Origin of the sequence: Pseudomonas sp. FGI182 (assembly GCF_000511325.1) — a bacterium.
GTDB classification, from domain to species: Bacteria; Pseudomonadota; Gammaproteobacteria; order Pseudomonadales; family Pseudomonadaceae; genus Aquipseudomonas; species Aquipseudomonas putida_Z.
Genome location: NZ_CP007012.1, coordinates 692,501 through 920,556 on the forward strand (window position 1 = coordinate 692,501; position 228,056 = coordinate 920,556).

The 228,056-nt window shown below is 62.8% G+C and carries 203 protein-coding genes, 8 tRNA genes, 2 rRNA genes, 5 pseudogenes and 1 riboswitch (2 of these 219 running past the window's edge); of the genes and pseudogenes, 129 read left to right on the forward strand and 89 right to left on the reverse strand.

Annotated elements, in window-relative coordinates; all coding sequences use genetic code 11:
- The 5 genes from C163_RS03065 to C163_RS03085 form a co-directional block, all read left to right on the forward strand.
- Positions 1-1,851, forward strand: a 23S ribosomal RNA gene (locus C163_RS03065); it begins 1,042 nt to the left of the window's first position.
- Between the two features lie 136 nt (positions 1,852-1,987).
- Positions 1,988-2,103 (forward strand): 5S ribosomal RNA (gene rrf / locus C163_RS03070).
- Positions 2,104-2,426: 323 nt separating this feature from the next.
- The gene (locus tag C163_RS03075) at positions 2,427-3,086 is read left to right on the forward strand and encodes a paraquat-inducible protein A (RefSeq protein WP_025337591.1); all 660 of its coding nucleotides are present in this window, start codon (positions 2,427-2,429) and stop codon (positions 3,084-3,086) included.
- Positions 3,073-3,696 (forward strand): paraquat-inducible protein A, encoded by a 624-nt coding sequence (locus C163_RS03080; RefSeq protein WP_015268842.1) that lies wholly within the window; start codon positions 3,073-3,075, stop codon positions 3,694-3,696. Before C163_RS03075 ends, C163_RS03080 begins: the two co-directional genes overlap by 14 nt.
- Positions 3,689-5,989, forward strand: coding sequence for a PqiB family protein (locus C163_RS03085; protein ID WP_025337592.1), 2,301 nt, complete (start codon positions 3,689-3,691; stop codon positions 5,987-5,989). The genes C163_RS03080 and C163_RS03085 overlap by 8 nt, the downstream gene beginning before the upstream one ends.
- Positions 5,990-6,243: 254 nt before the next feature.
- On the opposite strand, the gene rpsT is transcribed toward C163_RS03085, so the two are convergent.
- Positions 6,244-6,522, reverse strand: a complete 279-nt coding sequence (gene rpsT / locus C163_RS03090) for a 30S ribosomal protein S20 (RefSeq protein ID WP_003247625.1) — start codon at positions 6,520-6,522, stop codon at positions 6,244-6,246.
- 250 nt (positions 6,523-6,772) lie between these two features.
- Here rpsT and murJ point away from each other — a divergent pair, with 250 nt between their 5' ends.
- The 6 genes from murJ (at position 6,773) to ispH (ending at position 14,108) form a co-directional block, all read left to right on the forward strand.
- Positions 6,773-8,311 carry a murein biosynthesis integral membrane protein MurJ gene (gene murJ / locus C163_RS03095; protein WP_025337593.1) on the forward strand — a complete coding sequence of 513 codons (1,539 nt, stop codon included), beginning with the start codon at positions 6,773-6,775 and terminating at the stop codon, positions 8,309-8,311.
- 118 nt (positions 8,312-8,429) lie between these two features.
- The gene (gene ribF, locus C163_RS03100; RefSeq protein WP_025337594.1) at positions 8,430-9,380 is read left to right on the forward strand and encodes a bifunctional riboflavin kinase/FAD synthetase; all 951 of its coding nucleotides are present in this window, start codon (positions 8,430-8,432) and stop codon (positions 9,378-9,380) included.
- A complete protein-coding gene (gene ileS, locus C163_RS03105; RefSeq protein WP_025337595.1) occupies positions 9,377-12,208 on the forward strand; it encodes an isoleucine--tRNA ligase in 2,832 nt (943 codons plus the stop codon). Before ribF ends, ileS begins: the two co-directional genes overlap by 4 nt.
- Positions 12,201-12,716 carry a signal peptidase II gene (gene lspA, locus C163_RS03110; RefSeq protein WP_025337596.1) on the forward strand — a complete coding sequence of 172 codons (516 nt, stop codon included), beginning with the start codon at positions 12,201-12,203 and terminating at the stop codon, positions 12,714-12,716. Before ileS ends, lspA begins: the two co-directional genes overlap by 8 nt.
- A complete protein-coding gene (gene fkpB / locus C163_RS03115; RefSeq protein ID WP_003258215.1) occupies positions 12,709-13,146 on the forward strand; it encodes an FKBP-type peptidyl-prolyl cis-trans isomerase in 438 nt (145 codons plus the stop codon). The genes lspA and fkpB overlap by 8 nt, the downstream gene beginning before the upstream one ends.
- A gap of 14 nt (positions 13,147-13,160) precedes the next feature.
- Positions 13,161-14,108 (forward strand): 4-hydroxy-3-methylbut-2-enyl diphosphate reductase, encoded by a 948-nt coding sequence (gene ispH / locus C163_RS03120; protein WP_025337597.1) that lies wholly within the window; start codon positions 13,161-13,163, stop codon positions 14,106-14,108.
- A gap of 132 nt (positions 14,109-14,240) precedes the next feature.
- On the opposite strand, the gene C163_RS03125 is transcribed toward ispH, so the two are convergent.
- Positions 14,241-14,756, reverse strand: a complete 516-nt coding sequence (locus C163_RS03125; RefSeq protein WP_025337598.1) for a GspH/FimT family pseudopilin — start codon at positions 14,754-14,756, stop codon at positions 14,241-14,243.
- A 109-nt stretch (positions 14,757-14,865) separates the two neighbouring features.
- Between C163_RS03125 and C163_RS03130 the strand changes: the two genes are divergently transcribed.
- Genes C163_RS03130 through thiO form a run of 5 tightly spaced genes read left to right on the forward strand, consistent with a single transcriptional unit; the run spans position 14,866 to position 17,693 of the window.
- Complete coding sequence (locus tag C163_RS03130; protein WP_025337599.1) at positions 14,866-15,048, forward strand: prepilin-type N-terminal cleavage/methylation domain-containing protein; 183 nt, start codon at positions 14,866-14,868, stop codon at positions 15,046-15,048.
- Entirely contained in the window at positions 15,045-15,689 is a 645-nt protein-coding gene (locus tag C163_RS03135; protein WP_025337600.1) for a PilW family protein, read from the forward strand. Before C163_RS03130 ends, C163_RS03135 begins: the two co-directional genes overlap by 4 nt.
- A complete protein-coding gene (locus C163_RS03140) occupies positions 15,686-16,150 on the forward strand; it encodes a hypothetical protein (protein ID WP_025337601.1) in 465 nt (154 codons plus the stop codon). The genes C163_RS03135 and C163_RS03140 overlap by 4 nt, the downstream gene beginning before the upstream one ends.
- A 1-nt stretch (position 16,151) precedes the next feature.
- Positions 16,152-16,541: a type IV pilin protein gene (locus C163_RS03145; RefSeq protein ID WP_025337602.1), complete on the forward strand. Its 390-nt coding sequence runs from the start codon at positions 16,152-16,154 to the stop codon at positions 16,539-16,541.
- A 54-nt stretch (positions 16,542-16,595) separates the two neighbouring features.
- Positions 16,596-17,693, forward strand: coding sequence for a glycine oxidase ThiO (gene thiO / locus C163_RS03150; protein WP_025337603.1), 1,098 nt, complete (start codon positions 16,596-16,598; stop codon positions 17,691-17,693).
- Positions 17,694-17,809: 116 nt separating this feature from the next.
- Here the strand turns inward: thiO and C163_RS03155 are convergent, their stop codons facing one another.
- Entirely contained in the window at positions 17,810-18,040 is a 231-nt protein-coding gene (locus tag C163_RS03155; RefSeq protein ID WP_015268854.1) for a PP0621 family protein, read from the reverse strand.
- Between the two features lie 94 nt (positions 18,041-18,134).
- Positions 18,135-19,154: an outer membrane protein assembly factor BamD gene (locus C163_RS03160; RefSeq protein ID WP_025337604.1), complete on the reverse strand. Its 1,020-nt coding sequence runs from the start codon at positions 19,152-19,154 to the stop codon at positions 18,135-18,137.
- A gap of 147 nt (positions 19,155-19,301) precedes the next feature.
- On the opposite strand from C163_RS03160, the gene rluD reads away from it, so the two are divergent.
- The 8 genes from rluD to C163_RS03200 all read left to right on the forward strand — a co-directional run bounded on the left by rluD (position 19,302) and on the right by C163_RS03200 (position 24,657).
- Positions 19,302-20,264 carry a 23S rRNA pseudouridine(1911/1915/1917) synthase RluD gene (gene rluD, locus C163_RS03165; RefSeq protein ID WP_025337605.1) on the forward strand — a complete coding sequence of 321 codons (963 nt, stop codon included), beginning with the start codon at positions 19,302-19,304 and terminating at the stop codon, positions 20,262-20,264.
- Positions 20,261-21,001: a peptidoglycan editing factor PgeF gene (gene pgeF / locus C163_RS03170; RefSeq protein WP_025337606.1), complete on the forward strand. Its 741-nt coding sequence runs from the start codon at positions 20,261-20,263 to the stop codon at positions 20,999-21,001. The genes rluD and pgeF overlap by 4 nt, the downstream gene beginning before the upstream one ends.
- Before the next feature lie 250 nt (positions 21,002-21,251).
- The gene (clpB, locus tag C163_RS03175; RefSeq protein ID WP_025337607.1) at positions 21,252-23,816 is read left to right on the forward strand and encodes an ATP-dependent chaperone ClpB; all 2,565 of its coding nucleotides are present in this window, start codon (positions 21,252-21,254) and stop codon (positions 23,814-23,816) included.
- A 397-nt stretch (positions 23,817-24,213) separates the two neighbouring features.
- Positions 24,214-24,289: transfer RNA gene (locus C163_RS03180), tRNA-Asn, on the forward strand.
- Positions 24,290-24,293: 4 nt separating this feature from the next.
- Positions 24,294-24,370, forward strand: a tRNA-Pro gene (locus C163_RS03185).
- A gap of 6 nt (positions 24,371-24,376) precedes the next feature.
- A tRNA-Lys gene (locus C163_RS03190) sits at positions 24,377-24,452 on the forward strand.
- A 47-nt stretch (positions 24,453-24,499) separates the two neighbouring features.
- Positions 24,500-24,576, forward strand: a tRNA-Pro gene (locus tag C163_RS03195).
- 5 nt (positions 24,577-24,581) lie between these two features.
- Positions 24,582-24,657: transfer RNA gene (locus C163_RS03200), tRNA-Lys, on the forward strand.
- Between the two features lie 174 nt (positions 24,658-24,831).
- On the opposite strand, the gene C163_RS03205 is transcribed toward C163_RS03200, so the two are convergent.
- From C163_RS03205 to C163_RS03215, 3 genes are all read right to left on the reverse strand, one after another.
- Positions 24,832-26,127, reverse strand: a complete 1,296-nt coding sequence (locus C163_RS03205; protein WP_025337608.1) for an NAD(P)/FAD-dependent oxidoreductase — start codon at positions 26,125-26,127, stop codon at positions 24,832-24,834.
- A gap of 84 nt (positions 26,128-26,211) precedes the next feature.
- Positions 26,212-26,385 (reverse strand): DUF3094 family protein, encoded by a 174-nt coding sequence (locus tag C163_RS03210; RefSeq protein ID WP_013970765.1) that lies wholly within the window; start codon positions 26,383-26,385, stop codon positions 26,212-26,214.
- A 133-nt stretch (positions 26,386-26,518) separates the two neighbouring features.
- Positions 26,519-27,148 carry a DUF1780 domain-containing protein gene (locus C163_RS03215; RefSeq protein ID WP_013970766.1) on the reverse strand — a complete coding sequence of 210 codons (630 nt, stop codon included), beginning with the start codon at positions 27,146-27,148 and terminating at the stop codon, positions 26,519-26,521.
- A gap of 133 nt (positions 27,149-27,281) precedes the next feature.
- Between C163_RS03215 and C163_RS03220 the strand changes: the two genes are divergently transcribed.
- Positions 27,282-27,989 carry an energy-coupling factor ABC transporter permease gene (locus C163_RS03220; protein WP_025337609.1) on the forward strand — a complete coding sequence of 236 codons (708 nt, stop codon included), beginning with the start codon at positions 27,282-27,284 and terminating at the stop codon, positions 27,987-27,989.
- Between the two features lie 237 nt (positions 27,990-28,226).
- On the opposite strand, the gene yacG is transcribed toward C163_RS03220, so the two are convergent.
- Genes yacG through C163_RS03240 form a run of 4 tightly spaced genes read right to left on the reverse strand, consistent with a single transcriptional unit; the run spans position 28,227 to position 31,124 of the window.
- Positions 28,227-28,427: a DNA gyrase inhibitor YacG gene (gene yacG, locus C163_RS03225; protein WP_003260624.1), complete on the reverse strand. Its 201-nt coding sequence runs from the start codon at positions 28,425-28,427 to the stop codon at positions 28,227-28,229.
- The gene (gene coaE, locus C163_RS03230; RefSeq protein ID WP_025337610.1) at positions 28,424-29,047 is read right to left on the reverse strand and encodes a dephospho-CoA kinase; all 624 of its coding nucleotides are present in this window, start codon (positions 29,045-29,047) and stop codon (positions 28,424-28,426) included. Before coaE ends, yacG begins: the two co-directional genes overlap by 4 nt.
- Positions 29,047-29,913 (reverse strand): A24 family peptidase, encoded by an 867-nt coding sequence (locus C163_RS03235; RefSeq protein ID WP_025337611.1) that lies wholly within the window; start codon positions 29,911-29,913, stop codon positions 29,047-29,049. The genes coaE and C163_RS03235 overlap by 1 nt, the downstream gene beginning before the upstream one ends.
- Before the next feature lie 2 nt (positions 29,914-29,915).
- Positions 29,916-31,124 (reverse strand): type II secretion system F family protein, encoded by a 1,209-nt coding sequence (locus C163_RS03240; protein WP_025337612.1) that lies wholly within the window; start codon positions 31,122-31,124, stop codon positions 29,916-29,918.
- Positions 31,125-31,340: 216 nt separating this feature from the next.
- Between C163_RS03240 and C163_RS03245 the strand changes: the two genes are divergently transcribed.
- The 4 genes from C163_RS03245 to C163_RS03260 all read left to right on the forward strand — a co-directional run bounded on the left by C163_RS03245 (position 31,341) and on the right by C163_RS03260 (position 36,627).
- Complete coding sequence (locus tag C163_RS03245) at positions 31,341-31,751, forward strand: pilin (protein ID WP_025337613.1); 411 nt, start codon at positions 31,341-31,343, stop codon at positions 31,749-31,751.
- Between the two features lie 71 nt (positions 31,752-31,822).
- Positions 31,823-31,898 (forward strand) — tRNA-Thr (locus C163_RS03250).
- A gap of 651 nt (positions 31,899-32,549) precedes the next feature.
- Entirely contained in the window at positions 32,550-35,201 is a 2,652-nt protein-coding gene (locus C163_RS26150) for a P-loop ATPase, Sll1717 family (protein ID WP_025337614.1), read from the forward strand.
- Positions 35,202-36,399: 1,198 nt separating this feature from the next.
- Positions 36,400-36,627, forward strand: coding sequence for a hypothetical protein (locus C163_RS03260; RefSeq protein WP_015268870.1), 228 nt, complete (start codon positions 36,400-36,402; stop codon positions 36,625-36,627).
- Between the two features lie 474 nt (positions 36,628-37,101).
- Here C163_RS03260 and C163_RS03265 read toward each other — a convergent pair whose 3' ends face one another.
- The gene (locus C163_RS03265; protein WP_025337615.1) at positions 37,102-38,379 is read right to left on the reverse strand and encodes a flavohemoglobin expression-modulating QEGLA motif protein; all 1,278 of its coding nucleotides are present in this window, start codon (positions 38,377-38,379) and stop codon (positions 37,102-37,104) included.
- A gap of 174 nt (positions 38,380-38,553) precedes the next feature.
- On the opposite strand from C163_RS03265, the gene C163_RS03270 reads away from it, so the two are divergent.
- Positions 38,554-39,483 carry a malate dehydrogenase gene (locus C163_RS03270; protein WP_025337616.1) on the forward strand — a complete coding sequence of 310 codons (930 nt, stop codon included), beginning with the start codon at positions 38,554-38,556 and terminating at the stop codon, positions 39,481-39,483.
- 59 nt (positions 39,484-39,542) lie between these two features.
- Here C163_RS03270 and C163_RS03275 read toward each other — a convergent pair whose 3' ends face one another.
- The 5 genes from C163_RS03275 to C163_RS03295 form a co-directional block, all read right to left on the reverse strand.
- The gene (locus C163_RS03275; RefSeq protein WP_038407890.1) at positions 39,543-39,860 is read right to left on the reverse strand and encodes a DNA-binding transcriptional regulator; all 318 of its coding nucleotides are present in this window, start codon (positions 39,858-39,860) and stop codon (positions 39,543-39,545) included.
- Position 39,861: 1 nt separating this feature from the next.
- Positions 39,862-40,089: a type II toxin-antitoxin system RelE/ParE family toxin gene (locus C163_RS03280; RefSeq protein ID WP_237140965.1), complete on the reverse strand. Its 228-nt coding sequence runs from the start codon at positions 40,087-40,089 to the stop codon at positions 39,862-39,864.
- 530 nt (positions 40,090-40,619) lie between these two features.
- Positions 40,620-41,573, reverse strand: a complete 954-nt coding sequence (locus tag C163_RS03285) for an arsenic resistance protein (protein ID WP_025337619.1) — start codon at positions 41,571-41,573, stop codon at positions 40,620-40,622.
- A gap of 281 nt (positions 41,574-41,854) precedes the next feature.
- Positions 41,855-43,108 (reverse strand): serine hydroxymethyltransferase, encoded by a 1,254-nt coding sequence (gene glyA, locus C163_RS03290; RefSeq protein ID WP_025337620.1) that lies wholly within the window; start codon positions 43,106-43,108, stop codon positions 41,855-41,857.
- Between the two features lie 342 nt (positions 43,109-43,450).
- Positions 43,451-47,281, reverse strand: coding sequence for a bifunctional diguanylate cyclase/phosphodiesterase (locus C163_RS03295; protein WP_025337621.1), 3,831 nt, complete (start codon positions 47,279-47,281; stop codon positions 43,451-43,453).
- Between the two features lie 248 nt (positions 47,282-47,529).
- Here C163_RS03295 and C163_RS03300 point away from each other — a divergent pair, with 248 nt between their 5' ends.
- The 13 genes and pseudogenes from C163_RS03300 (at position 47,530) to gdhA (ending at position 57,435) form a co-directional block, all read left to right on the forward strand.
- The gene (locus tag C163_RS03300; RefSeq protein ID WP_025337622.1) at positions 47,530-47,937 is read left to right on the forward strand and encodes a hypothetical protein; all 408 of its coding nucleotides are present in this window, start codon (positions 47,530-47,532) and stop codon (positions 47,935-47,937) included.
- A gap of 115 nt (positions 47,938-48,052) precedes the next feature.
- Positions 48,053-48,475 (forward strand): annotated as a pseudogene (locus tag C163_RS03305) (hemagglutinin repeat-containing protein); the annotation flags it as partial.
- Positions 48,476-48,521: 46 nt separating this feature from the next.
- Positions 48,522-48,992 carry a VENN motif pre-toxin domain-containing protein gene (locus C163_RS03310; RefSeq protein WP_025337624.1) on the forward strand — a complete coding sequence of 157 codons (471 nt, stop codon included), beginning with the start codon at positions 48,522-48,524 and terminating at the stop codon, positions 48,990-48,992.
- A gap of 65 nt (positions 48,993-49,057) precedes the next feature.
- The gene (locus C163_RS27005) at positions 49,058-49,576 is read left to right on the forward strand and encodes a hypothetical protein (RefSeq protein WP_155951603.1); all 519 of its coding nucleotides are present in this window, start codon (positions 49,058-49,060) and stop codon (positions 49,574-49,576) included.
- Entirely contained in the window at positions 49,576-50,127 is a 552-nt protein-coding gene (locus C163_RS03315; RefSeq protein ID WP_025337625.1) for a hypothetical protein, read from the forward strand. The genes C163_RS27005 and C163_RS03315 overlap by 1 nt, the downstream gene beginning before the upstream one ends.
- A 462-nt stretch (positions 50,128-50,589) precedes the next feature.
- A pseudogene (locus tag C163_RS26155) lies at positions 50,590-51,446 on the forward strand (IS5 family transposase).
- Positions 51,379-51,693 carry a DNA/RNA non-specific endonuclease gene (locus tag C163_RS27630; protein WP_081742225.1) on the forward strand — a complete coding sequence of 105 codons (315 nt, stop codon included), beginning with the start codon at positions 51,379-51,381 and terminating at the stop codon, positions 51,691-51,693. Before C163_RS26155 ends, C163_RS27630 begins: the two are co-directional and overlap by 68 nt.
- The gene (locus C163_RS26165; protein ID WP_155951604.1) at positions 51,693-52,127 is read left to right on the forward strand and encodes a ribonuclease domain-containing protein; all 435 of its coding nucleotides are present in this window, start codon (positions 51,693-51,695) and stop codon (positions 52,125-52,127) included. Before C163_RS27630 ends, C163_RS26165 begins: the two co-directional genes overlap by 1 nt.
- A 14-nt stretch (positions 52,128-52,141) precedes the next feature.
- Complete coding sequence (locus C163_RS03330; RefSeq protein WP_025337627.1) at positions 52,142-52,516, forward strand: barstar family protein; 375 nt, start codon at positions 52,142-52,144, stop codon at positions 52,514-52,516.
- 196 nt (positions 52,517-52,712) lie between these two features.
- Entirely contained in the window at positions 52,713-52,943 is a 231-nt protein-coding gene (locus C163_RS26170; RefSeq protein ID WP_256220404.1) for an HNH/ENDO VII family nuclease, read from the forward strand.
- Positions 52,944-52,945: 2 nt separating this feature from the next.
- Positions 52,946-53,407 (forward strand): SMI1/KNR4 family protein, encoded by a 462-nt coding sequence (locus C163_RS03335; RefSeq protein WP_025337628.1) that lies wholly within the window; start codon positions 52,946-52,948, stop codon positions 53,405-53,407.
- Between the two features lie 705 nt (positions 53,408-54,112).
- Positions 54,113-55,780 (forward strand): energy-dependent translational throttle protein EttA, encoded by a 1,668-nt coding sequence (ettA, locus tag C163_RS03340; RefSeq protein ID WP_015268893.1) that lies wholly within the window; start codon positions 54,113-54,115, stop codon positions 55,778-55,780.
- A 314-nt stretch (positions 55,781-56,094) separates the two neighbouring features.
- Positions 56,095-57,435, forward strand: coding sequence for an NADP-specific glutamate dehydrogenase (gene gdhA, locus C163_RS03345; RefSeq protein ID WP_015268894.1), 1,341 nt, complete (start codon positions 56,095-56,097; stop codon positions 57,433-57,435).
- 140 nt (positions 57,436-57,575) lie between these two features.
- On the opposite strand, the gene C163_RS03350 is transcribed toward gdhA, so the two are convergent.
- From C163_RS03350 to C163_RS03365, 4 genes are all read right to left on the reverse strand, one after another.
- Complete coding sequence (locus C163_RS03350; RefSeq protein ID WP_025337629.1) at positions 57,576-58,073, reverse strand: GreA/GreB family elongation factor; 498 nt, start codon at positions 58,071-58,073, stop codon at positions 57,576-57,578.
- A gap of 67 nt (positions 58,074-58,140) precedes the next feature.
- Positions 58,141-58,497, reverse strand: a complete 357-nt coding sequence (locus tag C163_RS03355) for a hypothetical protein (RefSeq protein ID WP_025337630.1) — start codon at positions 58,495-58,497, stop codon at positions 58,141-58,143.
- A gap of 250 nt (positions 58,498-58,747) precedes the next feature.
- Positions 58,748-60,601 (reverse strand): DUF4105 domain-containing protein, encoded by a 1,854-nt coding sequence (locus C163_RS03360; RefSeq protein WP_025337631.1) that lies wholly within the window; start codon positions 60,599-60,601, stop codon positions 58,748-58,750.
- A 74-nt stretch (positions 60,602-60,675) separates the two neighbouring features.
- Complete coding sequence (locus C163_RS03365; RefSeq protein WP_003256313.1) at positions 60,676-61,164, reverse strand: DUF3015 domain-containing protein; 489 nt, start codon at positions 61,162-61,164, stop codon at positions 60,676-60,678.
- Positions 61,165-61,417: 253 nt separating this feature from the next.
- Between C163_RS03365 and C163_RS03370 the strand changes: the two genes are divergently transcribed.
- From C163_RS03370 to C163_RS03390, 5 genes are all read left to right on the forward strand, one after another.
- Entirely contained in the window at positions 61,418-63,856 is a 2,439-nt protein-coding gene (locus C163_RS03370) for a Lon protease family protein (protein WP_025337632.1), read from the forward strand.
- A 161-nt stretch (positions 63,857-64,017) separates the two neighbouring features.
- On the forward strand, positions 64,018-64,356 hold the full coding sequence (locus C163_RS03375; RefSeq protein ID WP_003247487.1) for a hypothetical protein: 339 nt from the start codon (positions 64,018-64,020) through the stop codon (positions 64,354-64,356).
- 192 nt (positions 64,357-64,548) lie between these two features.
- Positions 64,549-65,037: a TIGR00645 family protein gene (locus C163_RS03380; RefSeq protein WP_003247486.1), complete on the forward strand. Its 489-nt coding sequence runs from the start codon at positions 64,549-64,551 to the stop codon at positions 65,035-65,037.
- Positions 65,038-65,195: 158 nt separating this feature from the next.
- Complete coding sequence (locus tag C163_RS03385) at positions 65,196-65,501, forward strand: DUF6482 family protein (protein ID WP_015268897.1); 306 nt, start codon at positions 65,196-65,198, stop codon at positions 65,499-65,501.
- An 85-nt stretch (positions 65,502-65,586) separates the two neighbouring features.
- Positions 65,587-66,204, forward strand: coding sequence for an FKBP-type peptidyl-prolyl cis-trans isomerase (locus C163_RS03390; RefSeq protein ID WP_025337633.1), 618 nt, complete (start codon positions 65,587-65,589; stop codon positions 66,202-66,204).
- Between the two features lie 118 nt (positions 66,205-66,322).
- On the opposite strand, the gene C163_RS03395 is transcribed toward C163_RS03390, so the two are convergent.
- From C163_RS03395 to C163_RS03405, 3 genes are all read right to left on the reverse strand, one after another.
- Positions 66,323-66,568 (reverse strand): hypothetical protein, encoded by a 246-nt coding sequence (locus C163_RS03395; RefSeq protein WP_003256316.1) that lies wholly within the window; start codon positions 66,566-66,568, stop codon positions 66,323-66,325.
- An 84-nt stretch (positions 66,569-66,652) separates the two neighbouring features.
- Positions 66,653-66,994 carry a zinc ribbon domain-containing protein YjdM gene (locus C163_RS03400; RefSeq protein ID WP_009686103.1) on the reverse strand — a complete coding sequence of 114 codons (342 nt, stop codon included), beginning with the start codon at positions 66,992-66,994 and terminating at the stop codon, positions 66,653-66,655.
- 188 nt (positions 66,995-67,182) lie between these two features.
- On the reverse strand, positions 67,183-68,151 hold the full coding sequence (locus C163_RS03405; RefSeq protein WP_003256318.1) for a polyprenyl synthetase family protein: 969 nt from the start codon (positions 68,149-68,151) through the stop codon (positions 67,183-67,185).
- Between the two features lie 244 nt (positions 68,152-68,395).
- Between C163_RS03405 and rplU the strand changes: the two genes are divergently transcribed.
- The 5 genes from rplU to C163_RS03430 all read left to right on the forward strand — a co-directional run bounded on the left by rplU (position 68,396) and on the right by C163_RS03430 (position 72,092).
- A complete protein-coding gene (rplU, locus tag C163_RS03410; protein ID WP_003247466.1) occupies positions 68,396-68,710 on the forward strand; it encodes a 50S ribosomal protein L21 in 315 nt (104 codons plus the stop codon).
- Between the two features lie 38 nt (positions 68,711-68,748).
- Positions 68,749-69,006, forward strand: coding sequence for a 50S ribosomal protein L27 (gene rpmA / locus C163_RS03415; protein ID WP_003247464.1), 258 nt, complete (start codon positions 68,749-68,751; stop codon positions 69,004-69,006).
- 189 nt (positions 69,007-69,195) lie between these two features.
- Positions 69,196-70,422, forward strand: coding sequence for an Obg family GTPase CgtA (gene cgtA / locus C163_RS03420; protein ID WP_025337634.1), 1,227 nt, complete (start codon positions 69,196-69,198; stop codon positions 70,420-70,422).
- 85 nt (positions 70,423-70,507) lie between these two features.
- Positions 70,508-71,626 (forward strand): glutamate 5-kinase, encoded by a 1,119-nt coding sequence (proB, locus tag C163_RS03425; protein ID WP_025337635.1) that lies wholly within the window; start codon positions 70,508-70,510, stop codon positions 71,624-71,626.
- 22 nt (positions 71,627-71,648) lie between these two features.
- Positions 71,649-72,092 (forward strand): CreA family protein, encoded by a 444-nt coding sequence (locus C163_RS03430; protein ID WP_038407896.1) that lies wholly within the window; start codon positions 71,649-71,651, stop codon positions 72,090-72,092.
- 126 nt (positions 72,093-72,218) lie between these two features.
- Here C163_RS03430 and mksF read toward each other — a convergent pair whose 3' ends face one another.
- The 3 genes from mksF to mksB are packed head-to-tail and all read right to left on the reverse strand — an operon-like array spanning position 72,219 to position 77,036.
- Positions 72,219-75,053: an Mks condensin complex protein MksF gene (mksF, locus tag C163_RS03435; protein WP_025337637.1), complete on the reverse strand. Its 2,835-nt coding sequence runs from the start codon at positions 75,051-75,053 to the stop codon at positions 72,219-72,221.
- Positions 75,050-75,757 carry an Mks condensin complex protein MksE gene (mksE, locus tag C163_RS03440; protein ID WP_025337638.1) on the reverse strand — a complete coding sequence of 236 codons (708 nt, stop codon included), beginning with the start codon at positions 75,755-75,757 and terminating at the stop codon, positions 75,050-75,052. The genes mksF and mksE overlap by 4 nt, the downstream gene beginning before the upstream one ends.
- Positions 75,747-77,036, reverse strand: coding sequence for an Mks condensin complex protein MksB (mksB, locus tag C163_RS03445; protein ID WP_024086237.1), 1,290 nt, complete (start codon positions 77,034-77,036; stop codon positions 75,747-75,749). The genes mksE and mksB overlap by 11 nt, the downstream gene beginning before the upstream one ends.
- Positions 77,037-77,475: 439 nt before the next feature.
- On the opposite strand from mksB, the gene C163_RS03450 reads away from it, so the two are divergent.
- From C163_RS03450 to can, 3 genes are read left to right on the forward strand one after another with little or no spacing between them, the layout of a single operon-like run.
- Complete coding sequence (locus tag C163_RS03450; RefSeq protein WP_025337639.1) at positions 77,476-78,261, forward strand: hypothetical protein; 786 nt, start codon at positions 77,476-77,478, stop codon at positions 78,259-78,261.
- Positions 78,258-78,713 (forward strand): ribosomal protein S18-alanine N-acetyltransferase, encoded by a 456-nt coding sequence (rimI, locus tag C163_RS03455; RefSeq protein ID WP_025337640.1) that lies wholly within the window; start codon positions 78,258-78,260, stop codon positions 78,711-78,713. The genes C163_RS03450 and rimI overlap by 4 nt, the downstream gene beginning before the upstream one ends.
- A 52-nt stretch (positions 78,714-78,765) precedes the next feature.
- Positions 78,766-79,404 carry a carbonate dehydratase gene (gene can / locus C163_RS03460; RefSeq protein WP_025337641.1) on the forward strand — a complete coding sequence of 213 codons (639 nt, stop codon included), beginning with the start codon at positions 78,766-78,768 and terminating at the stop codon, positions 79,402-79,404.
- 54 nt (positions 79,405-79,458) lie between these two features.
- Here the strand turns inward: can and C163_RS03465 are convergent, their stop codons facing one another.
- Complete coding sequence (locus tag C163_RS03465) at positions 79,459-80,148, reverse strand: NYN domain-containing protein (RefSeq protein ID WP_025337642.1); 690 nt, start codon at positions 80,146-80,148, stop codon at positions 79,459-79,461.
- Between the two features lie 284 nt (positions 80,149-80,432).
- On the opposite strand from C163_RS03465, the gene C163_RS03470 reads away from it, so the two are divergent.
- Positions 80,433-81,017, forward strand: coding sequence for a D-Ala-D-Ala carboxypeptidase family metallohydrolase (locus tag C163_RS03470; protein WP_025337643.1), 585 nt, complete (start codon positions 80,433-80,435; stop codon positions 81,015-81,017).
- On the opposite strand, the gene C163_RS03475 is transcribed toward C163_RS03470, so the two are convergent.
- Positions 80,957-81,874: a LysR substrate-binding domain-containing protein gene (locus tag C163_RS03475; protein WP_025337644.1), complete on the reverse strand. Its 918-nt coding sequence runs from the start codon at positions 81,872-81,874 to the stop codon at positions 80,957-80,959. The genes C163_RS03470 and C163_RS03475 overlap by 61 nt on opposite strands.
- A 244-nt stretch (positions 81,875-82,118) precedes the next feature.
- On the opposite strand from C163_RS03475, the gene C163_RS03480 reads away from it, so the two are divergent.
- Positions 82,119-82,733 carry a LysE family translocator gene (locus C163_RS03480; RefSeq protein ID WP_025337645.1) on the forward strand — a complete coding sequence of 205 codons (615 nt, stop codon included), beginning with the start codon at positions 82,119-82,121 and terminating at the stop codon, positions 82,731-82,733.
- A 100-nt stretch (positions 82,734-82,833) separates the two neighbouring features.
- Here C163_RS03480 and C163_RS03485 read toward each other — a convergent pair.
- Positions 82,834-82,910 (reverse strand) — tRNA-Met (locus C163_RS03485).
- 130 nt (positions 82,911-83,040) lie between these two features.
- Positions 83,041-83,601, reverse strand: a pseudogene (locus tag C163_RS03490) (FecR family protein); the annotation flags it as partial.
- 182 nt (positions 83,602-83,783) lie between these two features.
- Here C163_RS03490 and C163_RS03495 point away from each other — a divergent pair.
- The 3 genes from C163_RS03495 to C163_RS03500 all read left to right on the forward strand — a co-directional run bounded on the left by C163_RS03495 (position 83,784) and on the right by C163_RS03500 (position 86,562).
- Positions 83,784-84,998: an MFS transporter gene (locus C163_RS03495; RefSeq protein ID WP_025337646.1), complete on the forward strand. Its 1,215-nt coding sequence runs from the start codon at positions 83,784-83,786 to the stop codon at positions 84,996-84,998.
- 185 nt (positions 84,999-85,183) lie between these two features.
- Positions 85,184-85,321, forward strand: coding sequence for a hypothetical protein (locus tag C163_RS27280; RefSeq protein WP_166674214.1), 138 nt, complete (start codon positions 85,184-85,186; stop codon positions 85,319-85,321).
- A gap of 83 nt (positions 85,322-85,404) precedes the next feature.
- Positions 85,405-86,562, forward strand: a complete 1,158-nt coding sequence (locus tag C163_RS03500; RefSeq protein WP_025337647.1) for an MFS transporter — start codon at positions 85,405-85,407, stop codon at positions 86,560-86,562.
- Between the two features lie 173 nt (positions 86,563-86,735).
- Here the strand turns inward: C163_RS03500 and C163_RS03505 are convergent, their stop codons facing one another.
- From C163_RS03505 to C163_RS03515, 3 genes are all read right to left on the reverse strand, one after another.
- Positions 86,736-89,204 carry a TonB-dependent receptor gene (locus C163_RS03505; protein ID WP_025337648.1) on the reverse strand — a complete coding sequence of 823 codons (2,469 nt, stop codon included), beginning with the start codon at positions 89,202-89,204 and terminating at the stop codon, positions 86,736-86,738.
- A gap of 96 nt (positions 89,205-89,300) precedes the next feature.
- Positions 89,301-90,257 (reverse strand): FecR domain-containing protein, encoded by a 957-nt coding sequence (locus C163_RS03510; RefSeq protein WP_025337649.1) that lies wholly within the window; start codon positions 90,255-90,257, stop codon positions 89,301-89,303.
- Positions 90,244-90,759 carry a sigma-70 family RNA polymerase sigma factor gene (locus tag C163_RS03515; RefSeq protein ID WP_025337650.1) on the reverse strand — a complete coding sequence of 172 codons (516 nt, stop codon included), beginning with the start codon at positions 90,757-90,759 and terminating at the stop codon, positions 90,244-90,246. Before C163_RS03515 ends, C163_RS03510 begins: the two co-directional genes overlap by 14 nt.
- A gap of 172 nt (positions 90,760-90,931) precedes the next feature.
- Here C163_RS03515 and C163_RS03520 point away from each other — a divergent pair, with 172 nt between their 5' ends.
- From C163_RS03520 to C163_RS03530, 3 genes are all read left to right on the forward strand, one after another.
- Positions 90,932-91,558, forward strand: coding sequence for a DNA-3-methyladenine glycosylase (locus C163_RS03520; protein WP_025337651.1), 627 nt, complete (start codon positions 90,932-90,934; stop codon positions 91,556-91,558).
- A gap of 209 nt (positions 91,559-91,767) precedes the next feature.
- The gene (ada, locus tag C163_RS03525) at positions 91,768-92,826 is read left to right on the forward strand and encodes a bifunctional DNA-binding transcriptional regulator/O6-methylguanine-DNA methyltransferase Ada (protein ID WP_025337652.1); all 1,059 of its coding nucleotides are present in this window, start codon (positions 91,768-91,770) and stop codon (positions 92,824-92,826) included.
- Positions 92,827-92,882: 56 nt separating this feature from the next.
- Positions 92,883-95,294 (forward strand): DUF3772 domain-containing protein, encoded by a 2,412-nt coding sequence (locus tag C163_RS03530; protein ID WP_025337653.1) that lies wholly within the window; start codon positions 92,883-92,885, stop codon positions 95,292-95,294.
- A gap of 114 nt (positions 95,295-95,408) precedes the next feature.
- On the opposite strand, the gene C163_RS03535 is transcribed toward C163_RS03530, so the two are convergent.
- From C163_RS03535 to C163_RS27015, 8 genes are all read right to left on the reverse strand, one after another.
- The gene (locus C163_RS03535; protein WP_025337654.1) at positions 95,409-96,626 is read right to left on the reverse strand and encodes a DUF3422 domain-containing protein; all 1,218 of its coding nucleotides are present in this window, start codon (positions 96,624-96,626) and stop codon (positions 95,409-95,411) included.
- Positions 96,627-96,814: 188 nt separating this feature from the next.
- Complete coding sequence (gene fic, locus C163_RS03540; protein ID WP_025337655.1) at positions 96,815-97,936, reverse strand: protein adenylyltransferase Fic; 1,122 nt, start codon at positions 97,934-97,936, stop codon at positions 96,815-96,817.
- Positions 97,937-98,141: 205 nt separating this feature from the next.
- A protein-coding gene (locus C163_RS27010; protein WP_371257950.1) for an IS3 family transposase occupies positions 98,142-99,493 on the reverse strand; the annotation gives its coding sequence in 2 pieces (ribosomal slippage) (positions 98,142-99,022 and positions 99,022-99,493; 1,353 coding nt in all).
- Positions 99,494-99,631: 138 nt separating this feature from the next.
- Positions 99,632-99,877, reverse strand: coding sequence for a hypothetical protein (locus C163_RS03555; protein WP_025337658.1), 246 nt, complete (start codon positions 99,875-99,877; stop codon positions 99,632-99,634).
- A 420-nt stretch (positions 99,878-100,297) separates the two neighbouring features.
- Positions 100,298-101,728, reverse strand: a complete 1,431-nt coding sequence (locus C163_RS03560; protein ID WP_025337659.1) for an aldehyde dehydrogenase family protein — start codon at positions 101,726-101,728, stop codon at positions 100,298-100,300.
- 13 nt (positions 101,729-101,741) lie between these two features.
- Positions 101,742-103,241: a cytosine permease gene (locus C163_RS03565; RefSeq protein WP_025337660.1), complete on the reverse strand. Its 1,500-nt coding sequence runs from the start codon at positions 103,239-103,241 to the stop codon at positions 101,742-101,744.
- A 94-nt stretch (positions 103,242-103,335) separates the two neighbouring features.
- Entirely contained in the window at positions 103,336-103,725 is a 390-nt protein-coding gene (locus C163_RS03570; RefSeq protein WP_015268917.1) for a nuclear transport factor 2 family protein, read from the reverse strand.
- A 336-nt stretch (positions 103,726-104,061) separates the two neighbouring features.
- A protein-coding gene (locus C163_RS27015; RefSeq protein ID WP_371257950.1) for an IS3 family transposase occupies positions 104,062-105,413 on the reverse strand; the annotation gives its coding sequence in 2 pieces (ribosomal slippage) (positions 104,062-104,942 and positions 104,942-105,413; 1,353 coding nt in all).
- Positions 105,414-105,636: 223 nt separating this feature from the next.
- On the opposite strand from C163_RS27015, the gene C163_RS03585 reads away from it, so the two are divergent.
- Positions 105,637-106,656: a transporter gene (locus C163_RS03585; RefSeq protein ID WP_024086247.1), complete on the forward strand. Its 1,020-nt coding sequence runs from the start codon at positions 105,637-105,639 to the stop codon at positions 106,654-106,656.
- 15 nt (positions 106,657-106,671) lie between these two features.
- On the opposite strand, the gene ehuA is transcribed toward C163_RS03585, so the two are convergent.
- From ehuA to ehuB, 4 genes are all read right to left on the reverse strand, one after another.
- Entirely contained in the window at positions 106,672-107,466 is a 795-nt protein-coding gene (gene ehuA, locus C163_RS03590) for an ectoine/hydroxyectoine ABC transporter ATP-binding protein EhuA (protein ID WP_025337661.1), read from the reverse strand.
- Positions 107,467-107,525: 59 nt separating this feature from the next.
- On the reverse strand, positions 107,526-108,182 hold the full coding sequence (gene ehuD / locus C163_RS03595) for an ectoine/hydroxyectoine ABC transporter permease subunit EhuD (protein WP_025337662.1): 657 nt from the start codon (positions 108,180-108,182) through the stop codon (positions 107,526-107,528).
- A complete protein-coding gene (gene ehuC / locus C163_RS03600; protein ID WP_025337663.1) occupies positions 108,179-108,838 on the reverse strand; it encodes an ectoine/hydroxyectoine ABC transporter permease subunit EhuC in 660 nt (219 codons plus the stop codon). Before ehuC ends, ehuD begins: the two co-directional genes overlap by 4 nt.
- Before the next feature lie 62 nt (positions 108,839-108,900).
- Complete coding sequence (ehuB, locus tag C163_RS03605) at positions 108,901-109,755, reverse strand: ectoine/hydroxyectoine ABC transporter substrate-binding protein EhuB (RefSeq protein ID WP_025337664.1); 855 nt, start codon at positions 109,753-109,755, stop codon at positions 108,901-108,903.
- A gap of 239 nt (positions 109,756-109,994) precedes the next feature.
- Between ehuB and C163_RS03610 the strand changes: the two genes are divergently transcribed.
- The 14 genes from C163_RS03610 to C163_RS03675 all read left to right on the forward strand — a co-directional run bounded on the left by C163_RS03610 (position 109,995) and on the right by C163_RS03675 (position 126,540).
- Complete coding sequence (locus tag C163_RS03610) at positions 109,995-111,389, forward strand: PLP-dependent aminotransferase family protein (protein WP_025337665.1); 1,395 nt, start codon at positions 109,995-109,997, stop codon at positions 111,387-111,389.
- A 214-nt stretch (positions 111,390-111,603) separates the two neighbouring features.
- Positions 111,604-112,575: a hydroxyectoine utilization dehydratase EutB gene (gene eutB / locus C163_RS03615; protein ID WP_025337666.1), complete on the forward strand. Its 972-nt coding sequence runs from the start codon at positions 111,604-111,606 to the stop codon at positions 112,573-112,575.
- A gap of 31 nt (positions 112,576-112,606) precedes the next feature.
- Positions 112,607-113,599 (forward strand): ectoine utilization protein EutC, encoded by a 993-nt coding sequence (gene eutC, locus C163_RS03620; RefSeq protein WP_025337667.1) that lies wholly within the window; start codon positions 112,607-112,609, stop codon positions 113,597-113,599.
- 36 nt (positions 113,600-113,635) lie between these two features.
- Positions 113,636-114,826 carry an ectoine hydrolase DoeA gene (gene doeA, locus C163_RS03625; protein WP_025337668.1) on the forward strand — a complete coding sequence of 397 codons (1,191 nt, stop codon included), beginning with the start codon at positions 113,636-113,638 and terminating at the stop codon, positions 114,824-114,826.
- A 3-nt stretch (positions 114,827-114,829) separates the two neighbouring features.
- A complete protein-coding gene (doeB, locus tag C163_RS03630) occupies positions 114,830-115,849 on the forward strand; it encodes a N(2)-acetyl-L-2,4-diaminobutanoate deacetylase DoeB (RefSeq protein WP_025337669.1) in 1,020 nt (339 codons plus the stop codon).
- Between the two features lie 36 nt (positions 115,850-115,885).
- Complete coding sequence (locus C163_RS03635) at positions 115,886-117,352, forward strand: NAD-dependent succinate-semialdehyde dehydrogenase (RefSeq protein ID WP_025337670.1); 1,467 nt, start codon at positions 115,886-115,888, stop codon at positions 117,350-117,352.
- Positions 117,353-117,364: 12 nt separating this feature from the next.
- Positions 117,365-118,750 (forward strand): aspartate aminotransferase family protein, encoded by a 1,386-nt coding sequence (locus C163_RS03640; RefSeq protein WP_025337671.1) that lies wholly within the window; start codon positions 117,365-117,367, stop codon positions 118,748-118,750.
- Positions 118,751-118,874: 124 nt separating this feature from the next.
- Entirely contained in the window at positions 118,875-119,495 is a 621-nt protein-coding gene (ycaC, locus tag C163_RS03645; protein ID WP_010951959.1) for an isochorismate family cysteine hydrolase YcaC, read from the forward strand.
- Between the two features lie 229 nt (positions 119,496-119,724).
- A complete protein-coding gene (ppk2, locus tag C163_RS03650) occupies positions 119,725-120,543 on the forward strand; it encodes a polyphosphate kinase 2 (protein ID WP_025337672.1) in 819 nt (272 codons plus the stop codon).
- 35 nt (positions 120,544-120,578) lie between these two features.
- Positions 120,579-121,775, forward strand: coding sequence for a monovalent cation:proton antiporter-2 (CPA2) family protein (locus tag C163_RS03655; protein ID WP_025337673.1), 1,197 nt, complete (start codon positions 120,579-120,581; stop codon positions 121,773-121,775).
- A gap of 39 nt (positions 121,776-121,814) precedes the next feature.
- Entirely contained in the window at positions 121,815-122,912 is a 1,098-nt protein-coding gene (locus C163_RS03660; protein WP_025337674.1) for an AI-2E family transporter, read from the forward strand.
- Between the two features lie 13 nt (positions 122,913-122,925).
- Positions 122,926-124,446, forward strand: coding sequence for an efflux transporter outer membrane subunit (locus C163_RS03665; RefSeq protein ID WP_025337675.1), 1,521 nt, complete (start codon positions 122,926-122,928; stop codon positions 124,444-124,446).
- A complete protein-coding gene (locus C163_RS03670; RefSeq protein WP_025337676.1) occupies positions 124,443-125,540 on the forward strand; it encodes an HlyD family secretion protein in 1,098 nt (365 codons plus the stop codon). Before C163_RS03665 ends, C163_RS03670 begins: the two co-directional genes overlap by 4 nt.
- Positions 125,530-126,540, forward strand: a complete 1,011-nt coding sequence (locus C163_RS03675; RefSeq protein WP_025337677.1) for a DUF2955 domain-containing protein — start codon at positions 125,530-125,532, stop codon at positions 126,538-126,540. The genes C163_RS03670 and C163_RS03675 overlap by 11 nt, the downstream gene beginning before the upstream one ends.
- A 119-nt stretch (positions 126,541-126,659) precedes the next feature.
- On the opposite strand, the gene C163_RS03680 is transcribed toward C163_RS03675, so the two are convergent.
- The 10 genes from C163_RS03680 to C163_RS03725 form a co-directional block, all read right to left on the reverse strand.
- Complete coding sequence (locus C163_RS03680; RefSeq protein ID WP_025337678.1) at positions 126,660-128,372, reverse strand: SulP family inorganic anion transporter; 1,713 nt, start codon at positions 128,370-128,372, stop codon at positions 126,660-126,662.
- A 188-nt stretch (positions 128,373-128,560) separates the two neighbouring features.
- Entirely contained in the window at positions 128,561-129,031 is a 471-nt protein-coding gene (locus C163_RS03685) for an OsmC family protein (protein ID WP_025337679.1), read from the reverse strand.
- 161 nt (positions 129,032-129,192) lie between these two features.
- Positions 129,193-130,293: a redox-regulated ATPase YchF gene (ychF, locus tag C163_RS03690; protein WP_013970895.1), complete on the reverse strand. Its 1,101-nt coding sequence runs from the start codon at positions 130,291-130,293 to the stop codon at positions 129,193-129,195.
- A gap of 23 nt (positions 130,294-130,316) precedes the next feature.
- Entirely contained in the window at positions 130,317-130,901 is a 585-nt protein-coding gene (pth, locus tag C163_RS03695; protein WP_008099045.1) for an aminoacyl-tRNA hydrolase, read from the reverse strand.
- A 79-nt stretch (positions 130,902-130,980) separates the two neighbouring features.
- The gene (locus C163_RS03700; protein ID WP_013970896.1) at positions 130,981-131,574 is read right to left on the reverse strand and encodes a 50S ribosomal protein L25/general stress protein Ctc; all 594 of its coding nucleotides are present in this window, start codon (positions 131,572-131,574) and stop codon (positions 130,981-130,983) included.
- 121 nt (positions 131,575-131,695) lie between these two features.
- On the reverse strand, positions 131,696-132,637 hold the full coding sequence (locus C163_RS03705; protein ID WP_003247410.1) for a ribose-phosphate pyrophosphokinase: 942 nt from the start codon (positions 132,635-132,637) through the stop codon (positions 131,696-131,698).
- 47 nt (positions 132,638-132,684) lie between these two features.
- Positions 132,685-132,759: transfer RNA gene (locus C163_RS03710), tRNA-Gln, on the reverse strand.
- A 20-nt stretch (positions 132,760-132,779) separates the two neighbouring features.
- A complete protein-coding gene (ispE, locus tag C163_RS03715) occupies positions 132,780-133,640 on the reverse strand; it encodes a 4-(cytidine 5'-diphospho)-2-C-methyl-D-erythritol kinase (RefSeq protein ID WP_025337680.1) in 861 nt (286 codons plus the stop codon).
- Positions 133,641-133,643: 3 nt separating this feature from the next.
- On the reverse strand, positions 133,644-134,261 hold the full coding sequence (lolB, locus tag C163_RS03720; RefSeq protein WP_025337681.1) for a lipoprotein insertase outer membrane protein LolB: 618 nt from the start codon (positions 134,259-134,261) through the stop codon (positions 133,644-133,646).
- 4 nt (positions 134,262-134,265) lie between these two features.
- Positions 134,266-135,987: a tetratricopeptide repeat protein gene (locus tag C163_RS03725; RefSeq protein ID WP_025337682.1), complete on the reverse strand. Its 1,722-nt coding sequence runs from the start codon at positions 135,985-135,987 to the stop codon at positions 134,266-134,268.
- A 542-nt stretch (positions 135,988-136,529) separates the two neighbouring features.
- Between C163_RS03725 and hemA the strand changes: the two genes are divergently transcribed.
- The 6 genes from hemA (at position 136,530) to C163_RS03755 (ending at position 141,875) form a co-directional block, all read left to right on the forward strand.
- A complete protein-coding gene (gene hemA / locus C163_RS03730; protein ID WP_025337683.1) occupies positions 136,530-137,807 on the forward strand; it encodes a glutamyl-tRNA reductase in 1,278 nt (425 codons plus the stop codon).
- Positions 137,804-138,886, forward strand: a complete 1,083-nt coding sequence (gene prfA / locus C163_RS03735) for a peptide chain release factor 1 (protein WP_013970909.1) — start codon at positions 137,804-137,806, stop codon at positions 138,884-138,886. Before hemA ends, prfA begins: the two co-directional genes overlap by 4 nt.
- Positions 138,886-139,716 carry a peptide chain release factor N(5)-glutamine methyltransferase gene (prmC, locus tag C163_RS03740; protein WP_013970910.1) on the forward strand — a complete coding sequence of 277 codons (831 nt, stop codon included), beginning with the start codon at positions 138,886-138,888 and terminating at the stop codon, positions 139,714-139,716. Before prfA ends, prmC begins: the two co-directional genes overlap by 1 nt.
- Positions 139,710-140,465, forward strand: coding sequence for a molybdopterin-synthase adenylyltransferase MoeB (locus tag C163_RS03745; protein WP_025337684.1), 756 nt, complete (start codon positions 139,710-139,712; stop codon positions 140,463-140,465). Before prmC ends, C163_RS03745 begins: the two co-directional genes overlap by 7 nt.
- A complete protein-coding gene (gene murI, locus C163_RS03750; RefSeq protein WP_025337685.1) occupies positions 140,458-141,255 on the forward strand; it encodes a glutamate racemase in 798 nt (265 codons plus the stop codon). Before C163_RS03745 ends, murI begins: the two co-directional genes overlap by 8 nt.
- 101 nt (positions 141,256-141,356) lie before the next feature.
- Positions 141,357-141,875, forward strand: a complete 519-nt coding sequence (locus C163_RS03755; RefSeq protein WP_025337686.1) for an acyloxyacyl hydrolase — start codon at positions 141,357-141,359, stop codon at positions 141,873-141,875.
- Between the two features lie 301 nt (positions 141,876-142,176).
- Here C163_RS03755 and C163_RS03760 read toward each other — a convergent pair whose 3' ends face one another.
- The 5 genes from C163_RS03760 to C163_RS03780 form a co-directional block, all read right to left on the reverse strand.
- On the reverse strand, positions 142,177-142,878 hold the full coding sequence (locus C163_RS03760) for an SDR family oxidoreductase (protein ID WP_025337687.1): 702 nt from the start codon (positions 142,876-142,878) through the stop codon (positions 142,177-142,179).
- Positions 142,875-144,317, reverse strand: a complete 1,443-nt coding sequence (gene phrB / locus C163_RS03765) for a deoxyribodipyrimidine photo-lyase (RefSeq protein ID WP_025337688.1) — start codon at positions 144,315-144,317, stop codon at positions 142,875-142,877. Before phrB ends, C163_RS03760 begins: the two co-directional genes overlap by 4 nt.
- Positions 144,308-145,207 (reverse strand): MerR family transcriptional regulator, encoded by a 900-nt coding sequence (locus C163_RS03770; RefSeq protein ID WP_025337689.1) that lies wholly within the window; start codon positions 145,205-145,207, stop codon positions 144,308-144,310. The genes phrB and C163_RS03770 overlap by 10 nt, the downstream gene beginning before the upstream one ends.
- A complete protein-coding gene (locus tag C163_RS03775) occupies positions 145,197-146,165 on the reverse strand; it encodes a DUF523 and DUF1722 domain-containing protein (RefSeq protein WP_025337690.1) in 969 nt (322 codons plus the stop codon). Before C163_RS03775 ends, C163_RS03770 begins: the two co-directional genes overlap by 11 nt.
- A gap of 100 nt (positions 146,166-146,265) precedes the next feature.
- The gene (locus tag C163_RS03780; RefSeq protein ID WP_025337691.1) at positions 146,266-147,252 is read right to left on the reverse strand and encodes an NAD(P)/FAD-dependent oxidoreductase; all 987 of its coding nucleotides are present in this window, start codon (positions 147,250-147,252) and stop codon (positions 146,266-146,268) included.
- A 187-nt stretch (positions 147,253-147,439) separates the two neighbouring features.
- Here C163_RS03780 and C163_RS03785 point away from each other — a divergent pair, with 187 nt between their 5' ends.
- Entirely contained in the window at positions 147,440-148,345 is a 906-nt protein-coding gene (locus tag C163_RS03785) for a TIGR01777 family oxidoreductase (protein WP_025337692.1), read from the forward strand.
- A 13-nt stretch (positions 148,346-148,358) separates the two neighbouring features.
- Positions 148,359-149,372, forward strand: coding sequence for a ferrochelatase (gene hemH / locus C163_RS03790; RefSeq protein WP_025337693.1), 1,014 nt, complete (start codon positions 148,359-148,361; stop codon positions 149,370-149,372).
- A gap of 117 nt (positions 149,373-149,489) precedes the next feature.
- On the opposite strand, the gene C163_RS03795 is transcribed toward hemH, so the two are convergent.
- Both C163_RS03795 and upp read right to left on the reverse strand, forming a co-directional pair.
- Positions 149,490-150,764: a uracil-xanthine permease family protein gene (locus C163_RS03795; RefSeq protein ID WP_025337694.1), complete on the reverse strand. Its 1,275-nt coding sequence runs from the start codon at positions 150,762-150,764 to the stop codon at positions 149,490-149,492.
- Between the two features lie 2 nt (positions 150,765-150,766).
- The gene (upp, locus tag C163_RS03800; protein WP_011532223.1) at positions 150,767-151,405 is read right to left on the reverse strand and encodes a uracil phosphoribosyltransferase; all 639 of its coding nucleotides are present in this window, start codon (positions 151,403-151,405) and stop codon (positions 150,767-150,769) included.
- Between the two features lie 161 nt (positions 151,406-151,566).
- Here upp and C163_RS03805 point away from each other — a divergent pair, with 161 nt between their 5' ends.
- From C163_RS03805 to C163_RS03820, 4 genes are all read left to right on the forward strand, one after another.
- Positions 151,567-152,124: a hypoxanthine-guanine phosphoribosyltransferase gene (locus tag C163_RS03805; protein ID WP_003256346.1), complete on the forward strand. Its 558-nt coding sequence runs from the start codon at positions 151,567-151,569 to the stop codon at positions 152,122-152,124.
- Between the two features lie 2 nt (positions 152,125-152,126).
- Positions 152,127-152,600 carry a WbuC family cupin fold metalloprotein gene (locus C163_RS03810; protein WP_025337695.1) on the forward strand — a complete coding sequence of 158 codons (474 nt, stop codon included), beginning with the start codon at positions 152,127-152,129 and terminating at the stop codon, positions 152,598-152,600.
- Between the two features lie 187 nt (positions 152,601-152,787).
- Positions 152,788-153,258, forward strand: a complete 471-nt coding sequence (locus tag C163_RS03815; RefSeq protein WP_025337696.1) for a hypothetical protein — start codon at positions 152,788-152,790, stop codon at positions 153,256-153,258.
- Between the two features lie 68 nt (positions 153,259-153,326).
- Positions 153,327-153,617 carry a PA4642 family protein gene (locus C163_RS03820; RefSeq protein WP_025337697.1) on the forward strand — a complete coding sequence of 97 codons (291 nt, stop codon included), beginning with the start codon at positions 153,327-153,329 and terminating at the stop codon, positions 153,615-153,617.
- Between the two features lie 179 nt (positions 153,618-153,796).
- Here the strand turns inward: C163_RS03820 and mqo are convergent, their stop codons facing one another.
- Entirely contained in the window at positions 153,797-155,305 is a 1,509-nt protein-coding gene (gene mqo, locus C163_RS03825; RefSeq protein WP_025337698.1) for a malate dehydrogenase (quinone), read from the reverse strand.
- A gap of 600 nt (positions 155,306-155,905) precedes the next feature.
- Positions 155,906-156,139 carry a hypothetical protein gene (locus tag C163_RS03830; RefSeq protein WP_025337699.1) on the reverse strand — a complete coding sequence of 78 codons (234 nt, stop codon included), beginning with the start codon at positions 156,137-156,139 and terminating at the stop codon, positions 155,906-155,908.
- A gap of 145 nt (positions 156,140-156,284) precedes the next feature.
- On the opposite strand from C163_RS03830, the gene C163_RS03835 reads away from it, so the two are divergent.
- Positions 156,285-156,869, forward strand: a complete 585-nt coding sequence (locus tag C163_RS03835) for a YajG family lipoprotein (RefSeq protein WP_013970929.1) — start codon at positions 156,285-156,287, stop codon at positions 156,867-156,869.
- A 197-nt stretch (positions 156,870-157,066) separates the two neighbouring features.
- Positions 157,067-157,327 carry a hypothetical protein gene (locus tag C163_RS03840; RefSeq protein ID WP_012270506.1) on the forward strand — a complete coding sequence of 87 codons (261 nt, stop codon included), beginning with the start codon at positions 157,067-157,069 and terminating at the stop codon, positions 157,325-157,327.
- Between the two features lie 116 nt (positions 157,328-157,443).
- Here C163_RS03840 and C163_RS03845 read toward each other — a convergent pair whose 3' ends face one another.
- Positions 157,444-158,610: a 1-acyl-sn-glycerol-3-phosphate acyltransferase gene (locus C163_RS03845; RefSeq protein ID WP_025337700.1), complete on the reverse strand. Its 1,167-nt coding sequence runs from the start codon at positions 158,608-158,610 to the stop codon at positions 157,444-157,446.
- Positions 158,611-158,735: 125 nt separating this feature from the next.
- Between C163_RS03845 and C163_RS03850 the strand changes: the two genes are divergently transcribed.
- The 4 genes from C163_RS03850 to C163_RS03865 all read left to right on the forward strand — a co-directional run bounded on the left by C163_RS03850 (position 158,736) and on the right by C163_RS03865 (position 160,829).
- Positions 158,736-158,918 (forward strand): CPXCG motif-containing cysteine-rich protein, encoded by a 183-nt coding sequence (locus tag C163_RS03850; RefSeq protein ID WP_012270508.1) that lies wholly within the window; start codon positions 158,736-158,738, stop codon positions 158,916-158,918.
- Positions 158,918-159,178: a putative signal transducing protein gene (locus tag C163_RS03855; protein ID WP_025337701.1), complete on the forward strand. Its 261-nt coding sequence runs from the start codon at positions 158,918-158,920 to the stop codon at positions 159,176-159,178. The genes C163_RS03850 and C163_RS03855 overlap by 1 nt, the downstream gene beginning before the upstream one ends.
- A 15-nt stretch (positions 159,179-159,193) precedes the next feature.
- On the forward strand, positions 159,194-159,814 hold the full coding sequence (locus C163_RS03860) for an SOS response-associated peptidase (protein ID WP_025337702.1): 621 nt from the start codon (positions 159,194-159,196) through the stop codon (positions 159,812-159,814).
- 199 nt (positions 159,815-160,013) lie between these two features.
- Entirely contained in the window at positions 160,014-160,829 is an 816-nt protein-coding gene (locus C163_RS03865) for a M48 family metallopeptidase (RefSeq protein ID WP_025337703.1), read from the forward strand.
- A 126-nt stretch (positions 160,830-160,955) separates the two neighbouring features.
- On the opposite strand, the gene C163_RS03870 is transcribed toward C163_RS03865, so the two are convergent.
- From C163_RS03870 to C163_RS03880, 3 genes are all read right to left on the reverse strand, one after another.
- A complete protein-coding gene (locus tag C163_RS03870) occupies positions 160,956-161,540 on the reverse strand; it encodes a TMEM165/GDT1 family protein (protein WP_013970934.1) in 585 nt (194 codons plus the stop codon).
- An 88-nt stretch (positions 161,541-161,628) separates the two neighbouring features.
- Positions 161,629-161,768: riboswitch (yybP-ykoY riboswitch) on the reverse strand.
- 39 nt (positions 161,769-161,807) lie between these two features.
- Entirely contained in the window at positions 161,808-162,806 is a 999-nt protein-coding gene (locus C163_RS03875) for a class I SAM-dependent methyltransferase (RefSeq protein WP_025337704.1), read from the reverse strand.
- A 54-nt stretch (positions 162,807-162,860) separates the two neighbouring features.
- The gene (locus C163_RS03880) at positions 162,861-163,826 is read right to left on the reverse strand and encodes a 2-hydroxyacid dehydrogenase (RefSeq protein ID WP_025337705.1); all 966 of its coding nucleotides are present in this window, start codon (positions 163,824-163,826) and stop codon (positions 162,861-162,863) included.
- 310 nt (positions 163,827-164,136) lie between these two features.
- Between C163_RS03880 and C163_RS03885 the strand changes: the two genes are divergently transcribed.
- From C163_RS03885 to C163_RS03930, 8 genes are all read left to right on the forward strand, one after another.
- Positions 164,137-165,819, forward strand: coding sequence for a fatty acid--CoA ligase (locus C163_RS03885; protein WP_025337706.1), 1,683 nt, complete (start codon positions 164,137-164,139; stop codon positions 165,817-165,819).
- 331 nt (positions 165,820-166,150) lie between these two features.
- The gene (locus tag C163_RS03890) at positions 166,151-168,070 is read left to right on the forward strand and encodes a DUF1302 domain-containing protein (protein WP_025337707.1); all 1,920 of its coding nucleotides are present in this window, start codon (positions 166,151-166,153) and stop codon (positions 168,068-168,070) included.
- Positions 168,071-168,095: 25 nt separating this feature from the next.
- Positions 168,096-169,460: a DUF1329 domain-containing protein gene (locus C163_RS03895; RefSeq protein WP_025337708.1), complete on the forward strand. Its 1,365-nt coding sequence runs from the start codon at positions 168,096-168,098 to the stop codon at positions 169,458-169,460.
- Positions 169,461-169,814: 354 nt separating this feature from the next.
- On the forward strand, positions 169,815-172,532 hold the full coding sequence (locus C163_RS03900) for a LuxR C-terminal-related transcriptional regulator (RefSeq protein WP_025337709.1): 2,718 nt from the start codon (positions 169,815-169,817) through the stop codon (positions 172,530-172,532).
- A 158-nt stretch (positions 172,533-172,690) separates the two neighbouring features.
- Positions 172,691-174,298: a response regulator gene (locus C163_RS03905; RefSeq protein ID WP_025337710.1), complete on the forward strand. Its 1,608-nt coding sequence runs from the start codon at positions 172,691-172,693 to the stop codon at positions 174,296-174,298.
- Positions 174,295-174,987 carry a sensor histidine kinase KdpD gene (locus tag C163_RS03910; RefSeq protein ID WP_025337711.1) on the forward strand — a complete coding sequence of 231 codons (693 nt, stop codon included), beginning with the start codon at positions 174,295-174,297 and terminating at the stop codon, positions 174,985-174,987. Before C163_RS03905 ends, C163_RS03910 begins: the two co-directional genes overlap by 4 nt.
- Positions 174,988-176,331: 1,344 nt before the next feature.
- Positions 176,332-176,976, forward strand: a complete 645-nt coding sequence (locus C163_RS03925; RefSeq protein WP_025337714.1) for an MBL fold metallo-hydrolase — start codon at positions 176,332-176,334, stop codon at positions 176,974-176,976.
- A 108-nt stretch (positions 176,977-177,084) separates the two neighbouring features.
- Positions 177,085-177,804: an OmpA family protein gene (locus tag C163_RS03930; RefSeq protein ID WP_013970946.1), complete on the forward strand. Its 720-nt coding sequence runs from the start codon at positions 177,085-177,087 to the stop codon at positions 177,802-177,804.
- A 142-nt stretch (positions 177,805-177,946) separates the two neighbouring features.
- Here the strand turns inward: C163_RS03930 and pta are convergent, their stop codons facing one another.
- Both pta and C163_RS03940 read right to left on the reverse strand, forming a co-directional pair.
- The gene (pta, locus tag C163_RS03935; protein ID WP_025337715.1) at positions 177,947-180,034 is read right to left on the reverse strand and encodes a phosphate acetyltransferase; all 2,088 of its coding nucleotides are present in this window, start codon (positions 180,032-180,034) and stop codon (positions 177,947-177,949) included.
- 31 nt (positions 180,035-180,065) lie between these two features.
- Positions 180,066-180,368 (reverse strand): DUF3565 domain-containing protein, encoded by a 303-nt coding sequence (locus C163_RS03940; protein ID WP_015268965.1) that lies wholly within the window; start codon positions 180,366-180,368, stop codon positions 180,066-180,068.
- On the opposite strand from C163_RS03940, the gene C163_RS03945 reads away from it, so the two are divergent.
- Together C163_RS03945 and C163_RS03950 are read left to right on the forward strand one after the other, a co-directional pair.
- Positions 180,367-180,852, forward strand: a complete 486-nt coding sequence (locus tag C163_RS03945) for a peptidylprolyl isomerase (RefSeq protein WP_003259610.1) — start codon at positions 180,367-180,369, stop codon at positions 180,850-180,852. The genes C163_RS03940 and C163_RS03945 overlap by 2 nt on opposite strands.
- A gap of 144 nt (positions 180,853-180,996) precedes the next feature.
- Complete coding sequence (locus tag C163_RS03950; RefSeq protein WP_025337716.1) at positions 180,997-181,479, forward strand: glutathione peroxidase; 483 nt, start codon at positions 180,997-180,999, stop codon at positions 181,477-181,479.
- A gap of 131 nt (positions 181,480-181,610) precedes the next feature.
- On the opposite strand, the gene C163_RS03955 is transcribed toward C163_RS03950, so the two are convergent.
- On the reverse strand, positions 181,611-182,801 hold the full coding sequence (locus C163_RS03955; RefSeq protein WP_025337717.1) for a glycosyltransferase family 1 protein: 1,191 nt from the start codon (positions 182,799-182,801) through the stop codon (positions 181,611-181,613).
- A gap of 302 nt (positions 182,802-183,103) precedes the next feature.
- Here C163_RS03955 and C163_RS27635 point away from each other — a divergent pair.
- Positions 183,104-183,703: pseudogene (locus tag C163_RS27635) on the forward strand (PAS domain-containing protein); the annotation flags it as partial.
- A 228-nt stretch (positions 183,704-183,931) separates the two neighbouring features.
- A pseudogene (locus C163_RS27640) lies at positions 183,932-184,291 on the forward strand (methyl-accepting chemotaxis protein); the annotation flags it as partial.
- 132 nt (positions 184,292-184,423) lie between these two features.
- Here C163_RS27640 and cysZ read toward each other — a convergent pair.
- Positions 184,424-185,152: a sulfate transporter CysZ gene (gene cysZ / locus C163_RS03965; RefSeq protein ID WP_025337719.1), complete on the reverse strand. Its 729-nt coding sequence runs from the start codon at positions 185,150-185,152 to the stop codon at positions 184,424-184,426.
- Between the two features lie 329 nt (positions 185,153-185,481).
- Between cysZ and trxB the strand changes: the two genes are divergently transcribed.
- Positions 185,482-186,444, forward strand: a complete 963-nt coding sequence (gene trxB, locus C163_RS03970) for a thioredoxin-disulfide reductase (RefSeq protein WP_025337720.1) — start codon at positions 185,482-185,484, stop codon at positions 186,442-186,444.
- Between the two features lie 161 nt (positions 186,445-186,605).
- Here the strand turns inward: trxB and nadC are convergent, their stop codons facing one another.
- The gene (gene nadC, locus C163_RS03975) at positions 186,606-187,454 is read right to left on the reverse strand and encodes a carboxylating nicotinate-nucleotide diphosphorylase (protein ID WP_025337721.1); all 849 of its coding nucleotides are present in this window, start codon (positions 187,452-187,454) and stop codon (positions 186,606-186,608) included.
- A 242-nt stretch (positions 187,455-187,696) separates the two neighbouring features.
- Here nadC and C163_RS03980 point away from each other — a divergent pair, with 242 nt between their 5' ends.
- From C163_RS03980 to ampE, 3 genes are all read left to right on the forward strand, one after another.
- Positions 187,697-189,844, forward strand: coding sequence for a DUF1631 domain-containing protein (locus C163_RS03980; RefSeq protein WP_025337722.1), 2,148 nt, complete (start codon positions 187,697-187,699; stop codon positions 189,842-189,844).
- Positions 189,845-190,053: 209 nt separating this feature from the next.
- Positions 190,054-190,626 (forward strand): 1,6-anhydro-N-acetylmuramyl-L-alanine amidase AmpD, encoded by a 573-nt coding sequence (gene ampD / locus C163_RS03985; RefSeq protein WP_025337723.1) that lies wholly within the window; start codon positions 190,054-190,056, stop codon positions 190,624-190,626.
- Positions 190,623-191,453, forward strand: coding sequence for a regulatory signaling modulator protein AmpE (ampE, locus tag C163_RS03990; RefSeq protein ID WP_025337724.1), 831 nt, complete (start codon positions 190,623-190,625; stop codon positions 191,451-191,453). Before ampD ends, ampE begins: the two co-directional genes overlap by 4 nt.
- 197 nt (positions 191,454-191,650) lie before the next feature.
- On the opposite strand, the gene C163_RS03995 is transcribed toward ampE, so the two are convergent.
- Complete coding sequence (locus C163_RS03995) at positions 191,651-192,427, reverse strand: TatD family hydrolase (protein ID WP_025337725.1); 777 nt, start codon at positions 192,425-192,427, stop codon at positions 191,651-191,653.
- A 2-nt stretch (positions 192,428-192,429) separates the two neighbouring features.
- On the reverse strand, positions 192,430-193,425 hold the full coding sequence (gene cra / locus C163_RS04000; RefSeq protein ID WP_025337726.1) for a catabolite repressor/activator: 996 nt from the start codon (positions 193,423-193,425) through the stop codon (positions 192,430-192,432).
- Between the two features lie 284 nt (positions 193,426-193,709).
- Between cra and ptsP the strand changes: the two genes are divergently transcribed.
- Genes ptsP through C163_RS04015 form a run of 3 tightly spaced genes read left to right on the forward strand, consistent with a single transcriptional unit; the run spans position 193,710 to position 199,246 of the window.
- Positions 193,710-196,562 carry a phosphoenolpyruvate--protein phosphotransferase gene (ptsP, locus tag C163_RS04005; RefSeq protein ID WP_025337727.1) on the forward strand — a complete coding sequence of 951 codons (2,853 nt, stop codon included), beginning with the start codon at positions 193,710-193,712 and terminating at the stop codon, positions 196,560-196,562.
- On the forward strand, positions 196,563-197,510 hold the full coding sequence (gene pfkB, locus C163_RS04010) for a 1-phosphofructokinase (RefSeq protein WP_025337728.1): 948 nt from the start codon (positions 196,563-196,565) through the stop codon (positions 197,508-197,510). It abuts the gene before it with no gap.
- Positions 197,507-199,246 carry a PTS fructose-like transporter subunit IIB gene (locus C163_RS04015; RefSeq protein ID WP_025337729.1) on the forward strand — a complete coding sequence of 580 codons (1,740 nt, stop codon included), beginning with the start codon at positions 197,507-197,509 and terminating at the stop codon, positions 199,244-199,246. The genes pfkB and C163_RS04015 overlap by 4 nt, the downstream gene beginning before the upstream one ends.
- Before the next feature lie 121 nt (positions 199,247-199,367).
- Here the strand turns inward: C163_RS04015 and C163_RS04020 are convergent, their stop codons facing one another.
- Entirely contained in the window at positions 199,368-199,589 is a 222-nt protein-coding gene (locus tag C163_RS04020; RefSeq protein ID WP_015268980.1) for a DUF3820 family protein, read from the reverse strand.
- 203 nt (positions 199,590-199,792) lie between these two features.
- Here C163_RS04020 and C163_RS04025 point away from each other — a divergent pair, with 203 nt between their 5' ends.
- The gene (locus tag C163_RS04025) at positions 199,793-200,269 is read left to right on the forward strand and encodes a PA2169 family four-helix-bundle protein (RefSeq protein ID WP_025337730.1); all 477 of its coding nucleotides are present in this window, start codon (positions 199,793-199,795) and stop codon (positions 200,267-200,269) included.
- On the opposite strand, the gene C163_RS04030 is transcribed toward C163_RS04025, so the two are convergent.
- The 11 genes from C163_RS04030 to norR all read right to left on the reverse strand — a co-directional run bounded on the left by C163_RS04030 (position 200,266) and on the right by norR (position 214,412).
- Positions 200,266-201,756 carry a GGDEF domain-containing protein gene (locus C163_RS04030; protein ID WP_025337731.1) on the reverse strand — a complete coding sequence of 497 codons (1,491 nt, stop codon included), beginning with the start codon at positions 201,754-201,756 and terminating at the stop codon, positions 200,266-200,268. The genes C163_RS04025 and C163_RS04030 overlap by 4 nt on opposite strands.
- A 233-nt stretch (positions 201,757-201,989) precedes the next feature.
- Positions 201,990-203,324, reverse strand: coding sequence for an OprD family porin (locus C163_RS04035; protein WP_025337732.1), 1,335 nt, complete (start codon positions 203,322-203,324; stop codon positions 201,990-201,992).
- A gap of 205 nt (positions 203,325-203,529) precedes the next feature.
- On the reverse strand, positions 203,530-203,754 hold the full coding sequence (locus C163_RS04040; RefSeq protein ID WP_025337733.1) for a hypothetical protein: 225 nt from the start codon (positions 203,752-203,754) through the stop codon (positions 203,530-203,532).
- A gap of 288 nt (positions 203,755-204,042) precedes the next feature.
- Positions 204,043-205,446, reverse strand: coding sequence for a heavy metal sensor histidine kinase (locus C163_RS04045; RefSeq protein WP_025337734.1), 1,404 nt, complete (start codon positions 205,444-205,446; stop codon positions 204,043-204,045).
- Positions 205,421-206,095 carry a heavy metal response regulator transcription factor gene (locus C163_RS04050; RefSeq protein ID WP_025337735.1) on the reverse strand — a complete coding sequence of 225 codons (675 nt, stop codon included), beginning with the start codon at positions 206,093-206,095 and terminating at the stop codon, positions 205,421-205,423. Before C163_RS04050 ends, C163_RS04045 begins: the two co-directional genes overlap by 26 nt.
- Positions 206,096-206,104: 9 nt before the next feature.
- A complete protein-coding gene (locus C163_RS04055; RefSeq protein WP_025337736.1) occupies positions 206,105-209,197 on the reverse strand; it encodes a multidrug efflux RND transporter permease subunit in 3,093 nt (1,030 codons plus the stop codon).
- Positions 209,194-210,357, reverse strand: coding sequence for an efflux RND transporter periplasmic adaptor subunit (locus tag C163_RS04060; RefSeq protein WP_025337737.1), 1,164 nt, complete (start codon positions 210,355-210,357; stop codon positions 209,194-209,196). The genes C163_RS04055 and C163_RS04060 overlap by 4 nt, the downstream gene beginning before the upstream one ends.
- Before the next feature lie 281 nt (positions 210,358-210,638).
- Positions 210,639-211,373 (reverse strand): YkgJ family cysteine cluster protein, encoded by a 735-nt coding sequence (locus C163_RS04065; protein WP_025337738.1) that lies wholly within the window; start codon positions 211,371-211,373, stop codon positions 210,639-210,641.
- Entirely contained in the window at positions 211,370-211,681 is a 312-nt protein-coding gene (locus C163_RS04070) for a hypothetical protein (protein ID WP_025337739.1), read from the reverse strand. The genes C163_RS04065 and C163_RS04070 overlap by 4 nt, the downstream gene beginning before the upstream one ends.
- Before the next feature lie 88 nt (positions 211,682-211,769).
- Positions 211,770-212,669: a chemotaxis protein gene (locus C163_RS04075; RefSeq protein ID WP_025337740.1), complete on the reverse strand. Its 900-nt coding sequence runs from the start codon at positions 212,667-212,669 to the stop codon at positions 211,770-211,772.
- A gap of 189 nt (positions 212,670-212,858) precedes the next feature.
- The gene (norR, locus tag C163_RS04080; RefSeq protein WP_025337741.1) at positions 212,859-214,412 is read right to left on the reverse strand and encodes a nitric oxide reductase transcriptional regulator NorR; all 1,554 of its coding nucleotides are present in this window, start codon (positions 214,410-214,412) and stop codon (positions 212,859-212,861) included.
- A 154-nt stretch (positions 214,413-214,566) separates the two neighbouring features.
- On the opposite strand from norR, the gene hmpA reads away from it, so the two are divergent.
- The 10 genes from hmpA to C163_RS04130 all read left to right on the forward strand — a co-directional run bounded on the left by hmpA (position 214,567) and on the right by C163_RS04130 (position 225,630).
- Positions 214,567-215,745, forward strand: coding sequence for an NO-inducible flavohemoprotein (gene hmpA / locus C163_RS04085; protein ID WP_025337742.1), 1,179 nt, complete (start codon positions 214,567-214,569; stop codon positions 215,743-215,745).
- A gap of 560 nt (positions 215,746-216,305) precedes the next feature.
- Positions 216,306-216,812 carry a disulfide bond formation protein B gene (locus tag C163_RS04090; RefSeq protein WP_025337743.1) on the forward strand — a complete coding sequence of 169 codons (507 nt, stop codon included), beginning with the start codon at positions 216,306-216,308 and terminating at the stop codon, positions 216,810-216,812.
- A 559-nt stretch (positions 216,813-217,371) separates the two neighbouring features.
- A complete protein-coding gene (cyoA, locus tag C163_RS04095; RefSeq protein ID WP_015268993.1) occupies positions 217,372-218,316 on the forward strand; it encodes a ubiquinol oxidase subunit II in 945 nt (314 codons plus the stop codon).
- 3 nt (positions 218,317-218,319) lie between these two features.
- Positions 218,320-220,338, forward strand: coding sequence for a cytochrome o ubiquinol oxidase subunit I (gene cyoB, locus C163_RS04100; RefSeq protein ID WP_025337744.1), 2,019 nt, complete (start codon positions 218,320-218,322; stop codon positions 220,336-220,338).
- 3 nt (positions 220,339-220,341) lie between these two features.
- A complete protein-coding gene (gene cyoC, locus C163_RS04105) occupies positions 220,342-220,965 on the forward strand; it encodes a cytochrome o ubiquinol oxidase subunit III (RefSeq protein WP_025337745.1) in 624 nt (207 codons plus the stop codon).
- A complete protein-coding gene (cyoD, locus tag C163_RS04110) occupies positions 220,965-221,297 on the forward strand; it encodes a cytochrome o ubiquinol oxidase subunit IV (protein ID WP_025337746.1) in 333 nt (110 codons plus the stop codon). Before cyoC ends, cyoD begins: the two co-directional genes overlap by 1 nt.
- An 11-nt stretch (positions 221,298-221,308) precedes the next feature.
- On the forward strand, positions 221,309-222,196 hold the full coding sequence (cyoE, locus tag C163_RS04115) for a heme o synthase (protein ID WP_025337747.1): 888 nt from the start codon (positions 221,309-221,311) through the stop codon (positions 222,194-222,196).
- Positions 222,197-222,534: 338 nt separating this feature from the next.
- The gene (gene alaC, locus C163_RS04120; protein ID WP_025337748.1) at positions 222,535-223,743 is read left to right on the forward strand and encodes an alanine transaminase; all 1,209 of its coding nucleotides are present in this window, start codon (positions 222,535-222,537) and stop codon (positions 223,741-223,743) included.
- Positions 223,744-223,959: 216 nt separating this feature from the next.
- A complete protein-coding gene (locus C163_RS04125) occupies positions 223,960-225,087 on the forward strand; it encodes a hypothetical protein (RefSeq protein ID WP_025337749.1) in 1,128 nt (375 codons plus the stop codon).
- Between the two features lie 159 nt (positions 225,088-225,246).
- Positions 225,247-225,630 (forward strand): YkgJ family cysteine cluster protein, encoded by a 384-nt coding sequence (locus C163_RS04130; RefSeq protein ID WP_003259127.1) that lies wholly within the window; start codon positions 225,247-225,249, stop codon positions 225,628-225,630.
- Positions 225,631-225,923: 293 nt separating this feature from the next.
- On the opposite strand, the gene C163_RS04135 is transcribed toward C163_RS04130, so the two are convergent.
- A complete protein-coding gene (locus tag C163_RS04135) occupies positions 225,924-226,955 on the reverse strand; it encodes an IS110 family transposase (RefSeq protein WP_025337750.1) in 1,032 nt (343 codons plus the stop codon).
- Between the two features lie 461 nt (positions 226,956-227,416).
- Here C163_RS04135 and C163_RS04140 point away from each other — a divergent pair, with 461 nt between their 5' ends.
- Positions 227,417-227,668 carry a DUF3077 domain-containing protein gene (locus tag C163_RS04140; protein WP_025337751.1) on the forward strand — a complete coding sequence of 84 codons (252 nt, stop codon included), beginning with the start codon at positions 227,417-227,419 and terminating at the stop codon, positions 227,666-227,668.
- 178 nt (positions 227,669-227,846) lie between these two features.
- Positions 227,847-228,056 (forward strand): IS3 family transposase gene (locus C163_RS27020; protein WP_371257950.1); it runs 1,142 nt beyond the window's last position. Within the gene, positions 227,847-228,056 belong to an annotated coding region that runs on past the window's edge; the region does not span the whole gene.

Here is a 228,056-nt window from a genome sequence, read left to right on the forward strand (position 1 = left end):
CTAGGAGGTTGGCTTAGAAGCAGCCACCCTTTAAAGAAAGCGTAATAGCTCACTAGTCGAGTCGGCCTGCGCGGAAGATGTAACGGGGCTCAAACCATGCACCGAAGCTACGGGTGTCATCTTAGGATGACGCGGTAGAGGAGCGTTCTGTAAGCCTGTGAAGGTGAGTTGAGAAGCTTGCTGGAGGTATCAGAAGTGCGAATGCTGACATGAGTAACGACAATGCGAGTGAAAAACTCGCACGCCGAAAGACCAAGGTTTCCTGCGCAACGTTAATCGACGCAGGGTTAGTCGGTCCCTAAGGCGAGGCTGAAAAGCGTAGTCGATGGAAAACAGGTTAATATTCCTGTACTTCCAGTTATTGCGATGGAGGGACGGAGAAGGTTAGGCCAGCCTGGCGTTGGTTGTCCAGGTTTAAGGTGGTAGGCTGAAATCTTAGGCAAATCCGGGATTTCAAGGCCGAGAGCTGATGACGAGTTGCCGTTAGGCGACGAAGTGGTTGATACCATGCTTCCAAGAAAAGCTCCTAAGCTTCAGATAACTGGGAACCGTACCCCAAACCGACACAGGTGGTTAGGTAGAGAATACCAAGGCGCTTGAGAGAACTCGGGTGAAGGAACTAGGCAAAATGGCACCGTAACTTCGGGAGAAGGTGCGCCGGCGAGGGTGAAGGACTTGCTCCGTAAGCCCATGCCGGTCGAAGATACCAGGCCGCTGCGACTGTTTATTAAAAACACAGCACTCTGCAAACACGAAAGTGGACGTATAGGGTGTGACGCCTGCCCGGTGCCGGAAGGTTAATTGATGGGGTTAGCGCAAGCGAAGCTCTTGATCGAAGCCCCGGTAAACGGCGGCCGTAACTATAACGGTCCTAAGGTAGCGAAATTCCTTGTCGGGTAAGTTCCGACCTGCACGAATGGCGTAACGATGGCGGCGCTGTCTCCACCCGAGACTCAGTGAAATTGAAATCGCTGTGAAGATGCAGTGTATCCGCGGCTAGACGGAAAGACCCCGTGAACCTTTACTATAGCTTTGCACTGGACTTTGAATTTGCTTGTGTAGGATAGGTGGGAGGCTTTGAAGTGGGGACGCCAGTTCTCATGGAGCCATCCTTGAAATACCACCCTGGCAACTTTGAGGTTCTAACTCAGGTCCGTTATCCGGATCGAGGACAGTGTATGGTGGGTAGTTTGACTGGGGCGGTCTCCTCCCAAAGAGTAACGGAGGAGTACGAAGGTGCGCTCAGACCGGTCGGAAATCGGTCGTAGAGTATAAAGGCAAAAGCGCGCTTGACTGCGAGACAAACACGTCGAGCAGGTACGAAAGTAGGTCTTAGTGATCCGGTGGTTCTGTATGGAAGGGCCATCGCTCAACGGATAAAAGGTACTCCGGGGATAACAGGCTGATACCGCCCAAGAGTTCATATCGACGGCGGTGTTTGGCACCTCGATGTCGGCTCATCACATCCTGGGGCTGAAGCCGGTCCCAAGGGTATGGCTGTTCGCCATTTAAAGTGGTACGCGAGCTGGGTTTAGAACGTCGTGAGACAGTTCGGTCCCTATCTGCCGTGGACGTTTGAGATTTGAGAGGGGCTGCTCCTAGTACGAGAGGACCGGAGTGGACGAACCTCTGGTGTTCCGGTTGTCACGCCAGTGGCATTGCCGGGTAGCTATGTTCGGAAGAGATAACCGCTGAAAGCATCTAAGCGGGAAACTTGCCTCAAGATGAGATCTCACTGGGATCTTGAATCCCCTGAAGGGCCGTCGAAGACTACGACGTTGATAGGTTGGGTGTGTAAGCGCTGTGAGGCGTTGAGCTAACCAATACTAATTGCCCGTGAGGCTTGACCATATAACACCCAAGCAATTTGCGCACGAAAGCCAAATTGTGGTGGTGAAGACGAAAGAACCGAAAGTTCGCAACATCACAAATATCGCATATCCGAATTCGCTGGGCTGTCCATCTGGACATTCTGGCAACAGAATTTCTTGACGACCATAGAGCATTGGAACCACCTGATCCCATCCCGAACTCAGCAGTGAAACGATGCATCGCCGATGGTAGTGTGGGGTTTCCCCATGTGAGAGTAGGTCATCGTCAAGATTCATTTCGCAAAACCCCTATCTGCGCATGCAGGTAGGGGTTTTGTCTTTCTGGCCCTAAAACCCCCAAGCCTCACCCAAATCCTCCGACCTTGTGCGATCCCTGTAGGAGCGGCCTTGTGTCGCGATCGGGCGCGCAGCGGCCGCAATCCAGGCGCCGCGGTTTACCTGTGAGACCCGGGATGCAGGCTTTACGGCCGCTTCGCGCCCGATCGCGACACAAGGCCGCTCCTACAAAGGTCGCGCAGGGCCGCTGTTATGTTGCCTCCCACAATTCGAGCCAGAACACTAGAATAGGCCCACGCACCTATTCAGAAGCGCTATATGCCCAATCCTGTCGAACCTGAAACCTTGGCTCAGTTGCCGCTGGACCAGCTTGTCGCCTGCCATGAATGCGACCTGCTGCTGCGCAAGCCCGTGCTCCAGCATGATGAGAAGGCCCAATGCCCGCGCTGCGGCTACGAGCTCTACGCCCATCGGCACAATGTGGTCAACCGCAGCCTGGCCCTGGTACTCACCGCCTTGCTGCTGTTTGTGCCTGCCAATTTTCTGCCGATCATGCAGCTGCACCTGCTTGGCCAGACATCGGACGATACCGTCTGGAGCGGCGTGCTGGGCCTGTACAACTCGGAAATGCGCGGCGTGGCCGTAGTGGTGTTCCTGTGCAGCATGGCCATCCCTCTGGCAAAACTGCTCTGTCAGCTGGTCGTGCTCCTGAGCATCCGCCTGAACGTGGGGCGTAGTTTCGGCCTGCTGTTCTACCGCATCTATCACCACTTGCGTGACTGGGGCATGCTCGAGGTCTATTTCATGGGCGTGCTGGTGGCCATCGTCAAGCTGGTGGACCTGGCCGAACTGACCGTGGGCCTGGGGCTGTTCTGCTTCATCAGCCTGTTATTGATCCAGGTGTGGCTCGAGGTGGTGATGTCACCGCACCAGATCTGGAGTGCGTTATCAGGGGAGGACCTGCATGCGGGCGATTGATGCAGGCATTCTTGTCTGCAATGAGTGTCACGAGCTGAACCGGCAACAGCCAGACAGCACTTCACAAACCTGTACACGCTGCGGTGCCATCGTGCATGCCCGTCGACCGAACAGTATCGCGCGCACCTGGGCGCTGCTGATTGCCGCGTCGATCCTGTACATCCCGGCCAACATGCTGCCGATCATGACCGTGAGCACCCTGGGCCAAGGCAGCCCCGACACGATCATGTCTGGGGTCATCACCTTGCTCAAGCATGGCATGGTGCCCATTGCTGCCGTGGTGTTCATTGCCAGTATCCTGGTGCCCACGTTCAAGCTGGTGGGTATCGGCTTGCTGTTGTACTCCGTTCAGCGCCGGCAGCCGCTTTCGGCGCGGCAACGGATATTGATGTATCGCTTCATCGAATTCATTGGGCGCTGGTCCATGCTCGATATCTTCGTCATCGCCATCCTGGTGGCGGTGGTGAATTTCGGCCGAATAGCCAGTGTCGAAGCCAACCTGGGCGCTGTCGCCTTTGCAACTGTGGTGATCCTGACAATGCTTGCCGCTTTAACTTTCGATCCCCGACTGATTTGGGATAACACGGAGTCGGATGACGACCATGAGTGACCTGCCAACGGCTAAAACCCGCCCAGCCTCGAACTGGTCGGCCATATGGATCCTGCCTTTGATCGCCTTGATGATCGGTGGCTGGCTTGCGTGGCAGGCTTACCGTGATGCCGGTGTGGAAATTGAAGTCCGCTTCGAGTCGGGCGAGGGTATCGTCGCCAACAAGACCGAGGTGATCTACAAGGGCATGCCGGTTGGCAAGGTCAAAAGCCTGGTGCTCGACGCCAAGGGTGAGAACCAGGGGGTGATCGCCACCATCGAGATGAACAAGGCTGCCGAGCCTCATCTGACCAAAGGTACGCGTTTCTGGCTGGTAAAGCCGAGCGTCAGCCTGGCGGGTATTTCCGGCCTTGAAACCCTGGTGTCAGGCAACTACATCGCCGTCAGCCCGGGGGAGGGGGAGCGCACCAAGCGTTTTACCGCCTTGAAGGTGGCGCCGCCGCTGTCGGACACCGAGCCGGGCCTGCACCTTACCCTCAAGGCCGAGCGGCTAGGGTCGCTCAACCGTGACAGCCCGGTGTTCTACAAGCAGATCCAGGTTGGCCGGGTCAAAAGCTACCGCCTGTCCGAGGACCAGAGCACCGTCGAGATCAAAGTCTTCATCGAGCCGGCCTATGCCAGCCTGGTGCGCAAGCACACGCGTTTCTGGAATGCCAGCGGCGTCAGCATCGATGCCTCGCTCTCGGGCGTGAAAGTGCGTAGCGAATCGCTGTCGAGCATTGTTGCTGGTGGTATCGCCTTTGCCACGCCGGAACACCGCAAGGACAGCCCTCCCACCGACTCGAACCTGCCGTTCCGTCTGTATGAGGACTTCGATGCGGCCCAGGCCGGTATCCGGGTAAAGGTGAAACTGAGCGATTACGAGGGCCTGCAGGCGGGCCGTACACCGGTCATGTACAAGGGCATCCAGGTGGGCTCGCTCAAAGCCCTGACAATGGCAGACAACCTGGCCAGTGCATCGGCCGAGCTTACGCTGGACCCGTTGGCCGAGGATTATCTGGTCGAGGGCACGCAGTTCTGGGTGGTCAAACCATCGATATCCCTGGCGGGTATCACCGGCCTGGAAGCGCTGGTCAAGGGTAACTACATTGCCATTCGCCCTGGTGAGAAGGGGGCGCGGCCAGAGCGTGAGTTCGAAGCCCGCGCCAAGGCACCGCCGCTCGACCTCAAGGCACCAGGCCTGCACATGGTGCTGTTCGCCGACACCCTGGGTTCGCTGGAAGTCGGTAGCCCGGTCATGTACCGCCAGGTGAAGGTGGGTAGCGTGCAAAGCTACCAGTTCGCCCGCAACAGCAATCGCATCCTGATCGGTGTGCATATCGAGAAGGAATACGAAAAGCTGGTCAACGGTTCGTCGCGCTTCTGGAATGTCAGTGGCATCACCCTGACGGGCGGCCTGTCGGGCATCAAGATCAAGAGTGAATCACTGCAGACCCTGATGGCTGGTGGTATCGCGTTCGATACGCCACGGCCTGATGTGCCGCTCAAACGACACATCCCACGCTTCCGCCTGCATGACAGCCAGGAGGCGGTCAACCGCGCGGGTACGTTGATCACCATTCGTGTGGACCGTGCCGACGGCCTCAAGCCAGGCACGGCGATTCGCTTCCGCGGCCTGGATGTGGGTAGCGTCGAGAGCGTCGACCTGACCGATGACTTGCAGGCGGTGCTGCTACGGGCGCGCATTACCGAAGCGGCGGACCGTATCGCCCGCGTCGGTACGCAGTTCTGGGTGGTCAAGCCAGCCTTTGGCCTGGTGCGCACGCAGAACCTCGACACCCTGGTGGGCGGGCAGTACCTGGAAGTGCAGCCGGCTGCCAAGGACCGTGGCCCACAGCGCGATTTCATCGCCTTGGGCGACGCCCCGCAGGTGGCAGGGCCTGAAGTCGGCCTGCCGTTGACGCTGAGCGCTCCGCGCCGTGGCTCGATCAAGCCGGGCGTGCCGGTGACCTACCGTGAGGTTGCGGTGGGCAAGGTGACGGGCTTCGAGCTGGGTCAGAGCGCTGACCGTGTGTTGATCCATATCTTGATCGAACCGCGCTATGCGGCCCTGGTGCGTAGCGGTAGTCGCTTCTGGAACAGCAGCGGCTTCGGTTTCGACTGGGGTCTGGTCAAGGGGGTTACGGTGCGTACCGAGTCGGTGGAGACCATGATCGACGGCGGTATCGCCTTTGCCACGCCGGATGGCGAGCAGATGGGCAACCCGGCACGGCCGCAGCAGACGTTCGCCTTGTTCGACAAGGCCGAGGATGAATGGCTGCAGTGGGCGCCGAAGATTCAGATAGCGAAGTAGCACACTGGGCAAACACGGCCCTGCTTTTTGTAGGAGCGGCCTTGTGTCGCGATCGGGCTGCGCAGCAGCCCCTCGGTTTCAGCGTCGATGCTGATATTGCTGGGGCTGCTGCGCAGCCCGATCGCGACACAAGGCCGCTCCTACAAAAGCGGATCGGCGATGTTGCAAAGGTCGCAGCAGCGAGGCGGCGATGTGCACAAATCGCAGGCAACAAAAAACCGACCCTAGGGTCGGTTTTTCGACTAGCACGTCGCTTAGGCAGCTGCAGCTTCTTTCAGCGCCTTGATGTGGCCATTCAGACGGCCTTTGTGACGAGCAGCCTTGTTCTTGTGGATGATGCCCTTGTCGGCCATACGGTCGATTACAGGCACAGCCAGAACGTAAGCGGCTTGCGCTTTTTCGGCGTCTTTTGCGTCGATGGCCTTGACTACATTCTTGATGTAGGTGCGGACCATGGAACGCAGGCTGGCGTTGTGGCTGCGACGCTTCTCAGCCTGTTTTGCACGTTTCTTGGCGGAAGGTGTGTTGGCCACCGTCGAGCTCCTCGAAAGACTTTAGGTAAATAGCAAACAAAATAGGCCGCGAATCATGCCGATCAGTCGAACGGATGTCAAGGCCACCTGCAAGGTTCCGCCGAGCGGTGCGCCAACAAGAGGGAAATATTCCTTTCTGCTGCGCGACCTGTAAACTCGGGAATTTTTGGCTCCCCTGCGAAGGCGCGGGAGTATCGCACATTCGGACGCTGTCTGGCAGCGTCCTCTGCCCTTGGCGTGAATCTTTTCGATGAACCTGCTCAAATCCCTGGCTGCGGTAAGCTCGATCACCATGATTTCGCGGGTGCTGGGCTTTGTCCGCGACACCATCCTGGCGCGTGTTTTCGGTGCCGGCATCGCCACCGATGCCTTCTTCATCGCTTTCAAGCTGCCCAACCTGCTGCGGCGCATCTTCGCCGAGGGTGCGTTTTCCCAGGCCTTCGTGCCGATCCTGGCCGAATACAAGACCCAGCAAGGCGAGGAGGCGACCCGCACCTTCGTTGCCTATGTCAGTGGCCTGCTGACCCTGGTTCTGGCGCTGGTGACCGCCATCGGCATTCTGGCGGCACCGTGGGTGGTGTGGGCGACCGCGCCAGGTTTTGTCGACAGCGCCGAGAAATACGAATTGACCACCGCCCTGTTGCGCGTGACTTTTCCTTATATATTGCTGATCTCGCTGTCGTCCCTGGCCGGGGCGATCCTCAATACCTGGAACCGTTTCTCGGTACCGGCCTTTACCCCGACCCTGCTGAACGTGGCGATGATTGCCTTCGCCGTGCTGCTCACGCCGTATTTCGACCCGCCAATCATGGCCCTGGCCTGGGGCGTGCTGGCGGGCGGCCTGGCGCAGTTGCTGTACCAGCTGCCAGCGCTGAAGAAGATCGGCATGCTCGTGCTGCCACGCCTGAACCTGCGTGATGCCGGCGTGTGGCGGGTGCTCAAGCAGATGCTGCCGGCGATCCTCGGGGTGTCGGTGAGCCAGATCTCGCTGATCATCAACACCATCTTCGCCTCCTTCCTGGTGGCCGGTTCGGTGTCGTGGATGTATTACGCCGACCGCCTCATGGAGCTGCCTTCCGGCGTGCTGGGCGTGGCCCTGGGCACCATATTGCTACCTACGCTGGCCAAGACCTACGCCAACAAGGACCGCGAGGAATACTCGCGGATCCTCGACTGGGGCCTGCGCCTGTGCTTCCTGCTGGTGCTGCCATGCACCCTGGCCCTGGCCATCCTCGCCGAGCCATTGACCGTGGCGCTGTTCCAGTACGGCAAGTTCACCGCCGTCGACGCGGCCATGACCCAGAAGGCGCTGATCGCCTATTCCGTGGGCTTGCTGGCGATCATTCTGGTCAAGGTACTGGCACCCGGCTTCTATGCGCAGCAGAATATCCGTACACCGGTGAAGATCGCGGTATTCACCCTGGTCTGCACCCAACTGTTCAACCTGGCCCTGATCGGCCCGCTCGCGCATGCCGGCCTGGCCCTGGCGATCAGCCTGGGGGCCTGCCTGAACGCCGGCCTGCTGTTCTGGAAGCTGCGCAGCCAACAGCTGTTCCAGCCGCAGCCAGGCTGGGCGATGTTCCTGCTCAAGCTGGTGCTGGCGGTGGGGCTGATGTCGGCGGTGTTGCTGGCCGGCATGCATTACCTGCCGGCCTGGGAGCAGGGCAACATGCTCGAGCGCCTGGTGCGCCTGGGGGCTCTGGTACTGGCGGGCATCATGACCTATTTCGGCTGCCTGTACCTGTGCGGCTTCCGGCCTCGGCATTTCGCCCGCAAGGCCTTGCACTAAGGCATCGGGCGGGTCAGGCGTCGGTTTTTCGCATTCCACGCCGCCCTTGGGCGCTGCTGCCTGTCACCGGCGCCCGGGTGTGGTTATAATCGGCCACTTTATGAGCAAGAAGCGCGTTATGCAGCTGGTTCGAGGTCTTCACAACCTGCGCCCCGAGCACCGGGGCTGTGTCGCCACCATTGGCAACTTCGACGGGGTTCACCGCGGCCACCAGGCGATCCTGGCGCGCCTGCGCGAGCGCGGCCAGGCCTTGGGCCTGCCGACCTGCGTGGTGATCTTCGAACCGCAACCACGCGAGTACTTCGCCCCCGACACCGCGCCGGCCCGCCTGGCCCGCCTGCGCGACAAGATCGAGCTACTGGCGGCCGAGGGTATCGACCGGGTGCTGTGCCTGGCATTCAACCAGCGCCTGAGCAAGCTCAGTGCCGATGCCTTCGTCAAGGCCATCCTGGTCGACGGCCTGGGTGTACGCCACCTCGAAGTGGGCGATGACTTCCGCTTCGGCTGCGACCGCGCTGGCGACTTCGCCTTCCTGGTCGAGGCCGGCAAGCAGTACGGCTTCACCGTCGAGGCTGCCAACACGGTGATCCAGGACGGCCTGCGGGTCAGCAGCACCGAAGTGCGCAAGGCCCTGTCCGAAGGCAACTTCGAGCTGGCCGAGCACCTGTTGGGCCGCCCGTACCGCATCAGCGGCCGCGTGTTGCATGGCCAGAAGCTGGCCCGCCAGCTCGGCACACCTACCGCCAACATCCAGCTCAAGCGCCGCCGCGTGCCGCTGTCCGGGGTCTACCTGGCCAGCATCGAAATCGACGGCAAGGCCTGGCCGGGTGTCGGCAATATCGGCGTGCGCCCCACCGTTGCCGGTGACGGGCGCCCGCACCTGGAGATTCATCTGCTGGACTATGCCGGCGACCTTTACGGCCGGCGCCTGACGGTGGAGTTCCACCACAAGCTGCGTGAAGAGCAGCGATTCGCCTCCCTGGAGGCGCTGAAGTCGGCGATCGATGCGGATATCGCCGCCGCACGTGCACATTGGCACGCTCAACCGTTAACGAAGAGCCTGAAATGACCGACTACAAAGCCACGCTTAACCTTCCGGACACCGCCTTCCCCATGAAGGCCGGCCTGCCTCAGCGCGAACCGCAGATCCTGCAGCGCTGGGACAGCATTGGCCTGTACCAGAAGCTGCGCGAAATTGGCAAGGATCGTCCCAAGTTCGTCCTGCACGACGGCCCGCCCTATGCCAACGGCAAGATTCACATCGGTCATGCGCTGAACAAGATCCTCAAGGACATGATCGTCCGTTCCAAGACCCTGGCCGGCTTCGATGCGCCGTATGTGCCGGGCTGGGACTGCCATGGCCTGCCGATCGAGCACAAGGTCGAGGTCACCCACGGCAAGCACCTGTCCGCCGACCGCACCCGCGAGCTGTGCCGCGAGTACGCCGCCGAGCAGATTGAAGGGCAGAAGACCGAGTTCATCCGCCTGGGCGTGCTGGGTGACTGGGACAACCCGTACAAGACCATGAACTTTGCCAACGAGGCCGGCGAAATCCGCGCCCTGGCCGAGATGGTCAAGCAAGGCTTCGTGTTCAAGGGCCTTAAGCCGGTGAACTGGTGCTTCGATTGTGGTTCGGCCCTGGCCGAGGCCGAAGTCGAATACGCCGACAAGAAATCGCAGACCATCGACGTTGCCTTCCCGGTAGCCGATGAGGCCAAGCTGGCTGCCGCCTTCGGCCTGGCTTCGCTGGCCAAGCCGGCCGCCATCGTGATCTGGACCACCACCCCGTGGACCATCCCGGCCAACCAGGCGCTGAACATCCACCCGGAGTTCAAGTACGCCCTGGTCGACACCGGCGAGCGCCTGCTGGTACTGGCCGAAGAGCTGGTGGAATCGTGCCTCAAGCGCTACAGCCTGGAAGGCTCGGTCATCGCCACCGCCCAGGGTTCGGCGCTGGAACTGATCAACTTCCGCCACCCGTTCTACGACCGCCTGTCGCCAGTCTACCTGGCCGACTACGTCGAACTGGGCGCCGGTACCGGCGTGGTGCACTCCTCGCCAGCCTACGGTGAAGACGACTTCGTCACCTGCAAGCGCTACGGCATGGTCAACGACGACATCCTCACCCCGGTGCAGAGCAACGGCGTGTACGTGGACTCGCTGCCATTCTTCGGCGGCCAGTTCATCTGGAAGGCCAACCCGGCCATCGTCGAGAAGCTGAGCGAAGTCGGTGCGCTGATGCACACCGAAACCATCAGCCACAGCTACATGCACTGCTGGCGCCACAAGACCCCGCTGATCTACCGCGCCACCGCGCAGTGGTTCGTGGGTATGGACAAGCAGCCGACCACCGGCGAGCCGCTGCGTGAGCGTGCACTGAAAGCCATCGAGGACACCAAGTTCGTGCCGGCCTGGGGCCAGGCGCGCCTGCATTCGATGATCGCCAACCGCCCGGACTGGTGCATCTCGCGTCAGCGCAACTGGGGCGTGCCGATCCCGTTCTTCCTGCACAAGCAGACCGGCGAGCTGCACCCACGCACCGTCGAGCTTATGGAAGCAGTGGCCAAGCGCGTCGAACTGGAAGGCATCGAGGCCTGGTTCAAGCTGGACGCCGCTGAATTGCTGGGTGCTGAAGCCGAGCAGTACGACAAGATCACCGACACCCTGGACGTGTGGTTCGACTCGGGTACCACCCACTGGCACGTGCTGCGTGGCTCGCATGACATCGGCCACGCCACCGGCCCGCGTGCCGACCTGTACCTGGAAGGTTCCGACCAGCACCGCGGCTGGTTCCACTCGTCGTTGCTGACCGGTTGCGCCATCGACGGCCACGCGCCGTACCGCGAGCTGCTGACCCACGGCTTCACCGTGGACGAGAACGGCCGCAAGATGTCCAAGTCGCTGGGCAACACCATCGAGCCGGAGAAGGTCAACAACACCCTGGGTGCCGATATCCTGCGCCTGTGGGTTGCCGCTACCGACTATTCCGGTGAAATGGCCGTTTCCGAGCAGATCCTGCAACGCAGCGCCGACGCCTACCGCCGTATCCGCAACACTGCACGCTTCCTGCTCTCCAACCTGTCCGGCTTCGACCCGGCCCGCGACCTGCTGGCCCCGGAAGACATGCTGGCGCTGGACCGCTGGGCCGTAGACCGCACCCTGCTGCTGCAACGCGAGCTGGAGGAGCACTACAGCGAGTACCGTTTCTGGAACGTCTACTCCAAGGTGCATAACTTCTGCGTGCAGGAGCTGGGCGGCTTCTACCTCGACATCATCAAGGACCGCCAGTACACCACCGGCGCCAACAGTGTCGCCCGCCGTTCCTGCCAGACCGCGCTGTACCACATCAGCGAGGCGCTGGTGCGCTGGATCGCGCCGATCCTGGCGTTCACCGCCGACGAAATCTGGCAGTACCTGCCAGGCGAGCGCAACGAGTCGGTAATGCTCAACGGCTGGTACCAAGGCCTGAGCGAACTGCCGGAAGGCACCGAACTGGACCGCGCCTACTGGGACCGCGTGATGGCCGTCAAGGCATCGGTCAACAAGGAGCTGGAAAACCAGCGTACCGCCAAGGTCATCGGCGGCAACCTGCAGGCTGAAGTAACCCTGTACGCCGACGAAGGCCTGAGCGCCGACCTGGGCAAGCTGGGCGACGAACTGCGCTTCGTGCTGATCACCTCGGCTGCCAGCGTGGTGCCGTTCGCGCAGGCGCCGGCCGCAGCCGTGGCCACCGAAGTCGAAGGCCTCAAGCTGCAAGTGGTCAAGTCCGGCCACGCCAAGTGCGGCCGTTGCTGGCACTTCCGCGCCGACGTCGGCAGCCACCCGGAGCACCCGGAAATCTGCGGCCGTTGCGTCGACAACCTGAGCGGTTCCGGCGAGGTGCGCCACTATGCCTAACCCTGCAGCGGGGCGCTTCGGGCGCCTTGCATGGCTTTGGCTGAGCCTGGTGGTACTGGTCCTCGACCAGGCCACCAAGCTGTATTTCAACAATGCCCTGACCATGTACCAGCAGGTTGTCGTCATCCCTGACTACTTCAGCTGGACCCTGGCCTACAACACCGGCGCGGCTTTCAGCTTCCTGGCGGAAAGCTCCGGCTGGCAGCGCTGGCTGTTCGCCCTGATCGCCGTGGTGGTCAGTGCCGTGCTGGTGGTGTGGCTCAAGCGCCTGGGGCGCAACGAGACCTGGCTGGCCGTGGCGCTGGCGCTGGTGCTGGGGGGCGCGATCGGCAACCTGTACGACCGCGTCGTGCTCGGCCATGTGGTCGACTTCATCCTGGTGCACTGGCAGAACCGCCATTACTTCCCGGCCTTCAACCTGGCCGACAGCGCCATTACCGTTGGTGCGGTGATGCTGGCGCTGGATATGTTCAAGAGCAAGAAGTCCGAGGATCCGGTCCATGACTGACACCCGTATCGGCCAGAACACCGAAGTCACCCTGCACTTCGCGCTGCACCTGGAAAACGGCGACACCGTCGACAGCACGTTCGACAAGGCCCCGGCCACCTTCAAGGTTGGCGATGGCAACCTGCTGCCAGGTTTCGAGAACGCGCTGTTCGGCTTCAAGGGCGGTGACAAGCGTACCGTCGTGGTGGCCCCGGAGAACGCCTTCGGCCAGCCCAACCCGCAGAACGTGCAAGTCATGCCGCGGTCCCAGTTCGAGGGCATGGAGTTGTCCGAAGGGCTGTTGATCATCTTCAACGACGCCGCCAACACCGAGCTGCCGGGTGTGGTCAAAGCGTTCGATGACGACCAGGTGACCATCGACTTCAATCACCCATTGGCTGGCAAGACCCTGACCTTCGAGGTGGAGATCCTCGAGGTGAAGGCCCTGTAAGCCTGGAGCCGAGCATGCAAATCAAACTCGCCAACCCTCGCGGCTTCTGCGCGGGGGTCGACCGGGCGATCGAGATCGTCAACCGCGCGCTGGAAGTCTTCGGCCCGCCGATCTATGTGCGTCACGAAGTGGTGCACAACAAGTTCGTGGTGGAAGACCTGCGCAACCGCGGCGCCATCTTCGTCGAAGAGCTGGACCAGGTACCGGACGATGTCATCGTCATCTTCAGTGCCCACGGGGTTTCCCAGGCCGTGCGCCAGGAAGCCGCTGGCCGTGGCCTGAAAGTGTTCGATGCCACCTGCCCGCTGGTGACCAAGGTGCACATCGAAGTGGCCAAGTACAGCCGCGACGGCCGTGAGTGCATCCTCATCGGCCACGAAGGGCACCCGGAAGTCGAAGGCACCATGGGCCAGTACGACGCCAGCAACGGTGGCGCCATCTACCTCGTCGAAGACGAGGAGGATGTTGCCAACCTGCAGGTGAAGGACCCGGACCACCTGGCGTTCGTCACCCAGACCACGCTGTCGATGGACGACACCAGCCGCGTCATCGACGCCCTGCGTGCGCGCTTCCCGAACATTGGCGGCCCGCGCAAGGACGACATCTGCTACGCCACCCAGAACCGCCAGGACGCGGTCAAGCAACTGGCGGACGAGTGCGACGTGGTACTGGTGGTCGGCAGCCCGAACAGCTCCAACTCCAACCGCCTGCGCGAGCTGGCCGAGCGCATGGGCACCCCGGCCTACCTGATCGACGGTGCCGAGGACCTGCAGCGTGGCTGGTTCGAGCAGACGGCGCGAGTCGGCATCACCGCCGGTGCTTCGGCCCCCGAAGTACTGGTGCGTGGTGTGATCGAGCAGCTCAAGGCCTGGGGCGCCAGCGGTGCTGAAGAGCTGGATGGGCGGGAAGAGAACATCACCTTCTCCATGCCCAAGGAGCTGCGGGTTCGGTCGCTGATCTGACCGCAGTTTGCGCGATCCCCTGTAGGAGCGGCCTTGTGTCGCGAACGGGCTGCAAAGCAGCCCCAGGATTTCAGCGTTAGCGCTGATATTGCCGGGGCCGCTTTGCGGCCCGTTCGCGACACAAGGCCGCTCCTACATTGACCGCGCTGATCTGCTAGTGGTGTCTTTGCATCGGGATTTTTTTGGCTCTCCCATATCTACCCTGACCCTGCCAGTCGATGCCATCACTACTTGATACTGGCTAGTTGCGGTCAAGCGCTCGCAAATCTCCATCGTTGAACCTAACCAATTACTGGTTGCCCCAAGCGGAACCCCTTGCGCACTGAATTTCAGCTGCTCACCGCGATTGCTCGTGATCTTCAGTGGCCGTGAAAGACGCTGCTCACGCAGCACCTGATGGTTATGCTCCAGCATCACCCGCCAACCATTCCCCCAATTACCGTCCAACGCCTGCACCAGCACCGGCTGGCTTTGCAACATGGCATGGCTGCGCGCACTGCGCAGCGCCTGCGCCAGGTCTCGCGCAGCTGCCGCCCTGTGTAGGTCGTCGCTCAATCTGGCGTAGGCCGGCATGCCGAGCTGTGTCAGCAATACGGCCACCGCCAGGGCCGACAACATTTGTATCAGTGTTACACCTCGTTGCTTCACCGTGCATTCCTCCCTGGAAGTGCTTGGCTGTAGCTTCACGGTCGTTGGACCGGCGGTCCAGTCGCCCGGGTTCAATGCATTTGCAGGAAAAGTCGCAGGAGGTGCAGGGATGCACGCAAGACAACAGGGCATGACGCTTCTGGAAGTGTTGTTGGCGGTGGGTGTGGTGGCCGTGGGTATGTTCGCAGCGGCAGGCCTGCAACTGCAGGCATTGCAGGCAGCGGAGGACGCGCGCCGCGATGGGCAGGCGGCAATGGCGGCGCACAGTGAGCATGAAAGGGGGCGGCCATGAGCCACGCCCAGCGTGGTTTCGGCTTGCTTGAGCTGATGCTGGCGCTGACCATCGGGTTGCTGCTGTTGGCGGCGGCCAGCCAGCTATTCGCCTCGGCACACCATACCTGGCGGCTGCAAAGCACGGCAGTACGCATGCAGGATGAGGCTCGCCTGGCATTGCTGCGAATGGCCCAGGATATCCGCATGACCGGGATGTTCGGCTGCTTGCGACTGCAGCCAAAGCACTTCGGCAGTACGAGCGCAGAGCACGCATTCGCCCGGCCGATGGAAGTCGAAGCATCCACCCTTAGCCTGGTCGTGGCGGAGTTACCTGGGCAAGCCGGGGCCCCGCAGTGGTTCCTGCACACGGACTGTACTAGCAAAGTGTCTGTGGACGATGAGTTGAAGGAGGGCTACCCACAGGTTCACCCCATCAGCAAATATGTCTACCAACTCGAGGGCAATACGCTGAGATTCAAACGCAAAAACAGCACATTCCAGCCGCTGGTTGAAAATGTGCGGTCAATGCGTTTGCAACGTGTGCAAATGGCACAGGGGGAGCGGGTGGACATTGCCCTGACGCTTTACGAACCCACGCTCGAACTTGAACAGCACCATGAACTGAGCGTCGCAGTCCGCAACCCGGTGCCGGCTTCATGAGTCGTCAGCGTGGCATAGTCCTGTTATTGGCCCTGGTCTTGAGCATGCTGCTGGGGCTGCTTGCGGCGTCGGCCCTGCGTGATGCGCTGGCGCAAACGCGAATGACCGGCTATCTGAGCGAAGGCCTGCTGGCGCTGGAGCAGGCCGAGGCCACGCTGCTGGCAGGGGCAGGCGAGCTCGAGCGGGATCCCCCCGACCCTTGCGAGGCGTGCCCGCCACCCGCTCGACCGCATGACCTGAGCGGGCAGTGGCAGCGCACGCCAACCGGCTATTTCCATTTGCAGAATCTGGGTACCAGCGAACACGCGGCGCATATGCCGGAAGGGCAGCAGGTCACCCTGTACCGCGTCACCGCCGTCAGCCTGCAAACCCAGTCACGGCATGTGCTGGAAGCGGTCTACGCCGTGGCTGGCGACATAACCCGGCGCATCACCTGGCGGCAAAGATTGCGAGGAGACTGACATGCAGCAAGGCTTGAGCCTGATCGAGTTGTTGATTGTGCTGGCCGTGACCGGCATTCTGGCAGCCATTGCCTACCCCAGTTACAGCGACCAGCTACGGCGAGCCGCGCGCAGCGAAGTGGTTGGCGTGCTGCATGATGCCGCCCTGCGCCTGGAGCGCCACCGCGTACGCACTGGCCAATACGCCGAGGGCGACCCGGCCTTGCCCGACGGTACCCGCTATTACAGCCTGCAGGCCCAGCGCGACAGCGACACCTTCACGCTGCGCGCCCGGCGGCTGCCGAGCGGGCTGATGGCGCAGGACCGCTGTGGCGATTTCCAGCTCGACCAGGCCGGCGTGCAGCGCAATCCGGGTGCCGTCGAAGACAGCGTGCACTGCTGGGGAAGCTGAAGGTTGAATGATGCCCGGTGCATCGCGGATTTACTTCAGGTGTTGGATCGACAGATGAGCAAGCAAGTAGTGGTGGTCGGTGGCGGGGTGATCGGCCTGCTGACGGCATTCAACCTGGCGGCGAAGGTCGGGCAGGTGGTGGTATGTGACCAGGGTGAGGTCGGCCGTGAGTCGTCCTGGGCCGGCGGTGGCATCGTCTCGCCGCTGTACCCGTGGCGCTACAGCCCGGCCGTGACCGCCTTGGCACACTGGTCGCAAGACTTTTATCCACAGCTGGGCGAGCGTTTGTTCGCCAGCACCGGCGTCGACCCCGAAGTGCACACTACCGGCCTGTACTGGCTCGACCTGGACGACGAGGCCGAAGCGCTGGCCTGGGCCGAGCGTGAGCAGCGGCCGCTGAGTGCCGTGGATATCTCGGCGGCCTATGACGCGGTGCCGGTGCTGGGCCCGGGCTTCAAGCGTGCCATCTACATGGCCGGCGTGGCCAACGTGCGCAACCCTCGTCTGGTGAAGTCGCTCAAGGCGGCGTTGCTGGCGTTGCCCAACGTGACCTTGCGTGAGCACTGCCAGATTACCGGCTTCGCCGAGCAAGGCGGTCGCGTGACCGGTGTAAAGACGGCAGAAGGCGTGCTGGCGGCGGATGAGGTGGTGCTCAGTGCCGGCGCCTGGAGTGGCGACCTGCTGCGTACGCTCGGCCTGGAATTGCCGGTGGAGCCGGTGAAGGGCCAGATGATTTTGTTCAAATGTGCCGAAGACTTCCTGCCGAGCATGGTGTTGGCCAAGGGGCGCTATGCGATCCCTCGGCGCGACGGGCATATTCTGGTGGGTAGCACGCTGGAGCATGCCGGGTACGACAAGACACCGACCGAGGAGGCGTTGGAGAGCCTGAAGGCCTCGGCGGTGGAGTTGCTGCCTGAGCTAGAGGGGGCCACGGTGGTGGCGCATTGGGCCGGGCTGCGGCCGGGGTCGCCGGAAGGTATTCCGTACATCGGGCCGGTGCCGGGGCATGCGGGGCTGTGGTTGAACTGCGGGCATTACCGCAACGGGCTGGTGCTGGCGCCGGCTTCGTGCCAGCTGTTTACCGACCTGTTGACCGGGGCAGAGCCGATCATTGACCCGGCGCCGTATGCGCCAGCCGGGCGGTTGAACTGATATTGCCGGGGCCGCGTTGCGGCCCTTTCGCGACACAAGGCCGCTCCTACAGGGGCCTCGTACTCCCTGTAGGAGCGGCCTTGTGTCGCGAAAGGGCTGCAAAGCAGCCCCAGTTTCTAGCGGGATTGCCCCGGCCCTTGCTGCAGGTGCGCCTGGCTGCAATACCACTCATTGCCCTGCTGCAGCGCCCGGTCATTGGGCAGGTGCACGCCGCAATGGGCGCAGCGCACCATCTTCAGCGGCGCATCCAGCTTGGCCTCGGGGTGCGACTGTTGGCTGGCTTTGAACTTGCGCCACAGCCAGAACGCGGCGGCGATCAGGGCGATCCAGAAAAGTAGGCGAACCATGGTGTCCAGCTTGTCGGTTGAAGAAGCCGACAGTCTAGGACGCGGCCAATAAAAAAGGGAGGCCCAAGGCCTCCCTTTCATGTACCGCTGCGTATCAGTCGAACAGACCAAAGGTCATGTAGCTGAACCAGGAGCGGTCTTTCTCGGCTTCCTTCGGCCCTTCCGGCACGATCGGGTCACCGTTCTCGTCAGTTGGCAGCAACTCACGTGGCATCTCGTCACGTGCGTCCTGGAACTGCTTGACCACGTCCTGGTTGGCGCGGGTTTCACCCGGCGGCAGCGGGGTTTCGGTTTCGATCAGGCCCAGGGTCGCCTTGGACAGCCAGCCGCGGCCGTCAGACTCGGTCTGCTTTGGCTGGAACTCGCCATCTGCCAGGCTCGGGTGGTCCGGGTAGTTGAGCTTGAGGGTTTCCAGGCTGGTGGCGGCCAGTTCGTCCAGGTGCATCTTCTGGTACGCCTCGACCATCACCGCCAGGCCGTCGCCGACCGATGGGGTTTCCTGGAAGTTCTCCACCACGTAGCGGCCACGGTTGGCGGCGGCTACATAGGCCTGGCGGCTCAGGTAGTAGTCGGCCACGTGGATTTCGTACGAGGCCAGCAGGTTGCGCAGGTAGATCATGCGCTGCTTGGCGTCGGGCGCGTAGCGGCTGTTGGGGAAGCGGCTGGTCAGCTGGGCGAACTCGTTGTACGAGTCGCGGGCAGCGCCCGGGTCACGCTTGGTCATGTCCAGCGGCAGGAAGCGCGCCACCAGGCCACGGTCCTGGTCGAACGAGGTCAAGCCCTTGAGGTAGTAGGCGTAGTCGACGTTCGGGTGCTGCGGGTGCAGGCGGATGAAGCGCTCGGCAGCCGACTTGGCAGCCTCGGGCTCGGAGTTCTTGTAGTTGGCGTAGATCAGCTCGAGCTGCGCCTGGTCGGCATAGCGGCCGAACGGGTAGCGCGACTCCAGGGCCTTGAGCTTGTTCACGGCGCTGGTGTAGCTGGAGTTGTCCAGGTCAGCTTGCGCCTGCTGATACAGCTCGGCCTCGCTGAGGTTCTCGTCAATCACTTCTTTATTGGAGGAACAGGCCGCGGTGAGCCCGAGGATGGCGATCAGCAGCAGGTGTTTCACTTGCATGGCGGCTTGCGTCCCTTTGACGGCCGCTGTCTTGGGCGGTGCCGTCCTGTTATGATGAGCGCCCCGGCCAACCCCGGGACAAAAGAAGTCGTATTTAACCACAAGCTCGCAGCCGAAACCAAAGGCTGTGCGCCCGCCGAATCGAGCATGTCCGAGATCATTCAACTTAGCGCAGAGGTCCCGTCCGAACTGGGCGGTCAACGCCTCGACCAGGTCGCCGCCCAATTGTTCGCCGAGTACTCGCGTTCCCGGCTGACTTCGTGGATCAAAGAAGGCCGCCTGACGGTCGATGGTGCCGTGGTGCGCCCTCGAGACCTCGTCTATGGTGGCTCGCAACTTGTCCTGGAGGCCGAGCAAGAGGCCCAGGGCGAGTGGGTCGCCGAAGATATCGAGCTGGATATCGTCTACGAAGACGACCATATCATGGTGATCAACAAGCCTGCCGGGCTGGTTGTGCACCCGGCCGCCGGGCATGCCAGCGGGACTTTGCTCAATGCACTGCTGCACCACGTGCCTGACATCGTCAACGTACCGCGCGCCGGTATCGTCCACCGCCTGGACAAGGACACCACCGGCCTGATGGTGGTGGCCAAGACCTTGCAGGCGCAGACCCGGCTGGTCGAGCAGATGCAGGCGCGCAAAGTCAGCCGCATCTACGAGTGCATCGTGATTGGCGTGGTCACTGCCGGCGGCAAGATCGATGCCCCGATCGGCCGCCACGGCGGCATGCGCCAGCGCATGGCGGTCACCGACGGCGGCAAGCCGGCGGTCAGCCACTACCGTGTGCTCAAGCGCTTCCGCTCGCACACCCACGTGCGGGTCAAGCTGGAAACCGGCCGTACCCACCAGATTCGCGTGCACATGGCTCACGTTGGCTTCCCGTTGGTCGGCGACCAGACCTACGGCGGGCGCTTCCGCATTCCGCCAGCAGCCAGCCCGACCATGGTCGAGGCGGTGAAAACCTTCCCGCGCCAGGCACTGCATGCGCGCTTCCTGGCATTGGCCCACCCGATCACCGGTGAAGTCATGAAATGGGAATCGCCGCTGCCGGATGACTTCGTCTGGTTGCTGTCGCTGCTGAACCAGGACCGCGAGAGCTTTGTCGGATGAGTGGCCTGACGCAGTCGCTGCTGTTCCCCGACTGGCCAGCCCCGGCCTCGGTGCGCGCCTGTGTCACCACCCGCCTGGGCGGCATCAGCCTGCCGCCCTATGAAACCTTCAACCTTGGCGACCATGTAGGGGACGACCCTGCCGCGGTGGCCGAGAACCGTCGTCGCCTGAGCGACGAATTCGCCATCCAGCCGGCCTGGCTCAAGCAGGTGCATGGGCTGGTGGTGGCGGATGCCGACCCGGCCGTGGTGGCCGAGGCCGACGCCAGCTGGACCGACCAACCTGGCATTGCCTGTACCGTGATGACTGCCGATTGCCTGCCTGCGCTGTTCTGCGACCGGGCCGGTACCCGCGTGGCCGCGGCGCATGCTGGCTGGCGCGGGCTTGCCGGTGGTGTGCTGGAGGCCACCTTGGATCGCCTGGCACTGCCGCCCGAAGAGGTGCTGGTGTGGTTGGGGCCGGCGATTGGCCCGCAGGCGTTCGAAGTGGGGCTGGAGGTGCGGGATGCCTTTACGGCTGTGCACCCGGAAGCGGCCAGGGCCTTTGTCGATGGTGCCCGGCCGGGCAAGTTGATGGCCGACATCTATGAGCTGGCGCGTATTCGTTTGGCGGCGCGTGGGGTGACTGCTGTTTACGGCGGTGGCTTGTGCACGGTCAGCGATGAGCGGTTCTTCTCCTATCGCCGTACCCCTCAGGGTGGGCGCTTTGCTTCCCTGGTGTGGCTGGAGCCGCGCTAGCCTGCACTGGCCTCTTCGCGGGCACGCCCGCTCCCACAGGTACACCACAGGTTTAAAAGGTTGCGGACTCCTTGTGGGAGCGGGCATGCCCGCGAATGGCCCAGCACTAATCCAACAGGTTGACCCCGGTCAACCCCGCTACGCTTGAATCTTCCAGAATCAGCCTTATCTATAAGGTCATCTCAGGCAGGTTTCTTCATAAACAGGCGCTGTCCATCGCTCCGACCTGCCCTTTAAAGGAAGGTACCCCATGCGAATAGACCGTTTGACCAGCAAGCTGCAGCTTGCAATATCCGATGCCCAATCCCTGGCCGTTGGCATGGACCACCCTGCCATCGAGCCCGTGCACCTGTTGCAGGCACTGCTCGAGCAGCAGGGCGGTTCGATCAAGCCGCTGCTGATGCAGGTAGGCTTCGACATCAACAGCCTGCGCCAGGCGCTGGTGAAAGAACTCGACCAGCTGCCGAAAATCCAGAACCCCACCGGCGACGTGAACATGTCGCAGGACCTGGCGCGCCTGCTCAACCAGGCCGACCGCCTGGCCCAGCAGAAGGGTGACCAGTTCATTTCCAGCGAGCTGGTGCTGCTGGCCGCCATGGACGAAAACAGCAAGCTCGGCAAGCTGTTGTTGAGCCAGGGCGTGACCAAGAAGGCCCTGGAAAATGCCATCAACAACCTGCGCGGCGGCGCGGCCGTAAACGACGCCAACGCCGAGGAATCGCGCCAGGCGCTGGACAAGTACACTGTCGACCTGACCAAGCGTGCCGAAGAAGGCAAGCTGGACCCGGTGATCGGTCGTGACGACGAAATTCGCCGTACCGTGCAGGTGCTGCAACGCCGTACCAAGAACAACCCGGTGCTGATCGGTGAGCCTGGCGTAGGCAAGACCGCCATCGCCGAAGGCCTGGCCCAGCGCATCATCAATGGTGAAGTGCCCGACGGCCTCAAGGGCAAGCGCCTGCTGGCGCTGGACATGGGCGCGCTGATTGCCGGTGCCAAGTACCGCGGCGAGTTCGAAGAGCGCCTCAAAGGCCTGCTGAACGAGCTGTCCAAGCAGGAAGGCCAGATCATCCTGTTCATCGACGAGCTGCATACCATGGTCGGCGCCGGCAAAGGCGAGGGCGCCATGGATGCCGGCAACATGCTCAAGCCGGCCCTGGCCCGTGGCGAGCTGCACTGCGTTGGCGCCACCACGCTGAACGAGTACCGCCAGTTCATCGAGAAGGACGCGGCCCTGGAGCGCCGCTTCCAGAAGGTGCTGGTCGAGGAGCCGAGCGAGGAAGACACCATCGCCATCCTGCGTGGCCTGAAGGAGCGCTATGAAGTGCACCACAAGGTGGCCATCACCGACGGCGCCATCATTGCTGCGGCCAAGCTCAGCCACCGCTACATCACCGACCGCCAGCTGCCGGACAAGGCCATCGACCTGATCGACGAAGCGGCCAGCCGCATCCGCATGGAGATCGACTCCAAGCCGGAAGTGCTCGACCGCCTCGACCGTCGCCTGATCCAGCTGAAGGTGGAATCGCAGGCGCTGAAGAAGGAAGAAGACGAAGCGGCGAAAAAACGCCTGGAGAAGCTGACCGAGGAGATCGACCGGCTGGAGCGTGAGTACGCCGACCTGGAAGAAATCTGGGCCTCCGAGAAGGCCGAGGTGCAGGGCTCGGCGCAGATCCAGCAAAAGATCGAGCAGGCCCGCCAGGAGCTGGAGACCGCCCGTCGCAAAGGCGACCTGAGCCGCATGGCCGAGCTGCAGTACGGGGTGATCCCGGACCTGGAGCGCAGCCTGCAGATGGTCGACCAGCACGGCAAGACCGAAAACCAGTTGCTGCGCAACAAGGTCACCGAGGAAGAAATTGCCGAAGTGGTGTCGAAGTGGACCGGTATCCCGGTGGCCAAGATGCTCGAAGGCGAGCGTGAAAAGCTGCTGAAGATGGAAGAGCTGCTGCACCAGCGCGTGATCGGCCAGGGCGAAGCGGTAACCGCGGTGGCCAACGCCGTGCGCCGTTCGCGTGCCGGGCTGTCCGACCCGAACCGGCCGAGTGGCTCGTTCCTGTTCCTTGGCCCGACCGGGGTGGGCAAGACCGAGCTGTGCAAGGCGCTGGCCGAGTTCCTGTTCGACACCGAAGAGGCGATGGTGCGCATCGACATGTCCGAGTTCATGGAGAAGCATTCCGTGGCTCGCCTGATCGGTGCCCCACCAGGCTATGTAGGGTATGAAGAGGGCGGTTACCTGACCGAGGCGGTACGGCGCAAGCCATACTCGGTGGTGCTGCTGGACGAGGTGGAGAAGGCCCACCCGGATGTGTTCAACGTGCTGCTGCAGGTGCTGGAAGACGGCCGCCTGACCGACAGCCACGGGCGCACCGTGGACTTCCGCAACACCGTCATCGTGATGACCTCCAACCTGGGCTCGGCGCAGATCCAGGAACTGGTGGGTGACCGCGAGGCACAGCGTGCGGCGGTGATGGATGCGGTGGGTTCGCACTTCCGTCCGGAGTTCATCAACCGTATCGACGAAGTGGTGGTGTTCGAGCCACTGGGCCGCGAGCAGATTGCCGGCATTACCGAAATCCAGCTGGGCCGCCTGCGCAGCCGCCTGCTGGAGCGCGAACTGTCGCTGAGCTTGAGCCCGGAGGCGTTGGACAAGCTGATTGCTGTGGGTTACGACCCGGTGTATGGCGCACGGCCGCTGAAGCGGGCCATCCAGCGCTGGATCGAAAACCCGTTGGCGCAGTTGATCCTGGCAGGCAAGTTCATGCCGGGGACGGCGATTACCGCCAAGGTGGAAGGCGACGAAATCGTCTTCGGCTGATCTGTTTCACCATGAGCCCCGCATCTGCGGGGCTTTTTTTTGCCTGTGCTGTACCTGTGGGAGCGGGCAGGCCCGCGAAGAGGCCCTCACAGCCCCAGCAAATCCGGGCCTTTCCGGCTTCCCGGATAACTAGCTGAAATTTTTGAAATTTTTGCTTGCATCTAAAAACGAGTGCCCCTAATATACGCCGCGTTGTCAGGCACTAAGCGAATCACCAGCAACATCGGTGACCGCAAAACAACTTACAAATCAGTAAGTTGAATGAAAAAAAGTGGTTGACAAGCAAAACGAAGAATGTAGAATAGCCGGCCTCAGCAGCGACAACGCGAAAGCGGGTAGCCAAAGAGACCGAAGCTAACACAAGCTTCGAAGCTGTAAAGATGTACCGAAGTTCAGTTCCGCGATAGCTCAGTCGGTAGAGCAAATGACTGTTAATCATTGGGTCCCTGGTTCGAGTCCAGGTCGCGGAGCCAATCTCGGGGTGTAGCGCAGTCCGGTAGCGCGCCTGCTTTGGGAGCAGGATGTCAGGAGTTCGAATCCCCTCACCCCGACCATTTTCCGGGTCGTTAGCTCAGTTGGTAGAGCAGTTGGCTTTTAACCAATTGGTCGTAGGTTCGAATCCTACACGACCCACCATGTAAAAAGGGCATCTCAAGCGAGATGCCCTTTTTCTTTAAGTATCACGGGGTGTAGCGCAGTCCGGTAGCGCGCCTGCTTTGGGAGCAGGATGTCAGGAGTTCGAATCCCCTCACCCCGACCATTTCCGGGTCGTTAGCTCAGTTGGTAGAGCAGTTGGCTTTTAACCAATTGGTCGTAGGTTCGAATCCTACACGACCCACCATGAAAAAAGGGCATCTCGCATGAGATGCCCTTTTTTTTGCCAGAATTTTGGGCCTGCGTTGCAGGCCATCGCGACACAAGGCCGCTCCTACAGCAAGCAGATATTGCGCGGTCTTTTGTAGGAGCGGCCTTGTGTCGCGAAAGGGGCGCAAAGCGCCCCCAGCAATCTTCAGTGTCAGTGCAACTTCAACCTAGGCTCGGTACCCCGGCCAATCTTGCTACCCAGCATCATCAACGCCGTACGGAAGAACCCGTACAACGCCATCTGGTGCATCCGGTACAGCGACACGTAGAACATCCGCGCCAGCCAGCCCTCCAGCTTCACGCTGCCCATCAGGTTACCCATCAGGTTGCCCACCGCCGAGAAGCGCGACAGCGACACCAGCGAACCGTAGTCTTTGTACTCATAGGTCGGCAGCGCCTTGTTCTCCAGCCGCGCCTTCAAACTCTGCGCCAGCATCGAAGCCTGCTGGTGCGCCGCCTGGGCACGTGGCGGCACGTTGCGGTCGCTACCCGGTTGCGGGCAGGCGGCGCAGTCACCGAAGGCAAAGATATTGTCGTCGCGCGTGGTCTGCAGGGTAGGGCGCACCACCAACTGGTTGATGCGGTTGGTTTCCAGGCCATCGATGTCCTTGAGGAAACCCGGCGCACGGATACCGGCCGCCCACACCTTCAGGCTGGCCTGGATCACTTCACCGTCCTTGGTTTTCAGGCCATCCTCGGTCACTTCACTGACGGCAGCGTTGGTCATCACCTTCACCCCGAGCTTTTCCAGGGTCTTGTGCACCGGCACGCTGATGCGTTCTGGCAGTGCCGGCAACACGCGCGGGCCCGCCTCGATAATGGTGATGTGCATGTCCTTGGGCTGGATGCGGTCCAGGCCATAGGCCGCCAGTTCGTGTGCCGCGTGATGCAGCTCGGCGGCCAGTTCCACACCGGTGGCACCGGCGCCGACGATGGCCACGCTGATCTTCTCGCTCGCCACATCACCGGCATGGGCACGCAGGTAGTGGTTAAGCAACTGCTGGTGGAAACGCTCGGCCTGCTTGCGGGTGTCGAGGAACAGGCAGTGCTGCGCCGCGCCCAGGGTGCCGAAGTCGTTGGTGTTGGAACCCACGGCAATGACCAGGGTGTCGTAGCCCAGGGTGCGCGCAGGCAGCAGCTCGCGGCCCTCTTCGTCGAGGGTGGCGGCCAGTTGAATCTGTTTGCCTTCACGGTCCAGGCCGCTCATGCGCCCCAGCTGGAAGTTGAAGTGGTTCCACTTGGCCTGGGCCACGTAGTTCAGTTCATCTTCCGAGGAGTTCAGCGAGCCGGCGGCCACTTCGTGCAGCAGGGGCTTCCAGATGTGCGTGAGGTTGGCGTCGACCAGGGTGATCTCGGCCTGCTTGCGCTTGCCCAGGCTTTTACCCAGGCGGGTCGCCAGTTCCAGGCCGCCGGCGCCGCCGCCGACAATCACGATGCGATGAGTCATGGGGATATCTCATAAGGTTTACGGAATTCGTGGCCCCGGGGGCCGGCCGCAAACTGCACGAGGGGAGGGCGAGCGCGAAGCAGCTCATAGCACCAGTCCACTGAGCAGGCGGCTGATGAGACCCAACCCGATGGTCACGGCCACCACCAGCACAAGGAGCAGCCACGGCCGGAAGGGCCTGCGCTCGACTTGGTGCTGGGGGGCTCGCAGATACTCATCGACACGACGCTGATCTTCCGGATTCAGGCGGCTGGTCATGGTAGGGCCTCGTCAGGTAGACGTTTGTGACTGCGTAAACGCTACAGCGTTCACGCAAGCGCTTGAAACAAATGATAATGCTTTCTATCTCTGGCGCCGAGTGTACGCCATCGCAAACATTCGCTGCACTGGATCAAAGACTGATGCCCACGTCGAAGACAATGCTGCGGCCCAGGTTGCCGCGCAGGAAGTCGGGCGCGTCGGGGTGGGCGAACAGCACCCGGGCAAAGGTCGGCCCGACCAGCGACAGCGAGCGCCAGCCCTGGCGCAGGTATTCGGTGGGCGGCGGGAAGTGAGTGTTGAGGTCGAGCACTTCGCGCTTGAGGCTGGCGAAGGCAATGATGTCCAGCTCGTTCAGCTCCAGCCCGCGTTCCCGGTAGTTGTGCGCCTTCTTGCGCAACGTCGGCGCCAGCCGCCCCAGCAGCTCGGTGGCACTGATGCGCCGCGGGCGCGCCTCGCGGCGTACAAGCTGCGCCAGGGAGAACGCACTACGGCGGCGCTGCAGTTCTTCGCGCCATTCATCGTTGAGCCGGCGGCCCTCGTCGAGCACGAAAAACACCTCGAACGCCGCGTCGCGGAACAGTACGTCTGGCGGTTCTTGCCCGGCCGGGGTGAAGTCCTCGCTGCGGTAGGGGATGTTCAGCCCCTGCAACAGGCGTTGGCACACCCAACGCTCCCGCTCCCACTTGCGGGCGTTGGAGAGAAAGGCATTGGCTTGTTCCGCCTGGATGGTAAGCAGGCGCAGGTAGTCTGAGTCATCCATGCAGACAAGCTTAGCCGCTAATCGATGACGATAAGATGCTGTTTGTGCGCAGGAATCAGCCCGGTACCGGCGCACTGTTGCGCTACCCCTGCCAGATGAAACCGAGAATGGGTGTAGACTCGGCTTTATCCACATGGCTACAAGGGGCATTCGTCAGGTGATCAGCGCGCAGGTGTTGTCCGGCACCACCCTTACGCTTGGCTGGCTGGGATATGTGCCGTTGCTGATCTGGGCGGTCAGCCAGGTGCGCTGGGTTGAGCTGTTCACTGATCGGCGCCGCCAGCATCTGCTGTTTGGCACGGTGTTCTGCCTGTTTGCCTTGTGGTTGGTGCGACGCGATTTCGATACCGGGGTGTCGTACCACTTCATTGGCATGACGGCGGTCACGCTGTTGCTGGATTGGCCACTGGCGGTGCTGGGCGGGTTCATGGCCCAGCTCGGCTTGCTGGTGCTGGGGCGCCAAGACCTGGCGGCGCTGGGGGTGAATGGCTTGTTGCTGGTTGGCCTGCCGGTGCTGATAGCCGAGGCGTGCGCGATAGGGGTCGAGCGCGCCCAGCCGCGGAACCTGTTTGTGTATATCTTCTGTTCAGGGTTCTTCCCGGCGGCATTGACCGTGCTGGCCTGCCTGTCGGCTGCGTTGGGGCTGTTGTGGCTGGACGGGCGCTTCGCCATGCCGGAGTGGCTCAGCGATTTTGTCGGCTACCTGTGGCTGATGATGTTCCCCGAAGCGTTCATCAACGGCACGGTGATCAGCGCGCTGGTGGTGTTTTGCCCGGAGTGGCTGGAAACCTTCAACCGCACGCGGTATCTGCAGGCGCCGTGGAAGGAGGATGATCGATAAGTAACCAGGCCTCCGCAGCAGCGCGATCCTTGCTTGTAGGAGCGGCCTTGTGTCGCGAAAGGGCTGCGAAGCAGCCCCGGCGATCTTTGAGTTAACGCTGAAATCGGGGGCCGCTTTGCGGCCCATCGCGACACAAGGCCGCTCCTACAGGTATCGCGCCAGTCTTGAAGCTTGTGGGGTTGCATGTGGGAGCGGGCATGCCCGCGAAGAGGCCCGCACAGCCACTTGGCTATCGGATCAATGCCGCGGCTCCAGGTCCCCCGAGTACAGCTCGTCCTCGGACTCTTCCGCCCCCGGAATCTTGTGCTCCTCCGCCGCCCAGGCGCCCAGGTCGATCAGCTTGCAACGGTCCGAACAGAACGGCCGGAACGGGCTTTTCTCGTTCCATTCCACAGGTGCGCCACAGGTCGGGCAATCGACGGTCAATGGCTGGCTCATGGCTGGCCTCCTCGTAAAGTCAGGTAAAAGTGGTGCAGGCGGTCAATCTGCTGATGCAGCGTGGCCAGGTCGCCGTCATTGACCACCACATCATTGGCATGGCGCAGGCGCTCCTCGCGGGCCAGCTGGGCCTTGAGAATGGCCTGCACCTGCTCGGCGCTGGTGTTGTCACGCGCCAGGGTACGCGCCACCTGCAGCTCCTGCGGCGCATCGATCACCAGCACCCGCTGGGTCTTCTGGTACTGGCCCGACTCGATCAGCAGCGGCGACACATACACCGCATACGGCGACTCCGCCTTGGCCAGGTAGCTGAAAATCTCCTGCCCGATCAGCGGGTGCAGCAATTGCTCCAGCCATTTGCGCTGCGCCGGGTTGGCAAAGATCAGCTGGCGCAGGGCTGCACGATCGAGTTGGCCGTCCGCCTGCAGCACGCCGGCGCCGAAGCGCTCGACGATGCTGGCCAAGGCCGGGCGGCCAGGCTCGACAACCCAACGCGCCGCCTGGTCGGCATCGACCAGGTGCACGCCAAGCTCGACGAAACGCTCGGCAGCGGCGCTCTTGCCGCTACCAATGCCGCCGGTCAGGCCGAGAATCCAGGGGGTAAAGGCCGCAGTGGTCATCAGAATCCAAGCAGTTGTGTGTATGAAGCGTATATTTCATCACCCCAGAGCACGGCAATCCACCCCGCAATCGCCAGATAGGGCCCGAACGGGATCGCCGTACCCATGGCATGTCGGCGCAGACGCAGCAGGCACAGCCCAGCCAGCGCCCCGACCACCGACGACAACAGCAGGGTCAACGGCAACACCTGCCAACCACCCCAGGCCCCGATCAGCGCCATCAGCTTGAAGTCGCCATAGCCCATGCCTTCCTTGCCAGTGACCAGCTTGAACAGCCAATACACCGTCCAAAGGCTGAGGTACCCAGCCACCGCGCCCCACAGCGCGCTGGTCAGCGGGATGTAGAGGCCGAAGGCGTTGACGATCAGCCCCAGCCACAGCATCGGCAGCACCAGCGCATCCGGCAGCAACTGGTGCTCGGCATCGATCAGGCTCAGGGCCAGCAGGCACCAGGTCAGCGGCAGTGCCAGCAAGGCCTCGGGCGAAGCACCAAAGCGCCAGGCCACCACCAGCGACAGCAGCGCGCTGGCTAACTCCACCAATGGGTAGCGCGGGCTGATGCGGGTTTTGCAGGCTGAACAACGCCCGCGCAAGGCCAGGTAGCTGATGACCGGAATGTTCTCCCACGCGCGAATCCGGTGCGCGCAATGCGGGCAGCGCGATGCGGGTAACCACAGGTCGAAACGCTCGTGCGGCGTGATCGGCAATTCCAGCATTTCCTGCGCCTCACGCTGCCATTGCCGCTCCAGCATGATCGGCAGGCGGTAAACCAGCACATTGAGAAAACTGCCCACCAGCAGGCCGAGCACCGTGGCCAGGGTGAGAAAGTACGCCGGCTGCTCAGCCAGCAAAGTCCATAAAGTCATGTTCAGATCAAGCTACCCAACTGGAAGATCGGCAGGTACATCGCCACCACCAGGCCGCCCACCAGCAGGCCCAGGACCAGCACGATGGCCGGCTCCAGCAGGCTGGTCAACTGCTCCAGCGCCTGGCTGACCTGTTCCTCGTAATGGCTGGCGGCTTTTTCCAGCATCTGGTCCAGCGTGCCGCTGGATTCCCCGATAGCCGTCAGTTGCACCAGCAGCGGCGGAAACAGCGGCTCAGCGGCCATCGCCTGGTGCAGCCCCTGCCCATTGGCCATGCCCTGGCGCAGCCGCAACACCGCCTGTTCATGCAGGTCGCCACCACTGACCCTGGCCACCGTGCCCAGCGCATCCAGCAACGGCACCCCGGCGGAGTAGGACATTGCCAGGCTGCGCGCAAAGCGCGCCAGCGCCGCCTGCCCCAGCAGCGTGCCGAACACCGGAAAACCCAGCACCCGGCGAGATATCCACAGGCGCGCTGGCGCGTGCTGCCGGTAGAGCTGGCGCATGGCAACACCCAGCACCACACCCATCACCAGCAACAGCGGCGCAAACCGGCTCAGCCCTGTGGACAAGTCGATCACCCATTGGGTAAATGCCGGCAACGCCACGCCCATGCCCGAGAACATGCTCTCGAATTTCGGAATCACCTCCAGCAACAAGATCGCCGACACCCCCAGCCCCGTCAGCAACAGCAGCAACGGGTAGATCATCGCCTTGCGCACCTTCTTGTGCAGCACCCGACGCTGCTCCAGCATGCCTGCCAGCTGTTCCAGCTGCCGGTCGAGCGTGCCGGACTGCTCACCCACCCGCACCAGGTTGCAGTACAACGCATCGAACCACCCCGGGTGGCGCTGCAACGCATCCGCCAGCCCCAGGCCCGAGGCCACATCCTGTTTCAATCTATCCAGCAATGCCGCCTGCGCCGCATCACAGCCACTGCGCCCCATCACCTCGAACGCCTGCAGCAGCGGCACCCCGGCCTTGAGCAAGGTCGCCAACTGCCGGCTGAACCCCGCCGGGTCGGCCTTTGCCCGCCGTTTCGGCAAACTGAACGTCAGCCCACCGGCAGGCCGCAAACTGGCGACCTTGATGCCCTGGCGGATAAGCCCGGCACGCACATAGGCCGGGCTGCGCCCGGACGTTTGCCCGCTGACCGGCGCGCCGTTGGCGTCGGTGCCGTGCCAGGTGTAGAGGAGTGTGGATGAAGTCATGCAAAGGTCCTTTTTCTGCCCGTGCGACAAGCCTGGAAACAGCTTGCCGCGCCCATGCAAGGGCGCGCGTCCGTGATGCTCACTAGAGTAGTTCAGCGAAGACGACGCCCAAGCGGGCAGGGGTGACAAAAGGTGTCTGTTCAGGCCTACTGCGCCGCTGCCAGCCGGGGTCGAGCCTGACCTCAACGAGTACGCGTATCAAAAAGGAAAACGTTCATGAAAGGGCAACGCGGTATCACCCTGATCGAACTGATGATCGTCGTCGCGATCATCGGCATTCTGGCGACCATCGCCTTACCGATGTACACCAACCACCAGTCACGCTCCAAGGCCGCGGCCGGGTTGCTGGAGATCAGCGCGCTGAAGACCGCGATGGACCTGCGGTTGAATGATGGGAAGGATGTGGCGGATGTGGCCGCGCTGGGTGGCCAGCCGGCGACGGCGCACTGTGCGATCACGGCTAGCGGCAAGGCGGCGGATGGCACCGGGAGCATCGTTTGTAAGCTGGTGGATGCGCCGGCCACTGTGCTCGACAAAGCACTGACCCTGACGCGTTCGGCTACCGGGTGGGCTTGCACGACCAACATCGAGGAAGACCTGGCGCCGAAGGGGTGCAAGGCGCCTTGAGGGTGGGGCAATAAACTAGCGGAAACAGGGGTTTGCGTAACGGGTGCGAGCAGTGGTACGTTGCGCTACACGCCGGTGTAGCTCAGTCGGTAGAGCAGCGCACTCGTAACGCGAAGGTCGCAGGTTCGATTCCTGTCTCCGGCACCAAGATTTATGCTTGGCTAAATTGTGGAAGAAAAGAAGTAAATATATGCCCGCCTTGCGGGCTTTGTTGTTTTGGGAGACAACTCTGCGCGGATGTAACTGTATCTGAATTCGCGAAGAAGATTTACAATGCCTTAATTCGCATAATCATTGTATTAATATCTGCATGGCGTGCGAAGATTGCAGAATGTAGAGGAAGTTAATGGAAGACTACGGATCAGCATTCAGTTCACGGCGCGCAGATGTTGAGGCTCTTTTAGGCTGTCAGCCACCTAGATCAACAGCTGCTGCCCATATTGGTGGGGTGGCAATAGAGTGTAAGCTGAAGTCGCTTGTTGTCAACTATCACGGAATAAAGTACTGGGGGGATAACAGTACGCGGGCTAAAGACTCTCGCCGCGGACAGCCTATTGAACGCCCTGGGCATGGGCTTCTATCTTCTCTTCGTCTTATGAATCAAATGTTTAGCAAGGCATCTCTTGATCCGAACTTTATGCGGCACCTAAGTCGGATAATGCATCCGAGAGGCGCAACTGAAAATGATTTTATCGAATTAAGATATTCAGGTGACGAAATCGCAGCAAATACCCTTGCAGAGTGGCGAGTAAGCCTTCAGTACGTTATTGGGTGGCTTGAAAAAAATGGAGGGGAGAGATGATTACAGTCTCTGAACTGCGGGAGCATCTTAATGATCGTTTTGGCGCAAGCTATGATCTTGATGTGGTTGCGGGTGACTTTGCAGTCTTAACAGTGATCCATAACTGTTTTTCCGGCCTTTCACGCGAAAAAAGATTAGCTCCATTAAACGAGCTATTTAATGGCGCGGGTATTAATTTGGCTATTTCGGAATTGTACACAGAGTCAGAGGCCAAGGAGAGAGGTGTAGTCATCACTCCAAAAAATAATATTCCGCCTGCGAACTGGGACTCAGCTATTTCCATGATCGCCTCTGGACTACGCCCTGAGCCTAGGGAGGCTGGCTTAAAGCCACGTCGGGTAGTATTTTATTCGTATAAAGGGGGAGTTGGGCGAACTACCGCCTTGGTTCATACAGCGTTTCATCTTGCAAGGGCTGGCGAGCGGGTTGCAGTTGTTGATTTGGATGTGGAAGCGCCTGGTATTCACAAATTATTACCGCGCCCAGATGGAAAAAAAATCGAAGCTGGAATAGTTGATTATCTCTGGGAGCGACAAGTTTTGCCTAGTCCAGAAGATAATACTACCTGCCTTGTTGAAGTTGGAGGTAGGCAGAAAAAGGCTATATCATATGTTGTCGAGGATCAGACGGCCAGAGCTCAGGTGCATGTGATTCCCGCAGGCGCAGTTAGTAGTAATTATGTACAGCGGCTTCTCACTCTTTCGTCAGAGGAAGCATTAACGCGTGCGGATGATGCATGGACTCTTTTCGAGAGGGAGTTGGTCGATCAAATTGACCCTGATATACTTCTCATTGATGCTCGAACGGGACTGGGTGATTGGGGAGGACTGTCGCTACTGCGGTTGGCGGATGAAGTTTTCTTGGTGATGTTCCCTAGTGAACAAAATGCCGAAGGCATCAATTTCGTCCGAAAGACCATAAGCAGTCTTTCAGTTGTTGGAAGTCATATTATCTTGTCGCCTATACCTGAAGGTCCTGTGGGTAAAGAGATAGTGGCGAAGTTCTTGCCAGCGCTAGCATTGGAAGAGGATGAAGTTCCGACCGAGGTTTATTATAATCCCGGAGTCGCGGCTGCTGTAACTTATCCGCTTGAAGCGGCCATGCCCGGTTATGCGAAGATAGCTAACATTCTGATGGATTCAGAGGCTGAGGATAAAGCAGAGGCTTCTATTAGTCGCCTTGATAGATGGAAGATAATAGAATCATTAAACTTCCCTGATCGTGAAGCTAAAGCGATTGCAGCCAATGACTTCGAGCAGTTTTTCCAGAAAACTTCGGACTTTGACAAGTTTTTAGATGATGCTCGATGGGTTGTTCGCGGGCGCAAGGGCACTGGTAAATCAACGTTATTCCATCTTTTCGTAGAGCATAGGGAAAATGCTGTGAAACGGGCCCGTGGGAGACTAGAGGGGATTGAAATCCTACCTGGGCACGGGCCTGCTGCCGGAGCGAAATTTAGGCCTACAACCGATGTCTTTGATCTGATCCATAAGGAAATTTCTAAGGCTAAGTATGATTGGCTATCGCTTTGGCGAGCATATGCGATTGTTAGAGTATATGTTTCCAATGGCCAGATGGCTGAGACTATCCTTAAAGGCACGGGGATGAAGCCTCTCCGGGATTGTTTGAGTAAGCATTTCTCAAAGGTGCAGCCAAGCAGTTCTTGGAAATCTGTCCATACAACCGGTCTGTTGAGTCTGCTGGGAGATTCTGTCCAAGGTCTCTGCAGGGACTTTATGATTGATCTTAATCATAGCTTAAGTTTGCAGAATAGAAAACTTTGGCTCCTGTATGACGATCTTGATCAAGATATTAAGGAAGATAGCGCATGGCAGGAAGATGCACTGAGTGGGTTGCTACGCTTGGCATATGATTCAAATAACCAAGATATCCATCATGTAAGATTCAAAGTGTTCTTGCGTGAAGATATTTGGAGTAAGTTGGTTTTTACCAATAAAAGCCACTTCAGTGAGCCAAGAACCTTGCTTCTTCAGTGGAAGATAGATGATTTTCTTCGGCTCGCTTATAGGTTGGTCACCGGGGGATCGCCAGAGTTTAGGTCGGTTGCTCATAGAGAGTTTCCACTGACTGACTCTGAAGTTGACTCGGCTGGCGAAGAAGACCTTCGCCAGGCTCTTGTCCCACTGTGGGGGCTCAGGCAGGAAAAAGGAAAAAATGCAACGGTCGCAAAGTGGGTTTATAATCGCATGACGGATGCGCAGGATAATACTTACCCCCGATCGCTGACTGTTTTACTGCATGCAGCTAGGGAGGAGGAACTTCGACTCAGGAACGACAAATCCGCACCTAGTGATAGGTTGTTGAGTCCTCGCTCGATGCAGGTTGGCCTCAAGGCAGCCTCATTTGAGAGGGTCAACGCGCTGAAAAATGAATATCCGCTGATCAGGTCGTTTTTAGAAGATATTGAAACTAATAAAAGTCTGCGCTCTCAGTTTAATATCGATGAGTTGAATGGTGCTTGGACTCGATGCGGTAGTCCTTTTGAATCATTTGACTCGTTTATTACAAGTCTAAGCTCTGCCGGGTTTCTTGTTAAGAAGAAACCTGGTGCGAATTTTGATTTTGGGATAGCTAGCTTATATATCGATGGTTTGGGGGTGACTCGTGTCCAAGGTGAGAAAAAGTAGAGAATGCTTTCGATAATGTTTTTTCTTGAATAAGCTCGTGCTCGATTTTAGGGTGTGTTAATTTAAGGTGGGGTGTAGCAGGTAGCCAGTCGCTACGGATTGGCTACCTGCTTGCCTATGCCTTAGTATATTTTTGTCTGCATTTAGTCTCGAATTTCCCTAGAATCGGTTAAGCGCTGAACGTCCAAACCCTGTGAAGTCTAGCAGGAGGTCAGGAGCGATCTCTCTCTTCCAATGAGGTTGATCGAATCCTCGTGATACTAATCTTAAATCCTTCAGCCTCTAATGATTGTGCGAACTGAAATAGTGAGTCGCCTTTCATCTGGCTTAATGCATGATGTGTAGCCAGCGAAATTGATCTATTTTCGAATCTTTGAAAAGCCAAGAGCGTTAGGTGGAATCGTGCGTTTGAAAAGGGAGCTGTTTCCCTTCCTGTGTGATTTAATATGTTCGATGCAGGTGGTATGTTGGGTTTTATGTTTTCGTGGCGAACTTAAAAGCTGAGCCTGCTTTCGCTTTCGCTTTCGCTTTCGCTTTCGCTTTCGCTTTGGTTTAAGTCTTTATTACTTCAATGGTGTTCTTGCCGTGCTTATGCGGGAAAGCCAATGTTTACGCCTAAACCTCTGATCCTTTTCCATTCGATTGTTTATAATATTTCTTGAACTTAAGGGCCTTGACTGCTTAAGTTAGATTCCTGTCCCCACACCAGACTGAACTTGCGTATTTCAGGTTCTCTGGCTGCGTCTCGCCTCCCATGGCTGACTTTTTCCTACAGTTTTCCGCGACCATTCATTCAACGCAGGACCTTGCATTAGAGCCCCCACAGCGATACCTTGCTCCAGTCGCGGCCAATTCCGCGACCGGGTTTGGCGACCCGAACGAAAAGGCGCAACGGCGCCCCGACCACGATTGCAGGCGCTTTTTTTGCGTCCGCAGTTTCGTGTAATGGCGGCTGTGCGTGGGAGACCTTCGGGTCTGCCGAGCTCCTTTTCCTCGGTTCGCCAACCTGCGTACAGCTGCCACCCTAACCGTTTGGCGACGGTCAGCGTGGTGCTTCAACCGAAAAGGACTGCATGCATGCCTACCTCACGTTCATCCAAGATCCTCGCATCCGTTCTCCACCGTCGCTCCTTGACGGCCCTCAGCGATCTCACCTCCAGCCAATCCCGCTCCGTCTCCGCCCAATCGGAGGCACGCCATGACTGACCAAGAACGCCTATCCACCATCCAAAGCTACGCCTGGACCCTGGAACTGCTAGGCGAAGCCCTGGTCCAGCACGACGAAATGCTGGAGTGCGAACACAACCCACACCTGAGTTTTCGCAACACGGCCGGTATCCATCAGGCGATCCGGATAATCAGCCGTTTGGCCAGTGAGCAGTGTGGGAAGGTGATGGAGCGAAACGGGCAGGACCCTGTTAGTTAGGCAGGGTCATTGATGAGCGGCGGGGCCAGATATCACCATTGCGGCTGGCCCTCTGCTCAAGGCCGCTATGGGGCTGCTGCGCAGCCCATCGCAGGCAAGCCAGCTCCTACAGGGGCCGCGTTAATTCATGGATGTGTGCTTTACCTGTGGCAGTGGTGCAGGTGGTGGGGTGGAGGGCGCTGGTACCTGAGCACGACAAGCTGGCTTACCGGAAGAAAGTGGATTTTGTTGTTTGGCGGATCCGAGGCTGGCGGATCGTTCTGGCCCAGGTGCGGGTTGGCCTTTTGCTTGGTGGCCGGAAGTATGTCAGATGCGTTGTTGGGGCTGCTGCCCAGCCCATCGCGACGCAAGGCCGCTCCTACAAGTACTGCGTTATTTTGAATACTGGTCATGGTAAGTGGCGGTGGGGATGGCGCGGGCTTCGCCCGTGTTCGCGAGTGAACTCGCTCCTACAGGAGTAGTGATGGCTCCAGGTCACTGGGCACTGGCATCCGCTTCGTGCTCGTCGGCAAAGGCCATGAACATCTTCAGGTCGAGCACATCGAGTCTGATCTGGGCAATGAAGGCCGAGAAGGCCAGGTTGGCGGCGAGGCGGCGCATGTCGCTGGCCCAGGCTGGTACATAGGTCGGCGCTCGGAGCCAGCCAGACTCGAACAGTGGCGCAAGGCGCACGGTATCGGCCAGGCTCAGGCGCCCTGCAAACAGGTGGCCCACCAGCTCCGGGCGGTTGTCACGGATCGCCACGCGCAGCAAGGTATGCACACCCAGCAAGCCGGTCAGGTAGGCGGCGTCCTTGGTAAAGGCCGAGCCGCCACGCAGATCGGCACCGCGGAAAATCCGTTGGGTGGAGCGGAAGGACTCTTCCGGCGACTGGCCCGCTTGCAGAAAAGCTTCGAATACCTGGATGAAATCCGCGCCATCCAGGGCCTGCTGCACCGCTAGCACGCGCAGGGCAACACGGCGCAAGCGGTTGATGTCCATGCTGCCAGTGAACAACTCGGCCAGCGTGGCAATGCCCTCCTGGGTCTGGGTGGTGCGCGGCGCACCAAGGCCCAGGCACTTGAGGTTGGGCTGGTTGGCGCCATTCTGTGCGGTGGCCACATGCACGAAGGCTTCGTGCTGCAACAGTTGCTGCTTGTCCAGTTCGCTGAACAGGGCACTGGCACGCAACCGGATGCGGCTGCTCCCGGCGATCGCTTTGGCGGCCAGGGCCGGGTCCAGCACGATCCTGACCCGGCCGGCACCGAAAAAGCGGTCCAGCTCCGGCTGCATCCAGGCGGCGAAATCCTCGGCCGGGATGTCGGCTTCGCTCGGCGGAATCTGGTCACCGCCGAGCAGGGCGTCGGTGGTCGTGAGGAAGAAACGGGCCGCGTCGAGCATGGTCAGTTTCTGCTTGGGGTAGAAAAAGTCCGGGCGGCGGTACAGCGCCGAGGAGTATCGGGTAAATGCGGGCGTGCCGATGGCCCCTAGCATGCGCCCGGCGGTGGCATAGCTACGCGCTGTTGTGGCCAGGAAGTGCCCGGCCGGGTGCCCCTGATCGCACTGCCCGATAAATGCCTCCAGTGCGGCAATATCGGCGCTGTGGTCGCGTGGTTGCAGCGCCACCTTGGGCAACTGCGCCTTGCCGGCGCGCCATTGCCTCAGGAATTCCTCTTCGACGCCGTCCGGCCAGGCCAGTGCCTCGAGCACGCGGATTTTGCGAGTCAGCCCTGGCAATGCGGAATCGAGTTCGGGCAGCGAGGCAGCACTCATGGAGGTGTCCTTGGGAGACCAGCTTTGATCGCAACAGCATAGTTGTTGCCGACCCGCTGCGCGGTAGCAGCGAGAGCCTCACATCACCTTCAAGTGGCCTTTTCGCCTCAGCGGGCAATACTTCTGTGTATTGCAGGCGTGTTCCTGGTGGCGCGCGCCGCTGGGAGGTGTCACGTGAACAAACTGACAATCGTGGGTGCCGGCATGGTCGGCGAGGCGGCGGCGCAGATCATCGCCCGGGAAGAGTTGTGCCGGGAGTTGGTATTGATGGATGTGCAGGGCGAAATGGCGCAAGGCAAGGCGCTGGATGTGTGGCAGGCGGCAGTCGAGTCGGGTTCCGATACCCGGGTTCACGGCGGGGCCAAGGCTGAAATGCTGGACGGGTCTGAGCTGGTGGTCATTACCGCAGGCGTGCCGCGCAAGCCTGGGCAGTCGCGTCAGGACGTGCTGAGCATCAACCTGCCAATCCTCGACGGCATCATGGCCGACATCAAGCTGCATGCACCAACTGCGACGGTGCTGGTGGTGTCGAACCCGGTCGATGTGCTCACCTATCGCGCCTGGAGCTTGAGCGGGCTAGGGCGCACCAAGGTGTTCGGCCAGGCGGGGGTGCTGGATACCGCACGCATGAAGTGTTTCATCGCCGAGCAGACCGGGTTTTCTGCCCGGGATATCACGGCGCTGGTCCTGGGCGGGCATGGCGACAGCATGGTGCCGCTGATGCGCTACTGCCAGATCGGTTCGGTGCCGTTGTCGCACTTCCTGTCCAGTGAGCAGATCGAGCAGATCGTCGAACGCACCCGCAAGGGTGGTGGCGAGATTCTGGGGCTGAAGAAGCTGGGCAGCGCCTGCGATGCGCCGGGGGTGGCGATTGCGCAGATGGTGGATGCGATCGCCAATGGGCGAAACCGCATATTGCCGGCGGTGGCGATTCTGGAGGGCGAGTACGGGCGAACGGATATCGCCATGGGTGTGCCCTGTGTGCTGGCAGGGGAGGGGCTGGCGCGGGTGATCGAGTTGCCGCTGGATGCGCAGGAGCAGGTGATGTTCGACCAATCGGCTGATCAGGTGGAGCGGGATATTGCTGAGATGAAGGCGCTGTGAATGGGGAAATGCTTGATCGCCGACGCGCAGCCGGCGATCAAGCCCAATTGGACCTGTGGTCAGATCGCGGCCAGCTCCAGTGACAGCTCAGGATGCTTGAGGATCAGGCGCATCAGGCACAACACACCGCCTGGCGGCACGAAGCGACCTTGCTCCCAGTCACGCAGCGTTGCGACCGGTGTTGCGATACGCTCGGCGAATGATGCTTGGGTCAGCCCACAGCGTTCGCGGGCCTGGCGAACCAGAATCTGCTCCGGCGTGGTTACTCGCCCAGCGCCAATCTTGGCTTCCTTGAGCGCTTGGCGCAGGTCAGGCAATGGCTCACCCGCATCAGCCTCAAGGGCCTTGGCAACACTTTCTATATCGATGTCACGCATTTCACACCACCTTGCTGATTTCAGCGGGGCTCATGTTGGCACGTTCAGCCTTCGCATAAACCGTAAGCAACAGCACAATTTCATCTTCATTCAGGTTGAAGTAGATCACCCGTGTGCCACCGGACTTACCAGAACCTGCGCGGGTCCATCGAACTTTTCGTGCGCCGTCCGCACCGGGTACTACATCCCCCGCGAGCGGATTGACCGCAATCCAGTCGATGAAAGCCACGCGTTCTTCGTCAGACCACAATTTGGCAGCGGCTCTTTGGAACGTAGGCGTTTCAATTACTGTATGCATATGAATGTACGGGATTCCCTTATAGCATGCAACGTTGAATACGGATGCTCAAAGGGCGGAACGGCGATGGGATGAACGCTGTAGCGTGCCAGGTCAACCCTGGCGCCAGCCACTGAACCCGCTCCCTGAGCTCATCGAGCACGTGCTGCATGCGCTTGTCCGGATCATTCTCCAGACTTGGTGGCAGGGAGGCCTTGTCGGTTGATTTGCCGGATATGTCCGAAGTGGCGTTCGAGCAGATTTCTACTCGGGCGTTTGAGTGATCATTCGCCTCGCTGTGGCGAAGTGAGGCTTCGACTTCTGGAATCTTGGGGCCGCGTCGCGGCCCTTTCGCGACACAAGGCCGCTCCTGCAGGTACAGCGACAACCTCGAGATCAGCGCTGCACCTGTGGGAGCTGGCTTGCCGGCGATGAGGCCAGCGCAGGCAGCACAGACTGTTGCTCTGGCGTGCGCTGGCGGATCAGCGTACGAACAGCGGCACTGCCCTTACGTAAACCAGTTCACACACCAGCTCCACCAGCGTCTGGGTAATCACCGCAGCGGCGGCCAGCCCGCGCATTTCTTCGGGCAGCGCCAGCGCCAATGGCAGCACCACCAGCGAGTTGCGCGTGGCGGCGCTGAAAGTTACCGAGCGTGCCTCGGTCACCGGCAAGCGCAGCAAGCGCGCCGCAACAAACCCAAGCACCGGCGCCAACAGCATGAAGCCGATGTACACCGGAATCACCGGCAGCAAACGGTCGAAGTCACGTAGCACCACGGCAATCTGCGAGGCGATCACTACCACCAGCACCAGGGCCATGGCGGGTACCGGCATCCACGCCCACGCGTCGTTCCAGATCGAGACCGTGCGCGAGCGACGGGCGCCGGCGCTGGTGAGCACGGCAAGCGCCATAGGCAGCACGATCAGCAGCACGAAGGCTTCCACGAACGGGGTAATGGAGATGGCCACATTGCTGCTGTCACCCAGCATCAGGGCCAGGTAGAGCGGCAGCAGCGCCAGCTGCACCAACAGCAGCACGGGGGTGGCGGCCAGGGTCAGGCGGGAGTCGCCTTTGCCGATGTGGGTGAACACCACCACGTAGTCGATGCACGGTGTCAGCAACACCAGCAGCGCGCCGATGAGGATCGCCGGGTGTTCGACCAGTCCGCGGGTGATAGCCCATACCAGCAGCGGCACGAGGATGAAGTTGGCCAGCAGCAGGGCGGCGATGAAGCGGCGGTTGCCCAGGCCTTGGCGCAGGTCGAGGAAGGGGATCTGCAGGAACATCGCGTACATCAGCACGGCGATGGCGGGGGGGACCAGGACTTCCAGATGGCGCGCAGTGTCGCTGGTCAGCACGCCGAAGGCGACGGCGGCGAGTACAGCGACGAAGTAGATCGGGACCTGGTGGGTTTCGAGTTGCTCTCTGGTCAAGGTATGGCCTGTGCTTGCGAGTATCAAAGGGGCACAGGGTAATACGCGCTACCAGCAGGGTGTCGCGTTTTTTTGTAGGAGCGGCCTTGTGTCGCGAAAGGGGCGCATAGCGGCCCCACGATTGCAGCTTCGCCACCGTGATAACCGGGACCGCTTTGCGGTCCTTTCGCGACACAAGGCCGCTCCTACCTGGATCGCGACAGTGCTGGAAAATTGCTTATGGCTCGACAACGAAAAAGCCCGGCACTAGGCCGGGCTTTTTCCTGTCAGGCAATCGCCAATCAGTTGCCGTAAACCGGCAGCTTCTTGCAGATGGCCTTGACCTTCTCACGCACGGCGTCGATCACCGCTTCGTTGTTCAGGTCAGCCAGGATGTCGCAGATCCAGCCAGCCAGCTCGCGGCACTCGGCTTCCTTGAAGCCACGGGTGGTAACGGCTGGGGTGCCGAAACGCAGGCCCGAGGTGACGAACGGGGAACGTGGGTCGTTCGGTACCGAGTTCTTGTTGACGGTGATGAAGGCTTTGCCCAGGGCGGCGTCAGCGTCCTTGCCGGAGATTTCCTGCTTGATCAGCGACAGCAGGAACAGGTGGTTCTGGGTGCCACCGGAAACCACGTCGAAACCGCGCTCGATGAACACGCTGGCCATGGCCTGGGCGTTCTTCACGACCTGTTGCTGGTAAGCCTTGAACTCAGGCTGCAGGGCTTCCTTGAAGCAGATGGCCTTGGCAGCGATGACGTGCTCCAGCGGGCCACCCTGGGCGCCAGGGAAGACGGCGGAGTTCAGCTTCTTCTCGATCTCTTCGTTCTTGCGAGCGAGGATCAGGCCGCCGCGCGGGCCGCGCAGGGTCTTGTGGGTGGTGGTGGTGACCACGTCGGCGAACGGAACTGGGTTCGGGTACACGCCAGCGGCAACCAGGCCGGCAACGTGGGCCATGTCGACGAACAGGTAGGCACCGACCTTGTCGGCGATGGCGCGGAAGCGGGCGAAGTCCAGCACCTGCGAGTAGGCAGAGAAGCCGGCAACGATCATCTTCGGCTTGTGCTCGACAGCCAGGCGCTCGACTTCGTCGTAGTCGATCAGGCCGTTGCCGTCGATGCCGTACTGGATGGCGTTGTACAGCTTGCCCGAGGAGCTTACCGAAGCACCGTGGGTCAGGTGGCCACCGTGGGCCAGGCTCATGCCCAGGATGGTGTCACCGGCCGACAGCAGGGCCAGGTAGACGGCGGCGTTGGCCTGGGAGCCGGCGTGGGGCTGGACGTTGGCGTAGTCGGCGCCGAACAGTTCCTTGGCACGGTCGATGGCCAGCTGCTCGACGACGTCGACATACTCGCAACCACCGTAGTAGCGCTTGCCCGGGTAGCCTTCGGCGTACTTGTTGGTCAGGACCGAGCCCTGGGCCTCCATGACTGCCGGGCTGGTGTAGTTTTCCGAAGCGATCAGCTCGATATGCTCTTCCTGGCGCAGAGCTTCTTGCTGCATGGCTTCGAAGAGCTCGGCGTCGTACTTGGCAATGGTCAAATCACGGCTGAACATGGCGGTCCTCAAGGATCGGGGTGAATTGGGGGGGCATTCTAACCGATTGATCCGCGGCTGGCATATGAAGTGGCATCAAGTCGCGGACCAATGGGCTTCATGTTGCATCCCGCGCCGTGTCTGGGCTGGGCGGGGGTTGGAATTGACTCGCAGGTCCGTTTTTACAGGCGCGCTTCTCAGCCCGGGCGCGGTCCCTGTAGGAGCGGCCTTGTGTCGCGAAAGGGGCGCGCAGCGGCCCCGCGATTGCAGCGTTGCCGCCGAAACCGTCGGGACCGCGTTGCGGTCCTTTCGCGACGCAAGGCCGCTCCTACAAGAGTCCGCGCACGCCAGGAGGCGTCGGGGTCAATGGAACATGAACAGCTTCTCGTTGGCGAACTGCGCCTCGAACTGATGCGCCGGCATCGGCCGCCCGAACAGGTAGCCCTGCACCTCGTCGCAACCATGCTCGCGCAGGAACTCCAGCTGCTCGTGGGTCTCCACCCCTTCGGCGATCACCGCCAGGTTGAGGCTGTGGGCCATGGCGATGATCGCCCGGGCAATCTGCGCATCCTGCTCGCCTTCAGGCAGGCCGTCGACGAAGGTGCGGTCGATCTTCAACACGTCGATCGGGAACTGCTTGAGGTAGTTCAGCGACGAGTAACCGGTGCCGAAGTCGTCCACCGCGATGCTCAGGCCGAGGTTTTTCAGGCTGGCGAGAATCTGCATGGCTTCGTTCACTTCGCGCATCAGGATGCTTTCGGTCAGCTCCAGCTCCAGGCACGCCGGTGGCAGGCCGGTTTCTTCCAGAATGGTGGCGATGCGCGTGCCCAGCTGGCCGTCGGAGAACTGCCGCGCCGAGATGTTCACCGACACCTTGGGCACGCGCACCTTGGCCTTGTGCCAGGCCTTGAGCTGGCGGCTGGCCTCGCGCAGCACCCAGTCGCCCACGTCTACCACCAGGCCCAGTTCTTCGATCACCGGGATGAAATCGCCCGGCGGCACCAGGCCGCGGGTCGGGTGGCGCCAGCGCAGCAGGGCTTCGGCGCCGGTCAGGCGCTTGCCGTCGCCGCTGAACTGCGGCTGGTAGTAGAGGATGAACTCGTTCTGCTCCATGGCATGGCGCAGGTCGCTCTCCAGCTCCAGGCGTTCCAGGGCACTGGCGTTCATCTCCGCCTGGTAGAACTGGAAGTTGTTCTTGCCGCGCTCCTTGGCGTGGTACATGGCGGTGTCGGCGTTTTTCATCAGCTGGCTCAGCTCGCTGCCGTCCTGCGGGCTGAGGGCGATGCCGATACTGGCGGTGACGAAGAACTCACGGTTTTCCAGCACGAACGGCCGCACCAGGCTGCCGAGGATGTTCTCGGCCACGTGGATGGCGCGGTTGAGTGCCATTTCACGGGTAGCGCGCGGTTGCAGCAGCAGGGTGAACTCGTCGCCGCCCATGCGTGCCACGGTGTCGTCGTTGTCCACGCAGGCCAGCAGGCGCTGGGCCATGTCCTTGAGCATGCGGTCGCCGGCAGCGTGGCCGAGGGAGTCGTTGATCGGCTTGAAGCGGTCCAGGTCGAGGAACATCAGCACCACCCAGGCCTTTTGCCGCTCGGCCTGCTGCAGGGCGTTGTACAGGCGGTCCTGGAACAACGTGCGGTTGGGCAGGTGGGTGAGGGCGTCGTAGTAGGCCAGGCGGTGGATGCGCTGTTCGCTGGCCTTGCGCTCGCTGATGTCGGTGAAGAAGCACACGTAGCTGGCCAGGTCGCCTTCGTCGTCCAGTACCGCGGTAATGCCGACCCAGGCCGGGTAGTGGTCGCCGTCGCGGCGCTTGAGCCACACCTCGCCCTCCCAGCTACCACGCTGGTAAAGCTGCTTGACCACGTAGCGCAGGTGGCCCTCCTGCTGTTCGTCGACGGTAAGCATGCCCGGCAACTGGTCGAGCACCTCGCTGACGGCGTAGCCACTGACGCGGCTGAACGCTTCGTTGGCCTGGACGATATAGCCGGCCGGGTCGGTGATGAGGATGGCCGAGGTGGAGTGCTCGAATACCGTCGCGGCCATGCGCAGGTCTTTTTCGGCGCGGCGTTGCTGGCTGATGTCGCGGCCTACCCCGAGCACGCCTTCGAAGCGTTCTTCATCGTCCCACACCAGCACCAGGCGCAGTTCGATGGGGATCTTGCGGCCATCGGCGCGCAGGCAGTCGAACAGGAACAGCTGGGTGGGCAGCTGGCTGCGTAGCTGGGCCAGCTGGGCCGGGTCGCCCATGGCCTTGCTGACGCGCTCCATCAGGCTGTAGATACCCGTGAGCTGGGACGGGTTGGCGACGATCGACTGCCAGCCGTTGGCGAAGATCCAGTCGGCCTGGTAGCCCAGCACGGCCTGCACCGAGGGGCTTACGTAGTTGAGCTGGAGCAGCCTGTCGGTGGAGAAGATCACGTCGCTGATGCTTTCGGCGAGCATGCGGTAGCGCTGTTCGCTGTCGCGCAGCGACTGGCTGGCCTCGATCTGCACCGTCACGTCCTTGCCCACGCCGATGATGCGCGTCACCAGGCCATCGGCGTCGCGGGTCAGCACTTGTTCGCGGATGTCGTAGCAGCGCCAGCCGCCATCACGGTGGCGGAAGCGCAGCTGGCAGTGCAGCGGCTGGTCATGGCCGCTGTCGCGCTGTTGCTGGCGCAGCGCCTGGTAGTGCGCGGCGTCCTCGGGGTGCAGCAGCAGCTCCCAGAAGCGGTCGCCCATCTGCGCCAGCTCGGTACGGTCGTAGCCCAGCGTCTGGCCGAGGTGGCGGTTGCTGAAAATCATCCGCTGGCTGAGCACGTCCTGCACGTACAGCTGGTCGGGCACGGTGCGCACCACGTCCGACCAGAAGCTTTCGCGCTCCAGCAGCGACAGCTCCACCTGCTTGCGGCTGGTGATGTCGCTGATGCTGAGGATGACCGCCTGGTAATCGCGGCGCTGCTGCGGCAGGCGGGCCATCAGCCACAGGTGCAGCTCGCCTCCCAGCGGCGCCGGCAGGCGCACTTCCAGCTCCAGCAGCTGGCGCTGCTCGATCAGCGCGTCGATCAGTTGCATGCCAATGCTGTCGCGGCCATCGCCAGTGCCGTCGATCAGGCGCTGCCAGGCACCTTCGTGGCTGTCGATATTCAACAACTGGCGGGCCACCTGGTTGATCTCGGTGATCTTCAGCTCCAGCAGCAGCGAGCGGCGCAGGTTGGGGTCCAGGGCCAGGCTGTGCTTGAGCGCGGCGCGGTTGCGCAGGTGGTAGCGGTCGAGTTGGCCGGGCAGGCTGGACAGGTCGAGCACACACAAGGCCACGCCGGTGCCTTCGAAGATTTCCTGGTAGCGCCGGCGGTCTTCCTGCAGCGCCCGTTGGCGGCGGCGCATGTTGATCAGGGCCAGCACCGGCAGCAGGGCGCAGAACAGCACCAGCAGGCATTTGCCGAGCAGCGCCGGCAGCAGCTTCTGCTGGGCCAGCTTGGCGTCGAACAGGCCGCGCAACTGCCAGGTGCTGTTGTCAATGAAGGCCAGCATCACGCTTTGCAGCGGCTCGTTACTGGTATCGGCTGGCGCATGGCTTTGCAGTACCTCGCCGTTGCGGCTGTTTTCCAGCAGCCATAGCGGGTGGCCGGCACCATCCAGATGGAGGGTGAGGGTGCGGTAGTAGTCCGGCGACAGGCGCAGCAGCCAGTAGCCGCGGCCCTGTTCGGTGGCCTGGCGTAGCAACAGGTAGAGGGTGCGGTTGTCGGCCGAATTGGTGAAGAAGTACGGGCTGCCCTGGTTCAGCCTGAGCAGCTCGTCAAGCAAATGGCGGTCGGGGCTGCCGGCCAGGCTGTCGGCCTGCACCTGCCCGGTAGCGTCCAGCCAGGCCATGTTCTGCAGGGCCGGCAGGCGCTCGCGCAGGGTACCCAGCAGGCTGGGCAGGGCCGAGGGCGTCGGCGCCTTGACGTAGGGCTGCACCACATTCACGGCCTGCTGGGCCTTGAACGCCATGTTCAGGCTCAGGTGGTCTGCCAGTTCGGCGGTGGCATCCAGGCTCTGTTTGCGCAGGTCGGCCTGGGTATGGTTGAACTGGGCGAACAGCTGCCACAGCAGCAGGCCCAGCAGGATCAGGGCCAGCAGCGCCAGCGCACCCTTGATCGACCCGCGCAGCGAGGCGACGGGCGCCTGTGGCGCGGAACGCAATGACGACGGATGAGTAAGATTGGTCAAGCGTTGATCCTGCGATTGGGCTGGCGATGGCAGGGATGGATCATGCACGGTGTGTGCCGGTGTCTGGTTGCCAGACCGCGGTGGCGCACTATAAGGCCGGACACCCGAAACGAGCTAGCATGCCTAGGATTATGGCAAAGTGCCAGCCAATGTGACCGGTGGTGCCTGCCCGGTGGTTCGGCAAGCCCCTGCAACCTGTGCGAGAATAGCGCCCGCTTCAAATGACAACGCATCGGAGATGTTCGGTTTTGGTTACTCACTTTTCCTCCAATGGCCTCGATTCCGCCTGCGGGCGCAGCAGTCAGACCCTTGTCAGCACTGCCGTGACCGAGGACGTATCCTGCAAGTCTTGCCAGCGTTCGCTGAGCAAACCCGAGGCGGCAGCTGTCGCCAAGAGCAAGAGCCCATCGCTGGCTGAACTGCGCAAGACCGCCAAGGCGGCAGCTGAGCCGGTGGTGGCTGTGGCTGCGGCCAGCAAGCCCGCCGCCAAGGTCGTCGGTACTGCGCCTGCGGCGGCCAAACCGGCCCAGGTGGCCGAACAGCAGCCTGCCCGTAACGGTGGCTTCAGCGTGAAATCGGCCTGGGCCGCGCGCCTGGCCGAGCAGGGCGAGCGCTGCCGGTTGCCGCGCGGCAAGGCCAGGCAGCGTCACGTCTGAGCCATCTCAAGACCTGTGCGGTCCCTGTGTGGGGCTTCAGCCGCGAAGAGGCCGGCACAGGTCATGAGTTTCCCAATCATTCAATCGATCCTGCCTCCACCTTCAACCCTTGCTTATCCGGGTACAAGGTAGTCAACTCAAGGCCGGCAATGACCTGCTGTTGTCCGCCGAACGCGACATCCAGCTTGAGGCTGCTGCCAATACGCAAAAGCTCGATGGCAAGAACAGCAGCAGTGGCGGCGCCATCGGCGCCAGCATTGGTGTAGGTTCCGAAGGTGCCGGTCTCAGCATCTTCGCCAATGCCAACAAGGGTGCCGGCATCGAGAAAGGCAACGGCACGACCTGGACCGAAACCACACTGGACGCCGGCAATGAGGCGACCCTGCTCAGCGGGCGGGACACGGCGCTCAAAGGGGCGCAGGTCAACGCCGCGAAAATCACCGCCGACGTAGGGCGCGACCTGACGCTGCAAAGCCTGCAGGACACCGACAACTACAAGTCCAAACAGGCCAATGTCAGCGGTGGGTTGAGCGTCACCATCATCGGCGCTGTCGACGCTAGCGGCCGGGCTTTCGGGCGGTCTGGTGGAAGGTAATAGCGCTGGGGCTGTCGCGGGTGCCGGTGCGGGCCGTAACGCGGTTGAAAACAACCTGCTGGCGAACAAATACGGCGTTGAACGGCTGGATGCCGCCAGCCGTGCGTTGTATGAGAAGCTCAAGGCCGCCGGTATTGGCAGTATTGATGAGTTGCACGAGCGGTATAAAGCCTGTGGTGGAAATGGCGGCTGCGAGGTTGGTATTCGTGATGAGTACCGGCAGCAGGAGAAGCAGGCTGGGGAAAAGCTGGTTGGGCTGTACCAGAGCGGCAGGCTGAGCAAAGCGGAATACGACCTTCTGGTAACGGATTACGCCCTTGCGATGATGAGGGGGGTAGTGGACGCGCAGAAGAGCGACGCGGACGCGAGCTTCCTTGATGTCTATGCGCTGTCGGGCAGCGATTGGTCGCCAATGGGCGTTGTTGCGAATCCGTATGTGAACGCGATCAGAGCGAGCTGATTGCGGAATGGAGAGGGCAAGGGTTAACTGAAGAGGCAATCAATGAACGGGCACGTCAGGATGGCTTGCTCGGCTCGACCTTGGCGCCGGTGGATGTGCCAGGGATTATTAGCCTTGTCGATAAAGGTGCTACGCGGGATGATGTAGTAAAATTAGCGGCGGTGGTGATACTAGGCAAAGCTACCAGCGGTGCAAAAGGTACTGCAACAGATCCGAAAGTCACCATCAAAGATCATTATGATCATCACTTGAATATGGTGGATGACATAAAGGATCAACTTTCGTCTCAAGGGGTCAGAGTCAGCGAAAAGGAAATATCATTCGGTAGCTCCTGCGGAACTGGTCGTTGTAGGCCAGATATCGTGGCCGAAGCACCTGATGGGACCTTGAGGATTATTGAGGTTAAGACAGGTGGCGCGGACTTGAGTATTCGTCAGTCAGAAATTTTCCCTCAAGATGGGGCTTCAATTCCAAGAGGGAAAGTTGTCGAAATTTTTGGCCTCACGCCAGGCGTACCACTAAAGGATCAAGGTTATCCTAACGGTATCCCTATTGAGATAATGAATTTTCCTGGTGCTAAGTGATGAAGGAAAAAGATGTGGCTTCAATTTTGACGGAGCAGGGCTGGGTTTGTAGCAAGGATGAAGTCGGGGATTATTTTTGCGTGACAGATGTTGGTGGGGTTAAAGTTCAAGTAATCCCGTCTGTGAAGAAGCGCTCGGATCATTTTCGGGTGTCACTTATGCCATCGGTTTCGACCAAAGAGTTCTCGGAAACTGTTGCGTTTGTGCGGGGGGAGGGGAGCGGATATTCGCCGGTAATAGTCAGTAATGAGCCTCCGGAGAAGTTGCCTGAATTTTCTAGTGATGATGTTCTCAGGATGTCTGAGAAAGCCATGTCTTGGGCGCGCTCTCAAAATATTGAGTCCGGCCTGATGGTTTATAGAAGTCTGCCGACTGACAGTAAAGGCGCGATGCCCCTTCGGCACTTGGCTGCATTGGCAATAGCTGGTGACGTTGAACGATTGGACGGTTACAAGAAGAGCTTTGAGATGGGAGACAGGCTTGGTTTTGTACCCTACATTACTGATGGCATGATTGATCGGGCAGTCTTGAAAGCCAAACTTGCAAAATAGATTTTTTCTTGAGCGCTACACACCTTTGACACCGGCCTTGGGCCAGTGTTGTATTCCGCTTTACGTTCAAAAACGTCCCATCCTTCGCTACGCGTTTTGTTTGCTTTGGCGGATACCCGGGGCACTCTAGCGCCAGTATTTTCAGTTGCTTTTGCACCCTGATTGCACTCTTTCTGCATCCTATCTGCACTCAAGTTGCACCCCTTTTGCACCCACCTCTGACGACCTACGGTCTATCTGCTCAATACGCCCTTTTTGAGCATGATTTTTCGCTCCTTAACAGGAGCAAAATCTCAATGCACATCACGCACCTCTTGCGAGGTTAGTATTTTCTTATGTATCAATTAGTTATCCGACTTCTGTCTTCTAGGCTCTGTACGAAATCCCGAGAAACCCAATTGCCGCCCTTCGGAAGCTGAAATTCTGCAGGGGGCCCGGCCATCTACGGAAAGGAATTCTGTGATGGCAAAGCGTTACGAACTCTCGGACGAGGCCTGGGAAGTGGTCTCTGATCTCTTCATCGAAACTCATGGTCGGGGGCGACCGCGTCTAGGCGACCGCCTGATGCTCGATGGCGTGCTCTGGGTGCTCTGCTCGGGCGCTGCGTGGCGAGACATGCCGGAGCGCTTCGGCCCATGGTCAAAGCTGTATCAACGGTTTCGCGGCTGGCGAAACCAAGGGACGTTCGATCAGATGCTCAAGTGCTTACACCTGAGATTGAATGAGCAAGGCTTGATTGATCTGCAAACCTGGATGATCGACTCAACCGCAGTACGTGCAACCCGAGCCCCATCTGGCGCTCGGAAAAAAGGGGGCCTGACGAACCTGCCGATCACGCTCTAGGCTCCAGTCGCGGTGGCCCGACAACTAAGATCCACTTGCTCTGCGACGCCAACGGGACACCGTTGCGCTTCCTCCTCTCTGGCGGTCAAGCCAGTGACATCAGCTACGCACAACCACTGCTGGACGAAGTCAGCATTCCATCGAACCAACGTGGCCGCCCGCGCAAGCGCCGCAAATGGTTGCTCGCCGACAAGGGCTACGACGCCGAAACGCTGCGCCGTTACTGCGACCAGTACCGTATGCAACCCGTCATCCCGATGCGCTCAATGAAGCGCAAACCCAAGCCTGGCTTACCCAGACTGTTTGATCGGCCCAAATACTGACAGCGCAACATCATTGAGCGTATTTTTGGCTGGCTGAAAGAGAATCGCCGCATCGTCACACGCTTCGACAAGCTCGCGAAAAGCTATGCCGCCATGGTCTCACTGGCTTGTCCCATGCGGTGTTTGCGAAATCTCTTTTCGTACGGAGCCTAGTATATTCAACGGACCTGGGGAGAGGTTGAACCTCCTTCCCATGAATGGAAACTTGAATAAAGGTACTTGGAAATCTATGGGGAATACATGGGCGTCCGCATTCAAGGAGGGAAAGCAAGTTAACGTAAAGATTGAGACTATTTATTTTGGCAATACTGTTCGGCCAGAAAGCTTTAACGTGCAGTATTCAATAGGTATTGCTCGTCCAAAAGAGATTTTATTTAAAAGCTCACCGGGTGTAAATTGATGCGTAGTGATGATGATATCTATAATGACATTGGGGGTATTCTGTTTGAGATTGCTCCCGATGGAGCCTGTAAAGTTATTATGCGTGCACAACTATCCCAGGAGCTAGATAGCTGTGAGTATGACTATATTGATGAACAAGGTAACGTTGCCTGGTTTACGGCAGGCGGGCGAGTCAATACAGATATTTTAGATCTTTTAATAGAGTTGCGTCGTTGGTATGTTGAGAATAAACTGACAGGAGGGCTGCCAGCGTGGAGTGGCTGTGAGGTGGCCTTGGACTTGATTAAATTTAAAATTTGCATCGACTTTATGTACGTACATCCTACCCCAGGTGTTTCAGGGCCAGGGCCTCAGCGGATAGTTGTTGGGAAGGGTGGTGAGATGTACTACATTGCAGATCATTACAAGACATTTATCCCAGTCAATAAATAAAACAAGGAGTGGAAATGCTGCCATTCAAGTACTCCGATCTCACGCCTTCATTCGACGCTGCGGAAGTCTTTTATGTCCGTATTGATCCGAAAATTTCTCTCTCGGAAGAGCTGCTGAGCGCGCTATATTACCAGCTATGGCTTCCAGGGTATTTTGGATTCAATTGGGATGCACTCTACGACTGTTTGAGAGATCTTGAATGGATTCCATGCCGCAAGGTGGTTCTGGTGCATGAAGTTACTCCAAACGTGCCAGTAGATGACCTGAAGGTTTACCTGGAGGTGTTGCGCGACGCGGCTCTTGACTGGGGGCGAGATGAGGCGCATCAATTGGAGGTTTTCTTCCGGTCGACTGACCGAAGTGCAGTGGAGGCACTTTTAATGAGCTAATTCAAGTGGTGCAAAAGGAATAGGGAACGCTACAGAGGCGGGCTCTGTTTTTACTCAGTAACGTAATTTTTGGTCAAAAGATCCTATTCAGTTTAGTGGGAATAAGGTCTATCAGCGGAATGATTTATTTGATCCTAATTTGCAAACTAGTTGGCGTGAAGGTGGCAAAGTCATAACAGGTAGTAATGTTGAGCGTATGGCCTCTGGTCGAGCGCCCATAGGTGTAGATGGCAAGTCGGTGAACCTGCACCATATGACGCAAACACAGTCAGGGCCTATTGGAGAAATGACGCAAAGTTTTCACCAGGCCAATAGCGCAACTATTCACATTAACCCTAATACAATTCCTTCTGGTATTGATAGGGCAGCTTTTGATAAGTGGAAGGTGCAGTACTGGAAGCAACGATCTGCAGACTTTAGGAATTGAGAATGAGCCAAGTTACGACGCATCAAATTGAGGATTTAGTATCACTGCATCCTGATATCGTGTGCTTTGGTAGCCAGGCCGATTGCGTGGGTGATGACTGGATTGAGAAGGCCGAGCAGCGGCTAGGGCTTGAACTGCCAGGGTCGTACAAGTGGTTTTTAAAGACGTATGCGGGTGGCGAGATTGGTACTGAAGAAATTTACAGTATCTATGGCGTGGACTTTGAGGGTGTCAATGGAGGGGATATTGTCTATCAGCATATTGTGGGCATAAAAAATAATCTGGTAGATGGCAAAAAGCTTGTGATTAGCGAAACTGATATGGGGGAAGTCTTTTTCTTTGACTATTCAAAGTTTAAAGATGGTGAGTGTCCCGTGAATCTTCGACTTCCGTCTGGTGAAGATGTTAATTACGCTTCAGATTTTTATGAGTTTTTATATAAACGAATTTCTGCTCATATTTGATAGGTGTCCTCATTCTGCACCGGCCATGCGCCGGTGTTGTTTTATCTGCTTACTGCAAAATCTCCTTTCCTTCGCTGCTTGCTTTGGTCGTGGCCTGAGCGATCAGGTCATCGAGCATCTGCGCAACAGAGTGTGGGTGATGCCGTGTTCTTTGCGCAGGCGGGCAATTCGCTCGCCCACGGCAATGAAAAATTCACGTTCTTCGCTGGTGATGCTCAGTCCGCAGGCCAAGCCCCGTCTTGGTCTATACCAGAGGGGCGTACTCCGCTTTGCTCAGCCTCCCTTTGTCCAATGATGAACATGACTACCTTTCTGCCACCCAGCAGGCGAACAGTTGAGCGTGTCGCACGTAGTTGAGATGATAGCCAGCTTGGCAGCGGCGACGACTGGCGCAGGCGCCACAGGAGCGAGCAGCCTGCCGGCTCTGAGCGTCATGGCGAGGTCGATTTTTTGAAGCGAGAACATGAGGTAGGGCGGAAAAGGCTGCTTCACTGCGTTGCACCACCCAGCGACGGCATCCAGACCCCCGGCCAATCCTCGCCAGCTGCGCAACGGATCATTTTCATGGCGAGAAGGCTGTTTACGCGTTTTTGCAGCCCCAATTAACAGCGCGACGCCAGACAACGAATTTTTTGGCAATGGCAGCCCGGTCAAATTCACGTGGGCTGCCCGGTATTTCTTAACCTTAAGACTGGGGTATCCAGAATGGCTCAATACGTCTACACCATGCATCGGCTGAGCAAGGTCGTGCCGCCGAAGCGGGAAATTCTCAAGAACATTTCCCTGTCGTTCTTCCCGGGCGCCAAGATCGGCGTGCTCGGCCTGAACGGCGCCGGTAAATCGACCCTGCTGCGGATCATGGCGGGCGTCGACAAGGAATTCGACGGCGAAGCCCGTCCGATGCCCGACATCAACGTTGGCTACCTGCCGCAGGAACCGCAACTGGACCCGAACAAGTCGGTGCGCGAAGTGGTCGAGGAGGCGGTCAGCGTGATCAAGGACGCCCAGGCGCGCCTGGACGAGGTCTATGCTGCCTACGCCGAACCGGATGCCGACTTCGACAAGCTGGCCGCCGAGCAGGCCAAGCTGGAAGCCATCCTGCAGGCCGCCGACGGCCACAACCTTGAGCGCCAGCTGGACGTTGCCGCCGACGCCCTGCGCCTGCCGGCCTGGGACGCACGCATCGAGCACCTGTCCGGTGGTGAGAAGCGCCGCGTGGCCCTGTGCCGCCTGCTGCTGTCGGCCCCCGACATGCTGCTGCTGGACGAACCGACCAACCACCTGGACGCCGACTCGGTGGCCTGGCTGGAGCGCTTCCTGCACGACTTCCCGGGCACCGTGGTAGCCATTACCCACGACCGTTACTTCCTCGACAACGTCGCCGGCTGGATCCTGGAACTGGACCGCGGCGCTGGCATCCCGTACGAAGGCAACTACTCGGGCTGGCTGGAAGCCAAGTCCGAGCGCCTGGCGCAGGAATCCAAGCAGCAGAGCGCCCACGAGAAGGCCATGAAAGAGGAACTGGAATGGGTGCGCAAAGGCGCCAAGGCCCGCCAGTCCAAGTCCAAGGCCCGTCTGCAGCGCTTTGAAGAAATGCAGTCGCAGGAATTCCAGAAGCGCAGCGAAACCAACGAGATCTACATCCCGGCCGGCCCGCGCCTGGGCGACAAGGTCATCGAGTTCAAGAACGTCACCAAGGGCTACGGCGACCGCGTGCTGATCGACAACCTGTCGTTCTCCATGCCTAAAGGCGCCATCGTCGGTGTGATCGGTGGTAACGGTGCCGGTAAGTCGACCCTGTTCCGCATGCTGATGGGCAAGGAACAGCCGGACTCGGGCAGCATCGAGATCGGTGAAACCGTGCAGCTGGCCTGCGTCGACCAGAGCCGCGAGGACCTGGACGGCGGCAAGACCGTGTTCCAGCAGGTTTCCGACGGCTCCGACATGATCCGCATCGGCAACTACGAGATCCCGTCGCGTACCTATGTGGGCCGCTTCAACTTCAAGGGTGGCGACCAGCAGAAGTTCGTCAAGGACCTGTCCGGTGGTGAGCGTGGCCGCCTGCACCTGGCCCTGACCCTGAAGGAGGGCGGTAACGTCCTGCTGCTCGACGAACCGTCCAACGACCTCGACGTCGAAACCCTGCGTTCGCTGGAAGAAGCCCTGCTGGACTTCCCGGGCGCGGCGATCGTGATCTCCCACGACCGTTGGTTCCTGGACCGTGTGGCTACCCACATCCTGGCGTACGAAGACGACTCGAACGTGGTGTTCTTCGAGGGTAACTACACCGAGTACGAAGCTGACCGCAAAAAGCGCCTGGGCGATGCTGCTGCCCAGCCGCACCGTGTACGGCACAAGAAGCTGGCCCAGTAAGCCGGTGTTCTGATGCACAAGAATGGGGCCCTTTGAGGCCCCATTTTTGTGCCTGACTGGAAAGTGGTGCTGGCTTCTTCGCGGGTAAACCCGCTCCCACAGGGATGCCCGTAGCTCTCGGGCTTGCGCAGCTCCTCTGTGGGAGCGGGTTTACCCGCGAAGAGGCCAACACTGATAGCGAATTTGTATACAGTTATAGAAAACGCACCAAATAATTTCAAAAAAACGACATTTCGCCCTATTCCGGTGCGATTGCTTCTTGGTACATTCCTGAAAAAACCAATAAGTCCAATCCTCTTGGTGAGATGTCTACCATGATCGAATCTGTCGACAATTTCCTCGCGCGCCTGAAGCAACGCGACCCGGCCCAACCTGAATTCCACCAGGCTGTGGAAGAAGTGCTGCGCAGCCTGTGGCCATTCCTCGAGGCCAACCCGCATTACCTGCAGGCCGGCATTCTGGAGCGCATGGTCGAGCCCGAGCGCGCCGTGCTGTTCCGCGTGTCCTGGGTCGATGACCAGGGCAAGGTGCAGGTCAACCGCGGCTACCGCATTCAGATGAGCAGCGCCATCGGCCCGTACAAGGGCGGCCTGCGCTTCCACCCGTCGGTCAACCTGGGCGTGCTCAAGTTCCTGGCCTTCGAGCAGGTGTTCAAGAACTCCCTCACCTCGCTGCCCATGGGCGGCGGCAAAGGCGGCTCGGACTTCGACCCCAAAGGCAAGAGCGACGCCGAAGTCATGCGCTTCTGCCAGGCGTTCATGAGCGAGCTGTACCGCCACATTGGCGCTGACCTGGACGTCCCGGCCGGTGACATCGGCGTGGGTGCCCGCGAAATCGGCTTCATGTTCGGCCAGTACAAGCGCCTGGCCAACCAGTTCACTTCGGTGCTGACCGGCAAAGGCATGACCTACGGCGGCAGCCTGATCCGCCCGGAAGCCACCGGCTACGGCTGCGTGTACTTCGCCGAGGAAATGCTCAAGCGCCAGGACAAACGTATCGATGGCTGCCGCGTGGCGATTTCTGGTTCGGGTAACGTGGCCCAGTATGCTGCGCGCAAGGTCATGGACCTGGGCGGCAAGGTGATTTCGCTGTCCGACTCCGAAGGCACCCTGTACGCCGAAGCTGGCCTGACCGATGCCCAGTGGGATGCGGTGATGGAGCTGAAGAACGTCAAGCGTGGCCGCATCAGCGAACTGGCCGCGCAGTTCGGCCTGGAGTTCCGCAAGGGCCAGACCCCTTGGAGCCTGCCGTGCGACATCGCGCTGCCATGTGCCACGCAGAACGAGCTGGACGCCGAAGACGCCCGCACCTTGCTGCGCAATGGCTGCATCTGCGTGGCCGAAGGCGCCAACATGCCGACCACCCTGGAGGCTGTGGATATCTTCCTGGAAGCGGGCATCCTGTACGCCCCGGGCAAGGCCTCCAACGCTGGCGGCGTGGCCGTGTCGGGCCTGGAGATGTCGCAGAACGCCATGCGCCTGCTGTGGACTGCCGGTGAGGTGGACAGCAAGCTGCACAACATCATGCAGTCGATTCACCATGCTTGCGTGCATTACGGTGAAGAGGCGGATGGCAGCATCAACTACGTCAAAGGTGCGAACATCGCAGGCTTCGTGAAAGTGGCTGATGCGATGCTGGCGCAGGGCGTGGTTTGATCTGAGGCCGTTGGGGCCGTTTTGCGGCCCTTTCGCGACACAAGGCCGCTCCTACAGGTATCGCGCATGTTCAGAAATGACGCGGTCCTTGTAGGAGCGGCCTTGTGTCGCGATGGGCTGCAAAGCAGCCCCCAGGTCCCTTAACCTTCACCCAAAACCTCAACCACTTCGATCACTTGCTCCCCCACCGGCCGCCGCCAGACCACCTCATCCCCAGGCCCCGCCCCGAGCAAAGCCCTCCCCAACGGCGAACCCCAGTTGATCAACCCCCGCCCGGCATCCGCCTCATCCTCGCCCACCAGCCGCACCACATGTTCCTGGTCCTGCGCATCGACATACCGCACCCGGCTACCAATCTGCACCTTGCTGCGCGACGTCGCCGCCGGCACAACCTGGGCACTCTGCACTCGCGCGCTGAAGTAACGCAGGTCGCGTTCGGTATCCGCCAGCCGTTGCTTGTCGCCACGTTCACCTTGTGCCTGCAGTTCGCTGCGCAGGGCGTTCAGTTCGGCCACGCGCTCCTGCAGCTGGCGCAGGCCGCTGGCGGTCACGTAGTTGGGTTGTTCACTGACCCGTCGCTCGACCGGCTGATCGGCCTGAGCAGCGGCCTGGTCTTCGTTGACGAATGCTCGGCTCATGCGTGGCCTCCTTGTGCAGGAGACCATCATCGCAGGCCGCCGGTTTCAAGGGATGTCCGTTTGCGACTCAGTTGTGGCGATAGGCGCGTGCGGCGTCGCGGTCCTTTTCCTGCTCCCAGTCGCGCTCGCGCTGGTCCCAGAAGCGCTCGTGGTACTGGCGCTGTTCTTCGCTGTTCTGCATGGCGTGGCACTGGCGAAAACCGTCGTCCCAGCCGCTTTCGTACTGGCGCTCGTGCAGGTAGCGCGGTACGTCCTTGCGAAAGCCGCCGACCATCAGTCCTGCCGCCTGGCGGCCGCTGCTGCAGCCATCCTGAAAGCCATCGGCATAGGCGGGGGGATAGCCCTGGTTGACCATCTGCTCGTGGGTGGTTTCGCAACCAGACAGCAACAACGCCATGCACACGCCAAACCAGTACCGCGACATAACCACAAAACCCTCAGGTTGATACTGGAAAGTCTAGGTGGCGATTTGTCGGGGGGCCGTCAAAACAGTGTCAAAGAGTCGGTTGGTTCACACAGGTTCTGCCCTGGCGCGGTCCTGTAGGAGCGGCCTTGCGTCGCGAAAGGGCCGCAGAGCGGCCCCAGGATTTCAGCGATGATGCAAAAATTGCCGGGGCCGCTTTGCGGCCCTTTCGCGACACAAGGCCGCTCCTACAAAGTCTGCGTAGGGCCGATCAGTAGTGATACCACTTCAACTCCAGCATCACCTCGTTCTGCGCCGTAGCCAGGTGGCTGAACTCTCGCGAAGCACTCAACCGCAGGCCCAGGTTCTGGCTGATCTCCCATTGCTGGTTCAGGCTCACACTGCGCCGTACCTCGCCATTGGTGAAGTAGTCGCCCTTGGCCTCCAGCGTCATGTTGCCCAGCCCGTTGCGCCACAGCAGCCCGCCATTGAAGCCCGCCGCCGGGGCGATGAACTGGGCAAAATCATTGTGGTGCTCGATCCGCACCGTGCCCAGGGCAAAGCCCAGCAACCCGTCGGCCAGTTGCCAGGTGCCGCCGGCCCCGCCGTTCACATGGCTCACCAGCACTTCGTCATCATGCTTGCCCGGCACCCGCTCCAGCCCGCCGGCCACCTGCCACGACCAAGGCTTGAGCAGCTCGTTGCGCGGTGTCAGCGAGCGGATGGTGGCCAGGTCCAGGCGCTGCACCTGCCAGTCATTGCCTTCGTACTGACGCAGCTTCAGCTGCAGGATCTCGATCTGCGCCCCCAGCGGGAAACCATAGGCGTTGTCATTCAGGTCGTGGTAGGCCATGCGCAGGCCGTACTCGGCGTAGGCGCGGTCTTCGCGGGTGCCCACGCCAAGCTGCCAGGTGCGCGAGTCATGGCCGTCCTCGGGCAGGCCCGGGCGCTCGATCTGCAGGGGCGGTGGCGGGTTGCTGTTGATCGCCCGCAGTAGCTCGAAGCTGCGTTTCGCCTGCCCAGGGTCGCGCTCCTGTCCATTGGCGCGGTAACGCTCCAGGCGGTACGCGGCATCCTGCACCAGCGCCTGGCGCTGGCGGGGGAGGGCCTTGAACTCGGGGCTCTGCAGGTGCGCGGTGTCGGCGCTTGCAGCCAGCACCTGGCGCTTTTCGTCGTGATCGAGCGGCTCGGCCCGAGCCAGCAGTTCACGTTCGCGAGAGGGGCGGTACGTCTCGCTGGCGACCATGCCGGACTGCTTCACGGCCTTCACCGTGTCGGTCGGGATGGCGGTCAGCGGGAACTGCGAGGTCAGGTCCAGGCTCGGCCGGGCCACCTGCAGCAGCTCCAGCAGGCGGTACGAGCAGTTTTCGTCGAAGAAGAAGTAGTCGAACTGGACCTGCTTCAGCTCCCACACATGTTCGACCATGCGCCCGGTTTCTTCCGGGGTCAGGTCCAGCTGGTACTCCCACAGGTCGCGGTTTTCCAGGCTGCGGTATTCGGACAGTTTTTCCTGGTAGGGCATCAGCGCGAAGAGGCCCGGGTAGCCGCCCATCAGGCCCTTCCAGGCGTACAGGATGCTGTTGTCGCTGCCTTCGATGTAGGCGCCGAAGTTGATCGCGTAGCTCAGCAACGTGGTGTCGTCGCTGCGGGTGTTGGACTGGTCGATGCGCAGCAAGGTGTGGCCGAACATCGATGACGGGCTGTTCAGGTAGGCCGCCGGGAAGATCAGCGCCGCACTGTGCGGGTCGATCGACTGGTACCAGGTGGTGAACTCCTGACAGTCCGGTTGCGGCAAGTCTTGCAGGTCGAGCTGTTCGCGCAGCCAGCGGGTGCGCGCCGGGAATACGCACTGGGCATGTTTGTCGCCGAGGCTGGCCGGGGCGTACAGCGCTGCGACCGTGGCTTGCAGTTCCTGGTCGGGGTGGTGCGCGCCATCCTCGGCGAGGAAGAACGCATCATCGTCCACATAGCTGCGCCAGCCACCCAGCTTGGCGGTTTCGTAATGGCCCAGGGCAATCCAGTAAGGGGTGTTGGCCAGTTGCTGGACACGGCCTTGGTCCTGCACGGGCGCGGCATGAACAGGGGCGCAGGCACACAGCGCCAGGGATACGAAGCGTTTGAGCATGTCGGGCAACTACTTCTCAACGATGCCGAAAAAAGGCGAAACCCGCCCCGGGGCCGGGGCGGGAGCAGCTGCACTCAGGCCTCGGTTGCGTATTTGGCCAGGCGTGGGTCGTTCTTCAGAACAGCCAGGGTGTTGCTGTGGACGGTTTCGGCAGTGACGTCGGCGCTGCTGAAGATCTGGTTGAAGTGCTGGTGGGTGACCGATGCGAAGTAGCCACGGTCTTCCGGGGCCACGCCGAGAACCACGGCATAGGTGGTCAGTGCTTCGCCCTGGCCCATGGCCATGTCTTCGGAAAGCTCATTCATCATGCCGTTCATGGCGAACCAGGACTTGCCGCCGTAAGTCAGCGAGGCCTTGGTCGAGCAGCCGTTGGTGCCGGAGGTCATGCCGAAGGTGGCGTTACCGGAGGTGCCGTTGGTGGTGGAAGCCAGGAAGTGTGCCGGAGTGCCGCGCTGGCCTTCGAACAGCATGTTGCCCCAACCGCAGTTCGGGCCGCCTGGCGCTTCGGCCATGGCATTGATCGAGACCACGGTGAACAGAGTACCCAGAAGAATCCGTTTCATAGCATTTGTTCTCTATTTGACTTAACCAAGGGTCAGGGTTTCTGGCAACTCGGTTGCCAGGTCGGGAAAGCTTTTCACCCACCCGCGCAGCTTGGAGTTTAGGCACGATCTAAGAGTTGCGTTGTTGATTGCGAAAAATTTGCGCTTACATGACCCGCACCGGCTGCGACATAAAGTCCCGTGGAGCCTTGCAAGGCGCGCGCGGGCAGCGCCAGAATGCTGCGTATCTGCCCCGCCGAAGTAAGGAAACCCAATGCCCGATCCTGTCGCTGCGCGCCTGCGTCTCGCGCCTGAAGCCCTGACCCGGCGTTTCTCCCCCGAGCAGTTTGCCTTTACCAATACCGACGATCTGGAGCCGTTTCGCGGAGTCCTGGGCCAGGAGCGTGCTGTCGAGGCCCTGCAGTTCGGCGTGGCCATGCCGCGCCCTGGTTACAACGTGTACGTGATGGGCGAGCCCGGCACCGGCCGCTTCTCGTTCGTAAAGCGCTACCTCAAGGCCGAGGGCAAGCGCCAGCAAACCCCGGCCGACTGGGTCTACGTCAACCACTTCGATGACACCCGTGAACCCCGCGCACTGGAGTTGCCGTCCGGCAGCGCCGGGGCGTTCATCAGCGACATGAACGGGCTGATCGACAACCTGTTGTCGACCTTCCCGGCGGTGTTCGAGCACCCGTCGTACCAGCAGAAGAAAGGCGCCATCGACCGCGCCTTCAACCAGCGTTACGACCGCGCCCTGGATGTGATCGAGCGCGCCTCGCTGGAAAAGGACGTGGCCCTGTACCGCGACGCCAGCAACGTCGCCTTCACCCCGATGGCCGACGGCAAGGCGCTGGATGAAGCCGAATTCGCCCAGTTGCCGGAAGAGGTGCGCGAGCAGTTCCACGAGGATATCGCCCTGCTCGAGGAACGCCTGAACGAAGAGCTGGCCAGCCTGCCGCAATGGAAACGCGAGTCGAACAACCAGCTGCGTCAGCTCAACGAAGAAACCATCACCCTGGCCCTGCAGCCATTGCTGGCGCCGCTGTCGGAGAAGTACGCCGAGAACGCTGCGGTTTGCGCCTACCTGCAGTCGGTGCAGCTGAACCTGCTGCGTACCGTGGTCGAGCAACTGGTCGATGACAGCAAGACCGACGCGGCCGCGCGCAAGCTGCTGGAAGAGCAGTACGCCCCAAGCCTGGTGGTCGGCCACCACGCCGACGGCGGTGCGCCGGTGGTGTTCGAGCCGCACCCGACCTACGACAACCTGTTTGGCCGTATCGAATACAGCACCGACCAGGGTGCGCTGTACACCTCGTACCGCCAGCTGCGCCCGGGCGCACTGCACCGCGCCAACGGCGGCTTCCTGATTCTGGAAGCCGAGAAGATGCTGGGCGAGCCGTTCGTCTGGGACGCGCTCAAGCGTGCGCTGCAGTCGCGCAAGTTGAAGATGGAGTCACCACTGGGCGAGCTGGGCCGGGTGGCCACCGTCAGCCTGACACCGCAGATGATCCCGCTGAACATCAAGCTGGTCATCATCGGTTCGCGTCAGCTGTATTACGCGCTGCAGGACCACGACCCGGACTTCCAGGAGATGTTCCGGGTGCTGGTGGACTTCGACGAAGACATGCCCATGGTCGACGAGAACCTGGAGCAGTTCGCCCAGCTGTTGCGTACCCGCACCAACGAAGAGGGCATGGCGCCACTGACCAGTGACGCAGTGGCGCGCCTGGCCACCTACAGCGCCCGCCTGGCAGAAAACCAGTCGCGCCTGTCGGCACGTATCGGCGACCTGTTCCAGCTGGTCAGCGAAGCCGATTTCATCCGCCAGCTGGCCAGTGACGAAATGACCGACGCCGGGCACATCGAGCGTGCGCTCAAGGCCAAGGCCACCCGCACCGGGCGTGTTTCGCAGCGGGTGCTGGACGACATGCTTGCCGGCATCATCCTGATCGACACCGAAGGCGCGGCCATCGGCAAGTGCAACGGCCTGACCGTGCTGGAAGTGGGTGATTCGGCGTTCGGTATGCCGGCGCGCATCTCCGCCACCGTGTACCCGGGCGGCAGCGGTATCGTCGACATCGAGCGTGAGGTCAACCTCGGCCAGCCGATCCACTCCAAGGGTGTGATGATCCTCACCGGCTACCTGGGCAGCCGCTATGCCCAGGAGTTCCCGCTGGCGATCTCGGCGAGCATCGCCCTGGAACAGTCCTACGGCTATGTGGACGGTGACAGCGCCTCGCTGGGCGAAGCCTGCACGCTGATCTCGGCCTTGTCGCGCACGCCGCTCAAGCAGTGCTTCGCCATTACCGGCTCGATCAACCAGTTTGGTGAAGTGCAGGCGGTGGGTGGGGTCAACGAGAAGATCGAAGGCTTCTTCCGCCTGTGCGAGGCGCGTGGCCTGACCGGCGAGCAGGGGGTGATCATCCCGCGTGCCAACGTCGCTACGCTGATGCTCGACGAGCGTGTGCTGCAGGCAGTGGAGAACGGCATGTTCCACGTGTACGCGGTCAGCCAGGCCGACGAGGCGTTGAGCCTGCTGGTGGGCGAGGAGGCCGGTGTGCTGGATGACAAGGGCCAGTTCACCGAAGGCAGCGTCAACGCCCGGGTGGTGGAGCGCCTGCGTGAGATTGCCGAGATGATCAGCGAGGAAGAAATCGAGAAGGCGGAGAAAGAACGCCTGGAAGAGGTAATTGCCCAGGCCAAGCCGGCCTGAGTCAAGAAACCGGCGTTAGCGGCGATGTGCTACCGTTCAGCGCCGGTTTTCCATCTTTCTATACCGTTCTTCTATGCTGGAACTTAAGGACGGTATCAGCGTTCAGGATGGAAACAGCCTGAGGTTCAGGCTGAACAAGGCTTTTTGGAGGGGGCGCGGCCATGCGCAATCTCAGCCTCACACGCCAGTGCCTGGGCCTGGTGACCCGCATCGAATGCAGCATCCGTCCGCTGGCCGGGGACAACGGCATGTGGACGCTACTGTTCGCCGCCGGCATGGCCGGTGAACAACCGTCCGCGATCAAGGCCCAAGGGCCGTTCCATGGGCCGTTGGTGGCCGAGTCTGTGCTCAATGCCATTGTCGACAGCCTGACCTTGCATGGGTATCAGGTGGCCGAGGATCCGCAGATCTGGTGTTTGCATTTGCAGGCGCAGTTGCGGCGGATCAATGGTGAGCGCTGCCGGAACCTGGGGGATTACCAGTTTCATCCTGAGACCTGATTGACGCTGGGGGCCGCTTTGCGGCCCATCGCGACACAAGGCCGCTCCTACAAGGGACCGCGATCTCTTGTAGGAGCGGCCTTGTGTCGCGATGGGCTGCAAAGCAGCCCCATTCACCGGGCTTTTGCTGTAACAGGTGGCTGGCTATACTCGGCGTCGCTTTTTTAGTCACCTGATGAGTCCCGAAACTCCATGGAACGTATCCTCGAAAACGCGATGTATGCCTCGCGCTGGCTGCTCGCCCCCATCTACTTCGGCCTGTCCCTCGGCCTGCTGGCCCTGGCGCTGAAATTCTTCCAGGAAGTCGTCCACGTCCTGCCCAACGTCTTCGCCCTGAGCGAAGCCGACCTGATTCTGGTGATCCTGTCACTGATCGACATGTCGCTGGTGGGCGGCCTGCTGGTGATGGTGATGATCTCCGGCTACGAGAATTTCGTCTCGCAACTGGACATCGACGAGAGCAAGGAAAAGCTCAACTGGCTGGGCAAGATGGACTCTTCGTCGCTGAAGATGAAGGTTGCCGCGTCGATCGTGGCCATTTCGTCCATCCACCTGCTGCGGGTGTTCATGGATGCACAGAATATCTCCACCGATTACCTGATGTGGTACGTGATCATCCACATGACCTTCGTGGTCTCGGCATTCTGCATGGGTTACCTGGACAAGCTGACCAAGCACTGAGCCTGTCAGGCCTCTTCGCAATCCCTGTGGGAGCGGGCAAGCCCGCGAAGAGGCCGGCACGGTCCACCTGACGAGCGGCGTCAGTCATGCCTTGTGCATTCTCCCTTTCTGTACAAAAAATGAGCTCTCATGCGTGGTTCCCATCGCGAGGTGCTCTCATGAACCTGCATCAGCTCAACACCGAGGCCAGGGCTGGCCATGTGGACGAACTGAACCTGATCGCCATCGAAGGCGGTGACTACCTGCTCGAGGCCCGGATCAAAGGCCACCCCCACCCCCTGTCCGATGCCCGTGGTGAACGCTTGCGCGTACATTCGGTGGAGGACGCGCGCAAGTTGCTGCAAACCATCCCCATGGTCTCGATGAACCTGGTGCACTGGTCGGTGCAGGACGAAATGTGCGGTATGGGCACGCACCCGGAAGAAGACTTGAAGGTGCCGATTTCCCAGCGCTCGGCCTGGTAGCTGCTCGCAGCGCCCCAGTGTGCTAGGCTGCTCGCCCTTTTCATCAAGGGCGCGGCTTCACTGCGCCCTGCAGTGGAGCACGACAATGTCCGAACTCAACCTGTCCACCGACGAAACTCGCGTCAGCTACGGCATCGGCCGTCAGCTGGGCGGCCAGCTGCGCGACAACCCGCCACCAGGCGTCAGCCTGGAAGCCATCCTGGCCGGCCTGACCGACGCCTTCAACGGCGCCGACAGCCGCGTCAGCGAAGCCGACCTGTCGGCCAGCTTCAAGGTCATCCGCGACGTGATGCAAGCCGAAGCAGCCGCCAAGGCTGAAGCCGCTGCTGCTGCTGGCAAGGCATTCCTGGTCGAGAACGCCAAGCGTGACGGCATCACCACCCTGGCTTCGGGCCTTCAGTTCGAAGTACTGACCGCAGGCGAAGGCGCCAAGCCGACCCGCGAAGACAACGTGCGCACCCACTACCACGGCACCCTGATCGACGGCACTGTGTTCGACAGCTCCTACGACCGTGGTCAGCCGGCTGAATTCCCGGTAGGTGGTGTGATCGCTGGCTGGACCGAAGCCCTGCAGCTGATGAACGCTGGCAGCAAATGGCGCCTGTACGTGCCGAGCGAGCTGGCCTACGGCGCCCAAGGCGTTGGCAGCATCCCGCCGCACAGCGTGCTGGTGTTCGACGTCGAGCTGCTCGACGTTCTGTAATGCCACTGGGGCCGCTTTGCGGCCCATTCGCGACACAAGGCCGCTCCTACAGGGGAACGCAAACACCTGTAGGAGCGGCCTTGTGTCGCGATCGAGGGCGAAGCCCTCGCCAGGTCCGTCAGTTCCAGTCTGTTCCCCCGGGGCGCAACGCCCGCGCATAGCAGAACAGAAACAAATTCCGCACCAGTTCCTTGAGCACCCCCGGTTCACTCGAGTTCAGCCCGCTCATGTCCAGGTCGCCCTGGTCGCGCAGCTCGTCGAGCGCTTCTTCTTCAAGCACCGCGCACACTTCGCCGGTTTCCCGATGAAGAATGCGCAGGTAGGGGTGAGGGCGGTCCAGCCAGGCGTCGATCAGATAAGTCATGGCTATTCTCCTTGGATAGCAGTCCCAATGAGAATAATTCTTATTAGCTGAATAGCAAGCGCCAATTGGCGGTTTTTTGGAAAATCAGACCTTGCGTACGAACTCGGACTTCAGCTTCATGGCGCCGATGCCGTCGATCTTGCAGTCGATGTCGTGATCGCCATCGCACAGGCGGATGTTCTTGACCTTGGTGCCGACCTTGACCACCAGGGACGAGCCCTTGACCTTGAGGTCCTTGATCACGGTGACGGTGTCGCCATCCTGCAGGATGTTGCCGACCGAGTCCTTCTTCACCACCTCGTCGCTGGCCGCTTCGGCATCGCCGCTGGCCGACCACTCGTGGGCGCATTCAGGGCAGATCAGCTGAGTGCCATCCTCATAGGTGTATTCGGAGTTGCATTTCGGGCAGGGTGGCAGAGTGCTCACTTCGGTTCCTCAAACAAACAGACGGGCGGTTAAAAACCCGAATTGTATAAGGTATTTTTTCAGAAGTGATTATGTCCGGACAAAAGCATTCGCGGGCTTGCCCGCTCCCACACGATCTGCGCTACCTTTGAGGCTTGCGCGATCCCTGTGGGAGCGGGCAAGCCCGCGAATGGATTTGATGCGATCTGTCAGTGAGTACGCGCGACCGCAAACTCGCTCAGCTCGACCAGCGCGTCACGATATTCGCTGGCCGGCAGCACTTCCAGGCACTGGATCGCACGCTTCACATAGTCACGCGCCAGCTCCGCCGTGTACTTCAGCGCACCCGACTCCTCGACCGCCACGCGAATCTGCTCCAGGTCTTCCAGGCCACCCTTCTGGATCGCCTGGCGCACCAGCGCAGCCTGTTCGGCGGTGCCTTCGCGCATGGTGTAGATCAGCGGCAGGGTAGGCTTGCCTTCGGCCAGGTCGTCACCGACGTTCTTGCCCAAGGTCTGCGAGTCGCCCTTGTAGTCCAGCAGGTCGTCGACCAGCTGGAACGCCACGCCCAGGTGGTCACCGAAGGTACGCAGGGCCTCGCGCTGTTCGTCGGTGGCTTCGGCCAGCGCGGCGGCGCTGTGGGTCGAAGCCTCGAACAGCATCGCGGTCTTGCCGCGGATGACCTCCATGTAGACTTCCTCGGTGGTGCTGGCGTCGCGTACCCGCGACAGCTGCAGCACTTCACCCTCGGCAATCACGCGGGTGGCCTTGGACAGGATCTGCATGACCGGCATCGAGCCCAGTTCGACCATCATCTCGAACGAGCGCGAATAGAGGAAGTCGCCCACCAGCACGCTCGGCGCGTTGCCCCACAGGGCATTGGCGGTGGAGCGGCCACGGCGCATGCCGGACATGTCGACCACGTCGTCGTGCAGCAGGGTAGCGGTGTGCAGGAATTCGATGGTGGCAGCCAGCAGGCGCAGGTCGTCGCCTTCGCGGCCCAGGGCCTTGCCACACAGCAGCACCAGCAGGGGGCGCAGGCGCTTGCCACCGGCGGACGTGATATAGTCGCCGATCTTCGATACCAGCGGCACGCGCGAGGTCAGCTGCTTCTTGATGATCTCGTCGACGGCGCTGAAATCATCAGCCACCGCGCGGTAGAAGGATTGGGGTTGCATCGGCTGCTCCAGTGAGGTTGCGCGGCATGCTAGGTCGCAGGTCCCGGTGTGTCAAGGCGCGGTGCCAGCGCCCCGGGGGCGGTACTTGCAAGCAAAACCGCGGTTGCGTACAATCGCGCACCCTAACTTCCTGGGCAGCACCTGCCTTACGCAATTGCGCCGGGCCGTTCCAGCCCTGTGCAGCCATGCCAGCCAATACTCATCATATAAAGCGCTGGGTGAGCAGGATTATCGGAGAAATACCATGTCTTACGCAGTAATCGTTACCGGCGGCAAGCAGTACAAAGTCGCTGAAGGTGAATTCCTCAAGATCGAAAAACTGGAAGTCGCCACTGGCGAATCCGTGACCTTCGATCGCGTCCTGCTGGTCGCCAACGGTGAAGAAGTCACCATCGGTGCTCCAGTTGTTGCTGGCGCCAAAGTAGTGGCCGAAGTCGTTTCGCAAGGCCGCCACGACAAGGTTCGCATCATCAAGTTCCGTCGTCGTAAGCACCACATGAAGCGTATGGGCCACCGCCAGTGGTTCACCGAGATCAAAATCACCGGTATCCAGGCTTAATCCCCTAGATCCCCTGAATTTATTTGGAGAATTGAACCATGGCTCACAAGAAGGCTGGTGGTAGTACTCGTAACGGTCGCGACTCAGAATCGAAACGCCTTGGCGTGAAGATGTATGGCGGCCAGGTTATCAAGCCAGGCAACATCATCGTCCGTCAGCGCGGCACCGAATTCCACGCTGGCTACGGTGTTGGCATGGGCAAGGATCACACCTTGTTCGCCAAGATCGAAGGCGTGATCAAGTTCGAGAAAAAAGGCGAGTTCATGCGCCGTTACGTGAGCATCGTCGCCGCTTAATCGCGACGTCGCTCCAGAAGCCCCGTCATGCGACGGGGCTTTTTCGTTTGTGGTGAGCCTCTTGCAAAGCTGTTTGTATGGGCTGCCGGCGTGGGTTTCTACGGTCGTACGGGGCCGCCGCGCTCATTTTTGCAAGAGCCTCAGGTTTTTCAGGTATTCAACTCGCCAGCAGGCGAGAGGCGGTTTTGAATGAAGTTTGTTGACGAAGTATCCATTCGGGTCAAGGCCGGTGACGGTGGCAACGGTTGCATGAGCTTCCGTCGCGAGAAGTTCATCGAGAACGGTGGCCCCAACGGTGGTGACGGTGGCGACGGTGGTTCGGTGTACATGATCGCCGACGAAAACCTCAACACCCTGGTCGACTATCGCTACACCCGTCACCACGAAGCCCAGCGTGGCGCCAACGGCGGCAGCACCGACTGCACCGGCAAGAAAGGCGACGACCTGTTCCTGCGTGTGCCGGTCGGCACCACCGTGATCGACGCTTCCACCCAGGAAGTGATCGGTGACCTGGTCACCCCGGGCCAGAAGCTGATGGTCGCCCAAGGCGGCTGGCACGGCCTGGGCAACACCCGCTTCAAGTCCAGCACCAACCGTGCACCGCGCCAGACCACCCCGGGCAAGCCAGGTGACCAGCGTGACCTGAAGATGGAAATGAAAGTGCTGGCCGACGTCGGCCTGCTGGGCCTGCCGAACGCCGGCAAGAGCACCTTCATTCGCTCGGTTTCGGCCGCCAAGCCGAAAGTGGCCGACTACCCGTTCACCACCCTGGTGCCGAACCTGGGCGTGGTCAGCGTCGACCGCTGGAAGAGCTTCGTCATCGCCGACATCCCCGGCCTGATCGAAGGTGCTTCCGAAGGCGCCGGCCTGGGTATCCGCTTCCTCAAGCACCTGGCGCGTACCCGCGTGCTGCTGCACCTGGTGGACATGGCGCCGCTGGACGAAAGCAGCCCGGCCGATGCCGCCGAAGTCATCGTCAACGAGCTGACCCGCTTCAGCCCGTCGCTGGCCGAGCGTGAGCGCTGGCTGGTGCTGAACAAGGCCGACATGGTCATGGAAGACGAGCGCGACGAGCGGGTCAAGGAAGTGGTCGAGCGCCTGCAGTGGGAAGGCCCGGTCTACGTGATTTCGGCCATCTCCAAGCAGGGCACCGAAAAGCTCAGCCACGACCTGATGCGCTACCTCGAAGACCGCGCCGACCGCCTGGCCAACGACCCGGCCTACGCCGAAGAGCTGGCCGACCTCGACCAGCGCATCGAAGACGAAGCCCGTGCCCAGCTGCAGGCCCTGGACGACGCCCGTACCCTGCGCCGTACCGGCGTCAAGAGCGTGCACGACATCGGCGACGATGACGGTTGGGACGATGATTTCGAGGACGACGAAGACGGCCCGGAAATCATTTACGTGCGCGACTGACCGGTTGCAGTACACTAAACGCCGCTCTTTGGAGCGGCGTTTTTGTATCCACGGTATCTACAGATTCGACATAGGTTGGAAGAAGATGCGAAGCAAGGTGACGGGCGCCAAGCGCTGGGTCGTGAAGATTGGCAGTGCTCTGCTGACCGCCGATGGCAAAGGCCTCGACCGCGGTGCCATGGCCGTTTGGGTCGAGCAGATGGTCGCGCTGCGTGAGGCAGGCGTGGAGTTGGTACTGGTCTCCTCCGGGGCCGTGGCTGCCGGCATGAGCCAGCTGGGCTGGACGTCGCGACCGAGTGCGATGAACGAGCTGCAGGCGGCTGCTTCGATCGGCCAGATGCGCCTGGTGCAGGCCTGGGAGTCGAGCTTCGGCGAGCACGGCAAGCACACCGCGCAGATCCTGCTGACCCATGACGACCTGTCCGACCGCAAGCGTTACCTGAACGCCCGCAGCACCCTGCGCACGCTGGTCGACCTGGGCGTGGTGCCGGTGATCAACGAAAACGATACCGTGGTTACCGACGAGATCCGCTTCGGCGACAACGACACCCTGGCGGCGCTGGTAGCCAACCTGGTCGAGGCTGACCTGCTGGTGATCCTCACCGACCGCGATGGCATGTTCGATGCCGACCCGCGCAACAACCCCGACGCCCAGCTGATCTACGAGGCCCGCGCCGACGACCCGGCACTGGACGCCGTGGCCGGCGGTACCGGTGGCGCCCTGGGCCGTGGCGGCATGCAGACCAAGCTGCGCGCCGCGCGCCTGGCAGCCCGTTCCGGTGCCCATACCATCATCATCGGTGGCCGCATCGAGCGCGTGCTGGATCGCCTCAAGGCTGGCGAGCGTCTGGGTACCTTGCTGTCGCCCGAGCGCGGCATGCTTGCCGCACGCAAGCAGTGGCTGGCCGGCCACCTGCAGACCCGTGGCACCCTGGTGCTGGACGCCGGTGCCGTGCAGGCGCTGCGCCAGGCCAACAAGAGCCTGCTGCCGGTTGGCGTGAAAACCGTGCAGGGCAGCTTCCGCCGTGGCGAGATGGTGGTGTGCGTCGGCCCGGACGGCCATGAAGTGGCGCGCGGCCTGGCCAACTACAGCGCCTTGGAGGCGCAGAAGATCATTGGCCAGCCGTCGGATGCCATCGAAAGCATCCTGGGCTATATCGCGGAGCCTGAGCTGGTGCACCGCGACAACCTGGTTCTGGTCTGAGGGCGCGCACGTGCTGAAAAGGATGATTGCCGTGGCGGCACTGGCGTTGCCGATGCTGGCCGGGGCCGAGGAAATCGGCCAGGTGTCCACCGTGTTCAAGTTCCTCGGGCCGAATGATCGTATTGTGGTAGAGGCGTTCGACGACCCCAAGGTCGAGGGCGTGACCTGCTACCTGTCGCGGGCCAAGACTGGCGGCGTGAAGGGTGGGTTGGGGCTGGCGGAGGACCGGGCGGAGGCATCGATTGCCTGTCGCCAGGTCGGGCCGATCAGCTTCAAGGGTGAGCTGAAGGATGGCGAGGAAGTGTTCAAGGAACGCACCTCGCTGGTGTTCAAGACCATGCAGGTGGTGCGCTTCTTGGACAAGAAGCGCAATACGCTGGTGTACCTGGTGTACAGCGACCGCATGATCGAAGGCAGCCCGCAGAATGCGGTGACCGCGATTCCGATTCTGCCTTGGGCTCATTGATAGCTTGGTAGATCCTGGGAGGCCTTTGGCCTCCATCGCGACACAAGGCCGCTCCTACAGGGGGACGCGAATCCCTGTAGGAGCGGCCTTGTGTCGCGAAAGGGCCGCAAAGCGGCCCCAATTACCTCAGGCCAATTCCTCGGCCTGATGATCCTCACGCACAACCGCCTTCACCTCATCGCGACGGCTGATGAACTTCCAGTCCGCCTCGTCGATGTAGATGCCATTCGGCCCGCTACCACCTTCCAGGTCGATCGCCACGCGTGCAGACACCTGCGGCTTCACGCTCGCCAGGATCGGCACGAAGCCCAGCTGCAGGCTGGTTTCCAGCAGCGCAGCCTGGTTGCGTTCGTCGATGTCCGCCGCTTCGTCCAGGTAGTACGGCAGGCGGATGCGCCCGGCCAGGTCGCGGTCCATCAGGTGCAGCAACAGGTACATGTTGGTCAGCGCCTTGATGGTCATGGTGGTGCCGTTGGATGCCGCGCCGTCGATGTCGGCATGGATCACCGGCTGGCCGTTGACCTTGGTGATCTCGAACGCCAGCTCGAACAGGTCCTTCAGGCCCAGCTGGTTGTGGTTGGCTGCCACCAACCGTGCCAGGTATTCCTTGGCCTCTTCGTTCTTGTTGTCCTGCTCGGCGCTCTGGGTCAGGTCGAACACCGACAGGGTTTCGCCTTCTTCGTACTGACCGGCGCTGTGGATGATCTGGTCGATGTGCTTGAGCGCTTCCTTGTTCGGCGCCAGCACCACGCGGAAGCTCTCCAGGTTGGATACCTGGCGCTTGTTGATTTCGCGGTTGAACAGGGCCAGCTGGTGCTCGAGGCTGTCGTAGTCGCTGCGGATGTTGCGCAGGGTCCGGGCGATGTCGGTGACCGCGGCGCGACGGGCCTTGGCCAAGGTCAGGGCTTCGTCGGTGCGGTGCGCATAGGCATTCACCAGCAGTTGCAGGCGGCGTTCCATGTCGTCTTCGCTGTCGAACTTGGCCACGCCTTTCAGGCGCACCTGGGCGTACAGCGCCTCGATCTGGTTGTCCACCCGCTGCAGGCTCTGCCAGCTGTCCTGGTAGTCGTTGAGCAGTGGCAGCAGGTTGTCCATCGAGTCGTCGATGGCTTCCATGTACGGCGTGCCGTAGGGCAGGTCGGCCGGCAGCAGCTGGCGACGGCGCAGGGCGTCTTCCAGGGTGCGCTGCTTGGCCTCGAGGTCGCCGATCTGCCGGCCGACCAGTTGCAGCTTGGCCGACAGCTGCTGGACGCGTTCGGTGAAGGCGTCGCTGGAGCGCTTGAGTTCGTCCTGGGCGGCTTCGAGCTGCGACAGCTGCTCCAGCTTCTCGGGCTCTTCGGCGGCCAGGGTTTCGCTGCGGCGGAAGTCTTCCAGCGCTTTCTGCGCGTCCAGTACCTCCTGGTACAGGGCCTCGGTCTGCGCCTTGGAGGCGGAGCGGTCGGCGGCCACGGCCTGCTGGGTCTTGAGCTGCTTCAGCTCTTTTTCCAGGCGCTCTTTCTGGTCACGCAGGGCAGCACGGTCGGCCAGGGCCTGCAGCGCCGGTGGGTCGATGTGCGACAGGTCGATGGACAGGCCCGGGGCTTCGAAGCGTTCGCCCTTGAAGCCGTCGAGTACCGTTTCCAGAGATTTTACCCACAGGTCGCTGTCGTCCAGTTCGATACCGCGCTCACCCAGCGGCAGGCTGAACAGCGCGCCGTTGAACAGGCGCATCAGGCGGTCGACGTCCTGCTGCGAGAACTCTTCGCGCAGGCGGGCGTAGCTGTTGTTGTCGGCGTGGTCGAGCTGCTGCTTGACCTGCTTCAGGCGCTTTTCCAGGTCGCGGACGCGTTCGTCCAGGTCTTCGGCGCTGAACTGCCGCGACTGGGCCAGGGCGCCGGCCAGTTCGTCGTGGGCGTCCTTGGCCGCCAGCAGTTGCTGCTCCAGCACCTTTACGTCATCGACCAGGGCGAAGCGGTGCTTGAGCACCGACAGCTCGCCCAGCCAGCGCTGGATACCGGTGATTTCACGCTCCAGGCGCATCAGCTCCTGAGTACCGCCGCGCTGGTCGTTCTGCAGGCGGTCCTGCTCGCCACGGTAGTGCTCGGCCTGGATCACCAGCTCTTCCTTGCGCGCCATGGCGTATTCCTGCCAGGTGCCCAGCAGGGTGTCGAGCACTGGCGAAATGCGGTGCAGCTTGCCGCGCAGGATGTCGCGCTGGGCCACGCCACCGGCCAGGGCCTCGACCAGCGGGCCGGCGGCGACCAGGGCGTTGTAGTCCTGTTCCATGCGGCGCACGTCGCGGAAGGCTTCCTCGCACGCGGCGATATAGTCGACGCTGCCAGAGCGCAGGCTGTGCTCGAAAGCGTCGAGGAACAGCTGCTTGAGCTTGGCGGCGGTGATTTCGCGCATGTGCAGCAGGTTGATGAACAGCGCGCGGAAGGTTTTCAGGCTTTGCTCGCTGGTCGAGCGCAGCGGGATCATGGTCAGGTCCAGCGGCACCGAGGTGTGGCCACCGACCAGCAGACGACGCAGTTCGTCCGGCTTAAGCTCGTAGGCCTTGATCCCCAGACGCTCGAGGTTGGTGAACAGCTCTTTCTGGCGCAGGCAGGTGTCGTTCTTCTGGTAGTGGGCCAGGTCCAGTTCGCCCTTGTAGGCAAAGAACTGGTGGCCGAAACCGCCGCCCGGGCCGCGGCCGACAACGCCGATGACGTGCGGGCCGTGGGGCAGGCTCAGTTCGCAGAGAATGTACGAGGTATCGCTGGCGAAGTAGAAGCGGCGCGATTGCTCGAGGCTGTACTTGCCGAAGCTCATGTCCGACATGCGCGCCAGGATCGGGAACTGCAGGGCGTTGATCGACGCCGATTTACCCAGGTTGTTGGCACCGTATACCGACAGTGGGTGCTCCAGCGGGAACAGGCCAAGGCTGTAGCCGGCGGTGTTGAGCAGTGCGAAGCGGCGGATGCCGTAGCGTTCCTGGCTCATGCGTCAATCTCCTGTTGCTCTTCGCGGATCGCCCGGGCCAGGGCTTCCTCTTCGCTTTCCTCGCCCTCGAAGGGGGTGAGGTCGAGCGGGTCGTCGGTGCGGTTGAGTTCTTCGGGGCTTTCTTCCTCGACCAGTACCGGGGTCGGCAGCGGCAGGTCGCTGTGCAGGGTGGCTGCCAGGTCGCGGTCCTGCTGCACGGCCAGGCACACGTCGAGGAAGCGATGCATCGGCGGCAGGAAGCGGTAGATGCCGCCTTCCTCGAAGGCGAAGCCGAGCTGGGTCATGCGGCGCAGGATTTTTTCTTCCAGCTCGTCCACGGTCTGCACTTCGGCCTGCAGGAACAGGTCGCGGTACTTGTCCAGCAGCGAGGGCAGTTCGTCACGGCCGATGCTGCCGCCATCGAGCACGGCCATCGGGTCGCGGCCCTGGTCGGCCAGGTGTTCGACCAGGATGAAGGTGAACAGCGACAGGCGCTGCGCGGTCTTGTTGACCTGCGCGGCGGTCATGTCCGGCACGAAGTAGTAGAAGCCACGGGTGTCGCACACCAGTTCGAAGCCCAGGGCCTTGAACAGGGTGCGGTACTGGTCCTGGAAGTTCGACAGCTGGGCGTAGAGCTCGGGGTCGCGGCGGCTGACGTGGAAGCCTTTGAACAGCTCGCGGAAGATCGGCGCGAGCTGGGACAGTTCGGAAAGATCAAGATGCATGGGCTGGGCTCGCGTTGGATTCGGTAGGCGCGCTGGCGGCGTCTTCGCGGCTGGAAGTCAGGGCGAACGAGCGCAGGCTGACCAGGTGTTCCTGGGTGATGTACTCACGGCGGTCGAGGCGTTCGCGCTTGAAGCGCTTTTCCCGCGACAGGCGCGAGAACCAGTACAGCAGCTCGTCGGTGGCGCCTTCGGGTTCCTGCTCCAGCAGCCAGACCATCAGGTCGGGCAGCGGCAGGGCCTGTTCGCAGCGTTCGGCCATTTCCTTGACCGTGCGCGGTGCACGGGGCAGGGCGCCGGACTGGGTCTTGTGGGCCTTGGGGAAGCGCGCCGGCTTGGGCTCGAAGCGGGCCAGGGCGTAGACATAGGCCTCGACCTGGCTGGCGCTGCCGAGGAAAGTGCTTTGCGGGCGGGTGAACATCGGCATGGCCGCTTGCGGTACGGCGTCGATGCCCTTGCGCCGGATCACCGACAGGGCCAGTGCGGCGCCACGGGTCACGGCGTTGTGCCGGCGGGCTTCCTCACGCAGCGGCAGCAGCAGTTCGCGGGCGTGGCGCAGGGTCAGCTGGGCGCTGGTCTGCATTTCCAGGATGCGCGCGTGGGTGCGCAGCAGCATGTCGTCGTCGACCAGGTGGCCCAGGCGCGCCTGTTCGCCCAGCAGCTTCAGCAGCACGGTCTCGACCTTGCGCACGCCCTGTTCGAAGGCACCGTCGGCGTTGACCAGCTGGATCATCGGCTCGACATACTCGTCCCAGGTCGCCAGTACTTCGGCATAGCGCTGGCGCAGCGGGATCTGGCGGTTGCTGGTCTTGGCCCGCTCGGCCACGGCCACCAGTGCCTGCTCGTCGTTGTCGAGCTTCTTCAGTACATCGCGCACGCGCATGTCGAGCAGGCGCAGCTGGCGCGCCAGGTCGTCGCTGTCGCGGTTGTCGAAGGCGTCCTGGATATGCCCGGCCAGGCGCTCCAGGTGGCGCAGGTAGGCTTCGATCTCCAGGCACAGGCCCAGCCGGTGTTCGCGGCGCAGGTAGGCGAGGAAATCGTGGATCTGCGCGTTGAGCTCGAAACGGTTCGGGCTCTTGGCCACCGGGACCAGGATATCCAGGCGGATCCACACGTCGAGCAGCTGGGTGATGTCCTGCGGGGTGCTCTCGACCTGCTGGCGGGCCACATGCTGACGCAATTCGACCAGGCTCAGGGTGCCCTGGTCGAAACGCTCGCACAGCGGCTCGATCAGGGCCCAGTGTTCGGCTAGGGCGCGCAGGACGCGCTTGGGTTCGATCATTGGCTTCGACTCGTTGCCAAGAAAAAGGGGGCGATTGTACTGCATCCGGGGGGGAGGTTTTCACCCCTTGGTCTGTAATGGGGGAGTACGTCTTGGTTTTTGTGGCGCCTGTGAGATCGAGCGCCGCCCGCGCGGCGCTTCGCGGGGCAAGCCCGCTCCCACATTTGTTGCAACGTGGCCATGCCTGTGAAAGAGGTGTTGTCAGCCTTGGTGCACGGCTTGAGGCAAGTGGGGAGGCAGCAGCGCCAGCCGTGAAGTCCAGCCGGCCCAACAAGGCTGGCAGCCACGGCCTGTCAGGTTCGGCACGTTGCAACAAATGTGGGAGCGGGCTTGCCCCGCGAAGCGCCGCGCGGGCGGCGCTCGGTCTGATAGGCGCTGCAAAAACCAAGGCGTACACGTTAGAATGGCCAATTGTCTCCACCCCTCGGAACCCCGCCCCTTGCTCACCGAACCCCGTCGCCGCGCCTACCTTTCCGCCATGCAAGTGGTGCACTGGCTGCCGCGCGCCGAACTGCCGTTCGCCGCACCGTCGCGGCCCGAGCTGCTGCTGCCGGTGGCGCCGGTCGAGGACCTCGATTTCGACGTCAGGCCGGCACCGGCTGCCAACGAGGCGCCAGTCACCCACCAGGCCCGCTCCGGCGAGCGGCCGAAAATCGAGATTCCGCGCCCGGGCAGTGCGCCCAAGCCGGCCGCCAAGCCCGCCGAGGCCGAGGAGCAGGCCGCGCCACCGCGCCCGGCCCCGGTGCCACCCCCGCGCTTTTCGTTGCAGTTGCTGCGTGCCGGCAGCTGCCTGCTGCTGGTGGAGTTGGCCACCGGCCAGCCGTTCCAGAGCCGCGACCCGTCCTACCTGCTGCTCAAGGACATGCTGCGCGCCGCCGGCCTGCCCGACGCCCCGCAGATCATCGGCGAGCCGGTGCGCTGGCCGCTGCTGGTGCGCGGCAACATGGACCAGGGCCCAGAGGCGGCGCGCGATTTCGTCCAGGGCTTTGTCCAGGCGCGCCTGGAAGACGCCCCGTGCACCTGCCTGTGGCTGGTCGGCCTGCCGGCGCTGCGCTTTGCCGCCAATGTCGACGGCGAAGCCTATTACCAAACCCTGAAGCTCGAGGGCCTGGGCGAAGCCTGGGCCTTGCCGGGCCTTGAACTGTTGATGGACGAGCCGCAGCGCAAGGCGGACGTCTGGAAAGCCATGCGCCAGCTGATGGCGCGCTGGAAGAGCGTTGAATGAGTGACTCGATCAGCTTCCGCCCGATGACCGAGGCGGATCTGGATGCCGTACTTAAGATCGAATATGCCGCGTTCAGTCATCCCTGGACCCGCGGGATCTTTCAGGATGCGCTCAAGTCGTACGAAGTCTGGCTGATGTTCGACGGCCAGCAGCAGGTGGGCCATGGCGTGATCAACGTGATCATCGACGAGGCGCACCTGCTCAACATTACCGTCAAGCCGGAAAACCAAGGCTGCGGCCTGGGCCTGCGCCTGCTCGAGCACCTGATGGCCCGGGCCTACCAGCTCAATGGCAGGGAGTGCTTCCTGGAAGTGCGCGCCAGCAACCAGTCGGCCTATCGTTTGTACGAGCGCTACGGTTTCAACGAAATCGGCCGCCGCCGCGACTATTACCCGGTTGCCGGTGGCCGTGAAGACGCCCTGGTGATGGCCTGCACCCTGCTCGAGGACTGACCTTGCAGGGGCTGGCGCTGTCACGCAGGCAAACCCTGATGAGGCAACGACCATGCACGACCTGCAGGAACTGATCGACAACAACGCCCGCTGGGCCGACGCGATCAACCAGCGCGACCCCGACTTCTTCGCCAAGCTGGCCCGCCAGCAGACTCCCGAATTCCTCTGGATCGGCTGCTCCGACGCCCGCGTGCCGGCCAACGAAATCGTCGGCATGCTGCCGGGCGATCTGTTCGTTCACCGCAACGTTGCCAACGTGGTGCTGCACACTGACCTCAACTGCCTGTCGGTGATCCAGTACGCGGTGGAAGTACTGAAAGTGCGGCACATCCTGGTCACCGGCCATTACGGTTGCGGTGGCGTGCGCGCCGCCATGCAGGATCGCCAGCTGGGCCTGATCGACGGCTGGCTGCGCTCGATACGCGACCTGTATTACGAAAAGCGCGCCGAGCTGGCCAAGCTGGACAACGAAGAGGCCAGGGTCGACCGCCTGTGCGAACTGAACGTCATCCAGCAGGTGGCCAACGTGGCCCATACCAGCATCGTGCAGAACGCCTGGCACCGTGGTCAGGAACTGTCGGTGCATGGCTGCATCTATGGCATCAAGGATGGCCGGTGGAAGAGCCTGGACACCACCATCAGCGGCTTCGCCCAGCTGCCGCCGCAGTATCGGTTGCGGGCGTTGGAGTAGCAGTTTGTCGCAACTCTCCTTGCGGCAACCCGGGTTTTGAAACGGCTTTCATCATCACCAGTACGCGGGCTTCAGTGCCGGTTTTTTCTGGGTGGGAACCCGATCGGGAAACTGATGGGAGGCTAGTTCGTCCTCCGTTACCATCTGGCGCATCCAGTGGGCGTTATTTCTGAGTGAGCCCGGCAGCGTTCGCTTCATGCCTTTCCGATGCGGCAGGATCACACCCAATCGCAAATCGGGGAAGTCTTCGCGGATGGCTCGCAATGCTGGTGTCAGGTCGGTGTCAGCGGAAACCAATACCAGTTGTTGGACTCGCTGATCCGCTGGGAGCCTACTTTCTTGGGCTGCGAGTCGATACATGCTGATGGCGATGTGTACATCCGTTTCTTTTTCTTCCAGCTTCCAGATAGCCACCTGGTCGAGCCTGGAAGGTGGCGTTTCCTTGTTGACGAAGCGAGGCGCGTTGCGCGGCTCGAGTTGATGCCGGCCGTAATGCACGTCGACACCTTGCGCGATCAGGGCACGCAGGTAGCTATCCTGCGCCTCTTTTGAAAGGTTCCCGCGGCTGGCGAGCGATGGCTTAACCCCGGAAGTAAAAAAGCTGATGGCTGTCAGTTCGCTGTCAGGTTGCTCGACGCGGAGAATGTGCTTCAGTAAGGCAGGCAGGTTCAGCCACTTGTAGCTTGTGCCTGCCACCAGGCCATAGAACACGTTGTAGCCATCAACAAAACAGGCAGTACGCAAGGGTTTCATTTCCCTGAAAACGAAAAAACCGGCACTAGGCCGGTTTTCTCACCCCAACAGCCGACGAACTGAATCATCGCGTACGAGGCTGAGTAGTGAATGGAATTATGCCACCGTGGCTGAGTCAGTCAACGGGTGTGCTTGATCCGGCGAGCAGTTACAGGGCAATGATGGCTGACAATGGCCGATCTTGGGGGATCAATAACTAGGAAGTGTGTTTCCCGGCGTTGCACATGAAATGGCCTGAAACATAAGCATTGAACACGTTAGGCGAAGGAGCCGATATGGGCAGCACAAGGTGCTGGTTGCTGACGCTGGGTTTGGCGTTGGGCGGAGTGGCCCACGCCGACGAACGCGACCTGTGGATGTTCGCCCAGTGGGCTGGCGACCATCACACTCGTCCCTTCCGTGAAATGCTGGTGGATGCCCGCCTTTACGGCATAGTGCCTATCCATCAGCTGCTGCGTTCGGCTTCGGACTGGAAGCTGTGCCACGCGTCCCCCTTCGCCGTCCCGCCTGCCAGCAACTGGCCGGCAGTGCGTTCTACGCTCTCGCTGATCAAGGCGCTCGACGACCAGGGCATCCTGCGCCAGTTCGAGGTGGTTTCGGCCTATCGAGACCCACGCCTGAACGTCTGCGCCGGCGGGGCTGCCAACAGCGCCCATACCCGGGCGTTCGCCGTCGATATCCTGCTACCCGACTGGGCGGACCCCAACCCGCTGTGCCGTTTCTGGCAGCAGTATGGCCAGGCCTGGAACATGGGCCTGGGGCGCTATCCGTCCGGGCGTATTCATGTGGATACCGCGGGTTACCGCACCTGGGGTGGTGACGGCCGTGCAGGTTCGTCGTTCTGTATCAAACCCAGATGAGCCAGGCAGCTCCTGCATTCGCCTATCACCCACGTGGCGAAGCGCTGGCGCTTGCCGTCGTCTTCCAGCGGCTGGGGGCTGAGCAGGTGGTAGGCCGAGCCGTCACACACAAAGCCGAACGGCGCCTGCAACTGCCCGCTGTCGAGTTCGTCGCGCACCATGAGGGCTGAGGCCATGGCCAGGCCGAGGCCGGCGCTGGCGGCCTGAATCGACAGGTAGAAGTGCTCGTAGTCGCTGCGCTCGGTATGCCGGGCCTGCTGGCCGCTCAGGCGCAGCCAGTTGGGCCAGGCGCCGGGGCGGGTGGCGCTGTGCAGCAGGCGTTGGCCTTCAAGTTGGATGGGGGCGGTGGGGTGGCAGACCGGGCCGATCCATTCGTCGCAGATCTTCTGGTTGTACAGCTGCTTGTCCCAGTGGAAGTCATCGCGGCGAATTGCCAGGTCGACACCACTGCGGGCGAAGTCCAGTGGCCCGCCTGCGGCCACCAGGTGCAACTGCAGGTCGGGATGGGTGGCATGGAAGCGGGGCAGGCGCGGGATCAGCCAGCGCATGGCGATGGTCGGCTCGCACGACAACACCAGCACGTTGTCGCGGGCCTGTTGTTGCAAGCGCTGCACGGCGCCTTCGAGCTGTTCGAAGATTGCCTGGGTGGTGCCCTGCAAGGCACGGCCGGCAGCGGTGAGGAAAATGGCTCGGTTGCGGCGCTCGAACAACTCCACACCAAGGCTTTCTTCAAGCAGGCGCACCTGGCGGCTGACTGCGCCATGGGTGACGTGCAGGTGCTCGGCGGCGCGCACGAAGCTTTCGGTTTCGGCGGCGATGTCGAAGTAGCGGAAGGCATTGAGTGGGGGCAGTTTCATGGCATTTGTGTTGCCAGTACCGGCCTCTTCGCGGGCTTGCCCGCTCCCACAGGGTTTCACCGCGACTGAGAGTTGTGGGTTACCTGTGGGAGCGGGCGAGCCCGCGAAGAGGCCGGCACCGGCACTACACCTCTGTGAAGAAAACTATCAGATTTGCTTCACTATAAATCGATTTTTCCTGGGCTATAAGCTCTCGATAATTACCTGGTCTGTGCATTTCCATCGCCTATCGAGAGCCACCAGCATGACCGAACTCATCGCCGTCGCCCTGTTCACCCTGCTTGCCGTCATCAGCCCCGGTGCCGACTTCGCCATGGTCACCCGGAGCAGTTATGCACAGGGCCGCAAGGCCGGGCTGGCTGCCGCCGTGGGCATTGCCCTGGGAGTGCAGGTGCACGTTCTGTACACGGTGCTGGGCATCGCGGTGATCATCAGCCAGAGCCCGACCCTGTTCCTGGGCATGAAAGTGCTGGGCGCGGGTTACCTGGTCTACCTGGGTTACCAGTCGCTGACCAACACCCGGCGCATCAGCCTCGACGGGGTTGCCGCATCGGCTGCCAGCGTAACGCAGGCCCTGCGCACGGGCTTTCTGACCAACGCCCTCAACCCCAAGACCATGCTGTTCGTCATCAGTGCCTTCACCCAGGTGGTGCAGCCTGGCAGCTCGCTGGCGCTGGATTTTGCCTACGGCGCTTTCATGTCCGTTGCCCACTGGCTGTGGTTCAGCCTGGTGGCGGTGTTTTTCTCCAGCACGGCATTGCGCAAGGCGATGATCGAGCGGCAAAGGCTGGTGGACCGGGTAATCGGCCTGGCGCTGATCGGGTTGGGCCTGGCTGTGGCGGTGACCGGCATGCGTTGAGGTAGTGATTGCATGTCCTGTGGGGGGAGGGGGCAGGCCTGTGGTATTTTTCGCAGGCAAAGAAAAAGGGCTTACCTTGCGGTAAGCCCTTCGTCTTGTTTGGTGGCTACACAGGGACTTGAACCCCGGACCCCAGCATTATGAATGCTATGCTCTAACCAACTGAGCTATGTAGCCGATGGCGCGCATTATTCTCTTGAACGGCCCCCCTGTCAACACTCATTTCAAAAAAAATTTGCACGCTTTCAAAAACTTAGCGGCCAGGCCCCGGTTCTGCCTTGCCCAACGGCATGTCGCCGGCTTTCTACTGCCCGCTGCGCCAGCCATCGGTGGCCTTGAGGTCGGCTTTCTGTAACGGGCCGATACGCCCGCCATCGAAGGTTACCCGCTCGCCCGCCGATACAAGGCGCTGTTCGCCACCCTGGATAACCATGGCCTTGCCACTGAACACTACCAGTTCGTCATGCCCGGCATGGCGGGCGACCTGCAGGCGGGTACCGAACACCTGGATGCGCGCATCGCCCACTGTCACCTCCATGGCCCGGCCGTCGAGCATCACTTCCAGGTATACCCGGCCCTGCACCAGCTGCAGCTGGCGCATGCGGCCGCGCAGGTCGGCGTTCATCGCGCTGGCGCTGCCCAGGTGCAGGGTGGTGCCATCGGCCAGGCGAATACTGCGGCGTTCACCTGCATCGGTGTGCAATTCGCTGCCCAGGCGCTGCATCAGCGGCCAGTACAGGTAGGCTGCAGCGCCCAGCCCCAGCAGGAATAGCAGCGCCAGCCATTTGCCCATGTGGCTGCGGCGCGTGTTGATCTGCCGAGGGCGGGGGCGGTCAGGCTGCAGCTGATTGGCGAGCAACTGGCTCATGGGTTCGATCTGCTCGCGATAGGGGCCGTTTCGCCCAACGATGACGGGGGTATGGGCCAAGGATGCTAATTATATTGATAACCATTTTCAAGTGCGTCACGACAGAGGGATAAAAAAGGTAGCTATGTATCTATTTGTTTCCCGATAATCGGATCCCAAACTGCTGACGGAGATTCAGGCACATGGCTATCAGTAGCGCCTCCACGGCGCCCACCAGTGCGGCGGCGAGCCAAGCCACGCCGCTGGTGATGCGCATCATCGGTTTCTGCGCCCTGGCGCACCTGATCAATGACCTGATCCAGTCGGTGCTGCCGGCGATCTACCCGATGCTCAAGGCCAACTACGACCTGAGTTTCGCCCAGATCGGCATGATTACCCTGACGTTCCAGATCACCGCCTCGCTGCTGCAGCCTTGGGTCGGCTTTTTCACCGATCGCCGACCGGCGCCGAACCTGCTGCCGCTGGGCACCCTGTGTACCCTGGTGGGTATAGTGATGCTGGCCTTCGTCGGCAGCTTCCCCATGATTCTGCTGGCCTCGGCGCTGGTGGGGATCGGCTCGTCGACCTTCCACCCGGAAACCTCGCGTATTGCGCGCCTGGCCTCGGGCGGGCGCTTCGGCCTGGCCCAGTCGACCTTCCAGGTCGGCGGCAACACCGGCTCTGCGCTGGGCCCACTGCTGGCGGCGGCCATTGTCATTCCGTTCGGTCAGAGCCACGTGGCCTGGTTCGGCCTGGCTGCGCTGTTCTTCCTCGGCGTCACCCTGATGCTGCGTGGCTGGTACAAGGAGCACCTCAACCAGGCCAAGGCGCGCAAGGCAGTGCAGGCGACCCACGGCATTTCCCGCGGGCGGGTGGTCGCGGCGCTGATCGTGCTGGGCCTGCTGGTGTTCTCCAAGTACTTCTACATGGCCAGCTTTACCAGCTACTTCACCTTCTACCTGATCGAGAAGTTCGATGTGTCGGTGGCCAGCTCGCAGCTGCACCTGTTCCTGTTCCTCGGTGCGGTGGCGGCAGGTACCTTCTTTGGCGGGCCAATCGGTGACCGCATCGGGCGCAAGGCGGTGATCTGGTTCTCGATCCTCGGCGTGGCGCCGTTCACCCTGGTACTGCCGTATGCCGACCTGTTCTGGACCACCGTGTTGAGCGTGGTGATCGGCTTTATCCTGGCTTCGGCGTTTTCCGCGATCGTGGTGTATGCGCAGGAGCTGGTGCCGGGCAGCGTGGGCATGATTGCCGGGATCTTCTTCGGGCTGATGTTCGGCTTTGGTGGCATCGGTGCGGCCTTGCTGGGGTATGTGGCGGACCTGCGTGGCATCGAGTACGTGTACGAGCTGTGTTCGTTCCTGCCGTTGTTCGGGTTGTTGGCGGTGTTCTTGCCAAGTACCGGCAAGCGCTGATGTCGCCGGGGCTGCTTTGCAGCCCATCGCGACACAAGGCCGCTCCTACAGGGGGCTGCGTACTGTTGTAGGAGCGGCCTTGTGTCGCGAAAGGGCCTCATAGAGGCCCCCTGGGCAATTGACGAGCCAACCTGCGGTGGCCTAGAGTCCGCCTTTTCCCAACCACCTGCGTAGTAGTCAAAGCAATGTGCCGTACCCAGTCCCTGCCAAACGCCCGCCAGCCTGCCTTCCAGGCCCTGCGTCGCGCGTGGCCGAGCGATACGGTGCTCAAGCGTCGCCGCAGCGTGCTGTTTGCCTTCACCTTCTCGCCACACCTCGCCTGAACTGATCTGCGCTTTCGCGTCGCTCGCCGCCCTGGCGTGCGCGCCTGTGTCTGCACGTCTTTTCGGTTTGCAAGGAGTGGTACATGAACATGCGTTTGCTGGCGGGCCTGTTGTTCGCCGTTTCGGTCGTGGGTTTCAGTTTGGGGGCCAGCCTGCCGCTGGTGTCGTTGCGCCTGCATGAAGCCGGTGCGAGCACCCTGGAAATCGGCATCATCTCGGCCATCCCCGCTGCGGGCATGATGCTCTCGGCGTTCCTGGTCGACGCCTGCTGTCGCCACCTTACCCGGCGCACCATCTACCTGCTGTGCTTCAGCCTGTGCACGCTCAGCATTGGCTTGCTCGAGTCGGCGTTCGGCTCGCTGTGGCTATTGGCGCTGTTGCGCCTGGGCCTGGGGCTGGGCATGGGTATCGCCATCATCCTCGGCGAGTCGTGGGTCAACGAACTGTGCCCGGAGCACAACCGCGGCAAGATCATGGCCCTGTACGCCACCAGCTTCACCGGCTTCCAGGTGCTCGGCCCGGCAATGCTGGCGGTGCTGGGCGCCGACAGCCCGTGGATCACCGGTGTGGTCACCGCCTGCTATGGCCTGGCGCTGCTGTGCATCGTGCTGACCGTACCCAACGACCATGTGGAACATGAAGAAGGTGAAAAGAGCTTCGGCCTGGCCGGTTTCTTCCGTGTGGCGCCGGCGTTGTGCGTGGCGGTGCTGTTCTTCTCGTTCTTCGATGCCGTGGTGCTGTCGCTGCTGCCGGTGTATGCCACCAGCCATGGCTTTGCCGTGGGCGTGGCGGCGCTGATGGTGACCGTCGTGTTTGCCGGTGACATGTTGTTCCAGTTGCCGCTTGGCTGGTTGGCCGACCGGGTGGAGCGCACCGGGCTGCACCTGGTATGCGGGCTGCTGGCGATGGCGATCGGTATCGGCCTGCCCTGGCTGCTGAACCTGACCTGGTTGCTATGGCCGCTGCTGGTGCTGCTGGGCGCCGTGGCAGGCGGCATCTATACCCTGGCGCTGGTACTGATCGGGCAGCGCTTCAAGGGGCAGGACCTGGTTACCGCCAATGCCAGCGTGGGCTTGCTGTGGGGTGTGGGTAGCCTGGTCGGGCCGCTGGTCAGCGGTGCGGCGATGGATGTGGCGCCGCATGGTCTGCCCATCGCGCTGGCGCTGATGGCCGGGTTGTTCGTGTGCTTTGCCCGGCAGTCGTACCGGCGCGCGGGGCGGTTGCGGGCGGTGGCGGACTGAGGTTTTCCAGGGCTGCGCGGTCCCTGTAGGAGCGGCCTTGTGTCGCGATAGGGCTGCAAGGCAGCCCCGGCGATATCTGCGGCGCTGCTGAGGCCCGGGGGCCGCTTTGCGGCCCTATCGCGACACAAGGCCGCTCCTACAGGAATGGTGCCAGCCGGTCAGGCAAATGCCTGTCAGAAACTCCCGCGCAAGGTCACCGACACATTGCGCGGCTCCCCCCAGTAGTACCCCGTCGCCGTGGTACCGATCTGCCGGTAGTACTTCTTGTCGAAGATGTTGTTGGCGTTCAGTTGCACTGAGTAGTTGTCGTTGATGCGATAACCGAGCATGCCGTTGTACACCGCATATCCCGCCTGGGTCGCCTTGGCCGTGCCGCTTTCGGAATAGATGTCGCTCTGCGCCTGCACGCCGCCGCCAATGGTCCAGGCATCCAGCGTGCCCGGCAGGCGGTAGCTGGTGAACAGCCGCAGCATGTGCTCCGGGTCGGTGGTGCGGATCGCGTTGCCATTGGTGGCTGCCGAGTTCTTCAGGTACTCGGTGGTGTTGTAGGTGTAGCCACCGGTGACCTGCCAGCCCGGCAGCACTTCGCCGGAAATTTCCAGGTCGATGCCCTCGCTGCGGCTCTTGCCCGAGGCGATCTTGCAGCGGCCGGTGGTGCCGTTGCAGCCGATCTCCGTGGACATGTCATCCACCGGCGTACCCACCTGGTTGATACGGAAAAACGCCAGGCTGGTGTTCAACCGGCCATCGTAGAACTCGCCCTTGATGCCCGTTTCGTAGGCTTCGCCGATGATCGGGTCGAGCACCGAGTTGTTCTTGTCCACCACTGTTTGCGGGCTGAATATCTCGGTGTAGCTGGCGTACACGCTGAAGTTGTCATTCAGGTCGTAGATCAGCGCCGCGTACGGCACGATCTTCTCGTTGACGCTGAACTTGCCGTTTGCACCGGTGTTGTTTTCCTGCTCGTAGTCGTACCAGTTGGCCCGCGCGCCGATGATCGCGGTCAGCGGTTCGGCCAGCGAAATGCGCCAGGTGGCGTGTGCGGCTTGCTGGGTGGTACGGGTGCGCACCGGGTGTGCGGTGATGTCGATGTCCGGCTCTGGCAGGCTGGTTTTCGGGTCCCAGTAGCGGATGTCGTACAGCCCGGAAATTACCCGGTTGGTGGCCGACGCGTAGGAATCGTTGCGAATCCGTTCGACGCCGACCATCAGCTCGTGGGTGCGGCCAAACAGGTCGAACGGGCCGTTGAGGGTGGCGCTCAGGTTGTTCTGCAGGCTCTCGCCGCCGTCGCCTTCGGTAACCTGGTATTGCATCAGGTACGGGTTGCCGGTGGGGTTCAGGTTGGCCGGTGCGCGCTCCATGTAGGTTTGCTTGAAGCCATGGTCGTCCAGCTCGAAGTGGGTACGCAGGGCCATCAGCTTCAGGGTCCAGTCGTTGTCGAAGCGGTGCTCCAGTTCGGCAAAGGTGTTCAGGTTGCTGCGGTCCCAGCGGTTCCAGTCGGCCCCCAGATAGGTGCTGCGGCCGAAGGGCAGGGGGGCGCCGCTGGCGTCGGCGGGCAGATTGCCCCAGGCGCCGGTGGCGTCGAGCTTGGTCCACTCGACACCGGTGGTCAGCGTGGTGCTGTCGTCCAGGTCGAAGGCCAGCGAGCCGCCGAACGCTTCCTTGCGCTCCATGCGCGAGTCCTGGAACAGGTCGCGGTCGTCATGCACGGCGATCACCCGCCCGCGTACGTTGCCGGTTTCGGTCAGCGGGCCGGAGATATCGGCCACATAGCGCTGGGCATTCCACGAGCCCAGGGTCACGCTGCCCGTAGCCTGGAGGTCATGGGTCGGGCGCTTGCGCACCAGGTTCACCGTGCCCGACGGGTTGCCGGCGCCCCGCAGCATGCCGGTGGCGCCGCGCAGCACTTCGGCGCGGTCGATGAACGCCGAGTCGGTCTGGATGAACGAACCGCCACCGCTGCTCTGCACCACGGTGGCGCCGTCGTACTGGATGGCATCGATGGCAAAGCCACGCGAGTAGTACTGCACCCGCTCGCTGTCGGTGTAGTTGACCACCACGCCGGGTGTCTGCTCCAGCAGGTTGGTCAGGTTGGTGATGTTCTGGTCATCGATGCGCTGGCGGGTTATCACACTGACCGATTGCGGGGTATGGCGCAGGGTTTGCGGCATCTTGCCGATGGTCACTTCGCCGGTAGTGTAGGAGCCGGTGTGCTCGGTGGTTTCGCCCAGGCGGTCGCTGGAAATGCTGGTCGCGCCCAGCTCAAGGGCGTTTCCCACATCCAGCGCCGGGATCAGCAGGAAGCTGGTTGCGCTTTCCTGCTGGACCTGCACGTTGCTGCCCTGCAACAGGATCGACAGCGCCCCTGCACTGTCATGCCGGCCCTGCACGCCGCGGGTGGTCTTGCCCTGCAGGCTGTTCGCGTCGAACGACAGGCTCAGGCCGCCCTGGCGGGCCAACTGGTCCAGTGCCGGGGCCAGCGGGCCGGCCGGGATGTTCCAGTCGGTCTGCTGGCTCTGGCTGGCCACTGCAGCCTGGGCCATGGCCGGGAAGGCACCGCCAGCTGCCAGGCCAAGGCCGAACACGGCCGCGCGCACGGCACGGCGCAGCCTGTCGTTGCGAGGGGAACACGGGGCAATCATGAAGCGCTCCTGAAGGTTGTGAAGACCACTTTTCGGGTTTTGTTCCTTCAGGCCGAACGAGAATGAGATTCCACCTCATTTATTTTCGGAAATTTTTCAGGCCGCACCGATGCTTACCCAAAAACGCGTGCGGTAGTCGACCCGCACCGGCAGGCTGCGGGTGAGCAGCTGCAGGATCTGCGCGGTGTCGGCCAGCTGGTAGGTACCGGACACCTTCAGGTCTGCCACTTCCGGGGCACAGCGCAGCAGGCCCGGGCGGTAACGCGCCAGCTCGGCGATGAACTCGCCCAGCGGCATCTGTTGCACGCTGAGCACGCCGTCGGTCCAGCCCCAGGGGTCGCCGTGCAGCGTCACCGCCTGGAAGCTGCCGCTGGCCCACACCTGCAAGGTTTCGCCTGGCAGCACCCGACGTGGCGAGGCTGAGGTGGGGAGCAGCGTGACGTCGCCCCGGCGTACCGCCAGCAACAGGCCCTGGTCGTTCTCGCGCAGCAGCAGTTGGCCGTCGAGGGTGGCCAGTTGGCCAATGCGGGTGTCGATGCGGAACGGGCGGTTATCGTTGGGGTTGCTGTCCAGGCTCACCTCGCCACGCACCAGTTGCAGCCGGCGCTGCTCGGCGCTGTAACGCAGGTCGATGGCGCTGGCGGTATTTAGCTGGATGCGGCTGCCATCGCTGCCTTGCAGCTGGCGGCGTTCGCCGGTGGCAGTGCTGCTGTCGGCCAGCAGCTGGGGTATGCCCAACGGTTCGCGCGCGGCCCAGCCCAGGCTGCCGCCCACGGCCAGCACGGCCAGCAGCTTGAGGTGGTCGCGGCGGCTGATGCGCTGGCGCTGGCTGCCATCCAGAGTGCGGCGGCTCAAGCCCTTGGGCAGCCCGGCCAGTTCGTCACTGAGTTGGCTGACCCGCTGCCAGGCCAAGGGGTTGTGCGGATGGCTGGCCAGCCAGTGCTGGAACTGCTGCTCGGTACGCGGGCAGGGGCTGTCGAAGCGCAACTTCACCAGCCAGTCGATGGCCTGGTCGACCTGCGCCTGCGCGGGCGCGCTGTCAGGCGTCGGCATAGCGCAACCGGTAGCAGACGCCCAGGGCCTTGGCCAGGTCCCGCTCGATGGTGGCCCGCGACACACCCAGGCGCAGGGCGATCTGCACGATGCTCAAACCATCGAGCTGAGCCAGCAGGAAAGCCTGGCGGGCACGCGGTTTCAGCTGGTGCAGGGCACGGTCGAGGCGCGCCAGGGTATCCAGGATGACCAGTCGATCTTCTTCGCTGGGCACTTCGGCTTCGGGGAGGTGAGCCAGGCTTTCCTGGTAGGCCCGTTCCAGCGCGCGGCGGCGGAACTGGTCGATCATCAGGCCACGGGCGATGCTGCTGAGGTAGGCGCGTGGCTCCTTCAGCGGCGAAAGCTGGCGGGCCCGCAACAGCCGCACGAAGGTATCCTGGGCCAGGTCGGCGGCGTGCTCGCTGCAACCGACCCGGCTGCGCAGCCAGCCGCTGAGCCAACGGTGGTGGGCCTGGTAGAGCAGAGCGACCTCGGTCGGCTTGAGCGTGTCGTTGATCTGCATCTTGGCGAAGGCCCGGTCCTGTGGATATATGCGATTGTGAATAGTTCTCAATTCTATGCGGGGACGATGACGCGGAGCAATGGCATGCCAGGAATTAGCCGCGCAAGAACCGGCGTTTGCCCGATGAACGGCTGCGCTAAGCTGGACCTGCAATCGACTTGATGGAGGTGTCATGATCCGGGCCGACCTTTCGCCTGACGCGTACCGCGAGGCCACCGAATACCTGGCGGCGCTCGACCCGGACTGGTCGCGGCATATCGCGGCGATCGGGCCTTGCCTGCACCAGGCCACGCCGGGGCGTGAGCCTTACGAGGTGTTGGTGCGGGCGATTGCCTACCAGCAACTGCATGCCCGTGCTGCCGAGGCAATTCTTGGGCGCTTGCTGGCGTTGTTCCCGGAGGCTGCGTTCCCAGGGCCGGAGCAGTTGTTGGCGGTTACACCGGAAACCATGCGCGCCTGTGGTTTTTCCGCGAGCAAGATGGCGACGATTCAGGGTATTGCCCAGGGCCGGCTGGATGGCCTGGTGCCGAGCCGGGAAGAGGCACTGGCCATGGCTGACGACGCGTTGATCGAACGGCTGGTGGCATTGCGCGGGGTAGGGCGGTGGACGGTGGAGATGTTGCTGATCTACAGCCTGGCGCGTTCGGACGTTCTGCCGGTCGACGATTTTGGCGTGCGCGAGGGGTATCGGCGGCTGAAGGGGCTGGACAAGGCGCCGACGCCGGCGCAAATGCGTTCGTTGGGTGGCGGCTGGCGGCCATACCGTACCGTGGCGGCCTGGTACCTGTGGCGGGCCTGAGGTCCTGCACTGCCTGTGCCGGCCCTTTCGCGGGCATGCCCGCTCCCACAGGGATTTCTACAGCCTTGAAGGTCTATGCAGTACCTGAAGTTGTAGGTAAACCGGCCTCAAAGGCATGGCACAACATCCGAAACCGACACGGTCCCTGTGGGAGCGGGCAAGCCCGCGAAAAGGCCGGTACAGGCGACAACTTATCTGGAAGCTGACCGATGAACCCCTACACCACCCCCGACCAACGCTGGCAAGCCGTAGAATCCCGCGAAACCGCCGCCACCGGCCACTTCGTCTACGCCGTGCGCACCACCGGCATCTACTGCCACCCCGGCTGCAAATCGCGCCTCGCCAAGCGAACCAACGTCGAGTTCTACGACACCCCAGCCGCCGCCGAAGCCGCCGGCTACCGCGCCTGCAAACGTTGCACTGCCACCACCAGCGCCAGCGCCACCCGCCACAGCCAGCTGGTCACCCGCGCCTGCCGGCTGATCGAAGCCAGCGACCCCGCGCCCAGCCTCGATCAACTCAGCGCCCAACTGGCCGTCAGCCCTTTCCACCTGCACCGCCTGTTCAAGGCCGAAACCGGCCTCACCCCCAAGGCCTACGCCACCGCTTTCCGTGCCCGGCGCCTGCGCGCGCACCTGGAGGATGGCCAGCGCTCTGTCACCGATGCCATCTATGACGCCGGCTACAACTCCAACAGCCGTTTCTACGAAAGCGCCGACCAGCGCCTGGGCATGCGCCCGCGGCAATACCGCGCCGGCGGCGCCGGGGCAACCATCCACTTCGCCCTCGGCCAGTGCTCTCTAGGCGCGATCCTGGTGGCCCAGAGCGAGAAGGGCATTTGCGCGATCCTGCTGGGCGACGACCCCGAGGCCCTGCTGCGCGACCTGCAGGACCAGTTCCCCAAGGCCCACCTGGTCGGTGGCGACAGTGCCTACGAACGGTTGGTCGCCGAGGTGGTGGGCTTCGTCGAAGCCCCGGCGCTGGGCCTGGCCTTGCCCCTGGATGTGCAAGGCACTGCGTTCCAGGAGCGGGTGTGGCAGGCCCTGCGCGAGGTGCCGGCCGGCAGCCGGGTCAGCTACACCGACATCGCCGAGCGCATCGGCGCGCCCAAGGCGGTGCGTGCGGTGGCCATGGCCTGCGCGGCCAACCACATCGCCGTGGCCATCCCTTGTCATCGGGTGGTGCGCCGGGACGGCGACATCAGCGGCTACCGCTGGGGTGTCGAGCGCAAACAGCAACTGCTCAAACGAGAAACGGCACTCTCCTGATCGCGTGAAGCCGAGTAGAATCCGCCGCCAAATCGAATTGTAAAGAGGAATATTCGATGAGGCGTGTCAGCCTTGCCCGTTATTGTCCAGGCCTTATGGTCCTGATGGCCCTGATGCTGGCGCTTGCCAGCCCGGCCTGGTCGGCCCCGGCCACGCCCTTGTCCAACCTGGCGGTTGCCGAAGCGCCCGTGCTGGATGAAAACGCCAGCTTCGAGCAACTGAGCGAGCGCCTGGACCAGATCCGTCAGGGGGTCACCAACGAGGCCAACGACGATCTGCTGTCGCAACTGCGCCTGGGCGCCATGCAGGTCCAGCGCCAAGCCGATGCGTTGACTGCCCTGCGCACCACGGATGTGGAAAAAGTCGACGACCAGCTCAAGGTCATCGGCCCGGTCCAGCCGGACGAGGCCGCCACCCTGACCCAGCAGCGTAAAGCGTTGGAGGCCGAGAAGAAGGCCTTGGTAGCCCAGCAGGACCAGGCCGCCAAGCTGACCCAATCGGCCCGCGACCTGTCCACGCAGATCGTCAACCTGCGCCGCAGCCAGTTCAACTCGCAGATCACCAGCCGTGCGGCCTCACCACTGAGCCCGGCATTCTGGCAGAGCATCATTCGCCCCACCCAGGACGATGTGGGGCGCCTGCGTGACCTGCGTGGCGAGACGGCCGATGCCATCGGCAGTGCCTTCAGCGCCGAACATCGCTGGCTGTTCATTACCAGCCTGGTGGCGGCAATCCTGGTCTGGACCTTGGTGCGCCGCGTGCTCGAGCGCTTGCTGGCCAACGCCATGGTCAGCTGGCTACCCGAAGGCCGCCTGCGCCGCAGTGCCTTGGCGCTGGGCGTGAGCCTGGCAACCCTGGGTACCATCGCCGGTTCGGTCTCGCTGCTGCGTTGGGGGCTGGAGAGCAGCGCCGAGCTGGGCGCCGATATCGCCAGCCTGGCCAACCATGTACTTGCCCTGGTGGTGTTCAGCGCCTTCATCACTGGCCTGGGCCGCGCCATGCTGATGCTGCAGCGCCCGTCCTGGCGCCTGCCGCCGATCCACGACGAAGTGGCCAGCGCGCTGGGCTGGTTCCCCAAGGTGCTGGCGCTGGCGCTGATGGTCATGATGACCATGGAACGCATCAACAGCGTGATCGGTGCCAGCCTGGCACTGACCGTGGCGGTCAACGGCCTGACCGCGCTGGTAGTGGCGGTCACCTTCGCCGGTGCGCTGCTGCGTTACCGCCGCACCCTGCGCAAGCATGACCTGGAGCGCCCTACGGGCCTGGCCGGGTTGATCCCGTTCGTGATGGTGATCTGGCTGACGTTGATCCTGCTGGCCCTGCTCACCGGTTACCTGACACTCGCCTACTTCCTTACTGCCAAGCTGCTGTGGGTCAGCCTGGTGGTCACCTGTGCCTACCTGCTGACCACCTTCTTTGGCGACCTGTGCGAAACCCTGCTGTCGCCCCGCCAACCCGGTGGCCTGGCGCTGGCCTCGACCCTGGGCCTGGCACCACGTCATCAGGCGCAGGCCAGCACCATTCTGGCAGGCATCGGCCGCACCGTGGTGCTGTTCCTGGCGCTGCTGCTGGCACTGATGCCGTCGGGCACCAGCCCCAGCGAGTTGCTGCTGAGCCTGGGCGATTGGGACGGTACCGGCGGCAAGCTGCTCGGCAACATGAACATTGTCCCCCAGGACATCCTGTTGGCGCTGGTGATGCTCCTCGGCGGCCTGTTCGCCATCCGCGTGGTCAAGCGCTGGCTGAGCGATCGCCTGTTGCCGGAAACCGACATGGACGCCGGCATGCGTGCCTCGCTGGTGACCCTGGTGGGTTACCTGGGCTTCATCTTCCTGGCCATGCTGGTGATGTCGACCCTGCGCATCAACCTCACCAGCCTGACCTGGGTGGTCAGTGCCCTGTCGGTGGGTATCGGTTTCGGCTTGCAGCAGATCGTGCAGAACTTCATTTCCGGCCTGATCCTGCTGACCGAGCGCCCGGTCAAGGTGGGCGACTGGGTCAGCCTGGCGGGCGTCGAGGGCGACATTCGCCGTATCAACGTGCGCGCCACCGAGATTCAGATGTCTGACCGCTCGACGGTTATCGTGCCCAACTCGCAGTTCATCTCGCAGAACGTGCGCAACGTGACCATGGGCAATGCCCTTGGCGTGGTCGGCATTACCCTGACCATGCCGCTGGAGACCGATGCCAACCGCGTACGTGAGCTGCTGCTGGCGGCTTACCAGGAGCATGAGGCGATTCTGGATGCGCCGGCTACCTCGGTCACCTTCAAGGACCTGACCAGCAGCGGCATGGTGATAGGTGTGAGTGGTTACGTGGCGGGGCCGCGGCAGGTGTCCGGTACGCGCAGTGACCTGTTGTTCACCATTCTTGGGCGCCTGCGTGATGAAGGTATTGCCCTGTCGTCGCCGCAGAGCATGGTGTTGGTGCAAGAGAATGCACGGCCGGCTGACGAGCCGGTGTGAGCATCGGGGGCTGCGTTGCAGCCCATCGCGACACAAGGCCGCTCCTACAGGAAATGTGCAGTCCCTGTAGGAGCGGCCTTGTGTCGCGATAGGGGCGCAAGGCGCCCCCAACCCTCAATGCTGCTTGGCCTGCCTGATCCTCAGCAAAATCACCAGCAACACCAACAGCACAGGCGGCGCCATGGCCAACAGCCCATCCCGCGCCGTCAGCCCCAACCCCAGCACATTCAGCCCGCCATACAGCAGCTTGAACAGGTTCAGCAGGTAGTAGGTGATGGCGATGATCGACAGCCCCTCCACCGCCCGTTGAATCTTCACCTGGGCATCGGCCCGGCCATTGAGGCTGCGCAGGATCTCGGCGTTCTGCTCTTCCATTTCCACCTGTACCCGCGCCTGCAACAGGTCGCCCAGGTTGGCCACGTTCTTTGCCAGCTGCTCCAGGCGCTGCTCGGTGGCCGCGCAGTAGCGCACGGTCGGTTTGAACCGGCGTTCGATGAACACCCCCAGGCGCTGGCAGTCGCCCACATGGCTTTCCCGCAGCTCGCCCAGGCGCTCGAACACCAGTTGCGCATAGGCTTGTGTGGCGCCGAAGCGGTGGCGGGTTTTAACCGTGCGGCTGACCACCTGGCGTGACAGGTGGGCAATGGCCTCCAGCAACCCTTTGGAATCATGGCCATCGACCCCAGCACTGCGCTCCGAGAGGCTGACCAGGGTCTTGTCGAAGGCATCCAGTTCCTGGCTCAGGTCCTTGGCCGTGGTCAGGGTCAGCGAGGCCATCATGCGGTAGGTCTCGATCTCCAGCAGGCGGCGGATCATGCGGCCCTGGCGGTAGGCATTGAGGCGACGGTTGATGAACAGGAAGCGGTTGGTGCCGTCTTCGGTCAGGCGAAAATCGCTCCACACCACCGCATCGCCACCGCCGACGCAGGAGCCGCACGGATCCTTGAAACCGTAGTGGGGCAGGTCCAGTTCCTGTTCGTCACGGACCAGCACCTGCACCGCGTTGATCACCTGCGCCGCTTGCGGGGCGATAGCCTCGGCCAGCACCGGCGGCAGCGTTTGCCACTCGGTGTCGGCGGCAGTGCAGGGCACCACCAGGGTCAGGGTGAAGAACTCGGTGTGCCGTTCCCACTTGAACGGATGGCCATCCAGGCGGGTGATGCCTTGAGCGGCTGCGGTGTCCAGGGCATCCGGGCAGCAGCGTTGCAGCAGTGCCGCACAGGCAGCATCGCCGCCGAGCAAGGCCAGGTGGAAGACATGCGCCGGGCCGTCGAAATACAGCGACGGGCGGGCGTGCAGTTCGTTGTGCAAGGCGGTGCGTTGAGGGTGCATGGGTGGTCCGGCCTGGTGTTGTGATTGTGGGGGTACCAGGAAGTGGGACTTTGCGGGGGGAGGGGAAAGTCACGCGGGCGCAGAGTTTTGTGTCGCCTGTGCCAGCTCTTCGCGGGCTTGCCCGCGAAGAGCCGCAAAGTGGCCCCGGTATCCCGCCTTACTACCCAATCCAATATCGGATGGGGTGATCATTCGTAATATCTGAATTCGTTGCTGTCACGGACCAGCAGCTGCATCAGCTTTGGATGAATGAACAGCTTTTCTCTGCCTACTTGCATCTCCTGCAAGACGCCTATTCCCGCCAGATCTTGTAGATAGCGTGATGCGGCCTGTCGCTGAGCGATCTGCTTTTCAACGATGTTGCCAATACGGCAATAGGGCTGTTCAAAAATGACATCGACCAGCTCGCGCGAGTAGATTTTAGGCAATCGCTCGCGTACATATTGAGTGGTGTGCTCGGCAAGGCTGCGGATAGCGGTGATCTTGGCGCTTGTCCATCTAGCGGTTTGCTCGACCGCACTCAACATGTACAACAACCAAGGCTCCCAGGCTTGCTCTCGCGTAACATCAAGTAGCAGTCGATAATAGTCGTTGCGATTGGCGATGATAAAACGGCTCAGGTAAAGGATGGGCAGGTTCAACAGACCTTGCTCAATGAGAAACAGAATATTGAGCACGCGACCGGTACGACCGTTGCCGTCGGAAAATGGGTGAATAGCTTCGAACTGATAGTGCCCCACGGCCATGCGCACCAGAGGGTCCAGCTCGGTTTCGTTGTGCAGGAAACGCTCCCAATTTGCGAGCAAGTCGCGTAGATGGCTTTCACCTTCTGGCGGCGTATAGATGACTTCACCCGTGCGGTCATTGGCGAGCTGTGTGCCTGGAACACGGCGTACGTCCATGTTCACGCCTTTCAGCGTACGACAGATCTCGACTGCTGTCCCAGTGGACAGGGGGCGTTCGGAAAGTGACTGGAAACCACGATACAGAGCGGTTCGGTAGCGCAGCGCTTCCTTGGTGGCGGGGTCTGCATGTCCGTCACTATCTTGTGCGTGTTGAAACAACATGTCAGTCGTTGTGACGATACTTTCGATTTCCGAGCTGTCTTTGGCCTCCAGTAACGGTAGGGTGTTGATCAACATCGTCTGGTTCGGGATCAGTTCAGCGGCCTGTTTCAGCTCCCCTAAGGCTGTACGTGCTTCGATGCAGCGTTTGAGCACTGCCCGTGTTTCCAGTTCAGCGGCTGGTGGCAAGGCCGGAAGCTGATTGAACGGTTTGTCGGCCTGCCAGGGTAGGTGGGAAGCAGTCATACACGAGCGCCTGATCGGGAAGGAATGTGTCGCTATTTTGTGATTTCGGCGACACGTTTTGTCAATGTGTCGCTGCCAGCGACATGTTTGCCAAACGTGTTCTCGAAATGGCTTTTTTGCGACATATCCTGTGAAGCCTGTACCGGCCTCTTCGCGGGCCAGCCCGCTCCCACAGGTTGGACTGCCCCCGAAAAGTTGGACAGTTTTAGCCAGTGGCCTGAGTCCTGTAGCTGACAGGGCTCAGGCCATTGAGTTTCAGCCTGATGCGGTCATGGTTGTAGTAATGGATGTACTCTTCCAGGCCCGCCTTCAGCTGTTCGACGCTTTCAAAGCGCTTCAGGTAGAAGAACTCTGACTTCAGTGTGCCGAAGAAGCTTTCCATCGCTGCATTATCCAGACAATTGCCCTTGCGAGACATGCTCTGCTTCACACCGCGCGCTGCGAGCTTATGGCGGTATTGGGGCTGCTGGTAATGCCATCCCTGGTCTGAGTGGATCACTAGCTTGGGCTTTTCACCCAACCCATCGAGCGCCTTTTCCAGCATGTTCCCGACCAAGCCATAGGTAGGCCGGCAAGCTGTTTCATAGGCGATGATCTCACCGTTGTACAAGTCCATCACGGGCGACAGGTAGAGCTTTTGTTGGGCCACTTTGAACTCAGTGACATCGGTCACCCACTTCTGGTTGGGGCGTTGCGCGACGAAATTACGCTCAAGCAAATTCATGGCCACCTTGCCGACAATGCCGCGATAGGATCGATACTTCTTCGGGCGTACAACGGACTGCAAACCAAGCTCAGCCATCAACCGTTCAATGACCTTCTTGTTGACCAAGGTCCCCTGATTCCTGATGGCAAGGGCAATGCGGCGGTAGCCATACAGCCCTTTCTCCTCGTGATAGACACGCTGCACCAACTCCTTGAGCGAGGCGTGCCTGTCCGGCTTTTGCTGGCACTTGACCTGGTAATAAAAGGTACTGCGTGGCAACCCCACCATCTGCAAGAGGTCAGGCAGCGGATATTTATGTCTGAATTTGCAGACGATCAGGGCTTTTTCGTCCGTGTTCGCTCCTTCTCCTCTCGCAGAGCCTTTAACTCCTTTAGGACATCATTCTCCATGCGCAGATACTCGAGCTCGCTCAACAACTGCTCACGAGATTTCTCTGCGTCATTGGTGTCTGTCGGCTTGATGGGCTTAATTTTCTTCGGCACGGCTGATTTTCTTTGTTTGGCGAGAGTGGCTACAGGACTGCCACTGTAGTGCTGCCGCAGCCAAATGCCTATCTGTGAGGACTGTCCAAGGTCAAAGTGCGCCGCTGTTTGGCGCAGGGACAGGCGATGCTCAAGCATGTACTTGAGCACCCGCCGCTTGAATTCCTCGGTGTAGCGGCGACCATGCGAGCGAGGGCTGAGGCTGGCATCGACTTGGTAGCCAGCAACCCAGCGCCGAAGCAGGCTGAAATCGATGCCAAAGTGTTGTGCCACCTTGCGAAAGCCCCGGCTGCCCTCTAGGTAAGCGGTGATAGCCGTGAGCTTGAACTGCTCTGTGTATTTACCCATAGATCCCCCAAGGGTTGGATTGGTGTCCAACTTCTTGGGGGCAGTCCAGGTACGGTGCTGCCCTTCAGGCCTGCGCTATCCCTGTGGGAGCGGGTTTACCCGCGAAGAGGCCGGTGAGCCCGGCATCAATTCCAGGCCTTACTCGCGGTTCAACAGCAATTGGTTGAGCGCCCGGGTCATTTGCACGTTATGCACGGTATTGACCAACAACCCGATGCCCGGTTCGCCAGCGTTGGCGCAGATGTATTCGTCGAGGGTGTCCTCAATGCCGAGCAGCAATTGCGAGACGTAACGCAGCGCCTCGGGTGAGGGCAAGTCGTTGTTGATGGTGTAGAGCGGGCGGGAGCCAGGTTTTACAGGTGGATCGGGCACAAGTTTATTCATTGCGTTTCCCTAGGTCGGTCAGGAGCTACCACCTCATTCCCTCTCACAGGATCGGGTGGCAGCCGTACGCGGGGTGAGAGACCGGAGACCTAGGAACCCGGCCAGGACCAAGCCTGCCCGCGCACAGCTACCGTTGAGGTTGCAACCAGATCAGCACGGGCTCTCACACCCGGTCGCCATTTGTGACGACCCAGGGAAATTAGCCCTGATGCTCCTGTTCAACAACAGAGAAACGGCTGCGGCGCGGGTAGGATAATTCCCAAGCTACTTCCAGCTGAAGCATTTGGTTTCAGGTTGGGAAAAGTCTTACATCTGAGGGGGGCAAGGCGAGGGCTTCGCCCTCGATCGCCGGCAAGCCAGCTCCCACAGGGATGGCATATGGCTTGCCGGCGAAAGGGCCGCAAAGCGGCCCCGGAAATCTCAACCCAGACAGCGCGTCACATGCTTGACCGACTGGTAGGCCGACAACCCCCACGGCCCCAGCTCACGCCCGATCCCGCTACCCTTGGTGCCACCCCACGAGGTCTCGACGAACACCGCCTGCACCGAGTTGATCCACACATGGCCAACCTCCAGCGCATCGGCCACCCGCTCGGCGCGCTCCAGGTCGGCGGAGCACACCGTAGCCACCAGCCCGAAACGGCTATCGTTGGCCTCGGCAATCGCCTGTTCCTCGGTCGCAAAGCGACGCGCGCACAGCACCGGGCCAAAGATTTCCTCGGTCCACAGGCGGCTGTCTTTCGGCACATCGGCATACAGCGTCGGGCTGACGAACCAGCCATCACGGTCCAGCGCCTTGCCACCGGCCAGACACTGCAGGCCTTCTTCCCGCGCCGTGGCAAAGTAGCCGGCCACCTTCAGCCACTGCGCCTGGCTGGTCAGCGGCCCCATGTCGACTTCTTCGGTCAATGGATTACCGACCCGTAGCTGTTCCAGTGCGGCCTGCAAACGCGGCAGCAATGCATCGGCAATGCCGTCCTGCACCAGCAGCCGCGAAGTGGCCGAGCACATCTGCCCGGCGTTCCAGGTAATGCCGGCGACGATCCACTCCACCGCCTGGCCCACGTCGCAATCATCGAACACCACGATCGCCGACTTGCCGCCCAGCTCCAGCGTCACCGGCCGGCACTGCGCCGAAGCGCTGCGCATTACCTGGCTGCCGACACTATTGCTGCCGGTGAACGACAGCTTATCCAGGCCATTGTGGTTGCTCAGTGCAGCGCCGGTCTCGGCCTTGCCGTTGACGATGTTCAACACCCCGGCCGGCAGCCCCAGGGCATCGGCGATCTGGCCGTAGGCCTGTTCGATCAGCGGGGTGACTTCCGATGGCTTGAGCACCACGGTGCAACCGGCGGCCAGGGCCGGGGCGAGCTTCCAGGCGCTGGTCACCAGCGGGAAGTTCCATGGCACGATCAGGCCGACCACGCCCACCGGTTCCAGGCGGGTGCGAGCGCTGAAACCCGGCGCAGCCAACGGCACATCGCGGTTCTTCGATGGCAGTTGCTCGGCCAGTTCGGCGTAGTAGCCGAAGGTGGCGATGGCGTCGTCCAGGTCGATTTCCGCCTCGTGACGTGGCTTGCCGTTGTTGCGCATCTGCAAGGTGATCAATGCTTCACGGCGCTGCCCGAGCTGTTCGGCAAAGCCGCGCAGGTAGGCAGCGCGTTCGCTGGCGCTGGTGTTTTTCCAGGCGGGCAGGGCGCCACGGGCAGCGGTCACGGCCTGGTCTACCTGGGCGACGCTGGCGGCCATCAGTTCGGCAAACGGTTGCCCAAGGGCCGGGTCATTGACGCTGATGCAGTCGCTGCCCTGGCCTTCGACCCAGCGGCCGGCAATGTAGTGGGAAGTGGTCATGGTCGGTTTCCAGTCAGGCGATTTCGGCGGTGGTTACCGGCGTGTGCGCGGTGCTTTTGCAACGCACCCAACGCGGGCCCTGGGGGCCATACACGCCGGCAGGTTCGGGGAACAGGTTGAGCAGCAGCAGGTACAGCACGCCGGCCAGCCCCAGGGTGACCGGCAGGCTCAGGTCTATGCCGCCGGCCAGGTCGCCCAGCGGGCCGACGAACTGCCCTGGCAGGTTGACGAAGCACAGGCCCACCGCCGCGCTGGGGATCCACGCCCCCATGCCGCGCCAGTTCCAGCCATGCAGGAACCAGTAGTGGCCGCCACGCTGGCCGCGGGTGAACACCTGCAGGTCGTCGGCATGGTAGAAGCCGCGGCGGGTGATCAGGCCGAGGATCATGATCACCATCCACGGGCTGGTGCAGGTGATGATCAGCACGGCGAAGGTCGACACGCTCTGCACCAGGTTGAAGGTGAAGCGGCCGACGAAGATGAAGCCGATCGCCAGCACGCCGATCAGCAGTGTGGCGCCGGCACGGCTGAGCAGGCGTGGGAACACGCTGGACATGTCCAGGCCGGTGCCGTACAGCGCCGTGGTGCCGGTGGACATGCCGCCGATTACCGCAATCAGGCACACCGGCAGGAAGAACCAGCTTGGCGCCACCGCCAGCAGGCCACCGACGTAGTTGTTGGCGGCGATGTAGTCCGGCGCCTGGGTGGCCACCAGGGTGGCGGTGCACAGGCCGAACAGGAACGGGATCAGTGTCGCGCCCTGGGCCGCGATCACCGCCAGCATGATGCGCGCCTTGGGCGTTTCACGCGGGATGTAGCGCGACCAGTCGCCGAGGAACGCACCGAACGACACCGGGTTGCTCATGGCCAGGATCGCCGCACCGACGAATGCCGCCCAGAAGCCCGCCTGGCCGAGGTTTACGCTGCCTGCGTAACCGGCATCGAACGGCCCGGCAAAGGCAACGATGCCCAGCAGGAACAGCAGGCTCGAGGCCCACACGGCAATCTTGTTGACCCACAGCATGAAGCGGAAGCCGAAGATGCACACCACCAGCACCAGCACCGCGAACAGGCCATAGGCCAGGCCCAGGGTCAGGTCGGTTTCCGGCAGGCCGGCCAGGCGCTTGGCGCCGCCGACCAGGGCGTCGCCCGAGCTCCACACCGACAGCGAAAAGAACGCCACCGCGGTGAGCAGCGACAGGAACGAACCGACGATGCGCCCGTGCACGCCAAAGTGCGCACCCGACGACACCGCGTTGTTGGTGCCGTTGAGGGCGCCGAACAGGCCCATGGGCGCGAGGATCAGCGCGCCCACGCCGACGCCGAGCAGGATCGCCCACACGCCGGCCTGGAACGACAGCCCGAACAGCACCGGGAAGCTGCCCAGCACGGCCGTGGCGAAGGTATTGGCGCCGCCGAAGATCAGGCGGAACAGGTCCAGCGGGGAGGCGTCGCGTTGATCGTCGGGGATCTGTTCGACGCCGTTGGTCTCGATACCGGTCGAGTGGCTCATGGTGATGCTCCAGCGCGGTTGTTGTGGGCCGGCGCAGTACGCGGGCCTTATTGTGGGTGCGATGGCAGGGCGGCAGGGCCGCGTAAATGGATGATCAGGCCGGCGATACGACCGACAGGTGCTCGTGGCAGGCCAGCCACCTTTCGCCGTGGCGGCGGAAGACAATGGTCTCGCGCTCGCTCAACTGGTGTTCTTCGCCGGCGATGCGGATGTGCGTGGCCACATCATGCATGAAGATCGCCACGTCACCTTGCAGGCTCACCTGGGCATTGCCCGATTCGCAGGCGAGCACCGCAAACCCGTCGGCCTGCCACTGGGCCCAGAGTTGCTCGTAGGCATGGCGCGACAGCAGCGGTTGCGGCAGGGTGTGGAAAAGGAACGTGGCGTCTTCGCTGAAGCAGGCGAAATAGCGAGCGGTGTCGTTGCTGGCGAACGCCGCAACGAGGTCGGCGGCGGCTTGCCGTACCTGGAGTGTCTGGTCCACGGGAGTGGCCTCACGGTTCTTGTGATTGTGGTGAAGCGATTCTGGTGGCGGTTGGCGAGGGGAAAAATCGCTGCGGGCAAATAATCAGTTCAGGAATTTGTGAAGTGATGGCTGCGCTTTCTCAGGTTTCGCACTGCGCACCCTGTGGGAGCGGGCGTGCCCGTTCTCATAAGGCTGCACATAACTCATTGAATTAGCAGGGACCCTGTGGGAGCGGCTTTAGCCGCGAACACCGGCGCAGCCGGTGCCAGGCACCGCGTTGGATTCTTCGCGGCTAAAGCCGCTCCCACAGGGGATTGCGGCAACTTTGGACTGCCCCCGAAAAGTTGGACAGTTTTAGCCAGTGGCCTGAGTCCTGTAGCTGACAGGGCTCAGGCCATTGAGTTTCAGCCTGATGCGGTCATGGTTGTAGTAATGGATGTACTCTTCCAGGCCCGCCTTCAGCTGTTCGACGCTTTCAAAGCGCTTCAGGTAGAAGAACTCTGACTTCAGTGTGCCGAAGAAGCTTTCCATCGCTGCATTATCCAGACAATTGCCCTTGCGAGACATGCTCTGCTTCACACCGCGCGCTGCGAGCTTATGGCGGTATTGGGGCTGCTGGTAATGCCATCCCTGGTCTGAGTGGATCACTAGCTTGGGCTTTTCACCCAACCCATCGAGCGCCTTTTCCAGCATGTTCCCGACCAAGCCATAGGTAGGCCGGCAAGCTGTTTCATAGGCGATGATCTCACCGTTGTACAAGTCCATCACGGGCGACAGGTAGAGCTTTTGTTGGGCCACTTTGAACTCAGTGACATCGGTCACCCACTTCTGGTTGGGGCGTTGCGCGACGAAATTACGCTCAAGCAAATTCATGGCCACCTTGCCGACAATGCCGCGATAGGATCGATACTTCTTCGGGCGTACAACGGACTGCAAACCAAGCTCAGCCATCAACCGTTCAATGACCTTCTTGTTGACCAAGGTCCCCTGATTCCTGATGGCAAGGGCAATGCGGCGGTAGCCATACAGCCCTTTCTCCTCGTGATAGACACGCTGCACCAACTCCTTGAGCGAGGCGTGCCTGTCCGGCTTTTGCTGGCACTTGACCTGGTAATAAAAGGTACTGCGTGGCAACCCCACCATCTGCAAGAGGTCAGGCAGCGGATATTTATGTCTGAATTTGCAGACGATCAGGGCTTTTTCGTCCGTGTTCGCTCCTTCTCCTCTCGCAGAGCCTTTAACTCCTTTAGGACATCATTCTCCATGCGCAGATACTCGAGCTCGCTCAACAACTGCTCACGAGATTTCTCTGCGTCATTGGTGTCTGTCGGCTTGATGGGCTTAATTTTCTTCGGCACGGCTGATTTTCTTTGTTTGGCGAGAGTGGCTACAGGACTGCCACTGTAGTGCTGCCGCAGCCAAATGCCTATCTGTGAGGACTGTCCAAGGTCAAAGTGCGCCGCTGTTTGGCGCAGGGACAGGCGATGCTCAAGCATGTACTTGAGCACCCGCCGCTTGAATTCCTCGGTGTAGCGGCGACCATGCGAGCGAGGGCTGAGGCTGGCATCGACTTGGTAGCCAGCAACCCAGCGCCGAAGCAGGCTGAAATCGATGCCAAAGTGTTGTGCCACCTTGCGAAAGCCCCGGCTGCCCTCTAGGTAAGCGGTGATAGCCGTGAGCTTGAACTGCTCTGTGTATTTACCCATAGATCCCCCAAGGGTTGGATTGGTGTCCAACTTCTTGGGGGCAGTCCAACTTTTAGAATTTGAGCAAGACAGTTGCTCCCACAGGGTATGCGGACCGCTTGCGAATTCGGCTCTCTACGCGACAGCGCAGCCCAAAGGGCTTTCCGCTATCCAGCTGTCATCTGACTGCAACGAATATTCAGCAACCTTTCTGCCATCTCCCCGTGCCTCATTGCGAGTTCGAATGGGCCATCCCGCGCTGCATCTGCCACAGGACCACGACCTGTTCGGCCTGCTCTACGCCTTCGCCTTCCGCCCTGGCCAGCCGGGGCGCGAAATCGATTCGGCGCAGTTGTTGCGCACGCTCGGCCAGCCGCTGGAGCCTGGCGAGTTTCTGTGGGTGCACCTGAACCTGGCCCACGCTGCCTGCGAACGCTGGCTGCGCACCCACCTGCAGTTGCCCGAAGCCTTCTTCGAAACCCTGCGCGAAGGTTCGCGCTCGACCCGTATCGAACACGCCGACTCGGCGCTGCTGGCAGTGGTCAACGATGTGGTGTTCAACTTCGGCCTGGTGTCCTCGGACATCTCCACGCTGTGGGCCTGCGCCAGCAGCCAGTTGCTGGTGAGCGCGCGGTTGCAGCCGCTGCATTCGGTGGACAAGCTGCGCTCCTCGGTCAAGCATGGCGAGCGCTTTCATTCGTCCATCGAGTTGCTGGTCCATCTGTTGCGCGACCAGGGTGATGTGCTGACCCAGATCGTGCGTGAAACCACCACCAGCGTCGACCGCATCGAAGACCAGTTGTTGTCCCAGCGCCTGAGCGACAACCGCGCCGAACTGGGCAGCATGCGCCGGGTGCTGGTGCGCCTGCAGCGCCTGCTGGCGCTGGAACCGGGGGCGCTGCTGCGCCTGCTCAACCGGCCGCCCGACTGGCTGCAGGAACAGGACATACGCCAGCTGCGGGCGGCCACAGAAGAGTTCACCCTGGTGATCAGCGACCTCACCGCCCTCGGTGAGCGGATCAAGCTGCTGCAGGAAGAAATCGCCGCCAAGCTCAACGAACAGACCAACCGCACCCTGTTCACCCTGACCGTGGTGACCGTGCTGGCGCTGCCCATCAACATCATCGCCGGCTTCTTCGGCATGAACGTCGGGGGTGTGCCGCTGGCGGAAAACCCCCATGGTTTCTGGGTGCTGGTGGCCCTGGTGGCGACCTTCACCGTGCTGGTGGGGCGCTGGGCGTTTCGCAAGCGGCGCGAGTACTGAAGCGACGATCGTCGGTCAGTTCGCCTCCCGCACTGCACTGAGGAACGCCCGGGTCCGCTCCTGTTGCGGGTTTTCGAAGATCTGCGCCGGCGTCCCCTGTTCGTGGATCTGCCCCTTGTAGAAGAAGCACACCCGATCCGCGAACTCCCTGGCAAAGCCCATCTGATGCGTCACCATCAGCATGGTCAGGTTGTGCTCGCTGCCCAACCGGCGGATCACGTTCAGCACCTCGCCACACAGTTCCGGGTCCAGCGCCGAGGTCACTTCGTCGAACAGCATCACCTTGGGCCGCATCGCCAGCGCCCGGGCAATCGCCACGCGCTGTTGCTGGCCACCGGACAACTGCGACGGGTAATGCTCGAACTTGTTGCCCAGGCCAACCATCTCCAGCAGCTCGGCAGCCCGTTCGCGCGCCTCGGCCGGCTTCACGCCCAACACCTGAACCGGGGCCTCGATCACGTTCTGCAAGGCACTCATGTGCGGGAACAGGTTGAAACTCTGGAACACCATGCCGATCTTCGCCCGCACTTTGCGTACATGGCGCTCGTTGGCGATGAGCTGCGCGCCGTTGCGCCCTGGCATGTGGGTGAGCGATTCGCCATCGACTTCGATCATGCCCTGGTCGATGCCCTCAAGCGTCATCAGTACCCGCAGCAACGTCGACTTGCCCGAGCCGCTGGGGCCGATGATCGCCACCTTTTCGCCGGGGGCGACATCGAGGTTGAGGCCGTCGAGCACGGTGAAGCTGCCGTAGCGTTTGGTCACGTCCTTGAAGCTGACGATCGGTTGGGCAATGGCCGGTGTGGGCATGTAGGTGTCCAGCGGCTGGGTGGCGGTAGCAGTGGCGAAGTGGGTCACAGGGGCGATCATCAGCGGAGCTCCAGGCGCACTTCAAGGCGCCGAACGAGGTAGGCCAGAGCGACGCTCAAGGCCAGGAAGAACAGACCGACCAGGGTGATCGGCTCGAGGTAGCGGAAGCTTTCGGAGCCGACATTCTTGGCCTGCTGCATGATTTCCACCACGGTGATGGCCGACAGCACCGGGGTGTCCTTGAGCATGGCGATCAGGTAGTTGCCCAATGGCGGCAGGATCGGCCGAATCGCCTGGGGCAGGATGACTACCCGGTAGGCGGTCCACGGCGCGAAGTTGAGGGCGACCACCGCTTCCCACTGGCTGCGCGCCACCGAGTCGAGGCCGCCGCGGTAAACCTCGGCCAGGTAACAGGCGTAGTGCACGCCGATACCGATGATGCCGGCCTGCATGGCCGTCATGTTGACCCCGTAGTTGGGCAGCACGTAGTAGAGGAAATACACCTGGATCAGCAGCGGTGTACTGCGGATGAACTCGATCAGCAATGCCACCGGCCACGACAGCCAGGCCTGGCGGCTGCGCCGGGCGATGGCCAGGAACAGGCCCAGCACCACTGCGATCAGGAAGCCAACCAAGGTGATGCCCAGGGTTTTCAGCGACGCCTGCAGCAAGTCGGGCAGGATTTGCGCGACGTAGTTCCAGTCCCAGAAATTCATGACAGGCTCCCCCGCAGGCGACCGCGGCTCAGGCGCCGTTCGACCCGACGCATGAGGAAGTTGATGACCTGCGCCAGGACGAAGTAGAGCAGCAGGGTGAGGCTGAAGATTTCCAGGGTCTGGAAGGTCGCCTGGTCCAGCTGACGGGCGCGGAAGCTAAGGTCCGACAGGGTGATCAGCGACACCAGCGAGGTGTTCTTCAGCAGTTCGATCAGCAGGTTGGTGCCAGGTGCGATGGCCGCCAGCAATGCCTGCGGCAGGATGATCCGCCGGAAGCGGATGGTGGCGGGCATGTTCAGCGCGGTGCAGGCTTCGTACTGCCCCTTGGCCACCGAGCTGATCGCCCCGCGCATCACTTCGGCACCGTAGGCACCGATATGCAGCCCGAGGCCGACGATGGCCACGGTGTAGGCGCTGAGTTCGAGGTTGAACGGTGGCAGCGGCAATACGAAGAACAGCCAGAACAACTGCACCAGCAACGAGGTGCCGCGGAACAGCTCGATGTAGGCCACGCACAGCCAGCTCAATGGCCGCCATGACGAACGCCGGCCGAGGGCGGCGAGGATCGCGGCGACGATGGCCAGCAGCGAGCCGAAGAAGGTGACCTGGATGGTGATCCAGGCGCCTTGCAGTAACAACGGTATCAATTCACCCATGGTTCGACCTGAATAATCGGATTACACAGGGAATGGCACGGCAAGCGCCATGCCACCTCGATTCACTGCTGGGCACAGAGCTCGGCGGCGGTCTTGTCAGTCACGTTGCTGCGGTCGAAGCCGAACGGCGCGACGGTCTTCAGATGCTCCTCGCTGCCCAGCCACTTCTTCATCTCGGCGTTGACCGCGTCGCGCAGGGCTTTGTCCTCGGGGCGGAAGGCCAGGGCACCGTAGCCGGTGTGGGCCGGGTCATCGGTGAAGTCGCTGATTGCCTCGACCTTGTCGCCACCCTTTTTTGCCAGGCCCTTCATGGTCAGCTGGGTGCCCACGGCAGCATCGGCGCGGCCGGCGCGCACGGCCTGCAACTGGGCGGTGGTGTCCGGCACCTGAAGAATCTGCGCATCCGTGATGCCGGAGTCGCGGGCATAGGCGAGGTTGACCGTGCCGGCCATGATCGCCAGCTTCACGTCCGGGTTCCTGGCGATGTCGGCGTAGCTGTGCAGGTTCTTCGGATTGCCCTGTGCCACCAGCAGGGTGTCGGGCAGGGCGTACTGCGGGTCGGTGAAGATCACCTGCTTGCAGCGTGCCGGGGTGATGTACATGCCGGCGGCAATCACATCGAAGCGCCCGGCGCGCAAGCCCGGGATCAACGAACCCCACTCGGTGAGCACGCCATCGACCTGTTTGATGCCCATCTTCTCGAAGATGATCTTGGCGATTTCCGGTGACTCCCCGGTTACCCGGCCATCGGTCTCGGTGAAGGCGAACGGGGTTTCGTTGGCGTAGCCGATGCGGATGTGGCTGCTTTCCTTGATTTCGTCCAGGCTGGCGGCCTGGGCGCTGGCAAGCACACCGAAGGTGGCACAGGCCATCAGCATGCGCTGCAAGGGGCGTGGAACGTTGAAAGGCTGGCTCATCAATGAAGCTCCTGTTTGTTATAAAAACCGTCGTCGACGGCTCTGTGTTAGGAGGCAGTGGAGCAAAACAGCGAAAGCAGGTCGGTCTTTTGTTCGAAGCTGCCGGGCAGCGGGAGTTCGACCTTGGGCCGAGCATACAAAAGCTGAAACGGCCATTGCATTGCACTAGGACAATTGCCCGAAGCACTTGTACGGGGGATGCTGTGACCCTGGCCCCGGCAAGTGAAGCGAACATCATGATGCACAGTTGGAAGGCAGCCCTGGACGCCGCCCGCATCGGCGAGTCCAAATACAAGATCCTGGTCCAGGCCGTCACCGGCGAGATCGAGCGCGGCGTATTGGTACATGACCAGCGCCTGCCACCGCAGCGGCAGGTAGCCGATGCCTTGGGCATCAGCGTGCAGACCGTGACCAATGCCTACAAGGAACTGGAGCGGCAAGGCCTGGTGCGTTGCGAGATCGGCCGTGGCAGTTTCGTCAGCCGGCGCATGAGCGACCGTGTGTCGGATGACATCATCGACCTGCCCGAGCGTACCCTGGTCGACTTCTCCATCACCCGCATCCTGCACACCCAGGTGCATGAGCGCATCTGGCGCGACACCTGCGCCGAGCTGGCCGTGGAAGAGGAGCAGCCGTGGATCCATGCCTACCGGCCCATCGCCGGTTTCGAGAGCCACCGCGAGGCCGCGGTGCGCTGGCTTGCCGGCCTGGGCATGCAGGTCGAGCGTGACGATGTGCTGGTCACCAACGGCGCCGCCCACGCCATCTTCCTGGCCTTGGCCTCGCTGGCCGGGCCAGATGATGTGGTGCTGTGCGAGGGGTTGACCGACCATGGCGTGATCGGCAATTCACAGGTGCTCGGTTTCACCCTCAAAGGCTTGGAGATGGACCGCGAGGGCATCAACCCGGAACATTTCGAGGATATCTGCAGCAACGAGCGGGTGACCGCGCTGGTGTGTACACCCAACCTCAACAACCCGACCGTCAGCCTGATGCCCGACAGCCGGCGCCAGGAGATTGCCGAAATTGCCCGGCGCTTTGGCGTGCATATCATCGAAGATGACGTTTACGGGCCGCTGCTGGGTGGCAGCCATGCCAGGCCGCTCAGTTCCTATGCGCCGGAGCTGTCGTTCTACTGCACCAGCATGACCAAGTCGGTGCTTACCGGCCTGCGCGTGGGCTACCTGGCCATGCCCAAGCGCCTGGCGCTGCGCACCGAGAGCATCTTGCGGGTCAACAGCTGGATGGCCACGCCCTTGGTGGCGGAGATTGCATCGCGCTGGATCAACGATGGGCGCGCGGCGCAGCTGGTGGCGCTGCAGCGCACCTTGCTGGGCGAGCGTCAGGCGTTGTTGCGTGAGTACCTGGGGGATTATGTGCGTGGTCAGCACGCCCATGCCCTGGGGGCATGGCTGAACATTCCCGAGCGCTGGGAAGTGGACAGCCTGGTGCGTGCCTTGCGCCGCCGGCAGATTGCGGTGACGCCGCCGGAGCCGTTCCTGGTGCGCGGTACACCGCGGCCACGGGCCGTGCGCTTGTGCGTGGGCGCCGAGTGTTCCGAGGCAAAGTTGCGCCAGGCCTTTGGCGATATGCGGGAGTTGTTTGGGCAGTATCCGCAGATTCATGAACTGTAACTCTCCTGCAGCGGCCTCTTCGCGGGCATGCCCGCTCCCACAGGTTTGTCGCAGGGTTCAGGAAATGCGCGATTCCTGTGGGAGCGGGCGTGCCCGCGAAGAGGCCGCTGCAGGCAAAAACAAATTCCCAGGCAAATTGCCCTAGTACATTCATCACGACAATTTTCGCCTCATACACTCCGCCCAACATCAGCTCACTTGTTGGGTCCCGGTCATGTCAGCGCTCTCGCTTCACGATCTCTACCTCGCCCGCCAGCGTATCCACGGCCTGGTGCGCAGCACGCCGCTGGAGCTTTCCCCCAGCCTGTCGCGGCACCTGGGCACGGCGGTCTACCTGAAGCTCGAAGCCCTGCAGACCACCGGCAGCTTCAAGCTGCGCGGCGCCAGCAATGCCATCGCCGCACTCAGCGCTGAACAACGCGCTTGCGGCGTGGTTACGGCCTCCACCGGTAATCACGGCCGGGCGGTGGCCCACGCTGCTGCGCAACTGGGCGTGAAGGCAACCGTGTTTCTTTCGCAACTGGTGCCAGCCAACAAGGTCCAGGCCATCCGCGACCTGGGCGCCGAAGTGTGCATCGTCGGCCACTCCCAGGACGATGCCCAGCAGGCCGCGCAACAACATGCCGAGCAACATGGCGCAACGCTGATTCCACCTTTCGATCACCCTCAGGTCATCGCGGGCCAGGGCACGCTGGGCCTGGAAATCATTGAGCAGTTGCCCGAGGTGGAGCAGGTGCTGATTCCGCTCTCCGGTGGTGGCCTGTTCGCGGGTGTGGCGTTGGCCATGAAAAGCATCAAGCCGGCGATCACCACCCATGGCATCAGCATGCAGCGCGGCGCGGCGATGTACGCCAGCCTGCAGGCCGGCAGGCCGGTCGAGGTTGAGGAGCTGCCGACACTCGCTGACTCGCTCGGCGGCGGCATCGGCCTGGGCAACCAGCACACCCTGAACATGACCCAGCGTCTGCTCGACCAACTCCACCTGCTGCCGGAAGCGTCGATCGCCAATGGCATGCGCCACGCCTACCAGCACGAGCGGTTGGTACTCGAAGGTGCCGGCGCAGTCGGCATCGCCGCGCTGCTCGACGGCCTGGTGACGGCCCGCGGCCCGGTCGTGGTGGTGGTCAGCGGGCGCAACGTCGACAGCGCACAGCATCAGCGCGTCATCAACGGCGGCGACGCCTGAAATTCACGTTTCCTTCACTGGAGGTATTCGAATGCCGGCCATCACCTTGCTCAGCGAAGCCGACCTGCGTAGCTGCATCACCCTCGACCGCAACGCGATCGATGCCATCGAGCAGGCCTTTGCCCTGCTTGCCACGGCCAAGGTGGCGATGCCGCCGATCCTGCGTCTGGATGTGCCCGAGCACAACGGCGAGGTGGACGTGAAAACCGCCTACCTGCCTGGGCTGGAGCGTTTCGCGATCAAGGTCAGCCCGGGCTTTTTCGACAACCCCAAGCTTGGCCTGCCCAGCCTCAACGGCATGATGATGCTGCTGTCGGCCCGCACTGGCCTGCTCGATGCCTTGCTCCTCGACAATGGCTACCTCACCGCCGTGCGCACCGCTGCAGCCGGTGCGGTAGCTGCACGCTGGCTGTCGCGGCAGGACAGCCGCAGCGTGGCCTTGATCGGCAGTGGCGAACAGGCACGCCTGCAGCTGCAGGCACTGCGCCTGGTGCGGCCGATCGAGCAGGTCAAGGTGTGGGGGCGTGATGCGCAGAGAACCGCAGCGTTATGTGATGACCTGGGGCGTGATGGGCAACTGCAGGTACAGGCCTGCGACAGTGTCGACCAGGCCATGCAGGCGGTCGATATCGCCATCACCTGCACCCCCAGCCGCGAGCCGCTGATCCAGCCGCATCACCTGCAACCGGGGCTGCACATCACTGCCATGGGCTCGGACGCCGAGCACAAGAACGAGATCGCGCCCACGGCCCTGGCCCGGCTTGATCGTTATGTCGCCGACCGCCTGAGCCAGACCCGCGTGCTGGGCGAACTGCACCACGCATTGCGCGCTGGCGCGGTCAGCGAACAGGCCGTTCATTCCGAGCTGGGCCAGATCATCGCCGGCCTGCACCCGGGCCGTGTGCAGGCCGAAGAGGTCACCCTGTGCGACCTGACCGGCACCGGGGCCCAGGACACCGCCATCGCCAACCTTGCCTTCGAACGCGCAATCGCCGCCCACAAAGGCCTGGCGTTTCACAGCTGACAGTTTTCGCAACCCACTCACAAGAAGGGCATCCGTATGTCACAGACAGTGGTAAACCTGCCGTTCAGTCGGCAGGAGTACGCCCAGCGCCTGGCCAAGACCCGCGCTGCCATGCAGGCACAGGGCCTGGAGCTTTTGCTGGTTACCGATCCATCGAACATGGCCTGGCTCACCGGCTATGACGGCTGGTCGTTCTACGTGCACCAGTGCGTGCTGCTGGCGCTCGATGGCGAGCCGGTCTGGTTTGGCCGCGGCCAGGACGCCAACGGCGCCAGGCGCACGGTGTTCATGCAGCACGACAACATCGTCGGCTACCCGGACATCTATGTGCAGTCACGCGAGCGCCACCCGATGGACTACCTGTGCCAGGAGGTGATTCTGGCCAAGGGCTGGGGCGGCCTGAGCATCGGCGTGGAGATGGACAACTACTACTTCAGCGCGGCGGCCTACCAGGCGCTGTGCAAGCACCTGCCACAGGCGCGTTTCAGCGATGCCGCCGGGCTGGTCAACTGGCAGCGGGCGGTCAAGTCGCCGCAGGAAATCGAATACATGCGTATCGCCGCGCGCATCGTCGAACAGATGCACGGGTGCATCCTCGAACGCATCGAGCCCGGCATGCGCAAGAACGAACTGGTGGCCGAGATCTACCGCAGCGGCATCCTCGGTGTCGATGGCCATGGCGGCGACTACCCGGCCATCGTGCCGTTGTTGCCGACTGGCGCTGATGCCAGCGCGCCGCACCTTACCTGGGACGATTCACCGTTCACCCGCGGCGCCGGCACGTTCTTCGAGATTGCCGGCTGCTACAAGCGCTACCACTGCCCGCTGTCGCGCACCGTGTACCTGGGCAAGCCGCCGCAACACTTTCTCGATGGCGAAAAGGCGGTGGTCGAAGGTATCGCGGCCGGCCTCGATGCCGCGCGGCCAGGCAACACCACCGGTGACATCGCCAGGGCGTTTTTCCGCGTGCTGGAGAAGTTCGGCATACACAAGGACAGCCGCTGTGGTTACCCGATCGGTATCAGCTACCCGCCAGATTGGGGCGAGCGCACCATGAGCCTGCGCCCGAGCGACACCAGCGTGCTGCAACCGGGCATGACCTTCCACTTCATGCCGGGGCTGTGGATGGACGACTGGGGCCTGGAGATCACCGAAAGCATCCTTATCACCGAGACCGGGGTCGAGACCCTGTGCAACGTGCCGCGCCAGCTGTTCGTGAAGGACTGACCCATGAATGCGATCGCACAGGCCGCCGCCACGGTGGCCAACCCCATCACCTGTACCTTGGATTTCGAGCAGGACGGCGTGCAGCACGGCTTCCTCAAACTGCCGTACTCGCGTGACGACTCGGCCTGGGGTGCGGTGATGATTCCGCTGACGGTGGTCAGGAACGGCAATGGCCCGACAGCCTTGCTCACGGGGGGCAATCACGGTGACGAATACGAAGGCCCGGTGGCGCTGAGCAAGCTGGCCCAGCAGCTGCAGGCCGGGCAGGTAAGCGGGCGGGTGATCATCGTGCCGTTCATGAACACACCGGCGTTTCAGGCGGGCACCCGCACCTCGCCGATCGACCGGGGCAACCTCAACCGCAGCTTCCCTGGCCGGCCTGATGGCAGCGTGACGGAAAAGATCGCCGACTATTTCCGCCGCACCTTGCTGCCGTTGGCCGATATCGTCCTGGACATCCACTCCGGTGGTCGCACCCTCGATTTCCTGCCGTTCGCTGCATGCCATGTGCTGCCCGACAAGGCCCAGCAGGCCCGTTGTGAAGCCGGCATGCAGGCCTTCGCTGCGCCCTACAGCATGCGCATGCTCGAGCTGGATGCGCAGGCGATGTACGACACCGCGGCAGAAGAGCAGGGCAAGGTGTTCATCACCACCGAACTGGGCGGTGGTGGCACCTCCACGGCGAAAAGCGTGGCCCTGGCGGAGCGCGGCGTGCGCAATGTGCTGATCCACGCCGGCATCCTCGCCGGCGAAGTGGAGCAGGGCGAGACAACCCTGCTGGACATGCCCGATGGCGATTGCTTCATCGCCAGCGAGCACGACGGCTTGCTGGAGATGTGCCGCGACCTGGGTGAAACGGTCAGCCAGGGCGAAGTGATCGCCCGTATCCATGACATCCGCCGCACCGGCAGCGCCCCGGTCGAGTACCGCGCCCGACGCAATGGCTTGCTCGCAGCCCGGCACTTTCCCGGCCTGGTGCAGTGCGGCGACACCCTGGCGGTGATCGCCGACGTACTGGCCTGAACCTGGCGCCACGACAACGAGGTATGGAGAACAGTCATGTCACACCACTACCCATTCAACAGCCTGTGCCACGTCGATGGCCAATGGCTGCACAGCCACAGTGGCAACAGCGTCGCCGTGCATGACCCGGCCAACCGCCAGGTCATCGGCCATGTGCCGCTGCTCGACCATGAGCAGATCGTCGCCGCGGTGGATGCCGCCCAGCGGGCTTTCCCGGCCTGGCGCCAGCAGAGCCTGGACAGCCGCGCTGCGCTGTTGCGGCGCTGGGCCGAATTGATGCTCGAGCACCAGGAGGCTCTGGCGCGCATTCTCAGCGAGGAGCAGGGCAAGCCGCTGGCCGAAGCACGCGGTGAAATCGCCTATGCGGCAAGCTTCATTCCCTGGTTTGCCGAGGAGGCCCGGCGCCTCAACGGGCAGACCATCCCCAGCCATATTCCGGGTGCCCAGCTGAGTACGCTGAAGGAGCCCGTCGGGGTCTGCGCGCTGCTCACCCCGTGGAACTTCCCCAGCGCCATGATCACTCGCAAGGCGGCTGCGGCGTTGGCGGCCGGCTGCACGGTGGTGGTCAAGCCAGCCCACGAAACACCGTTCTCGGCGCTGGCCCTGGCCCAGCTGGCAGAGGACGCCGGCTTCCCGCCGGGGGTGTTCAACGTGGTGATCGGCGAGCCGCAAATGGCCATGGAAACCCTGGTGCGCGACAGCCGCGTGCGGGCGGTCAGCTTCACCGGCTCGACCCGGGTCGGCAAGCTGGTGCTGCAAGCCGCGGCTCAGGATGTGAAGAAAGTGGCGCTGGAGCTGGGCGGCAATGCGCCGTTCATCGTCTGCGCCGATGCCGACCTGGAGCTGGCCGTGCGGGTGGCCGTGGCCGCCAAGTTCCAGACGTCTGGCCAGGACTGCTGCGCGGCCAACCGGATCATGGTGCAGCGGCCGTTGTACGAAGCATTCCTGGCGCGCTTCGCCGAAGCGGTGCGGGCGCTGAAGGTTGGCCCGGCGATGGTCGATGGCGAGGAGACGGCGGCAGAGGTCGGCCCGTTGATGCACCAGGCCGCGTTCGATGCCACCCAGGCCCGGGTCGAGGACGCCCTGCAGCGTGGCGCCCGGCGCCTGGTCGGTGGCGAGGGCCATGCGCTGGGTGGCTGGTTCTTCCAGCCGACGGTGCTTGCCGATGTCACGCCGGCGATGCGCATCTACCAGGAAGAAAACTTCGCGCCGATTGCCGGGGTCATGCCGTTCGACACGCTGGAGCAGGCCATCACCATGGCCAATGACACCGAGTACGGTCTGGCTGCCTACATCGTCGGCAACCGCCTCGATGTGGTGCACCCGCTGGTGCGCCGGCTCGACCACGCGATGGTGGCGATCAACGGCGTCAAGTTCACCGGCCACCCCATCCCGTTCGGCGGTATGAAGGCCTCGGGCCTGGGCCGCGAAGGCGGCAGCGAGGGCTTCGAACCCTTCGTCGAAACCAAATACGTTTGCTTGCACCACCACGGTCAGTTCTAAGGAGTGTTTGCCATGAGCCAAGATTTCAGCCAGCTGTTCGAACAGGACCGCGCCCACTTCATGCACCCCTCGACCCACGCCCATGATCACGCCAGCGGCGCGCTCAAGGGCCGGATCATCACCGGTGCCGAGGGCATCCGCCTGCGTGACCATGAAGGCCGTGAACTGATCGACGCCTTCGCCGGCCTGTACTGCGTGAACATCGGTTACGGGCGTACCGAGGTCGCTGACGCTATCCATCGCCAGGCCAAGGAGCTGGCGTATTACCACACCTATGTCGGCCACTCGACCGAAGCGATCATCGAGCTTTCCAGCCGCATCATCGACTGGGCGCCGGCCGGGATGAAAAAGGTCTATTACGGCCTGTCGGGGTCTGATGCCAACGAGACCCAGGTCAAGCTGGTGCGCTACTACAACAACATCCTCGGTCGCCCACTCAAGAAGAAGATCATCTCTCGCGACCGCGGCTATCACGGCTCGGGCATCATGACCGGCAGCCTTACCGGCCTGCCCAGCTTCCACCAGCATTTCGACCTGCCGGTGGAGGGCGTCAAGCATACGGTCTGCCCGCACTGGTACCGCAAGGCACCGGCCGGCATGGATGAGCAGGCCTTCGTGCGCTATTGCGCCGACGAGCTGGAGCAACTGATCCTGGCCGAAGGGCCCGACACCGTCGCCGCGTTCATTGGCGAGCCGCTGATGGGCACCGGTGGCATCATCGTGCCGCCGAAGGGCTACTGGAAGGCGATCCAGGCCGTGCTCGATCGCTACGACGTGCTGTTGATCGCCGACGAAGTGGTGTGCGCCTTCGGCCGCCTGGGCTCGAAGATGGGCAGCCAGCGCTACGACATCCGCCCGGACCTGATCACCACGGCCAAGGGCCTGACCAGCGCCTATGCGCCTCTGTCGGCAGTGATCGTTGGTGAGAAGGTGTGGAACGTGATCGAAGAGGGCTCGCAGAAGGCCGGCCCGATGGGCCACGGCTGGACCTACTCCGGGCACCCGATCTGCGCGGCGGCGGCGCTGGCCAACCTGGATATTCTCGAGCGCGAGAACCTGACCGAGAATGCCGAAGTGGTGGGGGCATACCTGAACCGGCGCATGCGCGAAACCTTCGAAGGCCACCCGCTGGTAGGTGAAGTACGGGGTGACGGCATGCTTTGCGCGGTCGAGTTCATGGCCGATCGCGAGGCGCGCACGGCGTTCGACCCGGCGTTGAAAGTCGGGCCACAGGTGTCGGCAGCGTGCCTTGAGCGCGGGATGATCGCCCGGGCCATGCCGCATGGTGACATTCTCGGTTTTGCACCACCGTTGGTGCTGAACCAGGAGGATGCCGAAAAGATCGTCGCCATCACCAAGGCGGCGGTCGATGAGGTGGCTGGCAAGGTGCTCGGCTGAGCATTGCAGGGGCCGCCATGCGGCCCCATCGCCGGCCTCGGCAGGCGAACCGACTGACGGTCCCACCCATCCCGCATCCTTGCCTACGCTGATATTCCAACCCGCTGAAGCAAGGAGAACCGTCATGGCCTTCCAATACAAGCGTCTGGACAAGAACAACGCCGCCGTGCTGCTGGTTGACCACCAGACCGGCCTGCTCTCGCTGGTAAGGGACATCGACCCCGACCGCTTCAAGAACAACGTCCTGGCCCTGTCGGACCTGGCCAAGTACTTCAAGCTGCCGACCATTCTCACCACCAGTTTCGAGACCGGCCCCAACGGGCCGCTGGTGCCCGAACTGAAAGAGCAGTTCCCCGACGCCCCGTACATCGCCCGGCCTGGCAACATCAACGCCTGGGACAACGAGGACTTCGTCAAGGCCGTCAAGGCCACCGGCAAGAAGCAGTTGCTGATCGCCGGCGTGGTGACCGAAGTGTGCGTGGCCTTCCCGGCACTGTCGGCGCTGGAGGAGGGCTTCGAGGTATTCGTCGTCACCGATGCCTCCGGCACCTTCAACGAACTGACCCGTGACTCGGCCTGGCGGCGCATGGAGGCCGCCGGGGCGCAACTGATGACCTGGTTCGGCGTGGCCTGCGAACTGCACCGTGACTGGCGTAACGACATCGAAGGGCTGGGGACCCTGTTCTCCAACCATATTCCGGATTACCGCAACCTGATGACCAGCTACAACAAACTGGCCAAGTAATCCGGCCTCGAAGGCACCCCGTACCCTGTGGGAGCGGGTTCACCCGCGAATGCGTCGGTAGCTTCAATGACGCATTCGCGGGTAAATCCGCTCCCACACCCTCCCCGGAACACTCACCAGCACCTGCAGAATCAATGAGATAGAAGCAAGCCTGCGAAATCCACAAGCGAAGCGGCAAACTGCCATGGATCGACCATACTGACTCTTCATTCGCCCTCAGGAGAGTGCCATGTCGAAGTCGTCCAGGAAAAAAGACCTCAAGGACCAGCCGGAGAAACTGGGCGGCAAGGCGTACGAGAAGGCACTCAAGCAGCTGCATGTGGAACTGGTGAAGCTGCAGGAATGGGTGGTGGCCAAGGGCCTGAAGGTGTGCATTGTCTTCGAGGGCCGCGATGGCGCCGGCAAGGGCGGTACCATCAAGGCCATCACCGAGCGCGTCAGCCCGCGAGTATTCCGCGTGGTGGCGCTGCCGGCACCGACCGAGCGGGAAAAGACCCAGATGTATGTGCAACGCTACCTGGGCCACCTGCCTGCCGCGGGCGAGGTAGTGATCTTCGACCGCAGCTGGTACAACCGCGCCGGTGTCGAGCGGGTGATGGGCTTTTGCAGCGAAGAACAGAGCAGCAAGTTTCTCACCGTGGTGCCGCTGTTCGAAAAGATGATGGTCGAGTCGGGGATCATCCTCATCAAGTACTGGCTGGAGGTCAGCGCCGAAGAGCAGACCCGCCGCCTGCAGGACCGCATCAACGATGGCCGCAAGCTGTGGAAGCTGTCGCCGATGGACCTCAAGTCGTACACACGCTGGGATGAATACACCCGGGCCCGCGACGACATGTTCGCCGCCTCCGACTCCTCATGGGCACCGTGGTTCATGGCCCATTCCAACGACAAGCGCCGTGCCCGGCTGAACATCATCAGCCATCTGCTGACGCGCGTTCCCTACAAGGACATTACCCGCGACGGGCTGGTGAAGTTGCCCAAGCGCGGCAAGATCGGCAAATACAAGGCCGTCAACTACCCGTTCAAAGTCGTCGAAGAGCGTTTCTGATCTCTCCCCGCGGGGAGCAGCGAGGGTGCGAGCCTATGCCACATGATGGCAGCCTGTTGCAGGCGACGGTGGTGTTCCTGCTGGCCGTGGTGCTTCTGGTACCGCTGGCGCAGCGTTTGAAAATGGGGGCGGTGCCCGGCTATCTGCTGGCGGGCATCCTGATAGGGCCATCGGTGTTTGGCCTGCTGAATAACCCGGATAACGTGGCACGCCTGTCGGAGATGGGTGTGGTGATGCTGCTGTTCGTCATCGGCCTGGAGCTGTCGCCGCGGCGTTTGTGGAGCATGCGCCGGGCGCTGTTTGGCGTCGGCTCGCTACAAGTGGGCCTGAGCGCTGTGGTGCTTGGCCTGCTGGCGTACTGGCTGTTCGGCCAGTCCAAGCCGGCTGCCATCGTGCTGGGCCTGGGCCTGGCGCTGTCGTCCACCGCGTTTGGCCTGCAGGTACTGGCCGAGCGCAAGGACCTGGGCAAGCCGCACGGCCGCCTGGCCGTGGCGATCCTGCTGTTCCAAGACATTGCCGCGATCCCGCTGATTGCCGTGGTGCCGCTGCTCGGTGGTGATGTCAGCACCGCCGACGAAGGTGCCTGGCCGGTGCTGGCGGTGGTGGTTGGCATAGGTGTGCTGATCATCTTTGGTCGCTACCTGTTGACCCCTGTCTTCAAATGGACAGTCGGTTCGGGCCTGCCCGAGCTGTCGACCGCTACCGCCTTGCTGGTGGTGCTGGGCACCGCCTGGGTGATGGAGCACGTGGGCGTGTCGATGGCGCTGGGGGCATTTCTGGCGGGCGTGTTGATGGCCGAGTCGCCTTTCCGCCACGAACTGGAAACCCAGATCGAGCCCATCAAGGGTTTGCTGCTGGGGCTGTTCTTCGTTGGCGTGGGGATGAGCGCCGACCTGCGCTTGCTGTTCGGCATGCCGTTAATGGTGCTGGGGCTGACCCTGCTGCTGGTGGTCATCAAGCTGCCGCTGCTGTATGGCCTGGGCCGCACGGCGGGTGGGCTGAACCAGGCCCAGGCGCTGTGCCTGGGCGTGGTGCTGGCGTCTGGCGGCGAGTTTGCCTTCGTGGTGTTCAAGCTGGCGCTGGACCATCAGGTGCTGGCGCAGCAGGTGCATGACCTGCTGGTGCTGGCCATCACCTTGTCGATGGCGGTAGTGCCGTTGGTAATGATGGCCCTGGCGCGCCAGTTGCGTGACGACAGCCCGTCACAAGCAACCCCTGAAGCGGGCCACTGAATCGCGCCACACGGCGCACCTGGAGTTCGGAGGTGAAGCATGCAACCGGGTATCAAGCTGGACAGCCGCCTGTCGCGGGGCTTGCTCGATGTGCTCATCAAGGCCGGCCTGGTGGCTGCGCTGGTGATATTCGCCTTCCAGACGTTCCAGCCGTTCCTGGAGCTGATGCTGTGGTCGGTGATCCTGGCGGTGACCTTGTACCCGTTGTATTGCCGCATCCAGCGCCGCACAGGGCTCAAGGACGGGCTTTCGGCGACGCTGGTGGTTCTGCTGGTACTGGTCGTGCTGCTGGTGCCGATCTACCTGGTGGTGATGTCCATCGGCGAATCGGTGGACAGCCTGGTGACGCTGCTGAAAAGCGGGGCATGGAGCGTGCCGGCGCCTCCCGATTCGGTGGCGGCCTGGCCGCTGATCGGGCCGAAGGTGCATGCCCTGTGGCTGGCAGCCTCGGAAAACATGGCCGGTGTGCTGAACCAGTGGATGCCCCAGCTCAAGGATGCCGGGCGCACGGTGCTGGGGGCTGCAGCCAGCGCGGGCGGCGCGTTCCTGTTGTTCATCGCGGCGATCATCGTCTCGGGCATCATCATGGCGTTCGGTGACCGCGGCGAAATCGCGGCGCAGCGCATCGCCATGCGGGTGTCGGGCGAGGAGCGCGGCAAGCCACTGGCCAAGCTGTGCACCGCCACCATTCGCGCGGTGGCCCAGGGCGTGATCGGCATTGCCTTCATCCAGATGCTGCTGATCGGTGTCGGCTTCGTCATCAAAGGGGTACCGGGGGCCGGGATGCTGGCCATCGTCATCCTCATGCTGGGGATTGCCCAGGCACCGGCCACGTTGATCACGGTGCCGGTGATCATCTACATCTTCAACGTCGAAGGCTTTACCGTGGCGACCATCATCTTCGCCATCTACAGCTTCGTCGCCGGGCTTGCCGACAACGTGCTCAAGCCGCTGCTGCTGGGGCGCGGGGTGGATGTGCCGATGCCGGTGGTGCTGATCGGGGCACTGGGCGGCATGGTGGTCAAAGGCATCATCGGCCTGTTCATCGGCCCGGTGATCCTGGGCGTCACTTATGTACTGTTCTGGCAATGGGTGGCGCTGCAGGTGCCGGAAAACCCCGTCGAGCCGTCGGCGTGAGCCAAGGCCTGCCATGCCCGGACGCCTCTGTGGTTGTGCACTGAGCCTGGCTGCCACGTTGGTGGGCTGTACCCAGGTCGGCCCGGATTTCCAGCCGCCGCAGGACCCGTGGCTGAGCACCTGGAACACCCCGCTGCTGGAGCAAGCCGGGCAGCAGGCCGCGGCGCCCGACCTGCGCCAGTGGTGGGCCGTGTTCGCCGACTCGGCCCTGGATGCCTTGATCGCCGAGGCCGATGCCAACAACAGCAACCTGCGCGTGGCCGGCTTGCGCATTGCCGAAGCCCGCGCCCAGTTGGCCATCGTGCAGACCGGGCGTTATCCACAGCTGCAGCAGCTGCGCGCTCAGAGCCTGTACCTGAAGCAGGACCAGTCCGGCACTGCCACCGCGCGTGACTCGGTGTTCTGGCAATCCAGCGCGGGCTTCGACATCGGCTGGGAAATCGACTTCTGGGGGCGCTTCAGCCGCGCCATCGAAAGCGCCGACGCCGTCTACTTCGCCTCCCAGGCCAATTACGCCGATGCCATGCTGCTGTTGCGTGCGCAGGTGGCCGACACCTACTTTGCCCTGCGCACCACCGAGGCGCGGCTGGATATCGCCGAAGAAAACGCCCGCCGCCAGGCGCGCAGCCTGGAGATAACCGAGCGGCTGTTCCGTCATGGCGAAAACGACGAACTCGACTGGCAACAGGCGCGCACCCAGTACCTGGCTACCCAGGCCACCATCCCCGAGTTTCAGAACCAGCTCAATGCCCTGCGCAATGTGCTGTGCTCGCTGCTGGGCCGGCCGCCCGGGCCGCTGCCACAGCTGGATGCCGGCCACGGCCAGCTGCCATTGCCGGACCGTGCTGTGCTGCAGGGCGTGCCCGCCAGCCTGCTGCAGCGTCGCCCGGACATCCGCGCCGCCGAGCAGGCGGTGGCGGCGCAGTCGGCGCTGGTCGGGGTGGCCGAGGCCGACCTTTATCCACAACTGAGCCTGCTGGGCAGCATCGGCTGGAGCTTCGTCACGGCCAATCACCTGCCCGATACCTTCGACATCGCCGCCGGGCCCAGCCTGATCTGGAACCCGTTCGACTACGGCCGGCGCAAGAACGCCGTGCGCGTAGAAGATGCCCGCCTGCAGCAACTGATCGAGCTGTATCACCAAGGCGTGCGCGAAGCCGCCCGCGAGGCCGACGATGCCGCCAGCGGGCTGGTGCGCTCGCTGCAGAGCGCAAGCATCCGCGACCAGGCCTCCCAGGCCGCGCAGCGCTCGCTGAACCTGGCCAGCTCGCAGTACCGCGAAGGCTTTGCCGACTTCCAGCGCGTGCTCGACGCCCAGCAACTGCTGCTGCAGCAACAGGACGGCTACCTGGTCAGCCGCGGCAATGCCGTCAGCAGCCTGGTGACGCTGTACAAGGCCCTGGGCGGCGGCTGGGACGCCAGCCGCGCACCGATCGACCCGGCCACCCGCCAGCAGATGCAGCAACGCACAGATTGGGGCGAACTGCTCGACGAGCCAGCCCCCAGCGCACATGCACAAGGTGAAACGAAATGAGCGACGCTACGCCGACGCCACCCCCGCCAGCCCCCGATCGCGGCATGCGCTGGGTGCTGCTGCTGATTGCCGTGAGCCTGCTGTGGTACCTGCTGGCCGACCGTTTCACGCCCTATACCCAGCAGGCCCGCCTGCAGGCCTACGTGGTGCCGGTGAGTGCCGAGGTGGCCGGGCAGGTGAAGCGTGTGGCGGTGGGCAACAACCAGGAAGTACGCAAGGGCGATGTGCTGTTCGAACTGGACCAGGAACAGTACCGCATCGCCCTGGCCCGCGCCGAAGCCGACCTGGACACGGTACGCCGGCAGATCGGCGCCCACACCGCTGGCATCGACTCGGCCCAGGCGGCGCTGTTGGCGGCCCAGGCCAACGAACGCAAGGCGCGGCAGGACGCCGAGCGGCTCAAGCGCCTGATCGATGAAGACCCGGGCACGGTGTCGGTACGCCGCCTGGAGGGTGCCCAGGCCAACCGCGATCAGGCCATCAGCCAGGTCGCGGCAGCCCGTGCCGAAGTGGAGCGGGCCCGTGAGCAGCAGGGCGGGGCGCAGGACGACAACGCCCAACTGCGCAGCGCGGCGGCCAATGTGGAAAAAGCCCGGCTGGACCTGGCGCGCACCGTGGTACGCGCCGATGCAAACGGGCTGATCACCGACCTGCGCACCGACGTTGGCCACTATGTCGGCGCCGGCAGCCCGATGATGACCCTGATCGCCATCCATGACGTGTGGATAAGTGCCGACATGACCGAGAACAACCTCGGTCGGCTGCGCCCTGAAACCCCGGTGCTGGTAGTGCTCGATGCGCTGCCCGGCACGGTGTTGAAGGGGCGCATTCGCAGCATCGGCTACGGCGTGAGCGTGGGCCAGAGCAACCCGCCGGGCACGTTGCCGACCGTGCAGAACAGCCGCGAGTGGCTGCGCTCGGCGCAGCGTTTCCCGGTGATCGTCGAACTGGAGCGTGACCAGTTGCAGGACAAGAGCGGTTTGCGGGTCGGCGGCCAGGCCGAAGTCATGGCCCTGCCAACCGAGGGCAACCCTTTGAACCTGCTGGGCCGGCTGTTCATGTGGCTGATGAGCTGGCTGTCGTATGCCTATTGAGCTGCGCCGCCTGCGCGCCCTGCGCCTGGCCTGGGGCGTGGCGCTGTGCCTGGCGGTGAGTTTCGGCGTCGGCTTGCCGGTGCCGATCCTGGCGCCGGTGTTCGCGGTGTTGTTGCTGGCCATGCGCAGCCAGCCCTTGCCCCTGCGTGCGGCCCCGGCCCTGGCGGTGCTGGTGCTGCTTGCCTGCGGTAGCGGGCTGCTGCTGATTCCGCTGCTGCGCCATGCCCCGGTGAGTGGGGTGTTGCTGGTGGGGGTGGGGGTTTTCCTGACCTTGCGTTACGCGCTGAAAGGCGGCAACGGCCTGCTGGCCAATTTGCTGGTGATCGGCCTGACCATGATCGCTGCCGCCGGCACCAGCGACTTCAGCCTGGCGCTGTCGGTGGTCGAAGCGCTGGCCAAAGGCATGCTGCTGGCGGTGCTGGGTACCGCGGCAGCGCATGTGCTGTTTCCAGAGCCGGCCGATGCGCCGGCGCAACCGGCACCGCCTCTGCTCGACAGTGACCAGGTGAGCTGGGTCGCCTTGCGTGCCACGCTGATCGTCATGCCGGCCTTTTTGCTGGCGCTGATCGCACCGGACCAGTACATGCCGCTGATCATGAAGGCAGTGAGCCTGGGGCAGCAGGCCGGCGAAACCCGCGCACGGCATGCCAGCCGCGAGCTTATCGGCTCGACCTTGCTTGCCGGGTTGCTGGCGATACTGACGTGGGGCGCGTTGAGCCTGTTCGTGCACCTGTGGATGTTTTTCCTGTGGGTGCTGCTCTTCGTTCTCTGGCAGGGGCGCAGGCTCTACCGTGCGGTGGATACCAGGCAAAGCCCGGCGTACTGGGTGAGCTGCCTGACGACCATGCTGATCTTGCTGGGGCAGTCGGTGCAGGACAGCGCGGGCGGGCAGGATGTGTACCGCGCCTTTGCTGTGCGCATGGCGCTGTTTCTGGCGGTGTCGGTGTATGCCAGTGCCATGCTCATATGGATTGATCGGCGGCGGGTTCGGACTGCTTAGTTCTTCTGTAATGGCCTCTTCGCGGGCACGCCCGCTCCCACAGGTACAGCGACAACCTTGAGGTTTGTGCGGTCCCTGTGGGAGCGGGCATGCCCGCGAAGAGGCCGGCCCAGGAAAACCTAGGGTTTCCAGTCAACCCCACTCTCTTCCAGGTAGGCATCCACCGCTGCCCCAACAGTGGGATGAAACGCCGACTCCCCCATATGCTCGAACAACTCGAACTGCCGCATCTTGTCCTTTACCGGGTCCTTCATCTCGGCAAACTGCAACTCCACCCCCCGCGCCTCCAGCGCCCGGTCCAGTTCGGCCAGCATGTCCGCCGAGGTGATATCGATGCTGGTCACCGGCTCTGCCGCAATCACCAGCCGTTGAACCGGGGTAGGCGATGCATCCACCGCCGCCATCACCGTGCTCTGGAACTGCTCGGCATTGGCAAAGAACAGCGGTGCATCCCAACGCAGCAGCACCAGCCCCGGAATGCGTCGGGCCTGTGGATAACGCTGCACATCATGGTAACCGCGGGTGCCATCCACCCGTCCCAGCACCGCATGATGCGGCCGCCAGCCGTCCCACAGGAACTCGATCACCGATATCGCCACGGCAATGCAGATGCCGGGGATGGCCCCGAATACCGCTACGCCGACGAAGCAGGTGAACGACAGCCAGAACTCCCATTGCTGCATGCGGAAGATGCGCTTGAGGTCGGCAAACTCGAACAGGCCCAACGCTGCGGCAATCACCACCGCCGCCAGGGCGCTGTTGGGCAGGTGTTGCATCAGGTTGGGCGCCACCAGCAGCAACAGCGTCACCGCCAGCGCGCCGATGATGCCGGTGAGCTGGGTCTGCGAGCCGGCCGCTTCGGCCACGGGGGTGCGTGACGAACTGCTGCTGATGGGGATGCCCTGGAACAGCCCCGAGGCCAGGTTGGCCACGCCCAGGCCGAACATTTCCTGGTTGGGGTTGACCGGGGTCTTCATGCGCGCGGCGTAGGAACGTGACAGCACGCTGGTATCGGCGAACGACACCAGTGCCACCGCGATGCCGCCGAGCAGTACCTCCACCAGGTCGATATCGCTGACCCAGGGGAACACGAAGCTGGGCAGCCCCTGGGGCAGTTCGCCGAGCACTTTCACGCCTTGCTGGTCGAGCCCCAGCAGGCTCACCGCAAGCGTGGCCAGCACCACTGCAATGAGAATGGCCGGCAGGCGCTTGAACGGCTTGAGCAGCAGGATCAGCGCCAGGCTACCGCCACCGACCACGAAGCTTGTCCAATGGCCCTGGCCGGCGAGCAAGGCCTGGATCAGGTTCCAGGTATCCCGCAGCGGGCCCTGGCTGTCAACCGACAGACCGAACAGTTTGGGTAACTGGCTGATCAGCACCGTGAGGGCTATGCCGTTCATGTAGCCATAGCGGATCGGCTTGGACAGCAACTCTGTGATGAAGCCCAGGCGCAGCAGACCGGCGATCACGCAGAACGCCCCGGCCACCAGGGCCATCATGCTGGCGATGGCGATTGCCCGTTGCGGGTCGCTGGCGGCGTACTGCACCACCACCGCCAGGATCGGCGCGGCCAGTGCCGAGTCCGGGCCCAGCACCAGGATGCGGCTGGGGCCGAACAGGGCATAGGCCAGCAGCGGGATGATGGTGGCGTACAGCCCGTAGATGCCGGGCACGCCAGACGCTTCGGCATAGGCGATGCCCACCGGCACCAGCATGGTGGTGAGCACCAGGCCGGCGGCGATGTCTTTGGGCAGCCAGGCGGGTTGGTAGTGGAGCAGGGTGACCAGGCCGGGTAACCAGCGTTGCCAGTCGAGGCGGGGTTTTTCAGGCATGGGGCGTGCGTCCGGGGGAGGGTGCTGAATCACAGCTTAGATGCTGAATTCCGGGGCCGCTCTGCGGCCCTTTCGCGACACAAGGCCGCTCCTACAGGGGAATGCGTTGGTTCAGTCGACGCGTTCCCCTGTAGGAGCGGCCTTGTGTCGCGATGGGCTGCGAAGCAGCCCCGACAATCTCAAACCATCTACCCAAGCGTTACCACCGCCGCGCACTCAACCGGGAAATTCACTGAGTTGGCAATGAAGCACTCACGGTGCGCATCTTCATGCAAACGCAGGGCAACCTCATGATCCGAGTCGGCACTAATAGTCACCTGCGGGCGCAGTTGTACATGGGTAAAGCGGCCTTTGCCCTGTGTGTCGCCTTCCACCATGCGCCCCAAGGGCCTGTCGACATATGCCAGCACTTTCACCTCGTTCACTGCGCACAGATGCAGGTACCAGAGCTTGTGACATGCCGACAGCGATGCCACCAGCAGGTCTTCAGGGTTCCAGCGCTGCGGGTCACCGCGGAATGCCGGGTCTGCCGAGCCGGCGAAGGGCATTTTCCCTGTTGCTTCGATGCTGAAGTTTCGGCTGTAGGCGGTGTAGCTGGAGGTACCTTCGCCCTTGTTGCCGGTCCAGGTAACCTGAACCTCGTACTGGTGTTCTTTCATCGTTCCTCCTTGGATTGATCAGTCACACGGCAGGCTACGCTGACCTGTGGGAGCTGCTAAAGCCCCACACAGGGTGCGCGGGCCGCTTGCCAGATGCCAGAAAAAACAAAACCCCTTGAGGCGTTGGCCTCAAGGGGTTCGTGGGTACTGCAGTCTGCCGCTTAGACGTTGAAGCGGAAGTGCATCACATCACCGTCCTTGACGATGTAGTCCTTGCCTTCCAAACGCCATTTACCGGCTTCCTTGGCACCGCTCTCACCCTTGAACTGGATGAAGTCGTCATAGGCCACCACTTCAGCGCGGATGAAGCCTTTTTCGAAGTCGGTGTGGATCACGCCAGCGGCTTGTGGTGCAGTGGCACCGACGCGCACGGTCCAGGCACGTACTTCCTGCACGCCAGCAGTGAAGTAGGTCTGCAGGTTCAGCAGCTCGTAACCGGCGCGGATAACGCGGTTCAGGCCAGGTTCTTCCAGGCCCAGGGCTTCGAGGAACATGTCCTTCTCTTCACCGTCTTCCAGCTCGGCGATTTCCGCTTCGATCTTGTTGCACACCGGCACCACTACCGCGCCTTCTTCCTCGGCGATGGCCTTGACCACGTCCAGGTGCGGGTTGTTGTCGAAGCCGTCTTCGGCCACGTTGGCGATGTACATGACCGGCTTGCTGGTCAGCAGGTGGAAGCCGCGGATGACCGCCTTGTCTTCGGCGCTCATGTTCTTCATCAAGCTGCGCGCAGGCTTGCCTTCGGTGAAGTGCGGGATCAGCTGTTCGAGGATGGCCTTCTGCGCCAGGGCTTCCTTGTCGCCGCCCTTGGCGTTGCGGGCAACCTTCTGCAGTTGCTTCTCGCAACTGTCGAGGTCGGCGAAGATCAGCTCGAGGTCGATGATCTCGATGTCACGCTTGGGGTCGACGCTGTTGGAAACGTGGATCACGTTCTCGTCTTCGAAGCAGCGCACCACGTGGGCAATGGCGTCGGTCTCGCGGATGTTGGCGAGGAACTTGTTGCCCAGGCCTTCGCCCTTCGAGGCACCAGCCACCAGGCCGGCGATGTCGACGAACTCCATGGTGGTCGGCAGGATGCGGTTTGGCTTGACGATCTCAGCCAGTGCATTCAAGCGAGCATCGGGCATCGGCACGATGCCGCTGTTAGGCTCGATGGTGCAGAAGGGGAAGTTCTCCGCCGCGATGCCAGACTTGGTCAGGGCGTTGAACAGGGTGGACTTGCCGACGTTGGGCAGGCCGACGATGCCGCAATTGAAACCCATGGGTATTCCCCTCTCTAAGGAAATCAGGCCTTCTGGCTGTGCAGCTCGCGCATCGCCTTGGCGAAGTCGCCGGCAAGCACGTCCGGCAGCACGCCGAGGGCAAAATCGATGCTGGCGTCGAGCTTCTCCTGCTCGGCGCGCGGCGCGCGGCCCAGGACGAAGTTGGAAACCAGTTTGGCGTCGCCCGGGTGGCCGATGCCAAGCCGCAGGCGGTGGAAGTCGTTCTGGTTGCCGAGCTGCGCGATGATGTCGCGCAGGCCGTTGTGCCCACCATGGCCACCGCCGCGCTTGAGCTTGGCGACGCCCGGGGGCAGGTCGAGTTCGTCATGCGCCACCAGGATCGCTTCCGGCTTGATGCGGAAGAAATTGGCCAAGGCCGCCACGGACTGGCCGCTACGGTTCATGTAGGTGGTGGGGATGAGCAGACGAACGTCGTTGCCCTGATGGCTGAACTTAGCCGTCAGGCCGAAATATTTGCGGTCAGCGGTCAACGAGACGCGCTGGGCGCTGGCAATGCGTTCAACGAAAAGAGCCCCTGCGTTATGCCGGGTCTGTTCGTATTCGGGGCCGGGGTTACCCAGGCCGACGATCAACTGGATGGCGGTCACGTCAGGGGCTCTTCCTTGGAGTTGGTGGGTTACAGGGCGCGCGGCACTGTAACCCGATCAACGCCGGCGTGCGAGTGGATTACTCGGCAGCGCCTTCTGCTTCTGGAGCAACGCGTGGAGCGTGAACGTTGGCAACAGCTTTGTCATCACCGTGGGCCAGAGCTACGAACTCTACGCCTTTCGGAGCTTTCAGGTCCGACAGGTGGATGATGGTGCCGATTTCAGCGTTGGCCAGGTCGACTTCGATGAACTCAGGCAGGTCTTTGGCTTCGCAGGAAACTTCGATCTCGGCTTCTACGTGGGAGATCTCGCCGCCTTTCTTGACCGGGGCTTCTTCGTTGATGAAGTGAACCGGTACCTTGGCGGTCAGTTTCTGGCCAGCAACGACGCGAACGAAGTCGGCGTGCATGATGAAACCTTTGGCCGGGTGGCGCTGCAGAGCCTTGACCACGACGTTTTGCTTGGCGCCGTCGACGTTCAGTTCCAGAACGTGGCTGAAGGCAGCCTCGTTTTCGAACAGCTTGGTGATTTCCTTGGCCAGGATGGTCAGGGACTGGGCGTCCTGGTTACCACCGTAGACAACGGCTGGGATGTTCGCGGAGTGACGCAGGCGGCGGCTCGCACCTTTCCCCAGGTCAGTACGCGCTTGGGCGTTCAGAGTGAATTCGGTCATTTTGTTTCTCCAAAATAGCCCCCCGAGGGCGTTTGCGACCAGCGCCAACGGGGATGGCAAAAAAGCCCCGCCCCAACAACCAGTGTTGGGGCGGGGCGCTTTTCGTCAGCGTGTGTTCCGCTTAGCGGAACATCGCGCTGATCGATTCTTCGTTGCTGATGCGGCGGACCGCTTCAGCGACAACCGGTGCGATATCCAACTGGCGGATACGGTCACAGGCTTGAGCAGCGGCGGACAGCGGAACGGTGTTGGTCACCACCAGCTCGTCCAGTACCGACTTCTCGATGTTCTCGATCGCGCGGCCCGACAGGACAGGGTGCGTGCAGTAGGCGTAAACCTTGGCAGCGCCGTGTTCTTTCAGGGCTTTGGCCGCGTGGCACAGGGTGCCGGCGGTGTCGACCATGTCGTCTACCAGGATGCAGGTGCGCCCTTCGACGTCGCCGATGATGTGCATCACCTCGGAGTGGTTAGCCTTCTCGCGGCGCTTGTCGATGATACCCAGGTCGACGCCCAGGGACTTGGCGACGGCACGTGCGCGCACGACACCACCGATGTCCGGGGAGACGATCATCAGGTTCTCGAAACGCTGGTCCTCGATATCGTCGACCAGTACGGGCGAGCCGTAGATGTTGTCGACCGGGATATCGAAGAAACCCTGGATCTGGTCAGCGTGCAGGTCGACGGTGAGTACACGGTCGATACCTACGACAGTGAGCATGTCAGCGACGACTTTGGCGCTGATGGCTACACGTGCCGAACGCGGACGGCGGTCCTGGCGGGCGTATCCGAAGTAAGGAATCACGGCGGTGATTCGGGATGCTGAGGAGCGGCGGAAGGCGTCGGCCATCACTACCAGTTCCATCAGGTTATCGTTGGTCGGGGCACAGGTCGGCTGAATAATGAAGACGTCTTTACCGCGGACATTTTCATTGATCTCAGTGCTGATCTCGCCGTCGGAGAACTTACCGACAGAGACGTCACCGAGAGGGATATGCAGCTGACGTACGACACGCCGAGCCAGATCGGGGTTGGCATTCCCCGTAAAGACCATCATCTTGGACACGCGCAGTACCTGAAGGCTGAGGGTAACCTGGATGAGTATAAGGAAAATGGCAGGGGCGGCTGGATTCGAACCAACGCATGGCAGGATCAAAACCTGCTGCCTTACCGCTTGGCGACGCCCCTGTATCTGTTGCTGCGAACGCTTATGCGCTCGACTTCTTGACCAGACTTTGCAGCTTGCGATGCAACATCGAAACGTTGCTTCCTTTCGCCACAAACCCTGTTTGGGTCGCTGAAAGAAGGGCCAGAACTTTATCAGCTTCGGCTTTGCTTGGGAAGGCCCCAAACACACAACTTCCAGTACCGGTCAGTCGAGCCTCAGTGAATTTACCCAGTGAGTTCAACGCATTGCGAACTTCCGGGTAACTCTGCTCTACCACCGGTTGGCAGTCATTTCGACTGTTTCCCTCGGGAACGGGGCGCATCTTAAGGGGGAGTGAATCACGTGTCAACTGCGGATGTGAAAAAATTTCTACTGTGCTGACAGACACTTGCGGCACCAGCACGACATACCACGGCTCTTCCGGGTCGACCGGGGTCAGTTGTTCACCCACGCCCTGGGCGAACGCCGCGTGGCCGCGCACGAATACCGGTACGTCGGCGCCCAGGCTCAGGCCCAGTGCGGCCAGGCGGTCTTCGTCCCAGTCCAGTTGCCACAGGTGGGCGAGGGCCAACAGGGTAGTGGCGGCATCCGAGCTGCCACCGCCGATGCCGCCGCCCATGGGCAGCACCTTGCTCAGCCAGATGTCGGCGCCCAAAGTAGTGCCGGATTGTTCCTGCAGCTTGCGCGCGGCACGCACGATCAGGTTGCTGTCGTGCGGCACCGCCTCGATCTCGGTATGCAGGCGGATCACACCGTCGTCACGCACGGCAAAGCTCAGTTCGTCGCCGTGATCGAGAAACTGGAACACGGTTTCCAGCTCGTGATAGCCGTCCGCGCGGCGGCCGATGATGTGCAGCCACAGGTTGAGCTTGGCCGGGGCGGGCAGGGTAAGGGTTTGCATGTATCAGTGCCCCAACTGGCGCGGCTGCCAGTCCTTGACCACCAGGGTCACGTCGAGGTCCTTGCCGTGCAGCTTCATACGCTCGGGCAACCAGTAGCCGTTCTGTTCCGTGTAGCTCAGGTATTGCACCTGCCAGCCGTCCTGGTCGAGGCTGGCCAGGCGGCTGTCGCCGTCCAGGGTCAGCTTGCTCTTGCTGTCGGGGGCGGGCAGGCCGCGTACCCACCAGACCAGGTGCGAGACCGGCAACTGCCAGCCCAGTTGTTCTTCCAGCAGGGCTTCGGGGCTGGGGGCCTCGTAGCGGCCCTGGTTGGCCACTTCCAGTACCACGCCGCCGGGGCGGCCGGTCAGGCGTGCGGCGCCACGACCCAGCGGGCCGGCCAGGCGAATGTCGTAGTAGTCCTGGCGTTGCAGCCAGAACAGCGTACCGCTGCCGGAGTCGCGCGGGGCACGGATGCCGACCTTGCCGTTGATCTGCCAGCCATCGAGGCTGCTCAGCTGTTCTTTATGGGCGCGCCACTGCTGCGGGTCGCCGTGGCCCTGCAGGGCCTCGCGGCTACCGAAGCCGGCACAGCCGGCCAGCAGGGCGATCAGGGTGAAGGTAATGCAATGGCGCAGGAACATGGCGTTAGAGAGTCTCGGATCCGGTCAGGCGCAGGATGGTCTTGCGCAGGATGGGGCTGTCGGCCTGGGCTTCGAAGCCCTTGGCCCAGACCTGGCGGGCTTCGCGGCGCTTGCCGTTGGCCCATAGCACTTCGCCCAGGTGGGCGGCCACTTCGTGGTCGGGGAAGCTGGCAAAGGCCTTGCGCAGGTAGGTTTCAGCCTCGTCGAGGTTGCCCAGGCGGTAACTGACCCAACCCAGGCTGTCGAGCACCGCCGGGTCGTCCGGGGTCAGCTGATGGGCTTTGTCGATCAGCGCCTTGGCTTCGCTGTAGCGGGTGGTGCGGTCGGCCAGGGTGTAGCCGAGGGCGTTCAGGGCCATGGCGTTTTCCGGTTCGCGGGCGATGATGGCGCGCAGGTCTTTTTCCATCTGCGGCAAGTCGTCCCGCTTTTCGGCCAGCATGGCGCGGGTGTACAGCAGGTTGAGGTCGTCCGGGTAGCGCTGGATGGCTTGCTGCAGCACCTGGCTGGCCTGGGCGTCCTTGTTGTTGTTGCTATAGCTTTCCGATTCGATCAGGAACAGCTGGATGGCGTAGTCCGGCTGGGCTTCGCGGGCATCGGCGAGCAGGCGTGAGGCTTCGGTACCACGGCCGTTGGCGATCAGGATGTCGGCCTGGCGCAGTTGCGCCGGCAGGTAGTCGGGGCCCGGGCCGACCAGGGCGTATTCACGCAGGGCGCCTGCAGGGTCGTGGCGCTCCTCGCGGATGCGGCCCAGGTTAAGGTGCGCGGCGTCGACGTTGCTGTCGCGTTCGATCAGCTCCTGCAGGTAGCCCTCGGCTTCATCCCAGTCCTTGTTTTCCAGGCACACCAGGGCCAGCGAATAGCGCAGCTCGTCGTCCTCGGGGTATTGCTGGACCAGGCTGAGGAACTCGCCCTTGGCATCGGCGATGCGGTCCTGTTCGACAAGCGTGCGGGCGTAGGTCAGGCGCAGGCGCTTGTCGTCCGGGTTGTCGCGAATCGCCCCGCGCAGCAGTGGCAGTGCTTCGGGGCCGCGGTCCAGGGCCTGGAGCAGGCGGGCGCGCAGCAGGATTGGGGCGATTTCGCCGTTTTGCGGCGGGTGCGACTCGAGCAGTTCCAAGGCTTCTTCGGCCTTGCCGTCCTGGTTCAGCAACAGGGCCTTGCCGAACACCAGTTGACCGTTGTCCGGGTACTTCACCAGCAGGCGTTCGAAGCTTTGCAGCAGGCCGTCGCGGGTGCTCTGGTCGGTTTCGGCGGCGGACAGGGCGAGGAAATCGAAATGGGTGTCGCCCTGGCCTTGCAGGACCTTTTCCATGTACGTCATGGAGTCGTCATAGCGGCCGGCGCGGGCCAGCTGGATGGCGGCGGCGCGCTGGGCGTCGAGGTTCTGCGGGTCGTTGCGGGCCCAGACCAGGGCGTTGTCCAGTGCCGGTTCGTCGGCGCCGAGGTATTCGGCAATGCGGTAGGCGCGCTCGGAAACCCCGGGGTCCTGGGTTTTCGCTGCCTGGTCGGTGTAGTTGGCCAGGGCGATGTCGAAGCGGTTGCGCTGGCCGGCCAGTTCTGCCACCAGCAGGCTATAGAGCGTGTCCTGCTTGAACGAGCCATACACCACGGGCTTTTCCGCCTCGCTCTTGCCGGCCTCGGCGACGGGGGGCTCGGCCTTTTGCGGGGCCAGGCTCTGGCAGCCCTGGAGCAGGGCGAAGGCAAGCAGCAATGCGTATGGTTTGTTCATAGAAGGCTTTAAGAGGACTCACCGGCGGTCGGAGCATGATGACACAAGCGCGGGGGCAAACCCACCTGTGCTGTGGCTGGTTAACTGCGACCTTTGAGGGGGGGGAAGGGTTCCGGGCAGGTTGGTGGTGCCGGGTGTATGGCTTGATGGGTGTGGCGGTGCGGAGATCGAGCGCCGCCCGTGCGGCGCTTCGCGGGACAAGCCCGCTCCCACATTTGTTGCAACGTGCCGGACTTGTCAGGCCATGGTTGCCCGCCTGGTTGGCTTGACTCTATTCTGAGCTTGTTGTCTCGACTCTATTCTGAGGTGGGCACATCCGCAGCCCACCTGTCTGAAGACATACACCAAGGCTGGCAACGCCTCTCCAACAGACATGGCCACGTTGCAACAAATGTGGGAGCGGGCTTGTCCCGCGAAGCGCCGCGCGGGCGGCGCTCGATTTCACAGGCGCAGAAAGTGTCAAGGCGAACACCAACGGTGGTTGTCCTGAAACCTGCGAAAGAGGACAATTATCGGCTTCCCGTCACAACCAGCGACCTTGCATGGCCTTTCTTGCACTTGGTATCAACCATAAGACTGCCTCGGTAGACGTACGCGAGCGCGTGGCGTTTACCCCAGAGCAGCTGGTAGACGCCCTGCAGCAGCTCTGCCGGCTGACATCCAGCCGCGAAGCGGCGATTCTGTCGACCTGCAACCGTAGCGAGCTCTATATCGAGCAGGACCACCTGTCCGCCGATGTGGTGCTGCAATGGCTCGCCGACTACCACCGCCTCAGCCTGGACGAGCTGCGCGCCAGCGCCTACGTGCACGAAGAGCACGAGGCGGTGAAGCACATGATGCGGGTGGCCTCCGGCCTGGACTCGCTGGTGCTCGGCGAGCCGCAGATCCTCGGCCAGATGAAGTCCGCCTACGCCGTGGCGCGTGAGGCTGGCACCGTCGGCCCATTGCTCGGGCGCCTGTTCCAGGCCACTTTCAGCGCCGCCAAGCAGGTGCGCACCGACACTGCCATCGGCGAAAACCCTGTGTCGGTGGCGTTTGCCGCGGTCAGCCTGGCCAAGCAGATCTTCAGCGACCTGGGCCGCAGCCAGGCCCTGCTGATCGGCGCCGGCGAAACCATCACCCTGGTCGCCCGCCACCTGCATGAGCAGGGCGTGCGCCGCATCGTCGTGGCCAACCGTACCCTCGAGCGGGCCAGCATCCTGGCCGAGCAGTTCGGTGCGCACGCCGTTCTGCTGGCCGACATCCCCCAGGAACTGGCCAACAGCGACATCGTCATCAGCTCCACCGCCAGCCAGTTGCCGATCCTCGGCAAGGGCGCGGTCGAGAGTGCGCTGAAACAGCGCCGGCACAAGCCGATTTTCATGGTCGACATTGCCGTACCGCGCGATATCGAAACCGAAGTCGGCGAACTCGACGACGTCTACCTGTACACTGTCGATGACCTGCACGACGTGGTGGCGGAAAACCTCAAGAGTCGCCAGGGCGCGGCCCAGGCCGCCGAAGAGCTGGTGTCGGTGGGGGCCGAAGACTTCATGCTGCGCCTGCGCGAGCTGGCCGCGGTGGATGTGCTCAAGGCCTATCGCCAGCAAAGCGAGCGCCTGCGCGACGAAGAACTGCAAAAGGCCCAGCGACTGCTGGCCAACGGCGGCAACCCCGAAGACGTACTGGCCCAACTGGCCCGGGGGCTGACCAACAAACTCCTGCACGCGCCCAGCGTGCAATTGAAAAGGCTCTCGGCCGAGGGCCGCCTCGATGCGCTGGCCATGGCCCAGGAACTCTTTGCCCTCAACGAGGGCTCGACGGACAAATCCCCGCAATGAAAGCGTCGCTGCTGAACAAACTGGAAATTCTCCAGGACCGCTTCGAAGAACTCACCGCACTGCTCGGTGATGCCGAGGTCATTTCCGACCAGACGCGCTTTCGCGCCTATTCCCGTGAATACGCCGAAGTCGAGCCGGTCTACGCTGCTTATAAAGAGTGGCGCAAAGTCCAGGACGACCTCGAAGGTGCCCAGGCGCTGCTCAAGGACAGTGACCCGGACCTGCGCGAAATGGCCGTGGAAGAAGTGCGTGAAGCCAAGGAACAACTGCTGACGCTGGAGTCGCAGCTGCAACGCATGCTGTTGCCCAAGGACCCCAACGATGGCCGTAACGTGTTCCTCGAAATCCGTGCCGGCACCGGTGGCGACGAGGCGGCGATCTTCTCCGGCGACCTGTTCCGCATGTATTCGCGCTACGCCGAAAAGCGTGGCTGGCGCCTGGAAATCCTCTCCGAGAACGAAGGCGAGCACGGCGGCTACAAGGAAATCATCGCCCGCGTCGAAGGCGAGAGCGTGTACGGCAAGCTCAAGTTCGAGTCCGGCGCACACCGCGTACAGCGCGTGCCCGAAACCGAATCCCAGGGCCGTATCCACACCTCCGCGTGCACCGTGGCAGTGCTGCCCGAGCCAGACGAGCAGGCGGCCATCGAGATCAACCCGGCCGACCTGCGCGTGGACACCTACCGCGCATCCGGTGCCGGCGGCCAGCACGTCAACAAGACCGACTCGGCGATCCGTATCACCCACTTGCCCACCGGTATCGTGGTCGAGTGCCAGGAAGAGCGCTCGCAGCACAAGAACCGTGCCCGCGCCATGTCCTGGCTGTCGGCCAAGCTCAACGACATGCAGACCAGCGCCGCGCAGAACGCCATCGCCACCGAGCGCAAGCTGCTGGTCGGCTCGGGTGACCGTTCCGAGCGTATCCGTACGTACAATTATCCACAGGGCCGGGTGACCGACCACCGCATCAACCTGACCCTGTACTCGCTGGACGACATCCTCGCCGGCGGCGTGGAGGCGGTAATCGAACCGCTGCTGGCCGAATACCAGGCCGATCAACTGGCCGCCCTGGGGGACTGATGACCATCATCGCCAGCCTGCTGCGCAACGCGCAGTTGCCAGAATCGCCCACCGAGCGGCTGGATGCCGAGCTGCTGTTGGCCGCGGCCATCGGCAAGTCGCGCAGCTACCTGCACACCTGGCCCGAGCGAATCGTCAGCAGCGAAGATGCCGAGACCTATGCCGGCTACCTGCAGCGCCGCCGTGGCGGCGAACCGGTCGCCTACATTCTCGGGCTGCAGGGCTTCTGGAAGATCGACCTGGAGGTGGCGCCGCATACCCTGATCCCGCGGCCGGATACCGAGCTGCTGGTCGAAGCCGCGCTTGAACTGCAACCCGCCACGCCGGCCAAGGTCCTTGACCTGGGTACCGGCACCGGCGCGATTGCCCTGGCCCTGGCCAGCGATCGCCCGGCCTGGCAGGTAACTGCAGTGGACCGGGTGGAGGAGGCCGCCGCCCTGGCCGAGCGCAACCGCCAGCGCCTGGGCCTGGCGAACGCCCAGGTACGGCTCAGCCACTGGTTCGACAGCCTGGCCGGCGAGCGTTTCGACCTGATTGTCAGCAACCCGCCCTACATCGCCGCCGCAGACCCGCACCTGGTCGCCGGTGATGTACGCTTCGAACCCAGCAGCGCGCTGGTGGCCGGCGCCGATGGCCTGGACGACTTGCGCGTGATCGCTGCCCAGGCCCCCGCGCACCTGGTACCGGGTGGCTGGTTGCTGCTGGAGCACGGCTACGATCAGGCAGCGGCGGTGCGCGCCTTGCTGGCTGAACAAGGCTTCATCGAGGTCGCCAGCCGCACGGACCTGGGCGGCCATGAACGCATTACCCTGGGGCGCCTGCCATGCTGAGTGATCAGGAACTGCTGCGTTACAGCCGGCAGGTATTGCTGGCCCAGATCGACATCGACGGCCAGTTGCGGCTCAAGCAGAGCAAGGCGCTGATCGTCGGGCTCGGTGGCCTTGGCTCGCCAGTCGCCTTGTACCTGGCCGCTGCCGGGGTGGGTGAGCTGCACTTGGCCGACTTCGACACCGTCGACCTGACCAACCTGCAACGCCAGGTGATCCACGACAGTGCCAGCGTCGGCATGAGCAAGGTCGATTCGGCCTTGCAGCGCTTGCAGGCGATCAACCCGGAAATCAGCCTGGTTGCCCATCGCCAGGCTCTGGACGAGGACTCGCTGGCGGCAGCGGTGGCAGCGGTGGACCTGGTGCTGGACTGCTCTGACAATTTCGGTACCCGCGAGGCGGTCAACGTCGCCTGTGTCGCGGCTGGCAAGCCGCTGGTCAGCGGTGCGGCGATCCGCCTGGAAGGGCAGTTGTCGGTATTCGATCCACGGCGTGACTACAGCCCTTGCTACCACTGCCTGTACGGCCATGGCAGCGAAGCCGAACTGACCTGCAGCGAAGCCGGTGTGATCGGCCCGCTGGTGGGCCTGGTGGGCAGCCTGCAGGCGCTGGAGGCGATGAAGCTGCTGGCCGGGTTCGGCGAGCCGCTGGTCGGTCGCCTGCTGCTGATCGATGCTCTCGGCACTCGTATCCGCGAGCTACGGGTCAAGCGCGACCCGGCCTGTGCGGTCTGCGGCAAGCGCGATGGCTGAGCGCTCGGCGCCGGTCGGCGTGATGGATTCCGGAGTCGGCGGCTTGTCGGTGCTCGCAGAGATCCAGCGCCTGCTGCCCAACGAGACGCTGCTGTACGTGGCCGATTGCGGGCACATACCCTACGGCGAGAAGTCGCCGGACTATATCCGTGAGCGTCTCCGACGCATTGCTGCGTTCTTCCATGAACAGGGTGCCAAGGCCATGGTACTGGCCTGCAATACCGCCACGGTGGCGGCGGTGGCCGACCTGCGCGAGTTGTACCCGACCTGGCCGCTGGTGGGCATGGAGCCGGCGGTGAAGCCTGCTGCCGCCGCCACGCGCTCGGGCGTGGTCGGTGTGCTGGCCACCACAGGTACCCTGCAGAGCGCCAAGTTCGCCGCCTTGCTCGACCGCTTTGCCAATGACGTGCAGGTCATCACCCAACCTTGCCCGGGGCTGGTCGAGCTGATCGAGACCGGCGACCTGGCCAGTCCGGCGCTGCGCCAGTTGCTGCAAGGTTATGTGCAGCCGTTGCTGGCCGCTGGCTGCGACACGTTGATCCTCGGCTGCACCCATTACCCCTTCCTGCGCCCGTTGCTGGCCGGCATGGTGCCAGCCGACGTGGCCATCATCGACACCGGTGCCGCAGTGGCGCGCCAACTGCAGCGGCTGCTGGGCGCGGATGACCTGCTGGCCGATGGGCCAGCCCGGGATACCCGCTTCTGGACCAGTGCCGATCCGCAATCACTCAGACAAATCCTACCCTTGCTGTGGCATAAGTCCGACAGTGTGCAAAGCTTTTCATTGTGAAAAAAATGTGAAAAGAAGCTGAACTATCGTACCACTGCCGTTTTCTATCGCTTTGCCTGACATGAGGCGGATACCAATAACAGCAAAGAAGGATGTTGCTCATGAAGAAGCTGCTTGGCTTGGCGGCGGCTGCCGTCTTCACCCTGGGGCACTCACTGGCGGCGCAGGCTGCCGACGTTTCGTTTTCGGTGGGGCAGACCGGTGACTCGACCATGGTCTATCGGTTGGGGCTGCAATCGAATTGGGACGCGAGCTGGTGGCAGACCAGCGTCGGGCGCCTGACGGGATACTGGGATGGGGCTTACACCTATTGGGATGGTGACGAGACTGCGAGCAACCATAGCCTGTCGTTCGCGCCGGTGTTCGTCTACGAGTTTGCCGGGGAGTCGGTTAAGCCTTATATAGAGGCGGGGATTGGCGTGGCGGCGTTTTCCAGCACCGAGTTGGAAGACAACGAATTGGGTTCGGCATTCCAGTTCGAGGACCGTATCGGCTTTGGATTGCGCTTTGCCGGTGGGCATGAGATTGGCGTACGGGCGATTCACTATTCCAACGCAGGCATCAAGCAGCCCAACGATGGGGTGGAGAGCTATAGCCTGCATTACCGCATGGCGCTCTGAGCTCTCCTGTGCCGGCCTCTTCGCCGGTGAACCCGCTCCCACAGGGGGGCTTACATAGCTTGAGATCTATGAGGTACCTGGGGGAGCAACTGTCTTGCTCCATTACTCAGGCTACCTCATCACCTTGTAGGAGCAGCCTTGTGCTGCGAAGAAGCCATTGCTGCAGAAGAACATCTGCTGCCCTACTGCCCTCTTCGCAGCACAAGGCTGCTCCTACAGGTTATGCGCATGACTTCAAGCCGATGCGGTCGAGGTGGGAGCCGGCTTGCCGGCGATAGGGCCGGAACGGTCACCACATCGATTACTTGAGTGGCAAAGGCCACAGGCTAGTCAGATCCAAAGCCTCCAGCACAAGCTCGGGCTCCCTCTGCGGCCACCGCCGCAGCAGCTCTTCTGCCGCATTCTGCGGCGTCCACGCCTCCGGTATCGCCTGCGCCGGTGTCACAGGTGTCTTCAGCGACTGCGGCCCCACCACGGTCAGCTCAACCCCCTGCGCCTTCAACGCCTGACGCTGCTCGCGCATCCACTGCGGCATGTTGTTCCAGCCCGCAGGCGCCTGCGTCGGTGCATGCAACTGCAGCGCCGAATAACGGTTGAACACCGCCATCACCTGGGGTGAGTCACCCTTCGCCAGCAAAGGTAGCGCTTTGGCCAGGCAATGCTCGCCGGCCAACTGGTTGTCAGTGACGATCGCCTCGAACAACTCGCTGTCCGCCACATCGTCCGCCAGGTAGTCGCTGGTACCGGCATTGATGATCAAACCGTCCAGCGCGCACCAGGCATGGCATATCTGCTGGCTGGCCTGGGCCGCCTGGTGTTCTTCGTGCAACTGCCACGGCAAGCGCAACAGCTGGCTGCCATAGCGTGCAGCCAAGGCATCCAGTGCCTCGCCATGCTTGGCGCTTGCAGCTACCCGGTGTCCTTGCTCGAGTAACCCTTCCACTAACGCCAGGCCTAGTCCATTGCCTGCTCCCGTCACCCAGATACTGCGTGCGTTGTTCAAGATGCTGCCCTCTGATCCTGCCGGCGCGGGAGGTTCTTGAATGCCTCCAGTGCGCGCTGACGACTGCTGTCGAGATCGACAATTGGACTGTGATAGGAATATCTAGCAAAAAGATCCGCCGACTTCACGGGGAAATGAATGGCTTTTTCATCCAGCCCCTGCAATTCCGGCAGCCAGTGCCGAATGAAACGCCCCTGCGGGTCGAAACGCTGCGACTGTGAAACCGGGTTGAAGATGCGGAAATAGGGCACTGCGTCAGTGCCAGTGGACGCGCTCCACTGCCAGCCACCGTTGTTGGCGGCCAGGTCGCCGTCTATCAGGTGGCGCATGAAATGCCGCTCGCCCTTGCGCCAGTCGATCAACAGGTTCTTGCTGAGGAACATGGCCACGATCATGCGCAGGCGGTTGTGCATCCACCCGGTATCCAGCAGTTGGCGCATGGCGGCGTCGATGATCGGGAAGCCGGTACGGCCCTGTTCCCAGGCTTCGAGGTCGGCCGGTGCATCGCGCCAGGGCAGGGCTTCGGTCTGGGCGCGGAAGGCGCGGTGACGCGAGACCTGTGGATAACCGGTCAGGATGTGTTTGTAGAATTCGCGCCAGAGCAGCTCGTTGATCCAGGTTTGCACGCCGCTGCTGCCGCTGTCGAACTCGCCGCGGTTGCTGGCCAGGGCGCCGTGCAGGCACTGGCGCGGTGAAATCACGCCTGCGGCCAGGTAGGCCGAGAGCTGGCTGGTGCCGGGCTTGGCAGGCAAGTCGCGCAGCTGTTGGTAGTCGTCGATGGTTTCGTCGAGAAAACGGGTCAGCCGCGCCTGCGCTTCGGCTTCGCCGGCCGGCCAGTGGTCGCGCAGTGTTTGCGCGGGTTTTTCGAAGCCGTCCACGTGCTGGGGGATCGGGTCGCTGCTGACCTGCAGCGGTGCCTGGCGTTTCACCCGCTGGGCCAGGGCGGGGAGGCCGCGGTGCAGGTGCTCCAGGCAGTTCTTCTTGAACTGGCTGAACACCTGGAAGTAGTCGCCGCTGCGGGTAAGGATGGTGCCTGGGCGGAACAACAGCTGGTCGAGGTGGCTGTGGGCCTGGATGGACGACTTTTCCAGCAGCGCGCGGGTGGCGTCGTCGCGACGTTGCTCGTTGATGCCGTACTCCTCGTTCCAGTGCACGCTTTGCACCTGATGCTGGCGGCAGACATCGAGTACGGCCTGTGGCGCCTGGTCCCAGGTGTCGATCCTGCGGATCAGCAGGGGGATGTTCAGGCGCTCCAGCGACTGGCGCAGGTCGCGCAGGTTGCGCAGCCAGAAGTCGACTTTGCAGGCGGCGTCGTCGTGGGCCAGCCATTGCCCGGGGCTGACCAGCCACAGGGCGAGGGCCGGGCCGCGTTCGCTGGCGGCGCTGAGCGCGGTGTTGTCATCGATGCGCAGGTCGCTGCGCAGCCAGGTCAGGTGCATGGTGCGGTCATCTCTCCAGGCTGGCGGTCATGGGCTTGCAGCAAACGCAATGCCGCCTGAGGGGTATCGAACAGGGCAAGGTTGGGCAGCCTGAGGGCACGCAGCCGGGCTTCGTGCAGCGCCAGCATCGGCCCGCCGGCCAGGGTCGGTACGGGCAGGTTGGACAGGGTGCGTTGCAGCGCCTTGTCATCGATGCGTGGCCCCAGGTGCAGCAGCACGGCGCGCGGCTTGAGCATGGTTACGGCGCGTTGCAGGTGCGCGCCGGCAATGGTGTGCTCCAGTACTTCGACCGGCAGGCCGTTGCTGGTGAACAGCCAGGCGCACAACCACAAACCGGGGCTGAAGGTGTGTTCGCTGTCTTCGGCCAGCAAGATGGCAGGGCCTTGCAGCAACTGGTTGTCGTGGTAGACCCGGGCGCCCAGCTTGCTGCGCAGCCAGCTGTGGAAAAACACCTGCTCCAGCCGTGCATTGAAATAGTTGCGCCAGCGCAGGTCGAGGAGGTCGAGCAGCGGCGACAGCAATTGCTCGCACAGGGTGACGGCCGGGTACAGGGCCATGGCCTGGTTGAGCTGCTGGTCGAGGGCGCGCTGCGACAGCGTGGCGATGGCCTCGACCAGTTGGAACTGCCGGGCTTGCCAGTCGCCTTTCGGTGGCGTGCTGGCCGGTTTGTCGAGCAGTTCGCGTACCTGGCCGACGGAGGCGCCGCGTTGCAGCCAGGCGAGGATCGCCTCGACGCGTTCGACCTGCTCCAGCGGATACAGGCGATGGCCCTTGGCGGTACGCTGGGGCTTGAGCAGGCCGTAGCGGCGCTCCCAGGCGCGCAGGGTGACGGGATTGACGCCCGTGCGGCGGGCCAGTTCGCCGATGGGCAACAGGATTTCAGACGGCATTGCGCAGGCCCAGGCGCTCGGGGTGCGGCTGCAGGTAGGCCTGCTGCTGCAGATACGGGTCGGGGTGCTTGCGCAAATGGTGCTTGAGCAGGGTCAGCGGCACTACCAGGGGCACCACGCCTTGCTGGTATTGGCCGATGATGGCTTGCAGCTCGGCTTTGTCCTGCTGTGTGAGGGTGTCCTTGAAGTAGCCGCTCAGATGCTGCAGCACATTGCAATGAGTGCCTCGGCTGGCACAGCGACGCAGGGCCTGCATCAGCTGGCTGAAATAGCGCGGGCCGATGCTTTGCGGGTCATCGTCCTTGCTCATGCTGCCGAGCAGGCGCCCAAGGCTGCGGTAGGCCTGCGGGTTGTTGGCCATCAGCAGGTACTTGTAGCGCGAGTGGAACCGCACCAGGGCGCCACGGCTCAGGCCTTCGGCCAGCAGGCGCTGCCAGTCGGCATAGGCGTACACACGGCTGATGAAGTTCTCGCGCAGCACAGGGTCGTGCAGGCGGCCTTCTTCTTCCACCGGCAGGTCCGGGCGCCGTGCGCAGAACGCCTGGGCATACACGCCCCGTCCACCGTGAAAGGCCGGGTGGCCATTGTCCTGGTACACCTTGACCCGCTCCAGGCCACAGGAAGGCGATTTCTGCATGAAGATGTAGCCGCAGATATCGTCGAGTTCGGCTGCCATTTGCTCGCCGTAGTTGCGCAGCGGGCCGGTAAGGTCCATGCCGGGGTTGCGGGTGCCTACCACTTCCGGCTGCTCGGGGTTGCCGACCAGCCGGATCGGGTCACGCGGCACGCCCAGGCCGATGGCCACCTCCGGGCACACCGGCAACCAGTCGAAATGTTCCTCGAGTTGCATACGGCACAGGTCGGAGGCCTTGTGGCCGCCGTTATAGCGCACGCTGTGCCCGGTCAGGCAGGCGCTGATGGCGATACGCGGCTTGCTGTGGGCAAATGAGTCGTGCATGTGCTGCCTCCCAAAACCTGTACGAGACTAAAAAGTTGTACAGGTTCATTCCAGCACAGCCCGGAAGTTATGCAAACCAGTTTTTTTGTATAACCCTACATCACTCGAGGTGTTCGAGCAGCCGACGCGCCGCTTCCTGGCCACTGAGCCAGGCGCCTTCGACACGGCCGGACAGGCACCAGTCACCGCAGGCGTACAAGCCCTGGTCAGCATCGGCCAGCGCGCCCCATTCATGGTTGCTGCTCGGGCGGGCATAAAGCCAGCGGTGGGCCAAGGCAAAAGTAGGTGCCGGCACCACGCAGCCGACCAGTTCGGCGAACTCGCCCCACAGCTGTTCGATCACTTCTTCCTTGGGCAGGTCGATGTGTTGCCGGCTCCAGTCCGAGGTGGCGTGCAGTACCCAGGTGTCGAGCTGCTCGTCACGCCCGGGCTTGCTGCGGTTGCGCGCCAGCCAGTCGAGCGGGTTGTCCTGCACGAAGCAGCCTTGCATCGGGGTGTCCAGCGGGGTCTGGAAGGCCAGGGCGACGGCCCAGGTGGGCTCCATCTGCACACCGGCGGCCACGGCAGCGAGCTTCGGGGTCGCGGCCAGCAGCGGCGTGGCCTGTGGCGCCGGCACGGCGATCACCACGCGGCTGTAGGGGCCGTGGCTGCAGCCTTCGGTGTCCTGCAGGTGCCAGTACTGCTTGCCGCGGAACACTTCGGCGATGCGGCAGCCGAAGTTGACCGTCACATCCTTGAGCAGGCCGCGGGTGATTGCACTCATGCGCGGCACGCCCACCCAGCGCGTCTGCTCGTCGGGTGAAGGGGTGAGTTCACCATCGCGGTAATTGTACAGCTGTGGCTTCCATTGCTCGGCCCAACCAGCGGCAACCCACTGCTGTACCTGCTCGACAAAGCGCCGGTCACGGGCGGTGAAATACTGGGCGCCGAGGTCCAGCGCGCCAGCTTCGCTGCGCTTGCTGGCCATGCGACCGCCACTGCCGTGGCCCTTGTCGAACAAATGCACGGATTGCCCGGCCTTCTGCAAGGCCTGGGCGGCTGACAGACCGGCGATACCGGCCCCGATGATGGCAATAGGTACTGTCATGATGGCCTCTTCAAACCTTGCTGTAAGCAGACTACGCTGTCAGGCAAACCTGTACAATGCTCAAATGTTGTATAAGGTTATTCCGTGTTGGCAGGCAGGTTGGCCTATGTTTATCCGAGAGCGTCGGGTCAAAAAAGTGCCTTGATGTTAAAAATAGACCACCGCCGCATTCTGCGAGGACACAGCCATGCATATATTGCTGACAGGCGGCACCGGGTTGATTGGCAAGCACCTGTGCCAGTACTGGCTCGGCCAGGGTCATCGCCTGACGGTATGGAGCCGGCGACCTGAGCAGGTGCCCCAAATTTGTGGGAACGGCGTGCGTGGCATTGCCCGCCTGGAGCAACTGGAGGCGGATGATCATCTGGACGCAGTGATCAACCTGGCCGGTGCGCCGATTGCCGATCGGCCCTGGACGGCGGCCCGGCGCAACCTGCTGTGGGCCAGCCGCGTCACCCTTACCGAGCAGTTGCTGGCTTGGCTGGGCAGCCGCGAGCAGCGCCCGGAAGTGCTGATCTCCGGCTCTGCGGTGGGCTGGTATGGAGACGGTGGCGAACGCGAGCTGACCGAGGCTTCACCGCCGGTGCGCGAAGATTTTGCCAGCCAGCTGTGCATTGCCTGGGAAGAGACAGCGCTGCGTTCCCAGGCCCAGGGCATTCGCGTGGTGCTGGTGCGTACCGGGTTGGTTCTGGCCAGTGATGGCGGCTTTTTGTCGCGCCTGCGCCTGCCCTTCAAACTGGGGCTGGGCGGGCCTTTGGGCGACGGGCGGCAGTGGATGCCTTGGGTCCATATAGAAGACCAGGTCGCCCTGATTGATTTTCTCTTGCAGCACAAGGATGCCAGCGGTCCTTATAATGCCTGCGCCCCGGAGCCGGTGCGCAACCGCGAGTTCGCCAGGCGCCTCGGCCGCACGTTGCACCGGCCGGCGCTGCTGCCAGTGCCGGCACTGCTGCTCAAGGCCGGGCTGGGTGAGCTGTCGACCCTGCTGCTCGGCGGCCAGCGCGCCCGCCCGGTACGCTTGCTGGCGGCAGGCTTCACTTTCCGCTTCAACGATTTGCAATCGGCCCTGGACAACCTGTCCAGCCGCCTCTGACATAGGACGCTGCATGACCGATCACGCCCTGCTGCTGGTCAACCTGGGTTCCCCGGCCTCCACCTCGGTGGCCGATGTGCGCCGCTACCTCAACCAGTTCCTCATGGACCCGTACGTGATCGACCTGCCCTGGCCGGTGCGGCGCCTGCTGGTGTCGCTGATCCTGGTCAAGCGCCCGGAGCAGTCGGCGCACGCCTATGGCTCGATCTGGTGGGAGGAGGGCTCGCCGCTGGTGGTGCTGACCCGTCGCCTGCAGGCGGCGATGGTCGAGCACTGGCCCCATGGCCCGGTGGAGATTGCCATGCGCTATGGCCAGCCGGCCTTGCCCGAGGTGCTGGAGCGCCTGGTGGCACAGGGTGTGCGCAAGGTGACCCTGGCGCCGCTGTACCCGCAGTTCGCCGACAGCACGGTGACCACTGTGGTGGAACTGGCCAGGCAGACGGTCAATGAACGCCAGTTGCCGTTGCAGCTGCGCGTGCTGCAGCCGTTCTACGAGCACCCGGACTACATCGAGGCACTGGCGGCCAGCGCCCGCCCTTACCTGGAGCAGTCTTACGACCACCTGCTACTGAGCTTCCATGGCTTGCCGGAGCGGCACCTGAAGAAGCTGGACCCGACCGGCAAGCATGACTTCCAGGCGGCCGACTGCTGCAAGGATGCCAGTGCCGATATGCGCGCGGTGTGCTACCGCGGGCAGTGCCTGGCAACGGCCAGGGCCTTTGCGCAGAAAATGGGCATACCCGATGGCAAATGGTCGGTGTCGTTCCAGTCGCGGCTGGGGCGGGCCAAGTGGATCGAACCCTATACCGAGGCGCGGCTGGACGAGCTGGCCAAGGCCGGGGTGAAGAAGCTGCTGGTAATGTGCCCGGCGTTCGTGGCCGATTGCATCGAGACCCTGGAAGAGATCGGCATGCGCGGGAGCGAGCAGTTTGTCGAGGCCGGCGGGCAGGAGCTGGTGCTGGTGCCTTGCCTGAATGATCACCCGGAGTGGGTGAAGGCGCTGGCGGGAATGTGCGAAAAGGCCTGATTTGCCGGGGCTGCTTTGCAGCCCTGTCGCGACACAAGGCCGCTCCTACAGGGGACCGCGATCTCTTTGTAGGAGCGGCCTTGTGTCGCGACAGGGCCGCAAAGCGGCCCCAGGATCTCAAGGCAACTGATCATCCAGCTTCTTGTGCTTCCAGCCATCATTGCCCGGCAAGATCAGGTTCAGGGCGATAGCCACGATGGCGCACAGGGCGATGCCCTTCAGGCCCCAGTCATCCGGGCCGTCACCACTGCCGATCAGCACGCCGCCAATACCGAACACCAGGGTCACCGACACGATCACCAGGTTGCGCGCTTCGGCCAGGTCGATCTTGTGGCGGATCATGGTGTTCATGCCCACCGCCGCGATCGAGCCGAACAGCAGGCACAGGATGCCACCCATCACCGGTACCGGGATGCTTTGCAGCAGTGCGCCGAACTTGCCGATGAAGGCCAGGGTGATGGCGAAGACCGCCGCCCAGGTCATGATCTTCGGGTTGTAGTTCTTGGTCAGCATCACCGCGCCGGTCACTTCGGCATAGGTGGTGTTGGGCGGGCCGCCGAACAGGCCGGCTGCGGTGGTGGCCAGGCCGTCGCCCAGCAGGGTGCGGTGCAGGCCGGGCTTCTTCAGGTAGTCGCGGCCGGTCACGCTGCCGACCGCGATCACCCCGCCGATGTGCTCGATCGCCGGTGCCAGGGCAACCGGGACGATGAACAGGATGGCCTGCCAGTTGAACGCTGGCGCGGTGAAGTTGGGCAGCTCCAGCCACGGTGCGGCGGCGATCTTGGCAGTGTCGACCACGCCAAAGGCGAACGACAGGGCAAAGCCTACCAGCACGCCGGCAATGATCGGCACCAGACGGAAGATGCCCTTGCCGAACACGGCGACGATCAGCGTTGTCAGCAGGGCTGGCATCGAGATCATCATGGCGGTCTTGTAGGGCAGCAGCACGCTGCCGTCACCGGCCTTGCCCATCGCCATGTTGGCGGCGATCGGCGCCATGGCCAGGCCGATGGAGATGATCACCGGGCCGATCACCACCGGCGGCAGCATGCGGTCGATGAAGCCAGTGCCTTTGATTTTCACCATCAGGCCCATGAAGGTGTACACGAAACCTGCGGCCATCACGCCGCCCATGGTCTCGGCCAGGCCGAACTGGCCCTTGGCGAGGATGATCGGGGTGATGAAGGCAAAGCTCGAGGCCAGGAACACGGGTACCTGGCGGCCGGTGACCAGCTGGAACAGCAGGGTGCCGATACCGGCGGTGAACAGCGCGACGTTCGGATCGAGGCCGGTGATCAGTGGCATCAGCACCAGCGCGCCAAATGCCACGAAGAGCATCTGCGCGCCCGAAACGACCTGGCGCCAGAGCGGGTCGTTGAAGCCGTCCTGCATGGTCAGGCGTCCTTTTGCTTGGTGCCGAAGATCTTGTCACCGGCATCGCCCAGGCCCGGCACGATGTAGCCGTGTTCGTTCAGGCGCTGGTCGATCGAGGCGGTGTAGATCTGCACGTCCGGGTGGGCTTTTTCCACCACTTCGATGCCTTCTGGCGCGGCGACCAGGACCATGGCGCGGATCTCTTTGCAGCCGGCCTTCTTCAGCAGGTCGATGGTGGCGACCATCGAACCGCCGGTGGCCAGCATCGGGTCAATGATCAGGGCCAGGCGCTGGTTGATGTCCGGTGCGAGCTTTTCCAGGTAGGTGTGGGCTTCGAGGGTTTCCTCGTTGCGGGCAACGCCGACGGCGCTGACCTTGGCACCCGGGATCAGGCTGAGCACGCCGTCGAGCATGCCGATGCCGGCACGCAGGATCGGCACCACGGTAATCTTCTTGCCGGCGATTTTTTCAACTTGCACCTTGCCGCACCAGCCGTCGATCTCGTAGGTTTCGAGCGGCAGGTCCTGGGTGGCTTCGTAGGTCAGGAGCGCGCCGACTTCCTGGGCAAGTTCGCGAAAATTCTTGGTGCTGATATCGGCACGGCGCATCAGGCCGAGCTTGTGGCGGATCAGCGGATGGCGGATCTCACGAGTGGGCATAGGGGGGCTCCGAAAGGCGGGCAAAAAAACCGCGCTAGATTAATCTATTCAGCCTGTGCTGTCGTCTGGTCATTCTGGACGTTAGTCCATAAATGCTTGATCTGTGACGAGCGGATGCGTACCTTTGCCCGCTTTTCCAAAATGCACCCCCGGAGAGCGCCATGTCCGCCGATCTCGAGCATATCCGTCAAGTCATGCGTGAAGCTGACTGCCTGTACACCGAAGCCGAAGTCGAAGCGGCCATCGCCAAAGTCGGCGAGCAGATCTGCAAGGACCTGCACGACAAGAACCCGGTTGTGTTCTGCGTGATGAACGGCGGCCTGATCTTCTCCGGCAAACTGCTGACCCACCTGCAGTTCCCATTGGAAGCCAGCTACCTGCACGCCACCCGCTACCGCAACCAGACCAGCGGCGGCGAACTGTTCTGGAAGGCCAAGCCCGAAGTATCGTTCATCGACCGTGACGTACTGATCGTCGATGACATCCTCGACGAAGGCCACACCCTCAGCGCCATCATCGAGTTCTGCAAGCATGCCGGCGCGCGCTCGGTGCACACCGCGGTACTGATCGACAAGGACCATGACCGCAAGGCCAGCCCGGAGCTCAAGGCCAACTACGTGGGCCTGCCCTGCGTCGACCGCTACATCTTCGGTTATGGCATGGACTACAAAGGCTACTGGCGCAACGCCAACGGCATCTTCGCCGTAAAGGGGCTGTGATCATGCGCCAGCCTGCGTTCATCGACCAATCGCTGTTCGCCGGGCTGGCCGCACAGGCTGCCGCCAACCCACGCGGGCGGCAGCATCACAATTTCCATGAGATGGAAGAGCCTTGCCACCGCATGGCGGTCGGGCTGCAACCGAGCACCTACATCCCTCCGCATCGGCACCTCCGCGATGACAAAGCCGAAACGCTGGTCGTGCTTAAGGGTTGCCTGGGCCTGCTGCTCTTCGACGAGCAGGGGGCGGTGACCGACAAGCGAGTGCTGAAGGCGGGGGGTGACTGCCTGGGTGTGGACCTGGCACCTGGTATTTATCATGGGCTGGTGGTGCTGGAGCCGGACAGCATCATGTTCGAGTGCAAGGCCGGGCCGTATCGGCCGGTGGGTGAAGGCGAGCATGCGCACTGGGCTCCGCGCGAAGGTGAAGAAGGCGTGGCCGAGTACCAGGCCTGGATGCGCGCGCAGTTCGATTGATGTCGGGCCGGCGCACTCAACTGTAGGAGCGGCCTTGTGTCGCGATCGGGCTGCGCAGCAGCCCCTCGATTGAAGCTTCGCCACCAACATGGCCGGGGCCGCTTTGCGGCCCATCGCGACACAAGGCCGCTCCTACAAGAGCCTGTGCAGGCCGTGCTAGAGTGCTCCTTCATTCAAGGAGCCTCACATGCGTGCGTTTCTTCCCCTCCTGCTGGCGGTCAGCCTGCCACTCGCCGCCGCACCGCTGCACAGCCAGTTCCTGCCACCTGACGACCAGTCCCTGCGCCAGGAAGCGCCGACCGGCCAGCAATTGCTGCAAGTGACCGACTACTCGGTGGTAGTGGGTACCCAGCGCCAGTCCGACCAGCAGCCGATCCCGATCACCTCGTCGTTGCAGGTGCGCCTCAAGGGCAAGCCGCTGAGCAAGGGAGCGACCATAGCCCAGGTGCTGCTGACTTTTGACGGTGAAGCGGCCAAGAGCCTGAAGAAACCCGTATACGACGACAAAACCCGCACCCTGAGCCTGAATTACCCGCTCAGCGACTACCGCGTGATCATGGACCTGCTGCGCAACGAGACGCTTTATGTGCAGTTTCTCACGTACGGCAACGGCCACGTCTGGGCCGACCTGCACACCGGTACCGTACGTACGCGTTGAGGCGCCCGGCCTGCGGGGGGTACACTGCCGGCCTTCGAAATTTCGTGATGGTCCAGTTGGAGTCGGCAATGCGTAAAGACAAGAAACAGGTAATCGGTGACGAGATCAGCGACGACTACATCAAGTCGTTCCTTCAGTTCGAGCCGGCCGATGGCGTGACTTCGCCTTCGCTGCACAAGCTGGTCAAGGCCTACCGCGGCCTGCGCATCGACGATTTCGAGCGTTTTGTCGGCTTCTTCGTCAAGGCTGGGCTGGACCTGGATGGCAAGGACGAGCACGGCAAGACCTTTGTCGAGCAGATTGCCGACCAGCGCAATGCGCCGGAGTACATCGAGATCATCGCCAAGGCCCGTGGCTGATTTGTAAACCTGCTCCGGCCTCTTCGCGGGTAAACCCGCTCCCACAGGTACAGCACAGCCCTTAGCTGTGGTGCGGTCCTTGTGGGAGCGGGTTTACCCGCGAAAGGGCCGGAACAGAGCTTACTAAGATCCAGGCACAAAAAAACGCCCCGAGGGGCGTTTTTTCGTTACCGGCCGAATCAGGCGTAATGCTTGGCCGCCGGGCTGCTTTCCACCAGGTCCAGCGCCACGTCGTTGTCGGCACTGATCTTGTGGTACAGGGCAGCATCGGTCGCCAGGGTCTTCTCGCGAGCCGGGAAGATTTCCTTGAGCTTGGCAGCCCAGGCACCTTTGGCCTGCTCGGGGAAGCAGCGCTCGATCAGTTCCAGCATGATCGACACGGTCACCGAAGCACCCGGCGATGCGCCGAGCAGTGCAGCCAGGCTGCCGTCCTGGGCCGAGACCAGCTCGGTGCCGAACTGCAGAACGCCGCCTTTCTTCGGGTCTTTCTTGATGATCTGCACGCGCTGACCAGCCACTTCCAGGCGCCAGTCTTCGGCCTTGGCCTGCGGGTAGAAGCGACGCAGGGCTTCCAGGCGCTGCTCCATCGACTGCATCACTTCGCTGACCAGGTACTTGGTCAGGTCCATGTTGTCACGGGCCACGGCCAGCATCGGGCCGATGTTGCCCATGCGCACCGACAGCGGCAGGTCCATCAGCGAACCGTGCTTGAGGAACTTGGTGGTGAAGCCGGCATATGGACCGAACAGCAGCGATTTCTTGCCATCGACCACGCGGGTATCCAGGTGCGGTACCGACATCGGTGGGGCGCCGACCGCAGCCTGGCTGTAGACCTTGGCCTGGTGCTGCTTGACGATTTCCGGGTTGTCGCAACGCAGCCACTGGCCGCTGACCGGGAAGCCGCCGAAGCCTTTGCTTTCCGGGATGCCCGACAGCTGCAGCAGCGGCAGGGCCGCGCCACCGGCGCCGAGGAAGACGAAGCGGGCGTCCACTTCACGGCTGCCGCCGCTGTTGACGTCCTTGATGCTCACGGTCCAGCCCTTGCCGTTACGGCGCAGGCCGACGACCTTCTTGCTGTACTTGACCTGAGCATCCTGCGAGTCGCCCAGCAGCTTCAGCAGCTTGTTGGTCAGGGCGCCGAAGTTGACGTCGGTGCCCTTGAGCACGCGGGTGGCGGCGATGTGCTGGTCGGCTGGGCGGCCTGGCATCATCAGCGGCATCCAGTCATTCATCACGGCCTTGTCTTCGGTGTATTCCATGTCCGCGAAGGCATGGTGCTGCTTGAGCAGCTCATAGCGCTTCTTGAGGAAGGAAACACCCTTGTCACCCTCGACGTAGCTCAGGTGCGGGACAGGGTTGATGAAGGCACGTGCCGAGCCGAAGTTGCCCTTCTTGCTCAGGTAGGCCCAGAACTGGCGCGAAACCTCGAACTGGGTGTTGATGTGCACGGCCTTCTTGATGTCGATGCTGCCATCGGCGGCCTGGGGCGTATAGTTAAGCTCGCACAGGCCGGCGTGGCCGGTGCCTGCGTTGTTCCAGGGGTTGGAGCTTTCCGCGGCTCCGGAGTCCATCGCCTCCACGACCTCAAGCTTCAGGGTCGGGTCGAGCTCCTTGAGCAGTACGGCCAGGGTGGCACTCATGATGCCCGCGCCTACCAGTACCACATCAACCGATTCGTTCTGCGCCATTTAACGCGTCTCCACAATCTACAGCTACCTAATTGACAGCATAGGACCTGGGTTCGCCAGGGTCGCCATGTCCGACTTTTCGCAGTTCTTGCAACTTCCGCGGACACCGCCAATCAGTCTTCGGGTTCGCGTATTGAACGCGGTTTGCCACGGGTGCGGCAATTCGACTTATGGTCAAGGTGTCGTGCGTGCGTTATGGAACGGCTCAGACACTCATACGGGATGAGCGCATTTGCCGCCTGTTCAGGGCTGTTCGGGACACATCTGCCGCTTTTGCACATGCCAGACTGTTCATTTGCTCGCCACACTCTTGTGAAGTTGTGAAAACCGTTTTTTCACGCTCTTTTGGAGACGTGAACCTCAAAAGGGGACTGCGCGATGGCAACCCGCAGGTTCATGCAGTGTGAAGGGCCGGAAAAGCAGGCACGACAGCCGATGCAAGACCTGAGTGGAAGGCTCTCTGTGGGCGAAGCGTTGAAGTTGCCGGGGTCAATCGGCGAGTGCGGGGCCCGATCAGGAGACGTCCTTATAATCGGGGGGAGATTATAGCGATGTCGCGGGCAGAAATGTCGCCATTCGTGGTTTTTATTGCAGCGTTTGTCAGGCCGCGAGGATGCGCTGGTGCCAGCGGCGGCTTGCGCGGGCGCAAACCCGGGCACTGGCGGGCAATTCGCGGCCCAGCCAGGCGAGCTGGATTTCGCCGATCTGGACCCAGCCGCTGCCGCTGGGCGCCTGGCTGCATTGCTTGAAGGCCAGGCATTTGCCGTTCGCGTCGAGGCGGGCATAGGTGTTGTGGCGCGGGCGTTGGAAGAGCAGGGTCCAGAGCGAGGCCATGGCAGCGAGTCCTGTGCGTTAGGGCTTGGCGCAAGGATAAGGGCGCGGCGATGAAACGATTGTGACAAGCGGGCCAGGCCGATGACTGGTCGATGCGTGGCTAGGTATACTGTGGGCCTTCGCCGCTTTTTCTGGAGTAACGCGCATGTTGCAACGTCTGTTGTTCGGTTTGATCGCCGTGGCCAGCCTCAGCCTGGTCGGTTGTGCCCACAGCCCGCAACAACTCAATCCGCAACCCACGCTCAAGGCCCAGCTCGCCCCGGTCGGCCATGGCCAGCCGGTAGTGGTCCGGGTGGTTGACGGCCGGGCCTCGCAGTCCCTGGGCACTCGCGGTGGCATGTACCCCGAGACCAGCACCATCAGCGTCAGCGGTAACGACATCGTGCCCAAGCTGCAGGCCCAGGCCGAAGCCGCCGTGCGCCTGCTCGGCTTCACCCCGACGCCGAACGCCTACAACGCGCCGCAGCTGACCGTGACTCTGGCCGAGCTGAAGTACCAGTCGCCGAAAGACAACCTGTACGTGACCGAGGCTACCATCGGCGCCACCTTCCGTGCCGACGTGTCCAATGGCGGCCGCCGCTACAGTGGCCGTTACGGCGCTTCGCTGGACCAGCGTTTCGGCATGGCGCCGAACCAGGAAACCAACACTCAGCTGGTGGGCGATGTGCTGAGCGATGCCCTGACCCGCATGTTCAAGGACCCGACCATCGGTCAAGTGCTGGGGCAGTAAGCCTTCAGCTGTAAAACAAAACCCGCTGCCTGTGTTCCAGGCAGCGGGTTTTTTGTTGTCTGTGCCCGCGAAGAGGCCGGCAAATCTTCATGCCATGCCAGATGAAATTTAATGACACTTTGTCGCCTGGGCCGGGCGTCTGGGCATGACTTGGGTAGAATGCCGGCCTTTGCCGTCGCTCATACCGAGGTTGCGTGATGTCCTTGCAAGTGCTCTGGGGGTTCCTGGCCGCCCACCCGACCAAGCTGATCAATCTGCTGGCGCTGCTGCTGACCTGCCCGGGCGGGTTGCTGCTGCACAGTGCGCGGCGGCGCGAGGCCGAGACCCGCGAATACATGGCGGTGGACGAGGGGGTGGTGGACGCGTTCGACCTGCGGGTACCGCGGTACTTCTACATTCTCGGTTTTTCGTGCCTGGCGATGGCGCTGCTGTTGTCCTGGTTCAGTACCTGGGTCTGAGATTCCGGGGCCGCTTTGCGGCCCATCGCGACACAAGGCCGCTCCTACAGGTATGCGCGATCCCTTGTAGGAGCGGCCTTGTGTCGCGATGGGCTGCAAAGCAGCCCTAGGATCGCTCAGGCAACCGGTGCCTGCTGCCTGACCTGGTACTGGTTGCGCACCGGCGTCGCATACTGCAACACCAGGTACGGCCGCTGCTCCTCGGGGCAGGCATCCAGGCGGCGTTGCCATTCTTCCTTGGCCCGGGCCAGTTCATCAGCCGGGAACACCTTCTCGGCGCTCGGCACCTGCAGCGCCTCATCCTTGCCATCCCACATCGCATAGGCCAGGTAGTGCACCGGGAACAGCCGGTAGCCACCGAGGATCTGCCGGTCGATTTCCACTGCCAGCTGCTTGGTGTCCTCGTGGTACTCGGTCACCGGCGGGGCAAAGTTGATGTGTACCCGGCCCTTGTAGCCGGTAATGCCCTTGGCGATGCTGTTGTCGTCCTCGCCCGGCGCCTTCTTGTAGGTGCCGGTGGTGGCGCGGATGTACAGCTCGCGGGCCTTGGCCTGGTCGCACGGGTCATATTCGTAGCTGATCGAAACCGGTGTCAGGTTCAGGCTCTGGATCACCGCGCCGAACGGCTCGTCCTTGCGGCTCATGTGGAACATCTTGAGGATCGCCGAATCGGTGCGGTCGTCACCGTCCTTGGCCCGGCCTTCGGCCTGGGCGATCCAGATCGACGTGGCGTCGTTGCGGATCGAATGGTTGATGTAGGCCGAGAGCAGCTGGTAGGCCGCCAGCTTCTCGCGGCGCCCACTGATCGAGCGGTGCACGATGAAGCTCTTGTTCAGGCGCATCATGTCGCTGACAAACGGCTTTTGCAGCAGGTTGTCGCCAATGGCGATACGCGGCGTGGGCAGGCCGGCGTGGTACACCGCGTAGTTGACGAAGGCCGGGTCCATGACGATGTCACGGTGGTTGGCCAGGAACAGGTAGGCGGTGCCGGCCTTGAGCTGCTCCACGCCCGAATAGGTGACGCCGTCGGTGGCGCGGTCGATGGTCTGGTCGACGTAGTACTCGACTTTGTCCTGCAAGGTCGAGACACAAGTGACACCGGCGAATTCCTTGCGCAGGCGGCGGGCGATCAGCGGTTTGAGCAACCAGCCGAGAGCACCGGCCGCACGCGGGAAGCGGAAGTGGGTGAGGATATCGAGGAATGCCGGGTCGCTGAGCAGGCGTGCCAGAACGGCAGGGACCTCAGCGTCGTCGTACGGTCGGATGGCATCGAATTCGCCCATCATGCTCTCTTGTTGGAAACGGCTAGGGTAATAAGGTAGGGACGGGCTCCGAAAAACGGCTCGGACACACACAGGCCCTGTAAACAGACCGGCAATTATACGCATAAGTCACCCCGGAGGCCGCGATGCTGGAAACTGCTATCTACGATTGCCCCTATTGTGGCGAAGAAGTCGAAACCACGGTGGACCTGTCCGGTGGCGATCAGGAGTACATCGAGGACTGCCAGGTATGCTGCAAGCCTATCCGCTTCGTGCTGCAAGTTCATGGCGAGGAGTGGATGCTGGATGTATTCGGTGAGAATGACTGATGCAGCGTATCTACGAACCGGAAAGCCTGCTCGAGGCTGAAATGCTGGCGGGCATGCTCGCCAGCGAGGGGATCGAGGCACACCTGGTTGGCCGTGACCTGGTCGGTGCTGCCGGTGAGCTGCCGATGCAGGGTTTGCTGGGGCTTGCCGTGGCTGATGAGCAGGCCGAGTACGCACGGCAGCTGATCGATGCGTACAATGACGCCCAGCCACTGGTTGGCGACGAACCGGAGAGTTTCCCCGGTACCTTGATCTGCTAGGTTCTGAATTCGCCCATGTGTGGACGTTACGCCCTGTTTCGCTGGCCCCAGGCTCTTGCCAGTCTGCCGGGCTTTCCCGTTGGCCAGCCAGCCCAATGGAACATCTCGCCCGGGGCTTCGGTGCTAATCCAGCGCCAGCTCGACGGCCAGCTGCAACTGGCCAGGGCGCGCTGGGGGCTGACCCCGGCCTGGCTCACCGACCTGTCTCGTACTCCCGCCCATGCCCGCGCCGAAACCCTGGCCGAGCAACCGATGTTTCGCGATGCGTTTCGCCAGCGCCGCTGCCTTATGCCGGCCAACGGCTTTTACGAATGGCGCGGTAGCGTGCGCAAGCGCCCGTACTGGCTGACCCCGGGGGAGGGCGCATCGCTGTACTTCGCCGCCGTGTGGGAGGCCTACCCGGTGCAGGACCAGGTTTGGCTGAGTTGTGCGGTGGTGACCCAGGCGGCGATGAACCAGCGTCGGCCGCTGATACTGGACGAGGCGGGGCAGGCGGCCTGGCTTGACCCGGACACGCCGCTGGCCCGCCTGCATGAGTTGCTGGCCAGCCCGCCGGCGACGCTGCGCGAGCGGGCCCTGGCGCATTTCGTCAATGACCCGAAGCTGGATGCGCCGGAGTGCCTGACCCCGGCTTGAGGGGCTACCCGCACCGGCCCCTTCGCGGGCATGCCCGCTCCCACAGGTATTACACTGCCTTCAGGTTTACTGTATTCACTGTGGGAGCGGGCGTGCCCGCGAAGAGGCCGGTGCAGGCAAATAAATTCTTCCGTGCGGCTATGGCGGCCCACCGGCGACTCGGCCTAGGATACGGCGCATGTAGAAAGGGAGTGTTTTCATGCGTAAGTCTTTTGTCGTCAGCCTGTTGAGTGCTGGCATCCTGCTAGCTGGCTGCCAGGCGGTGAATACCACCAGCGGCGGTGCTGTCGGCGTCGAGCGCCAGCAGTACATGTTCAGCATGCTCTCGACCGATGAGGTCAACCAGATGTACGCCCAGTCGTACCAGCAGACCCTGGGTGAAGCATCGAACAAAGGCGTGCTCGACAAGTCCAGCGCTGTTGCCAAGCGTGTGCAGGTAATTGCCAACCGCCTGATCGCCCAGACCCCCAAGTTCCGCCCGGATGCCGCGCAATGGAACTGGGAAGTGAACGTGATCAAGAGCGACGAGCTCAACGCCAACTGCGGCCCTGGCGGCAAGATCATCGTCTACACCGGGCTGATCGATCAGCTCAAGCTCACCGATGCGGAAATTGCTGCGGTGGTGGGCCACGAGATCGCCCACGCCCTGCGTGAGCACAGCCGCGAGGCGATGTCCAAGGCGTATGGCGTGGAAATGGCGCGCCAGGGCGCCGGTGCCCTCTTTGGCCTCGGCCAGGGCAGCATGGCCATGGCCGATACCGTGGTGAACTATGCCATGACCCTGCCCAACAGCCGGGCCAACGAGAACGAAGCCGACCTGATCGGCCTGGAGCTCTCGGCGCGTGCCGGTTACGACCCGAATGCCGCGATCACCCTGTGGAACAAGATGAGCCAGGCTTCCGAAGGCGCACCGCCTGAGTTCATGAGCACTCACCCGGCGTCCCAGAGCCGCATTGCTTCGTTGCAGGCGGCCATTCCGAAGGTGATGCCGCTGTATCAGGCGGCCAAGAAGTAGTTGCTGAAAATGGGGCCGCTTTGCGGCCCTGTCGCGACACAAGGCCGCTCCTACAAGGGATAGCGTATTCCTTGTAGGAGCGGCCTTGTGTCGCGACGGGCTGCGCAGCAGCCCCCGCTTTCCGGGTTAGCCCACCCAGCCACTGGCTTTCATCGCCGAGTACACGGCCACGATCGCCAGCACGAAGAACGCCGTGGCCGCCAGGCGACGGATCAGCGTCAGCGGCAGTTTGTCCGCCGCGAAGTTACCCGCCAAAACCACCGGCACGTTGGCAATCAGCATGCCCAGGGTGGTACCGATAATGACCATGATCAGGTACGGATACTGTGCTGCCAGCATCACCGTGGCGACCTGGGTCTTGTCACCGATTTCAGCCAGGAAGAACGCGATCAGCGTGGTCAGGAACGGCCCGAAGCGGCGCGCCGGGTTCTCGTCGTCATCCATCTTGTCCGGAACCAGGGTCCACAGCGCAGTGGCTGTGAAGCTCGCAGCCAGGATCCAGTGCAGTGCCGAGTCGCTGAAGAAGCTGCCGACCCACGCGCCCACGGCACCGGCCGCGGCATGGTTGGCCAGGGTGGCGGCGATGATGCCGGCGATGATCGGCCAGGGCTTGCGGAAGCGGGCAGCGAGTATGAGCGCGAGCAATTGCGTCTTATCGCCGATTTCGGCGAGGGCAACGATGGCGGTGGGGACCAACAGAGATTCCAGCATCAGGATTCCTACGGGGGCGGGTCGACACGGCTATGACACGTACAGCCTCCCCGCCCCGGGTAAGGTGTGCGTGTCATAGGTCTTGTCAAACCCTGGATCCGTCTATGCGGATCTCGCCATGCAGGCTGGCATGGTGGGTCGCACGCGCCATGGTCTGTGGACCAAGTATGTTGACGCGTACCGGGCGAGCTGGGCGCTCGCGGGAGACTACTCCCCTAGGACGGTGCGGATTCTGCCTAGGCAAAACGCTTTCGGCAAGCGCTGTTTTTATCCGTGTGTTGCCTGGTAGATGCGGAAACCGTCCGCCTCGTCGCGTACCTGGCAGTTGCCCAGCGCCCCTTCGATCAGTGGCTGGTAGCGCAGGAAGCTGTTGGCAACCAGGCGCATTTCGCCACCTTTTCGCAGATGAACGGCCGATTTTTTCAGCAAGTTTTCCGATGCCTGGTAGTTGGTGTGCACCCCGGTGTGGAACGGCGGGTTGCTCAGGATCAGGCTCAGCTCGGTCGGCGCCGCGTCGATGCCGTCGCCGCTGATCACTTCGCCTTCCAGACCATTGGCGGCCAAGGTCAGGCGGCTGGCGGCCACGGCGAAGGCATCCACGTCCAGCAGGGTCACCCGGTTTTGTGGATAACGGCGTTTGACCGTGGCGCCCAGCACCCCGGCACCGCAGCCGAAGTCCAGCACATGCCCGCTCGGCAGGCCGTCGAGGTGCTTGAGCAGCAGGGCGGTACCGCGATCGAGGCGGCCATGGCTGAACACACCGGGCAGGCTGACCACTTGCAGTGGGCCGTCTTCCAGGCGGAGCTCGAAGCGTTCGGCCAGGCTTTCCAGGGGCTTGGCTTCTGGCGCGTGCTCGATGGTCACCTGCCACAGCTGGCAATGGCGGGCGCTGTCGAGCTTGCGCGGCTTGCCAAAGGCCTGCAGTTGCTTGGCCGCGCCCTCGATGCCACCACGTTTCTCGCCAACCAGGTACAGCTCGCGGCCAGCCAGGCGCGAGGCCAGGGCGTTGAGCAGGTAGGCGGCCAGTTCGCGGGACTTGGGCAGGAACAGCACGGCGCTGTCGAAAGCCACTTCAGGGGGCTCGACCCCATAGTGGCTGCGCCCGGCGAAGCGGCTTTCGAGCATGGCCTGGTCGCCCGCATGCCAGGTCCAGGCCCGGGCCTGGGGCAACTGGCCAAGCAGGCCGTCGGCGGGGGCGCCGGCGAGCAGCAGCGGGCCCTGGAACAGCTCTGCCTGGCGGAGCAACACTTCACTGCGCGGGTCCATGGACGACGCCTCCTTGAAAAAAGTGGCGCAGTGTAGCAGAGGCGGGCGTCGGGCTCAGCTGACCACGCGGCGTGGCTGCCCGGCGAAGAAGGCCTGGGCGTTCTCGCTGAGCTGGCCGACGATGCGCTGGCGGGACTCTACCGCGCCCCAAGCGCTGTGCGGGGTGATGATCAGGCGCGGGATGCCGGGTACGAGCAGCGGGTTGCCATTGACCGGCGGCTCCACGCTCAGCACGTCGGTGGCGGCACCGCCCAGGTGGCCACTGCGCAGGGCGTCGGCCAGCGCTTGCTCGTCGATCAGGCCGCCGCGGGCGGTGTTGACCACCAGCGCGTTGGGCTTGAGCAGGGCCAGTTCGCGGGCCCCGAGCATGTGTCGGGTGTGCTCGTTCAGCGGGCAGTGCAGGGTCAGGGCGTCGACTTGCGGCAACAACTCGTCCAGTGGCAAACGGTCGGCGCGTTCCGGGCGGCCGGGGATCTGCCCGCTGAGTACGCGCATGCCGAAGGCTTCGGCCAGCCTCGCCACCGCGCCGCCCAGTTCACCGTGGCCGAGCAGGCCAAGGGTCTTGCCCTCCAGCTCGACGATGGGGAAGTCCAGCAGGCAGAACTGGCTGGCCTTGGCCCATTGGCCGTCGGCTACCGCCTGGTTGTAGTCGCACAGGCGGGTGGCCAGGGCCAGCAGCAGGGCGAGGGTGTGCTGGGCGACGGACGGTGTGCCATAGCCCTGGCAGTTGCACACGGTGATGCCCTGAGCGCGCGCGGCCGCCAGGTCGACATTGTTGGTGCCGGTGGCGGCCACCAGGATCAGCTTCAGTTGCGGGTTGGCGGCCAGGGTCGCGGCGTCGAGCATGACCTTGTTGCTGACTACCGCCACCGCGCCCTGCAGGCGTTCGGCGACCTGCTCCGGGCGGGTGGCGGCGAACAGTTCGAACTCGTCGAACTGCTGCTTCAGGGGCGAGAGGTCGAGATCGCCCAGGTCCAGGGACTGGTGATCGAGAAACACGGCGCGACGCGGGCTGGGCATGAAGTTCTCCGAGACTGGGCGGGGTATTGGTGTTGTGGCCATTCGCGGGCATGCCCGCTCCCACAGGACCCCACCAACCTGCGGGGTGTGCAGTACCTGTGGGAGCGGGCGTGCCCGCGAAAGGGCCTTTGGCTCCAGCACAAATCCTGAAGCTGCCGCCGCAGTGTCTAGTTCAACCTTGCCGCCCGTCAACGCCCGCCACTCATACCTTCATCATGCAAATCATTCCTTCGGCTGATTTAGCCGTCACATTGGCGAACTACAGTGGTTCCCAGATTTGTCCGGCCCGCTTTTCAGAAAAGGGATACCCATGTTGCAGACCCGCATCATCAAGCCCGCCGAGGGCGCCTACGCCTACCCCCTGCTGATCAAGCGCCTGCTGATGTCTGGCAGCCGCTATGAAAAGACCCGCGAAATCGTCTACCGCGACCAGTTGCGGCTGACCTACCCACAACTCAACGAGCGCATCGCGCGCCTGGCCAACGTGCTGACCGAAGCCGGGGTAAAGGCCGGTGACACCGTGGCGGTGATGGACTGGGACAGCCACCGCTACCTGGAATGCATGTTCGCCATCCCGATGATCGGCGCGGTGGTGCACACCATCAATGTGCGCCTGTCGCCCGAGCAGATTCTCTACACCATGAACCACGCCGAAGACCGCGTGGTGCTGGTCAACAGCGACTTCGTCGGCCTGTACCAGGCCATCGCGGGGCAACTGACCACCGTCGACAAGACCGTGCTGCTGACCGACGGCCCGGACAAGACAGCCGAGCTGCCCAACCTGGTGGGTGAGTACGAGCAACTGCTGGCCGCTGCCAGCCCGCGCTACGACTTCCCGGACTTCGACGAGAACTCGGTGGCCACCACCTTCTACACCACCGGCACCACCGGCAACCCCAAGGGGGTGTATTTCACCCACCGGCAACTGGTGCTGCATACCCTGGCCGAAGCTTCGGTGACCGGCAGCATCGACAGCGTGCGCCTGCTGGGCAGCAACGACGTGTACATGCCCATCACGCCGATGTTCCATGTGCACGCCTGGGGCATTCCCTACGCCGCCACCATGCTCGGCATGAAGCAGGTGTATCCGGGGCGCTACGAGCCGGACATGCTGGTCAAGCTGTGGCGCGAAGAGAAGGTCACCTTCTCCCATTGCGTGCCGACCATCCTGCAGATGCTGCTCAACTGCCCGACCTCCCAAGGTCAGGACTTCGGCGGCTGGAAGATCATCATCGGCGGCAGCGCACTCAACCGCTCGTTGTACCAGGCCGCCCTGGCACGCGGCATCCAGCTGACCGCCGCGTATGGCATGTCCGAGACCTGCCCGCTGATTTCCGCCGCCCACCTGAACGACGAACTGCAGGCCGGCAGCGAGGATGAGCGCGTCACCTACCGCATCAAGGCCGGCGTGCCGGTGCCGCTGGTCGAGGCGGCCATCGTCGACGGCGACGGCAACTTCCTGCCCGCCGATGGTGAAACTCAGGGCGAGCTGGTGCTGCGTGCGCCGTGGCTGACCATGGGCTACTTCAAGGAACCGGAGAAGAGCGAGGAGCTGTGGCAGGGGGGCTGGTTGCACACCGGCGATGTCGCCACGCTCGACGGCATGGGCTACATCGACATCCGCGACCGCATCAAGGATGTGATCAAGACCGGTGGCGAATGGATTTCCTCGCTCGACCTCGAAGACCTGATCAGCCGTCACCCGGCCGTGCGCGAAGTGGCGGTGGTAGGGGTGGCCGACCCGCAGTGGGGTGAACGCCCGTTTGCCCTGCTGGTGGTGCGCGAAGACCAGGTCATCGACGCCAAGGCGCTGAAGGAACATCTCAAGCCGTTCGTCGAGCAAGGGCACATCAACAAGTGGGCGATTCCAAGCCAGATCGCCGTTGTTACTGAAATTCCCAAGACCAGTGTCGGCAAGCTGGACAAGAAACGCATCCGCCAGGACATCGTCCAGTGGCAGGCCAGCAACAGCGCGTTCCTCTCCACGCTGTAACCGCCATGCGGGTCGCGTACCGCAGCACGCGACCCGCATGCTAGAGGGGTGGAGCCTTGCCAAACGGCAGAAATACGCCATCCTTTAGCACTGCCAGCGCGCAGCCGAGGCAACATGGCAGCGAGTTGGCCGCACGGAGCGCAAATCACACTTTAGAGGGATCAAGCGCCTGTGCCTTGCTGGCTATAGTCGGGGCCAGGGGATTTTCAGGAATGGGGGAGGCGACATGCGCAAGCCGTGTCGCCGCGGGCGCAAGCCTGCAAACCGGTCGCTCGGGCCGTTCTTGAAAGGACTCACTGCCATAACAAAAAAAGTACATGGAGTAGCGTCGATGAAATCTGCAAACCTGTTCTGGCGCCGGGCCAAGTTGCCCCTGGCTGTCAGCCTTGCTTCCACGCTCGCAAGTCCTGCTTTCGCTGTCAGTTTCAACATTGGTGAAATCGAAGGCCAGTTCGACTCGTCGCTCTCCATCGGCGCCAGCTGGTCGACGGCCAACCCCAACAAGAACCTGATCGGGGTGAACAACGGCGGCAAGGGCCTGTCGCAGACATCTGACGATGGCCACCTGAACTTCAAGAAGGGCGAAACCTTCTCCAAGATCTTCAAGGGCATCCATGACCTGGAGCTCAAGTACGGCGACACCGGCGTGTTCGTCCGCGGCAAGTACTGGTACGACTTCGAACTGAAGGACGAAGGCCGCGAGTTCAAGGACATCAGCGACTCCAACCGCAAGGAAGGCGCCAAATCGTCCGGTGCCGAGCTGCTCGACGCGTTCGTCTACCACAACTACTCCATCGGCGATCAGCCAGGCTCGGTGCGCCTGGGCAAGCAGGTGGTGAGCTGGGGTGAAAGTACCTTCATCGGTGGCGGCATCAACTCGATCAACCCGATCGACGTGTCGGCGTTCCGCCGCCCGGGGGCCGAGATCAAGGAAGGCCTGATTCCGGTCAACATGTTCTACGTTTCGCAGAGCCTGACCGACAACTTGTCGGCCGAGGCCTTCTACCAGATCGAATGGGACCAGACGGTCGTCGACAACTGCGGCACCTTCTTCTCCCAGCCTGATGTGATCGCCGATGGCTGCAACAACAACTTGGCCGTTCTGGCCACCCAGAACTCGCTGGCCAGCCGGCTTGGGCCGCTGTCCCCTCGTGTAGCGGCCGCGTTGGCTGCGCAAGGCGTGACTCATGGCTCACCTGACGAGGGGGTGATCGTAAGCCGCGGTCCGGATCGTGATGCACGTGACAGTGGCCAATTTGGCGTTTCGCTGCGCTACATGTTCGAACCGTTGAACACCGAGTTTGGTGGTTACTTCATGAACTACCACAGCCGCGCACCAATATTCAGCGGTCGCGGGGCCGATCTTCAGTATTACAGTGCCACAGGCCTGGCGGGAGCGCTGGTCAGCGCAGGAGTACCAGCGGCGGCGCTGGGTAATCTGTTGCCCAGTCTGTTGCCGTTGCAGGTGGCAGGTAACTCCAGCTATTACGTCGAATACCCAGAAGATATCCGCCTGTACGGGCTGAGCTTCTCCACGACGCTGCCTACTGGCACTGCCTGGAGCGGTGAGATCAGCTACCGTCCGAACGCACCGGTGCAGTTGAATACTACCGATATTCTCTTTTCCGGCCTGACACCGCTCAACCCGGATGTATCGGTATTGCAAGGCAAGCCTGGCACCGACCAGCCAGGTTATCGTCGCAAGGAAATTACCCAGCTGCAGACAACCTTCACCCACTTCTTCGATCAGGTGATGGGGGCCGAGCGGTTGACCATGGTAGGGGAAGTCGGATGGACGCACGTTGGCGGCCTGGAAAGCACGTCCAAGCTGCGCTACGGGCGCGACCCGGTGTTTGGTCCGGGGCCGCTTCCAAATGGCCAGTGCGAGACGCTCAACGCCAATACTTTGGGTACCGCCAACGCGAACAACGTGTCGCGCTACTGCGAGAACGATGGCTACACCACTTCCGACTCTTGGGGTTACCGCATCCGCGCGATCTGGGACTACAACAACGTCTTTGCCGGAATTAACCTGCGCCCGAGCTTGGCCTGGTCGCACGACGTCGACGGTTACTCACCTGGTCCTGGCGGCAACTTCGAGGAAGGTCGCAAGGCGATCAGCCTGGGCCTGGATGCCGAGTATCAGCAAACCTACACGGCGAGCCTGTCGTACACCAACTTCTTCGACGGCAAGTACACCACCGTGGATGACCGCGACTTCGTCGCCCTCAGCTTCGGCGTGAACTTCTAAGCATACAGATCCAGGACGACACGACATGAACAAGACCAGAAGTCTGCTGCAAGCCGGTGTGCTGGGCCTGTCCCTGCTGGCGACCAGCGTCATGGCTGCAGTATCCGCCGACGAGGCGGCCAAGCTGGGCAGTACCCTGACCCCGATGGGCGCCGAAAAGGCCGGCAATGCCGATGGCTCGATCGGCCCGTGGGAGCCGCTGTCGAAGAGCGCGGGCAGCGCCGACGGCAAGGGCTTCCTGTCCGACCCGTACGGCAGCGACAAGCCGCTGTTCACCATCACCGCGCAGAACGCCGACCAGTACAAGGACAAGCTCTCGCCGGGCCAGCTGGCCATGCTCAAGCGCTATCCGGACACCTTCAGGATCCCGGTATTCAAGACCCATCGCGGTTCCACGGTGCCGGCCGATGTGTTCGCCGCCATCAAAGAGAACGCCACCAAGACCACCCTGGTCGAAGGCGGCAACGGCCTGAGCAACTTCCGCACGGCTGTACCGTTCCCGATCCCCAAAAGCGGCCTGGAAGTGATCTGGAACCACATCACCCGCTACCGGGGTGGCAGCGTCAGCCGCCTGGTGACCCAGGCCACGCCGCAGCAGAACGGCTCCTTCAACCCTGTGTACTTCTCCGACCAGTTCGTCTTCCGCGACAAGATGAAGGATTACGACCCGAACAACCCGGGCAACATCCTGTTCTACTTCAAGCAGGAGGTGACCGCGCCCGCGCGCCTGGCCGGTACCGTGCTGCTGGTGCACGAGACCCTCGACCAGGTGAAGGAACCGCGCAAGGCGTGGATCTACAACGCAGGCCAACGCCGCGTGCGCCAGGCACCGCAAGTGTCGTACGACGGCCCGGGTACCGCCGCCGACGGTTTGCGCACCTCGGACAACCTGGACATGTTCAACGGTGCGCCGGACCGCTATGACTGGAAGCTGGAAGGCAAGAAGGAGATGTACATCGCGTCCAACGCCTTCAAGCTCGACGACCCCAAGCTCAAGTACACCGACATCATCAAGGCCGGGCACATCAACCAGGACCTTTCCCGTTACGAGCTGCGCCGCGTGTGGCACGTGGTCGCGACCCTCAAGCCGGGCCAGCGGCACATCTATGCCAAGCGTGACTTCTACATCGACGAGGATACCTGGCAGGCTGCGGTGATCGACCAGTACGACGGCCGTGGCCAGCTGTGGCGCGTGTCCGAGGCACATGCCCAGCCGTACTACAACGTGGAAGTGCCGTGGTACACCCTGGAGACTATCTACGACCTGCAGTCGGGCCGTTACCTGGCTCTGGGCATGAAGAACGAAGAGAAGCGCGCCTACGACTTCGGCTTCAGCGCCAGCAAGGCGGACTTCCAGCCAGCGGCACTGCGCCAGTCGGGTATTCGTTGAACTGAAAACGCGTCACTTCGTGTTATCCCCAGAGCGCCCCGGCTAGCCCGGGGCGTTTGCATTTCCTGTTCCGGCCCCTTCGCGGGCGCGCCCGCTCCCACAAGTACTATGCAAGTCCTGAAGACTGTGGTGATCCTGTGGGAGCGGGCATGCCCGCGAAGAGGCCGGAACAGGCAATAAACCTGCTGAATACCTCCTCAAACCCCCGCCCCAGCCCCTGTCCATCAGCCATGTTGCTTTTTGTCGCAGTCTTTTCCAGGGGAATTGCGCCCATCATCTTCAAATGCGCAGCGTTACCCGCTAGTCTCGCAAGCATCCATACCGCCGTAGTCTTCCAACCAGAACGAGCCGGCCATGACAGATCTGTCCCGTACGCATGGATTCGCCAGCCAGGCCCTGGGCCTGCTGGACGGGCGTTTCTTCCGGCCGCCCTTGCCGGACGGCCATGTGCCGCGCTTGCGCCTGTGCCAGCGGCTGCAAGCCGGCCTCGGCGGGCGGCTGTTGCTGGTCAATGCTCCGGCGGGTTTCGGCAAAAGCTCCCTGGCCATCGAATTTTGCGAAGCGCTGCCCGAGCACTGGCGTAGCCTGTGGCTGGGCCTGAGCCAACGGGATGCCGACCCTGGCCGCTTCCTCGAACGCCTGCTCGAAGGCCTGCAGCAGTACTGCCCGGCGCTGGGCGGCCAGGCCATGGGCCTGCTGAAAATGCGCCAGCGCCACCAGCCGTTCGCCTTCGAGGAATGGCTCGACGGCCTGCTCGACGAGCTGGCGCTGTACCTGCAAGCCGATACGCCCTTGTTGCTGGTGCTGGACGACTATCACCTGGCCCAGGGGCCGGTGCTCGACCGCTGCCTGCAGTTCTTCCTCAATCACCTGCCCCCCGGCCTGGTGCTGCTGGTCACCAGCCGCCAGCGCCCGGACTGGCACCTGGCGCGCCTGCGCCTGTCGCGGCAATTGGTCGAGCTCAACGAACAGGACTTGCGCCTTACCGCCGAAGAGTCGCTGGCGGTGATCGGTCGCCAACCCACCGGGCTGCGTGGCCAGGCCCTGGACAACCTGATCCAGCGCAGCGACGGTTGGGTGGCCGGGTTGCGTTTCTGGCAACTGGCGGCCAGCGAGTCCGCTGACGAGCAGGCCTTGCCCCAGGCCTTGCATGGTGGTGAGGGCCTGATCCGCGACTATCTGCTGGAAGAAGTCATCGACATGCTGCCCGCCGATGTGCAGGCCTTCCTGTACGAAACGGCCTGCCAGGAGCGTTTCTGCGCCCCGTTGTGCGATGCCGTGCGCGGCCGCCACGACAGCGCCGCGATCCTGCGCTTCTTGCAGGCGCACCAAGTGTTCCTGGTGCCGCTGGACGAGCATGGCCACTGGTTCCGCTATCACCACCTGTTCTCCGACCTGCTGCGCAGCCGCCAGGCCAGCGAGCCGCTGGCCGGCCTGCAGTTGCGTGCCTGCCGCTGGTTCGAAAGCCAGGGCCTGCTGGACGAAGCGGTGGAGCAGGCGCTGCGGGCCGGTCACCTTGATGTCGCCGCCGATCTGGTGCAGAGCCTGTCCGAGGAGCAACTGCTGGCCGAACAGAACGTCGGCATGTTGCTGCGCTGGAAGATGGACCTGCCCGACAGCCTGCTGATCAGCACGCCGCGGCTGATCGTGCTGTACAGCTGGGCGTTGGGCCTGGCGTGCCAGCTGGACGCGGCCGAAGAGCTGGCGGGTTATCTCAGCCGCTTCCTGCCCGCGCCTTCGGCGACCGCGCAAAAGTCAATGCTGGCCCAGTGGCTGGCGCTGAGTGGTGTGATCGCCCGTGGCCGTGGCGACCGCGAGCGCACCCTGGCCTATTGCGGCGAAGCGCTGCAGAGCCTGCCGAGCAAGCGTTATGGCCAACGCCTGGTGTGCCTGTCGACGCTGTCCAACCTGGCGATTGCCGATGGCGATTTCTGGCGGGCCCGCGGCTGGAACCGTGAGGCCCTGGAGCTGGCCCAGCGCGTTGGCAACCCATTGTTCGAGGCCCTGGCCCATTACGACCGGGCGCGGGTGCTGCATGCCCGTGGCGAGGTGTTGCGCGCACTGGACGAAGTGCGCGAGGGGCTGCAACGCCTGCAAGGGCTGTCGGCACAGCGGCTGTATGCCGTGCGCGCCCGCCTGACGCTTTACGAAGGCTACCTGCTGGTATCGCGCCTGCAGCCGTCCCAGGGCCGTGCCCGCTTGCGTGCGGGGCTTGGCGAGGCGCGGGCCTGCCGCGATATCAGCGTACTCATCGGCCACTGCGTGATCGCTACGCTCGATGGCCGGGAAGGGCACTTTGCCGAGGCTTTTGCCGAACTGGCCGAGGCCGAGCGGCTGATGCACATCTGGGATGTGCCGCCGGTCTACTACCTGGCCATGATCACCTTGGTCAAATGCGAGTTGTGGCTGGCGCAGGGGCGCATCGACCTGGCCGAGTCCTGGCTGCTGCGCCTGGGCCAGACCTATGGCGGCGAGCAACCGGCGGCGGCCCCGGAGTTCCACCCGTTGCTGCCGTTGCACATCGCCTTGCAGCAGGCATCGCTCGAGCGTATCCAGTCGCATAGCGATGACGCGGCGCAACGCCTGGCCAGCCTGGTCGAGCGCGGCCAGGCCAGTGGCGGCATGATGCTCAGCGTCAGTGCCCTGTGCCAGTGGCTTGGCTTGTTGCTGGGCGAAGGCCGGGAAGAGCAGGCCGCCCAGTTGTTGCCACGGTTGCTGGAGGCAGCCCAAGGCGGCGTGCTGCAACCGTTCCAGCCTTTGCTGGAGCAGCACCCGCAGTGGCTTCTCGAACAGCTGCAGGCAGTTGCCGCCTGCTCGGTGCAGGGCGAACTGCTCAAGCGCCTGCCACCGCTGCCGAGCGTCAGCACCGGCAGCGGCGAAGCCCTGAGTAGCCGCGAGCTGGCCGTGCTCGAGCTGATTGCCCAAGGCTGTTCCAACCAGCAGATCAGCGAGCGGCTGTTCATTTCCCTGCACACGGTGAAAACCCACGCCAGCCATATCAACAGCAAGCTGGGGGTGGAGCGGCGTACCCAGGCGGTGGCCAAGGCCAAGTCCCTGGGAATGCTGGCGTGAAATAGCCCTGCAGGGCCTTGCTCGCTAAAGCGATGGCGCCAGGCCATCGTTCGTGGCCGCCAACGCTCTACCCTCATCTTTCCCGACCAGCTGCCGATACAGCTATCGGTGGCATCGCCTCGCGCGATTTTTCAATCATTCCAAGGCAGGTCGTGTTGATGCTGCAGTACGGGCAAAAGAGCTTTCTGATCGTCGACGACTTTACCGACTTTCGCACGTCGACCCGTTCCATGCTGCGCGAGCTGGGCGTACGTGACGTGGACACCGCCGACAGCGGCGAGCAGGCGCTGCGCATGTGCGCGCAAAAGCGCTATGACGTCATCCTGCAGGACTTCCACCTGGGTGACGGCAAGAAGAACGGCCAGCAGGTGCTCGAAGACCTGATCCTCGACAAGCACATCAGCCATGAGTGCATATTCATCATGGTTACGGCCGAGAGCAGCCAGGCCATTGTCCTCAGCGCCATCGAGCACGAGCCTGATGCCTACCTGACCAAACCGTTCAACCGGGTTGGCCTGGCCCAGCGTGTGGAGAAGCTGTACCAGCGCAAGACCCTGCTCAAGCCGATCCTGCAGGCCCTGGACCGCAATCGCCCGGCCGAAGTGCTGGCGGCCTGCGCCGAGCTGTGCAAGCGCGACCCACGCCTGGCCCCGCTGTGCCTGCGCTATCGGGCTGATGCCTTGCGCAACCTCAACCGTTTCGAGGAGCTGGAGAAGTTCCTCAAGGCCATCCTGGCCAGCCGCCCGCAGCCGTGGGTGTACTCGGCGTTGGGCAGCCTGATGCACAAGCGCGGCCAGAATGCCCAGGCCCAGGGCGTGTACGAGCAGGCGCTCAAGGCCTTCCCGATCATGCCAGGCCTGTACGATGGCATGGCCGAGGTGCTGGTGGCCCAAGGCGAAACCAGGCGTGCGCAGAACATGCTTGAAGAAGCCGTGCGCCTGTCGCCGCTGTCGGTGCGCCGGCAGTCGACGCTGGGCAAGCTGGCGTTGGAAAACGAAGACTTCGAGAGTGCCTCGAAAGCGTTCCGCCATGCGGTGAACCAGGGCCAGAGCTCACGCTACAAGGACCCCGAGAACAACCTGGGCCTGGTGCAGGCGCTGATGAGCAGGAATGCCGGCTTTGGCCTGGATGCGCGCACCCGGGTCGAGATCAACAGCACGCTCAGCGAAGTAGCCAAGGAAAACCCCGAGGACCAGGGCCTGCAGGTGCGTGCCCGCATGATGAAGGCCGCCAGCCTGCAGCAGGCCGGCGACCCTGAAACGGCTGCCAAGCTGACCGAACAGGCGATCCAGCGCCTGGACAAGATGAACCAGTTCTTCTCGGTCGATTCGGCCCTGACCGTTGCCGCGCAGTTGCAGGCCATGGGGCAGGAAGCCGCCGCCATCGGCGTGCTGAGGAGCTGTGTGGAAAGTTATGGCGACGACCCCAAGGTCATGGAGAGGGTCGGCAAGCTGACGGACGACCCCAGCGTGCTCAACGCCATTACCGAAGCGGTCACCCTCAATCGCCAGGGTGTGCGCAGTTACCAGGGGGGGCAGCTCGGCGAGGCGTTGCAGCTGTTCCGCAAGGCGCTGGGTTTGCAGCCGAAGAACATCAGCATCGCCCTCAACACTGCCCAGGCGCTGCTGCGCATCGGCGGAGACAGCCCTCAGCCCGCGATCATGCAGGAGTGCCGCGACGCCCTGACCAGCGTGGCCGGCATCCCCGCCAGCGACAACCGCTACGACCGCTACCGCAAACTGCACATCCGAGTGTTCGGCGCATGAATCAAGACAACCAGGGGCTGGATTTTTCCACGGTGATCGCCTCCACCGTGCACGACCTGAAGAATTCCCTGTCGGCGTTGATCCAGTCCCACAACCAGTGGATGCAGCGCTTGCCCGAGGAACTGCGCGGTGGTGCCGAGCAGGGGGTGATGGAGCATGAATTTCGCCATCTCAACGGCATGCTGGTGCAGTTGCTGGGGTTGTACAAACTGGGCGTGAACCAGTTGCCGGTGTGCCCGGACTACCACGAACTGGACGATTTCATCGAAGCCCAGCTGGCTGCGCACGAGGAAGTGCTCAAGCACAAGGACATCCTTGCCACCTGGCGCATCGACACCGACAACCCGCTGGGCTTCTTCGACCGCGAGCTGGTGGCCTCGGTAATCGCCAACGTGATCACCAACGCCACCCGCTTTGCCGCGCATGCCTTGTTGATCACCATCGAAGAGGCAGACAACCAGCTGGCCATCTGCGTCAACGATGACGGCCCGGGTTATCCACAGCGCATGCTCGAACGCCAGGAAGAATTCATCCAGGGTATCGACTCGACCAGCGGCAGTACCGGCCTGGGCCTGTATTTTGCGGCGCGGATCGCGGCACTGCATGAAAGCGGCGGGGTGCGCGGGCGGATCGAGATCTCCAATGGCGGGGCGCTTGGGGGTGGGTTGTTCAGGTTGTTCTTGCCTTGAGAGAAGCTTGCAGAGCACGGCCCGTATTGACACATCAAGCAACGCTTCCTGCTAGTACAGCGGCGACGCTTCGTCGTGAGTTGTAGGAGCAATCTGATCTAAACCAAAAGGGCTTTTGAGCTCTTTTTCATCGGCGTTCACGCTGGTAATTATTCGGTTTTCGATGACTACCAGCAGAGCGGTTATGAAGAGATTTACCCAGAAGTTGAACCACTGCTCACCGATTGAAGACTTCCGAGCGACTGAGCATCAGAAGAATGCGGGCTTCGGCGCAAACCGTTATGACCTGGTGTCGCTCCTCGGTCAATGCGACTTCAATGCCCCGCAACCGAAAGACATGCGGGTGTGGGACCGCATGCAACCAGTAGGTCGTGAGTTCTAAATGGACGGAGGCTCCATTTCGAATGCGGGGCTTGCATGAGAAGGCGAATCAGCAAACTCCGATACCAAATATTTCGATCCCAAGCCAGAACCCTCACTCATGAAATGCTGTGTCGGCAGCCAGAACTACTGAGCCGAGATGTCGAGCTGGATCAAGTCCGGATAGAGCCCATAACGCACGAGGCCGTCAGTGCTAGCCTGGAATGGCTGACAAGTGGGTGTATGTTTCCTTGGGAGGAAATTGTCGACTGGAAGGATAGCGATCCCAAAGGGTTCGATCTTGCCATCTGGTTCGGAAGCGAGCTCTGTGGTCTCTGCTATGCAAGCCCTAGAAAGAGTCGCTTATGTATCAAGGTCATTCTGCTCCAAGGTAATCCCAGCAGGTGGCATCCACTCCGGGGAGAGATCGCTGGTTTGGCGCTGACATCGATAGACTTCTACGCTCGCATGTTGGGTTGTCAAGAGATTGAAATACAAGACCCTATTGAGGGCGCAATGTCAGTTTATGAGGCGCTTGGCTTCACCTGGACCGCCGAGGGTCGGCTTGTGATCCAGGTTGATCCCTAATAACATCGATTGCGTCGATCAAGCTTTTGGAGGTAACCATGCGATCCAAAACGAGACAGGTAGAGTTGCTTGCCATTGCAAAATTCGAGGCTGAAGCCAGACGTCTTGCTGGTCGAGTCTCCAGTAACCAGCTCCGGTTCCTGCAGGTCGCGAAGGCGAAGGGGGCAGAGCTTGAGCCCGCAGGCCCTCTGGCAGGAATCCCGTCCTGAACGACAGCACGTCAGGCCCTGCGATATGCGCCTTGCTGCACACTCGTATTAGTCTGAAAACCGGCCTATTGGCCGGTTTTTCGTTTGCCTCAGGGGGCAGCTTGTAATCCCGGCGACCTGCCTGCGCTTGATTGAATAAATAGACTCGACGCTTTTAGCACGCTGCGCTTTCCTCATGAGAACGTCAATGACCCAACCCTCGTCTTCACTCATCCGCGAAACCTTCCCCGTAGGCCCCCTGCAGTGCAACTGCACCCTGATCGGCGACCCGCTTACCAAAAAGGCCATCGTCGTCGACCCGGGCGGTGACCCGGACAAGATCCTTGCTCGCCTGCTGGCCCACGGGCTGACGCTTGTGAGCATCATCCACACTCACGCTCACTTCGATCACTTCCTTGCCTCGGGCAAGCTCAAGGAACTGACCGGCGCAACGCTGCACCTGCACAAGGACGACCAGGCGCTGTGGGACAACCTGGAAATGCAGTGCCAGATGTTCGGCGTGCCCTACACTCCGGTACCTGCGCCAGACCGCTGGCTGGGGGATGACGAGGAGCTGGCCTGCGGTTGTGGCGTGGCCCTGCATACGCCAGGCCACACGCCGGGCTCGATGAGCTTCTGGTTTGCCGACGCCAAGCTGCTGATCGCCGGCGATACCCTGTTCCGCCGTGGCATTGGCCGTACCGATTTGTGGGGTGGCGACCAGCGGGCCATCGTCCGTTCGATCAAGGAGCGGCTGTACCGGCTGGACGAGGAGGCCATCGTGGTGACCGGCCACGGGCCTGATACCCGCCTGGGCGACGAAATGCGCGAAAACCCCTTCGTGCGTGCCTGATGGCACATGAAGGCACTTTCATGGAATTTTTTGTTGCCGATGCAATCCAAGGCTGGCATAGATCCCTTTATGATCTGCCGCATTCATGAATTCAGTAGGAGCTTGTCCATGTTCACCATGCGTCGTCTGATTATCGTCGCAACCGCCGCTGCCCTGATGACCGGCTGTGCCGGGCAGAACCCTTATGACAGCCAAGGGCAGGCGCAGGGCTCCACAGGGATGAGCAAGACCGCCAAGTACGGCGGCCTGGGCGCGCTGGCCGGTGCTATCGCCGGTGCCGCCATAGACCACAACAACCGTGGCAAGGGTGCACTGATCGGCGCCGCCGCCGTAGGTGCCGCCGCAGCCGGTTATGGCTACTACGCCGACAAGCAGGAAGCCGAGCTGCGCGCGCAGATGGCCAACACCGGCGTGGAAGTGCAGCGCCAGGGTGACCAGATCAAGCTGATCATGCCGGGCAACATCACCTTCGCTACCGACTCGGCCAACATCGCACCAAGCTTCTACTCGCCGCTGAACAACCTGGCCGGCTCGTTCAAGCAGTTCAACCAGAACACCATCGAAGTGGTCGGCTTCACCGACAGCACTGGCAGCCGCCAGCACAACATGGACCTGTCCCAGCGCCGTGCGCAGGCGGTCAGCACCTACCTGACCTCGCAGGGTGTGGATGCCTCGCGTATCACCGTACGTGGCATGGGCCCGGACCAGCCGATCGCCAGCAACGCCGACGCCAATGGTCGCGCGCAGAACCGCCGGGTGGAAGTGAACCTGAAGCCGATTCCGGGTCAGCAGTATGACCAGCAAGGTCAGGTTCAGCAGTATCCCTGATTGACCGCCGGGGCCGCTTTGCGGCCCTTCGCGGGCTTGCCCGCTCCCACAGGTTTAGCGCGAGGCTCAGAAAATGCGCGGTTTCTGTGGGAGCGGGCGAGCCCGCGAACACCGGCGAAGCCGGTGCCATGCTTCGCCGGTATCAGCCCACCACGCTGGCCTGAATCGCTGTCAGGGCAATGGTATGCACGATATCGTCAACCTGAGCCCCGCGCGGCAAGTCGTTCACCGGCTTGCGCAACCCTTGCAGCATCGGCCCCAGGCTGACCCCGTCGGTGCTGCGTTGCACCGCCTTGTGGGTCGTGTTGCCGGTATTCAGGTCAGGGAACACGAATACCGTCGCCCGCCCGGCTACCGGGCTGCCCGGCGCCAGCTCCCGTGCAATCGCCGGGTTGGCCGCCGCGTCATACTGCAACGGCCCGTCGATCAGCAGCTCCTGCGCCGCGCCCTGTGCCAGGCGGGTCGCTTCGCGCACTTTCTCGACTTCCTCGTCGCTGGCCGAATCGCTTGAATAACTGATCATCGCCACCCGCGGCGCGATGCCGAAGGCCTGCGCCGATTCGGCACTCTGCCGGGCGATCTCGGCCAGTTCGACAGCACTTGGGTGCGGGTTCATCACGCAGTCGCCGTACACCAGCACCTGCTCGGGGAACAGCATGAAGAACACCGACGACACCAGGCTCGAACCCGGTGCGGTCTTGATCAGCTGCAGGGCCGGGCGGATGGTGTTGGCGGTGGAATGCACCAGGCCCGAGACCAGGCCATCCACTTCGTCCAGGGCCAGCATCATGGTACCGATCACCACCGGGTCTTCCAGTTGCTGCTCGGCCATTGGGGCATTGAGGTTCTTGCTCTTGCGCAGCTCGACCATCGGCTCCACATAGCGCCCGCGAATCACCTCGGGGTCGAGGATTTCCAGGCCCGGCGGCAAGGTGATGCCCTGGGCGCGCGCCACGGCATCGACATCCTCGGGCTTGGCCAGCAGCACGCAGCGGGCAATGCCGCGGGCCTGGCAGATGGCCGCAGCCTGCACCAGCAGCGGCTCGGCGCCTTCCGGCAGGACGATGCGCTTGTTGGCCTGTTGCGCCCGCTGGATCAGCTGGTAGCGGAACACTGCCGGCGACAGGCGCAGTTCGCGCGGGGTACCGCAACGCTGGTGCAGCCAGGCGGCGTCGAGGTGGCTGGCGACGAAGTCGGTGATGAATTCGGCGCGCTCGCGGTCGTCTACCGGGATTTCGCGGTTAAGCGAGTTGAGCTGGTTGGCGGTGTCGTACGAGCCGGTACTGACCGACAGGATCGGCAGGCCGGCCTGCAGGGCGCCGCGGCACAAGCCCAGGATGCGTGGGTCTGGCTTGCCGTCGCTGGTCAGCAGCAGGCCGGCCAGCGGTACGCCGTTGATCGCCGCCAGGCTGACGGCGAGGATGATGTCGTCGCGGTCGCCCGGGGTCACCACCAGGGTACCCGAGGTAAGCAACGGTACCGTGTTGGCCACGGTGCGCGCGCAGATGATGATCTTGCTCATGCGCCGCTGCTCGTAGTCACCGGCATTGAGCACCTGGGCACCGAGCAGGTCGGCCACGTCACGGGTGCGCGGGGCGTTCAGTTCGGGCTGGTAGGGGATGCAGCCCAGCAGGCGGAAGTCGTCGCCGCGCAGCAGCGGCGAGTGTTCACGCAGGCGGGTGGAAAAGTCCGCCATGCTTTCGTCGGTGCGCACCTTGTTGAGGATTACCCCGAGCACCTTCGGGTCGCGCGGGCCGCCGAACAGCTGGGCCTGCAGTTCGACCCGGCCGGACAACTCGCTGAGCACTTCGTTTTCCGGTGCAGATACCAGTATCACCTCGGCATCCAGGCTCTTGGCCAGGTGCAGGTTGACCCGCGCCGCATAGCTGGCGTGGCGCGTGGGCACCATGCCTTCGACCACCACCACGTCGTTGCCGATGCAGGCTTGCTGGTACAGGCGGATGATTTCTTCGAGCAATTCGTCCAGCTGGCCATCGCCGAGCATGCGCTCGACGTGGGCCAGGCTCAGCGGCACCGGGGGCTTGATGCCGTGGGTGCGGGCGACCAGCTCGGTGGAGCGTTCGGGGCCGGTGTCACCCGGGTGGGGCTGGGCGATCGGCTTGAAGAAGCCGACCTTCAGCCCGGCGCGCTCCAGGGTGCGCACCAGGCCCAGGCTGATGGAGGTCAGGCCGACACCGAAATCGGTCGGCGCAATGAAAAATGTCTGCATGCGTGCTTCTCGAAATAAGCGGTGCAAGAAATTAACGGCCAAGGGTAGCGCTATCGGCCCCTTGTGCGCACCAGCCGCAAGCGAAAGGCTGGCCGATGCGTTGCGCGCGCTGGGCCGGGTCGAGCACCCAGGGGCGTGCCTGCCACGGCGGTTGGTGGCGCAGGTGCTGGGTGTGGCCGCAGGACAGTTCGGCCACCCAGTGGCCCTCTTCGTCCTGGTGGAAGCCGGTGATCCGACTGATGGGCCGTTGCTCGTCCGCAGTGCGTTCGCAATCGGGCGATGGCTTGGTTACACTTGTCCGCTCTACATACTTTTGCAAAAGGTCTTGCCCCATGCTGATCGCCGCCAACAAGGCTGTCTCCATCGACTATACCCTGACCAACGACGCCGGGGAGACCATCGACAGCTCCGCCGGCGGTGCACCGCTGGTTTACCTGCACGGTGCCGGCAACATCATCCCGGGCCTGGAAAAAGCCCTGGAAGGCAAGCAGGCCGGTGACGAGCTGAACGTTTCCATCGAGCCGGAAGATGCCTACGGCGAGTACCTGGCCGAGCTGGTCAGCACCCTGAACCGCAGCCTGTTCGAAGGTGTCGACGAGCTGGAAGTGGGCATGCAGTTCCACGCTTCGGCGCCGGATGGCCAGATGCAGATCGTCACCATCCGCGACATCGACGGCGACGACGTGACTGTCGACGGCAACCACCCGCTGGCCGGCCAGCGCCTGACCTTCCAGGTCAAGGTAGTCAACGTGCGTGATGCCAGCGACGAAGAAATCGCTCACCGCCACATCCACGGTGAAGGTGGCCATCACCACTGATTTTCTGCGCTAAGCTCAGAAAGTCGCCAGGCGCTCGGGCAAGCCGATTTGCCTTCCTACGGGAGGTGGACGGTTTGGACGAGCGCCTTTTTAGTGGGCGGAATTCACCTGCGCGGCAACCGGGAACCTGAGAGGGGATTCATCATGAGTGCATTTCACGACCTGAAACTGGACGCGTTGAACGGCGGGGAGCTGCCCCTCGCACCGTTCAAGGGCCAAGTGGTGCTGGTGGTCAACGTTGCCTCCAAGTGTGGTCTCACGCCGCAATACAAGGCCCTGGAGAACCTCTACCAGGTTTACAAGGACAAGGGCTTCAACGTGCTTGGCCTGCCGTGCAACCAGTTTGCCGGCCAGGAGCCTGGCAGCGAAAAGGAAATCCAGGAGTTTTGCAGCCTCAACTACGGGGTGAGCTTCCCGCTGGGTGGCAAGCTGGAGGTCAACGGGCCGCAGCGCCACTCGCTGTACCGCCTGCTGGCGGGTGAGGGGGCGGAGTTCCCGGGGGACATTACCTGGAACTTCGAGAAGTTCCTGGTAGGCAAGGACGGGCGGGTACTGGCGCGTTTTTCGCCGCGCACGGCACCGGATGATCCAGCGGTGGTACAGGCTATCGAGAAAGCCTTGGCCTGAAGCGCCAGACGCGGTTTCTCTGTAGGAGCGGCCTTGTGTCGCGATCGGGCCGCATAGCGGCCCCCGGATATCAGCATTGTCGCACCTATCGAGGGGCTGCTCTGCAGCCCGATCGCGACACAAGGCCGCTCCTACACAGATCGCGTAGCACCCAGCCTCGAAGCTGGTGAAGTCGCAGCCTGGTTCCGGGCTGCATGCAGATACCCCTCGAACTGCTCGACAATCGCCGGCCAGCCCTGGCGGCTGGCATGCTTTCGCGCATTCAGGCGCACCCGCCGTAACGTCTCTTCTTCCTCCAGCAACCAGCAGGCTGCATCGATGAAAGCCGCCTGATCCCCCGGCATGGCCAGCGCACCGCTATGGCCATGGCGAATATGCTGCGCGGCGGCCGCCTCGTCATAGGCGACCACCGCCAACCCCGAGGCCATGGCTTCGAGCACCACATTGCCAAAGGTTTCGGTCAGGCTCGGAAACAGGAACAGGTCACCGCTGGCATAGTGTTCGGCCAGCACCTCGCCACGCTGGGCGCCGCAGAACACGGCATCCGGTACCTGCTGTTCGAGGGCGGCACGCTGCGGGCCGTCACCCACCATGATCAGGCGCAGGCGTTTGTGTGGATAAGTTTTCTGCAGGGCCTCCAGGCTTGGCCGCAGCAAACCCAGGTTCTTTTCCGCCGCCAGCCGCCCGACATGCAGCACGGCGATGTCGTCCGGGCCGAGCCCCCAGCTTTCCCGTAATGCGGGGCTGCGCCGGGCCGGGTTGAACAGGCAGGCATCGACCCCCCGGGCCAGTAGCTCCAGGCGTTCGAAACCGCGGCGTTCAAGCTCCAGGCGCTGACTGAGGCTGGGAACCAGGGTGGTCGCCGTGCGCCGATGGAACCAGCGCAGGTAGTTGGTGAGCAGGCGCGTCAGCAGGCCCAGCCCGTACTGGCCGGAATACTGCGGGAAGTTGGTGTGGAAGCCGCTGACCACCGCTACCCCCAGGCGCCGGGCCGCGCGCAGTGCGCTGAGCCCAAGCGGCCCCTCGGTGGCGATGTACAGCACATCCGGGCGCTGCCGGCGCCAGCGGCGCAACAGCTTGTGCATCGACACTTCGCCCCATTGCAAGCCCGGGTAACCAGGCAGGGGCCAGCCACGGCACAGCATCACGTTCGGGTCGTTGTGCAGTGGTGCTTCACCGGCCTGGCGCGGGCGCACCACTTCGATCTCATGGCCGCGTTGGCGCAACCCTTCGCTGAGCCGGCCAAGGGTATTGGCCACGCCGTTGATCTCGGGTGGGAAGGTTTCGCTGACCAGGGTAATGCGTAGGGCGGGTGTATTCATGACAAAAAGTGTCCGCCTGCTGGATTGCGCCAATGTGACTGCCATGTGACGTACAGATGACGCCTGATCGCCGACGCTTTTCGCCTTGTGAATTTTTCCTTGCAAGGGTGCTCAAGAGGGGGCACCGGCAGCCGATGAAGATGCATTCGACGATGCGCTCCAGGAGAGCGGTGATGTTCAACAACAAGCTCAAGCAAGAAATCCGGCAGTTGCGCGAAGACCTGATGTCCATCGAACAGGTCAAGAGTAGCCTCGACAGCGAGATGCTGGTACTGCAACTCGACCCCCAGGGGCGGATCGAGATGGTCAACGGCAACTTCGAGAGCGAGATGCTCTACCGTGCCGAACAATTGCTTGGGCGCAACATCGAGGACATCGTCCCCGCCCATGTGAAGACGCTGGATTTCTACCAGCGCATGAAAGGCGCGATCAGCCGCGGTGAACACCTGAACGGTGCATTCCGCCTGCTGCGCGGCAATGGCCAGGAGGCCTGGTTACGGTCGATCCTGCAGCCGGTCAAGAACAGCGAGGGGCGCATCAAGTATTTCACGCTGCACTCCAGCGACCTTACCCGCACCATCGAGACCTCCCGCGAGCACGAAAGCCTGATCAAGGCGCTGATGCGTTCCACCGCCGTGATCGAGTTCGATCTCGATGGCACCGTGCTCACCGCCAACGAACGCTTCCTGGCCACCGTCGGTTACCGCCTGGAGCAGATCCGTGGCAAGCATCACCGCATGTTCTGCGAGCCGGAGGAGGCCAACTCGGCCGGCTATCAGGCGTTCTGGGACAAGCTGCGCCGTGGCGAGTACGTTGCCGACCGCTTCAAACGTATCGATGCCCATGGCCGGGTGGTCTGGCTGGAGGCTTCGTACAACCCCATCTTCGATGCCCATGACGTGCTGTACAAGGTGGTCAAGTTCGCCACCGTCATCACCGAGCAGGTCAACCAGGAGCAGGCGGTGGCCGAGGCGGCGGATGTTGCCTACAACACCTCGCTGGGTACCGATGCCAGCGCCCGCAAGGCCACCGATGTCGTCACCCAGAGCGTCAGCGTGATGCGCGGGCTGGAAGCGTCGATGCAAGAGGCGGCAGAGGGCATCCAGGCGCTGGATACACAGTCGCGGGTGATTGGTTCGATCATCAAGACCATCAGCGACATTGCCGGGCAGACCAACCTGCTGGCGCTGAACGCGGCCATCGAAGCGGCCCGCGCCGGCGAGCAGGGGCGGGGGTTTGCCGTGGTTGCCGATGAAGTGCGCCAGCTGGCCTCGCGCACCAGCACAGCCACCGAGGAAATCGCCCGGGTGGTGCAGCAGAACGAGCAACTGGCCCAGGCGGCAGTGGCGATCATCGACACCAGCAAGCGCCAGGCCGAGCAGGGGCTGGCACTGGCGGACGAGACAGGGAGCGTGATTGTCGAGATCCAGGACGGGGCCAAGCGGGTGGTGGATGTGGTGGGGCAGTTTTCCAGCCGGTTGGGGCAGTAAGGGCGTCACCACCATGCCCAGTTTTCAATGCCTGCGCGTTTCCTGTGGGAGCGGGCACGCCCGCGAAACAGGCGCCGCGGTGGATGGCACGGGCTTCGCCCGTGTTCGCGGGCACGCCCGCTCCCACAGGGATCAGTTCCGTTCCCGCACCCAGAACAACGTGGCCCCGGCCACCGCCGCCGGCATCATCAGCACGTTCACCAGCGGGATCATCAACGCCAGGTAGGTAATGCCGCCAAAGCCCAGGCTCTGCCAGCGTTTCTGGCGCAGCCAGGCGAGCATGTCCTGCCAGCTCATCTTGTTGTTGTCCGCCGGGTAGTCGATGTACTGGATAGCCATCATCCACACCCCGAAGATCAGCCAAAGCGGCGCCGCCACCACGTTGACCACCGGGATCAGCGACAGGATGAACAGGCCGATGGCCCGCGGCAGGAAGTAGCCCAGCTTGCGCATTTCACGACCGAAGGTCCGTGGCACCATGGCCACCAGTTCGCCCCAGCTGAACGCCGGGAAGTTGTCCTGGCCACGCACCACCACCTCGACCTTTTCCGCCAGAAAGCCATTGAACGGCGCGGCAATGATGTTGGCCACCAGGGTGAAGGTGAAGAACACCATCAGCACCACCAGGGCGACGAACAGCGGCCAGAGGATGTAGGTGAGGAAGCTCAGCCAGCTTGGCAAGCTCGGCATCAGGGCGTCCACCCACAGGCTGAACTGGTGGCCGGCGAAGTAGATCAGGCCGCCGAACAGCAGCAGGTTTACCGCCAGCGGCAGCAGCACGAACAACCGCAGGTTGGGGCTCAGCACCAGTTTCAGGCCTTCGCGCAGGTACTGGGGGCCAGAGAGGACAGGGGCTTGCATCGAGAGACTCCGCAGAGAAGGAAAACGCGCTGACCTTACCGAGTTTGCCGCGCCGACGAAAGGCGGGCAGCGGGCGGGAAACGGGCTGTAACAAAAGCAGCAGGGCTTGGCTATCGATGAAATCGCTGAATAGACGATGCCTATGAGGTGGATTGTCGAAGGATATTTCCTTAATCTTTGCGACCTCGCTACAGTGCGCTCAACTTTCCGTTTTCTGGGCCTGCGCGTTGTAGCCTTCCCCAAGTGCTGCGTGGGTTCTTTTTAATTTTCCTGCTGGCGCAGCCGGTACACCGATGCCGGCCCTGCGGCCCGCTCGACAGGAGTTCGACATGTCTGAAGTACGTCATTCGCGCGTCATCATTCTCGGTTCCGGCCCTGCCGGTTACAGCGCCGCGGTGTATGCCGCCCGTGCCAACCTCAAGCCGCTGCTGATCACCGGCATGCAGGCCGGCGGCCAGCTGACCACCACCACCGAAGTCGACAACTGGCCGGGCGACCCCCATGGCCTGACCGGCCCGGCGCTGATGCAACGCATGCAGGAGCACGCCGAGCGTTTCGAAACCGAAATCGTCTTCGACCACATCAACGCCGTCGACCTGGCCAACAAGCCCTTCACCCTGCAGGGTGACAGCGGCAAGTACACCTGCGACGCGCTGATCATCGCCACTGGCGCCAGCGCCCGCTACCTGGGCCTGCCGTCGGAAGAAACCTTCATGGGCAAGGGTGTTTCGGCCTGCGCCACCTGCGACGGCTTCTTCTACCGCAACAAGCCGGTTGCCGTGGTGGGCGGCGGCAACACTGCCGTGGAAGAGGCACTGTACCTGGCCAACATCGCCAGCAAGGTGACCCTGGTACACCGTCGCGATACCTTCCGCGCCGAGAAGATCCTGGTCGACAAGCTGCACGCCCGTGTGGCCGAAGGCAAGATCGAGCTCAAACTCAACGCCACCCTGGACGAAGTGCTGGGTGACAACATGGGCGTGACCGGTGCGCGCCTGAAGAACAACGACGGCAGCAGCGACGAAATCAAGGTCGACGGCGTGTTCATCGCCATTGGCCACACCCCGAACACCTCGCTGTTCGAAGGCCAGCTGACCCTCAAGGACGGCTACCTGGTGGTCAACGGCGGCCGTGAAGGCAATGCCACCGCCACCAACGTCGAGGGCGTGTTCGCCGCCGGTGACGTGGCTGACCACGTTTACCGCCAGGCCATTACCTCGGCCGGTGCTGGCTGCATGGCGGCGCTGGATGTCGAGCGTTACCTGGACGGGCTGGCCAACGCTTCGTTCTGATTCTGAATCGCCGGGGCTGCTGCGCAGCCCATCGCGACACAAGGCCGCTCCTACAGGGGTATGCGATCCCTGTAGGAGCGGCCTTGTGTCGCGAAAGGGGCGCAAAGCGCCCCCAATGAAAAACCGGCCCTGAGGCCGGTTCTTTCATGCCTGCGATCAGCTCACAGGCTCAACCGCATCGACAGGTCCACCGCCTTCACATCCTTGGTCATTGCACCAATCGAGATGTAGTCCACCCCAGTCTCGGCAATCACCCGCAAGGTCGTCTCGTTGACCCCGCCACTGGCTTCCAGCTTGGCCTTGCCCGCGGTAATGCGCACTGCTTCGCGCATCTCCTCCAGGTTCAGCTCGTCGAGCATGATGATGTCGGCACCTGCGGCCAGTGCCTGGCGCAGTTCGTCCAGGCTTTCCACTTCGATTTCCACCGGCTTGCCCGGCGCAATGCGGTGCGCCGCCGCCACGGCCTCGGCCACGCCGCCGCTGGCGGCGATGTGGTTTTCCTTGATCAGGAAGGCGTCGTACAGGCCGATGCGGTGGTTGTCGCAACCGCCGCAAGTCACTGCATACTTTTGCGCCAGGCGCAGGCCCGGCAGGGTCTTGCGGGTGTCCAGCAGGCGCACCTGGGTGCCTTCCACCAGGTCGGCCAGGAAGCGCGCACGGGTGGCGACCCCCGACAGCATCTGCAGGAAGTTCAGTGCACTGCGCTCACCGCTGAGCAGCGAACGCGCGGGGCCCTCCAGATGGAACAGCGGCTGGTTGGCCGTGGCGCGCTCGCCATCGGCCACCTGCCAGTGCACGGCCACGCGCGGGTCGAGTTGGCGGAACACGGCATCGACCCATGCGGTGCCTGCGATCACGCAGTCTTCGCGGGTGATGATGGTCGCCTTGGCCAGGCGCTCCGCCGGGATCAGCTGCGCTGTGATATCGCCACTGCCGATGTCCTCCAACAGCGCACGGCGCACGTTGGCTTCGATTTCAGCGGTCAGGTCGGCAAGGCGTAGGTTCGGCATGGTCGGCTCCACAAGCTAGATGCCGGCGATTATAGGGCAGGGGGCCGGTGTGTACAGTCGCCTTGGCGATGACCTTTGGTCGGCCGGTGTGAGCAAGCGGGGTAAATCAGGGTCATTAGCCAGCCAGTGAAACGGCGCTGGCAGCTGTACGGGTTTTTACCGATAATGGTGACCAGTATTTGGCGTCATGACTTTGACGATCTTCAGCCCCTTCGGGCGAGACACCCTGCAAGGAGTACAGGATGCAAAAAGAAGGCAAGGTGGTGCCCTTGGCGGCAGCCATCGATCGAGGCGGGCGTGCGCCTCTGCCTTGCCTTCCGGTGTTGCTCCTGCAGGTGCGGGACAAGGCCGCCTTGCAGTTGCGTCAGGGCCTGCAGGACTTGTTCGACAACGCCGACGACACCCTCTTCGAGATGGCCGACAAGGCCTTCGACCGCAGTGACCAGAACCTGTACTTCGAGGCCATGCGTGACCTGCGCCTGAAGCGCAAGAGCATCGAGCGCGGTTTTCTCGACACGTTCTATGATGCCTTTGCCCGTATCGGCCAGGTCGACCTGCTGGCGCACCTGGTCGAGCCGGGCAACCTGCGCAGCAAGGCCCAGGTGGAGCGGGCCGCCGCGATCGAAGGCATGGTCGCGCGGGTGCTGTCACGCGACGGCATTGCCCTGCAGCAACTGGGCCTGCGCTTGCAGGTACTGCTCGACCGCCCCCTGCACGAGCAGCACAACCCGCTGGGGCCCGCAGCGCTGTGCGGCTACTTCCTCGACGCTGGCCGCAACCTGGGGGTTGGCCTGCGGGTCAAGCTGGTTTTGCTCAAACTGTTCGAGCGCTATGTGTTGCGCGATGCCGATGTGATCTATGGCGAAGCCAACCAGTTGCTGGCCGCTGCCGGTGTGTTGCCCGAGTTGCCAACGGCACCGCGCCGGCGCGCCGAAGACCGGCGCATGAACGCACGACGCGGGCCGGCGAGCCTGGGGCACGAGGTGGGCGCGGACGCGGCAGGGCAGGCGTTCTTTGCCTCGTTGCAAACACTGCTGGCCCCGGCGCGCGGGCAGTTCGCGCCTCGTTTGCAGGCGGTGGCCGCCGCCCAGCCAATCAGCACCGCCGACCTGCTGCGCCTGCTTACGCATTTGCAGCACTACGTGCCCGCTACCCACGAGGCCGATGATTTCGAGCTTGGCCAACAGCTTGAACAACTGCTGCTGCGGGTCAGCGTGCGCAGCGGCACACGCCGGCGCATCGACGTGGCCGACGAGGACATGATCAACCTGGTTGGCCTGCTGTTCGCCTTCATCCAGGACGACGACAACCTGCCGGCCAGCCTGCGTGCGCTGATCGGGCGTCTGCATATTCCGCTGCTGAAGGTAGCCCTGCTGGACAAGGGGCTGTTCAGTCGGGCCAGCCACCCGGCCCGCCGGCTGCTCAACGAGATCGCTGGCGCGGCAATTGGTTGGGAATGGGGTGGCGACGGCATGCGCGACAGCCTGCACCTGCGGGTGGAGCGTATCGTCCAGCGCCTGCTCAATGATTTTGCCGAAGATGCCAGCCTGTTCGCCGAACTGCTCGAAGACTTCCTCGCTTTCAACCAGGACGAGCGGCGCCGCAACGAACTGCTTGAACAACGCACTCGCGACGCCGAAGAAGGGCGTGCCCGAGCCCTGCAGGCCAGGCAGCAGGTGCAGCACGTACTCAACCAGCGCCTGCGGGGGCGGTTATTGCCGCAGGTGGTGGTACAGATGCTGGTGCAGGCTTGGAGCCAGGTACTGCTGCTGGCCTGGCTCAAGCAGGGCGAGGCATCCCAGGCCTGGCGAGACGCCTTGCAGACGATGGACACGCTGCTGGCCAGTATCACCCCGCCGCATGAGCCACATGCCTTGCTGCAGCAGGTGCCGGGCCTGCTCAAGGCACTGCGCGATGGCCTGGCCAGCGTGGCCCTGGACTCGGCAGCGACCCGCGAATTCTTCCTGCAACTGGAGCAGCTGCACCTGCGTGCCTGCGCGGGTACCGCGATGCAGCTCGGTGGTGAGGGCCAACCCCTGAGCGAGGTGCTGGTGGACGAGGACATCGTCCTGGCGATTGCTGAAGAACCCGCTTGTGCTCCGTTGCAGTTTGCCGACGGGCAGGCTGTGGCGCTGCGCCAGGTGCAGCGCCTGCGTATCGGTACCTGGGTCGAGGTGCTGGACGAGGACGAACCGTTGCGCTGCAAGCTGGTGGCGCGCATCGACAGCAGCGACCGGCTGGTGTTCGCCAACCGCACCGGCATGAAAGTGCGTGAATGGAACGGGGCCAGCCTGGCCCAGGCACTGCACCGAGGCGACGTGCGAGTGCTGGATGACGGGCTGTTGTTCGAGCGGGCGCTTGAGGCGGTGCTCGACGGGCTGCGGCGGTAGGCACAACTGTCTTGCGCAATATCTGCAAGCTGGCACGATCTCTGTGGGAGCGGGCATGCCCGCGAAACAAGCGCCGCGGTGGATGGCACCGGCTGCGCCGGTGTTCGCGGGCACGCCCGCTCCCACAGCATTACAATGATTCACATGCAAACGCCGTTGGCCGCAGGGCATACTGTTGACCTGTTCACGGCGTTTTCAGGATCTGCCCCATGCAATTGGACCGTGCCACTGGCTGGTTCCACGGAATCGGAATCACCCACTGCCCCTCGCCGAACTTCAATACCCGCCCCGAAGGCGAATCGATTTCCCTGCTGGTGATCCACAACATCAGCCTGCCGCCTGCCTGCTTCGGTACCGGCAAGGTCCAGCAATTCTTCCAGAACCGCCTGGACCCCGACGAACACCCGTACTTCGCCAGCATCAACCACCTGACCGTGTCGGCGCACCTGTTCGTCGAGCGTGACGGTGCGGTGACCCAGTTCGTGTCGTTGCTCGACCGCGCCTGGCACGCCGGCGTGTCGTGCTTCGACGGGCGTGAAGGCTGTAACGATTTCTCCATCGGCATCGAACTGGAAGGCACCGACGACCTGCCTTATACCGATGCCCAGTACACGGTGCTGGAGCAACTTACCCGGCACATCCGCGGTGCCTGGCCGGCCATCGACCTGGGCCGCATCCAGGGCCATAGCGACATTGCCCCGCAGCGCAAGACCGACCCCGGCCCGGCCTTCGACTGGCCGCGCTACCGACAGGCGCTGCAGCAAAACGAGGACAAGGCATGAGTTTTCTGGTGTTGTTGCTGGCGCTGTGGGTCGAGAAGTTCTCGGCCCTGCGCCATCAGGTGCAGCGCGATGGGTTCTTCCTTGGCGAACTGGTGCGCCTGGAGCGCAGCGGCAAGGTGCACCCGTGGTGGACGCTGGCCATCCTGGTACTGGCACCGGTAGCGCTGCTGGTGTTGCTGCTGCATGTGCTGGACCCGGTGGCGTATGGCTTGCTGGCATTGCCGGTGCACCTGCTGGTGCTGATCTACAGCCTGGGCCGCGGCGATGCCAAGGCATCGTTGGGGCCGTTCCGCGATGCCTGGCGGCGCGGTGATGACCAGGCCGCTTTGCATGTGGCCGAGCGCGACCTGGGGCTGGCGGCCGACGAACCGCACAGCCTGTTGGTGCGGGTGCAGGGCAACCTGCTGTGGCAGGTGTACCAAGGCTTTTTCGCAGTGATCTTCTGGTACTTCGTGCTGGGCCCGGGTGCCGCCCTGGCCTACCGCCTGCTGGCGCTGTGTGGCGAACACAGCAAGCAACCGACGTTGAAGGCTCGTGCCGAGCAGCTCAGGCATATCATGGACTGGCTGCCGGTACGGGTGCTGGCCTTGAGTTTTGCCCTGGTCGGCAACTTCCTCGCGGTCACCCGGGTGATGCTGCACGAGGTGCTCAACTGGCACATCAGCGCCGCACACCTGGTGGCCCGGGTCGGGCGCATTGCCGATGACATTCCCGAGGAAGAAGACAGCCAGCGCGGGCTGGGGCGGCTGGACAGCCTGTGGGAGCTGCTGCTGCGCTGTGCGGTGCTGTGGTATGCCGGGTTTGCGCTGTGGACGGTGCTTGTCTGATCTGAAGCCAGGCGCGGCTCCTTGCAGGAGCGTAGCAGCCCCAGGTTTTCAGCTTCGCCGCATAGATTGCCGGGGCCGCGTTGCGGCCCTTTCGCGACACAAGGCCGCTCCTACAGGGACCGTGCAAATCCTGAGGGTAGCGCTGTACCTGTGGGAGCGGGTTTACCCGCGAAGAGTCCGGCACGGGCACAAAGCTGCTACCAGCGAAACAACTCGCAAGCGTTGCGATTACTGGCCTCAGCCAGTTCGCCAACTTCCACACCCATCACCTGCGCCAGCGCCTCGGCAATCTCCGGCAGGTGCTCCGGGCTGTTCCTCACCCCGGGGAACATGACCGGCGCCATGTCCGGCGCATCGGTCTCCAGCACCACGCTGTCCAGCGGCAACCGCGCCAGGGTCTTGCGCAGCCGTAGGGCCTGCGGCCAGGTACCCGCACCGCCAAGGCCAAGCCGGAAGCCCAGCTTGATGTACTCACGGGCCTCTTCGTAACTGCCGGCAAACGCATGTATCACCCCCGCCCGCGCCGGCTTGTAGCGCTTGAGCGTGGCGATCACCTGCGCATGGCTGCGGCGCACGTGGAGCAGGGCGGGCAGTTCGAAGTCGCAGGCCATCTGCAGTTGCGCTTCGAACAGCGCTTGCTGGCGGGCCTTGTCCAGGTCTTCGAGGTAATAGTCCAGGCCAAACTCGCCCACGGCACATAGCCGTGGGTCACCGTGCAGGCGCTCCAGCCACTCGCGCAGCTGCGCCAGGTGCTCCGGGCGATGCTCGTCAAGGTAGATCGGGTGCAGGCCGAGCGCGGCGAACAGGCGCTGGTCGGCACAGGCCAGGTCCCACACCCGCTGGAAATTCGCCTGGTACACCCCGAGCACCACCATCCGCTCCACCCCGCGCGACGCCGCGTTGGCCAGCAGGCGCGGGCGGTCGGCGTCGAAGTCGGGGAAGTCCAGGTGGGTGTGGGTGTCGATCAGGCGCATGTTCAGGCCGCTGTAATGCGTTGCTTGAACGTTCGACCGACAGCATGCACGCCAGGTTCGTAGCGTTTGTCCTCGATCGCGGCCAGTGCCAGTTCCAGGGCGGTGGCGGCAATCAGGCCATGCTGCTGGGCCATGGCATTGACTGGCAGCGGCAGGAAGTCGAGCAACTGGTTGTCGCCAAAGGTACCCAGCTGCAGCTGGCGCGAGTCGGCAGGGCGCGCCTGCAGGGTGTCGAACACCCCTTGCAGCAGCACGTAGGAGGTAGTCACCAGGGCATCCGGCAGGCCGCCTAGGTCGTCGATCAACTGCTGCATCAGGCGCTGGCCGCACTCACGGCTGAACGCTTCGCCTTGATAGCGGCGAACTTCGCCGGCATAGCCTTGCAGGGCTTCGTCGAAGCCGCCGGCACGTGCCTGGCTGACCGACAGCTCGGGGCGTGCGCCGATCAGTGCGATGCTGCGCGGGGCGGCGCTCAGCAGGCTGGCGGCCAGTTGGCGGCTGGCGTCGCGGTCGTCGCTGATCACCGAGCAGAAGTGCGCAGGGTCCAGGCGGCGGTCGATGGCGATCACCGGCAGGCCTTTGTCTTGCAGTTCGCGGTAGCTGTCGTCCTCTGGCGGCAGGCAGCTGGCGACGAACAGTGCATCGCAACGGCGGGCGCGGAACAGCTGCTGCAACTGGCGCTCGCTGTCGGGCTGGTCGTCGCTGCTGGCGATCAGCAACTGGTAGCCGCGGGCGCGGGCGCCTTGTTCGAGCTGCTTGGCGATGCGGGCGTAGCTGGGGTTCTCCAGATCCGGGAGAATGAAGCCCAAGGTGCGGGTATGCCGGCTGCGCAGGCCAGCGGCCTGCGGGTTGGGGGTGAAGCCGTGGGCCTCGACCACCGCGCGTACCCGCTCGACAGTGCTGTTGCTGATGCGCTGCTGTTCGGCCTTGCCATTGATGACGTAGCTGGCAGTGGTCACGGACACACCGGCCAGACGGGCGATATCGCTGAGTTTCACCGAATTTTCCTTGTTATTACCGGGGCTGGCTGTGAGCCCTGACCGGGTAGTTTGACCCGGCGAGGGCGCCACGCGCAGACGACCATTGTCGCAATTGTCCGACAGGATGGGGCTTTTTCCTCGGCAGATTATCGAGTAACGTGGCCGTCTGGTCAGATTAATCGTTTCAGCTGCCGAATTTTCTGCCTCGGCTGCCATCCGTGCAAGGCTGTTGAACTGGCCGTTCAAGTGAATTTCACAACAATACTCCAGTACCCGACCGGGAACTGCAAAAGGAGAAGGTCATGCTCGAGCTCGCCAAGGAGCAGATAGCCATGGGCCAGAAGGCCGCCGACAAGGCCGAGGCATTGCGCCTGCTGGCCGACCGGTTGGTCGCTGATGGCCTGGTCGCCGAGGGATACCTGCAAGGGCTGCAGGCCCGAGAGGCACAAGGCTCCACCTTCCTTGGGCAGGGCATTGCCATCCCCCATGGCACGCCGCAGACCCGTGACCTGGTGTACGCCACCGGCGTGCGCCTGTTGCAGTTTCCCGAGGGCGTGGATTGGGGCGATGGTCAGATGGTCTACCTTGCCATCGGCATCGCCGCCCGTTCCGACGAGCACCTGCGCCTGCTGCAACTGCTGACCCGTGCCCTGGGCGAGACCGACCTGGCGGAGGCATTGCGCCGCGCCGGTTCCGCCGAAGCGTTGCTGAAACTGTTGCAGGGCGCGCCGCAGGAACTGGCGCTGGATGCACAACTGGTCGGCCTGAACCTGGCGGCCGAGGACTTCGATGAACTGGCCTGGCGCGGCGCCCGCCTTTTGCAGCGCGCCGACTGCGTCGACAGCGGTTTTGCCGCCGTGCTGCAGCAGGCCGAGCCGCTGCCGCTGGGCGAGGGCCTGTGGTGGCTGCACAGCGAGCGCCAGGTGCGCCAGCCGGGCCTGGCCTTCATCACCCCGCAGCAGCCGCTGCGTTACCGCGACCAGCCGCTCAACGGCCTGTTCTGCCTGGCCAGCCTCGGTGCTGCCCACCAGGCCTTGCTCGAGCGCCTGTGCGAAGTGCTGATCGAAGGCCGCGGGCAGATGCTCTACCAGGCCACCAGCAGCCGCGCGGTACTGGAAGTGCTGGGCGGTGAAGCGCCGGCGGACTGGCCCAGCGCGCGGGTCGTGCTGGCCAACCCGCACGGTTTGCACGCCCGCCCGGCAAAGGTATTGGCGCAACTGGCCAAAGGTTTCGAGGGGGAAATCCGTGTACGCCTGGTCGACAGTGCGCAGCCAGCGGTGTCGGTCAAGAGCCTGAGCAAGCTGCTCAGCCTCGGCGCCCGACGTGGCCAGGCGCTGGAACTGGTGGCTGAGCCAGCCATCGCCGCCGATGCCTTGCCGGTGCTGCTGGCGGCCATCGAGCAAGGCCTGGGCGAAGATGTGGAGCCACTGCCACAGAGCGCAGCGACCGCTGCCGGCGCAGCGGCCGAAGTGCTGCAAGCGCCCGCAGCCGGTAGCCGCATCCATGGTGTGGGTGCGGCGCCCGGCATTGCCAGTGGCCCGGCGCATGTGTGTGTTGAGCGTGAGTTCGACTACCCCCTGCGCGGCGAGTCCTGCGCCCTGGAGCGGCAGAAGCTGCGTGAAGCCGTTGCGACTGTCAATGGCGAGCTGCAGGCCTTGGTCCAGCGCAGCGACAAGGCCATTGGCGAAATCTTCGTCACCCATCAGGAGATGCTCGCCGACCCGGCCCTGACCGATGATGTGGAGCAGCGCCTGGGCCAGGGCGAAAGCGCCGCGGCAGCCTGGATGGCAGTGATCGAGGCGGCGGCGCGCCAGCAGGAGTCGCTGCACGATGCCTTGCTCGCCGAACGCGCTGCCGACCTGCGTGACATCGGCCGCCGCGTGCTGGCGCAGTTGTGTGGCGTTCAGGCCCAGGCTGAACCCGAGCAACCCTACGTGCTGGTGATGACCGAAGTCGGCCCGTCCGATGTCGCCCGGCTGGACCCGAGCCGCGTCGCCGGTATCGTCACCGCCCAGGGTGGCGCCACCGCCCACAGCGCCATCGTCGCCCGTGCCCTGGGCATTCCGGCGGTAGTGGGCGCGGGGGCGTCGATACTGCTGTTGGACAGTGGCACGCCGTTGCTGCTCGATGGCCAGCGTGGCGTGGTCAGCGTGGCGCCGCCGGCGGATGAACTGCAACGGGCCCTGGCCGAACGCGACCTGCGCGAGCAGCGCTTGCAGGCCGCCTGGGCCAACCGCTTCGAGCCGGCGGTCACCCGTGATGGTCACGCTGTCGAGGTGTTTGCCAACATCGGCGAGAGCAACGGCATCGCCAAGGTGGTGGAGCAGGGCGCCGAAGGCGTGGGCCTGCTGCGCACCGAGCTGATTTTCATGGCCCACACCCAGGCCCCGGATGTGGCGACCCAGGAAGCCGAGTACCGCCGCGTGCTCGATGGCCTCGACGGGCGCCCGCTGGTGGTGCGCACCCTGGATGTCGGCGGTGACAAACCGCTGCCGTACTGGCCGATCGCTGCCGAAGAAAACCCGTTCCTCGGTGTGCGCGGCGTACGCCTGACCCTGCAGCGCCCGCAGGTGATGGAGGACCAGTTGCGCGCCTTGCTGCGCGCGGCCGACCAGCGCCCGCTGCGCATCATGTTCCCGATGGTCGGGCAGGTGCATGAATGGCGCGAGGCGCGTGCCATGGTCGAGCGCCTGCGCGCCGAGATCCCGGTAGCCGACCTGCAGCTGGGCATCATGGTCGAGGTGCCCTCGGCAGCGCTGCTGGCACCACAGCTGGCGCGCGAAGTGGACTTCTTCAGCATCGGCACCAACGACCTGACCCAGTACACCCTGGCCATCGACCGTGGCCACCCCAGCCTCTCGGCCCAGGCCGACGGCCTGCACCCGGCGGTGCTCAGCCTGATCGACATGACCGTGCGCGCCGCCCATGCCCATGGCAAGTGGGTGGGCGTGTGCGGCGAGCTGGCGGCCGACCCGCAGGCGGTGGCTGTGCTGCTGGGCCTGGACGTGGACGAACTCAGCGTCGCCGCGCGCAGCATTGCCGAAGTCAAGGCCCTGGTCCGCCAGGCCGATCACCAGACGGCCCGCGCCCTGGCGCGCGAGGCCCTGCAACAGGACAGCGCCGCAGCGGTTCGCGCGCTGGTGGAGCGTTACTGAATGGCCAAGATCCTCACCCTCACCCTGAACCCGGCGCTGGATATCACCATCGGCCTGGATACCCTGCGCCCGGGGCAGGTCAACCGCAGCCAGGAGCAGCACAGCCACGCCGCGGGCAAGGGGCTGAACGTTGCCCAGGTACTGGCCGACCTGGGGCACAGCGTCACTGTTGGCGGCTTCCTCGGGCGTGACAACCTGCAGCCCTTCGAGGCGCTGATCGACTGGCGCGGCTTCGTCGATTGCTTTGTCCGCGTACCGGGCGAAACCCGCAGCAACATCAAGCTGGTAGAGGCTGATGGCCGTGTCACCGACATCAACGGCCAAGGCCCGGAAGTCGACGAAGCGGCACGCAGTGCATTGCTTCGCCGCTTGGCGCAGATTGCACCGGGCCACGACGCGGTGGTGGTGGCTGGTAGCCTGCCGCGCGGGATCAGTGCCGACTGGTTCCGCCAGTTGCTCGAACAGCTCAAGGCGCAAGGCCTCAAGGTGGCCCTGGACAGCAGCGGCGAAGCCCTGCGTGCCGGCCTGCAGAGCTCACCCTGGCTGGTCAAGCCCAATACCGAAGAGCTGGGCGAAGTGCTTGGCCTGGCTGTGGATAACCCGGCGCAGCAGCGCGCTGCTGCCGAGCGCCTGCTGGCCAGTGGCGTCGAACACGTGGTGGTGTCGGCGGGCGAGCAGGGCGTCAGCTGGTTTACCCATGACCATGCCGTACATGCTTGCCCGCCCAAGGTGCAGGTCGCCAGCACCGTGGGCGCAGGTGATTCGCTGGTGGCCGGCATGGTCCACGGCCTGCTGCAGGGCGAAGCCCCGGCGCAGACCTTGACCCGTGCCACCGCGATCGCAGCACAGGCTGTTACCCAGGTTGGTTTCGGCATCCGTGACCGCGAGCAACTGGCGCGTCTGGAAGCCGCCGTGCAACTGACAGAACAACAAGAGGGTTGCCGATGAACATTGCCATTGTCACTGCCTGCCCCAACGGCCAGGTGTCGAGTGTGCTGAGCGCGCGCTTGCTATCCGCCGCTGCCCAGCGGCGGGGCTGGAGCACCAGCGTCGAAGTGCAGGATGCCGGCCACCCCGAGCGGCAACTGAGCGCCGCGCAGATAGCCGAGGCCGACTGGGTGCTGGTGGTCAGCACCGGCCCGGTGGACCTGGCGCGTTTCGTCGGCAAGCGCGTGTACCAGAGCACGCCGTCCCAGGCTTTGGCCGACCGCGAAGGCTTCCTCGATGAGGCGGCGGCCAACGCCCGGCTGCTGGCCACGGTGCCAGGCCTTGCGGCCGAAGCTGGCAGCGCAGGCGCACGCATCGTCGCCGTCACGGCTTGCCCGACTGGCGTCGCGCATACATTCATGGCCGCAGAAGCCTTGCAGCAGGCCGCGCAGCAACTGGGCTACCAGCTCACCGTCGAAACCCAGGGTTCGGTCGGTGCGCGCAACCCCTTGTCCGCCGAAGCCATCGCCGCAGCCGATGTAGTGCTGCTGGCCGCCGACATCGAAGTGCCCACCGCGCGTTTCGCCGGCAAGCGCATCTACCGTTGTGGCACCGGTATCGCCCTCAAGCAGGCCCGTGCCACCCTGGACAAGGCCTTGGCCGAAGCCAAGGTGGAAAACAGCAGCGATGCTGCAGCGGCGAGCACGCCTGCGAAGGGCGAGAAGACCGGGGTATACAAGCACCTGCTCACCGGCGTGTCGTTCATGCTACCGATGGTGGTGGCTGGCGGCCTGCTGATTGCCCTGTCGTTCGTGTTCGGTATCGAGGCCTATAAAGAATCGGGCACCTTGCCGGCGGCGTTGATGCAGATCGGCGGCGAGGCTGCGTTCAAGCTGATGGTGCCGCTGCTGGCGGGCTATATCGCCTGGTCCATCGCTGACCGCCCGGGGCTGGCGCCCGGCATGATCGGCGGCCTGCTGGCCAGCACCCTGGGCGCCGGTTTCATCGGTGGTATCGTCGCCGGCTTCCTCGCCGGCTACAGCGCCAAGGCCATTGCACGATGGGCGCGCCTGCCCAGCAGCCTGGAGGCACTCAAGCCGATCCTGATCATTCCGCTGCTGGCCAGCCTGTTCACCGGCCTGGTGATGATCTACGTGGTCGGCCAGCCGGTGGCGGCGATGCTGGAAGGGCTCACGCATTTTCTCGACAGCATGGGCACCACCAATGCCATCCTATTGGGCCTGTTGTTGGGCGGCATGATGTGTGTCGACCTGGGCGGGCCGATCAACAAGGCCGCCTATGCCTTCTCGGTGGGGCTGTTGGCCTCGTCGAGCTATGCGCCGATGGCGGCGACCATGGCCGCCGGCATGGTGCCGCCGATTGGCCTGGGTATCGCCACCTTCCTGGCCCGACGCAAGTTTGCCCAGAGCGAGCGTGAAGCGGGCAAGGCGGCCCTGGCGCTGGGGCTGTGCTTCATCTCCGAAGGGGCGATCCCGTTTGCCGCCAAGGACCCGCTGCGGGTGATCCCGGCCAGCGTGGCCGGCGGGGCATTGACCGGGGCATTGTCGATGTACTTCGGCTGCAAGCTGATGGCGCCGCATGGCGGCCTGTTCGTGCTGCTGATCCCCAATGCGATCAACCATGCGCTGCTGTACTTGTTGGCGATCGTGGCGGGCAGCCTGCTGACGGCGGTGGTGTATGCGGTGATCAAGAAGAGCGAGCGGGTGGAGTTGGCGGTAGCGCCGGTGAAGGGTTAGAGATTTCAGCGGGCCTTACTGGCCTCTTCGCGGGTGAACCCGCTCCCACAGGTACTGCACAGGCATCAGGTCCGCGCGGTCTCTGTGGGAGCGGGTTCACCCGCGAAGAGGCCTGAACAGGTCAACGCCCGTGCTTCTGCCGCAACGGCACAAGCAGATCGCCCAGCCCGTTGTGATCGATCTCGTGCATCAGCGCCAGCAACCCACCCAATTCCCCCGCCGGGAAACCCTTGCGCGCAAACCAGGCCAGGTAATCCCCCGGCAGGTCGGCAATGATTCGTCCCTGGTACTTGCCAAACGGCATGGTGCGGGTCACCAGCAGTTCGAGGGTTTCCGGCTTCATGATCGGCGCACCTGGCTGTTGAAAAGCGCCGACCATACTGCAATCTGCACGAAGGCCCAAGCGGCAATCATGCAGAACGCCGTTTTCAGGTTCTGCTCTGATATTTGTATCTATATGATTTATAAGGATTTTATCGAGATTAAAGGCTTGGCACGAACACTGCTCCGTTACAGATGACTATCACCTGCCAAGGAGTTTGTGCCATGAGCAATCCCAACAAAGATGTGATCGACGTGCTGAACGACCTGATCGAGTACAGCAAGGATGGCGAGAAAGGCTTCAAGGCCTCGGCCGATGATGTGAAGAACCCCGAACTGAAAGCGTTCTTCGTTCAACGTGCCGGTGAGTGTGCCAATGCGGCCGGCGAACTGCAGAGCGAGGTGCGTCGCCTGGGTGGCGACCCGGAAACCTCCACCAGCATCAGCGGTGACCTGCATCGGGGTTGGGTCAACCTCAAGGCGATGGTCACTGGCAAGGATGAGGAAGCGGTGCTGAACGAGGTGGAGCGGGGCGAGGACCATGCCCTCAAGGCCTACAAGGAAGCCCGCGAGAAACTGGTGAAGCTGGGCCGCACCGCCAGCGACCAGACCTACACCCTGGTGGAAAAACAGCTGCAAGGTGTACAGCGCAACCATGACCAGGTCAGGGCCCTGCGCAACGCCGCCCGCGCCCGCGCCTAGTCGGCAGGCCCCTCTACCCGGTTGCGGCCTTTGGCCTTGGCCCGGTAGAGCGCTTCGTCCGCAGCACCCAGCACCCTCGCCAGATCGTGCTGGGTGCCTGACAGGCCGATGCCGATGCTCACCGTGACCGAGTGGGCATCATCGGCAAACGGCGCCAGCGCCTCGACACTGGCGCGGATGCGCTCGGCCAGCAGCTGCGCACCGGCCAGGTCGGTTTCCGGCAGCACCACCTGAAATTCCTCCCCACCGTAACGCGCTGCCAGATCGGCCGGGCGGCGGATGCATTCCTCGATGGTCCTGGCCACTTCGCGCAAGGCATGGTCGCCACCGGCATGGCCGTGGCGCTGGTTGAACGCCTTGAAATGATCCACATCCACCATCAGCACCGCCAACGGCTTGCGGTTGCGCTGGGCACGGGCCCACTCCTGGCGCAGTACCTGGTCCAGGCGGCGGCGGTTGGCCAGACCGGTCAGGCTGTCGGTGGCAGCCAGGGTCGCCAGGCCCTGTTCCGCCTCTTGGCGGCGGCGCAGTTCGCGGCCCAGCAGCAGGGTCAGCGAGAGGATGCCGACACAGAGTACCCCGGTGGCCACGCTGACCAGGATCGCAGTGCGGCGCCAGGACTCGAACACATCTTCGGCCGAATGCACCACCAGTACGATCAGCGGAAGCTGCGCGACCCGGGCGAAGGTGTACATGCGCGGTTTGCCGTTGCGGCTGGAGCGGGCGGTGAAGCTGCCGCTCTGCTCGCTGAGAATGCGTTTGAAATTGGGCCGCTCGGCATAGTTGCTGCCGATCCGCGGGTCTTGCGTGCGGCTGGGCTGGCGAGCCAGCAGTTGGCCGTCGGTGTTGAGCAGGTTGATGCTGCTGTCATCGCCAATGTCCAGGCGCTGGAACAGCTCACTGAAGTACGACAGGCGCAGTGCACCCGCTGCCAGGCCGGTGAACTCGCCATTGGCGTCGGAGATACGCCGGCTGAAACTGATGCACCAGTCCAGGTCGCCCAGCTTGGCCTTGAATGGCGGGCCCACCAGCAGGCCGAGGTTGGGGTTGTGCAGGTGCGCCTGGAATACCCCGGTGTCGCCGAAGTTGGCCTTGCGTGGCACGCTGCTGGTGGAGTCGCCCACCACATTGCCTTGCTTGTCCAGCCACAGCACGTCACCGCGCTTGCGGTCGACGAAGGCTTCATTGAATAGCAGGCGTTGGCGCACCGGGCCGGGGATTTCCGGTAGCTCCTTGCGCCCAACTGCCCAGATCAGGCCCTGCAGCGATTGGTCGTAGAGTTCGACGTTGCGCAGGATGTCGCTTTCGATCAACTGGACGATATTGTTGGACGAGCGAATTGCCGACAGCTCGACATTGTCGCGCTCGCGCGCCAGCAGGTAGCTGACGATGGCCACGATGGCGAGCACGGCAAGGCAACTGCCCAGATTGAGGATCAGCTCGGGGTGCGACCTGTAGTGTGCGAAACGCGGTAATCGGGTGGTCATGCTCGCTACTGCGTGGGCAGGGCCATTCGCGGCGGCGACATTCTAGGGAAGCGGGGATTGTCGGACAAGATTTGTCCGACGGAATCACGGTATACCTTATTCTGGACTGACCGCGAACCTTGTGGGAGCGGGCATGCCCGCGAAGCAAGCACCGCGGTGCATGGCACCGGCGTCGCCGGTGTTCGCGGGCACGCCCGCTCCCACAGGTTGGATGTCTAGCTTGCGGGCCTGGATCAGAACACGTTCAACGGGTAATCAACGATCACCCGCAGTTCATCGTTGTCGCTGTTGCTGTCGATCGACGCATAACCCTGGCTGCCACGGTGGGTGGCGTAGCGCACCAGCACCGACAGGTCCTTCAGGTCACCCTCCTGGAACACGTACTTCACGTCCAGGTCGCGCTCCCAGTGCATGGCGTTCTTGCCATCGGCACGGTAGTAGTCGTAGTGGGTGCGGTCCTGGACGGCCTTGGTCAGGTCGGCTTCACCGCGCGAGTACGACAGCACCGTGGTCAGGCCAGGGATGCCCACACCAGCGAAGTCATAGTTGTACTGCAGCTTCCACGAGCGCTCGTTCGGTGCGTTGAAGTCCGAGTACATGCGCGAGTTGTCTAGGTAGATGCTGTCGCCCAGGTTGATGTAGTCGAACGGCGTGTTGCCATTGACCCGCTGGTAGGCGGCGGTGACGCTGTGGAACCCGGCGTTGACGGTGAAATGCACGCTATAGGTGTTGTTGTCGATCTTGCCCAGCAGGGCCTGGCCGGTGTCCTGGGTGTGATAGAAGTGCACGCCCGGGTTCAGGCTGACCAGGTCGTTGACCACGTAGGTGTAGTCGAAGTCGGCGTAGTACTGGTTCCAGATGTCCTTCAGCTCGGCCGCATACAGGTTGGCGGTGATGTTCGGGGTACCGCTCCACGACGCGCCGGCCCAGTTCAGGTGCTTGCTCTTGTCGTGCTCGCCCAGCGAACCGTAGTAGGTGTCGATGCGGCGGTGGCCGCTCTGGTTGTACGGCTTGGTGAAGCTGACCTGGCCGCCTTCGAGCAGCAGGCCGTCGATGCTGGTGTTGGTCAGGCTCACACCACGGAAGGTCTGCGGCAGCATGCGGGTTTCGCCGCCGGCGATCACCGGGTTGGTGAGGAACAGGTCACCGGCTTTCAGCTCGGTGTCGAACGCCTTGAGCTTGACTGCGGCACCGGCGGTGGAGAACGAGTGCGGGGCAGCACCCAGTTCGTCTTCGTTCTTTTGGTGGGTCGGCAGGATGCTGGTGCCAGCATGGCCGCCGCCACCGTCGAGTTTCAGGCCCAGCATGGCGTGGGCGTCCAGGCCAAAGCCGACCACACCTGGGGTGTAGCCCGACTCGAAGCGTGCAACCGCGCCCTGGCCCCACTCGCGGGTATCGCGCACGCCGGCGTTGTGGTTGTCGCGGTTGAAGTAGGCATTACGGAAATGCAGGTTGAAGGACGAGCCTTCGATGAAGCCATCAGCCTTGTCTTCATCTGCCTGCGCGGCGAAAGGGATCGTTGCAGTCAACGCAATGAACAGCGGGGTAAAACGAAACGCGGAAGGCACCGGTACTAGCTCCTTGGGTCTGGCGGTGGGGCAGTTTTTATTTTCGAATGTGCGTCTTTTTTATAGGTGGACGTTACAGCTGGGCTGATAGTTGAAGCACATAAAAAAAGCCGCTGATCGGCAGCGGCTTTAAAAGGCTAACATATCGGCACCGGTGGTGCCCATGGCGTAGCCAAGGGAAAACGGGAGCAGCGACAGCGCTTGATCAGCTGTCGGCATTGGCATCGACAGAGACCTTGGAAGCGGTCTGGTTTGCGTCTTTGGCGGCGTCGGCCTGCTGTGCGGCTACGGTTTCGCGGGCCTCTTGGTGGACTGCGGCGAACTCAGCATTACGGGTGACGAAAGCATTGGATTCTTCGGCCATGGCCAGGGGCGACAACAACAGGGAAGACAGGACGAAGACGCTGGCAATACCCATACTGTTGGACATTTGAAACTACCTTCTTGCGGTGCAAGTGCTAATGAGGACGGGGGTAAAGTTAGTCCTTCCAATGCACTTGAAACAGAGCGAAGCGCGATAAGCACTGTTGCGTAAAAGGTAACTATCGCAGGAAAAGCAATTGGACTTTCGCCGCAAACCCCCAGCCTAGAGCACTTCCACGGCCCTTTGTAGGAGCGGCCTTGTGTCGCGATGGGGCGCGAAGCGGCCCCAGGTTTTGTGCCACAGCAACAATTGCCGGGGGCTGCTACGCAGCCCTTTCGCGACACAAGGCCGCTCCTACAGAGACCGCGCAGGCCTCAGAACTGGCAATTGGATGCCGAATGTATTGAACCCAGCGGCACTACGCACGAACACCTCCCCACCATGCATCAGCGCAATCGCCTTGACGATCGCCAACCCCAACCCATGGTTACCCCCACCACTGTTGCTACGTGCCGCATCCACCCGGTAGAAGCGTTCGAACAGCAACGGCAGGTGCTCATCGTCGATCGCCGGCCCCGGGTTGCTCACGGCGATGCTGACCTGCTGCGGCCCGGCATCGATCTGCACCTTGATCACCTGGTGCGGTGCGGTGTGCTGCACGGCGTTGTTCAGCAGGTTGATCAGCGCCCGGCGCAGCTGGGCCTTTTCGATGGGCGCCCGGGCATCGCCGCTCACGCTCACGCTGACCTGCGCGTCTTCGAGAATGTAGTCCAGGTAATCGAGGGTGGTCGCCACTTCCTCGGCCAGCGAGGCCTGGGTCAGGGCAGTGGCCTTGCTGCCCTGATCGGCACTGGCCAGGAACAGCATGTCGTTGATGATGCTGCGCAAGCGCTCCAGCTCCTCAAGGTTCGATTGCAGCACTTCGAAGTAATGCTCGGCGCTGCGCCCGCGGGTCAGCGCCACCTGGGTCTGGCCGATCAGGTTGGTCAGCGGCGAGCGCAGTTCGTGGGCGACGTCGGCATTGAACGCCTCCAGCCGCGAGTAGGCCTGGCTTACCCGGTCGAGCGCCGCATTGAAGGCGCCGGCGAACTGCGCCAGCTCCGGGGCCAGGGCGTGGGTCTGCAGGCGCCCGTCCAGGCGCGGAGGGGCCAGGGCCTGGGCCTCAACGGACAATGCCAGCAGCGGGCGCAGGCCGATACGCGCCACCCAGTAGCCCAGTAGCGAGGCCAGCAGCACGCCGAGCACCGCCAGCCCGACAATCGCCACCAGCAGGCTGTGCTGCGCCTGCCAGAATGTTTCGGTGTCGATGCCGATCAGAAAGCGCAGCGGCGGCCGCTCGCCCAGGGCCGGCAGTTCGCTGACCAGCACCTTGTAAGGGTAGGGCCGGTCGGGCAGGCGCAGGTCGCGCATGCCCTGCGCGCCTTCGGCGAAGGCGCGGACCAGCTCGCTGGGGTGGCCGTATTCGTAGGCTGGGTTGCTGCTGACCACCCAGAAGCGAATGCGCTTGTCCTCTTCACTGAGCAGGTTGAGCTTGTTGTTGATCTTGACCCAGTGCTCCGGTGTGCCGAAACGGTTGAGGGTGGACTCGAGCACGCTGAAGCGTGCGTCCAGTTCGGCCTGCGGCAGCAGGTCGAGGCTGCGGTCGACCTGGCGGTACAGCGCCGAACCGATCAGCAGGAACACGCCCAGCGCCACCAGGATGAACAGCGCCGACAGCCGCAGTGCGATGGAATTACCCCGCACGGTTTTCCAGGACATAGCCCATGCCTCGGATGGTGTGCAGCAACTTGTTGTCGAAAGGCCCGTCGAGCTTGGCGCGCAGGCGCTTGATCGCCACTTCGACGACGTTGGCATCGCTGTCGAAATTGATGTCCCAGACCAGCTCGGCAATCGCCGTCTTCGACAGGATTTCACCTTGTCGGCGGGCCAGCACGCTGAGCAGCGAGAACTCCTTGGCCGTCAGCTCCAGGCGTTGGCCGGCGCGCGTGGCCTTGCGCGCCATCAGGTCGATCCACAGGTCACCCACCTGCACCTGCAGCGGTTCATGGTTGCTGCTACGGCGGGTCAGGGCTTGCAGGCGGGCGACCAGTTCGAGGAAGGAAAACGGCTTGCCCAGATAGTCGTCGGCACCCTCGCGCAGGCCATGGATACGGTCTTCGACCCGTTCACGGGCGGTCAGCATGATGACCGGTGTCTGCTTGCGCGCGCGCAGGGCGCGCAGCACGCCATACCCGTCCAGGCCAGGCAGCATCACATCCAGCACGATCACCGCGTAGTCGCCTTCCAGGGCCAGGTGCAGGCCATCGATGCCGTCCCGCGCCAGGTCGACGGTAAACCCCTGCTCGCTGAGGCCGCGATGCAGGTAGTCGGCGGTTTTTTCTTCGTCTTCGATGATCAGCACACGCATGGTCTTGTCCTAACTGGCACTGGGCGCCGCCGCACGGGCGGCCTGGCGGCGGTGGAACAGGCGCTCCAGGGCCAAGTATATGACCGGGGTGGTGAACAGCGTCAGCGCCTGGCTCACCAGCAGGCCGCCAACCACGGCGATGCCCAGTGGCTGGCGCAGTTCGGAACCGGTGCCGAAGCCGAACATCAGCGGCACCGCGCCGAGCAAGGCGGCCAGGGTGGTCATGATGATCGGCCGGAAGCGCGTCAGGCAGGCCTGGCGGATCGCCTGCTCCGGGGTCAGGCCCTGGCGGCGTTGGGCTTCGAGGGCGAAGTCGATCAGCAGGATGCCGTTTTTCTTGACGATACCGATCAGCAGCACCACACCGATCAGCCCCATGATGCTGAAGTCCTGGCCCATGGCCCACAGCAGGATCAGTGCGCCGAGGCCGGCCGAGGGCAGGGTGGAGATGATCGTCAGCGGGTGGACGAAGCTTTCGTACAGCACGCCGAGGATGATGTACACCGCCACCAGCGCTGCCAGGATCAGCCACGGCTGGCTGGACAGCGAACTCTGGAAGGCCTGGGCCGCGCCCTGGAAGTTGCCGCTGATGGAGTCGGGCATGCCCAGCTCGCGCTGGGTGCGCTCGAGGATGGTCACCGCATCGCCCAGGGCCACGCCCGGGGCCAGGTTGAACGACAGGTTGGCTGCCGGGAACAGGCCATCGTGGCTGATCGACAGCGGCCCGGTGCTGGGCGGCGCCACATGGGCCACTGCCGACAGCGGCACCATCTCGTTGGTCAGCGGCGAGCGCAGGTAGAAGTAGTTGAGGCTTTCGGCCTTGCCGCGCTGGCGGGCATCCAGTTCGAGGATCACCTTGTACTGGTTGGTCTCGGTCTGGAATTCACTGATCTGCCGCTGGCCGAAGGCGTCGTACAACGCCTGGTCGACGTCGGTGGTGGTCAGGCCGAAACGTGCCGCAGCCTGGCGGTCGATATCGATGCGGGTGACGCTGGCGCCCAGTTGCAGGTCGTTGGACAGGTCGCGGAACGCCGGGTTTTCCCGCAGGCGCTCGGTCAGGCGCTGGGTCCACAGGTTCAGCGCCATGCCGTCGTTGCTCTTGAGCACGTACTGGTACTGGGTGCGCGACGGGCCGGAGCTCAGGTTGATGTCCTGGCCGGCACGCATGTACAGGACGATGCCTGGTACCTGGGCCAGCTTGGGCCGCAGCCGGTCGATCAGTTCGCTGGCCGATACATCGCGTTCGCCACGCGGCTTGAGGGCGATCCAGAAACGGCCGTTGGCGATGGTCTGGTTGCTGCCGGTAACGCCCACCGAGTGGGAGAACGCGCGCACCGCCGGGTCGGCCTCGATGATTTTGGCCAGCGCCTGGTGCTTCTCGATCATCGACGGGTACGACACATCCGCCGCCGCCTCGCTGGTGCCGAGGATGAAGCCGGTGTCCTGCAGCGGGAAAAAGCCCTTTGGGATACCCACGTAACCGGCCACCGCCAGGGCCAGGGTCAGGCCGAACATGCCGAGGGTCAGGCGCTGGTGGGCGAGGGCGCGGTCCAGGCCCTTTTCGTACCACCTGACCAGCCGCTCGCCGAAACCGCCCTTGTGCTCTCCGGGCGGGCGGCGCATGAACAGTGCGCACAGGGTTGGCGCCAGGGTCAGCGAAACCACCACCGAAATCAGGATGGTGGCGGTGGCGGTAAGGGCGAACTCCTTGAACAGCCGGCCGACCACGCCGCCCATGAACAGCAGCGGGATGAACGCGGCGATCAGCGAGAAACTGATCGACACCACGGTGAAGCCGATTTCCCCGGCGCCCTTGAGCGCCGCCGTGCGGCTGTCGTCGCCGGCCTCCAGGTGGCGGTGAATGTTCTCCACCACGACGATGGCATCGTCGACCACGAAGCCCACCGAGATGACGATGGCCACCAGGGTCAGGTTGTTCAGGCTGAAGCCGAAGATGTACATCAGCGCGCAACTGGCGATCAGCGATACGCCGAGCACGCTGGACACCACCATGGTCGCCGACCACTGGCGCAGGAACAGTGCCATCACCCCGATCACCAGGGCCACGGCGATCATAAGGGTCAGCTCCACTTCATGCAGCGAGGCACGGATGGTCTGGGTGCGGTCCTGCAGCACCGACACTTCGACCGAGGCTGGCAGCATCTCCTGCAGCTTGGGCAGGGCAGCCAGTACCCGGTCCACGGTATCGACGATGTTGGCGCCAGGTTGGCGGAAAATCACCAGGTTCAGCCCGGGCTGGTCGCCGGACCAGGCTTTGACATAGGCGTTCTCGGCGCCATTGATCACCTTGGCCACGTCCTTCAGGTGCACCGGTGCACCGTCACGGTAGGAGACGATCAGCTGGGCGTAGTCGTCGGGGTGGAACAACTGGTCGTTGGCGGCGATGGTCGACACGCTGTGTTCGCCGTACAGCGCACCCTTGGCCAGGTTCAGGCTGGTCTGCTGGATGGCCTGGCGCAAGTCGGCCAGGGTCAGGCCGATGGCGGCCAGTTTCTCGGGTTGCGCCTGCACACGGATCGCCGGGCGCAGTTGCCCGGTGATGTTGATCAGGCCGACCCCGTCGATCTGGCTCAGCTGGCGCGCGAGCAGGGTTTCGGCGTAGTCGCTGAGGTCGTTGCCAGGCATCTGGCTGGAGCTGACCGTCAGCACCAGCACCGGGCTGTCGGCCGGGTTGACCTTGCGCCAGGTCGGCGGGTTGGGCAGGTCTTGCGGCAAGCGCGCGGTGGCGGTGTTGATGGCCGCCTGCACTTCCTGGGCGGCGGTGTCGATGTTCTTGTCGAGCGTGAACTGCAGGATCAGGTTGGTCGAGCCCAGTGCGCTGCTGCTGGTCATCTGGGTCATGCCGGGGATGGCGCTGAACTGCACTTCCAGCGGCGTGGCCACCGACGAGGCCATGGTTTCCGGGCTGGCGCCGGGCAGCTGGGCGGTGACCTGGATGGTCGGGAAGTCGGCTTCCGGCAGTGGTGCCACCGGCAGGCGCGGGAAGGCGATGGCCCCCAGCAGCACCAGGGCGAAGGTCAGCAGCAGGGTGGCGATGGGGTGGTCGATGCACCAGGCCGAAACACCGTTGCGCGTGTTCATGGCTGGCTCCGGCGGTCGGCCATTTCCGACGGCGCGGGGGCGTCGGGGGCCACCTCGACCCGCGAACCGGGCTTGAGCCGCGACTGGCCATCGAGCACCAGGCGCTCGCCCGGCTTGACCCCGGCAATGATGTTCAGCCCGCTGTCCTGGTACAGCACCTTGACCGGCACACTGGTGACCTTGTCACCGTCCAGGCGGTAGACAAAGTGCCCGTCGACGCCGCGCTGTACCACAGGCGGCGGTACCACCAGGGCGTTTTCTTCCACGGCGGTGCGCAGGCGGATGGTGACCAGCTGGCCCGGCCACAGGCGGCCGTCCTTGTTGTCGAACTCGGCTTTTACCCGCACGGTGCCGGTGGTGGCGGAGATCTGGTTGTCGATCAGTGCCAGGTGGCCTTCGCCGAGCAGGCTGCGTTCGCCGTCGGCATCCATGTAGGCCTGCACCAGTGCCGGGGTGGGCGCCTTCAGCAGGCTTTGCAGGGTCGGCAGCATTTGCTGCGGCAGGGCGAATTCGACGGCGATCGGGTCGATCTGGGTGACGCTGAACAGGCTGCGGGTATCGCTGGTGCGCACCAGGTTGCCGGGGTCGACGTTGCGAATACCCACCCGGCCGGTCACTGGCGAGCGGATCTGCGTGTACGACAGCTGCACCTCGGCATTGGCGATGGCCGCCTGGTTGCCCTTGACCGTGGCTTGCAGGCGGTTGACCAGGGCCTGCTGCTGGTCGAGGGTCTGCTTCGAAACGCCGTTGTCGGTACTCAGCAGGCGGTAGCGCTGCAGGTCGACGTTGGCTACCTGGATCTGTGCCTGGCTCTGGCCGAGTTCGGCACGGGCCTGGTCGAGGTTGGCGCGGATGGCGCGGTCGTCGAGGGTGGCCAGCAGGTCGCCTTCCTTCACCCACTGGCCTTCCTTGACCAGCACCTGGGTCAGTACCCCCTCCACTTGCGGGCGCACCTCGACGCTGTGCAGCGACAGCACCGAGCCGATGGCGCTGGCATAGCGCGGCACGTTCTGCTGGACGACACTGACCACGCGCACCGGGATGGCGGTTTGCGCACGGGCGGCAGGTGCTGGCTGGCGCTGGCCGAACCAGATACCCGCTACCGCCAGGACCAGGAGTGCCAGGGCGGCGAGGATGACAGGGCGGGACGGACGTCGCATCGGTGCGGGCACCTTGGCCAGAGGGGAGGGGAATGGTTGTCTGTATTCAAGCTTATAGCCCCCGAACCGGGTCGGCAGCGTGACCGCTGGCTGACAGCGCTGTCAGTTTTGCCTGCCGCGCCACCACGCACCTGGCATGCGAACTGCGACCCCTGTGGGAGCGGGCATGCCCGCGAAGAATACAACGCGGTGGATGGCACCGGCTGCGCCGGTGTTCGCGGGCACGCCCGCTCCCACAGGCTTTGGTTCTTGAGCAAGGCAGTTGCCCTGCAAAGGCATAGCTAGAAGCTGATGAAGGCGTAATACACCGGGGGCTCGTTGGTGGTGCGCAAACCATGTTCCTGCAAGCTCGCCACCAGCGCCGCGTCCTCCACATGCAGGGTCCACTGTGCCCGGCCAACCTCCGGTACCTGGGCCAGGGCCGCGCTGAACGCGCCCATGTCAGGTAAGTAGGCAGTAAACCCGTTGCCCTTGAGCGCACTGGTGGTCATGCCCAGCGCCTGGCACACCGCCACCTTGGCGGCGATGTCATCGCGGTCGGCCTGGCGCGAGGCCTGCACCAGCGCCTCCAGCCCGGCATCGACCAGTTGCTTGCCGTGAATCAGCTCCGGCCCCTGTTGCCAGGCCTCCGGCGGGCAATCCTTGCTGCCTGGCCGCAGCGGGATATGCGGGTTTATTTCCACCGGGTAGATGCGACAGACCAGCGGCCGCTCGTCATAGATGGTGCACAGGTCGTTATCGTCGAGGTTGCGGCAGCGCCCGGGGTTGAAGGCGGCAAAGGTCACCGATACGCGCGCCTCGCCGTCGCCGCAGGGCACGGGATGGGAACGACGCAGCACATGATCACGCTGTTCTACCGGCATGCCAGGGCCGTCCGCCACGAAGGCTTCGATCAGCACCACCACCTGGCCGCCGTTGTCCGCCCAGCGGCGCGCTTCGGCCAGGGTCAAGGGCACGTGGTGGCCGGTACAGCACTTGCCGCAGCCGGTACAGGCGAAACGCAGGCTGTCGGTCATTTGGCTTCCGGGCTCCACTCGCTGACGAAGGCGCGCTGGTGCTGGCGGTCGTACAGGCACAGCTCGGTGCCGGTGCGCTGCTGCATGTGCTTCTGGGGGTAGACGCCTTCGATCAGCAGGGCGCTCATGCCGACCTGGTCATCGAACTCGGCGGGCTTGCTGCGGGCGTGGGCATCCTTGAACTGGCTGGCGGCCAGGCAGGCCTTGAGCATCTGCTGGCGCTGCTCGTTCCAGGCCTGGCTGCTGGAGGCCTGGGCGATACCGCTGAAGAGGGCGCAACTGATCAGGATAGAGCTGAGAAACTTCATACGCGATTCCGGCAAGTTACTTGCGAGGGGCGCGAATTATGCCCGACTCGACCCCGGCGGCAAGCCGGGGAGTTTGTCTCCGAATATATCAGCGCTCGGCGAACACCACGGCGCGCGCCGCCACCACCAGACAATCGGTCAGCTCCGGCGAGGAGAACTTGGTGAGGATGGCATTGGCCCCGGCCTGGGTAGCCTTTTCGCTGCTCATGGCGCTGTCCAGCGAGGTGTGCAGCAATATGTACAGGTGCTGGAAATCGGGGGTTTCGCGCAGGGTGCGAGTGAAGGCGTAGCCGTCCATTTCGCTCATTTCGATGTCGGAGACGATCACGTTGATTTCCTGCGCGGTGCCTTGCAGTTCAAGCAGCACGTTGATGGCGTCCTTGGCGCTGCGCGCGGTGTGGCATTCGATGCCGAGGTTGCGCAGGGTGTGCACCGACTGCTGCAGGGCCACCTGGCTGTCGTCCACCACCAGGATGTTGGCGGCGGCCAGCAGGCTGGCGTCTTCCTCGCTCAAGGTGCCGTGAGGCGCCTCGGGCACCGGCGGGGCGATGGCATGGATGACTTTTTCGATGTCCAGCACCTGCACCAGGGTGTTGTCGACCCGGGTCACGCCGGTGATGAACGAGCGGCTGCCCGAGCCGTAGGGTGGTGGTTTGATGTCGGTGCTCAGGCAATGCACGATGCGGCTGACCGCCTGTACATGCAGGCCTTGGCGCGAGCGGCTGATCTCGGTGACGATCAGGCAGCCGCCGTCCGGGTCGGCCAACGGCCGTTCGCCGATGGCGCGGGACAGGTCGATGACCGACAGCGGATTACCGCGCAGGGTCGCCACGCCTTTCACGTGGGGGTGCGATTCGGGCAGCTTGGTCAGCGGCGGGCAGGGAATTATCTCGCTGACCTTGAGCAGGTTGATTGCCATCAACTTGCCGCTGCGCAGGGTGAACAGCAGCAGGGACAGCGAATCCGCGCGGGCATTTTGCGTGGCCATGGTGACCTTCGTGGGGAACAAGGGATAACCGGTTATCGGCCTGTTTTGGTCGGGCTTTAGCGGGCGTGGGGATTCTGGGGCTGCTTTGCAGCCGATCGCGACACAAGGCCGCTCCTACAGGGGATCGCGGTCCCTTGTAGGAGCGGCCTTGTGTCGCGATGGGGCGCAAAGCGCCCCCAGGATTCCTACTCAGCGCAGCCCCAGCCTACGGGCCAGGCGACTAAGGTTGGCGCGGTCCAGACCGAGTTCCCGGGCAGCCGCTGCCCAGTTTTCTTCGTGCCGCTGCAGGCAGGCCTCGATCACCTGGCGCTGGTAGTCGTCGACGGCTTCGCGCAGGCCCCCCTCGGGTAGCGGCGCCGCCGGCAAGGGCACAGCAGGGGAGGGCGGGGTGCCGGGCGTTGCCGTTGCGCGCAGGTCCAGGTCGATGGCTTCCAGGGTGAGGATGCGTGGCCTGTCGGAATGTTGGCCCAGCGCCTTGAGCGCCGAGCGGCCGATCAGGTGTTCCAGTTCACGCACGTTGCCTGGCCAGTCGTAGGCCAGCAGCGCGGCCTGGGCCTCGCTGCTCAGGCGCAGGCTGTTCAGGCCCAGGCGCGAACGGTTCTGTTCGAGGAAGTAGCCGGCCAGTAGCAGCACATCACGCCCACGTTCGCGCAACGGCGGCACATGCAGCGGGTATACGCTGAGGCGGTGGTAGAAGTCGGCGCGGAAGTTGCCAGTGCGCACTTCTGCTGCCAGGTCGCGGTTGGTGGCTGCGATCAGGCGCACATCCACCCGGTGTTCGCGATCCGAACCCAGGCGCTGCAACTGGCCGCTCTGCAGCACGCGCAACAGCTTGGCTTGCACCGTCAGTGGCAGCTCACCGACTTCGTCGAGGAACAGTGTGCCGCCATTGGCCAACTCGAACTTGCCGCGGCGCTCGCCATGGGCGCCGGTGAAGGCACCGCGCACATGGCCGAACAGTTCGCTTTCCACCAGGGTGTCTGGCAGGGCGGCACAGTTGAGGCTGACCAGCGGTTTGTCGGCGCGGTTGCTGGCCTGGTGCAGGGCCTGGGCCACCAGCTCCTTGCCGACACCGGTCTCACCGGTGATCAGTACGGTCAGGTCGCTGCCACCGACCAGGCGGATTTCCTCCACCAGGCGTTTGTGCGCAGGGCTCTGGCCAATCAGCTCTTTATCCTGGCCGCTGGCCTGGCGATAGATCTCCGCGCGGTGGTGTTCGTCTTCCGCACGCAGGGCCAGGTGCTCGATGCGCTCGGCCACGGTGACCGTGGCGGCGGCCAGGCTGGCGAAGGCCTGCAGGGCGCCCAGCTCCAGGCTCTGGAACTGCCCGGGGGTGAGGGCATCGAGGGTAACCAGGCCCCAAGGGCGCTCGTCGACCATCAACGGGCAGCCCATGCAGTCATGTACTTCCAGGTTGGCATCGGGGGCGTTGACCAGGCCGTCGTAAGGGTCGGGCAGCTCGGAGTCGCTGGCGAAGCGGGTGGGTTCCGCGCTGCTGAGCAGGATCTGGAAGCGTGGGTGCTCGCTGACCCGGAAGCGCCGGCCCAGGGTATCGGGGCTCAGGCCGTCCACTGCCAGCGGCACCAGCCACTCGCCGTCCAGGCGCAGCAGCGCGGCGGCATCGCAGGGCAGCAACCCACGCATGGCCTGCAGCAGGCGGCGATAGCGTTCCTGGTCGGGTAGGTCGCGGGAAAGGTCGCTGACCAGGGGCAGCAGGGTGGTGAGCAGGGGCTTCGTGGTCATATGGACTCCTGTGGGTCGATATGACTATACGTCGAGGTGGGTCGTTTTGACATGACCTGCGTCAAACCCCTGATTTTGCTGGAGATAAAAGTTGGCATGGTTGATGTAATAGCTCGGGCAGTCATTTGAAGCCACAGGCTCAGGAGTTGTTGCAATGCTCAATGCCGAACAACGTGCAATCATCAAGGCCACTGTCCCCCTGCTGGAAAGCGGCGGCGAAGCGCTGACCACCCACTTCTACAAGATGATGCTCAGCGAGTACCCGCAAGTGCGCCCGCTGTTCAACCAGGCCCACCAGGCCAGCGGTGACCAACCGCGCGCCCTGGCCAACGGCGTGCTGATGTATGCCCGCCACATCGACCAGCTTGAGCAGCTTGGCAGCCTGGTCGGCCAGATCATCAACAAGCACGTTGCCCTGCAGATTCTGCCGGAGCACTACCCGATCGTCGGCAGCTGCCTGCTGCGCGCCATCGAAGAAGTGCTGGGCAAGGAAATCGCCACCCCTGCCGTGATCGACGCCTGGGGCGCGGCCTATGGCCAGCTGGCCGACATCCTGATCGGTGCGGAAGAGAACCTCTATAAACAGAAGGAAGAAGCCGAAGGCGGCTGGCGCGGTACCCGCGAATTCCGCCTGGTGCGCCGTGAGCAGGAAAGCAGCGAAATCGTTTCGTTCTACTTTGCCCCTGTGGATGGCAAGCCGGTGCTCAAGGCCGAGCCTGGCCAGTACATCGGCCTGAAGCTGGACATCGACGGCGCCGAGCAGCGCCGCAACTACTCCCTGTCGGCACTGTGCGACGGCAAGGAATACCGCATCAGCGTCAAGCGCGAGGCGGGTGGCAAGGTTTCCAACTACCTGCACGATGTGCTGGCGGTGGGCGATACCCTGCAGCTGTTCCCGCCGGCTGGCGATTTCACCCTGGCAGCGAGCGACAAGCCGCTGGTGCTGATCAGCGGTGGCGTGGGTATTACCCCGACCCTGCCAATGCTGCAGGCGGCACTGCAAACCCAGCGTGAGGTGCATTTCATTCACTGCGCCCGTAACGGCGCCGTGCATGCCTTCCGCGACTGGATCGACGAGCTGGCCGAGCGTCACCCGCAGCTCAAGCGCTTCTACTGCTATGCAGAACCGCAGGGTGGTGCCGCGGCTGATGCCGTGGGCCTGCTGAGCGAGGACCTGCTGGCCGAGTGGCTGCCGCAAGAGCGAGACGTGGATGCCTACTTCCTCGGGCCCAAGGGCTTCATGGCGGCGGTCAAGCGCCAGTTGAAGGGCCTGGGTGTGCCAGAGCAGCAGAGCCGCTACGAGTTCTTCGGGCCGGCGGCTGCGCTGGAGTGATGTAGCGCCTGCACTGGCCTCTTCGCGGGCTTGCCCGCTCCCACAGGTACCCCACAGGATCTGAAGTCTGTGGCGTACCTGTGGGAGCGGGCAAGCCCGCGACGAGGCCGGTACAGGCTCACAGCGTATTCATCCCAGCCGCTGGCAAGCCAGCTCCCTTGCAGCACTGCTCCCGCCCGTGGGTAATCGAGAACGAAACGGTCGATCGCATTCGCCGCCTGGGGGCTGGCTTGCCAGCGGCTGGGCCGCACTTCACCTTCCTGCCTATATATAAAGGAGAGATGAAAGCCGCTGTGCAGCTTTCATCTTTAATCCTCCTTTAATCACGGTATCCTTCACTCCCGGGTGTCGAGGGGCTTGCCCCTGCGCGGCACCCGGGCAGCCGCTTTTTTGCCGCCCGGCGTTGAACCGACGTCGTTGCGGCCGGTCTCAGCCACACCGGATAGCCCTGCGCAGCGCTATCACGCCGCTTCCTCGGCACGCTCAAAGGCCCTGCCCAGCGTGTAGACTTGCGCCAGGCAGGCGGATCACGCTGCCACTATCCATCGAAGGAACCGGCAATGAACGAACAAACATCGCGCCTGAATCGGGAACGGCGCTTTCTGGTACTGTTGGGCCTGATCTGCCTTTCGCTGATCGGTGGCGCCCTCTACATGCAGATAGTCCTGGGCGAGGCACCATGCCCGCTGTGCATCCTGCAACGTTATGCACTGTTGTTCATCGCCGTGTTCGCCTTCATCGCCGCGGCGATGCCCGGGCGCCGCAGCCTGACCTTCTTCGAGGCACTGGTGGTACTCAGCGCCATTGGCGGAATCGTTGCGGCCGGCAACCATGTGTATATACTCGCCAACCCCATGGTCAGTTGCGGCATCGACACCCTGCAGCCGATCGTGGACGACCTGCCGCTGGCCAAGCTCTGGCCGCTGGTGTTCCAGGTCGACGGCTTCTGCAGCACGCCGTACCCGCCGATCCTCGGTCTGTCGCTGGCGCAATGGGCGCTGGTGGCGTTCGTCCTGACGGCCGTCCTGGTTCCGCTCGGGATCTACCGCAACCGACGCCAGGCTTAGACAAAAGTCCCGAACGGCATGGGGTCTTTTACGCCGCATGAGAAGAGGGAAAATTCGCTCACCGCTTGATCCAGATCAACCCAGAGGCCTTGCAGAATGCGGCTTTGGGGCCTATCAAGCGGGGTGCGACAAACTGTCGCGAAGTTGAATTATTGAGCAGTATTGTTGCAGATTCTGTAAAGGACTGTTGCTCAATAAGTCATAGTCAAGGGTTGGCGACCTATCTACAATCGCCCCCAATTTCCGTTCGGCACTGCTTGCAAGTCGCAGGATTGAAGGAAGCCCCAGCGCTCCTTTTTGCTGACTTCGTCAAGTTTCGCCCAACGGCGATACCGGGCGGACCCCCCTCCGCGTTTTCCCGCACCAAATGGACTTGGTCTGAAGTACAGGCCTGTTGCCTACGAAACCATAAGCACCGCTAACCCGCTTGACGCCAAGGTCCTGCAGTCGGACCCCGGGCAGGAGCGAGTACGGGCGCGAAATGCCGCACTTGGCAGGACGAAGTGTTGGCTACCAAAACACAAATTGCATTGAAGCAAGCTGATCTAGAGGTCGTGAGATGAGTAAAAAGCGTTACCCCAGACTGTTTGGCATATTGCCCTTTTTAGGCATGCTTTTACTCAGTGGGTGCAACTGGACCCTGCTCGACCCGAAAGGTCAGGTCGGCATTGAGCAAAAGAACCTGATCCTGATCGCTACCGGCCTGATGCTGCTGGTGGTGATTCCTGTCATTATCATGACCGTGGTTTTCGCCTGGAAGTACCGTGCTTCCAACAAGGCTGCCACCTACACCCCTGACTGGTCGCACTCGACCAAGATCGAAGCCGCGGTGTGGATCATCCCGATCCTGATCATCATCGCCCTGGGCTACTTCACCTACCACTCCACCCACAAGCTGGACCCGTACCGTCCGCTGGATTCCGATGTGAAGCCGGTGCAGATCGACGTGGTCGCGCTGGACTGGAAGTGGCTGTTCATCTACCCGGAGCAGGGCATTGCCACGGTCAACAAGATCGTCTTCCCGGCTAACACTCCGGTCAACTTCCGCGTCACTTCCGACGCCGTGATGAACTCGTTCTTCATCCCGGGCCTGGGCGGCCAGATCTACGCCATGGCCGGCATGACCACCAAGCTGCACCTGATCGCCAACGAAAACGGCGAGTTCGACGGTATCAGCGCCAACTACAGCGGTGCTGGCTTCACCGGCATGAAATTCAAGGCTACTGCCACCTCTCAGGAAGACTTCGACAAGTGGGTCGCCGAGGTCAAGCAGTCGCCGAAGAAGCTGGACAAGGCCGAATACGACGCCTTGGCCAAACCAAGCGAAAACAACCCAGTCGCGCTGTATAGCGAGGCTTCGCCAGACCAGTTCCAGCTGATCGTCGACAAGTACGAAGGCATGAACCGCGGTCGTCCGAGCCACGAAGAAGCAGGCAGCAAAGATCTGGCCACTACCAAGGGTGTGGAATCGAGTATGCAACCAGCTGCCGGTGCAGAGGAGTAAGAGATGTTCGGTAAACTAAGCCTGGAGGCGATACCCTATCACGAGCCGATAGTCATGGTGACGCTTGCCATGATCGCGCTCGGCGGTATCGCTGTCGTCGGTGCTATCACCTACTTCCGCAAGTGGACCTACTTGTGGAGCGAGTGGTTGACGACTGTCGACCACAAGAAAATCGGGGTGATGTACATCATCGTCGCGATGGTCATGCTGCTGCGCGGCTTTGCCGACGCCATCATGATGCGTACCCAGCTGGCTGCCGCTACCGGTGGCTCCGAAGGCTACCTGCCGCCTGAACACTATGACCAGATCTTCACCGCTCACGGTGTGATCATGATCATCTTCATGGCGATGCCGTTCTTCACCGGCCTGATGAACCTGGCGGTTCCTCTGCAGATCGGTGCACGTGACGTTGCCTTCCCGTTCCTGAACTCCCTGAGCTTCTACCTGCTGCTGGCAGGCGTGCTGCTGGTCAACATCTCGCTGGGCGTTGGTGAGTTCGCCAAGACCGGCTGGGTTGCCTATCCGCCGCTCGCGGGCATTCAGTACAGCCCTGGGGTGGGTGTCGACTACTACATCTGGGCGCTACAGCTCTCAGGCTTGGGTACGACGCTTACCGGCGTGAACTTCCTCGTCACCGTGATGAAGATGCGCGCACCTGGCATGAAGCTGATGGACATGCCGATCTTCACCTGGACCTGCACCTGGGCCAACGTGCTGATCGTGGCTTCCTTCCCGATCCTGACCGCTGCACTCGCTCTGCTGACTGTTGACCGTTATCTGGACTTCCACATCTTCACCAACGAGCTTGGTGGGAACCCGATGATGTACGTCAACCTGTTCTGGGCGTGGGGTCACCCTGAGGTCTACATCCTGATCCTGCCGGCCTTCGGTGTGTTCTCGGAAGTTACCTCCACCTTCTCCGGCAAGCGTCTGTTCGGCCACCACTCGATGATCTACGCATCGGGCGCCATCGCCGTGCTGGGCTTCGCTGTATGGCTGCACCACTTCTTCACCATGGGTGCCGGCGCCAGCGTCAACACCTTCTTCGGCCTGGCGACGATGCTGATCTCCATTCCGACCGGTGTGAAGCTGTTCAACTGGCTGTTCACCATCTACCAGGGCCGTCTGCGCTTCACCGCGCCGATCATGTGGACCCTGGGCTTCATGATCACCTTCTCCATCGGTGGCATGACTGGCGTTCTGCTGGCTGTTCCAGGTGCTGACTTCGTGCTGCACAACAGCCTGTTCGTAATTGCTCACTTCCACAACGTGATCATCGGTGGTGCGGTATTCGGCTACATCGCCGGCTTCGCCTACTGGTTCCCGAAAGCCTTCGGTTTCACCCTGAACGAGAAGTGGGGCAAGGCTGCCTTCTGGTTCTGGATCTCGGGCTTCTACGTAGCGTTCATGCCGCTGTACGCCCTGGGCTTCATGGGCATGACCCGTCGTCTGAACCACTCCGACAACCCACTGTGGGAACCCTACCTGTACGTAGCTGTTGTCGGCGCCGTGCTGATCCTGTTCGGTATCGCCTGCCAGCTGATCCAGCTGTACGTATCGGTTCGCGACCGCAACCAGAACCTGGACGTGACCGGCGACCCATGGGGCGGCCGTACCCTGGAATGGTCGACTTCGTCGCCACCTCCGTTCTACAACTTCGCCCACATGCCTGAGAAGGTTGGCCTGGACGCCTGGCACGAAGCCAAGGAAGCCGGTGTCGCCTACAAGCCTGCGGCCAAGTACGAAGCGATCCACATGCCGAGCAACACCGCCACCGGTTTGTTCATGGGCCTGTTCCTGACCGTCTTCGGCTTCGCCTTCATCTGGCACATCTGGTGGCTGGTTGGCGCGAGCCTGGTTGCAACCATCGCTGTCTTCGTTCGCCACGCTGCGCGTGACGACCAGGGCTACATGGTTCCGGCCGAAGAAGTGGCGCGCATCGAAGGCGAGCGCATGAAAGCGCTGGCCAAAGCAGGTGCTCTGCCTGCCGGCGCACGTGTCGAATCGTTTGAGCGGGTGTAATCAATGTCCAGTCAAGTAATGCACGGTGCTGCTCATGGTCACGACCATGGGCATGACGACCACCACCACGACTCGGGCCAGATGACCGTACTCGGTTTCTGGCTGTACCTGATGACCGACTGCATCCTGTTTGCGTCGCTCTTCGCCACCTACGCGGTGCTGTCCGGCAGTTTTGCCGGCGGCCCGTCGGGTCATGACATCTTCCAGCTCGATTTCGTAGCTGTTGAAACGCTGTTCCTGCTGCTGTCCTCGATCACCTTCGGCTTCGCCATGCTGAAGATGTTCGATGGCAAGAAAGCTGGCGTACTGGGCTGGTTGGCTGTGACCTTCCTGTTCGGTGCAGGCTTCATCGCGATGGAAATCTACGAATTCCATCACCTGATCGCTGAGGGCTTCGGCCCGCAGCGCAGTGGCTTCCTGTCGGGCTTCTTCGCCCTGGTAGGTACCCACGGTCTGCACGTGACCGCCGGCCTGATCTGGATGGCAATCATGATGTACCAGATCAACAAGCACGGCATCACGCCGACCGCCAAGACCCGCATGAGCTGCCTGAGCCTGTTCTGGCACTTCCTGGACGTGGTCTGGATCTGCGTATTCACCGTCGTCTACCTGCTGGGAGTTCTGTAATGGCTAACGCACACGACACTCATCACGAAGGTAACCACGGCAGCGTCAAGTCGTACATGATCGGCTTCATCCTGTCGATCATCCTGACTGCGATCCCGTTCGGCCTGGCCATGTCGCCAAGCCTGCCGAAGAACCTGACCGTTCTGATCATTGTTGCCATGGCCGTGATCCAGGTAGTAGTGCACCTCGTGTACTTCCTGCACATGGACCGCTCGAAAGAGCAACGTAGCAACGTGTCGACGTTCCTGTTCACCGCTCTGGTGATCGCTCTGCTTGTCGGCCTGTCGCTGTGGATCATGTTCAGCATCCACTTCGAAATGTTGGCCAAGTGAGGTAAGACTGCATGTCCGTTAAGCACTTTATCCAAATCACCAAACCGGGGATCATTTTCGGTAACGTGCTTTCCGTGGCAGGCGGTTTCTTCCTTGCCTCGAAGGGCCATGTGGATTTCGCCCTGTTCCTGGCGGTGGTGATCGGTACTTCGCTGGTGGTTGCGTCCGGATGCGTGTTCAACAACTGCATCGACCGTGACATCGACCACAAGATGGAGCGCACCAAGAACCGCGTCATGGTCCAGGGCGGCATGTCGCTGCCCCTCGCGCTGATCTACGCCACCCTGCTCGGGGTGGCGGGTTTCAGTCTGCTGTATGTCCAGGCCAACCCGCTGTCGGCGTTCTGTGCGCTGATCGGCTTCATCGTCTACGTCGGTTTCTACAGCCTGTGGCTGAAGCGTAAATCGGTGCACGGCACCTTGGTCGGCAGCCTGTCTGGTGCCATGCCTCCGGTGATCGGCTATTGCGCCGTGAGCAACAGCTTCGACCTGGCTGCGGTTACCCTGCTGGTGATGTTCAGCCTGTGGCAGATGCCGCACAGCTTCGCCATCGCGATCTTCCGCTTCAAGGATTACAGCGCTGCCAACATTCCGGTCCTGCCGGTGGCACGTGGCATCCTCGCGGCGAAGAAGCAGATCGTGCTGTACGTGCTGGCCTTCGTGCTCGCAACCTTGATGCTTACCCTCGGCGGTTACGCCGGCCTCGGCTACCTGGCCGTGGCAGCAGCCATGGGCCTGTACTGGCTGTACATGGCCTGGGGTGGCTACAAGGCCGAGGACGACAGCAAGTGGGCCCGCAAGGTGTTCGGCTTCTCCATCCTCACCGTCACTGCCCTGAGCGTGATGATGGGTGTGGACAGCCAGACCGCTGCGGACGTGCTGATGACATACGCACGCTGATACTGCTGCCTGTTTCACGAAAACCCCGGCCACTGTGCCGGGGTTTTTTTATGGGCGTTTTTCTGTGCCGGCCTCGTTCGCGGGCTCGCCCGCTCCCACAGGTACGGCGCAGGTCTCGGGGCAGGTGAGTAATCCTGTGGGAGCGGGCAAGCCCGCGAAGAGGCCGGCACAGCAGAATATAAATTTCTTATTTTAAAAAAATACATCTGAAAAGATCTATGGAAACAGGAAATTATCCTTTACAGGTATTATGTTTCGGCACTATCTTCTGATCCAGGCCGCCACATCGGCCAGCGTCGCTCGGACGGTTCCGGGCGCTTACGTATTCAGAGGAAGCCATGGCCAACCCAGGTTCGCCGCGCCGCTTTGCGCGCATCGATCGTCTCCCCCCTTACGTCTTCAACATCACTGCCGAGCTCAAGATGGCCGCCCGCCGCCGTGGCGAGGACATCATCGACCTGAGCATGGGCAACCCCGATGGCGCCACCCCGCCCCACATCGTCGAGAAGCTGGTGCAGGTCGCCCAGCGTGAAGACACCCACGGCTACTCCACCTCCCGCGGCATCCCGCGCCTGCGTCGGGCCATCTCCAACTGGTACAAGGAACGCTACGAGGTCGACATCGACCCGGAAAGCGAAGCCATCGTCACCATCGGCTCGAAGGAAGGCCTGGCACACCTGATGCTGGCCACCCTCGACCAGGGCGACACGGTGCTGGTGCCCAACCCCAGCTACCCGATCCATATCTACGGGGCGGTAATTGCCGGTGCCCAGGTGCGTTCGGTACCGCTGGTACCGGGGGTGGACTTCTTCAACGAACTCGAGCGGGCCATCCGCGAGTCGATCCCCAAGCCGAAGATGATGATCCTCGGCTTCCCGTCCAACCCCACCGCCCAGTGCGTGGAACTGGACTTCTTCGAGCGCGTGGTGGCTTTGGCCAAGCAGTACAACGTGTTGGTGGTGCATGACCTGGCATACGCCGACATCGTCTACGACGGCTGGAAAGCCCCGTCGATCATGCAGGTGCCGGGGGCCAAGGACATCGCGGTGGAGTTCTTCACCCTGTCCAAGAGCTACAACATGGCCGGCTGGCGGATCGGTTTCATGGTCGGCAACCCCGAGTTGGTCAGTGCCCTGGCGCGGATCAAGAGCTACCACGACTACGGCACCTTCACCCCGCTGCAGGTGGCTGCCATTGCAGCACTGGAAGGCGACCAGCAGTGCGTGCGCGACATCGCCGAGCAATACCGCCAGCGCCGCAACCTGCTGGTCAAAGGGCTGCACGAGCTGGGCTGGATGGTCGAGAACCCCAAGGCCTCGATGTACGTGTGGGCGAAGATCCCGCCGGAGTATGCGCACCTGGGCTCGCTGGAGTTCTCCAAGAAGCTGCTGGCCGAGGCCAAGGTATGCGTGTCGCCGGGGATCGGCTTTGGTGATTATGGTGATGACCATGTGCGCTTTGCCCTGATCGAGAACCAGGACCGTATTCGCCAGGCGATTCGCGGGATTCGGCAGATGTTCCGGGCTGATGGGGTGGCCCGCAAATAAGCTGTTGGGGCCGCTTTGCGGCCCTTTCGCGACACAAGGCCGCTCCTACAGGGACCGCGCAGTTTTCGAATCCTGCGCGGTCCCTGTAGGAGCGGCCTTGTGTCGCGATGGGCTGCAAAGCAGCCCCGACTGACTCAAAGGCGAGTTTTCCACCTGCATCCCACCGATTGATCTACCTATTTTTCTGCACTCATTTCTCACCACAGAGACCCACGAATGAGTGTTTTCACCGCCTACTTCTGCGGCACCGGCTCCCACCGCTTCGACGACGCCAACCCCAACTTCTGGAATGGCGAGCTGGTCTCGACCCTGGCCGGCAATGACCAGGGCCGCGAATTTGCCCACTGGATCGCCGTTGACGGCCCCGGCAGCGGCAACCTCCAGGACGACAACCTGTTCGTCGAGCCCGGCGGCTACTTCAACTGGACCGGCCAGTTGTTCGGCCGCGGCTGGGAAGAGAACGTCAACCATGTGCTGCAGGTGATCAAGGGTGAAAGCAGCTGGCAGCGCACCAAGCTGAGCGAAGAGGAGTACCAGCGCCTGAAGGACGCCGGCGTACCCATTCCGGATGTGTCTTCCACTGCCTCCTGGTTCTGGCGTACCTACGACTATGGTGAGCGCCATCCAACACCGCAGGAGTTGCAGGAGCGCATCATCAGCTTGTTCCGCAAGCCGCGCTTGCCGACCCAGGTGAACCTGGTGGGCTGGAGCAGGGGAGGCATCAGCTGCCACATGCTGGCTAACGCCATGGCGCAGGACCCTGTATTGCGGGACATACCCGTCAATATCTTCGCCATCGACCCGGTGCCGGGCATCGGCAACCTGCAAAGCCGGCGGGTAACCCTGGCGGGCAATGTCCGCGAGTACGTGGGTTTCTATTCGCGGGACGAACGATCCAAAGGTTTCGCCTGTGTGATCCCCTCGGTCGAACCGGATACGCGGATGTGCATCTACCCCATGCCAGGCCGGCATGCCACGCTGGTGGGCAACGCCTCCGTCGACGGTGCGGGTGACGGCAAGGTACTGGCGGAGCCAGGGTTGATCGTTCGCCATTTTGCCGAGGTCTGCCTGACCCGCTGGGGTGTGGGGCTGGACAAGCGCCTGTGCCTGAGCGACAACCAGTTGATGCAATACCACAGGGTCATGGCTGCTGCCGAAGGGCAGTACAAGGCCATGCGCAGCGAGTCGTATACCGTACTGACCGAGGGCGAAAAGGACGACCGGCTGGTGCATTGCGGCGAGGCTCGCACACACTTCAGCAAGGTGTGTGGTGATGGCTATGACCCGACCGAAGGCCTTGGCTTGCAGCGCTGGGATGTCACTTCCTACAAGGCATTACGCTAACTTGAACGGGCGGCCGGCGAAGGCGCTGGTCGTCCATTCTCAATTGCCAGATCAGCGGCAAATATTTTTGCATTCCCCCTCTATCCAGCCGCCCCGGCTTGGATTGAAAATGGCGCCGCGGGCCAGCCCCGATAACAACAACCTTCCCTTCGTGCCATCATGTCCGAATACAACCCTTGCCTTGACTGCGGCGCCTGCTGCGGGTACTTCCGTGTGTCCTTTTTCTGGGGCGAATGCCAGTCTGCCGGGGGCCTTGTACCGGACGACCTGGTGGTACAGATCAACCCCACCCGTGTTGCCATGATCGGCACCGATGCCAAACCCTGCCGCTGCATCAGCCTGCAGGGCGAGATCGGCCAGGAGGTGGCGTGCACCATCTACGCCAACCGTTCCAGCCCCTGCCGCGAGTTCGAGGCGTCGTGGGAGGGTGGGGTGCATAACCCCAGCTGCGACGATGCGCGGGCGGCGTATGGCCTGCCACCGCTGACACCGCCCGGGGCCAACGAGCCGCATTGGCCGGATGATGGGGCTGAGGTGGCCTGATTCATCCTGGTTGCCTTTGTCGGCCTCTTCGCGGGCTTGCCCGCTCCCACATCTATGGTCCTCCCAGTTTCTGCAATACTGAATCTGGATGCGTAGTTGGCTTGCCGCAATCTATTCGGCGTCGAAGGGTTAAGGTTCGCGCCTTGATGAAAGTCGCGCCTGACGATCCTGATTAGGTAAATCGGCTTTAGAGCCGCGTGGGAGCCCAGGTTTTTCGTCAGGTCGGTTGGCCGTTTACGTCATCTGTTATCCAGCATCGCAAAAACCGTTGGGTGGTGCTTGGTAGCGCAGGGTCAAGCGTTCTGTGCGCTTGGCCCTGCTTCATAAATGCCATGGCTGTGTGCGATTGCCCAAGCTATCCGTGCTAGCCGGTTCGCCAAGGCGCACACAACCACATTCGGGTGATGGCGAGTCAGCAACACTCTCACCCAATCAGCCAATCGCCCAGATTGCTTATCCAGGTGGTTGATGAAGGTATGGCTGCACTGCACCAGTAGCCGTCGCTGATTGCGATCACCGCGTTTGCTGATACCCAGCAAGCGCGGTTTCCCGCCGGTGGTCAGCTGCTTGGGCACCAGGCCTATCGAGGCCGAATAGTCACGTCCTCGTTTGAACTGCTTACCGTCACCTAATTCTGCAGCCAGGGCGCTGGAGGTGATCGGTCCAATACACGGTATGGTCATCAAACGGGTTGCCAGATCATCTCCAGCGACCTGGCTCTCCAGCTCTTTGGTGAGTACCTTGACCTGTTCGTCAAGGTAGTTGAAGTGCGCATGAAACTGTTGGAAAAGGCGAATTACCGAGCCAGGAGCATGAAGTTTTTCCAACGTTTCCGGTAACTCTCTGACCGACTTGAAGGTTGGCGCCAGGCTAACGCCCCACTCAAGCAGGAAAGCATGGATTCGATTGACCGTCGCTGTGCGGTCCCGAATGAAAGCTTCACGGGTCATGTTGAGCATGCTCAGCGCTTGCTGGGCTTCGCTTTTGATTGCAACAAATCGCATTGCCGAACGACTGGCTGCTTCACCAATGGCCTCGGCGTCGGTGTAGTCGTTTTTGTTACTTTTGACATAAGGTCGTACATGCTGCGCGGCAATCAATTTGGGTTGATGACCACAGCTGGCTGCGAATCGAGCCATGAAATGAGCGCCTCCACAGGCCTCCATGGCCAAGGTGCAGGGTGGTAGTTGAGCGATGTAGGAAAAAACCTTGCTGCGAGAAATTTTGCTACGGAACAGGTACTGGCCACGGCTATCCTGGCCGTGGAAATGGAAACAATTTTTGCCTAGATCCAAGCTGGTAAGAGCAAGATTCTGAGTATTCATAACGGCGATCTCCAGTTAGATCCCCCAGTGAAAGCTTAGGCTTTCACTGGGGAGTCCTGGGAGGACCATTTCATTAGGTACTGCACAGGACTCAAACACTGTGCGGTCCCTGTGGGAGCGGGCGTGCCCGCGAAGAGGCCATCAGCTGTAAGAAGATTCTGAACCTGAAACCAAATGCTTCAGGTGGCCGGGCATTGGGAATTATCCTACGAGCTCAGTCGGTTGCCGTCTGATAGGCAGGGAAATTCCACAGCGTTAACTTCACCGTTCGCCCAGAAGGCGAGCGAGTGTGAGAACTCGTCGTTGGTAGTCCTCTTGTCAGCTTATGGCAGCTGTGCGCGTGCAGGCTTCGGCCTGACCGTGGTGACTCCAACACGGGCTTCTCACCTCGCGCACGGCTGCCGCCCAAATCTGTGAGAAGGATCGAGGTGGCTGCCTTCAGCACACATTTGGAGTTCATCATGAGCAATCACCTCAAATCCCGCACCACCGCAGGCGTGGAGAAGTTCCTCGAGCTGTACCGGGTAGAACCGAACGTCCCGCTCGATCTGGCATTCGATGAATTATCGGTCCTGATCGGCTGCATCAAGCACCTGAACGAAGAGGCCGAGATGGAGGGCGACAAGATCGCTGGCAGCGCGGCGCGGATTCTCAGTGCCATGGCCAAGGCGCTGATCAATGACATGGAAGTGGGGTTGAACCGGGGCGATTGAGTATTGGCCGGATGTGTATGTCGGGCTGGCCAGTAGCGGCTGACAGGTGCATGCCGAAATGTTTGCGGTGGTTTTGAGATCGAGCGCCGCCCGCGCGGCGCTTCGCGGGACAAGCCCGCTCCCACATTTGTGGACTGCCCCCAAGAAGTTGGACACCAATCCAACCCTTGGGGGATCTATGGGTAAATACACAGAGCAGTTCAAGCTCACGGCTATCACCGCTTACCTAGAGGGCAGCCGGGGCTTTCGCAAGGTGGCACAACACTTTGGCATCGATTTCAGCCTGCTTCGGCGCTGGGTTGCTGGCTACCAAGTCGATGCCAGCCTCAGCCCTCGCTCGCATGGTCGCCGCTACACCGAGGAATTCAAGCGGCGGGTGCTCAAGTAC

Bases quoted from the DNA above. Each gene is read 5' to 3' on its own strand.
- C163_RS03075 (WP_025337591.1), top strand. From the start codon at position 2,427: ATGCCCAATCCTGTCGAACCTGAAACCTTGGCTCAGTTGCCGCTGGAC.
- C163_RS03080 (WP_015268842.1), top strand. From the start codon at position 3,073: ATGCGGGCGATTGATGCAGGCATTCTTGTCTGCAATGAGTGTCACGAG.
- C163_RS03085 (WP_025337592.1), top strand. From the start codon at position 3,689: ATGAGTGACCTGCCAACGGCTAAAACCCGCCCAGCCTCGAACTGGTCG.
- murJ (WP_025337593.1), top strand. From the start codon at position 6,773: ATGAACCTGCTCAAATCCCTGGCTGCGGTAAGCTCGATCACCATGATT.
- ribF (WP_025337594.1), top strand. From the start codon at position 8,430: ATGCAGCTGGTTCGAGGTCTTCACAACCTGCGCCCCGAGCACCGGGGC.
- ileS (WP_025337595.1), top strand. From the start codon at position 9,377: ATGACCGACTACAAAGCCACGCTTAACCTTCCGGACACCGCCTTCCCC.
- lspA (WP_025337596.1), top strand. From the start codon at position 12,201: ATGCCTAACCCTGCAGCGGGGCGCTTCGGGCGCCTTGCATGGCTTTGG.
- fkpB (WP_003258215.1), top strand. From the start codon at position 12,709: ATGACTGACACCCGTATCGGCCAGAACACCGAAGTCACCCTGCACTTC.
- ispH (WP_025337597.1), top strand. From the start codon at position 13,161: ATGCAAATCAAACTCGCCAACCCTCGCGGCTTCTGCGCGGGGGTCGAC.
- C163_RS03130 (WP_025337599.1), top strand. From the start codon at position 14,866: ATGCACGCAAGACAACAGGGCATGACGCTTCTGGAAGTGTTGTTGGCG.
- C163_RS03135 (WP_025337600.1), top strand. From the start codon at position 15,045: ATGAGCCACGCCCAGCGTGGTTTCGGCTTGCTTGAGCTGATGCTGGCG.
- C163_RS03140 (WP_025337601.1), top strand. From the start codon at position 15,686: ATGAGTCGTCAGCGTGGCATAGTCCTGTTATTGGCCCTGGTCTTGAGC.
- C163_RS03145 (WP_025337602.1), top strand. From the start codon at position 16,152: ATGCAGCAAGGCTTGAGCCTGATCGAGTTGTTGATTGTGCTGGCCGTG.
- thiO (WP_025337603.1), top strand. From the start codon at position 16,596: ATGAGCAAGCAAGTAGTGGTGGTCGGTGGCGGGGTGATCGGCCTGCTG.
- C163_RS03155 (WP_015268854.1), bottom strand. From the start codon at position 18,040: ATGGTTCGCCTACTTTTCTGGATCGCCCTGATCGCCGCCGCGTTCTGG.
- C163_RS03160 (WP_025337604.1), bottom strand. From the start codon at position 19,154: ATGCAAGTGAAACACCTGCTGCTGATCGCCATCCTCGGGCTCACCGCG.
- rluD (WP_025337605.1), top strand. From the start codon at position 19,302: ATGTCCGAGATCATTCAACTTAGCGCAGAGGTCCCGTCCGAACTGGGC.
- pgeF (WP_025337606.1), top strand. From the start codon at position 20,261: ATGAGTGGCCTGACGCAGTCGCTGCTGTTCCCCGACTGGCCAGCCCCG.
- clpB (WP_025337607.1), top strand. From the start codon at position 21,252: ATGCGAATAGACCGTTTGACCAGCAAGCTGCAGCTTGCAATATCCGAT.
- C163_RS03205 (WP_025337608.1), bottom strand. From the start codon at position 26,127: ATGACTCATCGCATCGTGATTGTCGGCGGCGGCGCCGGCGGCCTGGAA.
- C163_RS03210 (WP_013970765.1), bottom strand. From the start codon at position 26,385: ATGACCAGCCGCCTGAATCCGGAAGATCAGCGTCGTGTCGATGAGTAT.
- C163_RS03215 (WP_013970766.1), bottom strand. From the start codon at position 27,148: ATGGATGACTCAGACTACCTGCGCCTGCTTACCATCCAGGCGGAACAA.
- C163_RS03220 (WP_025337609.1), top strand. From the start codon at position 27,282: ATGGCTACAAGGGGCATTCGTCAGGTGATCAGCGCGCAGGTGTTGTCC.
- yacG (WP_003260624.1), bottom strand. From the start codon at position 28,427: ATGAGCCAGCCATTGACCGTCGATTGCCCGACCTGTGGCGCACCTGTG.
- coaE (WP_025337610.1), bottom strand. From the start codon at position 29,047: ATGACCACTGCGGCCTTTACCCCCTGGATTCTCGGCCTGACCGGCGGC.
- C163_RS03235 (WP_025337611.1), bottom strand. From the start codon at position 29,913: ATGACTTTATGGACTTTGCTGGCTGAGCAGCCGGCGTACTTTCTCACC.
- C163_RS03240 (WP_025337612.1), bottom strand. From the start codon at position 31,124: ATGACTTCATCCACACTCCTCTACACCTGGCACGGCACCGACGCCAAC.
- C163_RS03245 (WP_025337613.1), top strand. From the start codon at position 31,341: ATGAAAGGGCAACGCGGTATCACCCTGATCGAACTGATGATCGTCGTC.
- C163_RS26150 (WP_025337614.1), top strand. From the start codon at position 32,550: ATGATTACAGTCTCTGAACTGCGGGAGCATCTTAATGATCGTTTTGGC.
- C163_RS03260 (WP_015268870.1), top strand. From the start codon at position 36,400: ATGACTGACCAAGAACGCCTATCCACCATCCAAAGCTACGCCTGGACC.
- C163_RS03265 (WP_025337615.1), bottom strand. From the start codon at position 38,379: ATGAGTGCTGCCTCGCTGCCCGAACTCGATTCCGCATTGCCAGGGCTG.
- C163_RS03275 (WP_038407890.1), bottom strand. From the start codon at position 39,860: ATGCGTGACATCGATATAGAAAGTGTTGCCAAGGCCCTTGAGGCTGAT.
- glyA (WP_025337620.1), bottom strand. From the start codon at position 43,108: ATGTTCAGCCGTGATTTGACCATTGCCAAGTACGACGCCGAGCTCTTC.
- C163_RS03315 (WP_025337625.1), top strand. From the start codon at position 49,576: ATGAAGGAAAAAGATGTGGCTTCAATTTTGACGGAGCAGGGCTGGGTT.
- C163_RS27630 (WP_081742225.1), top strand. From the start codon at position 51,379: ATGCCGCCATGGTCTCACTGGCTTGTCCCATGCGGTGTTTGCGAAATC.
- C163_RS26165 (WP_155951604.1), top strand. From the start codon at position 51,693: ATGCGTAGTGATGATGATATCTATAATGACATTGGGGGTATTCTGTTT.
- C163_RS03330 (WP_025337627.1), top strand. From the start codon at position 52,142: ATGCTGCCATTCAAGTACTCCGATCTCACGCCTTCATTCGACGCTGCG.
- C163_RS26170 (WP_256220404.1), top strand. From the start codon at position 52,713: ATGGCCTCTGGTCGAGCGCCCATAGGTGTAGATGGCAAGTCGGTGAAC.
- C163_RS03335 (WP_025337628.1), top strand. From the start codon at position 52,946: ATGAGCCAAGTTACGACGCATCAAATTGAGGATTTAGTATCACTGCAT.
- ettA (WP_015268893.1), top strand. From the start codon at position 54,113: ATGGCTCAATACGTCTACACCATGCATCGGCTGAGCAAGGTCGTGCCG.
- gdhA (WP_015268894.1), top strand. From the start codon at position 56,095: ATGATCGAATCTGTCGACAATTTCCTCGCGCGCCTGAAGCAACGCGAC.
- C163_RS03350 (WP_025337629.1), bottom strand. From the start codon at position 58,073: ATGAGCCGAGCATTCGTCAACGAAGACCAGGCCGCTGCTCAGGCCGAT.
- C163_RS03355 (WP_025337630.1), bottom strand. From the start codon at position 58,497: ATGTCGCGGTACTGGTTTGGCGTGTGCATGGCGTTGTTGCTGTCTGGT.
- C163_RS03360 (WP_025337631.1), bottom strand. From the start codon at position 60,601: ATGCTCAAACGCTTCGTATCCCTGGCGCTGTGTGCCTGCGCCCCTGTT.
- C163_RS03365 (WP_003256313.1), bottom strand. From the start codon at position 61,164: ATGAAACGGATTCTTCTGGGTACTCTGTTCACCGTGGTCTCGATCAAT.
- C163_RS03370 (WP_025337632.1), top strand. From the start codon at position 61,418: ATGCCCGATCCTGTCGCTGCGCGCCTGCGTCTCGCGCCTGAAGCCCTG.
- C163_RS03375 (WP_003247487.1), top strand. From the start codon at position 64,018: ATGCGCAATCTCAGCCTCACACGCCAGTGCCTGGGCCTGGTGACCCGC.
- C163_RS03380 (WP_003247486.1), top strand. From the start codon at position 64,549: ATGGAACGTATCCTCGAAAACGCGATGTATGCCTCGCGCTGGCTGCTC.
- C163_RS03385 (WP_015268897.1), top strand. From the start codon at position 65,196: ATGAACCTGCATCAGCTCAACACCGAGGCCAGGGCTGGCCATGTGGAC.
- C163_RS03390 (WP_025337633.1), top strand. From the start codon at position 65,587: ATGTCCGAACTCAACCTGTCCACCGACGAAACTCGCGTCAGCTACGGC.
- C163_RS03395 (WP_003256316.1), bottom strand. From the start codon at position 66,568: ATGACTTATCTGATCGACGCCTGGCTGGACCGCCCTCACCCCTACCTG.
- C163_RS03405 (WP_003256318.1), bottom strand. From the start codon at position 68,151: ATGCAACCCCAATCCTTCTACCGCGCGGTGGCTGATGATTTCAGCGCC.
- rplU (WP_003247466.1), top strand. From the start codon at position 68,396: ATGTCTTACGCAGTAATCGTTACCGGCGGCAAGCAGTACAAAGTCGCT.
- rpmA (WP_003247464.1), top strand. From the start codon at position 68,749: ATGGCTCACAAGAAGGCTGGTGGTAGTACTCGTAACGGTCGCGACTCA.
- cgtA (WP_025337634.1), top strand. From the start codon at position 69,196: ATGAAGTTTGTTGACGAAGTATCCATTCGGGTCAAGGCCGGTGACGGT.
- proB (WP_025337635.1), top strand. From the start codon at position 70,508: ATGCGAAGCAAGGTGACGGGCGCCAAGCGCTGGGTCGTGAAGATTGGC.
- C163_RS03430 (WP_038407896.1), top strand. From the start codon at position 71,649: ATGATTGCCGTGGCGGCACTGGCGTTGCCGATGCTGGCCGGGGCCGAG.
- mksF (WP_025337637.1), bottom strand. From the start codon at position 75,053: ATGAGCCAGGAACGCTACGGCATCCGCCGCTTCGCACTGCTCAACACC.
- mksE (WP_025337638.1), bottom strand. From the start codon at position 75,757: ATGCATCTTGATCTTTCCGAACTGTCCCAGCTCGCGCCGATCTTCCGC.
- mksB (WP_024086237.1), bottom strand. From the start codon at position 77,036: ATGATCGAACCCAAGCGCGTCCTGCGCGCCCTAGCCGAACACTGGGCC.
- rimI (WP_025337640.1), top strand. From the start codon at position 78,258: ATGAGTGACTCGATCAGCTTCCGCCCGATGACCGAGGCGGATCTGGAT.
- can (WP_025337641.1), top strand. From the start codon at position 78,766: ATGCACGACCTGCAGGAACTGATCGACAACAACGCCCGCTGGGCCGAC.
- C163_RS03470 (WP_025337643.1), top strand. From the start codon at position 80,433: ATGGGCAGCACAAGGTGCTGGTTGCTGACGCTGGGTTTGGCGTTGGGC.
- C163_RS03475 (WP_025337644.1), bottom strand. From the start codon at position 81,874: ATGAAACTGCCCCCACTCAATGCCTTCCGCTACTTCGACATCGCCGCC.
- C163_RS03480 (WP_025337645.1), top strand. From the start codon at position 82,119: ATGACCGAACTCATCGCCGTCGCCCTGTTCACCCTGCTTGCCGTCATC.
- C163_RS03495 (WP_025337646.1), top strand. From the start codon at position 83,784: ATGGCTATCAGTAGCGCCTCCACGGCGCCCACCAGTGCGGCGGCGAGC.
- C163_RS27280 (WP_166674214.1), top strand. From the start codon at position 85,184: ATGTGCCGTACCCAGTCCCTGCCAAACGCCCGCCAGCCTGCCTTCCAG.
- C163_RS03500 (WP_025337647.1), top strand. From the start codon at position 85,405: ATGAACATGCGTTTGCTGGCGGGCCTGTTGTTCGCCGTTTCGGTCGTG.
- C163_RS03505 (WP_025337648.1), bottom strand. From the start codon at position 89,204: ATGATTGCCCCGTGTTCCCCTCGCAACGACAGGCTGCGCCGTGCCGTG.
- C163_RS03510 (WP_025337649.1), bottom strand. From the start codon at position 90,257: ATGCCGACGCCTGACAGCGCGCCCGCGCAGGCGCAGGTCGACCAGGCC.
- C163_RS03515 (WP_025337650.1), bottom strand. From the start codon at position 90,759: ATGCAGATCAACGACACGCTCAAGCCGACCGAGGTCGCTCTGCTCTAC.
- C163_RS03520 (WP_025337651.1), top strand. From the start codon at position 90,932: ATGATCCGGGCCGACCTTTCGCCTGACGCGTACCGCGAGGCCACCGAA.
- ada (WP_025337652.1), top strand. From the start codon at position 91,768: ATGAACCCCTACACCACCCCCGACCAACGCTGGCAAGCCGTAGAATCC.
- C163_RS03530 (WP_025337653.1), top strand. From the start codon at position 92,883: ATGAGGCGTGTCAGCCTTGCCCGTTATTGTCCAGGCCTTATGGTCCTG.
- C163_RS03535 (WP_025337654.1), bottom strand. From the start codon at position 96,626: ATGCACCCTCAACGCACCGCCTTGCACAACGAACTGCACGCCCGCCCG.
- fic (WP_025337655.1), bottom strand. From the start codon at position 97,936: ATGACTGCTTCCCACCTACCCTGGCAGGCCGACAAACCGTTCAATCAG.
- C163_RS03555 (WP_025337658.1), bottom strand. From the start codon at position 99,877: ATGAATAAACTTGTGCCCGATCCACCTGTAAAACCTGGCTCCCGCCCG.
- C163_RS03560 (WP_025337659.1), bottom strand. From the start codon at position 101,728: ATGACCACTTCCCACTACATTGCCGGCCGCTGGGTCGAAGGCCAGGGC.
- C163_RS03565 (WP_025337660.1), bottom strand. From the start codon at position 103,241: ATGAGCCACTCGACCGGTATCGAGACCAACGGCGTCGAACAGATCCCC.
- C163_RS03585 (WP_024086247.1), top strand. From the start codon at position 105,637: ATGGGCCATCCCGCGCTGCATCTGCCACAGGACCACGACCTGTTCGGC.
- ehuA (WP_025337661.1), bottom strand. From the start codon at position 107,466: ATGCCCACACCGGCCATTGCCCAACCGATCGTCAGCTTCAAGGACGTG.
- ehuD (WP_025337662.1), bottom strand. From the start codon at position 108,182: ATGAATTTCTGGGACTGGAACTACGTCGCGCAAATCCTGCCCGACTTG.
- ehuC (WP_025337663.1), bottom strand. From the start codon at position 108,838: ATGGGTGAATTGATACCGTTGTTACTGCAAGGCGCCTGGATCACCATC.
- ehuB (WP_025337664.1), bottom strand. From the start codon at position 109,755: ATGAGCCAGCCTTTCAACGTTCCACGCCCCTTGCAGCGCATGCTGATG.
- C163_RS03610 (WP_025337665.1), top strand. From the start codon at position 109,995: ATGCACAGTTGGAAGGCAGCCCTGGACGCCGCCCGCATCGGCGAGTCC.
- eutB (WP_025337666.1), top strand. From the start codon at position 111,604: ATGTCAGCGCTCTCGCTTCACGATCTCTACCTCGCCCGCCAGCGTATC.
- eutC (WP_025337667.1), top strand. From the start codon at position 112,607: ATGCCGGCCATCACCTTGCTCAGCGAAGCCGACCTGCGTAGCTGCATC.
- doeA (WP_025337668.1), top strand. From the start codon at position 113,636: ATGTCACAGACAGTGGTAAACCTGCCGTTCAGTCGGCAGGAGTACGCC.
- doeB (WP_025337669.1), top strand. From the start codon at position 114,830: ATGAATGCGATCGCACAGGCCGCCGCCACGGTGGCCAACCCCATCACC.
- C163_RS03635 (WP_025337670.1), top strand. From the start codon at position 115,886: ATGTCACACCACTACCCATTCAACAGCCTGTGCCACGTCGATGGCCAA.
- C163_RS03640 (WP_025337671.1), top strand. From the start codon at position 117,365: ATGAGCCAAGATTTCAGCCAGCTGTTCGAACAGGACCGCGCCCACTTC.
- ycaC (WP_010951959.1), top strand. From the start codon at position 118,875: ATGGCCTTCCAATACAAGCGTCTGGACAAGAACAACGCCGCCGTGCTG.
- ppk2 (WP_025337672.1), top strand. From the start codon at position 119,725: ATGTCGAAGTCGTCCAGGAAAAAAGACCTCAAGGACCAGCCGGAGAAA.
- C163_RS03655 (WP_025337673.1), top strand. From the start codon at position 120,579: ATGCCACATGATGGCAGCCTGTTGCAGGCGACGGTGGTGTTCCTGCTG.
- C163_RS03660 (WP_025337674.1), top strand. From the start codon at position 121,815: ATGCAACCGGGTATCAAGCTGGACAGCCGCCTGTCGCGGGGCTTGCTC.
- C163_RS03665 (WP_025337675.1), top strand. From the start codon at position 122,926: ATGCCCGGACGCCTCTGTGGTTGTGCACTGAGCCTGGCTGCCACGTTG.
- C163_RS03670 (WP_025337676.1), top strand. From the start codon at position 124,443: ATGAGCGACGCTACGCCGACGCCACCCCCGCCAGCCCCCGATCGCGGC.
- C163_RS03675 (WP_025337677.1), top strand. From the start codon at position 125,530: ATGCCTATTGAGCTGCGCCGCCTGCGCGCCCTGCGCCTGGCCTGGGGC.
- C163_RS03680 (WP_025337678.1), bottom strand. From the start codon at position 128,372: ATGCCTGAAAAACCCCGCCTCGACTGGCAACGCTGGTTACCCGGCCTG.
- C163_RS03685 (WP_025337679.1), bottom strand. From the start codon at position 129,031: ATGAAAGAACACCAGTACGAGGTTCAGGTTACCTGGACCGGCAACAAG.
- ychF (WP_013970895.1), bottom strand. From the start codon at position 130,293: ATGGGTTTCAATTGCGGCATCGTCGGCCTGCCCAACGTCGGCAAGTCC.
- C163_RS03700 (WP_013970896.1), bottom strand. From the start codon at position 131,574: ATGACCGAATTCACTCTGAACGCCCAAGCGCGTACTGACCTGGGGAAA.
- ispE (WP_025337680.1), bottom strand. From the start codon at position 133,640: ATGCAAACCCTTACCCTGCCCGCCCCGGCCAAGCTCAACCTGTGGCTG.
- lolB (WP_025337681.1), bottom strand. From the start codon at position 134,261: ATGTTCCTGCGCCATTGCATTACCTTCACCCTGATCGCCCTGCTGGCC.
- C163_RS03725 (WP_025337682.1), bottom strand. From the start codon at position 135,987: ATGAACAAACCATACGCATTGCTGCTTGCCTTCGCCCTGCTCCAGGGC.
- hemA (WP_025337683.1), top strand. From the start codon at position 136,530: ATGGCCTTTCTTGCACTTGGTATCAACCATAAGACTGCCTCGGTAGAC.
- prfA (WP_013970909.1), top strand. From the start codon at position 137,804: ATGAAAGCGTCGCTGCTGAACAAACTGGAAATTCTCCAGGACCGCTTC.
- prmC (WP_013970910.1), top strand. From the start codon at position 138,886: ATGACCATCATCGCCAGCCTGCTGCGCAACGCGCAGTTGCCAGAATCG.
- C163_RS03745 (WP_025337684.1), top strand. From the start codon at position 139,710: ATGCTGAGTGATCAGGAACTGCTGCGTTACAGCCGGCAGGTATTGCTG.
- murI (WP_025337685.1), top strand. From the start codon at position 140,458: ATGGCTGAGCGCTCGGCGCCGGTCGGCGTGATGGATTCCGGAGTCGGC.
- C163_RS03755 (WP_025337686.1), top strand. From the start codon at position 141,357: ATGAAGAAGCTGCTTGGCTTGGCGGCGGCTGCCGTCTTCACCCTGGGG.
- phrB (WP_025337688.1), bottom strand. From the start codon at position 144,317: ATGCACCTGACCTGGCTGCGCAGCGACCTGCGCATCGATGACAACACC.
- C163_RS03770 (WP_025337689.1), bottom strand. From the start codon at position 145,207: ATGCCGTCTGAAATCCTGTTGCCCATCGGCGAACTGGCCCGCCGCACG.
- C163_RS03775 (WP_025337690.1), bottom strand. From the start codon at position 146,165: ATGCACGACTCATTTGCCCACAGCAAGCCGCGTATCGCCATCAGCGCC.
- C163_RS03780 (WP_025337691.1), bottom strand. From the start codon at position 147,252: ATGACAGTACCTATTGCCATCATCGGGGCCGGTATCGCCGGTCTGTCA.
- C163_RS03785 (WP_025337692.1), top strand. From the start codon at position 147,440: ATGCATATATTGCTGACAGGCGGCACCGGGTTGATTGGCAAGCACCTG.
- hemH (WP_025337693.1), top strand. From the start codon at position 148,359: ATGACCGATCACGCCCTGCTGCTGGTCAACCTGGGTTCCCCGGCCTCC.
- C163_RS03795 (WP_025337694.1), bottom strand. From the start codon at position 150,764: ATGCAGGACGGCTTCAACGACCCGCTCTGGCGCCAGGTCGTTTCGGGC.
- upp (WP_011532223.1), bottom strand. From the start codon at position 151,405: ATGCCCACTCGTGAGATCCGCCATCCGCTGATCCGCCACAAGCTCGGC.
- C163_RS03805 (WP_003256346.1), top strand. From the start codon at position 151,567: ATGTCCGCCGATCTCGAGCATATCCGTCAAGTCATGCGTGAAGCTGAC.
- C163_RS03810 (WP_025337695.1), top strand. From the start codon at position 152,127: ATGCGCCAGCCTGCGTTCATCGACCAATCGCTGTTCGCCGGGCTGGCC.
- C163_RS03815 (WP_025337696.1), top strand. From the start codon at position 152,788: ATGCGTGCGTTTCTTCCCCTCCTGCTGGCGGTCAGCCTGCCACTCGCC.
- C163_RS03820 (WP_025337697.1), top strand. From the start codon at position 153,327: ATGCGTAAAGACAAGAAACAGGTAATCGGTGACGAGATCAGCGACGAC.
- mqo (WP_025337698.1), bottom strand. From the start codon at position 155,305: ATGGCGCAGAACGAATCGGTTGATGTGGTACTGGTAGGCGCGGGCATC.
- C163_RS03830 (WP_025337699.1), bottom strand. From the start codon at position 156,139: ATGGCCTCGCTCTGGACCCTGCTCTTCCAACGCCCGCGCCACAACACC.
- C163_RS03835 (WP_013970929.1), top strand. From the start codon at position 156,285: ATGTTGCAACGTCTGTTGTTCGGTTTGATCGCCGTGGCCAGCCTCAGC.
- C163_RS03840 (WP_012270506.1), top strand. From the start codon at position 157,067: ATGTCCTTGCAAGTGCTCTGGGGGTTCCTGGCCGCCCACCCGACCAAG.
- C163_RS03845 (WP_025337700.1), bottom strand. From the start codon at position 158,610: ATGGGCGAATTCGATGCCATCCGACCGTACGACGACGCTGAGGTCCCT.
- C163_RS03850 (WP_012270508.1), top strand. From the start codon at position 158,736: ATGCTGGAAACTGCTATCTACGATTGCCCCTATTGTGGCGAAGAAGTC.
- C163_RS03855 (WP_025337701.1), top strand. From the start codon at position 158,918: ATGCAGCGTATCTACGAACCGGAAAGCCTGCTCGAGGCTGAAATGCTG.
- C163_RS03860 (WP_025337702.1), top strand. From the start codon at position 159,194: ATGTGTGGACGTTACGCCCTGTTTCGCTGGCCCCAGGCTCTTGCCAGT.
- C163_RS03865 (WP_025337703.1), top strand. From the start codon at position 160,014: ATGCGTAAGTCTTTTGTCGTCAGCCTGTTGAGTGCTGGCATCCTGCTA.
- C163_RS03870 (WP_013970934.1), bottom strand. From the start codon at position 161,540: ATGCTGGAATCTCTGTTGGTCCCCACCGCCATCGTTGCCCTCGCCGAA.
- C163_RS03875 (WP_025337704.1), bottom strand. From the start codon at position 162,806: ATGGACCCGCGCAGTGAAGTGTTGCTCCGCCAGGCAGAGCTGTTCCAG.
- C163_RS03880 (WP_025337705.1), bottom strand. From the start codon at position 163,826: ATGCCCAGCCCGCGTCGCGCCGTGTTTCTCGATCACCAGTCCCTGGAC.
- C163_RS03885 (WP_025337706.1), top strand. From the start codon at position 164,137: ATGTTGCAGACCCGCATCATCAAGCCCGCCGAGGGCGCCTACGCCTAC.
- C163_RS03890 (WP_025337707.1), top strand. From the start codon at position 166,151: ATGAAATCTGCAAACCTGTTCTGGCGCCGGGCCAAGTTGCCCCTGGCT.
- C163_RS03895 (WP_025337708.1), top strand. From the start codon at position 168,096: ATGAACAAGACCAGAAGTCTGCTGCAAGCCGGTGTGCTGGGCCTGTCC.
- C163_RS03900 (WP_025337709.1), top strand. From the start codon at position 169,815: ATGACAGATCTGTCCCGTACGCATGGATTCGCCAGCCAGGCCCTGGGC.
- C163_RS03905 (WP_025337710.1), top strand. From the start codon at position 172,691: ATGCTGCAGTACGGGCAAAAGAGCTTTCTGATCGTCGACGACTTTACC.
- C163_RS03910 (WP_025337711.1), top strand. From the start codon at position 174,295: ATGAATCAAGACAACCAGGGGCTGGATTTTTCCACGGTGATCGCCTCC.
- C163_RS03925 (WP_025337714.1), top strand. From the start codon at position 176,332: ATGACCCAACCCTCGTCTTCACTCATCCGCGAAACCTTCCCCGTAGGC.
- C163_RS03930 (WP_013970946.1), top strand. From the start codon at position 177,085: ATGTTCACCATGCGTCGTCTGATTATCGTCGCAACCGCCGCTGCCCTG.
- pta (WP_025337715.1), bottom strand. From the start codon at position 180,034: ATGCAGACATTTTTCATTGCGCCGACCGATTTCGGTGTCGGCCTGACC.
- C163_RS03945 (WP_003259610.1), top strand. From the start codon at position 180,367: ATGCTGATCGCCGCCAACAAGGCTGTCTCCATCGACTATACCCTGACC.
- C163_RS03940 (WP_015268965.1), bottom strand. From the start codon at position 180,368: ATGGGGCAAGACCTTTTGCAAAAGTATGTAGAGCGGACAAGTGTAACC.
- C163_RS03950 (WP_025337716.1), top strand. From the start codon at position 180,997: ATGAGTGCATTTCACGACCTGAAACTGGACGCGTTGAACGGCGGGGAG.
- C163_RS03955 (WP_025337717.1), bottom strand. From the start codon at position 182,801: ATGAATACACCCGCCCTACGCATTACCCTGGTCAGCGAAACCTTCCCA.
- cysZ (WP_025337719.1), bottom strand. From the start codon at position 185,152: ATGCAAGCCCCTGTCCTCTCTGGCCCCCAGTACCTGCGCGAAGGCCTG.
- trxB (WP_025337720.1), top strand. From the start codon at position 185,482: ATGTCTGAAGTACGTCATTCGCGCGTCATCATTCTCGGTTCCGGCCCT.
- nadC (WP_025337721.1), bottom strand. From the start codon at position 187,454: ATGCCGAACCTACGCCTTGCCGACCTGACCGCTGAAATCGAAGCCAAC.
- C163_RS03980 (WP_025337722.1), top strand. From the start codon at position 187,697: ATGCAAAAAGAAGGCAAGGTGGTGCCCTTGGCGGCAGCCATCGATCGA.
- ampD (WP_025337723.1), top strand. From the start codon at position 190,054: ATGCAATTGGACCGTGCCACTGGCTGGTTCCACGGAATCGGAATCACC.
- ampE (WP_025337724.1), top strand. From the start codon at position 190,623: ATGAGTTTTCTGGTGTTGTTGCTGGCGCTGTGGGTCGAGAAGTTCTCG.
- C163_RS03995 (WP_025337725.1), bottom strand. From the start codon at position 192,427: ATGCGCCTGATCGACACCCACACCCACCTGGACTTCCCCGACTTCGAC.
- ptsP (WP_025337727.1), top strand. From the start codon at position 193,710: ATGCTCGAGCTCGCCAAGGAGCAGATAGCCATGGGCCAGAAGGCCGCC.
- pfkB (WP_025337728.1), top strand. From the start codon at position 196,563: ATGGCCAAGATCCTCACCCTCACCCTGAACCCGGCGCTGGATATCACC.
- C163_RS04015 (WP_025337729.1), top strand. From the start codon at position 197,507: ATGAACATTGCCATTGTCACTGCCTGCCCCAACGGCCAGGTGTCGAGT.
- C163_RS04020 (WP_015268980.1), bottom strand. From the start codon at position 199,589: ATGAAGCCGGAAACCCTCGAACTGCTGGTGACCCGCACCATGCCGTTT.
- C163_RS04025 (WP_025337730.1), top strand. From the start codon at position 199,793: ATGAGCAATCCCAACAAAGATGTGATCGACGTGCTGAACGACCTGATC.
- C163_RS04030 (WP_025337731.1), bottom strand. From the start codon at position 201,756: ATGACCACCCGATTACCGCGTTTCGCACACTACAGGTCGCACCCCGAG.
- C163_RS04040 (WP_025337733.1), bottom strand. From the start codon at position 203,754: ATGTCCAACAGTATGGGTATTGCCAGCGTCTTCGTCCTGTCTTCCCTG.
- C163_RS04045 (WP_025337734.1), bottom strand. From the start codon at position 205,446: ATGTCCTGGAAAACCGTGCGGGGTAATTCCATCGCACTGCGGCTGTCG.
- C163_RS04050 (WP_025337735.1), bottom strand. From the start codon at position 206,095: ATGCGTGTGCTGATCATCGAAGACGAAGAAAAAACCGCCGACTACCTG.
- C163_RS04055 (WP_025337736.1), bottom strand. From the start codon at position 209,197: ATGAACACGCGCAACGGTGTTTCGGCCTGGTGCATCGACCACCCCATC.
- C163_RS04060 (WP_025337737.1), bottom strand. From the start codon at position 210,357: ATGCGACGTCCGTCCCGCCCTGTCATCCTCGCCGCCCTGGCACTCCTG.
- C163_RS04065 (WP_025337738.1), bottom strand. From the start codon at position 211,373: ATGACCGACAGCCTGCGTTTCGCCTGTACCGGCTGCGGCAAGTGCTGT.
- C163_RS04070 (WP_025337739.1), bottom strand. From the start codon at position 211,681: ATGAAGTTTCTCAGCTCTATCCTGATCAGTTGCGCCCTCTTCAGCGGT.
- C163_RS04075 (WP_025337740.1), bottom strand. From the start codon at position 212,669: ATGGCCACGCAAAATGCCCGCGCGGATTCGCTGTCCCTGCTGCTGTTC.
- norR (WP_025337741.1), bottom strand. From the start codon at position 214,412: ATGACCACGAAGCCCCTGCTCACCACCCTGCTGCCCCTGGTCAGCGAC.
- hmpA (WP_025337742.1), top strand. From the start codon at position 214,567: ATGCTCAATGCCGAACAACGTGCAATCATCAAGGCCACTGTCCCCCTG.
- C163_RS04090 (WP_025337743.1), top strand. From the start codon at position 216,306: ATGAACGAACAAACATCGCGCCTGAATCGGGAACGGCGCTTTCTGGTA.
- cyoA (WP_015268993.1), top strand. From the start codon at position 217,372: ATGAGTAAAAAGCGTTACCCCAGACTGTTTGGCATATTGCCCTTTTTA.
- cyoB (WP_025337744.1), top strand. From the start codon at position 218,320: ATGTTCGGTAAACTAAGCCTGGAGGCGATACCCTATCACGAGCCGATA.
- cyoC (WP_025337745.1), top strand. From the start codon at position 220,342: ATGTCCAGTCAAGTAATGCACGGTGCTGCTCATGGTCACGACCATGGG.
- cyoD (WP_025337746.1), top strand. From the start codon at position 220,965: ATGGCTAACGCACACGACACTCATCACGAAGGTAACCACGGCAGCGTC.
- cyoE (WP_025337747.1), top strand. From the start codon at position 221,309: ATGTCCGTTAAGCACTTTATCCAAATCACCAAACCGGGGATCATTTTC.
- alaC (WP_025337748.1), top strand. From the start codon at position 222,535: ATGGCCAACCCAGGTTCGCCGCGCCGCTTTGCGCGCATCGATCGTCTC.
- C163_RS04125 (WP_025337749.1), top strand. From the start codon at position 223,960: ATGAGTGTTTTCACCGCCTACTTCTGCGGCACCGGCTCCCACCGCTTC.
- C163_RS04130 (WP_003259127.1), top strand. From the start codon at position 225,247: ATGTCCGAATACAACCCTTGCCTTGACTGCGGCGCCTGCTGCGGGTAC.
- C163_RS04135 (WP_025337750.1), bottom strand. From the start codon at position 226,955: ATGAATACTCAGAATCTTGCTCTTACCAGCTTGGATCTAGGCAAAAAT.
- C163_RS04140 (WP_025337751.1), top strand. From the start codon at position 227,417: ATGAGCAATCACCTCAAATCCCGCACCACCGCAGGCGTGGAGAAGTTC.